Origin of the sequence: Zophobihabitans entericus (genome assembly GCF_011745665.1) — a bacterium.
GTDB classification, from domain to species: Bacteria; Pseudomonadota; Gammaproteobacteria; order Enterobacterales; family Orbaceae; genus Zophobihabitans; species Zophobihabitans entericus.
The window spans coordinates 922,745-1,153,430 of the sequence record NZ_CP050253.1; the positions used below are offsets into that span (position 1 = coordinate 922,745).

General features: G+C 39.2%; 188 protein-coding genes, 5 tRNA genes, 3 rRNA genes, 1 other RNA gene and 1 riboswitch (2 of these 198 cut by a window edge). Of the genes, 126 read left to right on the top strand and 71 right to left on the bottom strand.

What is annotated here, in order from left to right; genetic code table 11:
* The 3 genes in view from dxs to xseB are tightly spaced (at most 28 nt apart) and all read right to left on the bottom strand, a layout consistent with a single transcriptional unit that may run on beyond the window.
* Window positions 1–1,508, bottom strand: partial view of a 1-deoxy-D-xylulose-5-phosphate synthase gene (gene dxs / locus IPMB12_RS04230; RefSeq protein ID WP_166917685.1) — the 5' portion only. The gene continues 331 nt to the left of window position 1, outside the view; the window shows 1,508 of its 1,839 coding nt (coding positions 1–1,508); its start codon is at window positions 1,506–1,508; its stop codon lies off the left edge, out of view.
* Window positions 1,509–1,536: 28 nt separating this feature from the next.
* Window positions 1,537–2,421 (bottom strand): (2E,6E)-farnesyl diphosphate synthase, encoded by an 885-nt coding sequence (ispA, locus tag IPMB12_RS04235; protein WP_166917686.1) that lies wholly within the window; start codon window positions 2,419–2,421, stop codon window positions 1,537–1,539.
* A 6-nt stretch (window positions 2,422–2,427) separates the two neighbouring features.
* Window positions 2,428–2,670, bottom strand: a complete 243-nt coding sequence (gene xseB / locus IPMB12_RS04240; protein WP_166915259.1) for an exodeoxyribonuclease VII small subunit — start codon at window positions 2,668–2,670, stop codon at window positions 2,428–2,430.
* A gap of 260 nt (window positions 2,671–2,930) precedes the next feature.
* Between xseB and hpt the strand changes: the two genes are divergently transcribed.
* The 3 genes from hpt to tamB all read left to right on the top strand — a co-directional run bounded on the left by hpt (window position 2,931) and on the right by tamB (window position 9,115).
* Entirely contained in the window at window positions 2,931–3,464 is a 534-nt protein-coding gene (gene hpt, locus IPMB12_RS04245) for a hypoxanthine phosphoribosyltransferase (RefSeq protein WP_166915261.1), read from the top strand.
* A gap of 144 nt (window positions 3,465–3,608) precedes the next feature.
* Complete coding sequence (gene tamA, locus IPMB12_RS04250) at window positions 3,609–5,342, top strand: autotransporter assembly complex protein TamA (protein WP_228720399.1); 1,734 nt, start codon at window positions 3,609–3,611, stop codon at window positions 5,340–5,342.
* On the top strand, window positions 5,339–9,115 hold the full coding sequence (gene tamB / locus IPMB12_RS04255; RefSeq protein ID WP_166915263.1) for an autotransporter assembly complex protein TamB: 3,777 nt from the start codon (window positions 5,339–5,341) through the stop codon (window positions 9,113–9,115). The genes tamA and tamB overlap by 4 nt, the downstream gene beginning before the upstream one ends.
* Before the next feature lie 59 nt (window positions 9,116–9,174).
* Here the strand turns inward: tamB and IPMB12_RS04260 are convergent, their stop codons facing one another.
* Window positions 9,175–9,411 (bottom strand): YecH family metal-binding protein, encoded by a 237-nt coding sequence (locus tag IPMB12_RS04260; RefSeq protein ID WP_166915265.1) that lies wholly within the window; start codon window positions 9,409–9,411, stop codon window positions 9,175–9,177.
* A gap of 229 nt (window positions 9,412–9,640) precedes the next feature.
* Between IPMB12_RS04260 and IPMB12_RS04265 the strand changes: the two genes are divergently transcribed.
* The 20 genes from IPMB12_RS04265 to yfbR all read left to right on the top strand — a co-directional run bounded on the left by IPMB12_RS04265 (window position 9,641) and on the right by yfbR (window position 32,772).
* Entirely contained in the window at window positions 9,641–9,943 is a 303-nt protein-coding gene (locus tag IPMB12_RS04265) for a YfcZ/YiiS family protein (protein WP_166915267.1), read from the top strand.
* A 3-nt stretch (window positions 9,944–9,946) separates the two neighbouring features.
* On the top strand, window positions 9,947–10,405 hold the full coding sequence (sixA, locus tag IPMB12_RS04270; protein WP_166915269.1) for a phosphohistidine phosphatase SixA: 459 nt from the start codon (window positions 9,947–9,949) through the stop codon (window positions 10,403–10,405).
* Window positions 10,384–13,959, top strand: a complete 3,576-nt coding sequence (gene recB, locus IPMB12_RS04275; protein ID WP_208293548.1) for an exodeoxyribonuclease V subunit beta — start codon at window positions 10,384–10,386, stop codon at window positions 13,957–13,959. Before sixA ends, recB begins: the two co-directional genes overlap by 22 nt.
* A 221-nt stretch (window positions 13,960–14,180) precedes the next feature.
* Window positions 14,181–14,627 (top strand): division/cell wall cluster transcriptional repressor MraZ, encoded by a 447-nt coding sequence (gene mraZ / locus IPMB12_RS04280; RefSeq protein ID WP_166915271.1) that lies wholly within the window; start codon window positions 14,181–14,183, stop codon window positions 14,625–14,627.
* A 12-nt stretch (window positions 14,628–14,639) separates the two neighbouring features.
* Window positions 14,640–15,575 carry a 16S rRNA (cytosine(1402)-N(4))-methyltransferase RsmH gene (rsmH, locus tag IPMB12_RS04285; protein ID WP_166915273.1) on the top strand — a complete coding sequence of 312 codons (936 nt, stop codon included), beginning with the start codon at window positions 14,640–14,642 and terminating at the stop codon, window positions 15,573–15,575.
* A gap of 15 nt (window positions 15,576–15,590) precedes the next feature.
* On the top strand, window positions 15,591–15,914 hold the full coding sequence (ftsL, locus tag IPMB12_RS04290; protein ID WP_166915275.1) for a cell division protein FtsL: 324 nt from the start codon (window positions 15,591–15,593) through the stop codon (window positions 15,912–15,914).
* Between the two features lie 8 nt (window positions 15,915–15,922).
* Complete coding sequence (gene ftsI / locus IPMB12_RS04295; RefSeq protein ID WP_166915277.1) at window positions 15,923–17,644, top strand: peptidoglycan glycosyltransferase FtsI; 1,722 nt, start codon at window positions 15,923–15,925, stop codon at window positions 17,642–17,644.
* Between the two features lie 18 nt (window positions 17,645–17,662).
* Window positions 17,663–19,204 (top strand): UDP-N-acetylmuramoyl-L-alanyl-D-glutamate--2,6-diaminopimelate ligase, encoded by a 1,542-nt coding sequence (murE, locus tag IPMB12_RS04300; RefSeq protein WP_166915279.1) that lies wholly within the window; start codon window positions 17,663–17,665, stop codon window positions 19,202–19,204.
* Window positions 19,201–20,556 carry a UDP-N-acetylmuramoyl-tripeptide--D-alanyl-D-alanine ligase gene (murF, locus tag IPMB12_RS04305; RefSeq protein WP_166915281.1) on the top strand — a complete coding sequence of 452 codons (1,356 nt, stop codon included), beginning with the start codon at window positions 19,201–19,203 and terminating at the stop codon, window positions 20,554–20,556. The genes murE and murF overlap by 4 nt, the downstream gene beginning before the upstream one ends.
* Before the next feature lie 66 nt (window positions 20,557–20,622).
* Window positions 20,623–21,705, top strand: a complete 1,083-nt coding sequence (mraY, locus tag IPMB12_RS04310) for a phospho-N-acetylmuramoyl-pentapeptide-transferase (RefSeq protein ID WP_166915283.1) — start codon at window positions 20,623–20,625, stop codon at window positions 21,703–21,705.
* Between the two features lie 30 nt (window positions 21,706–21,735).
* Complete coding sequence (gene murD, locus IPMB12_RS04315; protein WP_166915285.1) at window positions 21,736–23,058, top strand: UDP-N-acetylmuramoyl-L-alanine--D-glutamate ligase; 1,323 nt, start codon at window positions 21,736–21,738, stop codon at window positions 23,056–23,058.
* Window positions 23,055–24,206: a cell division protein FtsW gene (gene ftsW, locus IPMB12_RS04320; RefSeq protein ID WP_166915287.1), complete on the top strand. Its 1,152-nt coding sequence runs from the start codon at window positions 23,055–23,057 to the stop codon at window positions 24,204–24,206. The genes murD and ftsW overlap by 4 nt, the downstream gene beginning before the upstream one ends.
* A 33-nt stretch (window positions 24,207–24,239) precedes the next feature.
* On the top strand, window positions 24,240–25,274 hold the full coding sequence (murG, locus tag IPMB12_RS04325; RefSeq protein WP_407704071.1) for an undecaprenyldiphospho-muramoylpentapeptide beta-N-acetylglucosaminyltransferase: 1,035 nt from the start codon (window positions 24,240–24,242) through the stop codon (window positions 25,272–25,274).
* 72 nt (window positions 25,275–25,346) lie between these two features.
* Window positions 25,347–26,786, top strand: coding sequence for a UDP-N-acetylmuramate--L-alanine ligase (murC, locus tag IPMB12_RS04330; RefSeq protein ID WP_166915292.1), 1,440 nt, complete (start codon window positions 25,347–25,349; stop codon window positions 26,784–26,786).
* Window positions 26,787–26,799: 13 nt separating this feature from the next.
* A complete protein-coding gene (locus IPMB12_RS04335) occupies window positions 26,800–27,705 on the top strand; it encodes a D-alanine--D-alanine ligase (protein WP_166917689.1) in 906 nt (301 codons plus the stop codon).
* A gap of 8 nt (window positions 27,706–27,713) precedes the next feature.
* Window positions 27,714–28,580: an FtsQ-type POTRA domain-containing protein gene (locus tag IPMB12_RS04340; RefSeq protein ID WP_166915294.1), complete on the top strand. Its 867-nt coding sequence runs from the start codon at window positions 27,714–27,716 to the stop codon at window positions 28,578–28,580.
* A 17-nt stretch (window positions 28,581–28,597) separates the two neighbouring features.
* Window positions 28,598–29,851, top strand: a complete 1,254-nt coding sequence (gene ftsA, locus IPMB12_RS04345; protein WP_166915296.1) for a cell division protein FtsA — start codon at window positions 28,598–28,600, stop codon at window positions 29,849–29,851.
* Between the two features lie 91 nt (window positions 29,852–29,942).
* Window positions 29,943–31,097, top strand: coding sequence for a cell division protein FtsZ (gene ftsZ, locus IPMB12_RS04350; RefSeq protein WP_166915298.1), 1,155 nt, complete (start codon window positions 29,943–29,945; stop codon window positions 31,095–31,097).
* A gap of 68 nt (window positions 31,098–31,165) precedes the next feature.
* Entirely contained in the window at window positions 31,166–32,083 is a 918-nt protein-coding gene (gene lpxC, locus IPMB12_RS04355; protein ID WP_166915300.1) for a UDP-3-O-acyl-N-acetylglucosamine deacetylase, read from the top strand.
* 98 nt (window positions 32,084–32,181) lie between these two features.
* The gene (yfbR, locus tag IPMB12_RS04360) at window positions 32,182–32,772 is read left to right on the top strand and encodes a 5'-deoxynucleotidase (protein WP_166915302.1); all 591 of its coding nucleotides are present in this window, start codon (window positions 32,182–32,184) and stop codon (window positions 32,770–32,772) included.
* A 64-nt stretch (window positions 32,773–32,836) separates the two neighbouring features.
* On the opposite strand, the gene IPMB12_RS04365 is transcribed toward yfbR, so the two are convergent.
* Together IPMB12_RS04365 and IPMB12_RS04370 are read right to left on the bottom strand one after the other, a co-directional pair.
* A complete protein-coding gene (locus IPMB12_RS04365) occupies window positions 32,837–34,141 on the bottom strand; it encodes an MFS transporter (RefSeq protein WP_166915304.1) in 1,305 nt (434 codons plus the stop codon).
* 33 nt (window positions 34,142–34,174) lie between these two features.
* Entirely contained in the window at window positions 34,175–35,302 is a 1,128-nt protein-coding gene (locus IPMB12_RS04370) for a 5-methyltetrahydropteroyltriglutamate--homocysteine S-methyltransferase (protein WP_166915306.1), read from the bottom strand.
* A gap of 202 nt (window positions 35,303–35,504) precedes the next feature.
* Here IPMB12_RS04370 and lexA point away from each other — a divergent pair, with 202 nt between their 5' ends.
* Complete coding sequence (gene lexA, locus IPMB12_RS04375) at window positions 35,505–36,125, top strand: transcriptional repressor LexA (RefSeq protein WP_166915308.1); 621 nt, start codon at window positions 35,505–35,507, stop codon at window positions 36,123–36,125.
* 81 nt (window positions 36,126–36,206) lie between these two features.
* Here the strand turns inward: lexA and aspT are convergent, their stop codons facing one another.
* Window positions 36,207–37,901 carry an aspartate-alanine antiporter gene (aspT, locus tag IPMB12_RS04380; protein WP_166915310.1) on the bottom strand — a complete coding sequence of 565 codons (1,695 nt, stop codon included), beginning with the start codon at window positions 37,899–37,901 and terminating at the stop codon, window positions 36,207–36,209.
* 359 nt (window positions 37,902–38,260) lie between these two features.
* On the opposite strand from aspT, the gene IPMB12_RS04385 reads away from it, so the two are divergent.
* Both IPMB12_RS04385 and IPMB12_RS04390 read left to right on the top strand, forming a co-directional pair.
* Window positions 38,261–39,643 (top strand): glutamate decarboxylase, encoded by a 1,383-nt coding sequence (locus tag IPMB12_RS04385; RefSeq protein ID WP_166915312.1) that lies wholly within the window; start codon window positions 38,261–38,263, stop codon window positions 39,641–39,643.
* A 76-nt stretch (window positions 39,644–39,719) separates the two neighbouring features.
* Window positions 39,720–40,085, top strand: a complete 366-nt coding sequence (locus IPMB12_RS04390) for a hypothetical protein (protein WP_166915314.1) — start codon at window positions 39,720–39,722, stop codon at window positions 40,083–40,085.
* A 64-nt stretch (window positions 40,086–40,149) separates the two neighbouring features.
* On the opposite strand, the gene arsC is transcribed toward IPMB12_RS04390, so the two are convergent.
* From arsC to IPMB12_RS04410, 4 genes are read right to left on the bottom strand one after another with little or no spacing between them, the layout of a single operon-like run.
* A complete protein-coding gene (arsC, locus tag IPMB12_RS04395) occupies window positions 40,150–40,503 on the bottom strand; it encodes an arsenate reductase (glutaredoxin) (RefSeq protein WP_166915316.1) in 354 nt (117 codons plus the stop codon).
* Between the two features lie 2 nt (window positions 40,504–40,505).
* Window positions 40,506–41,009: a zinc uptake transcriptional repressor Zur gene (gene zur / locus IPMB12_RS04400; RefSeq protein ID WP_208293549.1), complete on the bottom strand. Its 504-nt coding sequence runs from the start codon at window positions 41,007–41,009 to the stop codon at window positions 40,506–40,508.
* A 2-nt stretch (window positions 41,010–41,011) separates the two neighbouring features.
* Window positions 41,012–41,287: an RnfH family protein gene (locus IPMB12_RS04405; protein ID WP_166915318.1), complete on the bottom strand. Its 276-nt coding sequence runs from the start codon at window positions 41,285–41,287 to the stop codon at window positions 41,012–41,014.
* Window positions 41,288–41,290: 3 nt separating this feature from the next.
* The gene (locus IPMB12_RS04410; protein WP_166915320.1) at window positions 41,291–41,722 is read right to left on the bottom strand and encodes a type II toxin-antitoxin system RatA family toxin; all 432 of its coding nucleotides are present in this window, start codon (window positions 41,720–41,722) and stop codon (window positions 41,291–41,293) included.
* A gap of 130 nt (window positions 41,723–41,852) precedes the next feature.
* On the opposite strand from IPMB12_RS04410, the gene smpB reads away from it, so the two are divergent.
* The 15 genes from smpB to IPMB12_RS04485 all read left to right on the top strand — a co-directional run bounded on the left by smpB (window position 41,853) and on the right by IPMB12_RS04485 (window position 55,238).
* Window positions 41,853–42,335 carry an SsrA-binding protein SmpB gene (gene smpB, locus IPMB12_RS04415; protein ID WP_166915322.1) on the top strand — a complete coding sequence of 161 codons (483 nt, stop codon included), beginning with the start codon at window positions 41,853–41,855 and terminating at the stop codon, window positions 42,333–42,335.
* Between the two features lie 6 nt (window positions 42,336–42,341).
* Window positions 42,342–43,364 (top strand): LacI family DNA-binding transcriptional regulator, encoded by a 1,023-nt coding sequence (locus IPMB12_RS04420; RefSeq protein ID WP_166915324.1) that lies wholly within the window; start codon window positions 42,342–42,344, stop codon window positions 43,362–43,364.
* Window positions 43,365–43,538: 174 nt separating this feature from the next.
* Complete coding sequence (locus tag IPMB12_RS04425; protein WP_166915326.1) at window positions 43,539–44,261, top strand: substrate-binding domain-containing protein; 723 nt, start codon at window positions 43,539–43,541, stop codon at window positions 44,259–44,261.
* A 174-nt stretch (window positions 44,262–44,435) separates the two neighbouring features.
* Window positions 44,436–45,185, top strand: a complete 750-nt coding sequence (locus IPMB12_RS04430) for a sugar phosphate isomerase/epimerase family protein (RefSeq protein WP_166915328.1) — start codon at window positions 44,436–44,438, stop codon at window positions 45,183–45,185.
* A 25-nt stretch (window positions 45,186–45,210) separates the two neighbouring features.
* Window positions 45,211–46,152, top strand: coding sequence for a sugar kinase (locus IPMB12_RS04435; RefSeq protein ID WP_166915330.1), 942 nt, complete (start codon window positions 45,211–45,213; stop codon window positions 46,150–46,152).
* A gap of 30 nt (window positions 46,153–46,182) precedes the next feature.
* A complete protein-coding gene (locus tag IPMB12_RS04440) occupies window positions 46,183–47,433 on the top strand; it encodes an MFS transporter (RefSeq protein WP_166915332.1) in 1,251 nt (416 codons plus the stop codon).
* 19 nt (window positions 47,434–47,452) lie between these two features.
* The gene (locus IPMB12_RS04445) at window positions 47,453–48,427 is read left to right on the top strand and encodes an NAD(P)-dependent oxidoreductase (protein WP_166915334.1); all 975 of its coding nucleotides are present in this window, start codon (window positions 47,453–47,455) and stop codon (window positions 48,425–48,427) included.
* 201 nt (window positions 48,428–48,628) lie between these two features.
* Window positions 48,629–49,123 carry a DUF2165 family protein gene (locus IPMB12_RS04450; protein WP_166915336.1) on the top strand — a complete coding sequence of 165 codons (495 nt, stop codon included), beginning with the start codon at window positions 48,629–48,631 and terminating at the stop codon, window positions 49,121–49,123.
* A 126-nt stretch (window positions 49,124–49,249) separates the two neighbouring features.
* Window positions 49,250–49,612, top strand: coding sequence for a DUF488 domain-containing protein (locus tag IPMB12_RS04455; RefSeq protein ID WP_166915338.1), 363 nt, complete (start codon window positions 49,250–49,252; stop codon window positions 49,610–49,612).
* A gap of 50 nt (window positions 49,613–49,662) precedes the next feature.
* Window positions 49,663–50,026: a transfer-messenger RNA gene (gene ssrA / locus IPMB12_RS04460) on the top strand.
* A gap of 178 nt (window positions 50,027–50,204) precedes the next feature.
* Window positions 50,205–51,446 (top strand): integrase domain-containing protein, encoded by a 1,242-nt coding sequence (locus IPMB12_RS04465; RefSeq protein ID WP_166915340.1) that lies wholly within the window; start codon window positions 50,205–50,207, stop codon window positions 51,444–51,446.
* Complete coding sequence (locus IPMB12_RS04470) at window positions 51,443–52,339, top strand: hypothetical protein (protein WP_166915342.1); 897 nt, start codon at window positions 51,443–51,445, stop codon at window positions 52,337–52,339. The genes IPMB12_RS04465 and IPMB12_RS04470 overlap by 4 nt, the downstream gene beginning before the upstream one ends.
* Before the next feature lie 110 nt (window positions 52,340–52,449).
* Complete coding sequence (locus IPMB12_RS04475) at window positions 52,450–52,656, top strand: helix-turn-helix transcriptional regulator (RefSeq protein WP_166915345.1); 207 nt, start codon at window positions 52,450–52,452, stop codon at window positions 52,654–52,656.
* Complete coding sequence (locus IPMB12_RS04480; protein WP_166915347.1) at window positions 52,649–54,940, top strand: DUF5906 domain-containing protein; 2,292 nt, start codon at window positions 52,649–52,651, stop codon at window positions 54,938–54,940. Before IPMB12_RS04475 ends, IPMB12_RS04480 begins: the two co-directional genes overlap by 8 nt.
* Before the next feature lies 1 nt (window position 54,941).
* Complete coding sequence (locus IPMB12_RS04485) at window positions 54,942–55,238, top strand: hypothetical protein (RefSeq protein ID WP_166915349.1); 297 nt, start codon at window positions 54,942–54,944, stop codon at window positions 55,236–55,238.
* A gap of 177 nt (window positions 55,239–55,415) precedes the next feature.
* Here the strand turns inward: IPMB12_RS04485 and IPMB12_RS04490 are convergent, their stop codons facing one another.
* Window positions 55,416–55,775, bottom strand: coding sequence for a hypothetical protein (locus IPMB12_RS04490; protein ID WP_166915351.1), 360 nt, complete (start codon window positions 55,773–55,775; stop codon window positions 55,416–55,418).
* 405 nt (window positions 55,776–56,180) lie between these two features.
* Here IPMB12_RS04490 and IPMB12_RS04495 point away from each other — a divergent pair, with 405 nt between their 5' ends.
* Window positions 56,181–58,112: an ATP-binding protein gene (locus IPMB12_RS04495; RefSeq protein WP_166915353.1), complete on the top strand. Its 1,932-nt coding sequence runs from the start codon at window positions 56,181–56,183 to the stop codon at window positions 58,110–58,112.
* 317 nt (window positions 58,113–58,429) lie between these two features.
* On the opposite strand, the gene IPMB12_RS04500 is transcribed toward IPMB12_RS04495, so the two are convergent.
* From IPMB12_RS04500 to IPMB12_RS04510, 3 genes are all read right to left on the bottom strand, one after another.
* Window positions 58,430–58,996, bottom strand: a complete 567-nt coding sequence (locus tag IPMB12_RS04500; RefSeq protein ID WP_166915355.1) for a hypothetical protein — start codon at window positions 58,994–58,996, stop codon at window positions 58,430–58,432.
* 93 nt (window positions 58,997–59,089) lie between these two features.
* The gene (locus tag IPMB12_RS04505) at window positions 59,090–59,245 is read right to left on the bottom strand and encodes a hypothetical protein (RefSeq protein WP_166915357.1); all 156 of its coding nucleotides are present in this window, start codon (window positions 59,243–59,245) and stop codon (window positions 59,090–59,092) included.
* A gap of 72 nt (window positions 59,246–59,317) precedes the next feature.
* Complete coding sequence (locus IPMB12_RS04510) at window positions 59,318–60,154, bottom strand: XRE family transcriptional regulator (RefSeq protein ID WP_208293551.1); 837 nt, start codon at window positions 60,152–60,154, stop codon at window positions 59,318–59,320.
* A 343-nt stretch (window positions 60,155–60,497) separates the two neighbouring features.
* On the opposite strand from IPMB12_RS04510, the gene IPMB12_RS04515 reads away from it, so the two are divergent.
* The 6 genes from IPMB12_RS04515 (at window position 60,498) to IPMB12_RS04540 (ending at window position 70,759) form a co-directional block, all read left to right on the top strand.
* Entirely contained in the window at window positions 60,498–61,409 is a 912-nt protein-coding gene (locus tag IPMB12_RS04515; RefSeq protein ID WP_166915359.1) for a hypothetical protein, read from the top strand.
* Complete coding sequence (locus IPMB12_RS04520; RefSeq protein ID WP_166915361.1) at window positions 61,393–62,829, top strand: hypothetical protein; 1,437 nt, start codon at window positions 61,393–61,395, stop codon at window positions 62,827–62,829. The genes IPMB12_RS04515 and IPMB12_RS04520 overlap by 17 nt, the downstream gene beginning before the upstream one ends.
* Window positions 62,830–62,851: 22 nt before the next feature.
* A complete protein-coding gene (locus IPMB12_RS04525; protein WP_166915363.1) occupies window positions 62,852–64,591 on the top strand; it encodes a nuclease-related domain-containing DEAD/DEAH box helicase in 1,740 nt (579 codons plus the stop codon).
* 1 nt (window position 64,592) lies between these two features.
* The gene (locus tag IPMB12_RS04530; RefSeq protein WP_208293552.1) at window positions 64,593–68,324 is read left to right on the top strand and encodes a helicase-related protein; all 3,732 of its coding nucleotides are present in this window, start codon (window positions 64,593–64,595) and stop codon (window positions 68,322–68,324) included.
* Window positions 68,311–70,113 (top strand): DUF1998 domain-containing protein, encoded by a 1,803-nt coding sequence (drmB, locus tag IPMB12_RS04535; protein ID WP_166915365.1) that lies wholly within the window; start codon window positions 68,311–68,313, stop codon window positions 70,111–70,113. Before IPMB12_RS04530 ends, drmB begins: the two co-directional genes overlap by 14 nt.
* 67 nt (window positions 70,114–70,180) lie before the next feature.
* Window positions 70,181–70,759, top strand: coding sequence for a GIY-YIG nuclease family protein (locus IPMB12_RS04540; RefSeq protein ID WP_166915367.1), 579 nt, complete (start codon window positions 70,181–70,183; stop codon window positions 70,757–70,759).
* Window positions 70,760–70,765: 6 nt separating this feature from the next.
* On the opposite strand, the gene IPMB12_RS04545 is transcribed toward IPMB12_RS04540, so the two are convergent.
* The gene (locus IPMB12_RS04545; protein ID WP_166915369.1) at window positions 70,766–72,316 is read right to left on the bottom strand and encodes a DNA cytosine methyltransferase; all 1,551 of its coding nucleotides are present in this window, start codon (window positions 72,314–72,316) and stop codon (window positions 70,766–70,768) included.
* A gap of 186 nt (window positions 72,317–72,502) precedes the next feature.
* Here IPMB12_RS04545 and IPMB12_RS04550 point away from each other — a divergent pair, with 186 nt between their 5' ends.
* Complete coding sequence (locus IPMB12_RS04550; RefSeq protein ID WP_166915371.1) at window positions 72,503–72,979, top strand: very short patch repair endonuclease; 477 nt, start codon at window positions 72,503–72,505, stop codon at window positions 72,977–72,979.
* 14 nt (window positions 72,980–72,993) lie between these two features.
* Here the strand turns inward: IPMB12_RS04550 and IPMB12_RS04555 are convergent, their stop codons facing one another.
* From IPMB12_RS04555 to IPMB12_RS04565, 3 genes are all read right to left on the bottom strand, one after another.
* On the bottom strand, window positions 72,994–73,866 hold the full coding sequence (locus IPMB12_RS04555; protein WP_166915373.1) for a phosphorothioated DNA-binding restriction endonuclease: 873 nt from the start codon (window positions 73,864–73,866) through the stop codon (window positions 72,994–72,996).
* A gap of 1,029 nt (window positions 73,867–74,895) precedes the next feature.
* Window positions 74,896–75,066 carry a hypothetical protein gene (locus tag IPMB12_RS04560; RefSeq protein WP_166915375.1) on the bottom strand — a complete coding sequence of 57 codons (171 nt, stop codon included), beginning with the start codon at window positions 75,064–75,066 and terminating at the stop codon, window positions 74,896–74,898.
* A gap of 204 nt (window positions 75,067–75,270) precedes the next feature.
* Window positions 75,271–75,969, bottom strand: a complete 699-nt coding sequence (locus IPMB12_RS04565; RefSeq protein ID WP_166915377.1) for a LexA family transcriptional regulator — start codon at window positions 75,967–75,969, stop codon at window positions 75,271–75,273.
* Between the two features lie 154 nt (window positions 75,970–76,123).
* Between IPMB12_RS04565 and IPMB12_RS04570 the strand changes: the two genes are divergently transcribed.
* The 16 genes from IPMB12_RS04570 to ftnA all read left to right on the top strand — a co-directional run bounded on the left by IPMB12_RS04570 (window position 76,124) and on the right by ftnA (window position 88,929).
* The gene (locus IPMB12_RS04570; protein WP_166915379.1) at window positions 76,124–76,477 is read left to right on the top strand and encodes an antiterminator Q family protein; all 354 of its coding nucleotides are present in this window, start codon (window positions 76,124–76,126) and stop codon (window positions 76,475–76,477) included.
* Between the two features lie 291 nt (window positions 76,478–76,768).
* Entirely contained in the window at window positions 76,769–77,101 is a 333-nt protein-coding gene (locus tag IPMB12_RS04575; RefSeq protein ID WP_208293553.1) for a phage holin, lambda family, read from the top strand.
* The gene (locus IPMB12_RS04580) at window positions 77,098–77,439 is read left to right on the top strand and encodes a M15 family metallopeptidase (RefSeq protein ID WP_166915381.1); all 342 of its coding nucleotides are present in this window, start codon (window positions 77,098–77,100) and stop codon (window positions 77,437–77,439) included. The genes IPMB12_RS04575 and IPMB12_RS04580 overlap by 4 nt, the downstream gene beginning before the upstream one ends.
* The gene (locus IPMB12_RS04585; protein WP_166915383.1) at window positions 77,439–77,795 is read left to right on the top strand and encodes a hypothetical protein; all 357 of its coding nucleotides are present in this window, start codon (window positions 77,439–77,441) and stop codon (window positions 77,793–77,795) included. Before IPMB12_RS04580 ends, IPMB12_RS04585 begins: the two co-directional genes overlap by 1 nt.
* A complete protein-coding gene (lysC, locus tag IPMB12_RS12310; protein WP_456119750.1) occupies window positions 77,725–77,934 on the top strand; it encodes an Rz1-like lysis system protein LysC in 210 nt (69 codons plus the stop codon). The genes IPMB12_RS04585 and lysC overlap by 71 nt, the downstream gene beginning before the upstream one ends.
* A gap of 98 nt (window positions 77,935–78,032) precedes the next feature.
* On the top strand, window positions 78,033–78,467 hold the full coding sequence (locus IPMB12_RS04590; RefSeq protein WP_166915385.1) for a phage tail tube protein: 435 nt from the start codon (window positions 78,033–78,035) through the stop codon (window positions 78,465–78,467).
* A gap of 24 nt (window positions 78,468–78,491) precedes the next feature.
* Entirely contained in the window at window positions 78,492–78,857 is a 366-nt protein-coding gene (locus IPMB12_RS04595; protein WP_166915387.1) for a phage tail assembly chaperone, read from the top strand.
* Window positions 78,858–78,883: 26 nt separating this feature from the next.
* Entirely contained in the window at window positions 78,884–79,159 is a 276-nt protein-coding gene (locus IPMB12_RS04600; RefSeq protein WP_166915389.1) for a phage tail assembly protein T, read from the top strand.
* 27 nt (window positions 79,160–79,186) lie between these two features.
* Entirely contained in the window at window positions 79,187–81,274 is a 2,088-nt protein-coding gene (locus IPMB12_RS04605) for a hypothetical protein (RefSeq protein ID WP_166915391.1), read from the top strand.
* A complete protein-coding gene (locus IPMB12_RS04610) occupies window positions 81,274–81,603 on the top strand; it encodes a phage tail protein (protein WP_166915393.1) in 330 nt (109 codons plus the stop codon). The genes IPMB12_RS04605 and IPMB12_RS04610 overlap by 1 nt, the downstream gene beginning before the upstream one ends.
* Entirely contained in the window at window positions 81,600–82,304 is a 705-nt protein-coding gene (locus IPMB12_RS04615; protein WP_166915395.1) for a phage minor tail protein L, read from the top strand. The genes IPMB12_RS04610 and IPMB12_RS04615 overlap by 4 nt, the downstream gene beginning before the upstream one ends.
* A gap of 2 nt (window positions 82,305–82,306) precedes the next feature.
* Window positions 82,307–83,038, top strand: coding sequence for a C40 family peptidase (locus tag IPMB12_RS04620; protein ID WP_166915397.1), 732 nt, complete (start codon window positions 82,307–82,309; stop codon window positions 83,036–83,038).
* Window positions 83,039–83,145: 107 nt separating this feature from the next.
* Window positions 83,146–83,553 carry a tail assembly protein gene (locus IPMB12_RS04625; protein WP_323811317.1) on the top strand — a complete coding sequence of 136 codons (408 nt, stop codon included), beginning with the start codon at window positions 83,146–83,148 and terminating at the stop codon, window positions 83,551–83,553.
* 10 nt (window positions 83,554–83,563) lie between these two features.
* Window positions 83,564–86,812 carry a host specificity protein J gene (locus IPMB12_RS04630; RefSeq protein ID WP_166915401.1) on the top strand — a complete coding sequence of 1,083 codons (3,249 nt, stop codon included), beginning with the start codon at window positions 83,564–83,566 and terminating at the stop codon, window positions 86,810–86,812.
* Between the two features lie 65 nt (window positions 86,813–86,877).
* Window positions 86,878–88,260, top strand: coding sequence for a phage tail fiber protein (locus IPMB12_RS04635; protein ID WP_166915403.1), 1,383 nt, complete (start codon window positions 86,878–86,880; stop codon window positions 88,258–88,260).
* A gap of 150 nt (window positions 88,261–88,410) precedes the next feature.
* Window positions 88,411–88,929, top strand: a complete 519-nt coding sequence (ftnA, locus tag IPMB12_RS04640; RefSeq protein WP_166915405.1) for a non-heme ferritin — start codon at window positions 88,411–88,413, stop codon at window positions 88,927–88,929.
* Between the two features lie 93 nt (window positions 88,930–89,022).
* Here the strand turns inward: ftnA and IPMB12_RS04645 are convergent, their stop codons facing one another.
* Window positions 89,023–90,018, bottom strand: coding sequence for an MBL fold metallo-hydrolase (locus tag IPMB12_RS04645; RefSeq protein ID WP_166915407.1), 996 nt, complete (start codon window positions 90,016–90,018; stop codon window positions 89,023–89,025).
* Window positions 90,019–90,244: 226 nt separating this feature from the next.
* On the opposite strand from IPMB12_RS04645, the gene nfsA reads away from it, so the two are divergent.
* Entirely contained in the window at window positions 90,245–90,970 is a 726-nt protein-coding gene (gene nfsA / locus IPMB12_RS04650; protein ID WP_228720400.1) for an oxygen-insensitive NADPH nitroreductase, read from the top strand.
* A gap of 147 nt (window positions 90,971–91,117) precedes the next feature.
* Here nfsA and agp read toward each other — a convergent pair whose 3' ends face one another.
* Window positions 91,118–92,377, bottom strand: coding sequence for a bifunctional glucose-1-phosphatase/inositol phosphatase (gene agp, locus IPMB12_RS04655; RefSeq protein WP_166915409.1), 1,260 nt, complete (start codon window positions 92,375–92,377; stop codon window positions 91,118–91,120).
* A 55-nt stretch (window positions 92,378–92,432) separates the two neighbouring features.
* Window positions 92,433–93,692, bottom strand: coding sequence for a tagatose-bisphosphate aldolase subunit GatZ (gene gatZ / locus IPMB12_RS04660; protein ID WP_166915411.1), 1,260 nt, complete (start codon window positions 93,690–93,692; stop codon window positions 92,433–92,435).
* 432 nt (window positions 93,693–94,124) lie between these two features.
* Here gatZ and IPMB12_RS04665 point away from each other — a divergent pair, with 432 nt between their 5' ends.
* Entirely contained in the window at window positions 94,125–95,348 is a 1,224-nt protein-coding gene (locus IPMB12_RS04665; RefSeq protein ID WP_166915413.1) for a histidine-type phosphatase, read from the top strand.
* Window positions 95,349–95,402: 54 nt separating this feature from the next.
* On the opposite strand, the gene IPMB12_RS04670 is transcribed toward IPMB12_RS04665, so the two are convergent.
* From IPMB12_RS04670 to agaR, 9 genes are all read right to left on the bottom strand, one after another.
* Window positions 95,403–98,894: an autotransporter outer membrane beta-barrel domain-containing protein gene (locus tag IPMB12_RS04670; RefSeq protein ID WP_166915416.1), complete on the bottom strand. Its 3,492-nt coding sequence runs from the start codon at window positions 98,892–98,894 to the stop codon at window positions 95,403–95,405.
* A 282-nt stretch (window positions 98,895–99,176) separates the two neighbouring features.
* On the bottom strand, window positions 99,177–100,031 hold the full coding sequence (locus IPMB12_RS04675) for a tagatose bisphosphate family class II aldolase (protein ID WP_166915418.1): 855 nt from the start codon (window positions 100,029–100,031) through the stop codon (window positions 99,177–99,179).
* Entirely contained in the window at window positions 100,022–101,185 is a 1,164-nt protein-coding gene (gene nagA, locus IPMB12_RS04680; protein WP_166917694.1) for an N-acetylglucosamine-6-phosphate deacetylase, read from the bottom strand. The genes IPMB12_RS04675 and nagA overlap by 10 nt, the downstream gene beginning before the upstream one ends.
* The gene (agaF, locus tag IPMB12_RS04685) at window positions 101,175–101,612 is read right to left on the bottom strand and encodes a PTS galactosamine/N-acetylgalactosamine transporter subunit IIA (protein ID WP_166915420.1); all 438 of its coding nucleotides are present in this window, start codon (window positions 101,610–101,612) and stop codon (window positions 101,175–101,177) included. The genes nagA and agaF overlap by 11 nt, the downstream gene beginning before the upstream one ends.
* Before the next feature lie 29 nt (window positions 101,613–101,641).
* On the bottom strand, window positions 101,642–102,535 hold the full coding sequence (locus tag IPMB12_RS04690; RefSeq protein WP_166915422.1) for a PTS system mannose/fructose/sorbose family transporter subunit IID: 894 nt from the start codon (window positions 102,533–102,535) through the stop codon (window positions 101,642–101,644).
* A complete protein-coding gene (gene agaW, locus IPMB12_RS04695; RefSeq protein ID WP_166915424.1) occupies window positions 102,525–103,313 on the bottom strand; it encodes a PTS N-acetylgalactosamine transporter subunit IIC in 789 nt (262 codons plus the stop codon). Before agaW ends, IPMB12_RS04690 begins: the two co-directional genes overlap by 11 nt.
* Window positions 103,314–103,331: 18 nt before the next feature.
* Window positions 103,332–103,820: a PTS N-acetylgalactosamine transporter subunit IIB gene (gene agaV, locus IPMB12_RS04700; RefSeq protein WP_166915426.1), complete on the bottom strand. Its 489-nt coding sequence runs from the start codon at window positions 103,818–103,820 to the stop codon at window positions 103,332–103,334.
* Window positions 103,821–103,840: 20 nt separating this feature from the next.
* Window positions 103,841–104,998, bottom strand: coding sequence for an SIS domain-containing protein (locus IPMB12_RS04705; RefSeq protein ID WP_166915428.1), 1,158 nt, complete (start codon window positions 104,996–104,998; stop codon window positions 103,841–103,843).
* 2 nt (window positions 104,999–105,000) lie between these two features.
* Entirely contained in the window at window positions 105,001–105,822 is an 822-nt protein-coding gene (agaR, locus tag IPMB12_RS04710) for a transcriptional repressor AgaR (RefSeq protein WP_166915430.1), read from the bottom strand.
* A gap of 396 nt (window positions 105,823–106,218) precedes the next feature.
* On the opposite strand from agaR, the gene IPMB12_RS04715 reads away from it, so the two are divergent.
* Entirely contained in the window at window positions 106,219–108,414 is a 2,196-nt protein-coding gene (locus IPMB12_RS04715; RefSeq protein WP_166915432.1) for an extracellular solute-binding protein, read from the top strand.
* A 9-nt stretch (window positions 108,415–108,423) separates the two neighbouring features.
* Here IPMB12_RS04715 and IPMB12_RS04720 read toward each other — a convergent pair whose 3' ends face one another.
* From IPMB12_RS04720 to IPMB12_RS04730, 3 genes are all read right to left on the bottom strand, one after another.
* Window positions 108,424–109,143, bottom strand: a complete 720-nt coding sequence (locus tag IPMB12_RS04720; RefSeq protein ID WP_166915434.1) for an MgtC/SapB family protein — start codon at window positions 109,141–109,143, stop codon at window positions 108,424–108,426.
* 87 nt (window positions 109,144–109,230) lie between these two features.
* The gene (locus IPMB12_RS04725; protein ID WP_166915436.1) at window positions 109,231–110,457 is read right to left on the bottom strand and encodes an MFS transporter; all 1,227 of its coding nucleotides are present in this window, start codon (window positions 110,455–110,457) and stop codon (window positions 109,231–109,233) included.
* A 12-nt stretch (window positions 110,458–110,469) separates the two neighbouring features.
* The gene (locus IPMB12_RS04730; RefSeq protein WP_166915438.1) at window positions 110,470–111,291 is read right to left on the bottom strand and encodes an MBL fold metallo-hydrolase; all 822 of its coding nucleotides are present in this window, start codon (window positions 111,289–111,291) and stop codon (window positions 110,470–110,472) included.
* A 463-nt stretch (window positions 111,292–111,754) separates the two neighbouring features.
* Here IPMB12_RS04730 and IPMB12_RS04735 point away from each other — a divergent pair, with 463 nt between their 5' ends.
* From IPMB12_RS04735 to IPMB12_RS04760, 6 genes are all read left to right on the top strand, one after another.
* Window positions 111,755–112,531 carry a triose-phosphate isomerase gene (locus tag IPMB12_RS04735; protein ID WP_166915440.1) on the top strand — a complete coding sequence of 259 codons (777 nt, stop codon included), beginning with the start codon at window positions 111,755–111,757 and terminating at the stop codon, window positions 112,529–112,531.
* 60 nt (window positions 112,532–112,591) lie between these two features.
* Window positions 112,592–113,557 (top strand): sugar-binding transcriptional regulator, encoded by a 966-nt coding sequence (locus IPMB12_RS04740; protein WP_166915442.1) that lies wholly within the window; start codon window positions 112,592–112,594, stop codon window positions 113,555–113,557.
* A gap of 458 nt (window positions 113,558–114,015) precedes the next feature.
* Window positions 114,016–114,966, top strand: a complete 951-nt coding sequence (gene tal / locus IPMB12_RS04745; RefSeq protein ID WP_166915444.1) for a transaldolase — start codon at window positions 114,016–114,018, stop codon at window positions 114,964–114,966.
* 82 nt (window positions 114,967–115,048) lie between these two features.
* The gene (gene tkt, locus IPMB12_RS04750) at window positions 115,049–117,046 is read left to right on the top strand and encodes a transketolase (RefSeq protein ID WP_166915446.1); all 1,998 of its coding nucleotides are present in this window, start codon (window positions 115,049–115,051) and stop codon (window positions 117,044–117,046) included.
* Window positions 117,047–117,195: 149 nt separating this feature from the next.
* Window positions 117,196–117,807, top strand: coding sequence for a riboflavin synthase subunit alpha (locus IPMB12_RS04755; protein WP_166915448.1), 612 nt, complete (start codon window positions 117,196–117,198; stop codon window positions 117,805–117,807).
* Window positions 117,808–117,848: 41 nt separating this feature from the next.
* Window positions 117,849–118,271, top strand: a complete 423-nt coding sequence (locus tag IPMB12_RS04760) for a copper resistance protein NlpE (protein ID WP_166915450.1) — start codon at window positions 117,849–117,851, stop codon at window positions 118,269–118,271.
* 353 nt (window positions 118,272–118,624) lie between these two features.
* On the opposite strand, the gene IPMB12_RS04765 is transcribed toward IPMB12_RS04760, so the two are convergent.
* Window positions 118,625–133,681 (bottom strand): SdrD B-like domain-containing protein, encoded by a 15,057-nt coding sequence (locus tag IPMB12_RS04765; RefSeq protein WP_166915452.1) that lies wholly within the window; start codon window positions 133,679–133,681, stop codon window positions 118,625–118,627.
* A gap of 512 nt (window positions 133,682–134,193) precedes the next feature.
* Window positions 134,194–135,009: an SDR family NAD(P)-dependent oxidoreductase gene (locus tag IPMB12_RS04770; protein WP_166915454.1), complete on the bottom strand. Its 816-nt coding sequence runs from the start codon at window positions 135,007–135,009 to the stop codon at window positions 134,194–134,196.
* A gap of 238 nt (window positions 135,010–135,247) precedes the next feature.
* On the opposite strand from IPMB12_RS04770, the gene tpx reads away from it, so the two are divergent.
* From tpx to IPMB12_RS04790, 4 genes are all read left to right on the top strand, one after another.
* Window positions 135,248–135,760 (top strand): thiol peroxidase, encoded by a 513-nt coding sequence (gene tpx / locus IPMB12_RS04775; RefSeq protein ID WP_208293555.1) that lies wholly within the window; start codon window positions 135,248–135,250, stop codon window positions 135,758–135,760.
* 168 nt (window positions 135,761–135,928) lie between these two features.
* A complete protein-coding gene (locus IPMB12_RS04780) occupies window positions 135,929–136,999 on the top strand; it encodes an AbrB family transcriptional regulator (protein WP_166915458.1) in 1,071 nt (356 codons plus the stop codon).
* Window positions 137,000–137,014: 15 nt separating this feature from the next.
* Window positions 137,015–137,665: a glutaredoxin 2 gene (grxB, locus tag IPMB12_RS04785; RefSeq protein WP_166915460.1), complete on the top strand. Its 651-nt coding sequence runs from the start codon at window positions 137,015–137,017 to the stop codon at window positions 137,663–137,665.
* A gap of 133 nt (window positions 137,666–137,798) precedes the next feature.
* On the top strand, window positions 137,799–138,428 hold the full coding sequence (locus IPMB12_RS04790) for a Pr6Pr family membrane protein (RefSeq protein WP_166915462.1): 630 nt from the start codon (window positions 137,799–137,801) through the stop codon (window positions 138,426–138,428).
* A 48-nt stretch (window positions 138,429–138,476) separates the two neighbouring features.
* Here the strand turns inward: IPMB12_RS04790 and ppsR are convergent, their stop codons facing one another.
* Window positions 138,477–139,301 carry a posphoenolpyruvate synthetase regulatory kinase/phosphorylase PpsR gene (gene ppsR, locus IPMB12_RS04795; protein WP_166915465.1) on the bottom strand — a complete coding sequence of 275 codons (825 nt, stop codon included), beginning with the start codon at window positions 139,299–139,301 and terminating at the stop codon, window positions 138,477–138,479.
* A gap of 262 nt (window positions 139,302–139,563) precedes the next feature.
* On the opposite strand from ppsR, the gene ppsA reads away from it, so the two are divergent.
* Complete coding sequence (gene ppsA, locus IPMB12_RS04800; protein WP_166915467.1) at window positions 139,564–141,948, top strand: phosphoenolpyruvate synthase; 2,385 nt, start codon at window positions 139,564–139,566, stop codon at window positions 141,946–141,948.
* Between the two features lie 154 nt (window positions 141,949–142,102).
* Here ppsA and IPMB12_RS04805 read toward each other — a convergent pair whose 3' ends face one another.
* Window positions 142,103–143,653 carry a hypothetical protein gene (locus IPMB12_RS04805; RefSeq protein ID WP_166915469.1) on the bottom strand — a complete coding sequence of 517 codons (1,551 nt, stop codon included), beginning with the start codon at window positions 143,651–143,653 and terminating at the stop codon, window positions 142,103–142,105.
* A gap of 606 nt (window positions 143,654–144,259) precedes the next feature.
* Window positions 144,260–144,347: transfer RNA gene (locus tag IPMB12_RS04810), tRNA-Ser, on the bottom strand.
* 183 nt (window positions 144,348–144,530) lie between these two features.
* On the opposite strand from IPMB12_RS04810, the gene IPMB12_RS04815 reads away from it, so the two are divergent.
* From IPMB12_RS04815 to recD, 9 genes are all read left to right on the top strand, one after another.
* Entirely contained in the window at window positions 144,531–144,860 is a 330-nt protein-coding gene (locus IPMB12_RS04815) for a TusE/DsrC/DsvC family sulfur relay protein (RefSeq protein ID WP_166915471.1), read from the top strand.
* 10 nt (window positions 144,861–144,870) lie between these two features.
* The gene (gene ftsB / locus IPMB12_RS04820) at window positions 144,871–145,161 is read left to right on the top strand and encodes a cell division protein FtsB (protein ID WP_166915473.1); all 291 of its coding nucleotides are present in this window, start codon (window positions 144,871–144,873) and stop codon (window positions 145,159–145,161) included.
* A gap of 4 nt (window positions 145,162–145,165) precedes the next feature.
* A complete protein-coding gene (ispD, locus tag IPMB12_RS04825; protein WP_228720401.1) occupies window positions 145,166–145,876 on the top strand; it encodes a 2-C-methyl-D-erythritol 4-phosphate cytidylyltransferase in 711 nt (236 codons plus the stop codon).
* Entirely contained in the window at window positions 145,873–146,352 is a 480-nt protein-coding gene (ispF, locus tag IPMB12_RS04830) for a 2-C-methyl-D-erythritol 2,4-cyclodiphosphate synthase (protein ID WP_166915477.1), read from the top strand. Before ispD ends, ispF begins: the two co-directional genes overlap by 4 nt.
* Entirely contained in the window at window positions 146,349–147,374 is a 1,026-nt protein-coding gene (gene truD / locus IPMB12_RS04835) for a tRNA pseudouridine(13) synthase TruD (RefSeq protein WP_166917695.1), read from the top strand. Before ispF ends, truD begins: the two co-directional genes overlap by 4 nt.
* A gap of 17 nt (window positions 147,375–147,391) precedes the next feature.
* Window positions 147,392–148,018, top strand: coding sequence for a protein-L-isoaspartate(D-aspartate) O-methyltransferase (locus IPMB12_RS04840; protein ID WP_166915479.1), 627 nt, complete (start codon window positions 147,392–147,394; stop codon window positions 148,016–148,018).
* 131 nt (window positions 148,019–148,149) lie between these two features.
* Window positions 148,150–149,058, top strand: a complete 909-nt coding sequence (gene nagK / locus IPMB12_RS04845) for an N-acetylglucosamine kinase (RefSeq protein WP_166915481.1) — start codon at window positions 148,150–148,152, stop codon at window positions 149,056–149,058.
* 17 nt (window positions 149,059–149,075) lie between these two features.
* On the top strand, window positions 149,076–150,704 hold the full coding sequence (locus IPMB12_RS04850; protein ID WP_166915483.1) for a DUF4139 domain-containing protein: 1,629 nt from the start codon (window positions 149,076–149,078) through the stop codon (window positions 150,702–150,704).
* 6 nt (window positions 150,705–150,710) lie between these two features.
* Window positions 150,711–152,603, top strand: a complete 1,893-nt coding sequence (recD, locus tag IPMB12_RS04855) for an exodeoxyribonuclease V subunit alpha (protein WP_166915486.1) — start codon at window positions 150,711–150,713, stop codon at window positions 152,601–152,603.
* 23 nt (window positions 152,604–152,626) lie between these two features.
* On the opposite strand, the gene srlR is transcribed toward recD, so the two are convergent.
* The 6 genes from srlR to srlA all read right to left on the bottom strand — a co-directional run bounded on the left by srlR (window position 152,627) and on the right by srlA (window position 156,758).
* A complete protein-coding gene (gene srlR, locus IPMB12_RS04860; protein WP_166915488.1) occupies window positions 152,627–153,397 on the bottom strand; it encodes a glucitol operon DNA-binding transcriptional repressor SrlR in 771 nt (256 codons plus the stop codon).
* Window positions 153,398–153,487: 90 nt separating this feature from the next.
* A complete protein-coding gene (gene gutM, locus IPMB12_RS04865; protein ID WP_166915490.1) occupies window positions 153,488–153,856 on the bottom strand; it encodes a transcriptional regulator GutM in 369 nt (122 codons plus the stop codon).
* 101 nt (window positions 153,857–153,957) lie between these two features.
* Window positions 153,958–154,737 (bottom strand): sorbitol-6-phosphate dehydrogenase, encoded by a 780-nt coding sequence (gene srlD, locus IPMB12_RS04870; RefSeq protein ID WP_166915492.1) that lies wholly within the window; start codon window positions 154,735–154,737, stop codon window positions 153,958–153,960.
* Between the two features lie 41 nt (window positions 154,738–154,778).
* A complete protein-coding gene (srlB, locus tag IPMB12_RS04875; protein WP_166915494.1) occupies window positions 154,779–155,147 on the bottom strand; it encodes a PTS glucitol/sorbitol transporter subunit IIA in 369 nt (122 codons plus the stop codon).
* Window positions 155,148–155,201: 54 nt separating this feature from the next.
* Window positions 155,202–156,194, bottom strand: a complete 993-nt coding sequence (gene srlE / locus IPMB12_RS04880; protein ID WP_166915497.1) for a PTS glucitol/sorbitol transporter subunit IIB — start codon at window positions 156,192–156,194, stop codon at window positions 155,202–155,204.
* Between the two features lie 15 nt (window positions 156,195–156,209).
* A complete protein-coding gene (gene srlA, locus IPMB12_RS04885) occupies window positions 156,210–156,758 on the bottom strand; it encodes a PTS glucitol/sorbitol transporter subunit IIC (RefSeq protein ID WP_166915499.1) in 549 nt (182 codons plus the stop codon).
* A gap of 420 nt (window positions 156,759–157,178) precedes the next feature.
* Between srlA and IPMB12_RS04890 the strand changes: the two genes are divergently transcribed.
* On the top strand, window positions 157,179–157,931 hold the full coding sequence (locus tag IPMB12_RS04890; RefSeq protein WP_228720402.1) for a DeoR/GlpR family DNA-binding transcription regulator: 753 nt from the start codon (window positions 157,179–157,181) through the stop codon (window positions 157,929–157,931).
* Window positions 157,932–158,027: 96 nt separating this feature from the next.
* Here the strand turns inward: IPMB12_RS04890 and gorA are convergent, their stop codons facing one another.
* The 5 genes from gorA to metK all read right to left on the bottom strand — a co-directional run bounded on the left by gorA (window position 158,028) and on the right by metK (window position 162,708).
* Complete coding sequence (gorA, locus tag IPMB12_RS04895) at window positions 158,028–159,392, bottom strand: glutathione-disulfide reductase (RefSeq protein ID WP_166915501.1); 1,365 nt, start codon at window positions 159,390–159,392, stop codon at window positions 158,028–158,030.
* A 124-nt stretch (window positions 159,393–159,516) separates the two neighbouring features.
* On the bottom strand, window positions 159,517–160,359 hold the full coding sequence (locus tag IPMB12_RS04900; protein WP_166915503.1) for a 23S rRNA (adenine(2030)-N(6))-methyltransferase RlmJ: 843 nt from the start codon (window positions 160,357–160,359) through the stop codon (window positions 159,517–159,519).
* The gene (locus tag IPMB12_RS04905) at window positions 160,360–160,977 is read right to left on the bottom strand and encodes a hypothetical protein (RefSeq protein WP_166915505.1); all 618 of its coding nucleotides are present in this window, start codon (window positions 160,975–160,977) and stop codon (window positions 160,360–160,362) included.
* Window positions 160,974–161,495, bottom strand: coding sequence for a SprT family zinc-dependent metalloprotease (locus tag IPMB12_RS04910; protein ID WP_166917697.1), 522 nt, complete (start codon window positions 161,493–161,495; stop codon window positions 160,974–160,976). The genes IPMB12_RS04905 and IPMB12_RS04910 overlap by 4 nt, the downstream gene beginning before the upstream one ends.
* Window positions 161,496–161,553: 58 nt before the next feature.
* The gene (gene metK / locus IPMB12_RS04915) at window positions 161,554–162,708 is read right to left on the bottom strand and encodes a methionine adenosyltransferase (protein WP_166915507.1); all 1,155 of its coding nucleotides are present in this window, start codon (window positions 162,706–162,708) and stop codon (window positions 161,554–161,556) included.
* A gap of 207 nt (window positions 162,709–162,915) precedes the next feature.
* Window positions 162,916–163,092, top strand: a riboswitch (cobalamin riboswitch).
* A 70-nt stretch (window positions 163,093–163,162) separates the two neighbouring features.
* Here metK and btuB point away from each other — a divergent pair.
* The 10 genes from btuB to IPMB12_RS04965 all read left to right on the top strand — a co-directional run bounded on the left by btuB (window position 163,163) and on the right by IPMB12_RS04965 (window position 172,084).
* Window positions 163,163–164,983 carry a TonB-dependent vitamin B12 receptor gene (gene btuB / locus IPMB12_RS04920; RefSeq protein ID WP_208293558.1) on the top strand — a complete coding sequence of 607 codons (1,821 nt, stop codon included), beginning with the start codon at window positions 163,163–163,165 and terminating at the stop codon, window positions 164,981–164,983.
* Window positions 164,973–165,797, top strand: coding sequence for a glutamate racemase (gene murI / locus IPMB12_RS04925; protein ID WP_166915511.1), 825 nt, complete (start codon window positions 164,973–164,975; stop codon window positions 165,795–165,797). Before btuB ends, murI begins: the two co-directional genes overlap by 11 nt.
* A 356-nt stretch (window positions 165,798–166,153) precedes the next feature.
* Window positions 166,154–167,692 (top strand): 16S ribosomal RNA (locus tag IPMB12_RS04930).
* A 66-nt stretch (window positions 167,693–167,758) separates the two neighbouring features.
* Window positions 167,759–167,835 (top strand) — tRNA-Ile (locus tag IPMB12_RS04935).
* A 96-nt stretch (window positions 167,836–167,931) separates the two neighbouring features.
* Window positions 167,932–168,007 (top strand) — tRNA-Ala (locus tag IPMB12_RS04940).
* 232 nt (window positions 168,008–168,239) lie between these two features.
* Window positions 168,240–171,136: ribosomal RNA gene (locus tag IPMB12_RS04945) — 23S ribosomal RNA — on the top strand.
* 132 nt (window positions 171,137–171,268) lie between these two features.
* Window positions 171,269–171,384 (top strand): 5S ribosomal RNA (gene rrf, locus IPMB12_RS04950).
* Together the 16S, 23S and 5S rRNA genes with 4 tRNA genes alongside form the textbook arrangement of a ribosomal RNA operon.
* A 49-nt stretch (window positions 171,385–171,433) precedes the next feature.
* Window positions 171,434–171,510 (top strand) — tRNA-Asp (locus tag IPMB12_RS04955).
* A 9-nt stretch (window positions 171,511–171,519) separates the two neighbouring features.
* Window positions 171,520–171,595: transfer RNA gene (locus tag IPMB12_RS04960), tRNA-Trp, on the top strand.
* Window positions 171,596–171,745: 150 nt separating this feature from the next.
* A complete protein-coding gene (locus tag IPMB12_RS04965) occupies window positions 171,746–172,084 on the top strand; it encodes a DUF413 domain-containing protein (RefSeq protein WP_166915513.1) in 339 nt (112 codons plus the stop codon).
* Between the two features lie 26 nt (window positions 172,085–172,110).
* On the opposite strand, the gene IPMB12_RS04970 is transcribed toward IPMB12_RS04965, so the two are convergent.
* The 3 genes from IPMB12_RS04970 to znuC all read right to left on the bottom strand — a co-directional run bounded on the left by IPMB12_RS04970 (window position 172,111) and on the right by znuC (window position 175,319).
* A complete protein-coding gene (locus tag IPMB12_RS04970) occupies window positions 172,111–173,634 on the bottom strand; it encodes a YifB family Mg chelatase-like AAA ATPase (RefSeq protein ID WP_166915515.1) in 1,524 nt (507 codons plus the stop codon).
* Window positions 173,635–173,779: 145 nt separating this feature from the next.
* Entirely contained in the window at window positions 173,780–174,568 is a 789-nt protein-coding gene (znuB, locus tag IPMB12_RS04975) for a zinc ABC transporter permease subunit ZnuB (protein ID WP_166915518.1), read from the bottom strand.
* Complete coding sequence (znuC, locus tag IPMB12_RS04980; RefSeq protein ID WP_166915520.1) at window positions 174,561–175,319, bottom strand: zinc ABC transporter ATP-binding protein ZnuC; 759 nt, start codon at window positions 175,317–175,319, stop codon at window positions 174,561–174,563. The genes znuB and znuC overlap by 8 nt, the downstream gene beginning before the upstream one ends.
* 80 nt (window positions 175,320–175,399) lie before the next feature.
* Here znuC and znuA point away from each other — a divergent pair, with 80 nt between their 5' ends.
* The 3 genes from znuA to lpxM are packed head-to-tail and all read left to right on the top strand — an operon-like array spanning window position 175,400 to window position 178,721.
* Complete coding sequence (znuA, locus tag IPMB12_RS04985) at window positions 175,400–176,365, top strand: zinc ABC transporter substrate-binding protein ZnuA (protein ID WP_407704072.1); 966 nt, start codon at window positions 175,400–175,402, stop codon at window positions 176,363–176,365.
* Window positions 176,366–176,380: 15 nt separating this feature from the next.
* Window positions 176,381–177,772 carry a murein DD-endopeptidase MepM gene (gene mepM / locus IPMB12_RS04990; RefSeq protein ID WP_166915524.1) on the top strand — a complete coding sequence of 464 codons (1,392 nt, stop codon included), beginning with the start codon at window positions 176,381–176,383 and terminating at the stop codon, window positions 177,770–177,772.
* Between the two features lie 10 nt (window positions 177,773–177,782).
* Window positions 177,783–178,721: a lauroyl-Kdo(2)-lipid IV(A) myristoyltransferase gene (lpxM, locus tag IPMB12_RS04995; protein WP_166915526.1), complete on the top strand. Its 939-nt coding sequence runs from the start codon at window positions 177,783–177,785 to the stop codon at window positions 178,719–178,721.
* Between the two features lie 8 nt (window positions 178,722–178,729).
* Here lpxM and sfsA read toward each other — a convergent pair whose 3' ends face one another.
* Window positions 178,730–179,440, bottom strand: a complete 711-nt coding sequence (sfsA, locus tag IPMB12_RS05000) for a DNA/RNA nuclease SfsA (RefSeq protein ID WP_166915528.1) — start codon at window positions 179,438–179,440, stop codon at window positions 178,730–178,732.
* A gap of 93 nt (window positions 179,441–179,533) precedes the next feature.
* Between sfsA and mrcB the strand changes: the two genes are divergently transcribed.
* A complete protein-coding gene (gene mrcB / locus IPMB12_RS05005) occupies window positions 179,534–181,885 on the top strand; it encodes a bifunctional glycosyl transferase/transpeptidase (protein ID WP_166915530.1) in 2,352 nt (783 codons plus the stop codon).
* Window positions 181,886–181,904: 19 nt separating this feature from the next.
* Complete coding sequence (gene mutM / locus IPMB12_RS05010; RefSeq protein WP_166915532.1) at window positions 181,905–182,714, top strand: bifunctional DNA-formamidopyrimidine glycosylase/DNA-(apurinic or apyrimidinic site) lyase; 810 nt, start codon at window positions 181,905–181,907, stop codon at window positions 182,712–182,714.
* Window positions 182,715–182,986: 272 nt separating this feature from the next.
* On the opposite strand, the gene IPMB12_RS05015 is transcribed toward mutM, so the two are convergent.
* Complete coding sequence (locus IPMB12_RS05015) at window positions 182,987–183,961, bottom strand: ornithine cyclodeaminase family protein (protein ID WP_166915534.1); 975 nt, start codon at window positions 183,959–183,961, stop codon at window positions 182,987–182,989.
* A 33-nt stretch (window positions 183,962–183,994) separates the two neighbouring features.
* Window positions 183,995–184,879, bottom strand: a complete 885-nt coding sequence (locus IPMB12_RS05020; protein WP_166915537.1) for a sulfite exporter TauE/SafE family protein — start codon at window positions 184,877–184,879, stop codon at window positions 183,995–183,997.
* A gap of 267 nt (window positions 184,880–185,146) precedes the next feature.
* Between IPMB12_RS05020 and purL the strand changes: the two genes are divergently transcribed.
* Complete coding sequence (purL, locus tag IPMB12_RS05025) at window positions 185,147–189,037, top strand: phosphoribosylformylglycinamidine synthase (RefSeq protein WP_166915539.1); 3,891 nt, start codon at window positions 185,147–185,149, stop codon at window positions 189,035–189,037.
* A gap of 75 nt (window positions 189,038–189,112) precedes the next feature.
* Here the strand turns inward: purL and IPMB12_RS05030 are convergent, their stop codons facing one another.
* Together IPMB12_RS05030 and aroB are read right to left on the bottom strand one after the other, a co-directional pair.
* On the bottom strand, window positions 189,113–190,204 hold the full coding sequence (locus IPMB12_RS05030) for a 3-deoxy-7-phosphoheptulonate synthase (protein WP_166915541.1): 1,092 nt from the start codon (window positions 190,202–190,204) through the stop codon (window positions 189,113–189,115).
* A gap of 253 nt (window positions 190,205–190,457) precedes the next feature.
* Window positions 190,458–191,537: a 3-dehydroquinate synthase gene (aroB, locus tag IPMB12_RS05035; RefSeq protein ID WP_166915543.1), complete on the bottom strand. Its 1,080-nt coding sequence runs from the start codon at window positions 191,535–191,537 to the stop codon at window positions 190,458–190,460.
* Window positions 191,538–191,681: 144 nt separating this feature from the next.
* On the opposite strand from aroB, the gene IPMB12_RS05040 reads away from it, so the two are divergent.
* On the top strand, window positions 191,682–193,292 hold the full coding sequence (locus tag IPMB12_RS05040) for an NAD+ synthase (protein WP_166915546.1): 1,611 nt from the start codon (window positions 191,682–191,684) through the stop codon (window positions 193,290–193,292).
* 63 nt (window positions 193,293–193,355) lie between these two features.
* Window positions 193,356–193,694 carry a nitrogen regulatory protein P-II gene (glnB, locus tag IPMB12_RS05045; RefSeq protein ID WP_166915548.1) on the top strand — a complete coding sequence of 113 codons (339 nt, stop codon included), beginning with the start codon at window positions 193,356–193,358 and terminating at the stop codon, window positions 193,692–193,694.
* Here the strand turns inward: glnB and IPMB12_RS05050 are convergent.
* Window positions 193,687–194,289: a hypothetical protein gene (locus tag IPMB12_RS05050; RefSeq protein WP_166915550.1), complete on the bottom strand. Its 603-nt coding sequence runs from the start codon at window positions 194,287–194,289 to the stop codon at window positions 193,687–193,689. The two genes, glnB and IPMB12_RS05050, sit on opposite strands and share 8 nt — an antisense overlap.
* A 449-nt stretch (window positions 194,290–194,738) precedes the next feature.
* Here IPMB12_RS05050 and IPMB12_RS05055 point away from each other — a divergent pair, with 449 nt between their 5' ends.
* Complete coding sequence (locus IPMB12_RS05055; protein WP_166915552.1) at window positions 194,739–195,344, top strand: TfoX/Sxy family DNA transformation protein; 606 nt, start codon at window positions 194,739–194,741, stop codon at window positions 195,342–195,344.
* Between the two features lie 76 nt (window positions 195,345–195,420).
* Here the strand turns inward: IPMB12_RS05055 and rhlB are convergent, their stop codons facing one another.
* Window positions 195,421–196,662 carry an ATP-dependent RNA helicase RhlB gene (gene rhlB / locus IPMB12_RS05060; protein WP_166915554.1) on the bottom strand — a complete coding sequence of 414 codons (1,242 nt, stop codon included), beginning with the start codon at window positions 196,660–196,662 and terminating at the stop codon, window positions 195,421–195,423.
* Window positions 196,663–196,824: 162 nt separating this feature from the next.
* On the opposite strand from rhlB, the gene trxA reads away from it, so the two are divergent.
* From trxA to nrdG, 5 genes are all read left to right on the top strand, one after another.
* On the top strand, window positions 196,825–197,151 hold the full coding sequence (gene trxA, locus IPMB12_RS05065) for a thioredoxin TrxA (RefSeq protein WP_166915556.1): 327 nt from the start codon (window positions 196,825–196,827) through the stop codon (window positions 197,149–197,151).
* A gap of 255 nt (window positions 197,152–197,406) precedes the next feature.
* Window positions 197,407–198,669 carry a transcription termination factor Rho gene (gene rho, locus IPMB12_RS05070; RefSeq protein ID WP_166915558.1) on the top strand — a complete coding sequence of 421 codons (1,263 nt, stop codon included), beginning with the start codon at window positions 197,407–197,409 and terminating at the stop codon, window positions 198,667–198,669.
* A 198-nt stretch (window positions 198,670–198,867) separates the two neighbouring features.
* Window positions 198,868–200,271, top strand: a complete 1,404-nt coding sequence (gndA, locus tag IPMB12_RS05075; RefSeq protein ID WP_166915560.1) for an NADP-dependent phosphogluconate dehydrogenase — start codon at window positions 198,868–198,870, stop codon at window positions 200,269–200,271.
* A 304-nt stretch (window positions 200,272–200,575) separates the two neighbouring features.
* Window positions 200,576–202,711: an anaerobic ribonucleoside-triphosphate reductase gene (gene nrdD, locus IPMB12_RS05080; protein ID WP_166915562.1), complete on the top strand. Its 2,136-nt coding sequence runs from the start codon at window positions 200,576–200,578 to the stop codon at window positions 202,709–202,711.
* 66 nt (window positions 202,712–202,777) lie between these two features.
* Window positions 202,778–203,242 (top strand): anaerobic ribonucleoside-triphosphate reductase-activating protein, encoded by a 465-nt coding sequence (nrdG, locus tag IPMB12_RS05085; RefSeq protein WP_166915564.1) that lies wholly within the window; start codon window positions 202,778–202,780, stop codon window positions 203,240–203,242.
* Window positions 203,243–203,322: 80 nt separating this feature from the next.
* Here the strand turns inward: nrdG and can are convergent, their stop codons facing one another.
* Window positions 203,323–204,021: a carbonate dehydratase gene (gene can / locus IPMB12_RS05090; protein ID WP_166917698.1), complete on the bottom strand. Its 699-nt coding sequence runs from the start codon at window positions 204,019–204,021 to the stop codon at window positions 203,323–203,325.
* Window positions 204,022–204,318: 297 nt separating this feature from the next.
* Between can and IPMB12_RS05095 the strand changes: the two genes are divergently transcribed.
* Genes IPMB12_RS05095 through IPMB12_RS05105 form a run of 3 tightly spaced genes read left to right on the top strand, consistent with a single transcriptional unit; the run spans window position 204,319 to window position 206,763 of the window.
* Complete coding sequence (locus IPMB12_RS05095) at window positions 204,319–205,011, top strand: hypothetical protein (RefSeq protein WP_166915566.1); 693 nt, start codon at window positions 204,319–204,321, stop codon at window positions 205,009–205,011.
* A 56-nt stretch (window positions 205,012–205,067) separates the two neighbouring features.
* The gene (locus IPMB12_RS05100; protein ID WP_166915568.1) at window positions 205,068–206,000 is read left to right on the top strand and encodes an ABC transporter ATP-binding protein; all 933 of its coding nucleotides are present in this window, start codon (window positions 205,068–205,070) and stop codon (window positions 205,998–206,000) included.
* Entirely contained in the window at window positions 205,993–206,763 is a 771-nt protein-coding gene (locus tag IPMB12_RS05105) for an ABC transporter permease (RefSeq protein WP_166915570.1), read from the top strand. The genes IPMB12_RS05100 and IPMB12_RS05105 overlap by 8 nt, the downstream gene beginning before the upstream one ends.
* A 1,178-nt stretch (window positions 206,764–207,941) precedes the next feature.
* On the opposite strand, the gene IPMB12_RS05110 is transcribed toward IPMB12_RS05105, so the two are convergent.
* Entirely contained in the window at window positions 207,942–209,360 is a 1,419-nt protein-coding gene (locus tag IPMB12_RS05110; RefSeq protein WP_166915572.1) for an MFS transporter, read from the bottom strand.
* Window positions 209,361–209,439: 79 nt separating this feature from the next.
* On the bottom strand, window positions 209,440–210,612 hold the full coding sequence (locus tag IPMB12_RS05115) for a M20 aminoacylase family protein (protein ID WP_166915574.1): 1,173 nt from the start codon (window positions 210,610–210,612) through the stop codon (window positions 209,440–209,442).
* A gap of 191 nt (window positions 210,613–210,803) precedes the next feature.
* Between IPMB12_RS05115 and IPMB12_RS05120 the strand changes: the two genes are divergently transcribed.
* A complete protein-coding gene (locus IPMB12_RS05120; protein ID WP_166915576.1) occupies window positions 210,804–213,167 on the top strand; it encodes a helix-turn-helix domain-containing protein in 2,364 nt (787 codons plus the stop codon).
* A 91-nt stretch (window positions 213,168–213,258) separates the two neighbouring features.
* Here the strand turns inward: IPMB12_RS05120 and IPMB12_RS05125 are convergent, their stop codons facing one another.
* From IPMB12_RS05125 to mnmD, 4 genes are all read right to left on the bottom strand, one after another.
* Entirely contained in the window at window positions 213,259–213,897 is a 639-nt protein-coding gene (locus IPMB12_RS05125; RefSeq protein ID WP_166915579.1) for a bifunctional 4-hydroxy-2-oxoglutarate aldolase/2-dehydro-3-deoxy-phosphogluconate aldolase, read from the bottom strand.
* 256 nt (window positions 213,898–214,153) lie between these two features.
* Window positions 214,154–214,741 carry an aminoacyl-tRNA hydrolase gene (gene pth, locus IPMB12_RS05130; protein ID WP_166915581.1) on the bottom strand — a complete coding sequence of 196 codons (588 nt, stop codon included), beginning with the start codon at window positions 214,739–214,741 and terminating at the stop codon, window positions 214,154–214,156.
* Between the two features lie 60 nt (window positions 214,742–214,801).
* Window positions 214,802–215,749 (bottom strand): ribose-phosphate pyrophosphokinase, encoded by a 948-nt coding sequence (locus IPMB12_RS05135; protein ID WP_166915583.1) that lies wholly within the window; start codon window positions 215,747–215,749, stop codon window positions 214,802–214,804.
* A gap of 129 nt (window positions 215,750–215,878) precedes the next feature.
* Complete coding sequence (gene mnmD / locus IPMB12_RS05140) at window positions 215,879–216,604, bottom strand: tRNA (5-methylaminomethyl-2-thiouridine)(34)-methyltransferase MnmD (protein WP_166915585.1); 726 nt, start codon at window positions 216,602–216,604, stop codon at window positions 215,879–215,881.
* Between the two features lie 138 nt (window positions 216,605–216,742).
* On the opposite strand from mnmD, the gene IPMB12_RS05145 reads away from it, so the two are divergent.
* Together IPMB12_RS05145 and cmoM are read left to right on the top strand one after the other, a co-directional pair.
* Window positions 216,743–217,474, top strand: coding sequence for a 1-acylglycerol-3-phosphate O-acyltransferase (locus IPMB12_RS05145; protein WP_166915587.1), 732 nt, complete (start codon window positions 216,743–216,745; stop codon window positions 217,472–217,474).
* Window positions 217,475–217,479: 5 nt separating this feature from the next.
* Window positions 217,480–218,253 (top strand): tRNA uridine 5-oxyacetic acid(34) methyltransferase CmoM, encoded by a 774-nt coding sequence (gene cmoM / locus IPMB12_RS05150; protein ID WP_166915588.1) that lies wholly within the window; start codon window positions 217,480–217,482, stop codon window positions 218,251–218,253.
* 71 nt (window positions 218,254–218,324) lie between these two features.
* Here the strand turns inward: cmoM and sstT are convergent, their stop codons facing one another.
* Window positions 218,325–219,584 (bottom strand): serine/threonine transporter SstT, encoded by a 1,260-nt coding sequence (gene sstT / locus IPMB12_RS05155; protein WP_166915590.1) that lies wholly within the window; start codon window positions 219,582–219,584, stop codon window positions 218,325–218,327.
* 248 nt (window positions 219,585–219,832) lie between these two features.
* Between sstT and rfaD the strand changes: the two genes are divergently transcribed.
* From rfaD to rfaC, 3 genes are all read left to right on the top strand, one after another.
* Window positions 219,833–220,759, top strand: a complete 927-nt coding sequence (gene rfaD / locus IPMB12_RS05160) for an ADP-glyceromanno-heptose 6-epimerase (protein WP_166915592.1) — start codon at window positions 219,833–219,835, stop codon at window positions 220,757–220,759.
* Window positions 220,760–220,809: 50 nt separating this feature from the next.
* Window positions 220,810–221,862 (top strand): ADP-heptose--LPS heptosyltransferase RfaF, encoded by a 1,053-nt coding sequence (rfaF, locus tag IPMB12_RS05165; protein ID WP_166917699.1) that lies wholly within the window; start codon window positions 220,810–220,812, stop codon window positions 221,860–221,862.
* A 70-nt stretch (window positions 221,863–221,932) separates the two neighbouring features.
* The gene (rfaC, locus tag IPMB12_RS05170) at window positions 221,933–222,901 is read left to right on the top strand and encodes a lipopolysaccharide heptosyltransferase RfaC (RefSeq protein ID WP_166915595.1); all 969 of its coding nucleotides are present in this window, start codon (window positions 221,933–221,935) and stop codon (window positions 222,899–222,901) included.
* Between the two features lie 19 nt (window positions 222,902–222,920).
* On the opposite strand, the gene IPMB12_RS05175 is transcribed toward rfaC, so the two are convergent.
* The 3 genes from IPMB12_RS05175 to galE are packed head-to-tail and all read right to left on the bottom strand — an operon-like array spanning window position 222,921 to window position 224,941.
* Window positions 222,921–223,514, bottom strand: a complete 594-nt coding sequence (locus tag IPMB12_RS05175) for a Maf family protein (RefSeq protein WP_166915597.1) — start codon at window positions 223,512–223,514, stop codon at window positions 222,921–222,923.
* Window positions 223,515–223,521: 7 nt separating this feature from the next.
* A complete protein-coding gene (locus IPMB12_RS05180) occupies window positions 223,522–223,932 on the bottom strand; it encodes a GNAT family N-acetyltransferase (protein ID WP_208293560.1) in 411 nt (136 codons plus the stop codon).
* A complete protein-coding gene (gene galE, locus IPMB12_RS05185; protein WP_166915599.1) occupies window positions 223,922–224,941 on the bottom strand; it encodes a UDP-glucose 4-epimerase GalE in 1,020 nt (339 codons plus the stop codon). The genes IPMB12_RS05180 and galE overlap by 11 nt, the downstream gene beginning before the upstream one ends.
* 338 nt (window positions 224,942–225,279) lie before the next feature.
* Between galE and IPMB12_RS05190 the strand changes: the two genes are divergently transcribed.
* The 4 genes from IPMB12_RS05190 to fbpC all read left to right on the top strand — a co-directional run.
* Window positions 225,280–226,308 (top strand): ABC transporter substrate-binding protein, encoded by a 1,029-nt coding sequence (locus IPMB12_RS05190; protein WP_166915601.1) that lies wholly within the window; start codon window positions 225,280–225,282, stop codon window positions 226,306–226,308.
* A 169-nt stretch (window positions 226,309–226,477) separates the two neighbouring features.
* Complete coding sequence (locus IPMB12_RS05195) at window positions 226,478–227,506, top strand: ABC transporter substrate-binding protein (RefSeq protein ID WP_166915603.1); 1,029 nt, start codon at window positions 226,478–226,480, stop codon at window positions 227,504–227,506.
* Between the two features lie 91 nt (window positions 227,507–227,597).
* Window positions 227,598–229,682 carry an ABC transporter permease gene (locus tag IPMB12_RS05200; RefSeq protein ID WP_166915605.1) on the top strand — a complete coding sequence of 695 codons (2,085 nt, stop codon included), beginning with the start codon at window positions 227,598–227,600 and terminating at the stop codon, window positions 229,680–229,682.
* 18 nt (window positions 229,683–229,700) lie between these two features.
* A protein-coding gene (fbpC, locus tag IPMB12_RS05205; RefSeq protein ID WP_166915607.1) for a ferric ABC transporter ATP-binding protein crosses the window boundary here: on the top strand, window positions 229,701–230,686 show its 5' portion. It continues 64 nt past the right edge of the window; 986 of the gene's 1,050 nt are visible here — the first part of the coding sequence; the start codon lies at window positions 229,701–229,703; the stop codon falls past the right edge of the window.

Below are 230,686 nucleotides of genomic sequence, written 5' to 3' on the forward strand. Positions count from 1 at the left end.
AAAAGAGGACCAAAGTTCAGTAGTGCAATGCTGTGTCCCTGACGTTTTAGGGTAGCTTTACCCACCGGAAGTGGTGTTGCTGCGGTTAGTTCAATACCTGTACCACATCCGCGCGGGTAACGTACGACGGATGGGCCTTGATGGGTATAGCCCGTTGTCAGCATATGACGACATTCATTCTCATCACTTGGTGTCATAATCACCAGATTAGGAATAGTGCGCAGATAAGAGAGATCAAACTGCCCCTGATGAGTCGGACCATCAGCACCAACAATCCCCGCTCTGTCTACTGCAAATAATACTGGCAGATTTTGAATGGCAATATCGTGAATTAGCTGATCATAAGCCCGCTGTAAAAATGTGGAGTAAATAGCGACAACCGGTCTGAGTCCACTAATAGCAAAACCTGCAGCCAGAGTTACAGCATGTTGTTCGGCAATTGCAACATCAAAAAACTGCTGTGGATATTTTTGAGCAAATCTTGTCATGCCAGAGCCTTCACGCATTGCCGGTGTGATTGCTATCAGTTTATTATCCTGCTCTGCAACTTCACATAACCAGTCACCAAAAATATCAGAATAGGTTGGTTTACTTTGTTTTGAGGTTGCTATTGTACCTTGTTTCGGGTCAAATTTAGGTACGCCATGCCATAAAATTGGATCCTGCTCTGCCGGAGCATAGCCTTTGCCTTTTTTAGTAATGACGTGCAGTAGCTGTGGGCCTTTTAAATGACGAATACGTTTTAAGGTACTGACCAGAGTGTCAATATCATGTCCATCAACTGGTCCAATATAATTAAAGCCAAGCTCTTCAAATAAAATGGCAGGAGTGACCAGTCCTTTTAGATGTTCTTCAGTCTTTTTAAGGAACTCTTTAATTGGTGGCAAGCCAGATAAGATTTTTTTACCGCTTTCACGCAGTGAAATATATTCTTTACTAGAGAGAATCTGCGCTAAATGTTGACTCAGACCACCAACATTTTCAGAGATAGACATATCGTTATCATTTAAAATCACGAGCATATCAGGTTTAGTATGACCAGCGTGATTCATTGCTTCAAATGCCATGCCGGCGGTCATTGCGCCATCACCAATGATACAGGCCACTTTTTTACCTGATTGCTTGTAGTTTTCAGCCAGGGCAATGCCCAGACCTGCACTGATTGACGTGGAGGAGTGACCAACACTCAGCACATCAAATTCACTTTCTTCACGCCACGGGAAAGGATGCAGTCCATCTTTTTGGCGGATAGTTAACATCTGATCGCGACGACCTGTTAAAATTTTATGAGGATAAGCCTGATGACCGACATCCCAAATCAGCTGGTCAAAAGGGGTATTGTAAACATAATGCAGCGCAGTGGTCAGTTCAACGACACCAAGTCCTGAGGCTAAATGCCCGCTTGAGCGACTCACACTATTGAGTAAATAGCGGCGCAGTTCATCACACACTTGTGGTAGTGATTCACGAGGTAAGCGGCGTAGATCTTCCGGAGAATCAATACGCATAAGTAATGGATAGTCGGCAGCGTTCACGTTAGTTATCTCGTCTGACAATAAAATGAGCTAAAGAGCGCAGAGCATCACTGTTCATTGGCAGCTGATCCAGAGCACTGATAGCTTGATGATAAAGTTGTTGGGCTGTTTCCTTTGCAGCAGTTAAACCCATCAGTGATGGGTAAGTACTTTTTTCTAATTGTTCGTCTGAACCTTGTGGTTTACCCATTTTTTCTGTATTACCGATGACATTTAAAATATCATCCTGAACCTGAAATGCCAGTCCAATAGCTTGCGAATATTTATCTAAAATAGGTTGATACTGATGAGCACTTGCCCCAGCGCTGTATAAGCCAAGACGCACCGCAGCCTGAATCAGCACACCGGTTTTATAGTGATGAATCTGTTTAAGTTGCTCAAGATTAATATGCTGATGCTCTGCTGCCAGATCCATTGTTTGGCCAAGACACATACCAGAAGCACCGCTGGCCTGAGCTAATTCCTGAATCATCTTCATTCGTGATTCAATAGGAAGTGCTTGTTCTCCGGCTAAAATACTAAAGGCCAGTGTTTGCAGGCTATCACCAGCTAAAATGGCTGTGGCTTCACCAAACTGGATATGACAGGTCGGTTTACCACGACGCAGATTATCGTTATCCATAGCCGGTAAATCGTCATGGATAAGAGAATAAGTATGTATTGCTTCGATCGCACAAGCAGGTGCATCGAGCTTATCTGGTGTTACACCGAACATTTCACCTGTGGCATAAACCAGAAAAGGACGCACGCGCTTACCGCCAGCCAGCAGACTATACTGCATAGCCAGAGTTAGCTGAGAAGACGAGAGCTGACCAAGATATTGGTTTAACGCGGTTTCTACCCGATCAGAATAGGATTTCTGGTGCTCGGTAAACAAATTAATCATCATTGATTAGTCGTCTTCATCATCAAAGCTTGCTAGTTCAGCTTCGGCATTTTCATTGAGTAAAATCTGTACACGTTGTTCTGCGTGTTGCAGTTGTTGCTGTCCCTGACGGGCTAATTTGATACCTTGTTCAAATTCACTTAAAGCCTCGTCCAGTGAGAGTCCGCCAGATTCTAATCGACCGACGATGGATTCCAGTTCGCCTAGTGTTTCTTCAAATGAAGGTACTTTCGCTGCTTTTTTAGCCATATTTAACTCCGTTCAATTTGCTGCTTAGTATACATGACTAGAAGAAAAGTGAGTATAGGATATCTTCAATAAAATAATGTATTAAATCAATTAGTTAGTTAATATTATAACTATTTGATTTATTTGAAGAAATTATATTTAAGTGACCTGTCGGTAAATAATAATAATTGAGGATAAATCTGCCTACGGACTATTATTTATGATGAATAGTTGATAAAATCTCTGTCAATTTAACTACAAGTTAACTACGGGCATTCCGAATGAAAAAACATGTTGTAGATGTCATGATCTCTGAAGAAGAGATTAGAAAGCGCGTTACTGAACTGGGTCAGTCAATCAGCCAACATTATAAAGATAGCAATAATGAGTTGGTACTTGTTGGTTTGTTACGTGGTTCATTTATTTTTATGGCCGATTTATGCCGGGCAATTACTGTTGGGCACGAAGTGGATTTTATTACTGCCTCAAGTTACGGTAAAAGTATGGATAGTAATCGCGATGTCAAAATTCTAAAAGATTTAGATGAAGATATTCGCGATAAAGATGTGCTGATTGTCGAAGATATTATTGATACGGGTAATACTCTGAGTAAAGTAAAAGAGATTTTAGAGCTACGTGGTCCACGTTCTTTAGAGATCTGTACCTTATTGGATAAGCCTTCTCGACGGGAAGTGGAAGTGCCGGTGAAATATATTGGTTTCTCTATTCCTGACGAGTTTGTCGTCGGATACGGGATTGATTACGCGCAGCATTATCGTCACTTGCCATATATCGGTCAGGTAACATTGTTGTAGTACATTGTGGTAAGGTACTAAAACAATAAAACTTTTAAGGATAGAGGTGAACTTTGACAATAATTGAGTGTCAAAGTGTTATCTTAGCAAGCACATCTGGGATTGTGCTTGTGGACTGACGGTCTTTTGTTAGCAGGAGCTAGTGTGCTGCGTTTTATTATACTTTTTATCATTGCAACTTTTTTTGCGACTGCGGCAAATGCAGCGATGAAGTTGCGTGTTGAAGGTTTAAGCGGAGAGCTTGAAGATAACGTTGAGGCCCGTTTGTCGATAATCGAACCCGATTCAATTGAAGATACGCCTCAATTCAGACGTTATGTCGAAGCTGAAATCAAAAAAGCCTTACGTGCACTGGGTTATTATTCACCGACTTTTAGTTATAAGACCCGCGATTCACGTAATGGTCTGTCCAGTAAACAAGTTTTTGAAGTTCATGTTGATCCCGGTCGTCCGATTCTGATCGAGCGAGTGTCTGTCAATATTACCGGCGAAGGCCAAAATGACAGGGATTATACCCAGCTCCTCAGGAATCAAACGCCAAGTGTTGGTGATGTACTTAATCATGGTACCTATGATTCATTCAAACGTAGCCTGCTCAATTTAGCACTGCGTAAAGGCTATTTTGATGCGGACTTAACCCGTCATCAGCTGGCTGTTTCAGATAAAACGTATCAGGGCTTTTGGCGGCTGGATATGGACACTGGTGAGCGTTATCGTTTTGGTAATGTCCATTTTGAGGAAACACCAATCAGGGAAGAAATCCTGCGTAATATTATTCCTTTTACAGAAGGGGAATATTATACCTCTGATCAGTTGGCTCTGTTTAGCCGTCGCCTTTCTGCGACCAACTGGTTTAGTTCTGTGACAACATTACCTGATTTTAGTCATGTGGGTGAAGATAAGACTTTACCGGTGAATGTAGTGGCTATTCCCCGTAAAACTAACTTAATTGATGTTGGTGCGGGTTACTCAACGGGCGTGGGTGTCAGAGGTAAACTAAACTGGACTAAGCCCTGGATTAATGATTCAGGGCACAGCTTTCAAAGTAACTTAGCTTTATCCCGCGTTGAACCAACCATTACCGCCAGTTATAAAATGCCGCTGATGAAATCACCACTGGAAGATTACTATCTCCTGCAAGGTGGTTATAAGCGCGAAGATAATAACGATACTGACTCCAACTCCTACACCTTTGGTGCATTCCGCTATTGGGATACCTTTGAAGGTTGGCAAAAAGCGATCGGTTTAAATATTAACTATGACCGATTTACTCAGGCAGATGTTAGCTATAATACCTTCTTATTCTATCCTTCTGTGAGCTTTTCTCGTATTCGTTCTAATGGTGGACTTTTACCAATGTGGGGTGATTCCCAGCGTTATTCTGTTGAAGTTGGTTCTAAAGATTTACTTTCTGATGTGGATTTTTGGTCATTTAAAACGCAGCAAGTCTGGATTCGTTCTTTATATGATACTCATCGTTTTGTTGCCAGGGTGAATTTTGGTTTTATTGAAACTAATGAATTTGAGCGTTTACCACCATCAATGCGATTCTTTGCTGGTGGTGATCGCAGTATTCGTGGTTATAGCTATCAGTCAATCTCTCCAGAGGATAGTAAAGGTAAATTGACTGGTGCATCCCGCTTATTAACCGGTTCAATAGAGTATCAATATAACTTTAGTGGGGCATGGTGGGGAGCTGCGTTTGTTGATTCAGGCGAAGCAATTAATAGTTTTGATAATCATGATTTTCATACCGGTGGTGGTATTGGTATTCGCTGGGTTTCTCCAATTGGACCAATAAAAATGGATGTTGCCACACCACTTGATCACAGCAGCAGTTCTATTCATTTCTATATTGGACTGGGAGCTGAATTATGATTCGTTTAAAGAAAAAAGGCATCATATTTCTCTCTATTTTCGGCTTCTTTGTCTGTTTTATATGGGCATTTATCTATACCAGTTTAGGCCTTAAAATTATCTCCACCGTATTGGAGAAAACCGTACCTGAAATTAAAATTGCTCATTTAGATGGCGCTCTGTACGATCTGGAAATGCGCGGTTTCTCGCTCAATATGGAAGGTATTTCGGTCGAAGTTGATCAGGCAACACTGGCAATTTCTGGCATGTGCTTATTACAGGGTAAGCTCTGCATTAAAGACTTTTCTGCTGATAACATCAAAGTAGATATTGATACCAGTAAAATGGCATCAACGGATGAAAACGTTGAACCGGTTGAAGACAGTGGTGAACGCTCGACCATTGATATGCCTATTCCTATTGAACTACGGGCACTTGATTTAGAAAATGTTGATGTTCGTGTTGATGATATGCAATTTGCACTGGACAGCTTTATTGGTAAGGCTATCTGGATTAAGCATGAGCTAACGATTTTTCCGTCTTCTGCACAAGGCGTGAAGGCTATTTTTTCTGATAATCCAGCCCCTGCGCCAGTAGCAGAGACCGCTAAATCAAACGTTCCTTTAGAACAGCAAATACAGGCACTCTTTACTGAGCCTCTCTTAACTGAGTTACCAACCGTAAATATTCCGCTGGATATTAATGTTATTGAACTAACCGGTACCAACTGGTTACTTCATATGGGAGACGACTTCCGTTTTAATGATGTATTAATTCAGGCGCGGACTAAAAATAGCTATGTCGCGATTGATAAACTAAATACTAATGCTGAAACACCTTTTGAAAATGGTAATGTCGCCGTAAACGGTTACATTAACCTGGCTAAGCAGTGGCCATTAAATGTCACTTTACAGGTAGACACTAAAGCTAAAAGTCAGCTGATTAATACTGTTTTGAAAGCTAATGTGAAAGGTGCATTACTAGGGACAGTGAACGCAACGGCCAGTATGGCTGGTGATAATCAGCTGCAACTTGATGCCAGTATCAATATGATTGAGAAATACTTACCACTTAAACTCAATTTAAAAGGTTCTCATGTTCAGTGGCCATTGCAGGGCAAACCGGAATATCAGCTCAATCAGTTTAGTGTTAATTATGAAGGGAAGATTCACGATTATAAGTTAGATGGAACAGGATTGATTCAGGGTGAGGGTATTCCTGATACGAACTTTTCACTCGGTGCAAAAGGGCATAATTCTGGCTTTAATATCGATCATGTTCTGGCACAGTTCCCACAAGGTCAGTTAAATCTGACGGGGAGTCTTGACTGGACAAATCAGATTAAATGGCAAGCTGATCTTAATCTGGAAAATATCAATCTTACTAACGAGATGCCGGGTTTACCTTTAAAACTTAATGGTTCTATCCAAAACAGTGGTTTTATTAAAGGTGACCACTGGCAGATTAATATTCCAACTCTGGATTTAAATGGTTCTCTGAAAAATGCACCGCTTAAGGCCAGTGGCTCAATTTTAGCTGATTCAGATCAGTCAGCGACAGCTAAAGCGCTTAACTTATCCTGGGGTAATAATACGATTAAGTTAGATGGTACGATGAGCCCATCATCGTCACTGGTTGCTGACATTAATCTGCTGCAGCTGAATTTAATTCAACCTTCACTATTTGGTAACGTAAAAGGTAACATTAATCTTAGTGGTTCGATGTCTAAGCCACATATGAAAACCGATTTAGCTTTAAATAATCTGGATTATCAGGGGGTATCGCTGGTTCAGGCTAAGCTGGAAGGGGATATTAAGCTGCAACAACTATTATCTGCTGATATCACGCTGAAAGTTCAATCGATGAGATTTCAGGATATGACAGTTAGTGAGCTGGATCTTGCTGTCACCGGGACTGAACGTGAGCATAAAGTTAATGTTTTTATCAATGGCGATCCGATTAGTGGGGAAATCAATCTGGATGGTCAGCTGAATAAAGATCGCACTAAATGGACCGGCAGCTTAGCGAATACCTCTTTTACGACACCGCTGGATACCTGGTCACTATCTAAGCCTTTACTGCTTAGTCTTGATATGGAAAAAAATGTGACGACTATCGGTGGACATTGCTGGATTAATACCAATTCTAGTATCTGTTTGAGTAAAGATGTGGTGATCACCGATAAAGGCAGCGCGCAAATTGAGTTAAAGAATATTGATTTAGCGTTATTTGACCTGTTCTTAAGCAGTGATACACAAATTGCCGGATATATTTCTGGTGGCGCTGATATTAACTGGAACAATACTCAAACGTTCCCAACGGTATCAGCTAAAATTATTGGTGATAATGTCTATATTAAACAATCTGTTGCTGCACAAATGTTGCCGATTAAGTTTGACATTTTTACCATCAACGCTAATTTAAACGATCAGGCAGCTAAACTCGACTGGAAATTCGGTCTGGGTGAATATGGTCTATTCTCCGGTAATGTGAATGTCAGTGATCCGGCAAATCATAAAAATCTGAGTGGTCAGGTGATTATGGATAAAATCTCACTGGCTATCTTTAACTCTTTACTGCGTGATGATGAGTACGCCAGTGGTCTGCTCAATGCTAATCTAAAACTAGGTGGTTCGCTGGAAGATCCAACCATTAATGGTAATTTATCTCTAAGTCAAAGTGATATTCAGACTAATCAGTTACCAGTTGATGTTAAATCTATCGGTATGGATATTAAATTCCACGGTAAGTCATCTACGCTTGATGGCCTGATTAAAACTCAGGAAGGGGATATTACCTTAAGTGGTAATGCTGATTGGCGTGATATCCACAACTGGAATGCTAAACTAGCTGTTAAAGGCGCTGGAATGTCCATTGATTATCCACCAATGATAAAAATGACGATCATTCCGGATATTTCTATCACTGCTAATCAGGATGAGATTAATCTTGGTGGGCGAATTACGATTCCTAAAGCGCGTATTACTGTTGAAGATTTACCAGAGTCTATTGTTGATGTCTCTTCTGATGAAGTGATGCTGGATGAAAATCTGGAAGAGGTTGAAGTGCAGCAATTGCCACTACGCATTAACAGTAATTTGTCTATTGTGATTGGTGATAATGTGTTTGTCAGTGCCTTTGGCTTAGTGGCCAGACTGAAAGGTGATTTACTGGTACGTCAGGATAAGAAAGGTCTTGGTTTACACGGACAGATCAATATTCCTAATGGGCGTTTCCACGCTTATGGACAAGATCTGGTGATTCGTAAAGGTGAGCTTACTTTTGCCGGTCCGGTTGATCAGCCACAGCTCAATATTGAAGCGATCCGTAATCAGGACTCAATTGAGAATAACGTTGTGGCTGGTATTCGTGTGACAGGACCTGCTGATGAGCCTTATGTTGAAATCTTCTCTGATCCGGCAATGTCACAACAAGAAGCACTTTCTTATTTATTACGTGGTCAGGGCTTAGATGGCAGTGAGCAGAGTGATAATGACATGATGACAGCTATCTTAATTGGTCTTGGTACGGCACAAAGCGGTAAATATATCGGTAGTATTGGTGAAGCATTTGGTATCAGAAACTTAGCGGTTGATACACAAGGCGTAGGTGAAGACTCTAAAGTGGTTGTGAGTGGTTATATTCTGCCTAATCTACAGCTAAAATATGGTATTGGTATTTTCGACTCTTTAGCAACGTTTACTTTGCGTTATCGCTTAATGCCAAGACTTTATTTAGAAGCGGTATCCGGGCTTGATCAAACCGTCGATCTGCTTTATCAATTCGAGTTTTAAACAAGCTGTACTGTTTAGTACAGCTTATTAACTATTTATTATTCACTCTTTAAAGCGAATTAGTGACGACAAATTTTACGACTATCAACAGTAAATTGCTGTTCACCGGCAGGTTTAAACTTACCTTTATGTTTTAATAGCGCAATCAATTCCTGAGCGGTCATATCCTCTTTTGAACAGGTATGAAATCTGGCGTTTTCACCAAATTTTTGATTGATTGCTGTCAGTAGAGAATCTTCAGTATAATTTTGTTCGTGCATCATGTGTAAAACTTCATGGCCGTGGATTGATGACATCTTGAATTCCTTATTTTTCATACCAACATGATAGATATTATAGCTGTGTAAATTATCGATGCAAATACCTCTAAATGAGGAGAAAGATCGTCACCAGTCAGGAAATCATCTATAATAGAGCAAAATTTATAGCTATTGATGTGAGTGAATCACAAAAATCGGTTTTTATTTAATAGGATGAGCGTAGAATAGCGCTATAGAAAACAAATCCAGCAGAGAGGTGAGTATTATGTCTGATTCAAATACCTTAAATAAGTGTAGTGCTAATGAAACTGCAGCATGTTGTTGTGTTGATGTGGGAACGATTATTGATAATGAAGATTGTTCTTCTGTGACTGAGCGTGTTTTTGCATCACAAAAAGAGGCTGAAGCAGCACTGGCTAAAATGACTGAACTTGCTCGTAGTGTCGAGTCAGACCCTGCGATCATTGACAGCAAAATTGAAAATAGTAATGGTCAATTTTTACTGAAAGCCACTGTTAAATTCTCTTGCGAAGCAGAAAATCTGATTTTCCAGTTAAAGAATCGCTAATTGATGTATGTTTATATCATGAGACATGGTGAAGCAGGTTACTCTGCTTCATCTGACAGTGCCAGAACGTTAACTCTGTTTGGTAAACAGCAGAGTCAGCAAATGGGATTATGGCTTAAAGATAAATTAGTGCATTTTGATTATGCGCTGGTGAGTCCTTATATCCGTGCTCAGCAAACTTTAGCCGAAGTTTGCACTGTATTGCCTGTACCTAAAACAGAAACCAGTGCAAGTCTTACGCCAGGTGGTTCTTCATATCATGTGATGGAGCGTCTGCAGGAGCTTGCTAAAAAAGGTTATAAATCTGTTTTTATTGTGTCTCATCTGCCTTTAGTGGGTTACTTAGTTAGTGATCTCTGCCCTTCTGTGTATCCGCCGATGTTCTCTACTGCAGCTATTGCTTGCGTCTCACTTTCTTCTGACGGAGTAGGAAAGTTAGAATGGATGCATGCGGAGCAGTAACTATTTCAGATAACCAGCCTAAAGTACTATCTCCTTTGGTAGTACCATTACTTGGTCGAACATTGATAGAAGCATCGGCCGGTACAGGTAAAACATATACTTTATCTATACTCTATTTACGATTACTGCTTGGTATTGGCGAGCATAATTATTCTCGTCCATTAACCGTCGATGAAATTTTAGTCGTAACGTTTACTAAAGCGGCGACCGAAGAACTGCGTTACCGTATCCGTGAAAATATTCACCAGCTACGTATTGCCTGTATTCGTGGTAGCCATCGGGATCCTGTTTATCAAAAATTATTATCTCTGATTAAAGATAAACAATATGCTATTCAGACACTGCTATTTGCCGAACAGCAGATGGATGAGGCCGCGATTTATACGATTCATAGCTTTTGTCAGCGCATATTAACTACGCATGCTTTTGAGTCAGGAATCTTATTTGAACAAAAACTGGTTAAAGATGAAAACCCGCTAAAACAGCAGGTAGCTGAGGATTTCTGGCGTCGTTATTTTTATCCTTTATCTGAAGAACTGGCTGGCGTTGTTCAGCAAATCTGGCGTAATCCGGAGATGCTACTAAAAGAGATAACCCCTTTTCTGCACAATAAAGTGACTGCTGATTCTTTACTCACTCCTGGTGAGTTTTCTGTAAAAATTTCTGACTTCCATACTCAGGCGATTAAGAGTATTACCGGTATTAAACAGCAGTGGTTACAGCATCAGTCAGGTCTGGCCGAACTTATGGATAAATCAGATGTCAGCAAACAATCCTATGGGCGCTTTGTGACAGGCTGGGTTGAGATCATTACCGACTGGGCCAATATGCCAACCATTGATTATCTGCTGCCTGAACCTTTAATCCGTTTTAGTCAGTCAAGACTACAGGAAAAAACTAAAAAAGGTGTAGCGCCAGAACATCCACTATTTGTTGCGATTGAGCAGCTATATAGCCGGTCTTTTGCATTAAAAAACGTGATCTTTCCCGATATTTTACAAATTATTAGTCAGATGCTGATGGATGAAAAGTTGCAACGTGCTGAAATGGGCTACGATGATTTACTTGGACAGCTGCATCATGCTTTGCATTATGTGAGTGGCTCGCAACTCAAACAGATGATTGCAAGGCGTTATCCGGTGGCTATGATTGATGAGTTTCAGGATACCGCTCCTATTCAATACCAAATCTTTGATCAGATTTACCAGGACAAAACACAAACCGGATTACTGCTTATTGGCGATCCTAAGCAGGCCATTTATGGTTTCCGTGGTGCGGATATTTTTACTTATATTCAGGCTAAATCACATGTTGATCATCACTTTACAATGGAGATTAACTGGCGCTCATCACAATCGGTGGTGAGTGGCATAAATCAGTTATTTAGCCAGCATGAACAGCCATTTATTTTTAATGAGATTCCCTTTATTCAGGTGAGAAGTGCTGATAAAAACCAGCAAAAGCAATTTGAAATCAATGAGCAGAAAATACCTGCTGTACAGCTTTGTGTATTGCCGGAGACGATAACCAGTCAATCTGATTATCAGCAGGCAATGGCGGAATATACCGCCCAAGAGATTTTACAGTGGCTTACCGCTGGGCAACAGCAACAAGCCTGGCTAATTGATGGTGAAAATCAGCGTAGAGTGGTGACTTCTGCTGATATTGCTGTGCTGGTTAAAACCGGTAGTGAAGCTGATTTGATTCAAAAAGCACTGGCAAAATATCAGATTCGTTCTGTTTACCTATCTAATCGAAAAAGTGTGTTTGAATCATCAGAAGCGAAAGAGATTCTGTGGATTTTGCAAGCCGTGCTGATGCCGGAAAATGAGCGTTATTTACGTACTGCTCTGGCAACACAACTACTTGGTTCCAGCATGACGGAGCTGGATAGCTACACCAGCGATCAGAGCGAGTGGGAAGAGATTGTTGAAGAGTTCCAGCAATATCAATATTATTGGCATCACTTCGGTATTTTAGTCATGCTACGCCGATTGATGGCAAAACGACATATTGCAGAAAATCTGTTAGCTCAGGTAGCCGGTGAGCGAATTTTAACTAATCTGATGCATTTGGGGGAGTTGTTGCAGGAAGCAACCGTTAATCTGGATAGTGAGCACGCGCTATTGCGCTGGTTATCCCAGCAAATTGATGAACCTGATCCCAATTTAGAAAACCAGCAACAGCGTCTGGAAAGTGATGAAAATCTGGTAAAAATCATTACAATTCATAAATCAAAAGGGCTTGAGTATCCGCTGGTCTGGTTACCCTTTGCCAGTCATTATCGTGAATCAAGCAGCAAAACTTATCACGACAGAGCAACCTACCAATCGCACTGGCAATTAGTGCCAGACGAAGAGACTAAAAAGTTAATTGAAGAAGAACGACTGGCTGAAGATCTGCGTTTACTCTACGTTGCTTTAACCCGCTCTATTTATCACTGTAGTGTGGGTTTAGCCGGGTTAAAAACTCGTAAAGGGGAGTTAACCTCACTGCATAGCAGTGCTCTGGGTTATTTGCTCCAGCAGGGAGAAGCCTGTAGTTATGCTGACTTAAAATCGCGTTTAACACAGCTGGCTGATATCCATACAGTGGATATTGTGTTACAAGATAGTGAACTGGTCCAGTTAACACCAGAATTTGTCACAACAGAGCTCAGCGCTAATGTTTTTCAACGACATTTAACCAGTAATTGGCAGGTAACCAGTTATTCAGGTTTACAGTCCGCACATTCCCATAATCAGCCCATTTTTAGTGAGTTATTACCTAAGTTCGACGAAGATTCCCTTGAAGTTACTACAAATAGCGATCTTAATGATAAAGATACTGAGTTAGTATCAGATGAGTTGACTATCCACCGCTTTCCAAAAGGTGCTTTAGTTGGAACAGCACTGCATACTATTATGGAGCGGATTGATTTTACTTCTGAAAATCTGGACCAGCCTGTGCAGCAAATGCTGGACAATCTACACGAATCAGATGAGTGGCTGCCGGTGTTAACCAGCTGGTTGCAGCAGGTATTAAAATCACCACTTAATGGCGATGGTTTAGCGTTAAATCAGATTACAGGTTCACAAAAACTGATTGAACTGCAGTTCTATTTGCCTATCGCTCAGACAATGACGGCTAAAGCGTTGGATGATGTCTGTAAACAATATGATATCTTATCAGCGCGCTGTACGGCACTTAGTTTTGATGATGTTAAAGGGATGCTGAAAGGCTTTATTGATTTAGTGTTTGAGTGGCAGGGGCGTTTTTATATTCTGGATTATAAATCCAACTGGCTGGGACAATCTGTCAGCGATTATTCTCCACAGGCTGTAGAACAGGCAATGTGTGAGCATCGCTACGATCTGCAATATCAGCTCTATACACTGGCGCTACACCGCTATTTAAAACATCGTTTACCTGACTATGACTACCAAATACACTTTGGTGGTGTTTATTATCTGTTCTTAAGAGGAATGGATCAAAATTATCCGGGTCATGGTATTTTTTCAACTCGCCCATCAATGGAATTTGTTGTTGCACTGGATCAGCTATTTGGCTCTTAATCCTCTCGCTATCTGATTTTTTCTCACTTTGACAGCTTCTTCTGATAAATTTTTATCGGCTAAAATTTAGCTCCATCCCATCTTAATAATCTTTTTAAACTATTTTTGTGTAATTTACTATCAAAATGTTACGTTTTGTGGTAAAAAGTGGGTAATTGTGGAGTAAAAAAATACTATAATTTAACTATTTAATTTATTTAAATTTATTTTCAAGGTGAAATATGTTTCGTGGTGCAACAGCAGCGAATCTCGATAATAAGGGTCGGTTAGCTATTCCAACTCGTTATCGGGAAGCGTTAACAAATGGGTTAGTTTGTACGGTTGATTTATATCAGCCGTGCCTGTTGCTATATCCGTTAGCTGAGTGGGAAGTGATAGAACAAAAACTCGCGACATTATCATCTATGAACCCGGTTGAACGTCGTATTCAGCGTTTACTGCTTGGTCATGCAACTGAGTGCCAAATGGATAATGCTGGTCGAATTCTGATCGCCGGGACTCTGCGCCAACATGCAAATCTGGATAAATCGATCATGCTGGTTGGGCAGTTAAATAAATTTGAACTTTGGGATGAAACTCGCTGGCAGCAACAAATTGCGCAGGATATTGCTCTCGCGCCAGAAGATCTTCATCAGTTATCAGATAAACTACAAAATTTAACGATCTAGTGTTGGCTAAATATGACATCTTTTCAGCATCAAACGGTACTATTAAATGAAGCTGTTGACGCTTTAAATATTAAAGCGGATGGAACATATATTGATGCGACATTTGGACGTGGCGGGCATTCTGGTTTAATTCTGTCGAAACTAGGTGCAAATGGTCGCTTGATTGCTATTGATAGAGATCCAAAAGCGATTGAAGCGGCTCAGAAAATAACAGATCCACGTTTTAGTATTATTCATGGTGCTTTTTCCCATATTGAACAATATGTGAGGGATTTGAATTTACTGGGGCAAATCGATGGGATTTTGATGGATCTTGGTGTCTCTTCACCTCAGCTGGATGATGCTGAGCGTGGATTTTCGTTTATGCGTGATGGACCACTGGATATGCGTATGGATACAACAACAGGATTATCAGCCGCGCAGTGGCTGGCACAAACCAGTGCCGAAGATCTGGCCTGGGTACTGAAGACATTTGGTGAAGAGCGTTTTGCCAAACGTATTGCCCATGCTGTGGTTGAACAAAATAAAATTGCTCCATTAACCCGCACTCATGAACTTGCTGCACTGGTTGATAAAGCCAGTCCCAGAAAAGAGAAGCATAAACATCCGGCGACTCGTACTTTTCAGGCCATTCGAATTTATATCAATAGTGAACTGGAAGAAGTAGAACGTGCACTTAACGCCAGTATTTCAGTTTTAGCGCCTGAGGGCCGTTTATCTGTGATTAGTTTCCACTCGCTGGAAGACCGTATCGTTAAACAATTTATCGCTAAACAAAGTAAAGGGCCAGAAGTGCCAGCGGGACTGCCATTAACCGAAGAGCAAATGAAACGCTTTGGTTCAAGAACCTTTAAGTCGCTGGGTAAAGTGAAGCCTTCTGATATGGAAATCGAACAAAATCCACGTTCTCGTAGTGCGATTTTACGAATAGCTGAACGGATAGTATAAAGCGGAATAGATAAAATGAGGAAGCAAAGAACAGGACTACTTGGCGTTATTTTTGATGATTTTATTCATCATCAAAAGCTGTCCTTATTTTTGCTGGTACTTGTTATGGTGTCTGCTATGTGTGTACTGATTACTACACAACAGACCAGATTGTTACTTAATCAACGAGAACGGCTGTTACTGGAAAGAGACGTACTTGAGAGCGAATGGCGTAACCTGATTCTGGAAGAGAATGTACTGGCAGATCAAAAACGTATTGAACGTCAGGCTATTAGTCAGTTAGGTATGCAAACAGTGACACCAAAAACAGAAACGATTATCGTGATTAAGAGTAGATAATAAATAGTATGAAGCCGGAAAAGAAATTTAAACGACAGGAGAAGAAAAGTTTTTTCACCGAATGGCGATTTTACATTGTCTACGGTTTTATCTTTGTCGCGATGTTTGGTCTGGCTGTCAAACTGGCTCTTTTACAAATAGTTGATCCTGATCGCCTTATTGCAGAAGGCGATAAGCGTTCTATTCGTCATCAGGAAGTGGAAGTTCCACGTGGAATGATTACCGATCGTTCCGGGCGAGCACTGGCCGTGAGCGTACCGATGGAAGATGTCTGGGTTGATCCTAAAGTAATTCAGCAAAAAGGTGGCGTGGATGTTAATGACTCCCGCTGGCAGGCATTTGCAGAAAGTGTAGGTGTGCCCGTTCATGATCTGGCGCAGCGTTTAAATAATACGAGTTCCCGGTTTGTGCGTTTAGCCCGCCAGATTACGCCAGCCATGGCTAATTATATTCGTCAGCTAAAACTGACCGGTGTTTATTTTGATGGTTCTTCTAAGCGTTTTTATCCGGCCAGTGAAAGTGTTGCTCAGCTTATTGGTTTTACCGATATCGAGGGTAAAGGTGCAGAAGGTATTGAACGCAGCTTAAACTCATGGCTGACTGGTGAGTCCGGGCAACGTACCGTTCGTCGTGACCGTTTTGGGCGTGTAATTGAAAATTTAGGTCAGATTGACGGTGAAGCCGCACAAGATCTGGTGTTAAGTATTGATGAGCGTTTACAAACATTAGCTTACCGGGAAATCAGTCAGGCTGTAGCATTTAATAAAGCGGATTCCGGTACGGCTGTGGTGGTTGATATTCAAACTGGTGAAATTTTGGCGATGGCAACCAGCCCATCTTATAACCCAAATAACCGTATTGGTATCACTGGTGAACTATTACGTAACCGTGCTGTCACTGATGCATTTGAACCAGGATCAACAGTAAAACCGTTAGTGGTTATTGCTGCTTTAGAAAATAAAGCAGTCCAACCAACAGAGATTATTGATACCAGACCGTTTTATGTGAACCGTTATGAAGTAAAAGATGTATCACCACAAAGACAACTCAGTCTGGAAGGGATTTTACAAAAATCCAGTAACGTTGGGGTGAGTCGTTTAGCACTGCGTATGGAGCCACAAACGTTAGTGGATTATTACTCTAAAGTAGGCCTTGGACAACCAACGAATTTAGGTCTTGGTGGTGAATCAAGAGGGACTATTGCTGCTAACAGAGCACGCTGGTCGGATATTGAAAGAGCCACATTTGCTTTTGGTTATGGCTTGATGGCAACACCACTACAACTGGCACGGGCATATGCAACAATTGGCAGTTTTGGTATTTATCGCCCGTTATCAATAACACGTGTGGATGAGCCGGTACCAGGTGTACGAGTACTGAATGAAAGAATTACCCGTGATGTGGTTAAAATGATGGAATCTGTAGCAGTCAGTGGTGGTGGTGTCAGAGCAGCAGTTCCGGGTTATAGCGTAGCGGTTAAGACCGGTACAGCTAAAAAAGTAGGGGAAAGCGGTAAATATATTAATGAATATATTGCGTATACAGCAGGTATAGCACCAGCCAGTAATCCGCGTTATTCACTGGTTGTAATTATCGACAATCCAAAAGCAGGGCAGTATTACGGTGGTACAGTTTCAGCACCCGTATTTAGTCACATTATGGGGGGAGTTCTAAGAACTATGAATATCGAACCTGATCGTCAGGCCGAAAATCCCCTGATTGTACATTAAACAACAGTAGGTAAAACAATGAATCGTTATTTGAGTGAACTACTTCAATATTTAGGTCTTGAATCATCAAGCCTGAAGGAGTCTTTACGTCAATTAACTTTGGAAAATTTGCGCATGGATAGCCGCATGATTAAGCCTAATGATGTATTTGTGGCAGTGAAAGGTTACCACGTAGACGGACATAGTTATATTGATCAGGCTGTTGCGTCTGGTGCTGTTGCAGTATTAAGTAGTACAGATGACGCCGGGCAAGATAAATCTATTCAATATATTGAATATCAAACAAAATTAATTCCACAAATTCGTATCTATCAGCTGTCTGAAAAATTATCAGATATTGCTGATTATTTTTACCATTCTCCGTCAACCCATATGCAACTGGTTGGTGTAACCGGAACCAACGGTAAAACAACTGTGGCACAATTACTGGCGCAGTGGGCTTCACTTTTTGACCAAAAAAGTGCCGTGATGGGAACAATTGGTAACGGTATTTATGGTCAGGAAAAGCCATCAGAAAATACCACGATGTCAGCAGTAGATGTGCAGTCTACACTGGCTGAGTTTGTGCAACAAAATGTGCAGTTTACTGCTATGGAAGTGTCTTCTCATGGGCTGGTGCTTGGCAGAGTAAAAGCGCTCTCTTTTGTAGCAACCATTTTTACTAATTTGAGTCGTGATCACCTTGATTTTCATGGCTCAATGGAAAATTATGCAGAAGCAAAATGGTCTCTGTTTGACCATGTAAGCCCGGCGGTTAAACAACCGGGTAAAAATATTATCAATTATGATGACCCGGTGGGTTTAAAATGGCTTGATCGTTTACCTGATGCGGTGGCAGTGTCAGTTAAGCAAGAGAACTTGGTCAAACTTAATCGTTGGCATCACCGTTATGTATGTGCAACTCAGGTTGCATATCATACCCGTGGTGCCACGATTTCGTTTGCATCAAGCTGGGGTGAAGCAACAATTGAAAGTCAGTTAATTGGTGAGTTTAATGTCGCTAATTTATTGGCAGTACTGGCAACTCTTTTAACTCTGGATTACCCGTTAGCTGAGTTGGTGAAAACCACCAAACAACTTCGTCCAATTTGTGGACGTATGGAAATTTTTGCAGCTAAACATAAACCGACGGTGATTGTGGATTATGCCCATACGCCGGATGCACTTGAAAAGGCGATCCAGGCTGCGCGTAAACACTGTGATGGCAATTTATGGGTGATTTTTGGCTGTGGTGGAGATCGGGATCGTGGTAAGCGCCCACTCATGGCGGCCACAGCAGAACAATTTGCTGATAACGTGGTAGTTACTCATGACAATCCAAGAACAGAAGACAGCAACCAAATTATTACTGATGTGTTAGCGGGCTTTTTAGATGCCGGGCGTGTGCAGGTTATTTTAGATCGTAAACAAGCTATTATCAGCGTCATTAATCAGGCACAAGAAAACGATATGATTCTTGTTGCCGGTAAAGGTCATGAAGATTATCAAATTATTGGTACACAAAAATATCACTATTCAGACCGTGAAACAGCCATCCAACTATTAGGAGTGCCAGTATGATTCCATTATCATTGACACAACTTACAGATGTTTTAAGCGGTGAGTCGGTTAATATTCATGATCCTAACCTGATGGTTCGTGATATTAGTACCGATACACGTAAGATTGAAAAAGGTAGTGTGTTTTTTGCGCTAGTTGGTGAGCGTTTTGATGGCCATGATTTTGCCCAGCAAGCCATTGAAAAAGGCGCTTGCGCTGTTGTTGTCAGTAAAAAAATCACTGCTGATATTCCGCAAATTATTGTCAAAGATACTTTAAAAGCTCTTGGACAAATTGGTCACTGGGTCAGAACTAAAGTTCAGCCAAGAATTGTGGCGTTGACTGGCTCTTCAGGTAAAACATCGGTAAAAGAAATGACCGCAGCTATTTTAAAACAATGCGGCCAAACTCTTTACACACAAGGTAATTTAAATAACGATATTGGTGTGCCACTCACGTTATTGCGTTTAACATCTGAAGACCGTTATGCAGTTATTGAGCTTGGTGCAAATCATATTGGTGAGATTGCTTATACCACGCAGCTAGTGCAACCTGAAAGTGCATTAATTAACAATATTGCCGCAGCCCATCTGGAAGGATTTGGCTCACTTGAAGGTGTTGCTAAAGCGAAAGGAGAGATCTTTTCCGGTTTACCTTATTCTGGCGGGACTGCAATTATTAACTGCGAAAGTTACTCAATGAACTGGCTTGAGCATCTTTCCCGCCAACAAGTTTACTCTTTTGCATTGAACTCATCTAAAGCAGATTACTATGCGTCAAATATTGTGCAATCAGCTTATACTGAGTTTGAATTACATACACCAAATCATGGCCATTTTCCGGTTCGTTTACCACTAATTGGTTTGCATAACGTGTCTAATGCCTTAGCAGCAACGGCGCTGGCACTGTCTGTTGGCGCGACAATTACCGCAGTACAACAAGGTTTGTTGACGTTACAACCGGTTAAGGGGCGTCTTTTCCCGATCCAGTTAACACCAACCCAACATATTTTAGATGATACTTATAATGCCAACGTAGGTTCAATGACTGCGGCGGTGAATGTTCTGGCAACTCAACCCGGATATCGAGTGCTTGTTGTTGGTGATATGGGGGAACTTGGTGATGAAGCTGTTGCCTGTCACCAGCAGATTGGTGAAGTAGCTAAAAAAGCAAAATTAGAAAAAGTATTAAGTGTTGGCCAGTTAAGTCAACATATCAGCCAGACCAGTGGAGCTGGACAACATTTCACAGATAAAAATGAATTAGTGAAAACGTTAAAACAAATTCTGGCAGAACATAACATCGTATCCATTCTGGTTAAGGGCTCACGTAGCGCCAGAATGGAGCAAATTATCGAACAATTAGTGCAGTAGGCATCGACATATGAATCAAACAATGATGAGCAAACAAGTTATGAATAATCAAGAAGGATCAGCATCATGTTAGTCTGGCTATCCGAGTATTTAGTAAAATATATCACCGTTTTTAATGTCATCTCTTACTTATCAGTAAGAGCTATTTTTGCGTTATTAACTGCCCTCATTATTTCCCTTTTAATGGGACAACGTGTTATTGACTGGTTGCAAAAATTACAGTTAGGACAAGTGATTCGTAATGATGGCCCGCAATCGCATTTAAGTAAAAAAGGTACGCCAACTATGGGAGGGACGTTAATTTTATCGTCTATTACCATCTCTGTGCTACTTTGGGCTGATTTACGTAATCCTTATGTATGGACTGTGTTATTTGTGCTGATTGGCTATGGCATCGTTGGTTTTGTTGATGATTATTTAAAAGTAGTGCGTAAAAACACCGATGGCTTAATTGCCCGCTGGAAGTACTTCTGGCAATCAGTCATTGCGCTGATTGTAGCATTTACTTTATATGCTTATGGTAAAGATACTGCGGTAACTCAATTAGTTGTGCCTTTCTTTAAAAATGTGATGCCACAACTTGGGATTATGTATATTTTACTAACCTATTTTGTTGTGGTTGGTGCGGGTAATGCGGTTAATTTAACTGATGGACTTGATGGTTTAGCGATTATGCCAACTGTTTTTGTAGCGGGTGGATTTGCTCTGGTCTCCTGGGCAACCAGTAACATGAACTTTGCTGATTATTTGCATATTCCTTATATCAAATATAGTGGTGAAGTGATGATTGTCTGTACTGCTATTGTTGGTGCCGGTCTTGGTTTCCTTTGGTTTAATACTTATCCGGCTATGGTTTTCATGGGGGATGTGGGCTCGCTCGCACTTGGCGGTTCTTTAGGGATTATTGCCGTATTACTACGTCAGGAATTTTTACTCCTCATTATGGGCGGTATTTTTGTAGTGGAAACACTGTCGGTTATTCTACAGGTTGGCTCGTACAAACTACGTGGTAAACGTATTTTCCGTATGGCACCACTGCATCACCATTATGAATTAAAAGGCTGGCCGGAACCGCGGGTTATTATCAGATTCTGGATTATTTCTTTAATGTTGGTCCTGATTGGACTGGTAACACTAAAACTACGTTAAAGAAAATGTATCAAGTTGTTGGGGGATAACATGAATTATCAAGGCAAAAATATCGTTATCATTGGGCTGGGAATCACAGGACTTTCTTGTGTAAACTATTTTCTGGCACAAGGCGTTATCCCTAAAGTGATAGACACACGCACAGAACCAGCTGGGCTGGATAAATTAGATAAACGTGTTGCATATCATTTAGGTAGTTTACGTTTAGACTGGTTACTGGAAGCTGACTTAATTGTATCGAGTCCGGGTATTGCTTTAGCAACACCAGAGCTACAAAAAGCGGCAGAGCAAGGCGTAGAAATCGTTGGTGATATTGAATTGTTTTGTCGTGAAGTGAATAAACTGGGTAATAAAAAAATTGCTGCGATTACCGGCGCTAATGGTAAAACGACGGTCACTACACTAGTTGGTGAGATTGTCAAAGCTTCAGGCATTTCGGTTGGTGTTGGTGGTAATATCGGTCAGGACGCCTTATCGCTGCTTGAACACGATTATGATATTTATGTACTTGAACTCTCCAGTTTTCAACTGGAGACAACCAGCAGCTTAAAAGCTACCGTCGCGACTATTTTAAATATTACTGAAGACCATATGGATCGCTATCCGTTAGGTATTGCTCAGTATACCGCCGCCAAACAACGAATTTACCATCAGGCGATGCATTGTTTGATCAATGCTGATGACCCATTAACTGTCCCGGAAACGGGTTTTAGCGATCGTTGTATCGAATTTGGTCTGCATCAGGGTGATTACTCACTGGATACCAGATACCAGCATTTACTGGTTGATGGAGAAGCAGTGTTTGATACGGCTGATATGCAACTTATTGGTTTACATAACTACACCAATGCTTTAGCTGCTCTGGCGATTGCGGATAAATTAGGTATTGATCGTGCTGTAACTTATTCGGTATTAAAACAATTTAAAGGCTTACCGCATCGCTTTGAGCTTGTACATGAGCATCGTGGTGTGCGCTGGATTAACGACTCTAAGGCAACCAATGTAGGTAGTACTGAGGCCGCTTTGCGTAGCTTAGTTTATCAAGGTCATCTCTATTTGCTACTTGGTGGTGATGGTAAAGCAGCGGATTTTTCTCCACTGATTCCTTATTTACAAAAAGACAATATCACGATTTATAGTTTTGGCCGTGATCGTCAATTGCTGGCAAAATTAAAACCAGAAAGTACAGTCGTAGTTGAAACTATGGCTGAAGCGATGAAAGAGATCGCAACCAAAGTGAAACCGGATGACGTGGTGCTGTTATCGCCGGCTTGTGCCAGTTTAGATCAATTTAAAAATTATGTAGAGCGGGGCAATGTATTTGCTCAGTTGGCAAAGGAATTTGATGCATGAAACTGCCAGGGCTAAATAAAACAGTCGATTCAAATACGATGGCATACGACAGTAGCTTACTGTGGTGTGTGATCGGCTTAATGAGCGTTGGTTTTATTATGGTGACTTCAGCCTCTATGTCGATCATTGATTTCCGTCCATTTTTCTATGCTCAGCGGGAACTCATAAACCTTGGTTTAGCTGTTGTTTTAATGATGATTACTTTTATGATTCCGGTTGGTCGCTGGCAGCAAGGCAGCGGTGTTTTACTACTGATTACTGTGTTAATGCTTGTTGCAGTACTTTTTACCGGGGCGACGATTAAAGGGGCTTCCCGCTGGATTCCGCTGGGTGTGTTTAACTTTCAGCCGGCAGAGCTGGCTAAGCTGGCACTGTTTTGTTATTTAGCCAGTTATTTAGCACGTAAGTCAGATGAGGTTCAGCGTAGTTTATGGGCATTTTTAAAGCCGATGACGGTTATGCTGGTATTATCAGTATTGCTACTACGCCAGCCTGACCTTGGAACTGTGATCGTGATGTTTACGGTGACACTGGGGATCTTATTTATTGCCGGTGCACGCTTATGGCAATTTGCAGCAATTGTGCTGAGTGGTTTGTCTTCTGTTATTTTATTAATTATTTTTGAACCATATCGGATAAAACGTGTCTTATCTTATTTAGATCCGTGGCAGGATCAGATGGGAGCTGGTTATCAATTAACCAGTTCTTTAATGGCAATTGGTAACGGTGGCTTATTTGGACAAGGTTTAGGTAACTCAGTCAGAAAACTGGGATATCTGCCGGAAGCGCATACTGACTTTATCTTTTCTGTGATCGCAGAAGAGCTTGGATATGTTGGTGTTATTGGTTTAATTGCACTGCTATTCTTTTTGTCATTAAAAGCGATGTCAATTGGTTACCGTGCACTGAATGCCGGATTACAGTTTTCAGGTTATTTAGCCTGCCAGATTGGTTTATGGTTTGGTTTTCAGTCTTTTGTGAATGTTGGTGTAACGTCAGGAATGTTGCCAACTAAGGGTTTGACACTACCATTTATTAGTTATGGTGGCTCAAGTTTATTAATTATGAGTGTTGCAATTGCGATTTTATTACGTATCGATTTTGAGTATCGTCAGTTGCAAAATCAAGCACGAACAAGGAGTGCTTAAGTGTCAGGAACAACGCCTAAAAAACTTTTAGTCATGGCTGGTGGTACAGGTGGGCATGTGTTCCCGGGACTGGCTGTGGCTCATTATCTTATGGAACAGGGTTGGCAGGTTCGCTGGCTTGGAACGGCAGATAGAATGGAAGCTGACTTAGTACCAAAACACGGTATTGAGATTGATTTTATTCAGATTTCCGGACTCCGTGGAAAAGGAATTAAAGCACTATTACAGGCACCGCTAAGAATTTATAAAGCGCGTGCGCAAGCGAAAAAGATTATTAAGGCATATCAGCCGGACGTAGTTTTAGGCATGGGCGGATATGTTTCTGGTCCGGGAGGGCTGGCAGCAAAATCTTGCGGTATCCCAATTGTGTTACATGAACAAAATGGTATTGCCGGGTTAACTAATAAGTGGTTAGCCAAAGTAGCTACTAGAGTATTACAAGCCTTTCCAACAGCTTTTCCAAATGCTGAGGTCGTAGGTAATCCGGTACGTGCAGATGTGCTTGCGTTACCACTCCCGGAAGCGCGTTTAGTTGATCGTAAAGGTGCGACTCGGGTGCTGGTGATGGGCGGTAGTCAGGGAGCTCGTATTTTAAATACTACGATTCCTGATGTGTATAAAGCGCTGCAAGGTAAGATCGTGGTCTGGCATCAAACTGGTAAAGGGGCTTTAGAAACGGTTAATGCAGCCTATGCTGGTTGTGATATGACAGATTGTAAAGTGACTGAATTTATTGATGACGTAGCAGATGCTTATGCCTGGGCTGATGTGGTGATTTGCCGTTCTGGTGCACTGACAGTAAGTGAATTGGAAGTTGCAGGACTTCCTGCGATTTTTGTCCCCTTTCAGCATAAAGATCGTCAGCAATACTGGAATGCAAAACCCATGGAAGACGCGGGAGCTGCAACCATTGTTGAACAAGCAGATTTTACGGCTGCCAAAGTGGTGGATATTTTAAGCCACTGGGATAGAAGAACGCTGTTTTATATGGCCAATCAGGCGAGTTCTTTGGCCATTATTGATTCAACAGCAAGAGTAGCAGAAGTTATTAAGCAAGTGGCTAAATAATTTCTTCAAATAAATCAAAGGGTTATAAATTAATAATTTGATATTATTCAATAACTTAAAGAGATAAATAACGTGAATGCAACAAAATTAGCAGAACTAAGAACCATGATTCCTGAGATGAAACGTGTCAGACACATTCATTTTGTTGGTATTGGTGGTGCAGGGATGGGCGGGATTGCCGAAGTCCTGGCTAATGAAGGTTATGAAATTAGCGGTTCGGATATCGCTGAGAATGCGGTCACACAACATTTACAAACACTGGGAGCAAGTATCGCTCTTGGGCACAGGGCAGAAAATATTGCTGGTGCTAGTGTGGTGGTTATTTCATCCGCTATTTCACAGGATAACATTGAAGTTGTCGCTGCGCGTGAATCGCGTATTCCTGTGATTCAGCGCGCTGAAATGTTGGCTGAACTTATGCGCTTCCGCTACGGAATTGCTATTGCCGGTACACATGGTAAGACTACGACAACCGCCATGGTGACCTCAATTTATGCAGAAGCAAAACTTGACCCGACATTTGTTAATGGTGGTTTGGTTAAAGCAGCTGGGACGCATGCTCGTTTAGGTAGCAGTCGCTATCTTATTGCTGAAGCGGACGAAAGTGATGCATCATTCCTGCATCTACAACCGATGGTTTCAATTGTGACCAATATTGAAGCCGACCATATGGATACCTATCAAGGTAATATTGAGAATTTAAAAAGAACGTTTATTACGTTTTTAAGAAATTTACCCTTCTATGGTTTAGGTATTATGTGTATTGATGATCCCATCAATCGGGAGCTGATCTCAATTGTGGGTCGTAAAATTATCACATACGGTTTTAGTGAAGATGCTGACGTTGTGATTAAAGATTATCGTCAGGAACGTTCAACCGGATATTTCACTGTTTGTCGTCCGGGGCGTTCTGAACTTAATGTTGAGCTGAGTGCACCGGGTCATCATAATGCACTTAATGCAACTGCAGCAATTATTGCAGCGACAGAAGATGGCATTGAAGATAGTGCAATTTTAAGTGCGCTGGCTAAATTTGCCGGAACTGGTCGTCGTTTTGATTTTCTGGGAATGTTCCCGCAAGACGATGGTGGTGATGTGATGCTGGTGGATGATTATGGCCATCACCCAAGTGAAGTGGATGTAACGATTAAAGCAGCACGTAATGGCTGGCCGGATCGTCGTTTAGTCATGGTATTCCAGCCGCATCGTTATACCCGAACGCGCGATCTGTATGATGATTTTTCTCGGGTTCTGTCTCAGGTTGATGAACTGGTGATGCTGGATGTTTATCCGGCTGGTGAAAAGCCAATTACCGGCGCAGATAGTCGTTCACTGTGTCGTACTATTCGTAATCGCGGTAAACTTGATCCAATTTATGTATCAGATACCAATTCTGTACCAAAAGTGTTAGCAGAAGTACTAAAAGGTGGAGACCTTTTATTGATTCAGGGAGCTGGTAGCGTTGGGCGTGTCGCTAAACAACTGGCTGAATTAAAATTATGTTTAAAATGAGTGCGTAAGGTTCATCATGAGTAAAGTTGCAGTCTTATTTGGTGGTACATCAGCGGAGCGGGAAGTTTCGTTGAAATCAGGCAATGCGGTTCTACAAGGTTTAAAAGAGGGGGGGATCGATGCTCACGGGATTGATACTAAAAACTATCCGCTCACTCAGTTAAAAGCAGATGGTTTTGATAAGGTTTTTATTGCGCTGCATGGTCGTGGTGGTGAAGATGGTATTACTCAGGCGGTACTGGAATATTTAGGCATTGCTTATACCGGTAGTGATGTGCTCTCTTCGGCTTTGACGATGGATAAACTAAAAACGAAATTAGTCTGGCAGTCACTAGGCTTACCTGTGACGAATTATGTGTTTTTAACTAAATCACAACCTATTGATAAAAAAACAATTATTGATAAAGTGGGCTTGCCGTTAATCGTTAAACCAAGCCATGAAGGCTCAAGTGTTGGTATGAGTAAGGTTTCTCTGGAAAGTGAACTGCAATCAGCATTAGATGAAGCCTTTAAATTTGATGATACAGTGCTACTTGAAACCTGTTTAACCGGACCTGAATATACGGTCGGTATTGTCGGTGGCGAGGTGTTACCTTCAATCCGCATTAAGCCGGCAGCAACGTTTTACGATTATGAGGCTAAGTATTTATCTAACGACACACAATATTTTTGTCCAAGTGGTTTAGATGCTAAGCAGGAAGCTGAAATGGCTAAACTAGCTCTGGATGCTTATAATGCCGTGGGGTGTTCTGGCTGGGGGCGCGTGGACATTATGATGGATAGTGCCGGTAAGTCTTATTTGCTGGAAGTAAATACTGCACCGGGTATGACCGATCATAGTTTAGTACCAATGGCAGCAAAACAGCGTGGATGGTCATTTAGTCAATTAGTTTGTAAGATTTTATCGCTGGCAGATTAATTCAGATTATGAAAAAAAGTCGTCAGGCGGCACCTAAAAAGGCGCCAGTTAAGAAAAAAAGGCTAGGCATTTTTCACAGTCTGGAACAATGCATCGGTTTAGTATTTTTCTTAATCGTTCTGATGGTAGGTGGCTGGATTGTATATACTATAGTGAACTGGATGGATAATCCTGAGCGAGTGGTGTTATCTCAACTGATTGTGACAGGTGAGAAAACGTATACGAGCGATCAGGATATTCAACAAGCGATTCAGTCACTGGGTCTGATGGATACGTTTATCGGGCAGGATGTAAATACGATTCAACAAGAAGTGTTACGAATTCCCTGGATTAAGCAGGTTAGCGTGCGTAAACAGTGGCCGGATAAGTTGATTCTTAATATTGTTGAGTATAAACCGACAATGTATTGGAATGATGTATTTTTACTTGATGAGCACGCGACCGTATTTAGTTTACCAGCTGAGCGTACACAAGAGTTGATTCTACCGGCGTTACACGGACCGGAAGGTAAAGAGGTACTGGTTTTAGATGAATATCGTAAACTGAATGATATTTTGAAAAATAACCAGCTAAAAAATGGATTAGTTTTAGTAATCACAACAATTAGTGCAAACGAAAGATATTCCTGGCAACTTATGGTAAAACAGTGCATTAGTGGGAATTCTGGTGATGCCATGCTGTGTAATGATGACGAAAACATCAAATTAGTTCTTGGTCGGGAAAAAATCGAAGAGCGTTTTAAACGATTTATAGAGTTATATCCGGAAATTCAGGCTAAAACAGCTGAAAATGAACGTATTGTTGCGGTAGATTTGCGCTATAATAATGGGATATCTGTACAACGGAATGTACTTAATAAAATAACGAATAATTGAAGTAATGAAGGCTAAACATGAAATCAGCAGATAGGAAATTAGTAGTTGGTGTCGAGGTCGGAACCTCTAAAGTACTCGCTTTAGTTGGTGAAGTGCTCCCTGATGGTATTGTCAATGTCATCGGTGTCGGCCATTGTCCGTCAAAAGGTGTCGATAAAGGCGGCGTCAATGACTTAGAGTCAGTGGTAAAGTCACTTCAACGTGCTATTGATCAGGCTGAACTGATGGCAGATTGCCAGATTTCTTCCGTTTACCTTGCATTATCAGGTAAGCATATTCGCTGCCAAAATGAAATTGGCATGGTGCCGATTGCTGAAGAAGAAGTCACCGCTGATGATGTTGAAAATGTGGTACATACAGCGAAATCAGTACGAATTTTAGATGAACACCGAATTTTACATGTGATTCCACAAGAGTATTCGATCGATTTACAAGAAGGGATCAAAAATCCAATCGGTCTGTCTGGTGTTCGTATGAAAGCGAAAGTGCACTTGATTACCTGTCATAATGATATGGCAAAAAATATTGTGAAAGCGGTTGAGCGTTGTGGTTTAAAAGTTGATCAGTTAATTTTCTCTGGACTGGCATCAAGTTATGCAGTACTGACTGACGATGAGAAAGAACTGGGTGCCTGTGTGATCGATATGGGTGGCGGTACGATGGATATTTCGGTTTATACCGGTGGTGCGTTACGCCATTCTGCAGTGATTCCTTATGCAGGAAACGTAGTAACAAGTGATATCGCTTACGCGTTTGGTACACCGCCAATGGACGCAGAAAATATTAAGATCCGTTACGGTTGTGCGGTTGGTTCTTTGATCGGTAAAGATGAAGTGATCGATGTACCAAGCGTCGGCGGTCGTCCATCTCGAGCCCTGCAACGTCAGACATTGGCAGATGTGATTGAGCCTCGTTATACAGAGCTTCTAAATTTAGTGAATAAAGAACTTCAGATCTTACAAGAAAGTTTGAAGCAACAAAATGTCAAACATCAGTTAGCAGCAGGGATAGTCTTGACTGGTGGCGCGGCACAAATTAAAGGATTGGTTGAGTGTGCGGAAAAAGTTTTCCACACACAAGTGCGGGTCGGACAACCTTTGAATATTTCTGGCTTAACTGATTATGTCCAGAAGCCTTATTGTTCAACTGCTGTCGGCTTATTACATTATGGTAAACAGAGCTTGTTAAGTGGCGATCAGGAAGGGAAGAATAAATCTTCCGTGACAGGATTTATTAAACGCGCAACAAGTTGGTTTAAGAAAGAATTTTAATGCAAAACGTGACAATTAACTGATGACATTGTATCGACATAACTGTACAATATCAGCGAGCGTTATGTAGGGCGTAAATTGGAGATTAATTATGTTTGAACCTATGGTGGCAACTAACGAACCGGTAATTAAGGTCATCGGTGTCGGTGGTGGTGGTGGTAATGCTGTAGAGCATATGGTGGTAGAGCACATTGAAGGTGTGGAATTTTTTGCTGCCAATACAGATGCTCAGGCATTAAGAAAATCAAAGGTAGGTCAAACAATTCAGATCGGTAGTAATATCACTAAAGGCCTTGGTGCTGGTGCGAATCCGGAAGTCGGTCGTACATCTGCTCAGGAAGATCGTGATACTATTCGCAGCGCGCTTGAAGGTGCTGACATGGTATTTATTGCCGCTGGTATGGGTGGCGGTACTGGTACTGGTGCTGCTCCGGTTGTTGCTGAAATTGCTAAAGAACTTGGAATTTTAACCGTTGCTGTTGTCACTAAACCTTTTAGTTTCGAAGGTAAAAAGCGTATGGCTTTTGCTGAGCAAGGTATTTCTGAACTGGCAAAGCACGTTGACTCCCTGATTACGATCCCAAATGATAAGCTCTTAAAAGTACTTGGCCGCGGTGTAACTTTATTAAATGCTTTTTCAGCAGCAAATGGCGTTTTAATGGGTGCGGTGCAAGGTATTGCAGAATTAATTACACGTCCAGGTTTAATCAACGTGGACTTTGCAGACGTTCGTACAGTAATGTCTGAAATGGGTTATGCCATGATGGGTTCCGGTAAAGCATCCGGTGATAATCGTGCAGAAGAAGCTGCTGAAATGGCAATTTCCAGCCCATTACTTGAAGATATCGATCTTTCTGGTGCTCGTGGTGTGTTAGTTAACGTGAGCGCTGGTATGGATTTAAGTCTTGAAGAGTTTGAAACAGTAGGTAACACCGTCAAAGCATTTGCTTCAGACAACGCTACTGTTGTTATTGGTACTACACTTGATCCAGAAATGTCTGATGAAATTCGTGTAACAGTTGTTGCAACGGGTGTTGGTATGGATAAGCGTCCTGAAATGAAAATGGTTTCTCCAAACCATCGTCCGGTTCAGGAACAAAGATATCAGCCACAACCAACAGCGCCTGTAACACAATCTCAACCAGAGATCAGACCAGCACAAGTTGTGAACGATCAAACAGTAGCACCAGTGAGTAAAGAAGATTATTTAGATATTCCTGCTTTTTTACGTAAGCAAGCTGACTAAAATGGAACTAAATCCTATTTGTCAGGTCAAATGTAGTGACACAGTAGAAAAGCTGGGGAGAGGGTAAAATGGTAAAACAAAGAACACTTAAACAAACGATCCAAACAACGGGTGTTGGTTTGCATACGGGTAAAAAAGTCACCTTGATTTTACGCCCTGCGCCAGAAAATACCGGTGTGGTGTATCGTCGTACGGATCTAAACCCTCCGGTCGATTTCCCAGTTGATGCGAAATCAGTTAGAGACACGATGCTATGTACATGTTTAATCAATGAAGATAATGTACGTATTTCAACTGTTGAACACATCAATGCAGCATTAGCAGCACTTGGTATCGATAATATTGTGATTGAAGTTGATGCACCAGAGATTCCAATTATGGATGGTAGCGCAAGTCCTTTCATTTACTTATTACTTGATGCGGGTATTGAAGAGCTAAATGCACCGAAGAAATTTATTCGCGTGAAAGAGAAAGTTCGCGTTGAAAATGGTGATAAATGGGCTGAAATTGAGCCTTACAATGGCTTTAAGCTAGACTTTACTATTGATTTTAATCACCCAGCGATTGATAGCAGTTCACAGCGTTATCAAATGGAATTCTCTGCTGAAGCATTTATGCGTGAAATCAGCCGTGCGAGAACATTTGGCTTTATGCGTGATATTGAGTATTTACAGTCACAAGGTTTATGCCTTGGTGGTAGTCTTGATTGTGCGATCGTAGTTGATGATTATCGTGTATTAAATGAAGACGGTTTACGTTTTGAAGACGAATTTGTTCGCCACAAAATGTTAGATACCGTTGGTGATTTATATATGTGTGGTCATAACATTATCGGTTCTGTAACTGCGTATAAATCAGGTCATGCTTTAAATAACAAACTATTACAAGCGCTACTTGCTAATCAGGAAGCCTGGGAATATGTTACATTTGAAGATGAACAAAGCGTACCGGTTGCTTTAGGCACACAATCGCTAGTTCTGGCTTAAGAATATAATTGATAAAACGCTTTTGCCGAGAGGTGAAAGCGTTTTTCTTTTCTGCTAAATTAATTTGTCTAATTGATAATTATAAGTTGAGTACTACTATGAAACAGAGTCACTTTTTTGCTCATCTTTCTCGCTTAAAGCTAATTAGTCGTTGGCCGCTGATGCGTAACGTCCGGACTGAAAATGTGTCTGAGCATAGTTTGCAAGTGGCATTTGTGGCTCACGCACTGGCTGTGATTAAAAACAGAAAATTTGCAGGTACTGTTAATGCCGAACGTGTTGCTTTAATGGCGATGTATCATGATGCATCAGAAGTATTAACCGGAGATATGCCAACACCTACTAAATATTATAATCCGCAAATCACGGTAGAATATAAAAAGATTGAGAAAATTGCCCAGCATAAATTAATTGATATGTTACCAGAAGAGCTGAGAGATGATTTCCGTCCATTTATCGATGACGACTTTTATGCTGAAGATGAACGGCATTTAGTTAAACAAGCTGATGCGTTATGTGCCTATTTAAAAACAATCGAAGAGATGAGCGCCGGTAATAATGAATTTAAACTGGCAGAACAAAGACTGAAAAAGACCTTATCGGAAAGAAATAGCCCGGAAATGGAATATTTTATGTCAGTCTTTGTGCCAAGTTTTAGCTTGTCTTTGGATGAGATAACATTGGATTGATAACACTTGATTTATAACACTTAATTTATAACAACAAAAAAGAGGCAATGAGCCTCTTTTTTATTTAAGCGATTTTACGTATTAGCCAGATACATAACGCTGATATGATTAGTGGTAAACCAAGAGCTGTAAAATAGGACTCCATAGACCAGTTAGCTGCAATCAGTATTCCTGCCAGATAAGGTCCAATTGTGGCACCAAGTCGTCCGATTCCTAGTACAAAACCTGTTCCGGTCGTTCTGATTTCGGCCGGAAATACTTTTGGCGCTGTAGCATAAAGCCCAGCCATGGCACCAAAGAGTGTAAAGCCGATAAGAGTAATTAAACTGAGCAGAATAATTAAAACATTCTGGCTAAAACCAAATAATACTACAGCGACAAATCCAACAATTAGCATCACTGCGGTTACGACTTGTACTGAGTAACGTCGTGATAACCATCCGAGCGACAGACCACCAACAATTCCGCAGAGATTCATTAAAATAGAACCGGTGATACTAGTTTGTGTTGAGTAACCGAGGTTAACCAGAATTTTTGGTGTCCAGTTGGTTAAAAAGTAGAAGGAACACATCAACATAAAGTAGCTACAGCAGAGTAATAAGGTCGTTTTTAACATAGCCGGAGTAAACAGTAATTTAAAGGCATTCTGCGATTGCTTATTTGTTCTGCAGGTAACTTCCGGATAGCTTGTTTGTGTCGGTAGTCCTAATCTGACTAGTAATTGATTTAGTTTAGTTAAACGTTGTTTATTTTGGCTGTTTAATAAAAAATCTAATGATTCTGGTAACTGATAAATCACAATGGGAATTAACAGTAATGAGAATGCACCACCAAAAAAGAATACATAACGCCAGCCATAACTATTAATCAGATATATTGATAAAATCCCTCCAACCATCGCACCAACTGTATATCCGGCCGCCATTATACTAATAGCCAGTGAACGATATTGGTTAGATGAGTACTCTGCAACGACAGTATTTATGGCGGGTAAAATAGCCCCCATTCCAAGACCGGTAATAATTCTTAGCGTAATGAGCTGTTCATAACTATCGGAAAGACCGGAAGCAAACATACCTAAACTTAAAATCGCCAGACATGTTAAGACGATAAAGCGACGACCAAATTTATCAGCCAGCGGAGAGAGCAGCAAAGCACCTGCTACCATGCCGGCTAGTCCTGAACTAAATAATAATCCTAACTGCTCAGGAGAAAGCCCCCATTGTGCTGTGATTGATGGGCCTGTAAAAGCAATAGCCAGAACATCAAATCCATCAATAAAGCTGATTAAAACACAGACTGTGACAGCAACAATCTGAAACAGGTTCATAGAACCTGTATGTAAACTCTGTCTGATATCAATATTCACAATATAAACCTATAACACTTTGTTAAAACTTAATTACTTCTTGATTTCCAGATTACCCCAGACATCTTTAGCAATATCAACAACCAGTTGTAGTTTGGCGCGTTGTTCCGCTACTGTAATGTTATTGCCGTGAACTGTACTACTAAATCCACATTGTGGGGATAGAGCCAGTTGTTCAAGCGGAACATATTTTGCAGCTTCTTCTAGACGGCGCTTAATGTCATCCGGATTTTCAAGTTGTGGGAACTTGCTTGAGATCAGACCTAGTACCGCAATTTTACCTTTTGGAAGGAAACGTAATGGCTGGAAATCACCACTGCGTTCATCATCATATTCCAGGAAGTAAGCATCTAATTTCATTTCACTCAGTAGTGCTTCTGCCACAGGTTCATAATGGCCACTAGCGGCGTGAGTACTTCTGAAATTACCACGGCAAAGATGAATTGAAAGTGTAAGATCTTTTGGTTTTAAAGCCACGACTTTATTGATAAATTCAGCGTACTGATAAGGTAGTTTTTCCGGGTCATCACCACGCGAACGTGCAGCCTCTCTCATTTTGTTATCACATAAATAAGCCAGATTGGTATCATCCATTTGTACGTGACGACAGCCTGCGTTATAAAGTGAAGTAAGTTCATCGGCATAAGCCTTTGCAACGTCGTCATAAAAATCTGGCTCCAGTTTTGGATAAGCACGATAATCAATACCTGCACGTCCGCCACGGAAATGTAACATGGTTGGTGAGGGGATTGTTACTTTAGGTATTGAAGTTGGTGCAGCCTGACTTTTTAAATATAAGAAATCTGATAGCTGAATATCTCTGATATGCTTAACACGGCTGGTTACTTTAATAGTTGGTGGGGATAGCTCTTCTTTACCATCAGCATTTTTAACAATCACTGGAATATCTGTAGTTACACCACCAAGTTGTTGTAAGAAATCAAGATGGAAATAGGTTCTGCGAAATTCACCATCAGTTACACTGTGAATGCCAACTTCTTCCTGAAATTTTACGATTTCGGTAATGGCCTTATCTTCAACTGTTCTTAGTTGATCAAATGTAATGGCGTTATTAGCATATTGTTGACGCACCTGTAACACGTAGTCAGGTCTAAGAAAACTGCCTACATGGTCAGCACGAAAAATAGGTGATTGGCTCATTTTTTTATCCTTACAATTTATAAGACTTCTAGGTGTTTAGACGTCTAGATGTATTTAATCATATCGAAACAATTTTATGAATGCAAATAAAATATTCATTTATTTATGAAAAGAGTTGAGTAGAAAAATAAAATAAAAAATTGGCATCTTCGCTAAAACTGTATATAATCACAGCATCTGTATAAAAAAACAGGAATAGGACATGAAACCATTAACAGAGCGTCAACAGCAGATTTATGATCTGATTCGTGACAATATTGCCCAAACAGGGATGCCACCAACCCGAGCTGAAATTGCCAATCAATTAGGCTTTCGTTCTGCTAATGCGGCAGAGGAGCACTTAAAAGCGCTAGCACGTAAAGGTGCAATTGAAATGATTGCCGGTTCATCTCGTGGTATTCGTCTACTGCTGGAAGATGATAAGGTGGAAGAAGAAGGCTTACCTTTAATTGGACGTGTTGCAGCAGGCTCTCCAATCTTAGCTCAGGAACATATCGAAGGTCACTATCAGGTTGACGCCGGTTTATTTAAACCGCACGCAGACTTTTTATTACGTGTGAATGGGATGTCCATGAAAGATATTGGTATCTTAGATGGTGATTTACTTGCTGTACATAAAACACAAGATGTGCGTAATGGTCAGGTAGTGGTTGCACGTATTGACGAAGAAGTGACAGTTAAACGCCTTGATCGTAAAGGGAATAAAGTTCGTCTGCTGGCAGAAAATCCGGAGTTTTCACCAATTGAAGTTGATTTAACTTCAGCTGATTTTAGTATTGAAGGACTAGCTGTTGGTGTGATTCGTAATGGTAGCTGGATGTAGTTAGTATTTGTGTTATTGGTAGTAACATTATTTCAAATAAAAAGGTTAGTAGAGATACTAACCTTTTTGTTTTTTAATTCATTAACTTAGTAACATAATAAGTACCATACCCCAAATAGTTAGCAAGGTATTACCAATTGCATAAGTAATGGTATAGCCAAGTCCTGGTACGTTGCTTTTTGCTCTTTCACAAATCATACCCAGTGCTGCCGTTGTAGTTCTGGCGCCAGCACAACAACCAAGTACTAAAGCAGGGTGGAATCTAAAGATATATCTGCCAACAAGCACACCAAGAATGAGCGGAACACTGGTTGCTACAATACCCCATAGGAATAGGCTAATGCCAAGTTGTTCAAGACCAATAATAAATTTAGGGCCTGCAGATAAACCAACCACGGCAATAAACACGTTTAAACCAACAGAATTCATAAACCATACAGTTGGTTCAGGAATACGACCAAGTTTTGGTCTGATGGAACGCAACCAGCCAAAAATAAGGCCAGCGATTAAGGCACCACCAGCGGTTGACAAAGTGATGGGTACGCCACCTATTTTAATTACAACTGCGCCAATAAGTGCACCGATTGCTATGGCACCCGCTAAGAAGGCGACATCAGTCACGCTGGTCTGACGATCAACATAACCTAAATCTTTAGCGAGTTTCTCTACGTCTTTAGTTAAACCCGTTAGTGTGACAATATCACCACGATGAAGCTGTGTTTTGGCCAGTACCGGAATTTCGGTTGCTACTGCACCACGGCGAATTCGGCGGATAAATACACCTCTGGCTTCGATACTTTTTGAAATATCTTCTAATGTTTTACCGTCAAATTTCTTATTGGTAATAAAGACATCAATACCTTCAATCGGTTGTTTTAAGAGTTCCGGATTAGCAATTTCAATGGCATCTTCCTGATTATCAAAAATACTGACAATCTTTTGATGATCACCGCCGATAATTAAAATATCGTTACTTTGCAGAACTTGTGAGGAGGTTGCAGTAACGGGTTTTCCTTGTCGTTCTAATCCTTCAATAAACATCATATGATCAGGGAATTTTGCTTCCAGCTGTTTTATCGTCAGTCCTACAGCATAGTGATCCTGAGTGATTTTATAAGCTCTGAGCTCATAATCATGCCAGGCCGTTTCCTGACTCTCTGTATTTGATGTACTGCCAAATTCTTTCTCATAATCCTGACAGGCTTTGGCGATATCCACTCTTAAAAGGATAGGACCTAAGTAGGTGAGTAGTAGAGCAGAACCGACAGTACCAAAGATATAGCTAACGGCGTAAGCAACCGGGATTGAACTATTGATTTTTTCCAGTTCATCAGCAGAGAGATTCAAGCGACTAATCGCATCACTTGCCAAGCCAATGGATGCTGACATTGTTTGTGAACCAGCAAAAAGACCTGTAGACGCGCCAAGATTGTAACCAACTAATTTAGCAATGATAACCACAATCGCTAAGCTGAATATACACTGTACAATGGCAAATAGTGCCTGAGGAATCCCATTCTTGGCAACGCTTTTGACAAACTGTGGACCTATTCCATAACCAACAGCAAATAAGAAGAGAAGAAAGAAAATACTTTTTACGTTATCGGAAATGGTGATATCCCATTGCCCGATAATAATTGCACATATTAGTGTTGAGGTCACCGCCCCTAAACTAAAACCTTTATAGCTTTTGCCACCAAACCAATAACCAAAAGCGAGAGCTAAAAATACAGCAATCTCTGGGTAGGTTTGTAATGTTGACTTTAGCCATTCCATAGCAGCCTCCAAATAAGAGAGATTCAAACATTAAAACTATTGTAATTCAAGATTGGGATTGGACAGGGACATTATAAAAAATGAATGTTCGAGAGCAACCTTTGTATAATATAAAGTAATCTGATATTTTATCAATGAGCTTTTAGTGTGAAAATAAAGGAGGATAAAACAGGAAAATACACGTTTTAGCTATTTATGCGGTTCATCTATTCGACTTTATTTTTTACAATAAAAAAATAAACAAGTTTATGTAAGAGGCATATGATAGAAGAGATGTTACATCATCATAGTTTTAATGAGGTAACAAAATTCTCAAAGTTGTACCAATCAAATGAAATTTATTCAAGGAGGTGAATATCATGTCATTATATGTTGCTGATACAGATGTATATGGAGATGCCGATGCTACGAAAGTCCTACCAAAATATCGTATGCAGGAAAAAGGGATCGAAGGCGATGAAGTCTATCACTTTATTAAGGATGAACTCTTACTCGACGGTAATGCCAAACAGAATTTAGCCACATTCTGCCAAACCTGGATGGAAGATAATGTCCACAAGATCATGGATGATTGTATTGATAAGAATATGATCGATAAAGATGAGTACCCGGCTACAGCAGAACTCGAAAATCGTTGTGTTCATATGTTGGCTGATTTGTGGAACTCTCCTGCCGCTAAAAAAACGACCGGATGCTCAACAACAGGTTCAAGTGAAGCAGCCATGCTTGGTGGTTTAGCAATGAAATTCCGCTGGCGTGAAAAACGTAAAGCTGAAGGCAAACCTTTTGATAAACCCAATATTGTGACCGGACCAGTACAGGTTTGCTGGCATAAATTCGCTCGTTATTTTGATGTTGAGCTAAGAGAGATCCCGGTTGAACATGGTCGTTTAGGCTTAGATTCTAAAGTTATTTTAGATTACATTGATGAAAACACTATCGGTGTGGTACCAACATTTGGTGTGACTTTTACCTGTCACTATGAACCAGTTGCAGAAATTTGTGCTGCTCTGGATAAATATGAAAAAGAAACTGGTATTGATATTCCGGTCCACGTTGATGCTGCTTCAGGTGGCTTTATCGCACCGTTTGTTGAACCAGATATTGTCTGGGACTTCCGTTTACCGCGTGTTCTTTCAATTAATGCCTCAGGCCACAAATATGGTTTAGCGCCACTTGGTGTGGGCTGGATCGTCTGGAGAGAGTGGAAAGATTTGCCTGAAGATCTGATTTTCTGGGTAAATTATTTAGGTGGTAACATGCCAACATTCGCCTTGAACTTCTCCCGTCCTGGCGGGCAAATTGTTGCTCAGTACTATCTGTTAAGCCGTTTAGGTAAAGAAGGTTATCGTGCAATTATGAATAACCTTTACCGCTCAGCTCAACATATTGGTAAAAAAATCACTGCACTGGGTGATTTTGAGATTTTCTTTGATGCAGACCCGAAAAAAGGGATTCCGGCTGTGTCATGGACACTCAAGAATAAAAACGCTAAATATAGTTTATACGATCTTTCTGATCGTCTGAGAATGCGTGGTTGGCAGGTGGCGGCTTATTCAATGTTACCAAATATGCAAGAGACTGTGGTTATGCGTTTAGTTCTGCGCCATGGTTTTAGTATGGATACCGCAGAGTTATTCCTTGAAGATGTTAAACGTTCTTTAGCCTATTTTGAAAAACATCCAGTGAGTGTGATTCAAACTTCAGGTGAAGTGAATGCGTTTAATCATGGTGGTAAATAAGATTATTCTGTAAAGTGACAATCTTATGGTACATTAATCACAAGATTGTCACATACTTAATATTGAGAGGATATCTGTGATTTGGTTTGCATTATTTGAGTTTCTGGGACTTATCGGTGCTTTACTTTTAATTTACTTATATTGCCGTATTCGCAAACAAGCCTTTTGGTCATTTATTTGGCAGTATTTGAAGTGGGTTCTTTTAGGTATTTTAATTGTCTGGGCCATTATCGCTTTAATTTGTATGAAGCCTCTTTATAATACGGCTCAGTGTTATTTTAGAGGTGTGAGTATGCACGCTGATACTAAGTATTCATGGTATTTAGGTGAATGTCAGATTAAGACTAAGAGTGGCTCTTATGTCCCACTTGGCAGAAGCCGGGGCCTTCCGGAAGGTCCGGATGGTGAGCCAGCAGATGACTCTGATTTTTATGGTTACTAATTAAGTGCTATTAATGAAAAAAAGCGAGGGATACCTCGCTTTTTTATTGTCTGCTTTTTTAGGTTTAAAGTATTTCTAATACTTGCTCTGGTGGTCTGCCTAAACGAGCCTTTTGACCAACTACCACAATGGGGCGCTCAATAAGTTTTGGATTATCTGCCATAGCCTGAATGAGTTGAGCTTCTGTCAGGGACTGATTACCTAAACCTAATTCCTGATAAAGCTCTTCTTTAGTACGCATCAATTCTCGTGCTGAACTGAACTTTAACTGTTTTAGTAAGGTTTTTAGTTCATCAATAGTTGGTGTCGTCTCAAGATATAAAATGATTTCAGGTTCAATCCCTTTTTCATTAAGCAGAGCTAATGTCTCACGGCTTTTTGAGCATCTTGGATTATGGTAAATAGTGACTTTTTTCATTATTACTGTCCTACAATTTGATTGGCACAGTGCTGACAAGTGCCATGAATTTCCAGCACGCTATGCTGAATAATAAACATATTCTTTTGAGCTAAAGATTGGAGTTGAGCCTCAATAATAGGGGAATGCTCTTCTATAATACTCTGGCATTTATCACAAATGAATAGAATCGAAATATGACTTGGATCATCAAAATGTGGACAAATGATGTAGCAGTTAATTGATTCTACTTTATGGACAAAACCTTGCTCTATTAAGAAGTCCAGCGCGCGGTAAATTGTGGGTGGCTTAGCTTGTGGCTCAATTTCTTTTAATTGATCAAGTAAGTCATAAGCGCTCATCGCTTTATCAGCATTTAGCATCAACTGAATCACTGTTTTACGCTGTGGGGTTAAGCGAATATTACGTTTAGCACACAGCTTTTCGATAGTCTGCATGGTGTGTTCATAGCAGAGCTGATGATTATGCTTAGAATGGTGATGTGCTTCGTTAGTACATTTTTCCATAATCATTTCCTCTTCATGACACCGCGTCGGCGTCGAATTTCTTTGGGGTCATCAAGCAGTTCACGATAGATCTCGATACGATCACCATCTTTGACCAAATCTTCTAACTGCGCTCTGCGTCCCCAGATACCAACAGCGTAGGGTGGTAGCTCAAGGTGAACTTGTTGCAATATTCCTGATTGGGTAATCGCATCTTGTATTGTACAACCTTCATTAACCTGTAAGGTTTGTGCATAAGATTGCTCAGGCAGAGCGTAAATCACTTCAATATTTATCATAAGTTAACCATAAACTTGCTGAGCGCGTCGGCTAAAAGCTTTAACCATGTTAGTCATGATATCTTTAAATATCGGGCTAAATGCAGCTTCAAGTAGTCTGCTTTTAAATTCGAATTTTAGATTAAATTCAATTGTACAGCTATTATCCGTTACAGGAGTAAATGACCACTGACCTTTAAGCTCGTTAAATGGGCCTTCCACCAGTTCCATCAAAATTTGTGAATGTGGAACCTGAATATTTTTAGTAATAAAACGCTTCTTAAAGCCTAGTTTTTCAACTTCAATATAAGCGCGCATCTCATTGCCCATTTGTTGAATAATGCCTGTTTTTTTACAATCAGGTACAAACTCAGGATAAGCGTTGATGTCATTAACCAGCGCATACATTTGTTGCGCACTAAATGGTTCGGTCACGGTATAACTAACTTGCTGCATAACGATATATGATATTATTAATAAATTATCCCATAATTATAGCATAACTACAGTTATGATTTCTCTATAAAGCATGGCTGTGTTGTGGCATAATAAAATTATTACATTGAAAATGAAATAACTATTCATAATGACTAAGAAAAATACGTATAAACCCGGTTCAGCCACCATAGCTCAGAATAAACGTGCCAGACACGAATATTTTATTGAAGAAGAGTTTGAGGCCGGGCTTGAATTACAAGGCTGGGAAGTAAAATCACTACGCGCTGGCAAAGCAAATATTAGTGATAGTTATGTATTGCTTAAAAATGGTGAAGCATGGTTGTTTGGTGCAACCATTACGCCACTGAACGTGGCATCCAGCCATGTTGTTTGTGATCCAATGAGAACACGTAAACTGTTACTTAACCAACGTGAACTCGATTCTTTATTTGGCCGGGTAAATCGTGAAGGTTATACTGTGGTTGCTTTATCGATGTACTGGAAAAATGCCTGGGCTAAAATTAAAGTGGGTGTTGCCAGAGGTAAAAAACTCCATGATAAGCGCGATGATATTAAAGATCGTGAATGGCAGCTTAATAAAGCTCGAATTATGAAAAACGCAAATCGTTAATCATTTATGACCAATAATCGTCAATCAATAAAAAAAGCAACAATTAGTGATGTTGCCAAATTAGCTAAAACGGGTAAAACCAGTGTCTCTCGTTATTTAAATGGCGAGTTTGGTATACTTTCGGCTACGCTAAAAGAACGTATTGAACAGGCGATTAAAGAGCTAAATTACCGGCCTAATCAAATGGCCAGAAGCCTGAAAAAGGGTCAGACTAAGCTAATTGCCTTAATTCTTGCAGATATTACCAATCCTTATTCTGTTGAGGTGATGAAAGGGCTGGAAGCAGCCTGTCAGGACAATGGCTATACTTTACTGGTTTGTAACATTAATAAAGAGAAAGCCAAAGAAAAGTACTTTTTGCAACTGTTAATGGACTACAACGTGGATGGTGTCATCATCCACGCGCTGCGTACACAAGACAGTATCTTGCGTGACCTGCCGTTCCCAGTCGTCCTTGTTGACCGTCGTATGTCTGATTTAGGCTATGATATTGTTGGTCTGGATAATATTCAGGCAACCACTCTGGCTTCTAATTATCTTATTGATTCAGGTTTTGAGGCGATTATTTTTATCACTGAATCATTAACCGGTGTTGGTACCCGTCAGGAGCGTGTGAATACCTTTAAGAAGATAGTGAAACAGCAAAAAGGAATTGTTGGTGAAGTCGTTGAAATTGAAGATATGAATCAGCAGACAGAACTGCTTGATCAACATATTGTCTCGTTTTGTCAAAAATGTCGTGGCATGCGTAAAGCGATCGTCACGGTGAATGGTTCTGTGACGTTGCATGTCTCTTTAGCTTTAAAACGTTTAAATATCATCTGGGGCAAAGATATCGGCTTACTAAGCTTTGATGATCCGGTCTGGGCTTCTGTGGCTGGTGTTGGTATCACTACTCTCCGCCAACCTACTTATAAAATTGGCTATTCCTCTTTTGAAATGCTGCATCGCCGTATGCAAGGCGATCATTCCGAAGCGAAAGAATATCTCTATCCGGGTGAGCTAATTATTCGGGATTCAACTAACTAATTGATTTATTTAAATATTTTATTTTTTCGTTCTGATTCTCATCATCTCCATGATTTCTTTCTGAAATAACAAATTTATTGTGATCGAACTCAAAGAATTCTGCTTTTGTTGTTTTTTATGGAATCGATTCCATTTATATTCATCATCACTTATTTAGATACAGGAATATTAACTATGGCTCGGGATATTATCATTGTCTCTTCTGCTTATGGATATGAAAAAATTCAACAACTTGGCGGACAGTCTGAAGTATTGGGGATTGTAAAAAAATCAGGGGCAGAAGGTATTGAAATTCGCAGAGAACTCTTTTCTGAACAGGATTTACAAACATTACCACAATTATCTGAAAAAATTAAAAGTAGTCAGTTAAGCTGTTTTTACTCTGTTCCTTATCCACTTAATTATCTTATTGATTCAGGTTTTGAGGCGATTATTTTTATCACTGAATCATTAACCGGTGTTGGTACCCGTCAGGAGCGTGTGAATACCTTTAAGAAGATAGTGAAACAGCAAAAAGGAATTGTTGGTGAAGTCGTTGAAATTGAAGATATGAATCAGCAGACAGAACTGCTTGATCAACATATTGTCTCGTTTTGTCAAAAATGTCGTGGCATGCGTAAAGCGATCGTCACGGTGAATGGTTCTGTGACGTTGCATGTCTCTTTAGCTTTAAAACGTTTAAATATCATCTGGGGCAAAGATATCGGCTTACTAAGCTTTGATGATCCGGTCTGGGCTTCTGTGGCTGGTGTTGGTATCACTACTCTCCGCCAACCTACTTATAAAATTGGCTATTCCTCTTTTGAAATGCTGCATCGCCGTATGCAAGGCGATCATTCCGAAGCGAAAGAATATCTCTATCCGGGTGAGCTAATTATTCGGGATTCAACTAACTAATTGATTTATTTAAATATTTTATTTTTTCGTTCTGATTCTCATCATCTCCATGATTTCTTTCTGAAATAACAAATTTATTGTGATCGAACTCAAAGAATTCTGCTTTTGTTGTTTTTTATGGAATCGATTCCATTTATATTCATCATCACTTATTTAGATACAGGAATATTAACTATGGCTCGGGATATTATCATTGTCTCTTCTGCTTATGGATATGAAAAAATTCAACAACTTGGCGGACAGTCTGAAGTATTGGGGATTGTAAAAAAATCAGGGGCAGAAGGTATTGAAATTCGCAGAGAACTCTTTTCTGAACAGGATTTACAAACATTACCACAATTATCTGAAAAAATTAAAAGTAGTCAGTTAAGCTGTTTTTACTCTGTTCCTTATCCACTTTTTATGAGTGATGGAACGGTAAATTCTGAGCTGGATAAATTCTTAGCAGAGGCTAAACAGCTAAGTGCTAAATTAATTAAATTTTCTTTAGGGCACTATCAGGCAGGGACTGATTTAACTCAGCTAAAACAGACATTAAGTACTACATCAATACAACTGGTTGTTGAAAACGATCAGACAGAGTGCGGTGTGGTTGAACCTTTTAAATTGTTCTTCCGTGACGTTATGAGCCAACAGGTTCCCGTCAAAATGACCTTTGATACGGGCAACTGGCTCTGGGTCGGCGGCAATCCAACCGAATCTGCTAAACAACTGGCTAAATATGTGGGTTATATTCATGTTAAAGCTGCTGAAATGCGTGGTGGTAAAGCTTGTGCAATCCCACCAACAGGTCTTGATGATGAGTGGATGAAACTGGTTAATTACTTATTACCACTTGATGTACCAAGAGGAATTGAGTTTCCACTTGAGGGTAACGATTTAGTGTCTGTTTCAAGTCACTTTGTTAATTTATTAAAACAGTAATTTTATATTTAGACAGAGAATCATTATGCAAAAATCATTAGATGTTATTACATACGGTGAAGCAATGACGATGTTTGTTGCTAATGAAACCGGAGAACTGGCTGACGTTAATACTTTTACTAAACGTGCGGCCGGTGCTGAGCTGAATGTGGCTATTGGTCTGGCTCGATTAGGTTTGAATGTGGGCTGGATGAGTCGTGTTGGTAAAGACTCTTTTGGGCAGTTTATTTTAAATGTATTAAAGCAAGAAAATATTAATACTCAGCACGTTACGATTGATGGTAATTATCCAACAGGCTTCCAGCTTAAATCTAAAACGCTTGATGGTACCGATCCCAAAGTAGAGTATTTCCGTAAAGGCTCAGCTGCCAGCCATCTTTCTGTCACTGATTTTAATGAAAGTTACTTTGCTTCTGCACGTCATCTGCATTTGAGCGGTGTCGCGGCTGCGCTTTCAGCAACTTCTTATCAGTTATCTGAACATATTGCAGATTATATGCGTAGTGCAGGTAAAACGATTTCTTTTGATCCTAATTTACGTCCGGTGTTATGGAAAAGTGAACAAGAGATGGTGACTCAACTTAATAAGCTGGCATTTAAAGCTGACTGGGTTTTACCCGGCATTAAAGAGGGCACTATTTTAACTGGTCATAAAGAGCCTGAAGCTATTGCTGATTTTTACCTTAATAAAGGGGTGAAATTAGTGGTCATTAAAACGGGTGAAACAGGTGCTTATTTTAAAGATCATAAAGGATATAAAGGTCAAATAGCAGGATTTAAAGTGACTAACGTGGTTGATACTGTTGGGGCTGGTGATGGTTTCGCTGTTGGACTTGTTAGCGCTTTACTTGAAGGTAAAACCATTGAACAGGCAGTCACACGAGGTAATCGTATCGGCTCTCTGGCAATACAAGTTATTGGTGATAGTGAAGGATTACCAACAAAAGACATTCTTGGTAACTATTAATAAATATTATTATAAAGTTGGGAGATATATATGAGTACAGTTAAGTTAGCTTCAAAAAGATGGTGGTATATCATGCCAATCATCTTTATTACCTATAGCTTGGCGTATCTTGACCGCGCTAACTATGGTTTTGCAGCTGCAGCAGGTATTAATCATGATTTAGGTATTACTAAAGGCATGTCATCACTCTTGGGTGCCTTATTCTTTTTAGGTTATTTCTTTTTCCAAATCCCTGGCGCGATTTATGCTGAGCGTAAAAGTGTTAAAAAGCTCATCTTCTGGTGCTTAATTCTTTGGGGAGCATGTGCCACTTTAACCGGTATGGTAAGTAACGTTCCTACCTTAATTGGGATTCGTTTTGCACTTGGGGTGGTAGAAGCTGCTGTTATGCCAGCCATGCTGATTTATATCAGTAACTGGTTTACCCGAGCGGAGCGTTCCCGGGCAAATACCTTCCTGATACTTGGTAACCCGGTAACCATGCTCTGGATGGCGGTTATTTCAGGCTACTTAATTGAAGCGTACGGCTGGCGTATTATGTTCATCGCAGAAGGGATTCCTGCTATTATCTGGGCGTTTTGTTGGTGGGTTTTGGTACAAGATAAACCAGAACAATCAAAATGGTTAACTGATAAAGAGAAAACTGACCTGCAAACTGAGCTGGATAAAGAACAACAAGGAATTAAAGCGGTTAAAAACTACCGTGAAGCGTTTAAATCTCGTAATGTGATTATTCTTTGTGCACAATATTTTACCTGGAGTATTGGTGTTTATGGTTTCGTTTTATGGTTACCATCAATCCTGCGCAGCGGTTCTGATATGGGCATGGTTGAAGCCGGCTGGTTATCGTCTGTTCCATATTTAGGTGCAACTATTGCGATGGTACTTGTATCATGGGCATCAGATAAGTTCCAAAATCGTAAACTGTTTGTTTGGCCACTACTTCTTATTGGTGCGTTGGCTTTCCTTGGTTCATATTTACTAGGTTCAAGTAACTTCTGGTTATCTTATATTCTATTAGTTATTGCTGGCTCTGCAATGTATGCTCCTTATGGACCATTCTTTGCGATTATCCCTGAGATGTTACCTCGCAACGTAGCGGGTGGTGCAATGGCATTAATTAATAGTATGGGTGCTTTAGGATCATTTATGGGTTCTTATGTGGTAGGATATTTAAATGGAGCAACAGGTAGTCCGTCAGCATCATATGTATTTATGTCTGCGGCGTTGTTCTTATCGGTATTTTTAACCATAATTGTGAAGCCACCAAAGGTTTCATAAATGTAAAAAGGATTTTGATATGAAAAAGACGGTTATTTTGTATAAAGACATTCCGGAAGATCTACTGGTAAAACTAAAAAATGAGTTTAATGTAATCTTTTTTGATGGACTGACACCGGATAACCGTCAGGCGTTTGCTGAAGCAGTCAAGACTGCTGATGGCATGATTGGTTCTACTTATCCTATTAGTAATGATCTACTTGAAAACGCGACAAATATCAAAGCTATCGCAACGATTTCTGTGGGTTACGATAGTTTTGATGTCTCTTACTTAACTTCTCGTGGTATTCGTTTAATGAATACACCTGATGCGTTAACTGATACAACGGCAGATACTCTTTTTGCTTTAGTAATAGCCACCGCCAGACGTGTGGCTGAACTGGATACTTTGATCAGAAAAGGGCAGTGGACACATAGTATTGGTCCTGAACATTATGGTATTGATGTTCATCATAAAACTATTGGCATTATTGGAATGGGGCGCATTGGTAGTGCACTGGCTAAAAGAGCTCACGCCGGTTTTGATATGAAAGTACTCTATAACGCTAGAACTCAGCACTCTGATGTAGAAGAGAACTATCAGGCAACCCGTTGTGAACTGAATGAGCTATTACAACAGTCAGATTTTGTCTGTTTAACTGTTCCTCTAACTAAAGAGACAGAGCATTTAATTGCTAAAGAACAATTCAAATTAATGAAACCAACCGCTATTTTAATTAATGGTGCACGTGGTAAAGTGGTTAATGAACATGACATGATTGAAGCATTAAAAACGGGAGTGATTCGCGCTGCCGGACTTGATGTTTTCACTGCTGAGCCACTACCCGGCAGTTCTCCGCTTATTTCGTTACCTAATACAGTTTTATTACCTCATATTGGTTCAGCCACAACTGAAACTCGTTACAAGATGGTTGAGTGTGCAATAGATAATTTAATTGCAGCCCTTAAAGCTGAGAAACCAACTGAAAATTGGGTCAATCCACAAGCAGGCTAGTTGTAAAAATATGCTCTATTTTAACTAAATAGAGCATTTATTTTACTATTATTTATTGATAGCTTTTATCAATCTTATCTATACCCGCCAAAGCCTTGAATAACAGACTGCAGAGCGTAAACTGAAACAGTAGTTTTATTCTGTTTCAGCTTATTTTCAGTTACTACATTCAATGGGTATTTAAACGATAAGGTGGTTATTATGATTCTTCGTTTATCTAAAATCGCAATGGTGATGGCTATTGCATTCTTTGCCAGTTTAGTGGCCTTTGGCAACATCACCGATTATGGAACTAATTTTGCCTTTGTGCATCACGTGTTTGAAATGGACACCATATTCCCTGATGCTACCATCAAATACCGCAGTATTACCACGCCTTGGATTCAACAATTTGGTTATATTGCGATTATTGCGCTGGAGACTCTGACTGCCGTGCTTTGCTGGGTCGGGGCATTTATATTACTTAAAAACCTTAAAACAGAAGGTCAGATTTTTAATAAAAAGAAAAATGTAGCCATTGCAGGTTTAACACTTGGGTTTTTAGTCTGGCAGGTGGGTTTTATGTCAGTCGGTGGTGAGTGGTTTGGGATGTGGATGTCATCGCAATGGAATGGGGTACCTGATGCATTTCGCTTTTTTATCACAATTATTCTAGTGTTAATTTATTTAGTTCAAAAGGATCGGGATTTAGAATAAAATCGATAATCGTTTATCTGGCAGTGGAAAATAGTTGATATTATTTCCACTGTTATGATAAAAGGTAGTGGTATTTAGTTTGATTCAACACGCCATAATAAAAGAGATGATACTCATTAAGGATAAATGATTATGTCTAAGATTATTATTCAACGAGTTTATGAAGCAAACCCGCCTTATTGTTCGCCTACTTATCTTATTGATCGCTTATGGCCAAGGGGAATAAGTAAAACCCGGTTGGAAGGGGTTATCTGGAGTAAAGAGGTTGCTCCTTCAAACGAACTGCGTATCTGGTATCATGCCCACTTAGATGAATGGGTACAATTTAAAGAAAAATATCTGCAAGAGCTTGAAAAGAGCAGTAGCTGGTCCCCATTATATAGTCAGCTAACATTAGGTCATACTATTACGCTGCTGTATGGCAGTAAAAATGAGCAACAAAATCATGCAATTATCTTGCGAGACTTTTTGCTAAGTAAGTTCAGATAACGATAGTACTAGTTAATATCATCATTTTTGTTATAATAGAACCACATATTGGGGCTGATTCTGGATTCGACGGGATTTGCGAAACCCAAGGTGCATGCCGAGGTGCGGTAGGCCTCGTAAACAAACCGCAAAACATAGTCGCAAACGACGAAAACTACGCACTAGCAGCTTAATAACCTGCTCAGAGCCTTCTCTCCCTAGCCTCCGCTTGTAGGACGGGGATCAAGAGGAGTCAAACCTAAACAAGATCGTGTGGAAGTCCTGCCTGGGGCGGAAGCATTAAAACTAATCAGGCTAGTCTGTCAGTAGCGTGTTTGTTCGCAGCGGGCAGATGAAATTTAAAGACAAACTACGCATGTAGTGCCGAGGATGTAGAGATTTCGGACGCGGGTTCAACTCCCGCCAGCTCCACCAAATTAAGTTCTTGTAAGTTCCATTAAAATATATAAAGCCTACAATATTAAAGTGTTGTGGGTTTTTTTATGTCTGCGATAGTCTATTATCATCTAGTAAAATCCAAATAATAAAGGTACCTTAATGGGTACTTAGTTAAAAATTATCTTTAGTGAAGGTACCCATAAGAGAATAATATATGGCAAAGCAGACGAAACCACTCAGTGATACTGAAATTAAAACAGCTAAACCAAAATGCAATGACTACACTTTACATGATGGTGAAGGATTACAATTAATAATAAAAACGACAGGTAATAAAATTTGGCAATTTCGTTATTATCGTCCAATAACTAAAAAGCGAGCTAAATTAAGTTTTGGCTCTTATCCTGAAATTAGCTTAGCAGAGGCTCGAAGACGTAGAGCAGAAGCCCGCTCTTTAGTCGCTAAAAATATCGACCCTCAAGATTATCAAAAAGAGCAGCTAAAAAAAATATTAGAAGCTAGAGATAACACTTTTAATTTTATTGCTAAGCAATGGTTTGAAGTGAAAAAAACAAGCATAACTGCCGATTATGCAAAAGATATTTGGCGATCTTTGGAAAAAGATATTTTTCCTACTATAGGTGATATCTGTATTACCGATATAAAAGCTAGAACATTAGTTATGGCTGTCGAACCAGTTCAGTCAAGAGGCGCTTTGGAAACTGTTCGTCGACTTTGCCAACGAATTAACGAAATTATGATCTATGCGATGAATACAGGATATATTGAGATAGCGCCAAGTCTTAATATTAATAAAGCTTTTGAAAAACCTAACAAGCAACATATGCTGACAATTCGGCCAGAAGAGCTCCCCATGGTAATGCAAAGAATGAGATTGGCCAATATTGAACTATCTACTCGATGTTTATTTATGTGGCAGCTATTAACCATTTCTCGTCCATCAGAAGCAGCCGGCGCTTGTTGGAGTGAAATTGATTTTGATAATCGTATATGGCGTATTCCCGCAGATAGAATGAAAATGAATCGAGAGCATATTGTCCCTTTGTCTCGGCAAGCGCTTAATATTCTTGAGTTAATGAAACCATTAACAATAGAAAGAGAATTTGTATTTCCAAGCAGAACGAAAAGAAATCACCCAATGAATAGCCAAACTGTAAATGCAGCATTAAAAAGAGCTGGACTTGATGGTGTTTTAGTTTCGCATGGACTACGTTCTATTGCGAGTACAACCCTTAATGAAGAAGGCTTTAATATTGATGCTATTGAAGCAGCGCTATCTCATGTAGATAAAAATGAAGTGAGGCGAGCATATAATAGAAGTGATTATTTAGAACAAAGAAGAGTAATTATGCAGTGGTGGGCTGATTTTGTCTCACAGGCTGATAGTGGTAGTATTATGAATAAAAGTCAAAAGGGTTTTAGAATTGCTATATGAATTTTAATAAACCTAGAAAAGGGAGGCCATCTTGGCAAAAGTTAATTTCTTCTATTACAAAGGAAATGATTGATGTTTATAGAATACATAGTATTCCGTATCCTTCTTTTAGGGAGCTTGTTTGTGAAGTCAAACAGTGTTTGGAGTCTTTAACCTTATATTTAAAAAATATTAATGTTGAGGAGCTAGATACGGCTTTTTATATCTCGTTACGGGAGAACTCACCATCCCAAAATACATCCAATATTTTCTTATGTTGGTATAGTGACAAGAACTCTTGCCAGACTAATTTTGTGGAATATTTGCACGAAATTATACTGAAGATGTATAAAAAGCGGTTTGATAAAATATCAGAACCTTCTTTAGTTATTGAATCTTGTGATATATCCAATTTTAAGGTAATTATTGATGGAAAAGAATGTAATATCATTGAGGGTTATCTACCCGAATATACATATAAATTTATTTTGAGTGAGAATAAATTAGAGTATGCAATTGAGATTAAATTAATTAATTTTTTGTCTGATAGAATGATTCCTCTTTTATATAAGCAAGTTAGGAGTAAGAATAAATTAGAATTTATCTCACCAACTTCACCTTGCAATAAAACTATAAAAAAACATGTTAAAGAACTACATGACTTGTTATGTGTACCATCAGATACTATTGAATCTTTATTAAGTGATTGGATAAATAAGGTAAAATCACAAGATAGTAGGACTGAGGTGCAGTGTGCTTATGAGAATTTTTATCAATATTGCCTTCAACATTTGATTTATTACCCTTTCAAAAAGTGGACAATAAATAAATTTACAATTCGACTTAAATCATACGGTGTTTACCAAAAGCGAAGCCATCGCCATAAATACTATGTTGGTATCTGTCTGAGTTAAATTTTTTTCTCTTTTTTGCGTCGACTTTTTTCATTTTGGAAATAAATAATATGAACTAAAAAGCTAGTCTATTATGTTCTCACATATTTACTAATATAGGAGAACCAAATATGAAACCACATTTAAATGTTCCATTAATAAGACTTCCAGATGTACTTCATTTAATTCCAATCTCAAAAGCAACTTGGTATAGCTGGATTAAACAAGGTATTGCCCCTAAACCTATTTGTTTAAGCGCTCGCTGTGTTGCTTGGAAACTAACCGACATTCAAAACTTTATTGAAGAAAAGCAATGTAGGGAAAATGGTCATGTGTGATTTAACAATAAATTGGGCAATAGAAAATAATATTCCTTTTATACCATTAGTCGAACAAACAAAGCATCCATTGAATCGAAATTGGGTAAGTACATTACCAATAAAAAAAGATAATAGTGCTGAACTAATTAAAGATACTGTTACAACATTTATTAAAAATAAATATGGTATAGGTTTGTTATCTGGTCATCCAATTAATAATTCAAGTGTTTTAGTTATTGTTGATGTAGATATTCGTTCTGTAGATTCACAACACCAACAAGAGTGCGATGATTTTTTAATATCTATTGGACTAGATCCTCAAGAACCAAATGTTTTGACCGGGAGAGGAGGTGGTTCTCGACACTACTATCTATGTATTCCAACAGCGTTCGCAATAGATAAAGCGAGTTTTAAATTAGCGCAGTCTAGTTACTTAGTTGAGAAAGATGGTCAAAAAAAACCAGCTTGGATAGTTGAGTTATTAGGGAAAGGAAAATTTGTTGTTGCGCCTCCATCTTTACATCCAGATACAGGTCTAGCATATAAGTTTGTTCATCAAAATATAATTTCTGAAGTACATAAATTTATGTATTACTTATACCAAATAAGAGATGATAAACATTTGAAAAATAGTATATCAACTCAAGAAAAACAGAGCTCAAGTGCTTTAGAAGAAACTAAAGAAAACATTAATAGATTGAGAGAGGTTTTAAGATTTTTGTCTTCAGATTGTGATAGAGAACAATGGCGAGATATTGTGTGGTCTATTTGTGCTCATAATTGGAAAGCTGGAAAAGAGATAGCCCAAAATTGGAGTAAAAATGCTGTTACAAAATATAATCAAAGTGCTTTTGATATTGTCTGGGAATCTTTTGATTCAGAAAAAGATAATTGTATAGGTATAAATACTGTTTATTATTTAGCAACTGAAAAAAGCTGGATAGATGATAGGGTGCATGAATGGTTAAAAGACATGAATCAAAAGTATTTTAAAGTTTTTGTTGGTGGTGAATCAAAAAAAATGATGATAGGTAGAACTTTATCTGAACATGGTGTTAGTTTTATTTCTATCCCAGATTTTCATAACTCATTGAGTAATAGAACCATTAATTTAGGTGGTAAGGTTATAAAAATATCTAAAGCTTGGTTAGAGCATCCAAAATCAAGAGGTTATGAATCTATTGAGTTTCGTCCTGAGTGGGGATTAGAAAATAGAAATAATATTTATAATAGCTATATAGGATGGGGAATTACTCCGACTAATTATAACAGTAATGATGAATTTACCTCGGTTTATAATAAGCTTGTACCTGTTCTAAAATTCTTAAAATGTATCATCTGTTCAAATAATGATGAACATTTTTATTATTTACTGGGATGGCTACATTCTTGTGTGACTATTCTTGATAGACCATTAGGTATAGCTCTTGTGCTACGAGGAGGAAAGGGAATAGGAAAAAGTTTTTTAGGTAAAATATTGGTTAAAATTTTTGGAGTACATGGATTTCATGCGACTAATTCTGAATTATTAGTGGGGAGGTTCAATGGGCATCTTAAAAACTGCTTATTGTATTTTGCCGATGAAGGTTTATTTGTTGGAGATAAAAAGGCAGAGCAAGCTTTAAAAGGACTTATTACCGAAGATAAATTATTGTTTGAAAGTAAGGGTATTACCCCTGAGATGGCTGAAAATCGAATACGAGTGGTAATTGCAACAAATTCGCTACATGCTATCTCTGCCAGCTATGATGAACGACGTTTCTTTGTTTTAGATGTAAGTGATCGTAAGGCTCAGGACCATAAATATTTTAAATCATTGTCTGACTATCTTTATAATAATAATGGGATAAATGATTTACTGTCTTTTTTACAATCAGATAGATTGTTGAAAATTCTTCAACAAAAGGAATTCCATATATTGAACATTCCTAAGAGTAGAGCTCTTAGTGAACAAAAAATCCACTCTTTATCTGAAGTTCATAGATATATTTATGAATGTCTGTCATCTTCTGGCATTTTATATATGGATGGTTTAAATCAAATGAATAAAGGATGGCTTGGCGATATTGGAGTTAATATATTATTTAATGCTTACTTAAGCATGTTAAACAATGTCCGATTTAGTAGTATTGCATCACCTTCTTCTTTTGGGAGAGAGTTTTTAAAAATTGGTATTGCGAAAAAGATTCGATCATCTTCTTCAGGGCGTCCGTGGATATATAGATTATTACCATTAATTGAGGCAAGACAAATGTTTGCGGAAAACATTTTAAAAGAACCAGATTTTCAATGGGAGTCATAAAATGATAATAGCTAAAGCATATGTGCAAGGAGTGCAAAGACAAGGGAAACAGAACATAGTAAGCCCTTCGGATGAGCTTGCAAATGATATTTATCAATGGTTTCTTTCACTTGAATCCAAAAAACAATCAAGTTATTTTTATGAAATTGATTTAGTCAAAATATTTAATTGTAGTAATCAAGAATTAGCTATTGCAATGCAAAAATTAAATTTTCTATCAGATACGATTAAAATGAATAGAAATAATATTAACGTTTATTTTACTGTTGATTTATTATGTGGGAAAAGTGTGACGTAAATTAATAAATAGGACAGCTAGATATTCTTTATATGTAAGGTTTGTCTTAGATGTCTTACTTGTCTTAGAATTTATAAAACTATAATTAATAGTGATAGATATATATTATAATTTTATAGAATAGTCACCGTGTTTATATAGGACAGGATGGTTATCATTTATAATGAATATTATCAATCACAGTTTCTTATTTCTCATCTTGTAGCTATAGTAAGAACCTAATAAGGTGAAAATAGTATAAAAGGCAGCCAATTTTTGATTTAGATTTATATTAAGAACAAATAAAACAGCGCATAATACACAAGATACTATAAACAATATTTTAGCTGTCTTATCTTTATGTTCAGGCGCAATATAAATTCCAATTATAATGAATACAGTACCCACCAAGGTAGATGTTATACATTCAAGAATAATACTAGCTCCGATACCTTTATCACCATAAAAGAAATTTTGTAAATAAAAAAACACTCCTGATATAAGCACTGATGATAATAGGGCACAAGGGAAAACTGCTATCCATCTTAAATATTTCACTTTATATTCTCTTCAAAATTGTTATATAGCACCTAATTGGTATCTAGAGGATTGTGGTGCTATCAGAACTAGTTATTAATATTGGTTATCTGTGTCTATCACTGTATGAGTTAAGTGATTAAAGCATAAATATTTCTTATTTTTCCTTTAAATCAAAAGATAGATTGGTTGGTAGTACCTTATTTAAAAGAACTTTGCTTTGGGTTAATTAATCTTTAAAGTAACAAAATAAAATGTAACGTTATTTATGAATAAATGATAATTGTTTGTACCGATCGGAATTTTATCATTGATCGTTTTTGTCGATCGAAATTGAGTTGCTTTTATTGAGTCAGACTCTTCATTGGGTAATTAAATTGATGCTATACTAGATAAAATTCATTTATGTAGGATATGGAATAAATTATGCAGCAAGGATCTCTATTATATGGTGAAAGATTTTTAGAAAGTATGGCTGGTTCAATTGTCACAGATCCAGAAATTGCAATAATTGAATTAGTAGCTAACTGTTGGGATGCTTATGCAACAAATGTGCAAATAACATGGCCAGATAAAGAAAACTCAGTGCAATTTAAAATAGTTGATAACGGTCATGGTATGACATATAAAGAGTTTGAACATATTTGGAGAACTCTTTCATATGACAGAATTGCAGCCCAGGGAAATACAGTTAATCCACCTCAAGGTAATCAAGGTATTCCTCGTACTGTTTTTGGAAAAAATGGTAAAGGGCGATTTGCATCTTTTTGTTTCTCAAGTGAATATCTCATTACTTCTTATAAAGATAATCGAAAATTTACATGTAAAGTAACAAGAACCTCAACAACGCCTTTGCTAATCTCAAAAATTGAAGACTCGGAAGATGACCAAAATAGACACGGTACAGAAATTGTGGGTACTGGTGAAATACTAAGAGGATGCGGCTTTAATGAGGAGAATATTAGGGAAATAATTGGAGCTAGATTCCTTGCTAATCCTGAATTTAAGGTTTCAATCAATAATAATCCTATAACCTTTAAAGATATTAGTAATTTGTTGTCTACTAATTATTTAGATATTCCTGAGATAGGTCGAGTTGAAATATTGCATATTGATTCTAAACAATCGGATAGGACGACAAAACAACACGGTATTGCATGGTGGGTTCAAGGGAGGGCTGTAGGTAGTTGTAAATGGAGAGGGAGCGATTTTACCCGTATTTTAGATGGTAGAACATCAGAAGCTAAAAGATTTACTTTTGTTGTTAATGCTGATTTTTTAAACGATGGTGACCATATTCTTTCTGACTGGAGTGATTTTAGGGAAGATAGCAATGTATGGAAAATAACTAGAGAACTAGTTCAGGATAAAATTAAAGATATTATAATTAATTGTAACAAAAGTTCCCGGGAGGAAAAGCGTACATCTGTAATTGAGAGTGTTGGGTTTGAGGTAAATAAATTGCCTCCCCTTAGTAAGGATAGAGTGAAAAATTTTATTGATGAAATAATTGATAATTGTCCTAGTTTTGGTGTTAAAGAAATAATTCAGCTTTCAGGCATATTAACAAAGCTAGAAAAAGCTAATTCACGTTATGGTTTATTAGAATTATTGCATAATCAAGAGAGTAATGATTTAGACTCTCTTCATGATATTTTAAGTCAATGGTCTATAAGTATGGCTAAAATTGTATTAGATGAAATAAAAAATCGTCTAAAACTGATTAATGAACTGAGAGAAAAAATAAAAATTGCAGGTATTAATGAGGTACGTGAACTCCAGCCTTTATTTGAAAAAGGATTATGGATGTTTGGTGCACAATTTGAATCTATCGAATTTACTTCTAATAAAGGTATGACTAAAGTTATTAGAGAATTGTTTAAAGATCTAACTGCTATAGGTTCAAGAAATAGGCCAGATTTTGTTGTTTTACCTGATTCAAGTGTAGGTTTATATGCAAGATCATCTTATGACGATGATTATAATGAAAATGGAAGTGAGCATGTTGTTATTGTTGATCTCAAAACAACGGGTTTAGCTTTAGGTTCAAAAGAGAAAGAGCAAGTATGGAAATATGTGAAAGAGCTCAAAGCAAAAGGTTATATTAAATCTTATACAAGAGTGGATGGATTCATCCTCGGTGATAATATTGAAAGCGGGGAAGAGGAGCTTCGACGTGAGGGTGATTGTGTAAAAATAACACCGATGCTTTATGATACAATATTAACTCGAGCAGAAAAAAGACTTTTAAGTTTATATCATAAAGTTCAAGATGCTCCGTTTTTACTTGAGCAACAAGAAATTTTAAAAAATTTTGTTGAACCCCTTAGTGTGCATAGGGGTAATTTAGATATATAAAATTATTTGCTTCCGTAAGTATAGCGCCATATGACAGAAGTACCCTCTCTCATTATTTCTTTGGTCCAAAGGGGGGAGGGTCTTAGTGATTTACTTTATACTATATTAAAACGTTATCGTGATTTTCTATTATAGGTACTCTTTTAGGTACCTTGGTATTTTATAATAAATAAAAATTTATATAAAACATGTGATTGTTTATTTAAGTAAACTCCCGCCAGCCACCACATACTGATTTAAAGAAGTTCTAAGATGTCCACTAAGCCCGCACCCCAAAAAGGTTTGCGGGCTTTTTAATATAAATATCAATAGCACAATCAATCAGGTAATCTCTTCTTATACTTCTCCACCAAATCATGTTTCCACTCATCAAGGAGATAAAACTCTTTTAACTTATATTTATAAGTATTGAAAGGCTGCTTTTTAGGTAAAGGTTTCTTCCAGACAGAAAAGGTAATACTTCGTGAGATTCGCCAGTCGGCATAAACGATATATTTCTCGTGCTCCTGAACCCAAGCCTGAATATTACCTCCAGTAATCTTTGTAAATCCAATCTGAGATAATCGCTCCTCTGCAAAGGTTAATTGTTCTTTATTTCTCTTTGCGTTAAAACTCCAGCCATTATCAATTAATACTTCTTCAAAAGGGGATGTTTTGTATAGAGCTTCAGTTTGACGTCGTCGAGCTAATTGCTGTCTCTCTTCTTCACGTTCTTGTCTATCGCTTTCCGCAAATTTTTTATTCCAGTGTGACCACGCTATATCTTTAGCTACTTTTATAAATAAGCATTGATGTGCCTTACCTTCACCCAGTAGATGACGCCGTAACCCTTCAGGGAAAGCAAACCCTTCACGAAGAGTAGATGAACCATTTGAGTGGCACAAAGGGCAACTTACTCTAACTTCTCTATACCACTGTTTCTCATTGGTTGGAGGAATTGAGGTACTCTCAATAATTTTTTCAACAATATTATTAAGTCAATAATATGACCCGTCTCTGGAAGAGCAATGATAAGAACTCATCAGTAATGAGCCCATCTCATAAGGCAATAAATTTAATACTTCGTATCTAAGATTTTCCAGCTTATTCTCAAGTTGAGTAATTTTCTCATCTTTATTAATAAAGTGGTTCATTTTTCTATCCTTACTAAAATTATTCTTGTTCTCTAATCTGAATCAATAAGTCTGATTACCGATAGAAGTCACTTAAAGACGAAGAGAGGATTCGTCCAATTCAAACTCATTCTGCATACCTAATTTTTCCATAATGGCAGGAAGAACTTGATGAATGATACGTATTCCCACTAAAAGCTCATTCATATAAATATCAGGGTGCAAACGGGAATCATTAAAACCCATACTCTCATCATCAGCCTCTCGCCCAAGTTGATCGTGAGAAGGATTATTAACTAAGTCCATTATTTCAGCCCTCAGAGGAATACGAGCTCGAATTGCCGTGTTTTTAGTCTCTTTTAACCATTTTCTATAGTCTTTCTTGGTTTTATTTTTAAATACTCTGAAATTAGATGCAATGTTAGTGTCGATATCCACTTTACTTGCGGCAAGAGCCAGTAAACAAGAGTCAATATCGCTACCGACGGAACCAAATAAATCAAGCTCATCATCCATAACCAGTTCATAAACAAAAGCTGCATAAAACCCATAGACATCAGTTAACGACTTATAAATATTAAAGATAAGATCATAATAAAGATTATCATGAAGACGCTCACGCAACTCATCATCACTATCTTCATCTTCAGCTAAATATTCTTCTAATTCCTTAGGAAATTCTTTAGGAATATCAACACCAATTTCCTGTAGTAAAGACAAAGTACGCTCACATAGAAGTCCTAGTTCATCATTTAAGGGATAACAAATATATCCAGTTTCATCGCATTCCTGTGCCATCTCAGCAATAAAATGGATAAGTATTTCCCACTTATTGGCATTTTCAATAGAACCTGTTAAAAGAATCACTTCAGGAGACTGTTCACCAATCTTTATCAAATCACGCAACTTATCCTCCATCTCTGAGGACATATGTTCTCCGTTTTTCCATTTAGTAATTTGAGTTGGGGAAACTTTCAGCTTAGCAGCCAGCTATTTTTGACTACAAGAAAGGTGTTTTAAGGCTAGTTGAATTTAGTTAATAAATATTTTAATTTACTAAATAATAATAAATGTTGCTATACATAATATTTATCGTAATAAGTATAAAAGTATATTGTAACATTTATCCAAATAATGTGACTTACTTCATCTTTTTTGTTTGACCAGGTAAAGATCAATTGTTATGCTAAATCGATATAAAAATCATTATAACATTCAATTATATAAATAATTTTTTAATAGTAAGACTACTTACTGTTGCAGGGTGATTTAGATGGGGAAAAATAGCCAATATCTTGCTGATGAAATGCCTGAGTGGTGGTACTTTCTACAGTCCATTGGTAAGTGGGCTTTTACTAATAAAGGGACCTACATTTGTGCTATTTGTCCTGACGATATCTTTTCATCTTATGCTGTTGCTTCTTCGATTCTACCTTCAGAAAATACCTCGATCGATATTCATATGCAGCTAAAGTCATCTCCTTTTGTCCTGATCACTACTGATGAAATGCCAGATAAAGGTCAAAGAGCTTATTATTGTGGTGATGAAGAAATGAATGGCCAACTGCTTTGTTGTTTTCAGCGAGTCAAGAATACGATCCAAAAGAAGCCTGTTTCAGAACTAACAAAAAACATTGTTCTTTGTACTCATGATGGTAAAAAAGAAGACTGGTTGCTTAAAACTGATCGCTTATATGACGCGGTCAAAAAGCACCATGTTTCAGAACGATTAAACTTAATTGGTAATAAAACACAGTTACTCGAGTCAGCAAATAATTTTTCATTATCTGTTAATGGAAAAACGCAATTATTAAGCGAATATCTTGGCATTTTAGGCGGAGAACAAGTTTTATCCTACCAGGCGCTGATTAATGTGATCAGTTCTCAAAATATCAACTGTCAGGAACAGACACAAATCTGGAGTGGTAATATTCCCTCGCGCCATCCGCAAAAAGATCAGTCTATCGTTTGTTGCTTATCTGCCAGCGATGTTAATTTAGATGAAAAAGTTCAGCGATTTCTTACTCACTATACTCAACATTTAGGCCAGACTGGCTGGCGCCCCGAAGTGAAAAATGGCCTGTTTGAGAGTGGCGGCCTGCAGTCACTCTGCCAGAAAAAGCCAAATACTATTGGTTTATCAGTGCTTAGCTATAAAGGAAATTCTGATGCCAATGCCCTTTAAGATTTGGCAAGATCATTCTCCTGCTAAGCTCTATATCCTGAGAATCAAACATGATATCTACTATCAGCTGAATTGCATTTATCACCAGTTATGCTCTCAGCTAAAATCAGAATATTACAGACCAGAAGAACTCCCACTATTGAAGGCTCTCAACAACCTGTTAATTACCGGGTTAACGCTTCCGTTACCTTCTCTGAGCGATTCTTTGGATAAATTAAAAACATTACAACAAGACTTTCATTTTTCTTGTTTGGTCTCAAAAGAACTGGAACAAGAACTCAATGAGGTCCTGAAACAGCTTCAGAAAAATCCGGAAACACCGGTTTTCTCAGCCTTAGAGCGCTTGTTTCTGGATAATTCAGTGCCTGAGCTTGCTAATATTCAACGATTTAATTTTAGCCTTAAATATTCCTGCCACTTTGACATGGTTAGTAACGTCTTTCATGAGCATGAATTTAACTCTTTTAGTCAACTCTCTTTATTAGAGGAAACGCTTAAGAAAGGTTCAAATCACCCACTTATTCTTACCGGCCTAACTAACTGGTATCAGCGCTTTTTCAAAATACCACCGGCAAAAAATCTTATTCTGATAACGCCCTCATGGTATTCTACAAAAATTAAACACGATAATCCATTTACGACTTATGCTGATATCACCATTGGATTGAGTTCTGCTGCTTTAGTTCTCCCGGCCCAGATCTCCACTTTAACTCTGTATACCGATGAGAAAATAACTCAGGAACAATTCATTGATGATGAATTGATAACTGAACCTGCTCCAGGCGTTGATTTAATGGAAAAACCATTATCACAGCTTAAATTAGCTAATGACTGGATCACTTTTGAGCCGGGTAAAAAGACGGTTATTGTTAGTTCTGACCATCAGGTAAGGTACGAGCCTCTGCATTCAATTAGCCAGCTAACCATAGGTGAATACTGGGTTGATGTTGAAGATAAAAATGAAACAGACAGTATCATCAATCCTGACCAGGATACTATTGCTCAAATGGAAATCTGGAAAAAACCAATGAGGCGTTTTGCAACACAACCAAATTTACTGGTGAAAAAATTACGAAGCTACGGTGCTACCAGCCGTGCTAATGAGCAAAATGTCTGTCACTGGATGAAACCAAGTCATAATGGAATTTTCGCTCCTCAGGATCTGGAAAATGATTTTAGAGCTATTCTCCATTTTGCCAATATTCCCGTAGAGTATCACCAGGGCTTCATCCAGTTAATTAACAAATTACGCTCAACTAATCGATCACAAGGGCGGATAACCTTTGCCGATTTAACCAACCAGATGCTGAGTGAACTTAAAGCATTATTATCTACGGTATTACAGACAGATGTGGATAGCCTGCAATTGCAAAGCACTAATTATATTTTCCAGTTAAGAAAAATTACCGATCTTCACTGATATTATAAAAAACGGATATTTTATGGCCAGAATGATTCCTCCAAAATTTGACCACCAACAGACGAAAAGTTCGGGTGAAAAGCTGCTTTTTGAAAGATTACAAAGAGATCCGGACACTAAAAACTGGATTGTTTTACATCAATATGATGTCGCTAATCATAAAGGTGCTATTTCTGGTGAGATTGATTTCTTAATTCTGGTACCGGGTAAAGGTGTGTTAGCTTTAGAAGTCAAAGCGCACCAGCAGGTAAGTCGTGATGAACAGGGCAGATGGTTTTTAGGCCGGCAAAGTACCGGTAATGACAAAAGTCCATTTGTTCAGGTGTCAGTGTCTATGCACTGTTTGCGCGAGTATATCTGTAATAAAGACACCCGATTAAGAAGTATTCCTTTTATTTCTGCGGTTATTTTTACCCACTGCAACTTCGATGCAACGTCACCCGAGTGGCGTCCCAGCCAGCTAATGAACGCTGAACAGTTAAAAAAGAGAGGGATTGGGCAGCTTATTTTAAATACATTTGATAAAGAACGGGAACGTATTACTAATTTACCCACTGGCAAATGGTTCACCGATCCAAAAGCGCCTTCAAATAAAAGTATTGAGCAGCTTTTATTCTTATTGCGGCCTCCACTTTCTTTTTCTTTATCACCGCAGAACAGGTTGGATAATAGTCAACAAGAAGTGCTGGAATATACTCAGGAACAGTTTTTAGCACTGGAGGCGATAAATTATAACGACCGTATTTTATATACCGGGCCAGCGGGAACAGGGAAAACCGTGCTTGCTATTGAAGCCGCTAAAAGAGCGGTATTAGAGCATAAAAAGATATTATTTATCTGTTTTAATCGTTATCTGGTTAATTATATTAAAGATAATCTCAGCCAGGCAGACACTAATGAGATTGATATTATTAATATTCATGCGTTGATGACCAGAATTACCAATCGTGCTCCCGTTGAAGATACTCCTGAATTTTGGAACTCGGTTTTACCTGAATCTACGTTAGATTGTTTACTTGATGAAAAAAGCGAGCTGACCGGGCAATATGATTTATTGATTGTAGATGAGACCCAGGATATTGTCGCTCATCCTAAATGGCTGGATATTCTGGATTTATTATTAAAAGGTGGGCTACATGCCGGAAAATGGCTAATGTTTGGTGATTTTAAAGGGCAGGCTATTTTTTCTAATATTAAAGAGAAGATATTATTCAGTAATCTGAATGAACGAGCCAGCCATTTTCCGGTGTATCCATTATCTGTTAATTGTCGTAATACGCTCCCCGTGGTTGAGCAAAATAAACTCATCGGTCGTTTAGGGGATTTATATAGCCTGGTAAGGCGAGGGGAAGATGAAGAACACAAGCCGGTACTTCATTACTTTAAAAATCAAGAGGAGCAGTCTGAAAAAGTCTTGAGCAGTATTGATAAACTTTTGGCGGACGGATATCCCCATGGCTCAATTACACTGCTTTCGCCATTAAATCGCTCTCCTGTTATTGAACTGATAAGTCAAAAAAGAACCGAATTATTGACGCCTTATTACCAACCCGAAGCAAGCAAAATAGCGTATACCACAATCCATAGTTTTAAAGGGCTTGAGAATGCTTTTATTATCATTACTGATATTGATGAAATTGAAAGCATTCAGATGCGCAAATTGCTTTATACCGCAATGAGTCGAACAACCTTAACTTTCTATCTTTTCCTGTCCAATAAGACAGTGAGCCAATTACAAAAGCTTGTCACTGAGGCAAAATAATATGAGTGAAAATATCTATAAACAATTTGGTCATCGCGTTGCTGGTTCTGTGGTCAGAGATAATGTGATGCTGGCGAATCTACAAAAAGAAATGATTGGTCCCGCGCCACGCGGCCATGAAATTGAGCTATCTGAATTAATTAAACTGGATGCGGCAGATTTGTTTAAAAACTGGATAGTTAAAAATACTGGGGAAGAAATTATTAAAGAGTCACCGTTGAAGCGTTATGGCATGGGGGTTCTCTATCCTGCAGGCTGTGATGCTAAAACAATAGACGAGCAACCGGATACACCGGCGCCCACTGATGAAAAGAGCTTTGCCAGTGATCCTGAAAATATCTTCCAGGATGATAATAACAAGGAAAACATTAAAGAAAGTCCGTTTGGTACAGCAGATGATGGCTATGACTTAGACCTGGCACTGACCAACGTACGCTTACCACAAAGCTTTGCAATAAGCTTTTCCTGTAATGCGGAACAACTCCCAGCACTGAAAATAATGATCAGTGGGGGATTATACGCACCAGTTAAGGTAAAAAACTATCAATGGTGGTACCGAACAGCCCTGAATTTCACAACCGAAATTCAACGGCAACTCTGGGTAAATGAAAAATTCACCCTCGACATTAGCGCCCAGATCCCTTCCCTGCCCGCCGGTTTTAAACTTAGTTTAAAAGGCTATATGAGAAGAAATGAAGGACAAAAATCATTGATTACGCTGGCGCTGATTAATGAAAGCAAAAGTTCAGATCCGCAGACATTTGCCAAAGACTTGGTTTCCCTTTTCCAGACAGAGCTTAAGATTGAGGCGACCTTACCTGATGGTAGTGGCGGTATTCTGCCTTATCCTGAAGCCAGTACCATTGATAACGATCCGGAAGAACTCTGTAATCAGTTATTGTATCGTAGTGAACCTATATTTGCCGTCGGTCATGGCTGTTCTGCGAACTGGGCTGCAAATCCCTGGGATAAAAAGACAACCGTCCATACTATCTGGACAGATGCCATGCCAACATATGAAGTTCCCAGTATTACACCGGATATTGAAATCATACCGGGCAAGCCTTTTCCTATCTCAATGAATGACTGTGCTAATCTGACCAATGATTTATCCGGTCCTGGTTATCAACGACTAACTCAACTCGTTGAGGGTTACCAAAACTGGATTAATCAACAAACGGCGAAACTGGAGCAGTTACAAGTTTCGCAGCCTCTCAAAGAACAAGGCCGAAAAAATCTACAAGAATGTCATACAGCCTGCCAAAGAATGCGGGAAGGTCTGACGCTGTTAAGCCAGGATATCATGGTCAGAAAGGCTTTCACATTAATGAACCAGGCTATGCAATTGCAACAACAACATCACCCTAAACATGTCAGAGCCGCCAGTTTTGATGAAGGCTATATTCGCTATCAGCAGTCCGCTACATTTAGTCAGCAGACATCAGACTGGCGCGCTTTTCAGATTGGTTTTATTTTGATGAGCCTAGCCTCTGTTGTGAACGGTGACTCTCCTGAACATGAAACCGTCGAGTTAATCTGGTTCCCAACCGGCGGTGGCAAAACGGAAGCTTATTTAGGTTTAGCAGCTTTTGATATTCTCTACAAAAGATTACGTGATAAAGATCAGGCATCTGGCGTACAAATACTGATGCGATATACTCTGAGATTATTGACTGCCCAACAGTTACAAAGGGCTTCCACATTAATTTGTGCGCTTGAAGTGTTACGTCGGCGGTACAATATTCCGGGTAAACCATTTTCTATTGGGCTATGGGTAGGGGGGAGTACGACACCAAACAAGGGTAGTGAAGCCATTAAGGCTTTAAATAAATTAAAGAAAGAGGATGATGCCCCTAACCCATTCTTATTTGATCGCTGTCCCTGGTGTTCCGCTCAAATGGGGCCAATGAAGATACCAGGAAAGCCTGGAAAAGATAAATATCAGATATTAGGTATTCACGCCCAGAATCAAACGGTGGAACTGTATTGCCCTGATCAAGGCTGTGATTTTTTTGAACACCTCCCGGTCTATCTGATTGATGAAGATATTTATAAAAATCAGCCCACGATTGTGATTGGTACGGTGGATAAATTTGCCATGTTGGCCTGGAATCAAAACATTCGAGCCTTATTTGGGTTAAATGAGCAGGGTGAACGAGAAATCAATCCACCGAGCCTGATTATTCAGGACGAATTGCATCTGATTACTGGTCCTCTGGGCTCAATGGTGGGGCTATATGAACCCTTAATTGAAGAGCTGTGTACGGATAAAAGAGGTAGCAAACCTTGCCTACCTAAGATTATCTGTGCCACGGCCACTACTCGTCGCTATAAAGAACAAATTAGGCATTTATATGGTCGGGAACAAGCCAATCTCTTCCCTCCTCCGGCAATCGATGCGGATGACTCCTTTTTTGCGGTGTACAAAAGAGATAAGAATACGGGTGAGCTGGTTCCGGGGCGCAAATATATTGGGATCAATGCTCCTGGTCTGGGTTCACAAATGAGCGTTCAGGTCAGGGCTTTCTCGGCACTGCTTGATGCCTCAAATCATTTGCGATTAGCTGACCGAGATGCCTGGCGAACGCTACTGGTTTTTTATAACTCAATCCGTGAGTTGGGCGGTGGGAAAACATTATTCCAGAGTGATATTCCAGAAAGACTACGTGGGCTAGGACACAACAGGCCTGAAAATTGCCTGAAACGTTTTATTCATAATGATACTGAGCTCACCAGTCGCCTGAAATCGGATGAAGTCCCTCAGGCAATTGCTAAGCTACAAAAAGGATTGCCACTGCCTGAGCTTAAAGAAATACAGCAGATCCTGTCTGATATTATTCCATCATTACAGGATGTTGATTTAAAAACCAGAATGCTTGGCTGGCAGGCAATACTAGCAACCAGTAATGAGGTGAATGCATTGCCTCTTGAAAGTTACTATGATTTCTATTTATGCCGCAAACATCTGGTTGAACTTAACATTGAGCCTTCACAGGAATTAACATCTTTTATCCAGAAAATTTATGGTTTGGGCGTAGTTGATGTGTGTATCGCCTCAAACATTATCGAAGTCGGCATAGATATTGAGCGCTTGGGATTAATGGCAATTGTTGGTCAACCAAAAACAACAGCACAATATATTCAAATTTCTGGCCGGGTTGGCAGAAGCTGGCGGAAGCGGCCAGGCATGATCGTCACTATTTACTCCGCAAGCAAACCAAGGGATCGCTCCCATTATGAACATTTTCGTGGTTATCACCAGCGACTTTATGCTCAAGTTGAACCGTCAAGCGTAACACCTTGGTCGTTACCGGCGATAGAACGCGCCCTGGCTGCTGTTTGCGTGGCTTATATTCGGCAAACAACACCTAAGAATACACAACCCGGAGATACGCTTACTTTGAGCCGGTTTAATGAGTTTATTAGAATTTTATTTGATAAACGAGCCTTATCTATGGGAGCAGATATGCCAGTAGTTAAACATTTTTTGGACATAAAAGTGAAGCAATGGCAAGACCGGATGTGTTCACTTCGTGATTGGGGGAGAATTGGTCATCCTTATCAAGATGGAGATGTTTTTTATGTATTAGGCACTCAAGTTGATAAGGCTGTTAAATTGGCAGAAGTATGGGCTGCACCAACATCAATGCGTAGTGTTGACGGAGAAAGCTTATTTGGTATTTCTCGGGGTGATCTCTACACAAAGGAAGAACACTATCATGGCAAAAATTAGAAAAAGTCAATTAATCACAACATTTGGTCCAGGGGCAATTTATATTGAGGATTCTGGTGTATCTATATTGATCTCAGGTATAGATCTTTGGTTTAAAGAGCATTCAGATGAAAGTATAGAGAGATATAAAATATTTGATGACCGTTTAGCTAACCGTCTAGGTGTTAACCATTTTAGATTACCACCAGATGATTATTTGGGCGAGAATACAAAGGGTTATAGTTCATCCTTAGAACCTTTGCCTGCTTATCGTTTTCCTGCTTGGCATGTATGTAATAAATGTCAGCGACTAGAGAGATATCCTGAAATATCTAAAAATATCCCCAGATGTAACTCGCAGAACTGTAATGGGAAAATGTACCAAGTGCGTTTTATTGCTGCATGTAGTGCCGGCCATTTACAAGAGTTTCCCTGGCGTGAATGGGTGCATACAAAAGAGGGCTTGGCGTGCAACAAAACGCTTAAACTGGAAACCAGAGGCAGCTCCAGTTCGCTGAGCGATATTAAGGTATCCTGTGAATGCGGCGCTATGCGTAGCCTTGCTGGAATGTCAGCAAATATAGGCAGTAATTCATGTAAAGGCCACATGCCTTGGCTAGGGCTTGCTTATAAAGAAGTTGATGAATGTGATCAACCACTGATAGGTATGTTGAGGCAAGCAACTAACCTCTATTTTCCAAAACTGGTCAGCTCTATTAAGATACCTAGAGTTAGTAATCAAAGTTTAGATATTGCTATAAATGCTATCGAAGCGATTGAATCGACTCATAAAGTTATTATAAAAGGTTTTCTGGAGAATGACGTAAATTCTGCTTTGAGTATTATTAAATTAGCTAAAGGAACTCAATTAGTAAATATTGAGCAAGAGGTTATTTTAAAGGCTGCTAAATTAGTTTTTAGTAATAATTTAGCCACTTTTAATCTTGTAGAAGATGAGGAGACAGCTTATCGCCGTGAGGAAAGAGATATACTATTACAAAGTTGTAAAGACCCTTTAATAAAAACTTCATCATTAGATATGAGTCTTTTTCAACAAACTAAGTTTAATCAATTTTTCTCTTCTGTAACCCGGGTCGAAAAACTGACTGAGACACGAGTTTTAGAAGGGTTAGATCGCATAAAAGCAGGAACTCGTAAAGGAGACTATTACGGTACAATTAACCGCTTTAATGTCAATCCTGATGAACGCTGGCTACCGGCGATCAGAGTTTATGGTGAAGGGATTTATATCGAATTTGATCATCAAAAATTAGTAGACTGGGAAAATAATAATAAAGACTGGTTGAATACCAGACTGGCAACCCTGCAAAAAACAGGTGATTTTGTTGATATCTCACAAACCGCACGCTATATTTTAATACACTCATTCGCCCATATTCTGATCAATGAATTAATTTTTGAATGTGGTTATAGTAGTGCATCATTAAGAGAACGTTTATATGTTTCTGCTCATCCTGAACAACCCATGTCAGGCGTGTTAATTTATACGGCTGCTGGCGATACCGAAGGTTCTCTGGGCGGGCTAGTCTCCATGGCTGACAGCCACAAACTGATTCCGGTCGTATTAAAAGCGATAGCTAAAGCACGCTGGTGTTCCTCCGATCCTATTTGCTCTGAATCAGGAAGCCATGGCGGGCAAGGTCCAGACTCAATGAATCTGGCAGCCTGTCATAGTTGTAGTTTATTACCCGAAACCTCCTGTGAAAATATGAATAAACTCTTGGATCGCCGTTTACTGGTTTCAGAAAATGGGGATAACACCGGGTATTTTGATGAAATGTTATTGTAGTTTTTCAGAAACAGGATTGCTGACTTATATCAACACAATGAAATATAAAAAATAACAACGAGCCTGAATGACAAGAAATTTTTATGTTTATGCGTTAAAAGATCCTCTCCAAAAACCGGCTAAAATTTTCTATATTGGTAAGGGGACGGGGAGTAGATCCATTGAACATACTCAAAAACCAGACAATACGCGAAAAGGGAAACACATCAAAGAGATTCTGGCAGCAGGATGTCAGGTGATTGTGACAACTCTTGTTGATCACCTGACCGAAGAAGATGCCCTGCGTATTGAGCTGGAGCTGATTGCCTGTTTGGGTACCATTGATAATGGTGGTGTCTTATATAATTCAATCACCCCTCACGCGATTGCACCAAAGCTCAAATCAAATGTTGTGTTACCTGACGATGCCGTTATGAAAGCTCAGTTAGGTTTAAAACTATTAAAAGATGCCATTATTTCTTTTGCTGAAGAAAATCCTCAGGGCATTACTAACTCAGATTGTGTTCACTATCTTGGCCTACAATCCGATAACGAAGGACGTCAACAAGATTACTTAAGCTACAGTATATTAGGGTTGCTGATTAAAGAAGGAGCATTAATAAGTGAAAAAGTCAGCAACCGCCGACGATATAAAAAGAACAGCTAATATCAATTACTTTTTATTGAGTAGATTCAACACAACCTCACTAATCTGTTTCGCTAAAAAAGGCGGAACAGCATTACCCACCTGAACGTATTGCTGAGTTCGATTACCTTCAAAATAATAATTATCGGGAAAAGTTTGTAGGCGAGCAGCTTCACGTACTGTTAAGCTACGGCATTGTGTTGGGTCGTAGTGAATAAAATAATGTCCATCTTTAGAGATATGACTGGTAATCGTCGTGGCAAATTTATCTGCTGACTGAACACGAAAACGATCAGCATGTGCCCCAGTTTCCCAATTAGCATGTTCTGGCGCCAGCTCTTTTGGAAAATCTTGTGATTTTGGTGAAGTTCCTTCATTAAGTAAGGCATAAACTGCACAAAAGACATAACGCAGTAAATCCGACTCAATATGTCCTCTGGTTTCATGATTGAGAACACATTGCAGATCTTTGTCCATCAGCCAGCTTTTTAACGGTTCTGGTATCAGCATTTCTTGACTATTATCATATTCACTACTTTTGCGGGGTAGTCCTCTTTTAGGAGCTAGTTCTAATGCGTTAAATCCATCTCGCTTATCTTGCTCTTGTTTATCCATTAGCTTTTTTAACTGGACAATATAATCAGAAACTATTTTAGCCCAGAGCTCTTCAGTATCTTCTTGTTTGGATAAGCCACTTCTGAGTGGTGGTAAATCATCGATAACACTTTTTACTGAAATAGAATCCGTTTCAGAAAGTTGTAAGGTATCCGGGATACCTTCAATATCACTTCTTACTCCTAATAAAATCACTCTGTGCCTTGCCTGGGGTATACCATAACGTTCAGAACGAATTAAAAAATCAGATACATTTTTATAATCAGGATGAGCCGGGTCATCAGCGCTCGTCACCAGAGAATAAATTTTATACTCTGACATATCAGGTGTATCAGTTGCCACGCTTGGATTACGTAAGTCTTTCAGAATATCAGGGAATATCAGTTTATCATTCACTTTGGCAGACAAAATACCTCTGACATTTTCCATGACAAACACTTCAGGTTTAGCGATCGACAATACTTTTAAATATTCTTTATATAAAAAATGTCGGTGATCGTCTTCCGCTTTATATTCCTTATTACCGGCGTTACGTGAGCGGCCCGCCAGTGAGTAAGCCTGACAAGGCGGCCCCCCAATCACAACCTTAGTACCATCATGATTTTCAACGAGAGCTTGAATTTTTGCATGAATCAGTTCATTATCCTCTCCCAGTGTTTGAGGGGCTTCTAATGTTTCTTCAAGTGCTTGAGCTGCTTCATCGGGGTATTTTTCAAAAAGTTGTTCTCGGGTGATTTTACCCTGTACATAATGATAATAGTCTTTTTTAGCCTCAGGATTACTTGCCAGTTTTCTAAATAAAGCTCTGGTAGTTAATGTTCTATGAGCGGAAGGATCTTTTTCTATCGAAACACCAATCTGAAAAGCGGTCTCCCCTGTAGATGTTTTACACGAACTAAAGCCTTCGCCTAAACCACCAGGTCCAGCAAATAAATCAATCACCAGAATTTTACTATCTTTCATTCTATTAATATTATTTTAACCTCAATTTTCATGGCTAGTATGATACCAGGCTATGTTTTTTGAGCAATCAATTATTCTTATTTTCTGAATTTAATCCGCAAACAGACAGGTAATAGATAACATTTAATAACTCGGTTTATCAATGTTAGAATTGAAAAATTATTCACCAACAACTTAATAAACAATATGGCTGATGTTCACGATAAAGCAACGCGTAGTAAAAATATGCAGGCAATTAAAACAGAAGATACGTTTATAGAACAACGTATGACACAGCTTTTATCCAGTTTAGGCGTTGAGTTTCAGGTTCAGGTCAAAGAGCTGCCAGGTAAGCCTGATTTTGTTATCGACTATTATAAAGCGATTATTTTTACTCATGGTTGCTTCTGGCACAGGCATGATTGCCATCTATTTAAAATACCGCAAACCAGAACTGAATTTTGGTTAAATAAAATTGAAGACAACCGACAACGAGATAGAAAAGTTATTCATGAGCTAACTCAGTCGGACTGGAAAGTACTGATTATCTGGGAATGTGCGATCAGAGGAAAGCACAAGTTATCTGACCTAATGTTATCTGAGCGTATTGAAGAGTGGCTGTGTTCTTATGATTCCAGTGCTGAAATAGGTACATTGGGAATGAAGAAATATCTAGTAGGTTAAATTAACCCTTAGGATTACTTTTTAAACACCTGTTCATGATGCCACTCAACAAACTTATTCTGTAACCAGTCTTTCTTCTCTTTAGGTATAAAAATTGATTTACCTTCAAAGTTCCAAAACAGTTTATCTACAATTTCATTACCATTCACACCACTGGAAACAAGTAGCTTTAAGCCACTATTCAGACCAATCGCACCCATATCAAACGCGGAGTGATGAATAGAACAAAGTGCTAGCCCATTATCTACCTCACAAGGGCCACCAAATTGTTTCCATTTAACATGAGCAGCTTCAAGACCAACAGGTGTACAATCTTGTTTTAGGTTATAACCACAAACAGCACACTGGTAGTTATAAGCACGAAGTACCGTTTGACGAAATTTAGGATTACGCTCACGATTGATTTCTGCCAGATCAAAACCCAGTTGGTTGGCTAGTCTATCTTGCTCACCCTCAGGCAACAGCTCACTCAAAATACGTTGTGCAAGCTTATCGATCTGTTTTGGCTTGTTTATAACGAGTTTATAAGCCTGTTCATCAAAACCACCTTGCACACCACATTCTATTAGTCTGTTACTAGTAGGTTCTTTGCTTTCTTGTTTTGGGTCTGTACAATTCTCAGCATTATTTAATTGCCAGAATCCATCACCTTTCAGGCGCCAGAATGGCATATTGGGGTAGTGTGTTTTGCGATCCGGGCCAAAGCTATTTAATAGCTCTAATAAAGGCTGCTGGATTTCGGTTCCATAATCAAACAGGCGTTCGTGGCCTTGCTTGTATTGTGATAAGACATAAAGTAGTAATAAGGGTTTATGCGGCGCCCGTTGGTCACCTTTTTTCCAGATAGTGATATTAGCGATGGCTTGTTGTAATTGTTTGATATCCATATTATTTACAAACGTTTATATGAAACAATGTAACTAATATACAGCATTTTTGAGATAGAGCTTATAAAATTTTATTTACTGTAGATTGTTGATTTAAAAAAGATATCAGTTAAAACAAAAAAAGCCGATAGAAGATAAAATCAACTACCGGCTAAAGAGGAGTGAATGAGTCTCCTCGGATCTGAAGTTTTGTAACATGGGGTAGTGCTACAAAACTTAAAATAGGGTAGAAAGCGTTCCCTCGCAGCTTAACAATACGACACAAGTTTCCTTGCTAGTTTGTTAAGTATCGATAGTTAGCAATTTAACTATCTGTCCACTAAACTTTCTCTATTTGCATCAGTAGTAAAAAGCGTCCTTGCTTTAAAGTACTCCATGTGTATTTTCTTTCTACTAACGTTTCGATATCAAAATATCAAAGCAAACGAAGTTAGGTAATCACGAGAATAGAAGCATTAATTAGTAATTTACTAGCTAACAACTTTCCTTTCTTGATATGCATAATACACTAAGATATTTTTTATCGCAAATTAATTAAGGTAAAAATGTGATTAATAACACAATTATCTGCTAAAAATACGTAATAATAAGTCCAAAATAAGTCCAGTTATTTTTTATTTTGAAATAAGTAATGAGAGAACTGTATAAATATTAATAGTAAATTTTTGAAAACATAATAACTAACAATAAGTTAGATTTCTTACTGGATATTTAATCAATTAAAATGAACTAAAATATTATTTATTATTATAAATAATAAATTGAGCGAGGGATGAAAGTACATATTGAAAGAGTAAATTATTTATCTGAGTTACATATAAAGGTTAGAAAAATAATTTATTGTTAGTTGTAATTTATTATCCGAACGTTTCAAATGAAAGATGGGGGAGTTGGTTGGAGTGAGAGGAAAGTTTTTTTTGTAATTGACTATAGTTCAAGATGCTTAATGAGAGTTATCTCTATGATCTTTATAGAGAAAATGCAATAAATTCAATTTTATAACCTTTTGATTTTATTGCATTTTTTATTTTAACTAAACAGTACCGCTATCTCTTGAACTGATTGTTTAACATAGAAGCGTTGATTATTATCATCAATGATGATTGATTTAAAACCGTTCTCATCATCTTCACAAGCTTGAACCTGATAGATGTAATCTACATTGATCATATGATTATCATCGAGCTTTAGAAATCTCATTATCGTTTCCTCTTTTTATTCATTGCACAACCAGATGTCACACGCTGGTCTACAATATGTTGAAAAATATTATTATGATTAATCCAATGGTATAAACAAATTGTGACATATTTATTTTAAACTTATTGTTTATTTAAATCAAACTTTTTGTTTAAAAATAAAAAGGAAGGAAAAAGCTAAATATAATTATTTAGCTTTTATAGATTAAACGATAGAGGAGATCCACCAGACGCGACCAATGACAGTGAAGTCACCAGATTCAATTTGTTCTTTATAGACAATCTCATCTTTATAATCAGGATTATATGAACGAACTGTGATACTGCCATCAGAATTTTGAATCAGAATTTTTATTTTTTGAACATCACCAATACGAATCGCATACATTTTACCATCACGAACAATCTTATCAGCAGTATTAATTGATACTGTATCATTATCTGATAGTTTAGGTTCCATACTATCACCGGTGACCCGTACAACTTTCAGGTTTTCAACATTAATACCTTCACGTTTTAGTGTATAGGCTCTAAAAGGTAGTGTGTACATCTCTTCACCTTCAGTGTTACAGTAGCCATCTCCTGCTGATAGATGTACATCAAGTACCGGAACTTCTACAAATTCTGTATTTGTTGGTGCCATGTCTTCCCATTCAACTGGTTTTAAACGTGACTGTTTAAAATTAGGTTCTGAATTATCTGCTTCACCCATCCCAAAAAGTAACCAGTTCAGTGAATATCCGGTTTTTTCACAGATAAGTCTGGCTACATTTTTACTCATAGAATTACGCTTAAGCCAGTTAGTGACTGATTGTGGAGAGGCATCTGCAAGCTTTGCCAGCTCTGTTTGATTCAGGTTTTGCTCAAGCATAATATGCTTAAGTCGATCCGATAATGTGCTCATGTTCTTGTCCTCCGGTACTTTTTCAATCTAAGTAGATTATTAAACAAACAGTTGAAAATGTAAATAAACATTTTGTTAATTTTATGTTGACATGGTTGCGCATTTGCGTTAACATTTTGTGTATAAATTCGGAATTCTATAAGGATGAAAAATAATGAGAGACATTAAAACAGTATTAAAAGCTTGGGCAAATGTGCGTGTCAGTAAACGTGTTGGAACGGAATTTCCTTCTCATGCCGCAGGTTTCCAGTCATGTTATAGCGGGCCTGATTTTCGGGTGTTTTTGACAGAGGATGAAGCCGAGTTAGTTGACCGCTCTGTATTGAGATTACGACGTTCAGACCCATATTCTCATGCTGTTTTAACTTCTTATTATCTCAAAAATATTTCTTGTAACAGACAAGCAAAAGTGTTGGGTAAACGCCCACATGCAATTTCAGAAACACTCACAAATGCTGAGAAGTATATTCTGGCTAAGCTGGATGATGTGATGGAAATTGCTGCATAAAAATATTTTAAACAAAATGTTGATTTTGCGAATTGGTTCATATATAATAACTACAAATTGGACGTTTATGTCCATTACTTAAACCCGGCTCTGTCGGGTTTTTTATTGCCTGCAATAAAACATCATCTTTAAACATGAAATTGAAACCCTGACTCAAAATCAGGTTTTTTGTTTATATGTTATTAACCAAATTAAGGAGTACGCAGACACATACTCTCAACAAATCCTATACAGAAGAGCTGCGTTAACTCCTTTCCTTTTATTAATTTAAAAGCCCAAGAGGGCATGAGAATGAACAAAATGCCTTATAAAAATAATGATTTTTTTGCCTCTGTCATTGACTGGCTATATCAGAATTATCCACTGATTTATGGTGCTATTTTAGCTGTCTTAATTGCTTATGTACGACTGGTTTACGATGGTGTTGATGGGCGTAAAAAGTGGATTGAAGCCATTTTGTGCGGAGCATTAGCACTGGCTGCCAGTAGTGCTCTTGATTATTTTGGCTTACCACAAAGTTTGAGTCCTTTCATCGGGGGGATGATTGGATTTTTAGGTGTTGAAAAATTAAGAGCATTTTCAATGGCATTTTTTGAACGCAGATCAAAAGGAAACAAAGAATGAGTTTATCAGTTAAACAGAGCAAATTTACCTTAATGGTCGCTCAGTTGATCTTGTGGGCCAACGAACAAGGTTACCAGTTAACTTTTGGTGAAGCATACCGAACTCCGGAACAAGCCAAGATCTATGCTGAAAAAGGATTGGGAATAAAAAATAGTTTGCATTGTTATCGTTTAGCGGTTGATTTCAATTTATTTGTTAATGGCGTTTATCAAACCAAAACAGAGGCTTACCGGCCTTTGGGAAAATACTGGAAATCACTGGGTGGCGCCTGGGGTGGGGACTTTGAATCTTTCCCTGATGGCAATCATTTTAGCCTTGAACATAATGGAACCAGATAATGACTCAATTTAAATATATTGCGGTAATAATTTTGGTTGTTTTATGTATTTGGCTATATAGCAGTAATCAAAGTCTGAAAGAACAGAGAGAGCAGCTTTCTCTTCAGTTAAAGAGCACACAGGAAACATTAATTTTTATGCAAACCGAGAATATAAGAATTAATGAAATTAATCAGATAAATAGTCGTCATATTCAGCAGTTAGTTTATGAATCAAATACGATTAGAGAATCGATTAAAGAGGCATTAAAAAATGAAACGTGTACTACTGTCACTATTCCTGTTGATGTGGTTGACCAGCTGCGCTCGCACGCAGAGCGTATTCGTACAGCAGACAGTGCCAGCCAATCTGACTAAATTATGTATACCACCAAATCCTCCGACCAATATGACCTGGGGAGATTCTGTTGAATATAACGAAACTTTATTACATCTGCTTGAAGTTTGTAATGCTGATAAGCGAGCAATCAGAAAAATTTTATCAACACCGAATTAATTGATCTCAAGTGAGCTCAATTTTTACCGTTCTTGCATAAGAACAAAACAACAACCAGCCACAATAATGTGGCTTTTTTTATATTTGGAGAAAACTTAATGGCTAGTAAATATGAACTAACACAAGGTACTAAAATTCTTGTTTCAAAAGCAGCGGCAACTGAAGCAAACCCAACATCGGCAACATGGCTTGACCTTGGTGGGTCAACCACTGAGTTTAGTTATTCAGGTGGTCAAAAAGCTGATATCGATGTGACTACATTGGGCTCAACTGAACAAGAGATGACCAATGGTCTGCCAGCTCCGGGTGAAATCACATTCTCTGGTAACTGGGTGATTGAAGATGAAGCACAAAAATCACTACGTTCAGCCTATGACGATGATGCTATTCATGCATTTAAAATCACTTTCCCGTCAGGTAAAGGTTATGCCTTTTTAGCTGAAGTGCGTCAAAACAGTTTCTCTGTGGCGACAAGTGGTGTTGTGACTGCATCTTATACACTGCGCATGAAAGGCAAATTAGTCGAAATCTAATCAAGAAAATAAGGAAGCTAAAGCATGAATTTAAAAAAACTTATTACAGCAAAAAATGCCGGCTTTCGTACCAAAACTGTCACCGTCCCTGAATGGGGCGGTATTTCAGTGGTACTGAGAGAGCCATCTGTTGGTGCATGGTCAGCGTGGGCAGAGACATTACGTAGTTTAGATGTATTTGAGGCCGAAGATAAATCTCTGCAACGTGTTGCAGCAGAGGCAAAGTTGTTTGCTTCAACGCTGTGTGATGATAAAGGTAATTTAATTTTTGAAGATGAAGTTGATGATCTTATTACTAATTATGGTCCTGTTCATTCCCGTCTACTTAATCAGGCTTTAGAGCTATCAGGCATTGGTCAGACTCCAATTGAAGACGCTAAAAAAAAGTAGCTGATGAGGCAGGGCTATTTTTTAAATTGAAACTGGCTCTGCGCCTAGGAATGACTCTTGAGCAGCTAGAAAACACGATGTCAGCCCGGGAATTCTATCTCTGGGTTGGGTTTGATAGTTTAAGCCCAATTGGTGATGAGCGGGGGGATATTCATTCTGCTCAAATTGCATCCTCAGTTTATCAATCTCAAGGGGGGAAGGTTTCTATGAAAGAGCTAATTTTAGATTGGAGCTCAGACAAGCAGCTCCAAAATAATGGCGCTAGTTTAGAAGGGCTATTTGAAAAATTGGCGAATAAATAACAAGTTTGTCTTTATTGGAAGGTAAATATGACATCAAAGAATCCATATAGTACAAATGGCATTATAACAGAGGCTTCATTTGACTATAAACAGCTTGATAAACTTAAAGAAATTGAAAAGGCAATAAGTAAAAGGAATGTGAAAAACTCTAAAGCGCTATCTCATTCCAAAACATTAAGTGATGCCTTGGCTGAAAATCTTTTTTTATTAAGAGCTATTGCAGATACCCAATTAGATATGGTGAAAGTTTCTGAGCAGATTCAGAAACTTTCTGTTGATATTTTGGGAGCCGGGCACAATACAACAAAAACATTTACAGATATTACTAAAGGTATCGAATCTTTAAACAAGTTAACTAATACACCTATTTTAGAATCAACTTTGATTGATTATGACAAAATTAAAGAAGATAGAAATAATTTAGAACAATTTGTAGAAAAAGAAATGCAAGCTATTAATCAGGTTGTTCAGAATACAAATGATCCGAAGGTTCTTGAGAGTAGCTTACAAAAAATTTTACAATTAAAATTAGCCTATTCAGCTCGAATGAATGAGATTGATAAAAAAGAGTTATCAACGACTTATAATTTAACAACTGAATGGCTATCTTTGTGCTCTGAAGAGATTAAAAAATTTGTTTCAGAAAATCATGATTTGGCAAAATCTTTTTCTGCCGCTAAAGATCTGTCTTCGCTTCTGGGGAATGTTGCACCTGACGCCATATATAATCTTAATAACTATGATCTAGGTAAAGAGCAATTAGATAAAGAGCTGGAGATTAGCCTAAGTAATATTGAGAATCGTCGGCGTAGTGGTATCGAATATAACAGTAAGCTTGATGCTGAAGAACTGGCTGCGATTAGAAAACATAATGATGCAGTATTTAAGTTAGAACAGGAAAAATTAAAATATCAACTAACACTCGGTGAAAAGTCCGTTTCTAGTCTTGCAAATATTTCATCAAAATACTTATCTGAACAACACCAAATCACTAAGTCTTTATCATCATTATCACAATCTTTTGGTGTTACTCAATCCATTCTTCCAAGTATGTACCAAAATATAAAAAACTATGAAGATAAGATTGTCGAAGCTGGTGATAAATTTAAAGCACTCGAGGCTGATTATAGGAGAAAGGCTGAAGAAAATCCTGACATGGATGCTTTTTATCTATCCACAATACAATTCCGTAAGAATAATTATGAAAAAGATGTCCGGAACCTTACGGCGGAGAAAGATGCTTATCAATATGGTGAAATCAGTAATTTGTTTGGCGGATATCAAAATATTATGGCTGTTCAATTTGGTAATGACAGCTCCATTTCTAATATTTTGGGTGGACTTTCTAGTAGTTTTGGAACAATTGGTGATTTAACTTTGGGCTTTAACAAGCTTGATAATAATTCAGAAGAACAAGAAAAAATTGAGTTACGTTACCAATTTGAATTAGAACAACAGATGAAAGCTCTGGAAGCCAAAGAAATTAATGAACAGCAGTATGCTGAAAGAGTTGCCGCAATTAATGAACAAATGTATAGCGAATTAGATACCTTACAAACAGATTACACCATGACTTCTATCAGTATGTTTAGCTCTGTTGCAGGCAGCCTGGCTGATATTCTAAAGGCAACTGCAGGTGAAGGTTCTAAAGCCTATAAAATTATGTTTCTTGCAAGTAAGGCAAGTGCTATTGCTGAAGCTATTATGAATACAGAGGTTGCAGCAACCAAAGCTTTGGAATTGGGGGGAGTGTTAGGAACTGTATTATCAGGGACTATTCGTGGTTTAGGTTATGCTTCTGTGGGAGTTATCGCAGGACAAACATTGTCAGGCCAGGCTCATGATGGTATCGATTATATCCCACGCGAAGGAACTTGGTTACTTGATAAAGGTGAACGAGTTGTTGATGCCAGAACCAATGCTGATCTTAAAAGTTTCTTAGATTCAGCTTCTCAGGCGGGAGGACAGTTATCTATTAATGTTCCTGTTAGTATTAACGGTAACACTGGTACTGAAGAGGATGGTAAACAACTGGGGATAATGATCAAAGTTGCAGTTAAAGATGTCATTAATAAAGAAATGCGTCCAGGTGGATTACTAAATAGGAGAACATAATGGAAGAATTTCAGTGGGAGGTTGCTCCTGATATGGTTGTGAATGTTTCACCTAAGGTAAAGGTAGTAAAATTTGGTGATGGTTATGAGCAACGCCAAAAAAGTGGTATCAATCATGATTTAAGAACTTATAACGTAACCATAAAAGTAAAGCGTGAAGATGAGTTTTTTATCGATGAGTTTTTAAGTCGCCATGGAGCTGTAAATAAATTTCTCTGGAGGCAGCCACATACCCATAAATTAATAGCTGTTGTTTGCCGTAATTGGAATATTAGTGTTTCTAATATCATTACAACAATAACTGCTACCTTTGAGGAGGTTGTTGCATGATACCTGAAAAAACATATCTCAATTTATCTGATATTGAACAAGATAGTCTGCTTGATTTATTTGAAGTAGATCTTTCAGAGATAGCTGGTGAAAAAACAATTTTTCGATTTCACTCCGGTGTAAACCAAAAATATTTGCCTGTTTTGTGGCAGGGTAATGTTTATGAACCTTATCCTATTGTGGCTCAAGGTTTTGAAAAAAATGGTCAAGGAACTAGTAATCGTCCTACTTTGTCTGTAGCTAATATAGCTGGATTAATCACTGGGTTGAGTGAGGATTATGAGGATTTACTTGGTGCATTAGTGACTCGTCGGCAAGTATTAGCTAAGTTTTTAGATTCAGAAAATTTTCAAGATGGAAATGTGAATTCAGATCCTACACAAGAGATTATTTCAAGATATGTGATTGAGAGAATGAGTTCTTTGAATGCAGAAGCAGCAACTTTTGAACTAGCTCTACCTTGTGAATCTGATGGTGCATTAATTCCAGCCAGAGTTATTATTGCTCATACATGTTGTTGGCGTTATCGTTCTTCTGAATGTGGTTATACAGGGCAAGCCGTCGCTGATGAATACGATAATCCTACATCCGATTATTTGAAAGATAAATGTAGTCGTTCTCTTACTGGGTGTAAATGCCGTTTTGGTGAGCATAATCCTTTACCTTTTGGTGGCTTTCCTTCTTCAGCAAAACTTAGTTAATCATGTTAAATCAACAAATAATTAATCATGCAAAATCTTGCGGAAATAAAGAGTCCTGTGGTTTTGTATTGAAAAAAAATAACAATTTTGAATATTTTCCCTGTCGTAATATCGCGCTAAATCCTTACGATTCATTTGAAATTTCGACTGAAGACTGGTTAAGGGCTGAAGAAATAGGAGAGGTTGTCGCATTAGTTCATTCTCATCCAGATGATTTTCCTATTCTCAGTAAAACAGATCAGCTTATTCAGCAGAAAACAGCACTAGATTGGTGGTTAGTTCATTCGAATAGTGTATACCAATTTAGGCTCATGCTTCCTTTATTAGGACGTGATTTTAAGCATGGGACTACTGATTGTTATACCTTATTCCGTGATGCTTATCATTTGTCCGGTATTAATCTCCCTGATTTTTATCGAAAATATAATTGGTGGTCTGAAGGTAAAAATTATTATTTAGAAAACATGCCTGAAAATGGTTTCTATAAGGTTTCTGCAAATGAAATAACAGAAGGGGATGTCATTATAATTTGCTTAGGGTCAAGTGTTCCGAACCATGCAGCAATTTATGTTGGGGAACAAATGATATTACACCACTGCCCTAATCGAAAAAGTAAACGCGATATTTATAACGGCTTTTGGCTTAAATATACACATTCAATTTGGAGGCATAAAGAATGGCAATCATACGGTTTTATGGGGATCTCAAACAATTTGGCGATAAATTTAAAATAACAGCTCAAACGGGTTCAGAAGCGTTACGTTGTCTATTTCTACAAATACCTAATTTACGTAAATATATTATGAAAGGTGAGTACCGCGTCAGAATTAATGGGCATGATATGAACGAAAAAACATTCAAAGCAGGGGCACATACTTTATTACCTCATAATGCAGTTATACATATTATTCCAAGGCTATTAGGTACAAAAAATGGTGGTTTTTTTAACTTTATAGCAGGAGCTGCTTTAGTGGTTATTGGCTGTGTAATGACAGTGATATCTGGAGGGAGTGCAAGCCCTCTAGCCGTGGGTCTAATCAGTGCTGGAGTTGGGATGATGGTCGGTGGAGTGGTGATGATGCTAACAAAAATACCGGGAACACCAACCTCTGATGATTCAAGTAATAATAAAAATACTGCATTTTCAAACCTTGATAACACAATCGCTCAAGGAACGGCAGTTCCTCTTTGTTATGGAAAAATGATGATTGGTTCTAAGGTGTTATCTCAAGGTATAGAAACATTATAAGGAGAATAAAATGGGAAAGGGTGGAGGAAAAACAAAAGTTCCATATGAACAACCTGATAACCTCAAGTCACGTCAACAGCTTTCTATTATTGATTTGTTATGTGAAGGACAAATCGAAGGTCCTGTAGACGGTTTAAAAGGAGTTTATTTAAATAAAACACCTATTCAAGCGGCAGATAATTCTTATAATTTTAAAGGGATTGAGGCTGAATGGCTATCCGGGACACAAGAGCAAGATCCTTTAGAGGGCTTTCCCGCAACTGAGAATGAAATACCTGTTTCATTAGAAGTTAAGAAAGCTTCTCCAATTGTCAGAAGTATTACCGATAGTAATATTGATCGTCTTCGTGTCACTGTAGGTGTTTCTGGATTATATCAGCAGAAAGATAATGGCGATATGGTTGGGACTACAGCCCGTTTATTAGTACAAGTAGGTTCAGGAAGTAGTTGGAGAACAATTGAAACAGTAAATTTTAGCGGGAAGGTTCGTAGTCAGTATTTGAAATCAGTGACCATTGAAAATTTACCTGAGGTTCCGTTTAATTTACGTGTTGTAAGGGAGACCGAGGATAGTACAAGTGCAAGACTAGAAAATAAAACTCTTTGGTCATCATATACTGAAATTTATGATGTTAAATTGACTTATCCTAATACGGCAATAGTTGGCTTACGATTTGATTCTGAGCAGTTTAGCGGAGTTCCGCGTAGACAATATCTGGTAAAAGGAATGGTAGTAAAAGTCCCTGACAATTATGATCCTAATACTCGTTCTTATCAGGGATTATGGATGGGAAACTTTAAATTAGCTTGGACAGATAATCCAGCGTGGATTTTTTATGATCTTGTAACAAATACGCGATATGGATTAGGAGAGCGTCTGGGACAATTTAGCTGCGATAAATTTACTCTATATACTATTGCTCAATATTGTGATCAGCTTGTTGATGATGGGTTTGGTAATCAGGAACCTAGGTTTACATGTAACTGTTATATTACTAATCAAAGACAAGCATATGATGTGATTAATGATCTCTGTTCAGTATTTCGTTCTTTGCCAGTTTGGGATGGAATACAACTATCTGCAGTAATGGATAGACCTGCTGATACAACGTATATTTACACGAATGCTAATGTTGTTGAAGGTAAATTTAATTACTCTTCCTCTCCTCAGAAAAGTCGTCACACAGCGGCTCATGTCCGCTATGTTGATCCAGATAATGGATGGGAAACTGCGACAGAGTACGTTGCTGATGATGACTTAATTCGTCGTTTTGGTTTAAATGTCAGTAAGATTGATGCTTTTGGTTGTACTTCAAGAGGACAGGCTCACCGTATTGGTAAATGGCTTATTCAGACTGAAAAACTAGAGAAACAAACAGTAAGTTTTGCTATTGGTCGAGAAGGGTTGCGTCATTTACCAGGTGATATTATTGGTATTGCTGATAATGATTATGCTGGGGCAAAAATTGGCGGACGAATTAAATCGATTGAGGGTAATACTGTTGTATTGGATAAAGAGATTGAACTTGAAGAACCCAGTAAAGCCTGGATTAGTTATATCGATAATCAGGGCGTATTACAAAAAGTTGCAGTTTTATCTCAACCTAAAACTGATACGTTAGTATTAACAGATGAAATTAGTGTATCTGAATGGTCGGTTTGGATGCTTTCAACTTCAGCGATTAAACCTCGTCTGTTTAAGGCTCTAACAATCACGGAGAATGATGATGGTACTTATACTATTTCAGCATTACAACATATACCAGAAAAAGAGACTATTGTTGATAAAGGTGCAAATTTTGAGTCAGATAACCATACGTTATATGGTTTGAATATTCCTCCTGTCGAGAATCTTCAAGTTGAGGCTACCCCTGAATCAGATTTATGGCAGGCTAAGGTAATCTGGAATACACCTCGCTCTTTAAATCAATTAAAGTTTGAAATAAAAGTTCTAAGTGATGCAAAAGTTAAGTTCAGAGAGGTTATTGCTGGAACTGAATATCTCCTAACTGATTTGCAACAGGGGCTATATAACGTCATCGTCAGAGGTATTGGCAAAGACGGTCAATTAGGGGATGAGACGACAGCATCTTTTTCTATTTTACCTCCATCTAAACCAGATACTTTACTCTTAACTCCGAGTAATTTTAGTGTTGCCATTCGACCTGTTAGCGGCGGGCTCACTAGTCTTGGGACTCAATATGAATTTTATAAAGGTTTATCCAGACAAGAGGTGGAAGAGAAGAAAAACTATTTAGGCCGCTCAATTGTTATGATTGACCAAGATTGCCAACCGTTAACAGAATATTGGTATGGTGTTAATGCGATTAATCTTGTTGGTCGTTCTGAAATGGTCATCATGAATACTGAAACTTTAGCCGCAACAAATGGCTCCGGTGGTTTCTTCCGTATTCAAACAGATGATGGAATTTTTCCTGATAATGATAAAGCAACAGCTTTATTTTTCTCAGAATTTGGATTTTACCCCGCTAGAGATACGACTTTAACAATTTATTCGCTAGATGAGAATGGTCAAATATTGGTTTCTAATTCTTGCTTATATGATGGTAGTCAGTGGATTATCCCTAAAATGTTTCTTGATGGTAATTTAGTTGCTACAGGGACCATTAAAGGTGACCGCTTAATTGCAGGAACAGAGATAAATGCCCCTCAGATCAATGGTGGGGTTATTCAAGCTGGGACTGTTGTTAGTAGTGGAACTCCTCCTTTATTTCAACTGCTTCCAGATGGAACATTAGTTGCCAAAAAAGCAGAGATATCAGGAATAATTAATGCTGAAAGTGGAGTTTTGAATGATGTAACTGTAAACGGTACTATCTATGCCCAAGATGGTTATTTTAATGGTACTGTATATGCAAATAAAATACAGGGTGATGTTGTAACACCTATACTGTTAGAGGCAGGAAAAACGGTGATATTAGAGCCGGTAGATTACAAAAGGGTTATTGTTTCCCATCCTATTGTTGTAAAGGCTTACCACAGATACTCATTAGTTGGAGATAACCGTGAGCAGCATTATTATGGTGCAGCAACAGTGACTGTGAATATCAATAATAGCTCTTTTGTCACTTCAACGACATCTGTTCAATACTCAAAAACTTGTAATGTAGATAGTAAAATTATTAGGTATAACTTAGATGTGAATACATCTGCAAAAATCACATGTGCTAAATCAACAGCTCATTCTGGTTTTGCTCCTGATTTTGTTTTTCTATTAGTGATGAGAGATAATTCTTAGTTCATTGTTTTAATATTAATTTAACCGCCTGCTAGGGCGGTTTTTTATTTTATAAGGTATACAAAATGGCAAAAATATCAGGATATTTAAAAGATGGTTCAGGGTTACCAGTTAAAAATTGCAGTATTGTATTAACTGCAACTAAAACAACTGACTCTGTAATCAAAAAAGTAGAATCGTATACTACAACTCAAGATGGTTATTACGAAATTGATGCTCAAGTGGGTGATTACGATGTTACTTTGTTAGTGAATGGTAGATTACCTAAAAAGGTGGGTATAATTCAAGTTTTAAAGGATTCTACTGATAGTACATTAAATGATTACTTACTCAATTCAGTAGAGAACGAAGACGCTGTAGAGTTAGTACCTATCCTTGAGAACTTAAAAAATGAAGCACAACAATTAGCTATTCGTGCTGAAAATGCAGTCTCTGAAATTAAAGAGGTGAGTTTAATTTTAGATGCTCCTCTTGATGGAGAGCAATATGCTCGTCAGGACGGTCAGTGGAGTAAAATTGAAAAAGATAATATTGAGAGAAGTACTATCGAATCTGTAAATGGCAAGTCTGATAAAGATATTACTTTGACTGCAGCAGATGTTAAGGCCTTACCCTATGAAGATGGAAAAGTAATTGAGCCTGTTAAATTTATCAAATCTGTAGAAGCATGGTCTATCCTTTTACAGGATAAGGGATATGCAATATATCAAGGATATTCTGGTATAGGTGTTTCAAGAATATCTGAAAAGGTGTCGACATTTGAGACGTCAAGAGTTAATGGTTGGTTTTCGGCAACAACAAGTGCCATAGGTTTTCCTGAAGGATTCGGAAATGACCAATATGTTTCTACAATTGCCAGTTCTGCCGATGGAATTAATACCCATTATTTGTGTTTTCCGAATTATGGTGAAACTCCTAATTTAGTATTAATAAAAGGTAGAAGAACTCCTACTACTAGCGCTGTATCAGCTGTAGTCTTGACCTCAGCCAATACAATTGTAGATAGTAATGGTTTTATTAAACAAGCGTCACCAGTTGTAAGATTAATTAATCCACTTGATCAAGCAACTGCAAATGATAATCCACAACTAGGTTGGACTAAAGTAGAAAATGGCTATGTAAATTTAGAGTCTAAAGGTGTCACTATTAAGTATATCAATATCGGTCACTATGAAATTCATGACTCATTAGGGTTTGCTAAATCAGGTTGGTATATTCAAACTCCTGAAGATGCAAATGGTAATAAGAAAATCTTCGTAGAATACTCAGTTGATGATAAAAATGTGATTACCGTTAAATCTTTCAAAAAACTATTTAAAGACGGAGAGTTTATCGCAGGAGAGCCTGTGGATATTCCTGGTGGGCGTTGGATTGATATTCGGTTAGAAATGCCTAAAACAGAAGATGCAGTCGAAGATAATTTAGATGAAGAGAATACTATTCAGTAATAAAAACTTTAAAGCTCAATTGATTTTAATTGAGCTAACTCATTATCTCTATTCTTATAAAACTTTTACCAAAAACTATGTTAGTATTGTAAGCAAATAAAATCCTGAAAGATTTAGGAAGTAGCATAAATATATTAAAGGAGCACAGCAATGTTAACTAAAGAGATGACTAAAAAGTTAAATGATCAGCTCAATCTTGAGTTCTTTTCTTCTAACTTATATTTACAAATGAGCGCCTGGTGTGATGATAAAAACTTCTCATCGTTTGCGCGTTTTTTGCGTGATCACGCTAAAGAAGAAATGGATCATATGACCCGTTTATTTGATTATGTTCTTGATGCGGGAGGTTTACCGATTATTGGTAAAATTGACGCACCAGAAAGTAAATATAAGTCATTAGCAGAAGTGTTTAAAAAAGCCTATGAACACGAGCAATTAATTACTAAAAAAATTAATGAACTGGTTCATTTTGCGTTTAGTAATCAAGATTATTCGACTTTCCAGTTTCTACAATGGTATGTTGCTGAGCAACACGAAGAAGAAAAACTCTTTAAAACAATTGTTGATAAAATTGAACTGGTTGGTAATAACAGTCGCGATTTATTCTTTATGGATAAAGATTTTGACCAAATGCTGGCACAATCCGGGCTAACAAATACACAAGCCTAGAACTGATTGTTTACTATAAAAAGACCGCTTAAACGCGGTCTTTTTTTATTTGTATGCTTAATACTTTTAACAGAAAAAATTCAATTTGCACTATCAATTTTTATCATCAATACTGTACTTTCCCCCAATTTTTAACAACAGAAACAGCTCATTAGTTAGTTTCTGTTTTTCTAACGCCTGAGTTAACAGTTCGGGTGGTTCATCAATAGGTTCGTCTGCAAGTTCAAATGCTCCCCAGTGGATGGCAATCGCTTTCTTACATTGTAATTCTTGAAAAAGCTGAACGGCTTCATAAGGATCGATATGTTGGTTTTTCATAAACCAGCGCGGAGCATACGCACCAATAGGAATAAGGGCAATATCAATTGGACCCAGTCGCTGGCTGATTGTCTGCAGAGTTGGAGAATATCCGGTATCTCCCATAAAATAGACGGTCTGTTGTGGACTCCTGATGAACCACCCACCCCAAAGTACCCGGTTTTTTGAGAATAAACTGCGCTGTGTCCAGTGCCGGGCCGGCACAAAGGTAAATTCTATTTGTTTAAATTCTGTGTTTTGCCACCAGTCAAGCTCAATCACATTTTTAACACCTTGTTTAAGGCACCAAGCTTTCATTCCCAGTGGTACAAAAAACTGAACATCAGGAAAGCGTGCTAACAGTTTTTTGATAGAAGGGTAGTCTAAATGGTCATAGTGATCGTGCGAAATCACAATTGCGTCAATATGAGGTAGTTGTTCTACTTTTGCTGCAGCTGGTGTTCGGCGTTTAGGACCTAAAAATCGCACTGGCGATGCCCGATAAGAAAAAACCGGATCAGTTAAAATCGTGATGTTATTTACACGAATTAATGACGTCGAGTGACCCAGCCACCAAACCCCATCAGTTAAGTCTGAGAAATCAGCTTCCTGCCACCACGTAGCAAAGAAATCATCATACCCAGCCTTTGGTGCATGAGGATATTTGTTTTTGAAGCGATCGAGACTCCATTTTCTGACATCCTGACGTTTTATTGTCAACGGCTCTGTATTACAAAAACCATCTGGCGTATGATGAGTCAGTGAAGAATTGTAGTAACGGTTCTTAGCCATATCTTAAATCTTTATTAAATTTTATTTTGATATCATACAGATATATGGGTAAAACTAAATTTATTCAATGAGAAACCACAAGAATTTACCATTAATCGATCAGGTGATTATCAATGATTGTGATAATAGTATAGTAATTTAGTAGGAATTAGGTACAATATTTGTTTCTTTATTTCTGGCTCATTGCCATTAACATAAAATATTAATGAGCTCTCAGGTGATTTATATGCCATCAGACATGATTAATTTATTAATGCAGCACCGTTCTATTCGTTCGTTTACAGATAAACCTGTAACACAGGAGCAGCGTTTAGCTATTCTAAAATCAGCACAAGCTGCATCAAGTTCAAGTTTTCTACAATGTAGTACGATTATTCGTATTTCTGACCATGCGCTACGTAAAGATTTTGTGACTTATTCTGGCGGTCAGCCATATGTTGCCCAGGCACCTGAGTTTTGGGTTTTCTGTGCTGACTTTAATCGTCATTTACAAATTGAACCTGAAGCGCGTGTTGGCGGGGCTGAGCAGCTACTGCTTGGTTGTGTCGATACTGCAATTATGGCGCAAAATGCAGTCGTTGCTGCTGAATCCTTAGGACTGGGTTGTGTATATATTGGTGGTATCCGTAATAGCGTGGAACAGGTTACTGAACGTTTGAATTTACCAAAATACGTTTTACCACTGTTTGGTTTGTGTATTGGTACACCAGCTTCTAATCCGGAGCTAAAACCTCGTTTACCCACTGATTTAGTCTTTTTTGAGAATCAGTACCAGCCGGTTGATAAAACGCTGTTAAATGAATATGACAAGCACTTAGAGCACTATTATGGCTCCCGCTCAACCAATCAAAAGAAAGTAGGCTGGAGTTCACAAATCAGTAAAACGTTAACCAAAGAACTGCGTCCATTTATGCTGGAATACCTGCATAAACAGGGTTGGGTAACCCATTGATTTTATTGAAAAAACTATTTTAAATGTTTGATTGTTATTAATTATTTGTCAGAAGTACTTTGACGTTTTTAATAGTGTGATATCAATCTGAAAATGAGGATAAAAATAAACCCGATTTAATCGGGTTTATTTATTATAAGATAAGGACTATTTTGTTGCGTCGCTCATCGCTTTTTGGAATTGATCCATCGGGCAATAACCAGCTTCATTAGTCGGACAACCAGCCATTTCTAACGTTACGCGTTGTGGTGGGTTGTTACGATTTAACTCTTCAAGATTACGAATTTGATCGGTTGATTGGTAAACATATTCAATTTTCATAAACTCTTTACCAGTATTGTTATCTTTCCAGCGTTCAAATACTACTTTACCGCCAATTGGCGTTGTTTCAAATTGGTTTGGCAGAACGTAAGGTTTGATTCCGATTGAAGAGAATAGAGACGCTACGTTTGAGTCATGACCTGATAAGAACGTGAACTTAGCCTGATTTTTTGAATCAGTGAAAGTGTTGTTAATATATTTAACCAGGTTTGCTGCAACTTGTTTTGCCACAACCGGAGAACCAAATAGAATCGTGTTGTAGTGTTCTTTAATTGCCACTAAATCTTCAAATTGTTGGTTAGTTTTGATTTGACCCCAGGCAACATCTTGCAACGGTGCACCTTCATAGTATTGTAAAATAAAGGCATCAGCAATTGATGTACCAGTACGTAGTGGACCATTGATACCCGGCTCTTTACCCGCTTCAATAATTAAGGTCGTTGCTGGTGCAACAAAGTCACATTGCTTATCTGTTACACAGTTAGCTGACTCTTTATATTTAATGATATTAGAAAGGTATTGATACGTTGGTTTTAACTCTTCATTAAGACCATCTAAACCTTTTGGACCTGCAGTTGCATTCATAGAGGCAATCGCTGCTTCTTTAAACTCAGGGCTGCTGTCACGAATCACCGGGAAGAATGTTGGATCCATGGTGTTAATTTTTTGTTTATGTACAACTGGCACGATACAGCCCGGGAATGCACCTACAGCAAAGTATTGACCAGTTGCGATCGTTCTTTGCATACTGTTGGTGTAGATATAAACGTCTTTATCTGTTGGACAAGTGTTGTCTGCCAGTAATTTATTATCCACTAACCACTCACTGAAATAGTGACCAAAATAGGCCTCAAGCACACCACCGCGATTGGTTAAATAGCTTGGGGTTGTATCCCATTGTGGCCATTGATTTGGTGTAACTTTCCCAAGAGTGCTGTTTGGGCTGGCAAGAGGGGCTCTTAAACCATGACGACTGAAAACGACGACTTGTTCTAGTGAATAGTTATTAGCGTTTTCTACCGCTTCAGCAGCAAAAGACATGGTTAAAGGTAAGCTAAGTAATAAACCCAGTTTTTTTAACTTCATAAAACCTCCAGTTAGGATGAATAGGTACAAATATTGTTATATTTTTTAGTACTAATTAACGACAAGCATAATCGTATTGTCGCAAAATATCTTGAATCTTATCGAGTAACAATGCCTTAGCTTCCAGTGGACAATGTTGCTCCAGCACTCGGTTAAACTGAATTGGCATATATTGACTCAGTACACCAAGTGGAATTTTAACCATCGAAAGATTGAGTAATAATTTATCCAGCGCCTGACAAATTCTTGGCTCAGGCCAGTAATAACGACAACGATCAGATAAACTAAAATCTAAATCAATACGATACTGTGAATATTGTGTTGAATAATATTTTTGCCAATATTTTGGATCATTAAGCATAACATCATTCATCACGTCAATTATATGGCTTTGGTTTTCTGGTGTAATTAACACTTTTTCGATATGTGCTAAGGCAAAAACAGCTTCTCTTAAGGCAAAAGTAAGTGCCGGACCGACTTTTAAAATAGCAAAGTGATCTCTGACTAGTTCACGCAGGTGATTTGGTGTTTGATAATCTGTTGAGTGCGCTTCATAGACAAGGTTTGTTGCTTCAATAAACTGAGATAAGGTTTTAGCTTTATCAGCTTCATAGTGCACGATATTACTATGATCAAACTCTACGCCCGGTTGTACAACAATGGCGATAACACGAGTAAAGGCTTCAGTTAGTCCCAGCTTTTCAAACGCCACTTTATGTGTGGTAATCGTTTGTTCAGCACTTGTCGTTGTTGTTACCTGAACGGTATCAATTGCATGTGATTCACCGCCCGGTACAGGAACTTCTGTACCAATCACATAAGACAGCTGTGCTTTTTGTTCTGTTGTTGCAGCTTGTTCAGCGGAAAGGCATAAACGAGCAGAACGTTTGGCGACAATTTCCGGATCTAATGGAATTGTATCATCTGCACAAGACATTGAAGTATCTAAGTGAATTTTGGTGAAGCCAGCTTTGACATATTCTGCAATTAAAACTTCTGATTTAAGCATGGCTTGTTCGGAAGGTTCATTTTGCCAACAGTTTGGACCTAAGTGATCGCCCCCTAAAATGATGCGTTGTTTTGGAAAGCCAACTTTATCAGCAATAGCATACACAAAATCTCTAAAATCAGCTGGTGTCATACCGGTATAACCGCCAAATTGGTTAACCTGATTAGAGGTTGATTCGATGAGTACTTTACAATCAAGATTAAGATTGAAATGTAAGGTTGCTTCGATTACTAAAGGGTGAGCAGAGCACACAGAATAAATGCCAATATGTTGGTGATTTTTATGTGCTGCGATGATTGCTTTCATTTTCTGATACCTAAATAGTCAAATAATTAAGGATGTACATATCTTGGCATATAGTTCAACACATTGTGCTGCTTGATAATGAGAGTGTAATCACAGTTTTTAGGATGCTAGTTTTGACTCTTAAACCCTTTCTTTTACTATTGAATCGAAAGGGTTATTCTGTTTTGTGTAAGAAAACGAAATGAGCGGATCGCTTTTCTTTACTGGGCTCAATCTGAGCTGCCTCTCTCAGTTCGAAAGCGAACTAAATTGATTCTTTCCACGCAGGTTTGGTTTATCAATGTGATGTAAATCACACTTTTGCAAAAAGACGACAACCATAGAGTGGATAAGCCTGCAATGTACTTTCAAAATAAGAAAATAATCCGGATGATTCAAATTTTTATCAGGCTATGTTATGTTGGTTTTCATGTTAAATAATGAGTTTTGCTAATGAAAATCCAAGTACCTGATATTCTTGAACAAGTTGTTGTATTAAGTCGTCATGGAATTCGTTCTCCGCTCCCACAAACAAAGGCGTTACTGGAAACGATTACCACGCACCAGTGGATGCCATGGCAGGTAAAATCAGGTTATCTAACTCAGAAGGGTGGGTTACTTGAAGCGTATTTTGGCGCTTATTTCCGTCAGTGGCTGGATCAGCGTCAGCTAATTACTCTGGGTCAGGCAATTTCCGGGCAGGATGTTTTTGTTTATTCCAATAGTTTGCAAAGAACTGTAGCAACCGCGCAATATTTTTCAACAGGCGCATTTGCCGGTGAAGATGTAACAGTTAAACATCGTTATCCGATTGAAAGAATGGACCCGATCTTTAATCCTCAGATCAGGGATAGTCGTCAAGAGATTCTTATGCAAATTCAGCAGGACATCGCCAGTCAGGCTGGGATTTCTGAGTCCATTGAGCGGTTAAACGACGAATTGCATTCTGCTTATCAAATTATTGAGAAGATTTTGAATTACTCAGCATCAGACTATCGTCAGAAACATGGCTATGAGCAGTTTATTCATATTCCAACGTCGTTATCTGTCATCTCTAAAGAACAGCCTGATATCTATGGGCCTATCAATATTGCTACAGCTGTGGCTGACGCCTTTATTTTACAATATTATGAAGGTGTACCGGAAAGTCAGATCGCTTGGGGGAATATTCAAAGTCAGGAGGAGTGGAAGCAACTGGCTGATATTAAAAATCGTTATATGGATATTTTATTCCAGTCACCTTTTACAGCGACTCATCTGGCGATGCCTTTAATGCATGCCATTGACGGACTATTTAATTCTGGTAATGTGCCGTCCAAATTTACGTTCTTAGTTGGACACGATTCTAATATTGCCTCGCTGCTTACTGCACTTAAATTTAGCTCTTATCAGTTACCGGGACAACTGGAAAGTACACCAATTGGCGGTAAAGTCGTTTTACAACGCTGGCGGGATTCTAAAACTCAGCAAGTTTATTTTAAAGCTGAGTATATTTATCAAACTATGCAACAAATAAGACAGGCGGAAGTCCTTGATCTGCAAAATCCACCACACTCAGTGAATTTATTGTTAAGCGGTGTCAGTGAGAGTATCCCAGGTTTTTATCACTGGCAGGATTTTACCCATCGATTAAAACAGACATTACAACCGCTGGATGAGAAGGTCGCTTTTGCTTAGTGTAGAATAAATAAAAAAGGCATCAATTTGATGCCTTTTGGTGTTTAGTACTGATTAGAATTTATATTCAAAATTAATCCCAAAGTCATTACTTCTTGAACGCTCACCAAATACCCCGGTGTAAGCCAAAGTAAATTGTGATGTTGGTGTTAATTGCATATTCCAGGCAAGTTGTGTACCTAAATAGTGACGAGCAATATCCTCCGTTGGTACAGCTACAGAGTAGTTATCATCAATATTTAAAGAGCTGTGTACATTTGCCGAACGATCACCATATAGACCTTGATAGTACAGACTCCATTTTAAATTAGAATCAGCGTTAAATTCATAAATCCATTGTGAGCCGGCTTTTAAACGTGACACGTTTTCATGGTGACTGGCTGAGGTAATCCCTGTGTCATTGGCATTATTGCTTTCAGTGTAACCGTCTGTTTTGACAATGATATATTCATAAGTCATAAAGGGTTTAATGATGTTATCTTTCCATGGATGATAGGCTTTAGCCAGGCTGAAACCAACTGAATAATGCTCCGTATCATATTTAGCGCTATGGCTGCTACCTGCAATGGAACGCGTATGTCTTAAATCACCAAAACCAGCGGTAGCCAAATAACCAAGATACCAGTCATTATGTAGCAGGGTACCACCGTAAAGGTTTAATCTTACGTCTTTACCATCACTTTGTAATGACTCTTGTTTATATTGTGGCCAGGTATAAGAGATAGCTACACCACCAAAGCTATTTCTGCTAAATAACCAGTCATGACCAATCACAAGCCCCGGTACTTTGGCAGATGAGCCAGCAAAAATACCATGTGAATCAGTACGTGTTGTATTATTGAAGAAAGTGCCCCAAAGTTCTCTGTTTAAATTGTTATCCGTGGTGGTAATATCACCAAGTAAGGAGTCAATATGTTCAAAAATTTTGTTGGGTGTTTCGTTAGCCATTGCTAAACGGTAAGAACTATCTGCTGCATAGCTACCACTACGACCAGGGTTAACCGTTTCTGATGTTGTTACAAAACTTAAATCGTGGTTGTCATTAATCCAGCCTAAGTTCTCATATTCATAATCATAGAAACCTAAGGAGAATTTACCCGAAGTCGAAAGAATTTCACCAGCACCGGAATACGCCTGATTTAAATGTAGCATAATACTGTTGTTATTTAAGTGAATTGGTCTGGCGATAGAACTTAGATCACTGGCTAGTGTGACTTTACCATCTAATTGAATGACGCCATTTGCGTCAATTTCTGCCGGTGCTTCTGTTGGGACTACTGCTAAAATAGCATCCGAAGAGAGATTGAAGTTATCAATATTATTAATTTTGCTTGTGCCGTTATCATCATCAAATGTGAGCTGTAAGGTACCACTTTGAATATTCCAGTCACCACCGTTCATCATATTTTTACCACCAAGAACAAGCAAACCGCTTCCTGTCTTATTGATATCAATGACACTGTCAGCACTGATTGGGTCATAAAGATAAAGTGTACCATCTACATTGAAATCAGCCTGAGTGGCGGTAGAGGCAAAGTGAATACTGTTTAGACCTGTGCTATCTCTGTTGTTACTAAATTCAGATGTTTTACCAGAAGTAACACTAATATTAAGCACATCATCAATATATAAAGCGCCACCAAGTCCACCTGCACGATTACTTAAAAAATTACTGCCACTGATATCTCCAGAAATAGAGCTGGCAGCAATCGCACCACCATTAGCGCCGGCAGTATTTAAACTAAATTTGGAGTTAAGAATATCTGACAGACTGCCAGTGGTATTAATGGCACCGCCGCTACCACTGGTTGCTTCATTTAATAAGAACGTAGTATTAGAAAGAGCCCCTGTAATCCCGTCGGTTGTATTGATAGCACCGCCATTACCTGTATCACTGGTATTAAGGAAGAAAACACCTTTATCAATATTGCCAATAATTCCGCTGGTATTGATTGCGCCACCATCACCAGATGCTGAGTTTATTGAAAACTCACTGGTGTTTAAAATGTTATTAATTGTTCCGGTTGTACTGATAGCACCTCCTGAACCGTTATTTGCTTTATTGCCATAGAATGTCGTTTTATTAATATCACCATCAATATTACCTACTGTATTAATGGCGCCCCCATCGGTACCAGCAATATTTTGCAGGAAGTTTGAATTAGTGATATTAGATAAGTTACCTCCTGCGTTGATAGCTCCACCATTACCACTATCACTACTGTTAGCGGTAAAATCACTGGTGATGGTACCATTTATACTCCCGGCAACATCAATGGCTCCGCCATCTAATTTAGACTGGTTATTGTGGAAGACGCCCTGATTAATATTACCGGTAATATCACCACCAATATTTAGAGCGCCACCTTGTCCGTTGGTAGTTTTATTCTGTATAAATTGAATATTGTTTAAATCACCATTAACAGAACCTTCAATATCAACGGCACCGCCGTTAGTACCAGCAGTATTTTGTTTAAATACTGAATTTAAAATACCCCCACCAAGATTGCTGGAAACCCAGATGGCACCACCACTACCATTAGTTGCTGTATTGGTATTAAATGTACCCTGAATATTACCGCTGATTATGGCACCAATCCAGACAGCACCACCATCAGCACTGGCAGTATTGCCGGTATAATCACCACCTAAATTACCTTGTAGGTTATTGTTGATATAGAAACCACCGCCATTATTTTGTGAGGTGTTGTTATTCACAATGGCACCCTTAATATCACCAATAAAATCATTGGCGACATATAAGCCACCGCCATCACCACTAGCAATGTTATTGATAAAAAAGGAGTAACTATCTAAAGTGCCGGTAAAGTTGTGACCGACATACATCCCACCACCATTGATTGCCTGATTGCCAGCAAAATAGTTAGCGTAGATACGTCCGTTAAAATCATTACCCACGTAAAGCCCACCACCATTACCGGCTAAGGCTTTATTGCCATCAAAGTGAGAGTCGCTGGTAAGACCTTGAATCCCGCCATTAAAATCATGACCAACATAAATACCTCCGCCATTACCAGAAGTTGTTTGGTTAGTATCAATATGTATATTATCGGTCAGTCCACCATTCAGGTCGTCAGCGATATAAACGGCACCGCCGTCAGACGTGGAAGTGTTATTTCTAAAGGCGACATCATCAATACCATTAATAACATCATCAACAGTTAGAGCACCACCAGTAGTGGCAGAATTGCCATTATTGAGCTCTATATGTTGTAAGCTATTAAGCTCTTCACCTGTCATATCTAAAATAGCAAAGGTATTGTTACCTAAAAGTTGTTTGTCATTACCTGTTAAAATAAATCCGGAGCCCGCTGGAATTTTGACTCCACTTAGTACAAAACCGTTTGATACTTGAATGGTATCACCAGCAGTAGCCTGACTTAAAGCATTGTTAAGTGAAGTTTCATCGGTAACTGTATAGGTTGCTGCTTGTGCGGGTAATATCATGCTGGTCATAGCATGGCTACCTAAAGCAAGAGAGATCATTACTGATAGGATTTTTTTTGTGATTTTATGGCGTTTCATTAAACACCTCCTTGTGTAATGTGAAGATAAAATCCTTTTATATCACGGGGTCAATTATACAACTTATCTGGCTTTATCCAAGGCTATGTAAAATTTATTATTTGATTTTTCACTGGATAATTTTATTTTCTAAGGCTAGAACGTAAAAGAATTTACAGGATGGAGGTGAGAAAAAAGCATTCATAACCTAGCGCTATGAATGCCTGTAAAAGAAACAAGAAAAGATAAAATGAGATATTTCTACAAATGTTGATAACTCTTAGTTATCAGAAAAATCAGTAATTACAATTGACCAGCACTGCCACAGATTCTGATTTTCTCCTCAACTACTTTTTTCATTGCCGCTTTACCCGGTGTCATATAATAACGAGGATCGTTGGCATCAGGGTTTTCATTAAAATAGGCTTTAACCGCATCAGAGAAAGCGATTTTCAGCTCTGTTGCAACGTTTACTTTACAAATACCCAGTTCAATTGAACGACGCACCATATTTTCAGGAATACCCGAAGCTCCATGTAATACCAGTGGAATATCCAGTTTGCTCTGAATTTGTGCCAGACGTTCAAAATCAAGTTTTGGCTCACCATGGTAAAGACCATGAGCAGAACCAATAGCCACAGCTAAAGAGTCAATATTGGTTTTTTTGACAAACTCAACTGCTGAGTGTGGATCAGTAAAGAAGCTATCTTTAGCATCGACCACTAAATCATCTTCACGACCACCAAGACGGCCAAGTTCCGCTTCAACACTGGTATCATAACGATGACAGAATTTTACTACCTGACTGACCAGAGCAATATTTTCTTCAAAAGGGTGGTGTGAGCCATCGACCATTGCAGAACGAATTCCTGCAGAGACTTTGGTTTGAATATCAGAGAGTTTTTCATGGTGATCAAGATGCAGGGCAAAAGGCAGGTTATGCAGTGCTGCTGCGTCCTGACAGATAGAAATTAAATAGCTTAAACCCGCATAAGTAAATGTGCCTGGTGTACCAGCCATAATAACGGGTGATTGCATTTCTGCTGCAGTTTCTGCAATCACTTGTACGGTTTCAAGATTATGAATATTAAAAGCCGGGACTGCGTAGCCCTCTTTTTGTGCTTTTAATAACATGTTTTTACTGGAGATTAAATACATACTCCCTCCGGAAGATGGGTTGAATTAAATACGATCTTACCTTTCACAATAGTTGCTGTAAGTTGGTGATCTGGTGTTAGCAGAACTAAATTAGCTTGTTTATTTGGCGCAATACTACCAAGCTTGTGGTCAAGACCCAATGATCTGGCTGGATAATGACTGCCATGTAACCAGGCCTCTGCAAATGAAATCTCACCGGCTTCAGCCAGATTATTCACTGCAGTATTGAGTGTTAAAGTACTGCCGGCAAGACTGCCGCTATCAGTTTTAACGATACCGCCTTGCATATGGACTAATAGTTCACCCAGATAATAGTCACCATCAGGCATACCTGTTGCCCGCATAGCGTCACTAATTAAGATGAGGTTCTTACCACAGCAGCGTAGGGCAACATTGACAGCCGCAAAATGTACGTGGTGTCCATCAACAATAATTTCAGTACAACAATTTGGTACCGTAAAAGCTGCGCCAACTACGCCCGGCATACGATGATGTAAGCCCGACATGCCGTTGTAACAATGCACAACGCCATCGGCGCCAGCCTGTAGTGCTGCTTTTGTTGTTTCATAACTGGCATCAGTATGAGCGAGCATGACTCGCAGCCCCTTGTTTTTTAACCACGCTATCATATCCAGAGCATTAGGATATTCCGGGGCTAAGGCAATACATTTTAGTGAATCCTGTGCAATTGCCATCCATTTTTCAATTAAAGCTTGATCTGGCGCTTTGAGCAAGGCTTCCGGATGGGCACCTTTATTTTTAGCGGTAAAGAAAGGGCCTTCTAAATAGCTACCCAGTAGCTCTGCACCATCTAAACCCTGACGATAGCTTTTTTTGACTTGTTCAAGGGCCGCTTCAGTATGTGCATCAGATTCTGTGACAGTTGTTGCTAAAAAAGCACCCACTCCACGAGACGCCAAAAACTGACTCATGGTATTTAATGCTTCATGGGTGGCATCCATCACATCAGATCCCATGGCACCATGGATATGTGTATCAATTAAAGCAGGCATAACGATTAAGTTATTTGGACAAGGGATCTTTGCTGCAACAATAGATTCAATTTTCCCTTGTTCATTTAAGGTAATCAGACCATTTTCAAGCCAACCGGATTCAGTAAGAATCCGACTGGCATGAATAGTTTTAGATCCCATCATCACAAACCTCTGTTTGACTGGATTTTTTTTGATTTTCGTGCCAAAAGCTGGTGATACCAATTCTGGCACTTTCGATCATCACATCACGAGCTTCCTGTGGTGTAAGATCTTCACGCTCAAGCAGTAACTCAAGTAATAACTGCATATTAGTACCGGTAATAACTTCTGCTTGAGTCAGTTCAAAACTGATTAAAGAAGCGGTTCTAAATGGGGAGCCTCCTAACAAATCAGTTAAGAAAATAACACCATCACCTTTATCACAAACTTTTACCGCATCGCGTAGTTGTTGCTCTAACGCTTCTGTGCTGGCACCATCAGGAAAGTTAACTGCATGAAATTGTTCCTGCTTACCAACGATCTGAATAGCTGCTTCATGAAGGCCAGTGGCAAAACTGCCATGGCCTGTTAATATAACTCCGATCATAAACGTTTTCCTCTGTTTTAAGAAACCGATTACAAGAACCCGATTAACTTACCAACCACACCAAATACTACGGTTAAACCAATAAGTTTGACAGGAGAGAAGTTGCGTTTCATCAGACTATAAACAAGTAATGTGAAACCTAAAGGAAGCAGGTTTGGCATTAACTTATCAAACACGTCAGTTTGCAGTGCAACGTGTGCCTGACCGGCATCAATGGTGAGTGTCGTAGACAGCCGGACATAAGAGGCGACGAGCGCTCCGATAACCGTCATACCGACAATTGATGCTGCGTGAGAAATACGTTTAGTATTGGCTTTCAGCAGTGGCAATGCACTGGTACCTGCATTATAGCCGTAATGTGCTAAACCAAAACGCAGACCAAAGTGAGCGATATTAAACATCAGCAGGAATAGAATTGGACCAAACAGGCTGCCTTCTAAAGCCAGCGATGCACCAATACCCGCACAAATTGGTAGTAACGTTAACCAGAATAGCGCATCACCGATACCACCTAAAGGTCCCATTAAGGCAACTTTAACAGCACGAATAGTCGAGATATTCTCTTTACCGCGCTCCATTGCCAGAACTAGTCCTGATAGGAAAGTCACGTCAAATGGATGGACGTTGATAAACTCCATATGCATGTGCATTGAGTTTTTTAAGTCTTCCGGGTTTTTATGGATTTTACGCAGCATTGGTAAAATGGTATATAACCAACCACCAGCTTGCATACGCTCGTAGTTAAATGAAGCCTGTAGTGCTAACGAACGAAACGCCATGCGATTAATTTCGCCTTTAGTTAAAGGTGCAGCTTCGGTCTGGTCGATATAAGTATCAGCAGCAACTTTACTGGTGGCTAAAGCTTGTTCCATTCTTTGAGCCGATTTGTCTGCCATTTTTTTATCATCATCATTAAATGCCATCTTCAACCTCCACAGCGGCTTGATTATTTTTCGGGGTATCGCTATCACTATTGTTATTACGGCCAGCATTGAAGAAATCAATTAAGGCAATTGCTAAAGCACCTAGTGCGATGGCAATGATTGGTAAATTTAAGAAAGTTACACCTAAGAAACCTAAAATGAAGTAAGCAACATAAGTTTTCTTCATCATAATTTTCATAAGAAGAGCAAAACCGATCGCAGGCATCATTCCACCAGCTACACTTAAACCATCAAGTAGCCATTGTGGTGATTTTTGAACCAGAGCTGTTGCCGCTTCTGCACCAAAGTAGATTGGTAAAAATGCAACGATAAAGTAGAAACAGAACAGGATAATCATACCCAGGTAGTTAACCCACTCAATACCTCTAAAGTTTAGCTCATCAACCATTTTGTCGCATTTATGCATCATTGGAGAGTAAACAGTAAATAGAATGGTAATACAGCCCTGAACGGCAATGGCAAATGGTACTGCAATACCGATTGCTACTTGTGGGTCAGCTTTGGTTAAAATTGCAAATGCAGTACCAATAACCCCGCCAATAACGACGTTAGGTGGTTGTGCGCCAGCTAAAGGTACCATTCCCATCCAGACAAGTTCAAGTGACCCACCAACCAGTAAACCGGTTTTAACATCACCTAAAATAAGACCAACAATTGGCCCGATAACAACTGGTCTGTGCAAATGCGTCAGACCATCAAATAAGTCTACGCCGGCAATGCCTGCTATAAGACCAATCAATAAAGCATCAACTAACATATTCGGTGCTCCTTTTAATTAACTACGTTTAAGTAAATCGCCAATCATTTCTCCTGACTCATCAGGCACACGACGAACTTCGCAAGGAATACCCAAGGCGATTAGTTCGTTAAATGCTGCGATATCTGAATCATCAACTGAAACGGTTTTATGAATTTGTTTTTTACCTTCTGAAAAATGCATATTGCCAACATTGACAAATTTAATTGGCACACCACCTTTAACAAGTGTTAAGACATCTTGGGGTGTCTTGCAAACGATAAAGATTTTTTGGTGACTCGCTGCTTTTGCAATAATGTCGATTGTTTTTTGTAGTGTGAAATAACGAGTTTGCACACCATCTGCTACCACCATGTCCATCAGGTTTTGTTGAACAGGGTCTTGAGCAGCACTATCGTTTGCAACAAGTAGTAAATTTGCACCAAGGGTATTGGTCCATGTTACGCCGACTTGTCCGTGTACCAGTCGGTTATCAATACGGGTCATTAAGATATTTGGATTGCCCATGTATATGCTCCTTGGTTTTATTATTGTTTAGAAAATGGATAGATATTGACACCTTTTACCACCCGGTTAACTTCTCCGGTTGGACATGGGTTATCAGGTGTCAGTCCCACACTCAGTGATTTCTCAAATGCCACCATTTGTGCAAATAGCAGGTAAGGGAAAATCAACCAGATATCATCTAAAGATGTATCCAGTGATAGGATGTTTTCGTTGCTATCTGTTTTACCACTAAGAGCAATAACACATTTAGCAATATGGTCATGAGAAATTTCATTAAATAGGTCGTAGTCATATTGGCGCGTATAAGCTTCACCAGACAGGAAGCAGACTACAAGTGTCTTATTATCGATCATAAATTTAGGACCATGACGCAGACCTAAAATTGAATCAAAACGCGTGGCAATTTTACCCGCAGTCAGTTCCAGGACTTTTAGTGCTGCTTCCTGAGCGATACCAGTAAAGCAGCTACTGCCTACATAGACAATACGTTCAAAAGGTTGTTTAGCCAGTGACTTGGTGATTTCCTGCCAGTCATTTAATTTGCTGCGACAGATATCGGCAAATGTTTTAACATTTTGCTGTGACTCTTCAAAATTGTTTACACCCATCACCAGAATGGTTGCCAGCATCATACTACTGATACTTGACGTCATAGCAAAACTTAAATCATGGGTACCTTCCGGCATTACCAGTTCGCAAATTTTATTTGAACCAGTGGCATATTTAGTTAGTGCACTGTTTGGATTACAGGTAATAAACAGGTGGTAGCAATTCTCGATAAGCTGATCGGCAAGTTTCACCGCGGCAACACTTTCCGGGCTATTACCAGAACGAGCATAAGAAACAACTAATGTCTTCTTCTTAGGTGAGAAGTATTGTAAAGGATTAGCCACGATCTCTGTTGAACCATAAGCACGTGCATTAAGGCCCGTGTGTTCTCTTAACCACGGAGCTAAAGTAACACCAGCAAAAGCAGAAGAACCTGCACCAGTCAGAATAATTTCCAGCTCCGGATCAGCAAGTAACGGTTTTAAGAAATCCTGCCAGACGTCTTTTTTAGCATTAAGCTGTGTCCACACGTTTTCCCAGATTTGTGGTTGGTGACTGATCTCTCGAGCTGTATGATGAGCGTTGTGCTCATTAAGCCAGTCGTCTGAGTAAGAGAAATATGTATTCATGATTATTTCCTGTTATGTCTAAGAGTAGAACGATGAGTTGTTGGTTTTTGATCGGCCAAAATAACATTGATGCCTTTATCTTCCAGCGAAGTTAAATAGTTAGCAGGGATTTGGGTATCGGTGATAACCGTATCAATGTTGTCGATTTTTTCGATCATACAAAAGCTTTTACGCCCGAATTTACTAGAATCAGTGATAGCAATGATTTGATGTGAAACTTCACACATCGCTTTATTTACGTAGGCCTCAGCAAAATTTGGTGTGGTGATACCTGCTTCTAAATCAAAGCCATCTACACCTAAGAAAAGTTTATTGAAGTTATACATCCTAAGAATTTGTTCTGCTGACGGGCCTGAAATTGAATAGGCATTTTTTCTGACGCTGCCACCGGCAATTAACACTTCCACATCAGTATTAGTAGCTAAGTCATAGGCAATGTTTAAAGCATTGGTCATTACAATGAGGTTACGCTTAGATTGTAAGTAAGGTACCATTAAAGCAGTCGTTGAGCCTGAGTCCAGAATGATACGGTCGCCGTCTTGAACTAATTCAGCAGCTTTTTGCGCAATAATATTTTTGATGCCAAAATTAATTCGGCTTTTATCTTGCAGTGGTTTATCAAAGGCGAATTGTTTGTTCAAAATGGCGCCACCATAAGAGCGTAGCAGGCAACCTTTTTTCTCCAGATTACGCAGATCATTACGAATAGTAACAGTTGAGACATTAAATAGTTGGCTTAGCGTATTTACCGAGACAGAACCTTCATCGCAGAGCAGATCAACAATTTTTTCGCGACGCTGAACTGTATTTATTTCTTCACTCATCTCAGTCTCCTAATTACATCCTTTCGTTGTCTTTGCTAATTTAAACAAATTACAGACAATGAAATTGATATCTGGATCACATTCTGTTTATAGTGCAAAAAACATAAAAATATCTTTCGAAGTGAAAGATAATGAAAGGGTGTGTAAACTAAAAATTAGTGATAAAAAGAAAATTATTGAAATATAACAATAACAAATAGAGATGACTTAGAGGAAAAGTGAAATTAGATTTTAAAAAAAGAGGATTTTTTTAGTTTCACTTACGAGTGTGATCAAATTCACAAAAACTACAATTACTGCTTATTAACTGCCAGTTGACTTACTTTACCTTGTCGTTAACAATAAAAAGATATTGTGATATAAAATTGCAACGTTTGAATTGATCGTGGAGCTAATGTGCCAACAATAAAAGATATTGCTCGTCTTGCCGGAGTTGCCCATGGCACTGTTTCAAATGTTTTGAATGGTCGGGGAAATGTCAGTGTTGATAAAATTAAGCGTGTTGAAGAAGCAGCACGTACGCTTGGTTATCAACCTAACGCTCAGGCTAAATTTTTAAGAGAAGGGCAGAGTAATACTATTTCTATCATTTTGCCGGATATCTCATCTGAACAGTACTCTATTTTATATGAAGGTTTGCAAAAGTATTTCTATCCAAAAGGCTATGAGCTTTCTTTATATTTAACTGGCAACCGCCCGGAGATTGAACAGCAGATTATTCAACGTATTGCCACTAAACGTGATTTTGCAATTGTTACTGTGTCCTGCCTGCAAGATGCAGATGATTATTATCAGGCACTCAAAGGATTGCAGGACAAAACTATTTTTGTCTATCGTCGGCTTAAGAACAGTAAACAGTTTGTGTCACTGGACTTTTTTCAGGCAGGTCGCGATATCGCCGCTAAGTTAATCACGCAGAACTATCACAAAATAGGTTTGTTTACTAATCAACTGAAAAATACGCATTCCCAGCAGTTCCGGCAGGGGATTATTGAGCAATTTAAACAGCAAGATTATCCTTATCAGTTAACTCATTTAGAGTCTTCATCACATGAAAGTACATATAGCTTAGCATTTGACTTTTTCTCTGCAGAAAAAACACCGGAAACATTAGATGCGATTGTGTGTAGTGATATAAAACGTGCTGAATACTTACGTAATGCCAGCTATTTAGGAAGCACAAAAGCTTGCCCACCTGTCTACACATTAAGTAGCGGTACCATTTTAAAAGAGAGCAATATCCATCAATATCATATGAATTATGGTATGCTCAGTCAGCAAATTGCCCGTGTGATAGAAGGTGCATCGCCAATAAAGGTTGTCAATAAAGGCTTTATTTTTGATGAGAATGCAGCTGATGAGAAAGAGAGCTCCCTGGCTAAGCAGACTCTGGATTTTTTAATTCTGCCAAGTCCATCGACTGAGGCGGTACGTAAGCTATTACCGCATTTTAAACGTCAAACTGGTATTGATGTTAATCTGATCGTCAGACCATTTAATGAAGTGGGTACTATACTGAGTGACCTATCTAAGCATCAACATATTGATATTATTCGTATCGATATGGCAGGACTCCCTTGGTTTGCTGAGACGACTTTAAAACCGCTGACAGAGTTTAATTTTGATCCACAGCAACTGAATAAACATTACTCTAAACAACTTATTAAGCGCTATAGTGAAGTCAATGATACGCTTTACGGTATTCCTTTTGACCCAAGTATGCAGATGCTGTTTTATCGTAAAGATCTGTTTAATGACGCAACATTAAAACGCTTTTTCTATGAAAAGTATAAATCCGTCTTAACTGTTCCGACCAATTTTGAACAATTTACTCAAATTACACAGTTCTTTTCTCAGCAGGATAATCCTTATGTGTCCACTGAATATGGCAGCTGTATTACTCTGGGCAATGCTGAGATTGTCGCCTCTGAATTTTTACTGCGCTACTATGCACAAGGTGGCAAATTAGGAACTGAAAAGAACTTATTACAGCTGGACAAAGCGAAAACCTTATCAACACTACAAGAGTTAAGAGAGTATCTGAACGTGGCTATGCACCTGGATGCATCCTGGTGGGATAAGTCAGTTTCATTATTTGAAACCGGTCAAATTGCGATGGTCATTGTGTATATGAACTTATTCTCCCATATGACCAGACGTAATATTGCGCCGTCTATTGGCTATGTAGACGTTCCAGGGCAACAACCGCTGCTTGGTGGTGGTTCACTGGGGATGTCTAAATACAGCCATAAAAATGAAGAAGTAAAACAGTTTTTTGAGTGGCTATTTTCTGATGAAATTATTGAGCAAATTGTTTTACTGGGTGGCTCATCAGCCAGAAATAATGTCTTTAATGAGCAGCATCTGATGGAACAATATCCTTGGCTGACTTTAGCCAAAGAAAATAACTATCAGGGAATGCGGGAGAACCATTTTGACAATGGTTCCCTCATTAATTTGCGTTTAGCAGAAAATCTGATTGGTGAGGCAATTCATCTTTGGATTAATCATCAGTTAAATGATGAAGAAACCATCGAATATATCAATAAAAAATTAACAGAACACAGTAAAGAATTGATTAAAAGTAGTTAGTCTGTGTCTTTAGCTGATAAGCTCTATTCCGACAATTTCATCAAACTGCTTTAGGGCTAAATAGAGTTCTGAAGCGGTTTCTTTGCGTTTTAATGTGAGTTTTAAGTCCAATTCGACTAAACCATCAGGAATATCTTTAATCGCAATTGAATCAATACGATGATGTTTACGTACTAAGCGTTGTGTCACTCTTTCAATCGCACAGGAATTAGTGAGTCTCATGGTTAATTTAGCCCGCTCAATATAGCTTTTCTTTGGGTGTAGAAACAGCATGAGTAATGGACTGATTTTGACTGCACAGAAAATCATAAACGCTGCGACAAAAGCATCAAAATAGAAGCCTGCACCAACTGCAATACCGACCCCGGCAGCAGCCCAGATAATTGCTGCAGTAGTTAAACCTGAAATCGCATCATCGCTTTTACGTAAAATAACGCCAGCACCTAAAAAGCCGATGCCACTAATAACCTGAGCAGCCAGACGCATCGGGTCAGTCCGAATATTTTGTGATACCTCAGCATAATATTCAGCTGCGTGGATAGACACGACAGTTAAAATACAGGTAGTGGTTGCGATGATAATACAGGTTTTAATTCCAATAGGCTTTTTCTTTAGCTCGCGTTCAAGGCCAATAAAAGCACCAAGCAGAGAGGCAAATAAGATTTTACAAACAACAATGCCATGACTTGTCATAAAAAATTGATCAAGCAAAGTGAGTAATTGACTCATGATATAGCCTATTTAATAAAAGTAATGTATTTGGTGATAAAGTGGCTCAGGACTGAGCCACTGGTTATAGTTTTAATTATCTATAGATTATGCGGCTGCATTGTCAGTTTTTCTTGGAATGATGACATCTTTATCTTTAAAGAAGATCCAGAAACCGACGGAAACAACGGCGGCGACAACGGCCGGATAGATCCAGAACTCTTGCCATTGCGGGGCGGCTGCCGGTAGAGCTTTTTCAGTCACTACATTGTTATTTATAATGCCGCAAACAGTTGATGCCATGAACACACCAAAGCCGTTAGAAACAATGAAGCGAAGTCCTTGTGCCTGAGCTTTAATCTCAATACCTGCTTTTCTATCCACATAGATATCACCCGCAGTAAAGAAGAAGTCCCAGCACGCACCTTGTAGTAACAGAGCAATAATTACGTAAGTCAGATAGTTATCGCTGACTGCTGCTTGTGACAGGAATAAACTACGAATAATCCAACAGATTGCCCCGAAAAGAATAATCTTTTTAAAGCCAAAGCGACCCAGTAAGAAGGCTAAAAAGACCATGAACAGAACTTCGACGGCAGTAGCAATTTGCATCATTGATGCAGGCTCAAGACCAAGTACTGGTAAGTAAACAGGTAAATACGCACTGTAAGCTGTTTTAGAAATCATTAACACAAAAGTCGATAACATGAAGATAGTAAAATATTTATCTTTAAAGAGTGATAGTGCATCTAAGCAAAGCACGTCACGCATAGAGAATTTTTTACCTTTTGATGCAGGTGGTGTATTTGGCAGAGTAAAGCAATATAAGCCATAAATGACAGAAGCAATCGCGGCTAATTTAAATGAGCTTACTGTACCAGAGAAACCGGTAAATCCGAGTGTGAAACCCACAGTCATAAAACCAATGGTGCCAAATACGCGTACGATTGGGAACCATTTTACGCCATCGATATGGCGGAAACTGACACTGTTTGCCAGCGCCGTTGTTGGGTAGAACAGTAAGCCAACAACAAAGATCATGATTAGGAAGCCCGAAACATTACCATCTACCACAAAGAACGGTAGCGTAAATAACACTGCACCATTAAGAATATGTAAAGTACCCATCACTTTTTGTGAAGCGATAAAACGGTCGGCAATCATACCGATAAAGAGTGGTGAAATGATGGTTGCAATACCAAGGACTGAGTAAGTAGAACCAACGATCTCTTTTAAACCATAAGCGGCAAGTACTGCCCCAATAACCATATTCCATGCACCCTGCACAAAATATTGTAAGAACATCATAATGAGAAGTCTTGGGAGTTTAAACATGACAGATTATCCTTATATTGTTTTTGTTAAGCCGTCATAAGCGACTTCAATGTTATGAGGTTTGAAAATTTCAACCAGTTCATCATGCATAAACCCACAGCTGTGCGAGTGATGAGAGGTCAGAACCTGAGTTTTATGGTCAAAGATTTTTTCATCCAGCATACGTTTATGAGTTGAAAGAACAGTTTCAATGCTCATATGGTTATTAGTACGATCATTTTGACGATAGCCATAAGTACATTCAAAAATAGCCAGATCTAAATATTTACCTTTCAGCCAGTCCCAAGTCAGTTCCGGAAAATAGCCAGAGTCATGACCATATAGCATACGCTTACCATCTTTTTCGATCACGTACACAAAACAGAATTCCCATTTCGCGTGATTAGCCAGTAGTGGTGTAATGGTGTAACCCGCAGACGTAGTGATAGTAACGTAAGGAACACTCAGATGGAACTGAAAGCGCTCCGGACTATATCCCGGTAATACATCAAGACAACCATTAATCGCCCGGTCATTACCATAAATATGTAACGGATGAGTAATGTTAAAACCGAAATCCACCATACGGCTAAATAGGTCGCCGACATTAAAGTGGTCAGGATGGGTATGAGTGAAAAGCAGATCTTTAATTTTAGTGACATCAACATTTTCACGCATTACCTGATAACTAAACTCAGGCGCTATATCAATTTGTAAGACATCATCAATTAAAAATGATGAACGAGTACGAACATCTTTTCCTTTTACCACACGGGTTTTTTCACAAATTTCACATTTGCAAAAAGGATTTGGTATACCTTCAGATGCAGCTGTGCCTAGAAATTGTAATTTCATAAGGAATCCTCAGACGAAATTAAGCTGGTTTTTTATTTATTTTGATAATTATTGGAACGTTTCAATTTCGATCATAAAAGCAGCGTATAGTGGATGGCAATGACTTCTTTTTTATTTCGTGAGATGTATCACTAAAAATTATTCTTCTTCGTGAAGAATGAAGCATACTTTTTTTATAAATTTAAATATATTCAATTAAATCAATTGGTTATATTTATAATGAAAAGTGACTATATAATCTGAAATAGCGATAATCAAAAGTTTTAATTTTGAACTTTAGTTACCTGTAATTTAATTTTTCTGATGAACATGAATAGATATAAATTTACATTATTTATATATTAATTATATTGTTATTTAAAATTTAATACGGCTTAATTAAATGAATAGTAGAAAGTAGGGTAAATAATCGCTAAACTATAGTTCAATTCAAAAACAATTGAACACTTCCGGAGTACTTAGAATGAAAAAAATCTTTGTTGGTACCAGTTGGAAAATGAACAAAACGCTTGCTGAAGCGATGACATTTTGTCAGACCTTAAAAGAGCATATGCCTCAAGTCAAATCTCATATTCAGCCTTTTGTTATCCCGCCTTTTACTGCTGTGCGTGAAGTGTCTAAATTTATGTTAGAGCATCAAGTCAATTGCTTAACCGGTGTGCAGAATATGCATTATGCCGATCAGGGCGCTTTTACCGGTGAGATTTCCCCCTTAATGGTGAAAGATACCGGAGCAGTTTTGGTTGAAATGGGGCATTCTGAACGCCGTGAATTTTTCGGTGAAACCGATCTCACCGTACATAAAAAAGTGTATGCATCGCTCAAACATGATCTTTGTCCGCTGGTTTGTATCGGTGACAGTGCTCAGGATAAAGAGTGGGGTGTGTCCGGAGAAACAGTCATTAAACAGATGAAAGCAGCGATTGCCGGATTATCGGCAAATGAAGTGACTCGTGTTATTATTGCTTATGAGCCAATTTGGGCGATCGGGGAGCACGGTGTACCAGCTACTCCGGAGGAGGCTGAACAGATTCATGCCGCTTTAAGAGCCGCTTTAGTCGAATTATACGGAACAGACATAGCAAACCAGATCGTGATTTTATATGGTGGGAGTGTGAATCAGGAGAATGCTTCTGCACTCATCACTCAGCCAAATATTGATGGATTATTTATTGGTCGCAGCGCATGGCAGGCAGAAGGTTTTTGTAAAATAATTGCTACGGTGTCTGAATTATCTTAACAAGATTGTTTATAATAGACATAATTTGATTATAAACGACTAACACAGGGTTACTAAATTATGGAACAATTCGATCTACAAGATAGTGATTTACTGACTGAAATTGCTGTGGCTTATTATGAGCACGAGCAAACACAGGAAGAGATCGCAAAAAAATTCGGTATATCCAGAATCAAGGTTGGTCGTTTACTGAAAAAAGCCAGAGCGGAAGGGATTGTTGAGATCAACGTTAAATATCATCCGGTGTTCAGCTCTCGTATTGAACAACAGCTCATCCAAAATTTTAATATTAAGCGTGCACTCATCGCTATTGATCATCAGGATGAAGAAGAGCAACGACGTCAGGTTGCCGCGCTTGTCACTAACTACCTCTCCAGCGTCCTGAAAAATAATATGACGATTGCCGTCGGTCAGGGACGTAATGTTGCTGCGGTGGCTAATCATATTGGTATTTTTCCGGAACGTAACTGTAAATTTATTTGTGGGATTGGTGGTACTCATCGTGTTGGTGAACTGATCGATGCGGATCATATAAGCCGGCATTTAGCTCGTAAATTTAGTGCCACGAGTGAAACACTTTATGCCCCGGCTTATGTTGAAAACAAAGAACTAAAAGATGCTTTCATGCAAAATCGTGTGATTAAAGAGACTTTAGATCGTGCTCGTAAAGCAGATATTGCACTGGTTGGGCTGGGTGATATGAATGAAAACAGCTATATGGTTCAACTTGGCTGGTTTACCCCGCAAGAGATTATCAGTGCCAGTATTCATCAGGGTGTTATTGGTGAAATTGCCGGTTATGGATTCTTTAATATTCAGGGTAAACCGGTTGATACTGTGATGAATGATCGCGTAATTGGTTTAAGTATTGAAGAGTTAAGAAGCATCCCATGTGTGATTGCGATCGCTTCTGAAAATACTAAAGCAACAGCAATTTTAGGTGCGCTACGTACTGGTGTGGTTGATATTATTGCAACCAGCGCATCCAATGTACGTACCGTATTAAATTTGTTACAAAGTAAATAGTTAATTTCAGACAAGATAATATCTGAATGTCTATTTTAGAGATAAGAGCAGTTTAAATTCTATTAAAGAAATAGGAAATTTGGATTGAACTCTTTTTGACAAATGTTATGATAATGCACATTTGAATTATTTTGATCTTAAAGTGAAAATTATCAATAAATATCAATATTTTAACTATTTGATTTTATTGAATTTTTATTTTATTTAACGAAGCTTTAAGAGTGTTGTCGTTTTTAGATTAATGTTACTAAATATGACCAATATAAAGCTGACAAAATAAGGTAATGAAAGTACATTTTAGGAAGTGCTTTTGGTACTCACCAGTACCAGTATCTTACATGAGCAATGAATGCCAGAGAAGGTTGTGACTCATTTATATTAGTTTAACGGTATCAAATCAGTACAGGCAGCTGTGGAATTCAGATTTATTTTAAAAAGTAATTATTGAGGGTAATTCAATGAGTCAATTAGATGAACTAAAGAAATATACCGTTGTTGTCGCGGATACAGGCGATATCGACTCAATCAAACAGTTTGCTCCGGAAGATGCAACGACCAATCCTTCGCTGATTCTAAAAGCGGCTCAGCTACCACAATATAAGCATTTAATCGACTCAGCTATTGAAAGTGCTAAAAAACAAGGTGGCTCGAAAGAAACTCAATTAATTAATGCTAGTGATCAGGTGGCCGTTAATATCGGTGCTGAAATTCTAAAACATGTACCAGGTCGTATTTCAACAGAAGTGGATGCACGTTTATCTTTTGACCGTGGTATGTGTGTGGCGAAAGCACGTAAACTTATCTCTCTTTATCAACAAGCGGGTATTGATAAATCACGCATTTTAATCAAACTGGCTTCAACGTGGGAAGGGATCAAAGCAGCTGAAGAGCTAGAAAAAGAAGGTATCAACTGTAACTTAACTTTATTATTCTCTTTTGCACAAGCAAGAGCGTGCGCGGAAGCGGGCGTATTCTTAATCTCTCCATTTGTTGGTCGTATTTATGACTGGTATAACACCAGACAACCAATCACCGATTATGATGCAGAGAAAGATCCAGGTGTGATATCAGTAAAATCCATTTACAACTACTACAAAGAGCACGGTTATAAAACTGTCGTTATGGGTGCAAGTTTCCGTAAGAAAGAACAAATTCTTGCTTTAGCGGGTTGTGACCGTTTGACTATTTCCCCTAATTTATTAAATGAGTTAAAAGACTCAAACGATAGTGTAGTACGTAAACTTGAGCCGGCAAAAACGGTAGTGAATCGCCCGGCACCAATTACTGAAGCAGAATATCGCTGGGAACATAACTCCGACGCGATGGCGGTTGAGAAATTAGCAGAAGGTATCCGTTTGTTTGCTGTTGATCAGAACAAACTGGAAGAGATGTTAGTGAAATTATTATAAGTGTGATTATTAGCCCTCTAAGAGGGCTAATGATTTTATGTCAGGATTTAAAATTGCAAATAATGACTTTTCGGAGAGTAAAATGACAACTGTTTCACATCGTGAGTTAGCAAATGCAATTCGTGCTCTAAGCATGGATGGTGTGCAAAAAGCAAAATCAGGTCACCCGGGTGCACCTATGGGGATGGCAGATATTGCTGAAGTTTTATGGCGTGGCTTTTTAAAACATAACCCAACTAACCCAAGTTGGCCAAATCGTGACCGCTTTATTTTGTCTAATGGTCATGGTTCAATGTTAATTTATAGCCTGTTACATTTAACCGGTTATGATCTACCAATCGAAGAATTAAAACAATTCCGTCAGTTACACTCAAAAACGCCGGGTCACCCTGAATATGGTTATACTCCTGGCGTTGAAACGACTACAGGTCCACTGGGTCAGGGTATTGCAAATGCTGTTGGTATGGCAATTGCTGAGAAAACATTAGCTGCACAATTCAATAAACCAGGTCACGATATCGTTGATCACTATACCTATACTTTCTTAGGTGATGGTTGTCTGATGGAAGGTATTTCTCATGAAGTGTGTTCTTTAGCAGGTACCTTAAAATTAGGTAAGTTAATCGCACTTTATGATGATAACGGTATCTCTATCGATGGTCATGTTGAAGGTTGGTTTACAGACGATACAGCTAAACGTTTTGAAGCCTATAACTGGCATGTGCTACGTGTTGATGGTCATGATGCAGATGCAATCAAAAAAGCGATTGAACAGGCTCAGGCAGTGACAGATAAACCATCACTTATTATGTGTAAAACTGTCATTGGTTTTGGTTCTCCAAATAAAGCGGGCACTCATGATGTTCATGGTGCACCACTTGGAGATGCTGAAATCGAAGCAACACGTAAAGCGCTTGGCTGGAACTATCCTCCATTTGAAGTTCCTGCTGATATCTATTCTGCGTGGGATGCTAAAGCAAAAGGTAAACAACTTGAGTCTGAGTGGAATACCCGTTTTGCGGCTTATGAAAAAGCATTCCCGGAACTGGCAAAAGAGTTCAAACGCCGTACCGCTGGTGAATTACCGGCTAACTGGTCAGCAACAGCTAAAGAATTTGTTGAAAAATTACAGGCAAATCCGGCCAATATTGCCAGCCGTAAAGCATCACAAAATGCGATTGAAGCATTTGGTAAAGTATTACCTGAATTCCTTGGTGGTTCAGCAGACTTAGCGCCAAGTAACTTAACGATGTGGTCAGGTTCTAAAGATATTAATAAAGATCCAGCAGGTAACTACATTCATTATGGTGTACGTGAATTTGGTATGTCAGCGATTATGAATGGTGCTGCTTTATACGGTGGTTTCATCCCTTACGGTGCAACATTCCTGATGTTTATGGAATATGCGCGTAACGCAGTACGTATGGCTGCGCTGATGAAAATCCGTGCAATCTTTGTTTATACTCATGATTCTATTGGTCTGGGTGAAGATGGTCCAACGCACCAACCGGTTGAGCAATTAGCAAGTCTGCGTGTGACTCCAAATATGAGTACATGGCGTCCGTGTGATCAGGTCGAGTCAGCAATTGCATGGCAATATGCGATCGAACGTAAAGACGGTCCATCTGCGCTGATCTTCTCTCGTCAAAACTTAGCACAACAACCGCGTACTGCTGAGCAACTCGCCAATGTTTACCGTGGTGGTTATATCCTTAAAGATTGTCAGGGACAGCCAGAGCTAATCTTTATCGCGACTGGTTCAGAAGTTGAACTTGCTGTTGCTGCTTATGAGCAACTGACTAAAGAAGGTCGTAAAGTTCGTGTTGTTTCAATGCCATCAACGGATGCCTTTGATAAACAAGATGCAGCATACCGTGAAGCAGTATTACCAGCAGCTGTCACAGCACGTGTTGTGATTGAGGCAGGTATTGCTGATTACTGGTTCAAATATGCTGGTCTTAACGGCCGTATCGTTGGTATGCGTTCATTTGGTGAGTCTGCGCCAGCAGAGTTACTATTTAAAGAATTTGGTTTTACTGTTGAGAATGTTTTAGCTAATGCGAAAGCGTTACTAAAATAAAATAGTAAAGACCATTATATTCATAAAAATCCGAAGGTTCTCCTTCGGATTTTTTATACCTAAAATAAACCTGATTTTTTTGATCAGTGTGGTGATTTCTTTGTTAGTTTTTAATGTACAATAAAGTAAATATCGAATAGGAAATCATTATGTTTACTGGAATTGTACAAGGTATCGCACAAATTATTGATATCAAGGATAAAACTGAGTTGCGTACTTATACTGTACGTTTACCAGAGTCGATGACGAAAGAGCTCGAGCTTGGTGCATCTATTGCTAATGACGGGTGCTGCCTGACTATTACAAAAGTAGAAAAGGACTTAGTGAGTTTTGATCTGATGAGTGAAACACTGAATCTCACGACGTTAGGTTGTAAAAAAGTGAATGATTATGTCAATGTAGAGCGTGCGGCAAGATTTAATGATGAAATTGGCGGGCATTTAATGTCTGGCCATATCGCCTGTACTGCTAAGATTGTGGATATTTTAGAAACTGACAATAACTGGCGTATCACTTTTGAATTACCGGAACAATTTGCTAAATATGTTTTATATAAAGGCTTTATCGGAATTGATGGTATTAGTTTAACGGTGGGTAATGTGACAAATAACTGTTTTAACGTACACTTAATTCCGGAAACACTGGAACGTACAACCATAGGCAGGAAGCAAATGGGTGAGTACGTGAATATTGAAATAGATCCACAAACACAGGCTGTTGTTGATACCGTTGAACGGGTGATGCAACAAAAAGGTTTATAGTTAATTTACTCGATTCAATCAAGGATATTTGGGGAGAGCACATGAAAAAATATTTAGTCCTACTATTTGCGTCATTTATGCTTATGGCGTGTGATAACCAGTCAAATTCTACCTCGGCAGGGCAACCACTGCCAGAAACTCCGGTCGAGACGACTGATATGCACAACTCCATGAATTCACTGGACTATGTTGGTGTGTATACAGGTGTTTTACCTCTGGATAATGAATTGACTGAAATTACTGTTCAGTTATATGACACTAATTACGTATTTGCGGCTAAAGGTAATGAGCGTAAAGGTAGTTTTAGCTGGAATAGCGACGGTAATCAAATTACGTTATATGACAATTTTGGTAATGAATTTGTGAATTTTGCTGTGGGTGAGAATCGCTTAATTCTGTTGGATTATGAACATGAACCAGTACTAAATTCTGATGAAGAAGAGTACACTTTATTGAAACAGTAAAATAGTCTAATGACAAGGCAGAGCATTCTCTTATCAGCCTTGTCATTTCTTTATCTCTATTCTCAAATTATTCTCATCACCAAGTATTGATAGGCTCTATAGTAATTATTTTAATTTTTAATCTATTGATTTAATTTAATTTGTTTTTATTGAGTAGTAAGTTAGAGGGTATTTTATTAAGCATCGTGATTCAAAACGATTATCTTCTGTCTATCTACTTTAAAACAGTCTTCAGGTGGTTAGGCTAAAAAATAAGGAAGGCCCCTTGGTGCTGATAAATAAAGAGCAATACTCGTATTGAGATATTCCTCACTGGTAAGAAAAAGGCTGGTTAATTCCAGCCTTTTGTTTTGCTATTTTGTGCTTGAAACAGCAAAGTCGATTTTACTTGGTAAGCCTGGTGACAGTCTGACCACCACAGGGTTACGTCCTTTGAAACGATAACCATCAGGTAAGCTACGAGGATCAAGTTTCAACACAAAGTTTGTGCCTCGCTCCCAGCGTCCGCCAGACACCCCCGGTAAGTGGTAACGACCATGTTGGTCTGTGGTAATAATTTGTCCTGATGCAGTGACAAGTTTGACTCCACCAAGACCTGGTTCTCCTGGATCCTGAACACCATTACCATTTAAATCAACATAGACTTTACCAAAGATAAGCGCGTCGTCAAATAATGGGTCACCTGTTACAGTTACTGTTGCTTGTGCCGTATTAGAGAGTTCTTTATTTGTACGGCCAACTGCCACTGCAATATTGGTGTATTCGCCTTGAGTGACACCTGCACCCACAACCAGCATATAAGTGAGCGTGCGTTTTGAAGGTTCAACACCGCCGGCGGTTCCTCCTACATTAATATTATTAAAGTAGATTGGACGGCTACCGGTAGGATCACTAATTTTCGCACCATCCAGTCTTGCAGAGCCTGCAACGTACTTAAAGCCAGCCGGAATAGTATCTTTAATCGTAATTCCGGTGACAGCTCCGGCATTATTATTAGTGATAATAATGGTATAAGGCACTAAATCACCGACAACAACGTTATCTTTTAATACTAGTTTTTGGATGATGAGATCACCAGCCTGTGCACGATAACCAAAGTACAGTTGTGCTGAGGTAATTTCGTTTTGTGCTGCGCTACTAATATCTGCAACTAACGTATGTACCCCATTAATGACGGTACTCACACTTCCAGTAATCGCTCCTACTTGTGAGTCATAGCTGGCATCCATTTCATAGAGTGGATTACTGCTATTTGACGTTGCCCCAAATTTGGATTGCACTTTATAGCTTTGGGTAATATCAAGGTTACGGAAGTTAAAATCACCTTGTGTATTTGTTAACACAACTTTAGGTTGCCCATTCGTATCAAGAATAGCCGTGCCCGAAGAATCAAGCAGGGCGATTTCGACATTTTCAATACCAGGATGGTTAGCATTATAGATACCTGCTTCGCTGATATCTTCTTTTACAGCACCGCCAATAATACCACCTTGAATATAACCAAAGTGTTGGTTTGTTGCCTGACCAGTAATGTTGATTTGAGCCGTATTTGATGTTGCAGCCATAGCAGTTGGACTGTAAGCATCATCAGGGTCAAAGCTAGCTTTGTAATCTGCAGGCACACCACTTACAACGAGTCGCCATACACCCGGAACTAAACCTGTAACCTGATAATCAGTATCACCCATAGCAATGGTTCTGGTGATTGTTGCTGAACTCAACGCAGGATTTGTGGTTGTTAGCGTTAACGTTAATGGTACTCCCAGATCAGGATCTGTTGCTGATTCAAAAATACCATTATCGTTTTTATCCCAGAAAATATTACCGGAAATACTACCTGCACCTTTCCAGCCAAAATTGCTATTTACAATTTGACCACTATTTGTGGCAAATCGGTAGATACGCGCCATCGTAGTATTGGTATCATTCACTGTTCCTGCTGAGGCGCTGCTCATAGTACCTTCAACATTAAAGCTACTTTGGTAACCCGTTGTTGGTGTAATGACAGAAATCTCATAATCCGCATCAGGAGATAGATTGTTAAAGCTATAATCACCATTTGATGTGACTTGCACAACAGCTACTTCTGTACCTTGCACTGTCAATTTTACTTGGTAAGTATTGTTCACTGTTGCTACAGAGATATCATTAGTATCAATATTAGCCGGTGTTGGAACGGTATCATCAATATCAATGACCACTCGACCAGATAAGACTGAGCTTGCTTTAACACCAAAGTTGACTTGTCCTTCTCTGACAGCAGCTCGAGCAGCTAGTCTTGGATTGATTTCAATTTCAGCACCTCCAGCTACAACTGTAGTAGTCGCACCGATTAAATCTCTGGTATAGCTAAATGATAAATCAGTATCTGGTAGCGTATCTAACGTCACTTGCCATAAACCAGATGGAAGGTTCTCTATACGATATTTACCATCTGCAATGGTCGCTGTTGAGTAACGAACAATACCATTTTGCTCAGCTTTTACGATGACACCAGCAAGGGTAGCAGTGTTATCAACCGTTGGATGGGCAACACCTAAACCACCAAGGTCGCGATAGACTATTCCAGAGATCACACCATTACCACGGTAACCAAAGTCTTTATCTTGCAGAACTTCTGACGTTGATGTAATAGTGAGTGAGATAGTATCAGTCGCAGTAGGTGCTAACTGAGCCAAACCATCAAAGTTAATCGTATGACCTGCAAGTTCTGTTGCACTGCTATCAACTTTGACTTGATAAGTGTAATTTACTAAGCCAGTAAACTCGTAATATCCATTGCTATCTGTTCTCACTGTCTTGCTGGTAAAGCCAGCGCCAGTCGAACCTAATGTCACAGAAACATTTTCAACAGCAATATCATTGGTTGTTTTTTGCAGTACTCCATCATCCGGATCCATATCAATAACGACATAGCCGCTAATTTTAGCTGAGCCAATATAGCTGATCTCAATACCGGTTAACTGGCTGAGTGAACCACTATTTACTGCAATGATTTCTGATAGTGGCAGGGCAGCACTGCCTGTCACTTTAGTGGTACCATCACTTTTCAGGCTGTAGCTTGGCTGGTAATCAGTCCAGTTAGCCACTGTTTGAGCCGCTGCAGTACTGAGCGACCAGTTGCCTGCTGCTAAACCATCAAAACTGAATGCGCCGTTGCTGTCTGTGGTGGCTGTCTTGGTGATCGTCACACCATTAATGGTAGCAGTCAGCTCCAGATTGACTCCTGCAAAGTTAGTGTCGACACCGGTACGACTTTGGCTACCATCCACATCGATCAGTACTGTACCCGCCAGTGAGCCATTACCGGAGAAACCGAAATGGTTATCAGTGGTTGGCTGCGCCCAGTTGATAGTGATGCTGTTGGCATTTACTGTATTGTACGGTGCAAAGCTCACGTCCCAGCCTGCCGGGAAGTTCGTTTGAGTGTTATCAACCGTCACGATATATCCGGTATAAGCGGCATCTAAATCGGTTAATGTGTACTCACCGGTTGCCGCGTTAATGGCTACATTACGCGCGGTAAAGCCAGTGCCGCCACTTAAATTAACGTTGATGGCAGCCAGAATAGGCGTATCAACACCGCTGTCATACGCATTATTAGCGTTGTTATCATAAACAATCAGACCGCTAAATGTGCCAGTACCTTTAAAGCCCAGATCCATATCGGTCACATTAGTGCCTGCCACTAAGGTTTGAGAAGCTGGTGCATAACTTGCCGCATAACCTGTTGGCGCTGTTACACTCACTTCCCAGGTACCCGGCATTAAGTCCGTAAAGGTGTATTCACCGCGATCAGCTGCCACAATGGATGTGGTGGTAGTTTTGACGATATTTGGAGTTACGTCAGTACGCGTTAAGGTCACCGTTTGGGCAGTGGCAAATGGTTCATCGATATCGGTTAAAGTTCCGCTAGCATCAATATCACGCGTAACATGGCCGGTCCAGGTGATTTGACCTTTATAACCAAAGTCTTTGTCGGTTAAATTAGCATTAATGGTAGTGACGGGAATTGTTACACGATCTACTGCAACAGGAGCAGATAACGTAGTGTTACCTAAACCGTCAAAGCTGAGTAAATAATTACTTAAGCTACTGTGGCTGCTATTAACACTGATATCGTAACTATAAACAGCAAGGGCAGTGAACTCATAGTAGCCATTACTGTCTGTATTGATCACACGATCAGTAAAGTTGCTGTCAGTAGAAGTTAAGGTTACAGGCACACCAGCAACCGGGATATCTCCCGCTTGTTTACTGGTATGAGAAACTGACGGTGCCGCATCAAGTACGACATACCCGCTGATTTTAGCCGAACCGGTATAGGCAACTTCAATGCCAGTTAACTGGCTCAGTGACCCTCCACTGATAGCAATTGATTCTGATAATGGTAGGGCAGCACTGCCTGTCACTTTAGTGGAACCATCACTCTTCAGGCTGTAACTTGGCTGGTAATCAGTCCAGTTAGCCACGGTTTGAGCCACTGCAGTACTGAGTGACCAGTTGCCTACTGCTAAACCATCAAAACTAAATGCGCCGCTGCTGTCTGTGGTGGCTGTCTTGGTAATGGTCACACCATTAATGGTGGCAGTCAGCTCCAGATTAACACCGGCAAAGTTGGTATCAACCCCGGTACGACTTTGGCTGCCATCCACATCAATCAGAACAGTACCCGCCAGTGAGCCATTACCTGCAAAGCCGAAATGGTTATCAGTGGTCGGCTGTGCCCAGTCGATAGTGATGCTGTTGGCATTTGCTGTGTTGTATGGTGCAAAGCTTACGCCCCAGCCAGCTGGGAAGTTCGTTTGGGTGTTATCAACGGTCACGAGGTAACCAGTATAAGCCGCGTCTAAATCGGTTAAGGTATACTCACCGGTTGCTGCATTAATGGCAATATTGCGCGCAGTAAAGCCGGTGCCGCCACTTAAATTAACGTTGATGGCAGCCAGAATAGGCGTATCAACACCGCTGTCATACGCATTATTAGCATTGTTATCATAAACAATCAGACCGCTAAATGTGCCAGTACCTTTAAAGCCCAGATCCATATCGGTCACATTAGTGCCTGCCACTAAGGTTTGAGCAGCTGGTGCATAACTTGCCGCATAACCAGTTGGCGCTGTTACACTCACTTCCCAGGTACCCGGCATTAAGTCCGTGAAAGTGTATTCACCGCGATCAGCTGCCACAATGGATGTAGTGGTGGTTTTAACGATATTTGGAGTTACGTCAGTACGCGTTAAGGTCACCGTTTGCGCAGTGGCAAATGGTTCATCGATATCGGTTAGGGTGCCACTGGCATCAATATCACGAGTCACATGGCCGGTCCAGGTTAACTGACCTTTATAACCAAAGTCTTTATCCGCTAAAACTGAATTTGTCGCTGTCACTGGGATAGTGACACGATTAGCGGCAACCGGAGTAGAAAGAGTCGTATTTCCGAGTCCATCAAAACTGATCACATAACTAGCCAGACTGCTATGACTTGCGTCTACGCTGATATCGTAGCTATAAACAGCAAGAGCAGTGAACTCATAGTAGCCATTACTGTCTGTATTGATCACTCGATCAGTAAAGTTGCTGTCAGTAGAAGTCAATGTGACTGGTACACCAGCAACCGGAGTATCACCCGCTTGTTTACTGGTATGAGAGGCAGATGGTGCCGCATCAAGTACGACATACCCACTGATTTTAGCAGAACCCATGTAGCTTATCTCAATACCGGTTAACTGGCTGAGTGAGCCACTGTTGATGGCAATCGTTTCTGATAACGGAAGGGCAGAACTACCGTTGATTTTGGTCGTACCGTCACTCTTAAGGCTATAGCTTAGCTGATAATCAGACCAGTTAGTGACAGTTTGAGTCGCAGCTGTGCTGAGTGACCAGTTGCCAACAGCTAAGCCATCAAAACTGAATGCCCCGTTGCTGTCTGTAGTGGCTGTCTTGGTGATCGTCACACCATTAATAGTAGCAGTCAGCTCCAGATTCACACCGGCAAAGTTGGTATCAACCCCGGTACGACTTTGGCTGCCATCCACATCAATTAGCACTGTACCAGACAGTGAGCCGTTACCAGAGAAACCAAAATGATTATCAGTGGTCGGCTGTGCCCAGTCGATAGTGACGCTTTTGGCATTTGCTGTGTTGTATGGTGCAAAGCTTACGCCCCAACCAGCTGGGAAGTTAGTTTGCGTATTATCAACAGTAACTTCATACTCTGTGTAAATGATATCTAAATCCGTTAGAGTATATTCACCAGTTGCTGCGTTAATGGCCACATTACGTGCGGTAAAGCCGGTGCCACCACTTAAATTGACATTGATACCAGCCAGAATAGGTGTATCAACTCCGTTGTCATAAGCATTATTGGCATTGTTATCATAAACAATCAGACCACTAAATGTGCTTGTGCCTTTAAAGCCTAGATTTTTTTCAATAGCATTAGTGCCAGCCACTAAAGTTTGAGCAGCTGGTGCATAACTTTCCGCGTAACCAGTTGGTGGAGTAACACTCACTTCCCATGTACCTGGTGTTAAATCTGCAAAACTATAAGATCCACGATCAGCAGGAAGAATAGACGTGGTTGTTGTTTTTACCAGATTTGGCGTTATATCTAGGCGGGTTAAAGTGACTGTTTGAGCAACAGGGAATGGCGCATCGATATCGGTTAGTGTACCGCTGGCATCAATATCACGTGTTACGTAGCCGGACCATGTTAACTGACCTTTATAACCAAAGTCTTTATCGGCTAAATCGGCATTCAGCGTTGTAACCGGAAGCGTAATTCTGCTTGTCGCAACTGGTGATGAAAATGCGGTGTTACCTAGTCCGTCAAAACTAATGACGTAACTAGCCAGACTGCTATGACTTGCGTCCACGCTGATATCATAATTATAAACAGAAAGGGCAGTGAACTCATAGTAACCGTTACTGTCTGTATTGATCACCCGATCAGTAAAGTTGCTGTCAGTAGAAGTCAGTGTGACAGGTACACCAGCAACCGGGATATCTCCCGCTTGTTTACTGGTATGAGAAGCTGATGGTGCCGCATCAAGCACGACATACCCGCTGATTTTAGCCGAGCCGGTATAGGCTACTTCAATACCCGTTAACTGGCTCAGTGAGCCGCTATTTACCGCAACGGTTTCTGATAGTGGCAGCGCAGAACTACCTGTCACTTTAGTCGTACCGTCACTTTTCAGACTATAGCTTGTCTGGTAATCAGTCCAGTTAGCCACTGTTTGAGCCGCTGCAGTACTGAGTGACCAGTTGCCTGCTGCTAAACCATCAAAACTGAATGCACCGTTGCTGTCTGTGGTGGCTGTCTTAGTGATCGTCACACCATTAATGGTAGCAGTCAGCTCCAGATTGACACCGGCAAAATTGGTGTCGACACCGGTACGACTTTGGCTGCCGTCCACATCAATCAGAACCGTACCCGCCAGTGAACCATTACCGGAGAAACCGAAATGGTTGTTAGTAGTTGGCTGCGTCCAGTTGATAGTGATGCTGTTGGCATTTACTGTATTGTACGGTGCAAAGCTCACGTCCCAGCCTGCCGGGAAGTTCGTTTGGGTGTTATCAACCGTCACGATATACCCGGTATAAGCGGCATCTAAATCGGTTAAGGTATACTCACCGGTTGCCGCGTTAATGGCTACATTACGCGCAGTAAAGCCGGTGCCGCCACTTAAATTAACATTGATAGTGGCCAGAATAGGCGTATCAACACCGCTGTCATACGCATTATTAGCATTGTTATCATAAACAATCAGACCGCTAAATGTGCCAGTACCTTTAAAGCCCAGATCCATATCGGTCACATTAGTGCCTGCCACTAAGGTTTGAGCAGCTGGTGCATAACTTGCCGCATAACCTGTTGGCGCTGTTACACTCACTTCCCAGGTACCCGGCATTAAGTCCGTAAAGGTGTATTCACCGCGATCAGCTGCCACAATGGATGTAGTGGTGGTTTTAACGATATTTGGAGTTACGTCAGTACGCGTTAAGGTTACTGTTTGTGCGGTGGTAAATGGCTCATCGATATCGGTTAGGGTGCCACTGGCATCAATATCACGAGTCACATGGCCGGTCCAGGTTAACTGACCTTTATAACCAAAGTCTTTATCAGTTAAATCGGCATTTAGCGTTGTAACCGGAAGCGTAACTTTGCTTGTCGCTACTGGTGATGAAAATGCAGTATTACCTAGTCCGTCAAAACTAATGACGTAACTAGCCAGACTGCTATGACTTGCGTCCACGCTGATATCGTAACTATAAACAGCAAGGGCAGTGAACTCATAGTAACCGTTACTGTCTGTATTGATCACCCGATCAGTAAAGTTGCTGTCAGTAGAAGTTAAGGTTACAGGCACACCAGCAACCGGGATATCACCCGCTTGTTTACTGGTATGAGAAGCTGACGGTGCCGCATCAAGTACGACATAGCCACTAACTTTAGCCGAGCCGGTATAGGCAACTTCAATGCCCGTTAACTGGCTCAGTGACCCTCCACTGATAGCAATTGATTCTGATAATGGTAGGGCAGCACTGCCTGTCACTTTAGTGGTACCATCACTTTTCAGGCTGTAGCTTGGCTGATAATCAGTCCAGTTAGCCACTGTTTGAGCCGCTGCAGTACTGAGTGACCAGTTGCCTGCTGCTAAACCATCAAAACTAAATGCGCCGTTGCTGTCTGTGGTGGCTGTCTTAGTAATCGTTACGCCATTAATGGTGGCAGTCAGCTCCAGATTGACACCGGCAAAATTGGTGTCGACACCGGTATGACTTTGGCTACCATCCACATCAATCAGAACAGTACCCGCCAGTGAGCCATTACCTGCAAAGCCGAAATGGTTATCAGTGGTCGGCTGTGCCCAGTCGATAGTGATGCTGTTGGCATTTGCTGTGTTGTATGGTGCAAAGCTTACGCCCCAGCCTGCCGGGAAGTTCGTTTGGGTGTTATCAACGGTCACGAGGTAACCAGTATAAGCCGCGTCTAAATCGGTTAAGGTATACTCACCGGTTGCCGCGTTAATGGCAATATTGCGCGCAGTAAAGCCGGTGCCGCCACTTAAATTAACGTTGATGGTAGCCAGAATAGGTGTATCAACACCGCTGTCATACGCATTATTAGCGTTGTTATCATAAACAATCAGACCGCTAAATGTACCGGTGCCTTTAAAGCCCAGATCCATATCGGTCACATTAGTGCCTGCCACTAAGGTTTGAGCAGCTGGTGCATAACTTGCCGCATAACCTGTTGGTGCTGTTACACTCACTTCCCAGGTACCCGGCATTAAGTCCGTAAAGGTGTATTCACCGCGATCAGCTGCCACAATGGATGTAGTGGTGGTTTTAACGATATTTGGAGTTACGTCAGTACGCGTTAAGGTTACTGTTTGTGCGGTGGTAAATGGCTCATCGATATCGGTTAGGGTGCCACTGGCATCAATATCACGAGTCACATGACCTGTCCAGGTTAACTGACCTTTATAACCAAAGTCTTTATCTGTCAGAACAGCATTACTTGTTGTCACCGGAAGTGTGACACGACTTGCTGCTACAGGAGAAGAGAAGCTGGTATTTCCGAGTCCATCAAAACTAATTTGGTAATCTGTTAAGCCACTAGAACTACTATCAACACTAATATCATAATTATAGATGGTTAAATCAGTAAACTCATAGTAACCAGTACTGTCTGTATTAATCGTTTTGCTTGCAAACCCACTAGCACTAGAGGTTAGAGTAACAGGTACTCCAGCAACAGCAATATCACTCGCTTGTTTATTCGTATGAGAGGCTGATGGCTCTGTATCAATCACCACATAGCCACTGATTTTTGCAATACCTTTATAACCAACTTCAAGGTTTGTGATTTGGTTAATCGCTCCACTTGTTACTGCAATTGTTTCAGTCAGAGGTAAAGCACTACTGCCTGAAGTTTTACTGCCGGCACTATTCAGTGCATAATTGAGCAAGTAATTGCTCCAGTCAGTAATAGATTGCGTTGTTGAGCTGGTTAATTGCCAATTAGCCGGAGATAAATTTTCAAAGCTAAATGTACCGTCTGCCAGAGTAGTTGTTGTTCTGGTGACCGTATTGCCGTTGATTGTTGCGGTTAGTTCCAAATTAACATCAGCAAAAAGCTTATCAACACCAAATACATAACTTTGGTTGTTATCAACATCAATAATCACTTTTCCGCTGATTTTACCGTTGTATTGGTAGGCAGAACTCTTATTATCATCAGCATTTAATGGGACAAAATCATAGGTATCACTATTGTTAGCAATACTATGGCTACCTGTCGCCGGGATAAGTGACGTTCCGTTTAAAGCAGTGCTTAAACTATCTACTTTAATTTGATAGTTAGTTCCTTTTGGCAGAAGCGTAAAGGAGTATGCACCCAGTGTATCACTAGGTATTGATTTTAATAATGACAGACTTGTTGAACCCGGTGCCTGATAATATAACTCAACATTCACACCAGAGACTAATTCACTACTGCTTTGGGTTAAGTCATAATCACTATCAAGCCATACATCACCGGCTATAGTTAACTTACCTGTAACGAAATAGTGATTTTCTAAACTGCCGTCATATTGTAGATTTGCAATATCCAGCACATAACCAGCAGCTGCCAGACCTGACTTACTTAATTCAAATTGATAATCAGCCGGTAAAGTCGAAGTATCAATTCGTACTGAGTAGTTACTACCTGCACCATAAAGCAGGTTAGGGAACTGATAAACACCATTTGCATCTGTTGTTGTTTCTGTCAGTTTAATGCCCGTTGCACCAGTACCTTCAAATAACTCAACTTTGATGCCACTTTGTTGTAATGGAAAATCATTGCTATCAATAGTGACATTACCACTGACTATTTGATTATCTGAACCAAAGTCAACGTATATGGTACCTTTAATACCATCCGGACTAGCGTTTTTGAATTTGAAGAATTGACCACTCACACCACCGCCAGATAAGGTGATATTGCTAATCGTGTCCAGAGGAGCAGTGCTTGTTACATTATCAGTTAATGCATAACCACTTGGTGCATCAACGACGTGAATACTGTAAGTACCATTATCAAGGTTAAAGAATTGGTATTCACCAGCACTATTTGTGATTTGGCGAGCGAGTTCTTTACCTGTGTTATCTCTTAAACTTAATAAAACACCAGCCAATGGGTCATCTGACCCATTATCAATAACTGTTTTACCTGCAATACCACTGTTTCTGGCTGCATTATCAGTAATACCACCACCAGGATTGGTATTAGTATTACCTGCCAGTAAGAAATATTTATTAATTTCTGACGACGGAGTTGCACCAATAACAATATTGCTGAGTAACTCTGTGTTGTTACTGTCTGCATTACTGATTACGCCGTAGCCACTTGGGGAAACTAATTTGACAACATAAGTAGTGCTAAGATCAATACCAGAGAAACTATAATAGCCTTTAGTATTGGTCACTGTAGTCATATAAGGTGAACCTGTTGCACTATTTTTATAAAGTTCAACAGTTACGCCGTTTAATGGAATATCGCCTAATTTGTCATAACTTAAATCAAAAATAGCATTGTTGTTAACATCAAGCATGACGTAGCCATTGATTGATGCATCACCAATTTTTTTATAGATAAAGTCTTGACCATCAAGTGTCGGTGAATTGGTATAATCAATTGTTAAACCTGAATAGCCATTAATAGGGTCTTCAAGTTCATAAAGTGTTTCATCTAGCCCATCAGTTGTTGCTTTAACGGAATAATTACCACTTAATAGTCCGACAAACGCATAGTTACCGTTAGAATCAGAACTCACAAATGAATAGAATTGATTATCTTTCCAAAGTTCAACCCTTACACCGCTTAACGCAGTATCAACACCAGCATCATAAGTACCATTTTTATTTGAATCATAGTAAAGCTGGCCTGTAATTTGGGTATTATTTTTTAGTTTGACTAACCAATATTGATCGACAGCACCACTAATTGCCGGAGTCACTTGCATATAAGCAAGATCGTTTTGAATACTGGTATTTAAGTAACTTTGTTTTGGACCACTATTTGCCACTAACTCATATTGTGGTGGTAAATTATCTAATCTTAATAAGAAGTTAGTTACATGGACAGCACCATTTGTTGAAGTGGAGCTGTTTAAATAGAATTTACCATTATTAGCCGCAATGTTAGGATCAATGTAGTTAGGAGAACTTAAGACGGCACCTTCACCAACAGTATAGTTTTCATATAAGCGTGGCGTGAAATAGCCTACAACTCTTGAACTACCTACATCAGAAGCAGACAGGAGTACAGAGGCACTATTTTTTACGCCTGCACCAGTAACATCAAGATAGATGCCACCTTCCACAGCATTTGTGGCTCCAGAATCGGCAGCATAATAAACATAACGCTGAGTTGAGCCTTTGCCATCAGCGATTGTACCATTACTTAGTACTTCAAATTCAATAATACCCGGAGCACTTGCCGGATCAGTATCAGCAACCGCTAAAGCTTTAGTACCTTGAGTGCCTTGTGTCAGAACATGACGATATTTACCAGCAGGTAAATTGTAGATATTAAACTCACTGTAATAAGACCCAATTTCTCCCATTGAGTCCCAACTATTCGTTGAGCTATTCCACATATAAAGCGTTTGGGTAAAGCGCGTTAAGTTTGAATGCTCAGGCACTTCCGGATTAGCATTACTCGCCGCACCATTACGGACTTTATCACCATTAATATCGTTTAAAACCAGACCACTATATTGACCCACACCTTTCATCAAGAAGTTATTAACAAAAGGGGAGGTCACTGTAACAGGCATGGTAATAGTATAAGTATCTGATAAATTGCCATTATTTACAGGTGTTGCATTATTATGTTGAACTTTAACGACATAGCTTTTACCGCCAGAGATTGCATAACCATCGGTATTATTTGAGCGGAATTCATAAGCACCATCACTACCTACAACTTGATGGTAAATGTAGTCAGAACCACCAATATAACAGTCAGAAAGATTATTATCTTCACATAAAAGAACTGTTGCACCAGCAAGATAAAGGTCAAAATAGTTATTTGACTGCGGTGGTTGAGTGATTTGTGAGTCATTTAAATATGTATCTAAATAAACCTGACCACGTAGAACATAATCAGGCGGAATAAATTTAAACCAAATATCCTGCTCGACTTTAGATTCACCACCATTAACAGAAACAATCAAAAGTTCGTTGCCAGACCCTGTTACGTTATTTTCAAATGTAGCAGTGCTTTGATCCAGATTAAAACCAGCACCATATACTTTCTCTAATTTGACACGGTATTTACCATCCGGAAGATTGGTAAAACTATAGGTTCCGTCATCATTAGTGGCATAGTAAGAAATAATTTGCCAGGTTGGAGCACCTACGCCGTTATTTTTATCGCGATGTAGCGTGACACGTACTTGTGGTGTAGCAAGGTCGCCAGCTCCTGGAGTATAACTACCTAAAGCACCTGGATGGGACACATTTAAATAAGCACGTCCTGAAATTGAGTTAGCTGGATTACCTTTAAACTCAATTTCTGATGTGACGTTATTGGCAGAAGCCTGAATAAATTGAGTAAGCGGTGTCACTGATAGACGAGTATCATCATAGTCTTCTATCTTTAAAACAATAATTCCACCACGGTCAATCGTTGTGATTGTTCGTCCAATGCCGCCATAATCTTGTTTAGTTGGAATGCTGGCACCCGTACTCAAGATTGCTGTTGTGACTTGAGCTACTGCAGTCCCATTGGTTAAGGTAAGGGGAGTTACACCATCTTCTTCAAATAAATGACCGGTAAAATAATCAGCCATACTAGTAGCACTGAGTCCATTGATAATTGAACCCCAGGCATAGTTATTTTCGATATTTTTATGATAAATATTGACATAGAAATTAGAGTTTTTAATCGACGAATACCAGAAGTTTTGATTCTGTTGTTTATTCGTCAAATTCGTTCTAATAATCTCTTTACCTTGAATCGGGGCTGATGAACCATCACTTAACGTCACAAATCCTTTATGAGAACTGAAGGAATTTGGATCGGTACTGGTTGATTTACCGTCAGCATCACCAATAAAGTAGTAGGATGAAGTATTGATTCCTGATTCACTAAGAATAACTTTATAGTCATAACCACTCGGTAGTCCTCTGAACCAGAATGATCCATCGGATTTTGTATCAATGCTAGAAAATAACGTCCAGTTACCATTATTACGTTGGTATAGTGCAACTGGTGTGGCAAATCGAATACTTGCTGACGTAGGGGTGGTTACACCTGTTGCTCCACTGTCAGGGCCTCTCACTGGGGTTTGAGTTGAACCTAAGGCAAAAACAGAACCAGATAAGCCCGGTAAAGAGGTATCTGTTGACGTTACATTAAGTAAAAAATCTGTCGCAGATGGCTGGTTATTAGTGATAACAATTGAAAAATTAGCACGTGTTGATGCCGGAGAGCTCAGTGTCCATGGGGAAGACACATTCATTATCTCAACAGTATAGTCGCCAAGAGGAAGATCTTTAAAGTGATATTTACCGTCAGGACCTGTTGTAATTGTTGTTTGGCCAAGGACTGGTTGTGTTGTGCCTTGATAGTAAAGATTTACCGGAAAGCCTGCCAGGGGAGTATCACGACCGGTTGAATAAAGCCCGTCATCATTTTGATCGACAGCAACGATACCATCTGCTCCCCACTCATTACGTTCACGAACATTATAAATCACAGACTCATTAGAGCCTGACATGGTGGTAATATAGGTATCACCATAACCATTCATGCCATTGATGGTCATGTCCCAAAGTGCATAATTTGAGCCATTTTGGGTATCTGCAATGATATCTTCTGCGGTGACTGTGACTGTATAGCTGTTACCTTTTAAGGTATACAGGAGATCAAGTTTACCATTAGCATCTGTCTGTAATACTTGCTCTGGCATATTGGTTGATGAAAGTGTGACCGGGATAGTTTTTAAGCCTTTCGGGGTGCTGTCTATAACAGAGACTTGTAATTGTCCACCATCACCTTGTAAGAAAATGTTACCAGAAGCACCAATACTGCCGCTGAGAAGAAGATTGATTGAAGCACTTTCACTATTAGCGGTTTCTGCTTTAATTGTATAGTTACCAATCGTACTGACGTCAAAACTATAGCTACCATCAGCACTGGTTGTTGTGGTAAAAGGTGTTCCATCCGGAGCGATTGCCTCAACAGGAATGTTCATAAGAGGTAATGTGGTCTTATTTCCATTACCATCATAGTCAAGGTAAACTCTACCAGTAATTGGTATAGCACTGACAATATGGCTTATGAGTAATAAACAAAAACCAAACAGTACTTTTATAAAGTCTCGTGTAAAACTAACTTTTTTATTCATCCCTATGTTCCCCAACAAACTAATTTTTCTTTAATAATTATATTTTTATTAATAACTTTGATAAAATGCTATGACGCAAAAAAGGCCTATTACCCTTATTATATCATTAAGTGGCTTATTTGTAGTGATTATAAATGAAGTAATTCCTATCAGTATTATTGAGTTTTATTATAATTAGATGGAGTAAATCTCTATCTAATACGCTAAATAGTGGGTATAAATTCAAAGTAATAAATTGAGAGAGCTGGCATAAATTAAAAATAATTAATTTAATCAATATATTATTTTTCTACCTGTTTGATATTTCATTTTTCTCTGAGCAAAAATATTCATGACGAGATTAATATTTTGAATTGATGTTACTTGAGCTGCGTATACCTTGATGAGTATAAAAAGTGTGCCTTGAAAAATTCAATCTTAAGTCTATTGCTGTTGATGGTTCTAAAATTTCATGCAAAAGGTGAGTCTTGTGAATAAACAGGAAGAAATTCTCCCTGTTTATTGAGTTGTCTTTATCCCTTCATAGTAAGTTTTTTGAGTAATAGTTCTGTGCCCAGAGAAGGATTGGCTTGAGAGAGAGTGAATAACATAAAGAACTCATCTTTATTGCCGACATAGCTTTCATATTCTTTATTCGCAATAGCCTGTAATGATTGTTCAGCAACAACATCAACCGGGCATCCTTGCTCGTTAAGGACATTACCACTCATCGAGGAGCCATCACTGTTTAAGGCTTTACTGGCAAAATAGGTTTGCATTGCCCCAGGAACCAAAATAGTGATATCAATATTATATTTTGCTAAAAATAATTCAATCCGCAGGCAATGAAAATAGGCTTCAAGTGCAGCTTTAGCTGCAGCATAAGTGGTTCGCTTTGGCATGCCAAGATTTGCCATAATGCCAGAAATGACCACGATGTGCCCGGTATTACGCTCAATAAAATGTGGTAAGAGGTGCTGAGTGAGTTCTGTATAGCTGAAATAATCCACTTCCATAATCTGGCGTGCAACGTGAGGTGGAGTTTCAAAGATTGTAGTACCCTGAGCAATCGCACCATTATGAATAACTAAATCGATATGACCAAATAGGGTAATGGCTTGCTGAGTCTTATCATAAAAGGTATCTGGCTGGCTTAAATCTAAAGTCAATACCCGACAGTTGTTAAGTTGAGTCGCTAATTGTGTGGCAAGCTGAGTGAGCTTTTCGGTATTTCTTGCCGAGAGAATTAATTTTGCTCCCTGCTTAGCAAATGCGTGTGCTAGTGCTTCTCCATATCCTGATGATGCGCCGGTAATCCAGATGACTTTATCTTTAAAATAATTATGCATGATAAGACCCTTATTAATGATTGGATAAGTTAGTGTAACTGAAATTGGATATTGTCGAAATAATCAACAATTGATATCGCACGAAATGTCAGCATTATTTATCCTGCCTATCTCACCAATCAGGGACATAAAATGGGTTGCCATGCTATATGAGCAGGGCTATATTAGGAAGGATAGATAAATTTATTTATCATTTATTGCTTGTTGTATATTGTTACGCTAACTAAGGATGGATGTTATGCAAAAGAGAACAAATGAAGTCACCATGAAAGGTCAACCAGTAACACTACTTGGACCACGTTTAAAAGTTGGCGATAAAGCGCCTGATTTTTTAGTTACAGGTTCTGACAGAGCGCCGATTAAATTATCTGATTTTAAAGGTAAAGTGAAAATTATCAACGCGGTACCTTCTGTTGACACACCGGTTTGTAATGCGCAGGTTCACCATTTTAATGTTGAAGCGGGCAAGCTGAAAGATACTGTGATTTTATCTGTCAGCGTGGATCTGCCTTTTGCCTTAGCGCGTTATTGTGCAGCTGATGGGATTGATGCAGTAAAAGTGACTTCTGACCATAAAGATTTAGATTTTGGTCTAAAATATGGTGTAGTGATTGAAGAGTTGCGTCTACTAAGCCGCGCTGTTTTTGTGGTCGATAAAAATGATGTGATCACGTATGTTGAATATGTCACGGAAGTTTCTCACGAACCAAATTATGATGCGGCACTGGTTGCTGCTAAAGCGATCAAATAATTTGTCACTGTTTTAGCAGATAAGATTTTTATCATAACTAAGTGTTACTTTATCCTTTAAGTAACACTTTCCTTATTTATAAATATTTTGAATAACCTTAACAAAAGCAGGCTTAATTGCATTAAGATATCTCTATCACAATAATTATTTATTGAGCGGATGTTTTTCATGTCTATTTTTTCTCAAAAGTTATGGCGCTGGGGCTTGTTAGCTATTTTAAGTGTGGTAATTACAGCCGCTCTTTTATGGTTACATGTATCGGCTGCTTTACTTTTAGGTCCTATGCTCGCTGGCATTATTTTAGGTGTGTCTGGTGCTTCGCTCTCTGTTCCAAGACCATGTTTTTCTCTCGCTCAATCAGTACTGGGTTGTTTTATTGCCAGCTCTTTATCGTTGCAGGTGTTGCAGGATCTTGCTTCGTTTTGGTATCTGGCTTTGGCGCTGACATTATCTACACTCGTTATTAGTGTGTTATGTGGTAAGTTTTTAGCGCGTTTTTCGGCTCTACCGGGCAATACGGCAATATGGGGCATATTACCGGGCGGAGCTTCGGCTATGGTGGTGGTCTGTTCTGACTATGGGGCAGATATGCGTTTAGTGGCTTTTATTCAATATTTGCGTGTGGTAATTGTGGTGCTATCAATGGCCGCTATTTCTCACTTTTATATGGTTGACCGGGTGAGTAGTGTTGCGGTTGAAATTGTCTGGTTTCCGCCATTAACCAGTGATTTTTTTATTACCTTAGCCATTGCTATTGTTGGCTGTATTTTGAGTCGGTATATTAAAATTCCTTCCGGGCGTTTATTAATTCCGATGGTGATATGTGTCGTCGTGCAGTTACAAGGCTGGGTTCAAATTGAAGTATCGGAGTGGTTACTGGCACTGAGTTTTGCAATGGTGGGGCTTTCAGCCGGACTGAGATTTAATATCTCTGTACTCAAACTGGCGCTTAAAGCTTTGCCTATCACACTTGTTTCGATATTTGCGATCATGATATTTTGCTATTTTCAGGCACTATTTATGAGCAGTGTTATGGATGTGGATTTTTTAACTGCTTTTTTAGCGACCAGTCCGGGCGGGCTTGAGAGTTCTGTTATTATTGCGGTCGAGACAAATTCCAGCCTCTCAATTGTTGTTCCTCTACAGATTTTAAGACTATTTAGCGTATTATTATTTGGACCGTTTATTGCACGTTATATGTCCCGTAATATTTTGAGCAATAATCAGGCTTCAGTGTGAAAGGAGTAATAGATAATGAAATTATATGTTTATGATCACTGCCCATATTGCGTTCGTGCCCGTATGATCTTTGGGCTAAAGAAGGTCTCTTATGAACTGAAAATCATTCTTAATGATGATGAAAAAACACCTATTAGCATGGTGGGTAAAAAAGTAGTTCCTATTCTGGAAAAAGACGATGGTTCCTATATGCCGGAAAGTATGGATATTGTTCATTACGTTGATGATTTTTACCCACCAAAATTATTAACCGGAAAAAGCTCTGCTGAAATTATGGAGTTGGTTGAGCTGCTGGATGATAATGCTTTCCGTCAGTTAGTCACCCCGCGTTTTATCAGTCTTGGTTTACCAGAGTTTGCTACAGCAGGGGCTATCTCATACTTTACAGAGAAGAAACAACAAAGTTTAGGTAAATTTGCTGACTGCTTAGCCAAAACAGCAACACTCTGTGACGAAATCCAGACTATTTTAGTGAAACTGGACGCTAAATTAGTGGGAATGGTTTCAGACCAGCGAGAATTGTCAACTGATGATATTCAGTTGTTTCCATTGCTTAGGAACCTCTCTATCGTGAAAGAACTTAAGTTTCCTGAAAATGTGAAGCGCTATATGCAGTGGATGTCTCAAAAAAGTGGTGTTGATCTCTATTTTGACCGGTCAATTTAAACCTGAATTTATCATCTCTGATTAGCCGGTTGTGCCTTAGATGTAACACAATTGGCTAAATCAATTCTATTCATTACACTAAAATACCCTACGATTTATTTTATTTACTCAGGATAATAATTAGCATCCAATCATGATTAATCGCTCTCTTAATATTCTTATTATCTTATTAGTACTGATTACTGTTGGTACAGAAACCTATACGTACTGGTTGATGAAAATCAGACCATGGCAGCCAGATTCACCCGTCGGCCGAATTATTTTTTACTATAGCTTTTTTACTGTCCTGTCGAATATTTGCCTGGCAATCAGTAGTGCTTTTCTAGTGATTAATCCAAAAGCCAATAGCCAGTTATTTCGTATTATTCGCTTAGATGGCTTGGTGGGAGTATTAATTACAGCTATTGTTTATAACGCTGTGCTGAGAGGAATTCATAAACCGCCAACACCTATCCTGCAAATGGCTAATGAGTCTTTACACCTTATTGTGCCGGCTCTTGGCTTACTAAGCTGGCTGATATATGGCCCTTATCCCCGAATTGATCGCAAAACGGTAGTACTGGCCTGTATTCCACTGATGATTTATGGCGGATATATTTTTATTCGTGGTCATATTACCGGACAATATCCTTATCCTTTTATTAATGTGATTCGTATCGGGTATGAAAAGGCGATCATCAATGCAGGGATGTTACTTGGACTGTTTATTGTCTTAGCTTTTATATTATGGTTGATTGAGAGAGTGCGGATTAAGTATATTTAACATTAAATAAAACCACCATTTAAGGTGGTTTTATTTTTATGATGAAACTTAACAGCGTCTTTGGATATTGGTAATTTGTAAAATACTGGCTGCCAGTTCTTCCACTGATTTATGTGTTGAGTTTAAAAACGGAATACCATGTTGGCGGAACATCGATTCTGCTTCATTAATTTCTAACTGACAATTATGTAAACTGGCATAAGTTGAGTTTGGACGGCGCTCGGTACGAATCCGGTTTAATCTGAGTGGCTCAATCGTCAAACCAAATAATTTGTTCCGGTACGGTTTTAACATATTAGGCAGTTCTGTTCTATGTAAATCATCAGGTGTTAACGGATAGTTTGCCATTAATATGCCATATTGTAGTGCCAGATAGAGACAGGTTGGTGTCTTACCTGAACGAGATACGCCCACTAAAATCACATCCGCTTTAGAGAAGTTCTTATCGGTAATACCATCATCATTCTCTAGCGCAAAGTTTACTGCATGGATTCTGGCATCATATTTAGTTTCATCCACAATACTGTGGGTAAGTCCCATTACCATGTGGGCTTTTGTATCAAATTCTTGTTCCAGCATTGGGATAAAACTATCAAAAACATCAATATGAAAAATATAAGCGTGGTTATCAAACATGCGCCGGATATGTTCAGAAATAATACTGGAAAAGACAATCACGCGCTGATTCTTGGTCTTAGCGATGGTATTGATGTTTTCAATCAGTTGCTGTGCTTTGAATGGTGTATCGACAAACGGAACAGTCGTTGACTTGAACTTAATTTGGCCAAACTGATTAAGTAAAGATATACCGAAGTTTTCTGCCGTAACCCCGGTCCTGTCTGAAATAAAGAATACTGAGCGGCTTGATTGCATTACATTTTCCTATATTTTCGGTCTGATTATAAAAAAAATTATTATATTTATTATGAGCATTTGTGTGCCAGAAGTTCAATGTTTTTTATCATTATTTTCAATATACTAACCAACATATTTCCAATATATTGATTAATTATGGTGAAGTCTTGGTGTTATAATCTATTTAACTACGTGACAAATGTTCATTTGATTATTAGAATCAAATTGTCTTAAATATTAACAGGTACTTCCCCTGTAATGCAAAACACTGGAGATAAAGATGGTTCAAAGTAATGTTATTTGGTTTGAAAATTTGCGCATGAATGACGTTGAGGTAGTAGGTGGTAAAAATGCGTCGTTGGGTGAAATGATTAGTCAGTTAACCTCTAAAGGTGTTCGTGTTCCTGATGGTTTTGCAACTACAGCTTCTGCTTATCGTACTTTTTTAGCGCAAGATGGCCTTGATGAAAAAATTAATCAACTATTAGATCATCTGGATGTTGATGATGTTGTTGAACTGGCCAGAGTAGGTAAAACGATTCGTGAATGGATTTTAGCGACACCATTTCCACCAGCACTTGATCAAGAGATTAACGATGCATGGAAAACAATGGTAGCAAAAGCTGGAAGTGAGAATATCTCTGTTGCTGTGCGTTCTTCTGCAACGGCTGAAGATCTACCAGATGCGTCTTTTGCCGGGCAGCAAGAAACGTTCCTGAATATTCAGGGGCTCGATAAAGTGAAAGAAGCGGCTAAACACGTATTTGCTTCACTTTATAATGACCGGGCAATTTCATATCGTGTTCATAAAGATTTTAAACATTCTGATGTTGCCTTATCGGTTGGTGTACAAAGAATGGTGCGCTCAGACAGCGGTGCTTCTGGCGTAATGTTTACCATGGATACAGAGTCTGGATTTGATCAGGTGGTATTTATTACTGCCGCTTATGGTTTAGGTGAAACTGTGGTACAAGGCGCCGTAAACCCGGATGAGTTTTATGTGCATAAACCGACTCTGCGTGCAGGCAGACCAGCGATTTTGCGTAAAAATATGGGCTCAAAATTGATCAAAATGGAGTATACCGATTCAACTCAGGTAGGTAATTCCGTGCAAATTGTGGATGTGCCGGTAGAGCAGCGTAAACAGTTCTCTATCTCTGATCGTGAGATTATGGAGCTGGCACAATATGCGCTTACTATTGAAGAACATTATGGTCGCCCAATGGATATCGAATGGGGGCGTGACGGGCTAGACGGTAAGCTATATATTCTGCAAGCCAGACCGGAAACCGTGAAATCGCAGGAAGAGGGCAATAATCTGACTCGCCACTCACTACAGGGCAAATCAAATGTACTTTGTCAGGGACGTGCAATTGGTCAAAAAATTGGTAAAGGTCAGGTCAGACTGATTTCAAATATTGCTGAAATGGATAGTGTTAAACCAGGTGATGTACTGGTGACTGATATGACCGACCCGGACTGGGAACCGATCATGAAAAGAGCATCAGCCATTGTTACTAACCGAGGTGGACGCACCTGTCATGCGGCAATTATTGCTCGTGAACTGGGTATTCCGGCAATTGTTGGTTGTGGTGATGCAACGAAAGTGTTACAAAACGGAATTGAAGTGACGGTCTCTTGTGCTGAAGGCGATACCGGCAATGTTTATGCTGGTCTGCTTGAAGTGGAAACTGTTAATCTGGTGCTGGATAACATGCCAGAGTCACCAACTAAAATTATGATGAACGTAGGTAATCCTGAACTTGCCTTTAACTTTGCTATGTTGCCAAATGAAGGTGTAGGTCTGGCCCGCATGGAGTTTATTATCAATCGTCAGATTGGTATTCATCCAAAAGCCATTTTAGATTTAGAGTTACTTGAGCCGGAGCTTAAAGCAGAAATTCAATCTAAAACAGCAGGTTACTCTTCACCGGTTGATTTCTATATCGCTAAAATTGCTGAAGGTGTGGCAACCATTGCTGCTTCTTTCTATCCGAAGAAAGTGATTCTTAGAACATCTGACTTTAAATCTAATGAGTATGCAAATCTTATCGGTGGTCATTTGTATGAACCACACGAAGAGAACCCGATGCTTGGTTTCAGGGGCGCAGCCCGCTACGTTTCTGAAAGTTTCAGACCATGTTTTGAACTGGAGTGTAAGGCGATTCGTTATGTTCGTGACACGATGGGACTGACTAACGTTGAAGTGATGATTCCTTTCGTCAGAACTTTAAAAGAAGCGGCTATGGTGGTTGAACTGCTGAAAGAGAATGGTCTGGAACGAGGTAAAAATGGCCTGCGTCTGATTATGATGTGTGAATTACCTACTAATGCGGTACTGGCTGATCAATATCTGGAATATTTTGACGGATTCTCGATCGGTTCTAACGATATGACTCAGTTAACGCTGGGGACTGACCGTGATAGTGGTGGGCCAATTGCTTCCACATTTGATGAGCGTGATCCAGCAGTAAAAGCGATGCTGAGCATGGCCATTGCTGCGTGTCGTCGTCATAACAAATATGTTGGTATTTGTGGACAAGGCCCGTCAGACCATCCGGATTTAGCGCAGTGGCTGGTTGAACAAGGTATTGAGAGTATTTCTCTTAACCCGGATACCGTGGTAGAAACCTGGTTATTTCTGGCTAAACAGAAAGCCGAGTAAAGTTTTATATGTTAAATTTAAACAAAGTGTTATATCATTATTGCGGAAGCTATATAACCTTTTGATTTTATTTTTCTGAGTTAAAAAAGAAGCCCCGCTAGGGGCTTTTTTGTCATAAAAACAAAAAAAGGGATGGACAAAAAACTCGGTAAATCTAGCCTTTACAGATCACACCGTAGCCAGTACGGGCGTAGTTAGGATCAAGCAAACCGTCAAAAATAACAGCGCCTTGTTTTGCATCAACGATGAAATGTACGCCACCAAAACTATCATTATAGAAAGAAGGTTCAGCTGTCCACATATGAGTTGGTCCAAGTGAGTTATATCCAGTTATTGCTCCCCATTGTCCCATAATTGAATCATCTATTGTTCTGGTGAAAGCGCTAGAGTCGTAATAGTCTGGAATATCTACTGTGCCATTATCATAGCCAATCCCATCAAGTGCAGGCAGGGTATTGGTTGGGGCATTAGTAATTTCTGCTCTTGTAGCAATATTATTTTCAGTACCACAGGCCGCAACTGCTTGCTCGTACGTCATCCGAGCGGTATTACTACCATGAATGGTATACCACTTATTAATGGTAAATTTATATTCTTCTTGTATTGATGGTGTGGTAATAACACCTTTTAATCTGATTGTGACTTCCCCTGTTGGTTTTGATTTTAGGGTGACTTTGAGCATTCCACCTTCTTCGCTTAAAGTCACATTGGAACTTGGAGAACCACCTTCTAATGCTTCGTAAGTGTATACATTTGCTGTGGGAGTATTTATTGAAGGTTTCATGGTAGAAATATAAAATGAAGCCCCCGGAAAGCCAATTGTAGGGAAAGCTTTAGAGGTATCGATACCATTAGTCGGATGAAAATCTGCCAGATATCCACCACCATAGACGGGATCTGGAGCTATAGATGCTGGATAGGCCTGATTACGGTTAATCACCGTATAGTATCTACCACTTTTCTGAAAAGCAAAAGGAGTAGTGACGTCTTGGCTTGTCCTAAAATTAGTATTAATACTACAAATTCCGCGTGTATCAAGGTAATATTCGGTAGTTAGCGAGACAGAGTCCCCTTTACGTGGATCACCATAGGTTGTTATAGGATAGATGAGGTTACCCCATCTAATTGTTGTAACGACGGGTAAAACAGTATAATTACTTGATGTGGAATCCATACCAAAATTAGAGCATTTACCTAAGCTACCAGAATTCCCTCTGATAGAATGACCATCGGCAGTATCAATAAGATTATAGGTATACGTTTGGTTGGCTTCAAAAGGGAGATTTGTGCCATTTAAAATAGGAAGATCTCCATCTGAATCAAGATAACTTGCTGTAACATCAAAATCAGCAAAGTTAGCAGGTAAAAAAAATCTCGCCGCTATGACTGCATTTTCAAGTACACTAAGATCTAATGCTCTCTCTTCTGCAGTCAGAAGTCTGATAGCACCATTATATGTGCCATCATATTCCATATAAGTCTTACCATTTAGCGTGAGCGCTCTACGGGAGCTAATGTCTCTCACGACAACCTCGTTATCAGAAAATTGGGGCTTATTTCCTTGAATAGTTTTCGCTGAAACTGCAGAGATTGCAGCATAAGCATTAGTGTAAGTTGAGTTTGTATATAATAAACAGATACCCAATAAGATTGGGTGTGCTAAAAAGCCTTTTTTAGCTTTTAAGCTAGATTGGATCACTCGCATTTTAGACTACCATTCCACTTTAATTGTTTATTTTTATTATTTTTATTTGTTGAATACTTTAAGGATAATATTTTAACAGATAAAAACGATCGATTTAATGTTATTGATCGTTTAGTCCGTTGAATAATATATCTGTTTTAGGCATTTGTCTAGTTTTTCCACGAAAAAATAATTTATATGTATTTTTTATTTAATGTTTATCATATTGATAATATTAATTAATATTTTATTTTGGTGAGCTTCCATAAGGTTTTTTTATTTTATTTGTTCGTGTATTTATACGAATTAAAAAAAAGAGATATTTTTATTTATTAATTAAAACTATAAATTAATAAGAAAAAAATGAAGGGCAGAAACCAGAAAATTGTGATTTTTCTGACAAATTAAGTAGGAAATTTTGTATATTCAATTGGTCATGGACGGGCTAAAAATAATAGGAGATTATTGGGTCATTGTAACAATACAATTAAATAATAAAATATTTATAACTATTTGATTTATTGGAGTGAATATATCTTGCAAGTATTTGGGTTAGAGAATTTTTGGTGGAATGACTATAAAATTGTTTTTTAGATGATAAGAATTTCTTAGGCGCTAGAAAGAAGATGGCGGAAGCGCAGAGATTCGAACTCTGGGAGGGTTGCCCCTCGCCGGTTTTCAAGACCGGTGCCTTCAACCGCTCGGCCACACTTCCGCAATGGAGCGCCATATTAAATGACTACAGGTTTTTTGTAAATAGGAAAATAGCAAATTTTATTTGTTTGGTTTAAAAATCGTCAATATTTTATGATTTCTGAACGATAATGCCTTTATGGAGTGTCGGTTACGTCAGAAATTAGTTATAATACCCACCAAATAGAAAACAGGTTATTAAAGAATGCTTTCATTCAACAAGCAACAAATTGAAACAGATGAGCAGGGTTATCTGAAGAACTGGCAAGACTGGTCACCGGAACTGGTCGCTGTGATTGCAGAAAAAGAAGGTCTGGAATTATCAGAAGCGCATCTGGAAGTTGTCAATTTTGTCAGAGAGTTTTATCTTGAATTTAATACATCGCCAGCGATTCGAATGCTGGTTAAAGCGATGGAAAAGAAGTTTGGACCAGAAAAAGGGAATAGCCGCTATCTTTATCGCTTATTTCCTGAAGGACCAGCCAAGCAGGCAACTAAATTAGCCGGGTTACCAAAACCCGTGAAGTGTATTTAAGGGCTGATGAATGTTTAAGTGGAAGCTCCCCGTTTTACTCTTTGCGATTTTTTGTTATTTACAATATTCGCTTTGGTTTGGTAAAAATAACGTCTCAGATTATCAACAGGCTGAACAAAATGTTGAGCAGGTTCAGGCTGAAAATAATCAATTAAAATTACGTAATGAGCAGATGTTTGCTGAAACTGCTGATTTACATGATGGGCTTGAAGCTGTTGAGGAGCGAGCCAGAAGTAGCCTTGGCATGATCAAGCCGGGTGAACATTTCTATCGTATTATCGCTGATTCTGATAATGAGTAAAAGTATGTCAAATAATCGTATTGTTGCGGTTGTACCCGCTGCCGGCAATGGTTCACGAATGAAGTGTGAACAACCAAAACAATATATGAAAATTGGTGAGTTAACGATTTTGGAACATACTTTAAATACGTTAATTTCTCATTCTAAAATTTCTCAGGTCATTGTTGCAATCAGTCCGACTGATTCCATTTTCTATACTCTACCTGTTGCTAGCCATCCTAAAGTTATTGCTGTCCAGGGCGGAGACTCCCGCGCTGCGTCGGTGTTAGCCGGATTACAGAAATTACAAGCAACTGACTGGGCGATGGTGCATGATGCGGCAAGGCCTTGTCTGAGCCATCAGGATATGGATAAGTTGATCGATACTGTTTTTGATAAACAACAAGGTGGTATTTTAGCGGTACCGATTAGTGACACGGTGAAACTTGCTTATGCAGATAAAACCAAAACTATTGAACATTCTTTAGACCGAACATATTTGTGGGGCGCCGCAACGCCGCAACTCTTCAAGGCTGAAGAACTACGTTCTTGCCTGCAAAAAGCGTTAAGTGAACATGCGATTATTACTGATGAAGCGTCAGCTATTGAATACTGTGGCGGGCATCCGCTACTTGTTCATGGACGTCGTGATAATATTAAAATTACTCAGCCAGAAGATTTAGCCATTGCTACATTCTATCTGACTCAACAGGCAAAAAATAAGGAAAATGTATGAGAATTGGACACGGTTTTGACGTCCACAAATTTGGCGGAGAAGGGCCATTAACACTCGCTGGAGTTAAAGTTCCTTATCAATCTGGTCTGATTGCTCATTCAGATGGCGATGTGGTACTACACGCCATTACTGATGCTATTTTAGGTGCGCTGGCGCTGGGTGACATTGGTAAACTCTTTCCTGACACGGATAATAAATATAAAGATGCTGATAGTCGTGTATTGCTGCGTGAAGCTTATCGTTTAGTAAAACAAAAAGGTTATGAACTAGGTAATGTTGATGTCACCATCATCGCTCAGGAACCTAAAATGCAACCGCATATCCCGCAAATGCGGGTTAATATTGCAGAGGACTTACAGTCGCATTTTGAGCAAGTGAGTGTCAAAGCAACGACAACTGAACAACTTGGTTTTACCGGACGCAAAGAAGGGATTGCCTGTGAAGCAGTAGCTTTACTGGTTAAGACTGGTGCATAGTCATGAATGAACTCGCTTATTTATATGGTACACCACAGGTAACTGGTGATTATAAACAGAATTTTGAAGACTTCATCGTTAGAGAAGATTTAGGTTTTGAACCTGATGGTGCAGGTGAACACGTGATGGTTTACCTGCGTAAGCGTGATTGTAATACTACATTTGTTGCTGAACATCTGGCTAAATTTGCCGGTATTCATCCTAAAAATGTGAGTTATGCCGGCTTAAAAGATCGTCACGGAGTCACTGAGCAGTGGTTTGGACTGCATATGCCAGGTAAGGAAACACCTGACTTTAGTCAGTTTACTCTGGAAGGTTGTGAAGTTTTAACGGTAACCCGACAATCAAAAAAATTACGTACTGGCGTTTTAAAGGGTAACTATTTTATTCTGGTACTACGTAACGTGAGTAACAAAGAGGAGTTAGAAGCCCGTTTGCAACAAATACAGCAATCTGGAGTTCCTAACTATTTTGGCGAACAGCGTTTTGGGCGTGATAACAGCAATATTAATAATGCGCTTTTATGGGCGAAAGGTGAAATAAAAGTTAAAGATCGTAATAAACGGAGCTTTTATTTATCCGCTGCGCGTAGTGCTATTTTTAATGATATGGTGAGTGAGCGAATCATCAGACAGCTGGATAAGAAAGTACTCACTGGTGATGCAATACAACTTGCTGGTCGCGGTAGTTGGTTTGTGGTAAAAGCTGATGAAGTAGAACAAGTACAAACACGACTGGAAGCTAACGAATTGCGTATTACTGCGCCAATGGTTGGTGATAATGCGCTGGGGAGTCAGTTGGATGCATTATCTTTTGAAGAGAGCTGTCTGATTGAAAAGTGGCAGCCGCTGCTTAGCTTGTTTAAACAAGAAAGAGTGGAAACGGCCAGACGAGCGATATTATTACAACCAGAACAGCTTGCCTGGAAATGGCTGGATGCTCAAACAATAGAACTGAATTTTTGGCTTAATGCCGGTAGTTATGCAACAAGTGTTTTGCGTGAACTTATGCAACAAAAATAAACAAGATTGAGGCTTTGATGTTTAAACTAAAAATACAATCTCTGATTTCATTGTTACGCCAGCAAGGAATAAAAGATGAGCGTGTATTGCAAGCTATTGCCTCAGTTCCAAGACAACGATTTATTGATGAAGCTCTGTCTCATCAGGCTTATGATAATCGTTCTTTACCTATTGGCGCAGGTCAGACAATCTCTCAGCCTTATATTGTGGCTAAAATGACGGAGCTATTACAGCTTAAACCTGATTCTAAAGTACTGGAAATTGGTACCGGGTCTGGTTATCAGACTGCGGTTCTGTCACAGATGGTTAACCATGTATGCTCTATTGAGAGAATTAAAAGTTTACAGTGGAATACCAAAAGACGCTTTAAGCAACTGGATTTACATAATATCTCTACTCGTCATGGTGATGGCTGGCTTGGCTGGCCGGAAAGAGCGCCATTTGACGGAATTATTGTGACAGCCGCAGCAGCAGAGATACCACAAGATTTAGTGTTACAACTGGCTGATAAAGGACGTCTGGTAATTCCTGTGGGTGAGTCTCAGCAAACTTTAAAAGTTATTGAACGTGATAAAGATCGCTTTAAAGTTACTGTGGTTGAAAATGTTAATTTTGTTCCTCTGGTCAAAGGGGATTTAGCTTAAGATCGATTGTTTTACAAATTTTTACAACTTCATACAACAAAGTAACAACTATTTTATACCTGAGCAGTAAATTAATTTGTGTCAGATAGAGCGAAATGATATTTACTGTTAAGTCTACTTTGAGGTAAATCATGTTATATGGTTTTGATGTCGGCGGGACAAAGATTGAACTCGCTGTATTTGACAAAGAGTTAAAAGAAGTCTGGCGTAAACGGGTGCCAACACCTCATCAAAGTTACGAGGCGTTTCTGGATATTTTTGTTACTCTGGTAAATGAAGCTGATGAACGATTTCAGTGTCAGGGAACTATCGGGATTGGTGTACCGGGTATTGTTGATATACAAAATAAAACAGTATTCACCACGAATATCGACATTGCCAAAAATAAACCCTTTATCTGGGATTTAGAAACACGTTTAAAGCGCAATATTGAAGTCAATAATGATGCCAATTGCTTTGCTTTATCAGAAGCGTTTACACCAGAGTTGCAACAATATCAACAGGTTTTAGGTGTGATTTTAGGAACCGGGCTTGGCGGTGGGATTGTAACACAGCATAAGATTGTATCAGGGCTTAATGGTTGTGCCGGTGAAATCGGGCACTTTAAACTGCCGCTCGATTGTTTACAAATACTTGGTTATGATATTCCTGTTATCGCTTGTGGATGTGGTCAGAAAGGGTGTTGTGAGCGCTATTTATCAGGCACCGGCTTTACCTGGTTATATGAACATTTTTATCAGGTTTCGGAAGCTGCACCAGACATTATTAAGTTGTATTATCAGGGGCAACCTGAAGCAGTTGAACACGTTGAACGATATTTAGAATTACTTGCTGCATATTTAGCGAATGTTTTAATGATTATCGATGCAGACCTGGTAGTAATTGGTGGTGGATTATCTAATTTTGATGAAATTTATCACCAGCTTCCAAATCGTTTAACAAAGTATTTATTAAAGGTCATGAAGCCGCCACGTATAGAAAAAGCCCGTTATGGGGATTCTGGTGGTGCACGGGGTGCGGCTCTGTTGTGCTTAAAATAGGAAATTAAGGAAAGATTATGAAACCATTAAATAGTACGCTCGGTGTTATCGCATCATCGGTATTACTGGCAACAGCATCAGTATCTGCTGCTGAAATCACCAGTAATGTCTCTCTTGAACGAGTAAAACTTTTTTTAAATGGCGCTGAATTACAGGGAACGACCAGTGTACAGGTACCACAAGGTGAGAGCGAAATCTTATTAACTCATGTTGCTAATTATATCAACCCAACATCAATTAATGTTGGTGTGGGTAATGAAGCGATGATCTTATCTACCGCGCTGAGAACTGACTATCTGAGTACTCCTGCAGAATCAGAAAAAGTAAAAACTCTGCGTGCTTCTGTCACTCAGCTAAAAGCGGAACAAGATGTATTAAAAGTTAAACTATCTGTAAATAAAGAAGAGATTGCACTGTTAAAAGGTAATCGTTTTGAAACATTAAAAGGTCAAAACAATACCATTTCAGATGCCAGAACGATGCTAAACTTTGTCAAAGATAATCTGACAACAGCGTTAATTGAACAACAAACATTACAGTCTCAGTTAGATGAGCTGGCTAAGCGTATTCAAAAAGTTGAAGCTCAAATTACTGATGAGCAAGGTCAGGAACGTACTTCTGGTAGTGCGATTGCAGTTAAAATTATTGCTCCAAAAGCGATGACTATTCCGGTGAACGTGACTTATATCACTTCTCAGGCGGGCTGGGTACCAACTTATGATGTTCGCGTAAAAGATATTGATTCTCCGGTGATCATTACTTATAAAGCGAATGTTTATCAAAACAGTGGTCTTGACTGGAATGATATTGATTTTACTCTATCTTCTGCTAACCCGGTTGAAGGTATTACTGCACCGGTGCCAAGGCCGTGGAATGTTTATCTTTATGATAATATGAAAGGCTCAGGGAATTTTAGTGGAGCGTTCAGATCAGTAACTACAGATATGCCGATAATGGCCATGGAAAAGTCATCTGTTTCTATGAAACCGAGTTCTGATTTTAAAGATTTTGTGGTCACTGATACTAACGGTATTAATACACAATATAACGTAAAACTACCTTATACGATTAAAGGTAATAGTAGTAATAATATTATTACTTTAAAAGCGGCTGAAGTGGCAGCAACTTACCGTTATACCGCAGTACCAAAACTTGATAATAATGCCTTCTTACAAGCGCAAATTGCTGACTGGGATCGTTTAGCGTTATTACCGGGCAAATCAACCGTGTTCTTTGGTGGTAGTTATATTGGGGAAGGCTATTTAACTACTCAGGGCCTGAAAGAGACATTAGATATTTCACTGGGTCGTGATAAAAACATTATTATCTCTCGTGATCAAAACCAAAATGAGACTTCTAAGCCTTCATTCTTTGGTAACAACATTTCACGCACATTTGCTTACACGATCAATGTCAGAAATGCTAAAACATCACCAATTGATTTGACCATACTTGACCAGCTTCCTGTCATTCAAAACAAAACCATTACTTTAGAAGACGCTAAATATGGCGATGCAGCGTACAATAAAGAAACTGGTCTGCTTGAGTGGAATCTAAAAGTGGCGGCGGGTGAGTCAAAACAATTACCATTTAGTTTTAAAGTGATTTATCCAAAAGATAAACATGAAAGCGTCATTGGACTTTAATTGTTAATGCATGACTTATATTGTCAGGCTATCGAGCGGGGTTATTTAACCTCGCTCGATGTTCATTTAGGTCAATTTTTAGCAAGCAGAATGGGCTTTTCTGAGTCTGATCAAAATGATGATCAGGCACTCAGAAAAGCCCGTTTTAGTTTTCTGGTTGCATGGCTAAGTGCAGAAAATCGTGCTGGCCATGTCTGTTTAAATCTAAATTACTTAAATCCATCCCGAATCTTTTCTGGTCGTGATTATGAGCTGGTCAATCATATCTGGACTCAACTTGAAAACCCGACCGGGCAAGACTGGCTGGATATTTTAACTGATAATATTACGGTGAGTGGCGGCAGTGAAAATACACCGCTTATCTTATGGCAGTCCCGCCTTTATTTTCAGCGTATGTGGCTGGATGAAAGTCTTGTGGCGGATTATTTTTTACAAGCCAGCCAAACAATGTCAGAAGTATCCGGTCAATTACCGGTAATTTTAGATCAGCTATTCCCTGAGCAAAACAGAGAGATTGACTGGCAAAAAGTGGCTGTAGCTGTTGCCTTAACCAGAAAGGTTGCTATTATTTCTGGTGGCCCGGGGACAGGTAAAACAACCACTGTAGCCAAATTATTAGCGGCGTTATATTTGTCACAAATTGATACGTATTCATCTTTGCGAATTGTCGCTGCAGCACCAACGGGTAAAGCGGCGGCTCGTTTAACTGAGTCTCTTAGTCAGGCTTTTACTGCGTTGCCGGTGAGTGATGAATTACGCCAGTCTTTACCACAAGAGGCACTGACACTCCACCGTTTACTGGGTGCTAAGCAAAATCAACGTAGCGTTATACATAATGCTGATAATCCACTGCATCTAGATGTGCTAATCATTGATGAAGCCTCTATGGTGGATCTATCCATGATGGCTAAAGTGATTGAAGCGTTGCCAGTTCATGCAAGGCTAATTTTAATTGGTGACAGAGAACAGCTTTCATCCGTTGAAGCTGGTGCGGTACTGGGTGATTTATGCTATTTTGCTCAGTCCGGATATAGTCCGGAAAGGGGAGCAGAACTCGACAGGTTAACTCATTATCAGTTACCGACCGAGAAGATGTATTCTCCGGTTTCAGATAGTATTGGTTTATTGCAAAAGAGTTATCGATTTACACAAAGTTCCGGAATAGGGCAACTGGCAAATAGTATTAAGCTGGGAGAAGTGGCCGCAGTCAAAAATATCCTGCTACAATCACAATACTCAGATATTGAATACTTTACTTTACATGGTGAACAAAACTATCAGCAAGCTATTTCTCATTGTGTGCAAGGTTATCAAACTTACCTTAATTATTTAACCCAAGATATAATTGATCATAGTACAGCTCTGAGTTATTTCTCTGAATTTAGAGTACTTTGTGCTTTGCGGGAAGGGCGCTTTGGTGTACAGGGAATCAATCGCCAGATAGAAAACTATCTGACATCTAAACATTATCTAAAATCAGTGCAGGATGATCCATGGTATATCGGGCGCCCGGTAATGATTTTAAAGAATAGCCCGGCACTGGGTATTTATAACGGTGATATTGGGATTACGCTGTATACAGATGCCAGTAAAACTAAAAAACGTGTTTACTTCCAGCTGGCCGATGGTTCCGTTCAGGGCTTCTCACCTTACCGTTTACCTGAACACGAAACTGCCTTTGCAATGACGGTACATAAATCACAAGGTTCTGAATTTAATCAGGTTTGTTTTATTATGCCAACAGAGTTTTCACCACTTTTAACCAGATCACTATTTTATACCGCAGTCACCCGGGCCAAGCAGAAGTTATTGTTATTTGCTGATCTGCCAGTTTTAGAGAAATCGGTACAAACTCAAATAGAAAGACAAAGTGGTTTAGTTCAAAAGTTGATTTTTTAACTATTTGATTTTATTGGAGAAATTTAAATTTTCACCTGAATCACATTAATCCCTAACTTATTGAAAGTACTCACATATTTTGGATCAACCTGATCATCTGTAATAATGGTATGGACAGTTTTTAGTGAGCAAACCACATTTGGCCCACGACGACCAAATTTTGAAGAGTCAACCAGCAGGATAACTTTTGCGGCAGCTTTACACATTGCCACACTACCATTACAGCTCTCATTAAATGTGGTCACACCTGCTGTTAAATCCACACCATCAGCCCCCATAAATAGTTTATCAAATGCGTATTGACTAAACTCTGCTTCAGCTATGGTATTACTATTATGGAAAGAAGCAGATTTACGACGGAAAGTACCACCAGAAAGAATAAAGGTCTGATTGTTATCAACCGTCACCAGCTCATTAATCATATGCAGGCTGTTGGTCATAATAGTCAGATTATCAAATTTAGCCAGCATTGGAATCATTTGTGCCACAGTGCTGCCGGCATCAAAAATCAGAGAATCACCTTCATGAATTAATTTGGCCGCTTCTTCTGCAATTTTCTTTTTAGCTGAAGTATTGATGTAAGTTTTATGGTCAATAGGTTGATCGCCAACTTCTTTATTCAAGATAGCACCGCCATAAGTTCTAATCACCAGCCCGTTATCAGATAGTTGTGTCAGGTCTTTACGGATCGTGGTACCGGTCGTATTAAAATATTCCGCTAACTGATCAACCATCGCATTACCGTTGGACTGCAGGTAATTTAAAATTGCTGCTTGTCTCTCTTTTACTTTCATTATTTACCCATAGCTTTAAATCATTATTGCTGCATAAGATATAATATTTCACAATAAAATAAAACTACTTTCGAAATGAAAGATTTTATTTTACGATTTATTAATGGTTAAGGCGATTTCAAGTGCACTTTGACAGGCACTTTGGTCAGGGAAGACGGTTTTAGGATCGATATCTTTCAGGTTCATACCATGGAGTTGTTCAATGGGTTTTGGTAAGGCAAAAACCGTTAAACCTTTCATAAGAACAGAATCAATCACATTGTAATTTTCATCAAAGGAGAGGGCAACTAAAACACGTGGCTGGAAACGTCTGCCTTTACTTCTACCAACACCTAAATATTTTCCTTTCTGCATGGCTAGAAAAGCATTATTAAAGCGCCGAATCTGAAACCAGCTTAAAAAGATCTGTAATATCCAGGCGATAATTGCTAACGTGATGAGTGCTGTTGTGGTATTCATTGGCAATTATTCCTCTAAGTCTGATGAAATTACAGGGCCATAAGACCCTGCATAGTTGGATGATAATAGCACAAATTACCATTTATCGCATTACTGCAAGGCTAGAACATCACTTGCCCACCAGTAATATTGATCGACTGGCCGGTACAATATGATGCTTTATCACTTGCATAAAATAGCAGAACATTAAGCACATCCTGATAATCACAGCCACGTTTTAGCGGCACTTTATCAATATAAGTTTGCTCTACTTCTGATTCAGCAATACCAAGTTTTTTAGCGTATTGAGGAATCAGTGACTGGAACATTGGTGATTTTAGTAAATTACCCAGCATAAGAGAATTCACTGTAATGCCATATTCAGCTAGATCCAGAGCTAAGGATTGAGTCAGCCCCACACCACCAAATTTTGCGGCACTATAACCAGAGTTATGTTTACTGCCCACTTTTCCTGACTTAGAGTTAATCTGGATGATACGCCCGGCAGTTTTATGCTTCAGCATAATACGTGCAGTCTCTCTCGCACACAGGAAGTAGCCGGTTAAGTTAACAGCAATAGATAAATTAAAGTCCGTCAGTTTAAATGTGTTAATTGGAGATGCTGTTGCAACACCTGCGCTATAAACCATTAAATCTACATGATGAAATGTTTCTTCAATTGACTTGTAGAGATTGATAACATCATCTTCATTTGTCGCATCAACTTTAAAACCTTTTGCTGTACCTGCACCATGTTTTTGGTTAATTTCTTCCGCCACTTTATTGGCATTATCCTGATTCAGGTCTGCAACTGCGACTTGATAGCCTGCATCTGCCACCCCTTTACATAAAAATGCACCCAGGGTTTGCCCACCGCCGATAATAACAGCAACTTGTTTCATATATACACCTTAAAAATTAAATAATTGTTTAAATCGATTCGTTAATTAGCCAGAATTTTTATGCTGTTACCAGCTACGATATCTGTCGGAATTTCCCCTTTTACGTGCACAGTTCCTGGTAGTTCAGCCTCAGAACTGCCATCAAAACGAATGGTGACATGACCTAGTTCACGTAAGTTCTGTTCGGCAACGTCACCCACTGCGGTAATGGTGTATTGATTATCACCCAACTGAATTGTCTGATTATTTGACAGGTTGCCATCGAGCTGGCTATGAGTATGAATAAAGCAGTAATCTGCTAAATCAGCCGGCGCTCCTTCCCGAAAAGTAATCATCATGCCATCGGCCAGCGCATCAGCTGCAAACTCGCCAATAGTGGTTATGGTTGATTGATAAATCGTTTTAGACATAGAGGTACCTTTTAATCTATAACCGGGCACAGTTTTTTAACTGTGCCCTAATATTTACTGATAAATAAAGAACGAGACAGCCCAGGCAACGAGCACTGTTGGCGCACCTGTTAAGAAACGTCCAACAAGGACTGATGGAACACCAACACGCACGGTATCTTGTTTCGCTTCAGCAAGGGATAAGCCGACCGGAATAAAGTCACAAGCTGCTTGCGCATTAATTGCAAATAGTGCCGGAAGTGCTAAATGCGGTGGAATATTACCCAGTCCAATTTGTACCCCAACTAATGTCCCGATAACTTGCGCAATAACAGCACCTGGGCCTAAGAATGGTGAAAGTAATGGGAAAGAACAAATCAGCGCTAGAATTACTAGTCCAATTGGGTTATTGGCTAAGGGAACAAGACCATGAGCGATCAGGTCACCAAGTCCCGAGGCAATAATAATTCCGATTAATGCAGATACGAATGCCATAAATGGCAGGATAGTTTTGATAACTGTATCAATAGTGTCACGTCCAGCCTGGAAGAAGATCGCTACGCCAGATCCCATCCCAATACCAATTTTTGCCAGTAAACCATCACTTTGTTCAGTGATTTTCTTAGTGGTATCGTAATCTTTATGTTTTGCTGGCTCAGCTGCTGGAGCTGGGGATGCCGCTTTACTTTGAGCATCTTTTTCGTCGATCAATTTGATGTTATTTGGCTTAACACCAGAAACATAAATATCTTCTAAAATATATTGTGCTAAAGGACCTGATTTCCCTGTCGCGTGGATATTTAGTGTTGGAACACGATTTTTAGGGTAGATTCCACAGCGCAAGGTACCGCCACAGTCAATAACTGCAATCCCAATCTCTTCTCTTGGTGGTTCACCCTCTTTAAATCCGTCAATCGCTTCCCAGCCGGTCACCTCAATCAGGCGATCTACTACTGCTGGACGTGTTCCGGCAGCAATATAAACAATTTTTTTACCTTCAATGATAGGAAGTTCTAATGGACCACCCCAACCAGCTTCACCTTTTTCTATGCGTACAAACTTAGTCATGATTATCTCTCCTAATTAAAGATGAACTTTTCTATCTAAAGTAATACCCATTTTTTTCTCAAAAATGGTGGTTGTAAGATCAGTCACCCAACCGCGGAAGAAGTTAGTAACGATACCGACTAAGAAGTAACTTACAGCAAGAGGACCAAGTGGTAGACCAAGTTGTGTCAAGCCACTGGCAATACCTAAATACACAAATAATTCACCTGGATTTACGTGAGGGAATAAACCATTCATTGAGTGACACGCATAAGATGACGCAGCGTAGTAACTTGGTTTATAAAACTCAGGCATGAAACGACCTAAACTTAGGGTCATTGGATTACAAAAGACAAAAGTACCAACGAGAGGTAAAACTAAATAGCGTGCGATAACATTTCCTGCACAGGCTTGAGCTAAACGTTCAATTCGATCTTGTCCTACCAGTTTAATCACGGCATTCATTACAACGAGTAAAGAAATAAGTAAAGGTAAAATACCCATCACCATTCCAACAAATACTTTACCGCCTTCCTGGAATAAACCTATGAACCATTCAGCGCCAAAAGAGATAGCATCAATCATTATGCCTCCTATTATTGAGTAAAATTGTTTGCATTAATTAGCGTGAAAAATATTATCATTATGAAATTTTTATTTCTTTTAAGTGGATCACATTTAAAGAAAAATCTTTCATAATGAAAGAAATATCTTTTAAATAAATTATTAAAAGTTTTATTTGTGAATTATAAAATGAATATATATGAAAGAATATGGACCAGATATCGTTGTTTTTAATTTTGAGAATAGAGAAAGAATTTTCTTTCTTATGAAAGCTAATTTGGCTGAATATAAAAATGAAACGTAATCAATATAGAAGAAATAGGTCTTATATTGTGATATATATCACAATTTTTAGGAGATAACAGGATAAGAATTTTTCTCCGGGAAAATTTAGTTATAATGTAAATAGTGTCCATAAAAATGTATATAAATTGCTTAATTATGATGAAACTAAACCAACGGCAACAAAATATCTTACAACTATTAAATCGTCAGGGGAAAGTCAGTGTTGCAGAGCTGGCAGAAAAAACAGCTGTTTCTGTGGTCACTATTCGCCATGATCTGACCTTACTGGAGCAGGAGAACTACCTGAAGCGGGAACACGGCTTTGCAGTGTTACTTGATATTGATAATGTTGATGATCGTTTGCGAGTTAATTTTACTCAAAAGCAAGCTTTGGCTCAGTTAGCCGCAACCTTAATTGAACCAGGTGATACCATTTTTATTGAAGGTGGTAGTTCAAATGCACTGCTGGCCAGAGTACTTGCCAGACAATCTGATCTGACGATTATTACCGCGAATCTTTATATTGCTTCGTTACTTAAAAACTCACCAGTGGAGGTGATTTTACTGGGTGGACTACTGCAATCAAAAAGTGAGAATGTGGTTGGTCCATTGACTAAACAATTGATTAAGCAGATTCATTTTAATAAAGCGTTTATCGGTATTGATGGTTTTCATGCTGAATATGGATTTACTGGTCGGGATATGATGAGAGCTGAAGTGATTGATACCGTGCTTGAAAAGAATGCAGAAAATATCATCATTTCTGAGTCATCAAAATTTGGTAAGATTTATCCTTATAGTTTGCAGGCAGCAGGGTTTATCAAAAAAATTGTCACTGATAATAAAATAACTCCGGAACAGGAAGCACAGTTTAAGCGATTACATATTGAGATGTTGAAATTAGATTGATTGCTTAAGTAAATTAAAGAGTTTTATAACTATTTGATTAATAAAGAAAAATAATAAAGTTGAGTATATTTTGCAATATACCCAACTTAAGACTGATTAATAGATTGGGTTTCTCATAGTAACGAACTCTTCTGCCGCAGTTGGGTGAATTGCGATCGTATTATCAAAGTCTTGTTTAGTCGCGCCCATTTTAAGTGCCACGGCAAAACCTTGCAGAATTTCATCCATACCGTAACCAATCCCGTGAATCCCGACAATTTTTTGTTCCGGTCCAACACAAACTAGTTTCATACGACATGGCTGACGATGTTTTGTCACTGCAGTATACATAGCGGTAAATGTTGATTGGTAAACTTTTAAGTTTTCTTTTCCATAAGCTTTAATTGCTTCTGGTTCAGTTAATCCAACAGTACCAATTGGTGGATGGGTAAATACCACAGTTGGGATATTACTATAGTCTAAATGTTCATCTGGTTTATTGTTAAATAAACGCTCAGCTAAACGACGACCAGCGGCAACAGCAACCGGAGTCAGAGCAGCTGCTTCTGTATCATCACCTACGGAGTAGATACCCGGAACGTCAGTATTTTGGTATTTATCTACTGCGATGAATCCATATTTATTAGGAATGATCCCCGCAGATGCCAGATTTAATCCTGCTGTAGCTGGCTCACGACCAATTGCCCAAATTAGACAATCAACAGTGTAATGTTCACCATTTTCAAGATGCAGAGTTAAAGAACCATCACTGTTTTTCTCAACTGATTTTGGTGTTGAGTGATTATGCAGATGTTGTCCTTCAGCTTTGATGATTTCAACTAAAGTATCAATAAGCAGCGGATCAAAAGTACGGATTGGCGTTTCTTTACGCACAAACTGATGAGTTTCAGCACCCAGTGAATGCAGGACGCCAGCAATTTCACAAGCGATATAACCAGCACCAACAACCGCTACGCGTTTTGGTAATGCTTGTAATTCAAAGAATCCATCAGAAGTAATACCGTATTCAGCACCCGGCACATCAGGAATCACCGGTTTACCCCCAACAGCAATTAAAATATGATCTGCTGTGTAGTGTTCGCCATTAACTTCAATGGTATTTTTGTTAACAAATTTAGCGTAACCCTGAATAACATCAACGTTATTATTAGTCAGAACACGATCATAAGATTGATGTACGCGATCGATATAAGCACTACGGCTTTCAAGCAATTTTTGCCAGTTAAAGTTATTGATTGTGGTATCAAAACCATAGTCCGGGCCGTAATTTTTAATCGCTTCTGAGACTTGTGCAGCGTACCACATAATTTTTTTCGGTACGCAGCCGACGTTGACACATGTTCCACCTAACAGTTTTGCTTCAACGATAGCACATTTTTTACCATAAGAAGCTGCACGGTTAATAGAAGCAATACCACCACTGCCACCACCAATTGAGATGTAATCATAATGTTTAGTCATTTTATTTCCTCAGAAGAGCTGAAAATTGAAAGGCTGTAGCTTGTCATAAACAGCCTGATAATAAAAGAGGTAAATAGAAAATTCTGTAATAAGTAATATCTATTAAAAACTAACTATTAATTAGTTATTCGCCGACCAATTGCTCTATGGTGTATCCACCAATTCCTTCCGGCACGAGTTTATTATGTAGCCATGGCATAATTTCTTTCATTTGTGACTCCAGTTTCCATGGCGGATTAATCACAATCATACCTGAAGCAGTCATGCCTTTTTGAGTATTATCTGGTTTTACTGCCAGCTCAATTTGTAAAATTCGTTTGATTCCTGTTTCAATTAACGCTTTGATCATTCTTTGAGTTTGAGCTCTTGAAACCACCGGGTACCAAAGCAGGTAAGTTCCGGTTGCAAAACGCTTATAGCCTTCATGAATGGCTTTTACAACAATTTGGTAATCATCTTTTAATTCATAAGAAGGGTCTAATAGGATAATCCCGCGGCGTGAGAGTGGGGGAAGCTGAGATTTGAGTTGATGATAGCCATCTTCCCGGAGCACTTTAGCACGTTTATCTTTTAAGAACTCATGACGCAGTAGCGAATAATCAGCAGTATGTAACTCGGTTAAATGAATTTTATCGTGTTCGCGTAGTAGTTGTTTAGCAATTAAAGGAGAGCCGGGATAATATTTAAGGTTGCCACTATAGTTATAGTGTTTTAAGACTGAGAAGTAAGATGAGAGCTCTGCAGGAAGAGATTCCTGTAGCCAGATTCGCTCAATACCAGAGTGATACTCACCGGTTTTTTCTGCATGTTCACTTTGTAGTAAATAACGCCCTGCACCTGAATGTGTATCAAGATACAGGAATGGTTTATCCTTCTCTTTATAGGCGTCGACACAGAGTGATAAAACGATGTGTTTTAAAACATCAGCATGATTTCCAGCGTGAAAACTATGGCGGTAACTTAACATTTAATCTTTTGCCTTTTCTTCTTTTTCATTTCGTTGTAAATAAAATACTACAAAGGCGATAGAAAGTAGACAAGGAATTTCTAAAAGTTCTTCAATTAGGTCCTGACGAGCAGGGTCTGATAGTAGTAAATCGTAGCCTATGCGATGATGTTCAATCTGATCTGACAAGCCTAAGAATATGAATGCAAATAAAATATACCAAAATGGTATTTTCTCATATTTATAGCGACGAACAATTTCTCTTCTAATTGCCGGAAAAAGAAATCCCAGTACAACAGGCGTAAAGAACACAATAGAAATTATTCTAAAATAAATTTTTGGTACTTCAGGAAAGAAATCTCTGCCCCAGCTAATGCCTCTGCCAAAAAGTAAGAACCACCAAAACATTGTCCAAAGCCAAAACTGATATTTATCTGATTTGTAAGGATATCTTTTTAAATAGAAATAGGTATAAATTGTCATGAAGAGAAGCATAAGAGACTGAGTATGCTCAACGACTTTAACTGCGGATTCAGAATAAAATGGAATTAAATAGTTTCCTGAAAAAAATAAGATAGCGGCGATAATGAGTGTATAGCTAGCTTCTTTATAGAAATGAAAATCAATTCTAGGCATCATAAAGGCGTCTCTGAATTAGTTATTATTGGTTGTAATAAATTACCGCAATTTTTGCAAACATATTTTATATGTGTTTGTAAAATTTTGTTGTGCCTTTTGGTGCTAAGTAGGTGAATTTGACATGGACAACGATATTCATAGGTGTTTTTTTGTACACTTCGAACTGAAAAATTATGCGTCCGTTGTGGGTTGATTTGCAGGATGTCATTCATCATCCATTTCCACTCTTTTCCATGAGGGGGAACCTTACCAAAATGCTTGAAGGTCAGTAAATGAGCTAATTCATGTGGGATCACTTCGTCAATGAAAGTCTGTTCATTTTCAATCAATAAAATAGAATTAATCTGTATCAGCCAGTCCGTTAAATGTGCACTACCGGCAATAGTTCCCTTTTTCCGGTAGACAACTTTTGGCTCCGGATAGTCTGTATTTAATTTTTCATTGGCAACAGCCAGATGAGTTCTTAATGAAAGAAGTGTCTGCTGTTGTAAACGAATAGGAACGTGAATTCTGGATATAGACATAAATGATATAACGTATTGTAAAAAGAGGTGTAAATTACACCTCTTTTAGTATTTATTTCAGACCTGCTGATTCCCTGAGCATTTCTGCTTTATCAGTTTTTTCCCATGGGAAAATATCTCGTCCAAAGTGACCATAAGTAGCCGTTTTTAAATAGATAGGGCGGATTAAATCTAACATTTTAATTAATCCGTAAGGACGTAAATCAAAGTGTTCTCTGATAATTGCCTGTATTTTTTCCAGTGCTACTTTTTCTGTACCAAACGTTTCTACCATAATCGATGTTGGTTCTGCCACACCAATAGCATAAGAAAGTTGTAATTCACAGCGATCAGCAAGTCCTGCGGCAACAATATTTTTGGCTACATAACGTGCTGCGTAGGCTGCTGAGCGATCGACTTTAGATGGATCTTTACCTGAGAAAGCACCACCACCATGACGCGCAGCACCACCATAGGTATCAACAATGATTTTACGACCGGTTAAGCCACAGTCACCCATAGGACCACCAATGACAAAGCGTCCAGTTGGGTTGATAAAGTATTTAGTTTTTGAACTCAGCCATTCTTTTGGCAGAATCGGTTTAATGATTTCTTCCATCACACCTTCGTGGAGAGCATTTTGTTCAATATATTCAGCATGTTGGGTGGAAAGAACAACTGCGTCAATACCTTTAATTTGGCCATTTTCGTATTGGAATGTAACTTGACTCTTTGCATCCGGGCGTAACCAAGGTAAAGTGCCATTTTTACGGACTTCAGCCTGACGTTCCATTAATCGGTGTGCGTAGGTAATTGCCGCCGGCATTAGAATCGGAGTTTCATTGGTTGCATAGCCAAACATGATTCCCTGATCGCCTGCACCTTGTTCTAAAGGATTTTTACGATCAACACCCTGATTAATATCCGGTGATTGTTTACCAATGGCATTTAATACAGCACAAGAACGGGCATCAAATCCCATATCTGAATGAGTATAGCCAATATCGCAAATTGTTTTACGAGTAATTTCTTCTACATCAACCCATGCCGAAGTGGTAATCTCACCACCCACTAACGCCATGCCTGTTTTAACATAAGTTTCACAAGCAACACGCGCTTTAGGATCTTGTGTCAGAATAGCATCCAGTACCGCATCAGAGATTTGGTCAGCGATTTTATCTGGATGTCCCTCAGAGACAGATTCAGAAGTGAAAAGATATGATGTCATTGTGTTACCTTTGATAAATATATGTTTTATGTAGCAGTATTAACTTCTAGACGGCTATTTTAAAGGACTCTTAGTCATAATTCCAGTACTTCATGGAGAATAAATATTTTCTTTTATTAATTAGATTGTTAGTCGATTTTCTTTTTCTCTTGTTTGAGTAGATAACGATATTCTATTTTAGACGTCTAGACTTCTTGTTTGATTAACGTTAATATGCAGCCGTTTGGTAAATCTTTTTGATTATTAAAAGGGAATCTGGTGTAAATCCAGAACTGACGCGCAGCGGTAAAGAGTTTAAACGCAGCATTATGACACTGCTTTTGTGGGAAGTCGCTGTTTAATATAGCTCTGAGTCCGAAGACCTGCCAACATCACGTCGCATATTGATATTTGTCGCGCAATTCAAATATCCTTAGTTGCGGCATCCATTTTAGTTATTAGGATGCTAATTATAATGAAAATTAGAAAGATAGTGACGCTAGCAGTGTTATCTGCCAGTGGCTTTGCTGTGCAAGCAGAAGTAACAGCCGATGAAACCTTAGTAATTACAGCTAACCGATATGAACAACCCATCTCTACAGTACTGGCACCAATTAGTGTCGTAACTCGTGCTCAAATTGATCAGTGGCAGGTGCAGTCTGTTCCTGAAATTCTAAAGCGTTTACCGGGAGTTAGTATAGGTAGTAATGGTGGAAGAGGCCAGTTAACGTCTGTTTTTATCAGAGGAACAGATAGCCGACATGTTCTTGTTTTAATTGATGGGATCCGTATGGCATCTGCTGGCGTAACCGGCTCTATTGATTTTAGCCAGATTCCAGTCGCATTAATTCAGAAGATAGAATATATCCGTGGGCCATTTGCAGCGACTTATGGTTCTGATGCTATTGGCGGTGTTATTAATATCATTACAGAATCAGATGAAGAAAAAGGTGAGATTAATGTAAGCTATGGATCTCATGCTTATCAGAACTATAACCTGGCAGTGCGCCATGCTATTTCTAATAGTACAAAAATAGCTGTTGCGGGTGGTTATGAATCTATTTCGGGTTATGATGTACATCCAATTGTTGGCGAACCTGATAAAGATGGTTTTCGTAGTAAGTCATTTTGGGTTGGTATAAATAGCCAGTTTTCTGACGAAGCTTCAGGTTTTTTTAGAGGTTATGGATATGCAAATAGTACTGAATATGATGGTAGTGCATATAGCCCAGAGAATGAACGACAATTGTATACACATAATTTTGATACAGGAATTCGCTTACAAAAGGGTGAAAACACAACTCAACTAATTGTCAGTTATCAGCGATACAAAGATTACAATTATGATAAAGATCTTGGCAAAAGCTCGGTTACACCAGTTGATATTACTCAAAAAGGTATTCAGTTAGGTAATGTCTATCGTTTAGAACAAGGTGCAATTAGTGGTGGAGTTGATTTTTATCAGGAAGTTTCCGAACAAAATACGACACAACAAGAGTATCACTCACGAACAAATACCGGACTTTATTTGACTGGTCAAAAGCAAATTAGTGATTTTATTCTAGAAGGTGCTGTAAGAGGGGATTATAACCAACAATATGGCTGGCATGCCACATGGCAAGCAGCAGTTGACTGGCAATTTGTAGAGAATCATTCTGCTACCTTATCTTATGGTACAGCTTTTAGAGCTCCGTCATTTTACCAGTTATATAATATGGCATGGACAAGTGAAAACCTTGATCTGGATCCAGAGAAAAGCAGTCAATTTGAATTGGCTTTCTCCGGAAATTATGACCTGTTTAACTGGAGATTATCTGGTTACCTGAATAAAATCGATCGTATGATTGATATCGACCCAGTTACATGGGGACGCTACATCAATCTGGATAAAGCAACCATAAAAGGTGTTGAGTTAAATGTTAATTTCGATACAGGTTTCTTGAGTCACAATATTACAGCCGAATATTTGGATGCCAGATATGATGGTGGTCAATATGACGGACGAATTTTAGCGAGAAGGCCACACAAAAGCCTGCAATATGCTTTAGATGCAAATTTAGATGCTTTACAGCTATCATTAATTTATACCTATAAAGGTAATCGTTTGGATAGTAATTATAGCAATGATGTTTTAGGTGGATATAGCCTGGTTGATATTGCTACGTCATATAAATTTGATTCTGGATTGATTATTAGGGGAAAAATCTCTAATCTATTTGATAAGGATTACGAAACGGCTCTGACATATCCTAATGCAGGTCGTGAATACACAATGACTCTTTCTTATGAATTCTAAAAAAGCGATACCAACAGTTCTTGTTTTTGATTCAGGAATTGGTGGACTGAGTGTTTATAATGAGATCCGGCAGTTAATGCCGGATCTTCACTATATTTATGCTTTTGATAATGAAGGCTTTCCTTATGGGGATAAACCTGAGGAGGTTATCATTGAGAGAGTTTGTCGTTTTGTTGAAAAAATTGACCAGCAATATCAATTAGATATAGCTGTTATCGCCTGTAATACGGCAAGTACTATATGTCTGCCTGCACTAAGAGAAAAATTTAAATTCCCAATTGTTGGTGTGGTACCGGCAATAAAACCAGCTACTCAACTGACAAAAAATAAATATATTGGACTTTTGGCTACCAAGGCAACAATTAATCGTGCTTATACTGCTGATTTAATTAAACAATTTGCTGTCGATTGTCAGATAGAGTTATTAGGGTTGTCCGAGCTTGCCTGGATAGCAGAAGATAAGTTACAAGGCCAGACTGTTGATATTGAGCAGTTGAGAGAGCTTATGCAGCCATGGTTAACATTACCCGTTATTCCCGATACAATTATTTTGGGTTGTACTCATTATCCATTTATTAAAGATGAGCTACAGCAGGTTTTTCCTGACTCTTTATTAATTGATTCTGGTGTGGCAATTGGTAGTCGGGTTGCTTTTTTATTAAAAGAACAACTGGATAATCTGACTGCAGAGTCACAGGTGGCAGATAATATTGCGATATCTTCACAAGATAACGCACGTCTTGAAAAATTAAAATTAATCTTCAAAGAATATAACTTACTGAATTTTAAAGTAATTAATATATTCTCTGATTAAACCTTCTCCAGTTAAAACATTTTTAGCTAAATTATTCTTGCTAATAAAAATTAAATTCTTATAATGCCCGTCCACTGTCACCACATAAGGTGAGTGACAAGAAGGTGAAAAAGAAGGGTAAAATCCCCTTGACTAACCCCACAGAGTTGCGTAATATACGCAGCCCTTGGACAGCGAAAGTTGAGAAGACTTTGAATGCGCTGTCAGCTCTTTAAAAACTTGAACAGACAATCTGTGTGGGCACTTACAGGACGAAAAAATATAGTCTACGGACTTAAAAATTAAGTCTTGATGAGTGACACAAAAGATTCATTTGAAATGAAATTTATGTCAACATTCATTGAGCATCAAACTTTAAATTGAAGAGTTTGATCATGGCTCAGATTGAACGCTGGCGGCAGGCTTAACACATGCAAGTCGAACGGTAACAGAGGAGCTTGCTCTTGCTGACGAGTGGCGGACGGGTGAGTAATGTATGGGGATCTGCCGGATGGAAGGGGACAACAGTTGGAAACGACTGCTAATACCGTATAATGTCGCAAGACCAAAGCATGGGACCTTCGGGCCATGTGCCATCTGATGAACCCATATGGGATTAGCTAGTAGGTGAGGTAATGGCTCACCTAGGCGACGATCTCTAGCTGGTCTGAGAGGATGACCAGCCACACTGGAACTGAGACACGGTCCAGACTCCTACGGGAGGCAGCAGTGGGGAATATTGCACAATGGGGGAAACCCTGATGCAGCCATGCCGCGTGTATGAAGAAGGCCTTCGGGTTGTAAAGTACTTTCGGTGAGGAGGAAGGGTGTATATCTAATAGGTGTACACATTGACGTTACTCACAGAAGAAGCACCGGCTAACTCCGTGCCAGCAGCCGCGGTAATACGGAGGGTGCGAGCGTTAATCGGAATGACTGGGCGTAAAGGGCATGTAGGTGGGTCATTAAGTTAGGTGTGAAAGCCCCGGGCTCAACCTGGGAATTGCACTTAAAACTGGTGGTCTAGAGTACTGAAGAGGAAGGTAGAATTCCATGTGTAGCGGTGAAATGCGTAGAGATGTGGAGGAATACCGGTGGCGAAGGCGGCCTTCTGGTCAGATACTGACGCTGAGATGCGAAAGCGTGGGGAGCAAACAGGATTAGATACCCTGGTAGTCCACGCTGTAAACGATGTCAATTTGGAGTTTGTTGCCTAGAGTGATGGGCTCCGAAGCTAACGCGATAAATTGACCGCCTGGGGAGTACGGCCGCAAGGTTAAAACTCAAATGAATTGACGGGGGCCCGCACAAGCGGTGGAGCATGTGGTTTAATTCGATGCAACGCGAAGAACCTTACCTGGTCTTGACATCCATAGAACTTAGCAGAGATGCTTTGGTGCCTTCGGGAGCTATGAGACAGGTGCTGCATGGCTGTCGTCAGCTCGTGTTGTGAAATGTTGGGTTAAGTCCCGCAACGAGCGCAACCCCTATCCTTTGTTGCCAGCACGTAATGGTGGGAACTCAAAGGAGACTGCCGTTGATAAAGCGGAGGAAGGTGGGGATGACGTCAAGTCATCATGGCCCTTACGACCAGGGCTACACACGTGCTACAATGGCGCATACAAAGAGAAGCGAACTTGCGAGAGTAAGCGGACCTCATAAAGTGCGTCTAAGTCCGGATTGGAGTCTGCAACTCGACTCCATGAAGTCGGAATCGCTAGTAATCGTAGATCAGAATGCTACGGTGAATACGTTCCCGGGCCTTGTACACACCGCCCGTCACACCATGGGAGTGGGTTGCAAAAGAAGTAGGTAGCTTAACCGTAAGGAGGGCGCTTACCACTTTGTGATTCATGACTGGGGTGAAGTCGTAACAAGGTAACCGTAGGGGAACCTGCGGTTGGATCACCTCCTTACTACGAGTTTCTGTAAGTGTTCACACAGATTGTTTGTTTAACAGAAGAAAGAGAAATCACTTTATTGGGTCTGTAGCTCAGGTGGTTAGAGCGCACCCCTGATAAGGGTGAGGTCGGTGGTTCAAGTCCACTCAGACCCACCAATTCCATTTATCCCTGGTGGTTAAGTGAATTGGAGATGCAACGCGACAACATAAAAGCGAACGCAATAACAGTAAAGTGACAAACTGACGTGAAAAGGGGCTATAGCTCAGCTGGGAGAGCGCCTGCCTTGCACGCAGGAGGCCAGCGGTTCGATCCCGCTTAGCTCCACCATCCATTTCCGTTTTTATCTCTCTTTCAAACTTATCTCAAAGCACATTATGCATGAATAAAGATGTATGAGTGTGTTATGAGATAATTGCTCTTTAACAATATGGAACAAGCTGAAAAAATAACGAGTTCTCGAGCTGGTTGTGCGGTGTGTATTGGTATTTTTATTGATACGTGCGGTATGACAGAGTAAGAGAGAAGACTTATAGCTGTTAGAGACATCTAAGAGTTGTAAGGTTAAGAAATTAAGCGTACACGGTGGATGCCTAGGCAATCAGAGGCGAAGAAGGACGTGTTAATCTGCGAAAAGCGACGGTGAGCCGATAAAAGGCGCTATAGCCGTTGATGTCCGAATGGGGAAACCCAGTGTATTTTATACACTATCCTTAACTGAATACATAGGTTAAGGAGGCAAACCGGGAGAACTGAAACATCTAAGTACCCCGAGGAAAAGAAATCAACCGAGATTCCCCCAGTAGCGGCGAGCGAACGGGGAGGAGCCCAAAGCGGGTAGTATGTTATGTTAGTGGAAGCGTCTGGAAAGTCGCACGACAGAGGGTGATAGTCCCGTACACAAAAATGTAGCATATGGAAGCTTGAAGAGTAGGGCGGGACACGTGATATCCTGTCTGAAGATGGGGGGACCATCCTCCAAGGCTAAATACTCCTGATTGACCGATAGTGAACCAGTACCGTGAGGGAAAGGCGAAAAGAACCCCGGCGAGGGGAGTGAAAGAGAACCTGAAACCGTGTACGTACAAGCAGTGGGAGCTGCTACCGTTGGGTAGTGGTGACTGCGTACCTTTTGTATAATGGGTCAGCGACTTATATTCTGTAGCAAGGTTAACCGAATAGGGGAGCCGAAGGGAAACCGAGTCTTAACTGGGCGTTAAGTTGCAGGGTATAGACCCGAAACCCGGTGATCTAGCCATGGGCAGGTTGAAGGTTGGTTAACACTAACTGGAGGACCGAACCGACTAATGTTGAAAAATTAGCGGATGACTTGTGGCTGGGGGTGAAAGGCCAATCAAACCGGGAGATAGCTGGTTCTCCCCGAAAGCTATTTAGGTAGCGCCTCATGTATAACCATTGGGGGTAGAGCACTGTTTCGACTAGGGGTCCATCCCGGATTACCAACTCGATGCAAACTCCGAATACCGATGAGTTTTAGCATGGGAGACACACGGCGGGTGCTAACGTTCGTCGTGAAGAGGGAAACAACCCAGACCGCCAGCTAAGGTCCCAAAGTCATAGTTAAGTGGGAAACGAAGTGGGAAGGCTTAGACAGCTAGGATGTTGGCTTAGAAGCAGCCATCATTTAAAGAAAGCGTAATAGCTCACTAGTCGAGTCGGCCTGCGCGGAAGATGTAACGGGGCTAAACTATGCACCGAAGCTGCGGCAGTATACGTAAGTATATTGGGTAGGGGAGCGTTCTGTAAGCCTGCGAAGGTGAATCGAGAGGTTTGCTGGAGGTATCAGAAGTGCGAATGCTGACATAAGTAACGATAATGCGGGTGAAAAGCCCGCACGCCGGAAGACCAAGGGTTCCTGTCCAACGTTAATCGGGGCAGGGTGAGTCGACCCCTAAGGCGAGGCCGAAAGGCGTAGTCGATGGGAAACGGGTTAATATTCCCGTACTGGTGTATATTGCGATGGGGGGACGGAGAAGGCTAGGTTTACCAACTATCGGATGTTGGGTTAAGCGTGTAGGTGTGTGGTTAGGCAAATCCGGCCACTGTAACACTGAGGCGTGATGACGAGGCACTACGGTGCTGAAGTAACTGATGCCCTGCTTCCAGGAAAAGCCTCTAAGCTTCAGGTATACACTAATCGTACCCCAAACCGACACAGGTGGTCAGGTAGAGAATACTCAGGCGCTTGAGAGAACTCGGGTGAAGGAACTAGGCAAAATGGTGCCGTAACTTCGGGAGAAGGCACGCTGATGGTAATTGAAGTCCCTTGCGGATGGAGGTGAAGTCAGTCGAAGATACCAGCTGGCTGCAACTGTTTAATAAAAACACAGCACTGTGCAAACACGAAAGTGGACGTATACGGTGTGACGCCTGCCCGGTGCTGGAAGGTTAATTGATGGGGTTAGCGTAAGCGAAGCTCTTGATCGAAGCCCCAGTAAACGGCGGCCGTAACTATAACGGTCCTAAGGTAGCGAAATTCCTTGTCGGGTAAGTTCCGACCTGCACGAATGGCGTAATGATGGCCAGGCTGTCTCCACCCGAGACTCAGTGAAATTGAAATCGCCGTGAAGATGCGGTGTACCCGTGGCAAGACGGAAAGACCCCGTGAACCTTTACTATAGCTTGACAGTGAACATTGAGCCTTAATGTGTAGGATAGGTGGGAGACTTAGAAGTGTGAACGCCAGTTTGCATGGAGTCGACCTTGAAATACCACCCTTTAATGTTTGATGTTCTAACCTAGCATGCTGAATCGCGTGTAGGGACACTGTCTGGTGGGTAGTTTGACTGGGGCGGTCTCCTCCCAAAGAGTAACGGAGGAGCACGAAGGTTAGCTAATCCTGGTCGGACATCAGGAGGTTAGTGCAATGGCATAAGCTAGCTTGACTGCGAGAGCGACGGTTCGAGCAGGTACGAAAGTAGGTCATAGTGATCCGGTGGTTCTGAATGGAAGGGCCATCGCTCAACGGATAAAAGGTACTCCGGGGATAACAGGCTGATACCGCCCAAGAGTTCATATCGACGGCGGTGTTTGGCACCTCGATGTCGGCTCATCACATCCTGGGGCTGAAGTAGGTCCCAAGGGTACGGCTGTTCGCCGTTTAAAGTGGTACGCGAGCTGGGTTTAGAACGTCGTGAGACAGTTCGGTCCCTATCTGCCATGGGCGCAGGAGAATTGAGGGGGTTTGCTTCTAGTACGAGAGGACCGAAGTGAACGCACCACTGGTGTTCGGGTTGTGATGCCAATTGCATTGCCCGGTAGCTACGTGCGGAATAGATAAGCGCTGAAAGCATCTAAGCGCGAAACTAGCCCCGAGATGAGTTCTCCCAGTGGAGACACTGTAAGGTTCGTTCGAGACCAGGACGTAGATAGGTTGGGTGTGTAAGCACAGCGATGTGTTGAGCTAACCAATACTAATGAACCGAGAGTCTTAACCTTACAACTCTGAGGTGTTTTTGACGATAAGTGAAGACGCTGAGGGTTGACTTGTTATGTTGATATGGGGTAGCGCAGGCTATCGAGAGTATCATGACTCAGCTTGTTTTATGTTGAAGAGACAGACGGAATATGTCTGGCTGCGATAACGCAATGGTCCCACCTGATCCCATGCCGAACTCAGAAGTGAAACGTTGTGGTGCCGATGGTAGTGTGGGGAGTCCCCATGTGAGAGTAGGGAACAGCCAGGCTTTTAAATATTTATAGTACCATTAGTAATTAGTACATACCTTATACGGTGGAGCGGTAGTTCAGTTGGTTAGAATACCTGCCTGTCACGCAGGGGGTCGCGGGTTCGAGCCCCGTCCGTTCCGCCAATCTTTCCTAGGGGCGTAGTTCAATTGGTAGAGCACCGGTCTCCAAAACCGGGTGTTGGGAGTTCGAGCCTCTCCGCCCCTGCCATCATTTATCCGATTTGTTTCATTTTTAGTCAATCAGTAATTTAATTATCAATAATAGTCAAAATCCTATTTACAGATTACTTTCCTTAATTATAATTCCGCCCAAGTAATATTTTCTTGTTAGACCCTAACTTAATCGAAAGGCAAAAATATGGCAGAAAGTTTTTCAACAACCCATCGTTTCTTTGATAACAAAAACTACCCAAGAGGCTTTTCTCGTCATGGTGATTTTACAATAAAAGAATCTCAGATTTTAGAAAAATTCGGTTACGCCTTCAATGAGCTGGAGTCTGAAAAACGTAAGCCTGTAACAGATGAAGAGAAGTCATTTGTACAAGTCTGTAAAGGTAAAAAGGAACCATCTACAGATAATGAAAAAGTATGGTTAAAGTATCTGAAATGTATTAATAAACCTAAACGTTTTCATACATTATCTGGGGGTAAACCTCAGGTTGATCCGGGTGAAGATTTTTCTGATGTTGATGATTAATTGTAGTTATTAATTAATCATAATTATTAACCAATATTCTTGTGTAGTTGTTGTAATAATCTGTCCATAGAACGATAACTTAAGGCTTCAGCCAGATGTTCTCGTTCTATGATGTCACAATCAGACAGATCGGCTAATGTTCTGGATACCTTCAAAATTCGATGCCATGCTCTGGCAGATAACCCTAATTTGATTAAAGCATTTTCAAGAAAGGTTGCATTGCTATTTGACAACTTACAATAAAGTTCGATCTCTTTACTGGTTAAATTGGCATTGATTTTATTGTTTCTGTTCAATTGTTTTTGTCGGGCGCGCATTACCCTTTTTTTCACATCAACAGTACTTTCTCCAATCACTCTTTCTTGACTGAGCACACCTTTAGGTAATAATGGTACTTCAATAGATAGATCAAATCTGTCTAAAAATGGTCCTGATAATCGATTTAAATATCTCATTACCTGCTGTGGTGAGGTTCTGTTATGAACTCCCTGATAATGTCCGGTTGGACTTGGATTCATCGCTGCAATGAGTTGTACTTTAGCCGGAAATTTAATCTTAGCATTAGCTCTGGAAATAATAATTTCTCCTGATTCTAATGGCTCTCGTAGCGCATCCAGTACTTTACGATCAAATTCAGGTAATTCATCTAAAAACAACACTCCATTATGCGCCAGAGATACTTCGCCAGGTTTTGGAATTGCACCACCTCCGACTAGTGCAGCCATTGATGCGCTGTGATGAGGTGAGCGAAACGGTCGTTTACGCCATTGTTGCTTGGTATGAGGTAAGTTAACCAGGCTGGCTATGGCTGCACTATCCAGAGCTTCATTATCATTTAATGGTGGTAATAAAGAAGTGAGTCTGGTTGCCAGCATGGTCTTACCTGTTCCGGGAGGGCCAATCAACAATAAGTTATGCCCACCACTAGCTGCAATTTCTAAAGCCCGTTTAGCTTGTTCCTGACCGATAATATCCTGTAGATTATCCTTCTCATCATTATCTGTAGGAATAGCAAAATATTCAGCTACTGGGAGTTTTATTTGATCTGTCAAAAATTCACAAATTTCTGTTAATGTCTCAGCTATAAAATTATTCGCATCATGAACTAGTGAAACCTCTGACGAATTTTCTAATGAGAGTATTAATGCTCTTTTTGAATTTCTGGCCGCGATAGCAGCAGGTATTGCACCTTTTATACCACGAATTTGTCCGGATAAGGCAAGCTCACCTAAGAACTCATATTGATGTAATTTATCAACCGGAATTTGCTCTGTTGCAGCAAGTATGGCAATTGCAATAGGGAGGTCAAATCGGCTTCCTTCTTTTGGCAAATCAGCTGGAGCGAGATTAACTGTTATTCGTTTTGCGGGAAAGGTGAAACCAGTATTTATAAGTGCACTTCTGACCCGATCTTTCGCCTCTTTAACTGTGGCTTCTGGTAAACCTACCAAAGTGAATCCTGGCAAACCATTACTAATATGAACTTCAACGTGCACTTCAGGTGCCTGAACACCGATAGATGCTCGGGTATGGATGATGGCAAGGGACATAACTTTATCTCAAAAATAACATCACATAAGATTAACTTACGGTATAGAGTTATTTTGGAGGTAACTGTAAATAGTTCGAGGCTGTTCACAAAAGATTAGTAATCTGATTCAGTATTACATTAAATATTAATAAGCCTGAATGATATCAGGCTTTTTTATAACAAATTATCAAGGTAATAAAGAAGAATAGGGCACTGGTAATAACTACAGATGGTCCGGTTGGGGTATTATAAAAGACAGATAGTGCGAGCCCGCCACAAACAGAAATCATTCCAATAATAGCCGCAAAATAGGCCATTTTTTCTGGTGTTTTAGCATAATACTTTGCTGTTGCAGCAGGGATAATTAATAATGAAGTAATGATTAAAGCCCCAACAAACTTCATCGCCATCCCGATAGTGAGTGCCAGTAATAAAATCAGAATAAGCTTTGTTCTTCTTATATTAATTCCACTGACATGGGCCAGTTCTTCACTAACTGTAATGAAGAGAAAATGACGCCATTGCCAGATAAGTAATGCTAAAACCAGTACGACACCCAGTAAAATCTGATACACATCATTCATTGTTACAGAGAGTAAATCACCAAATAGATATCCCATCAAATCAACACGAATATTGTTCATTAAACTAATGACCACTAAGCCCAGTGAAAGTGCACTGTGCGCAAGAATACCCAGTAAAGTATCAACTGGTAATTGCTGACGTGATTCAAGCCAGGTGAGGCCCAACGCCAGAATTAATGTCACTGCAATAACTGCATAAAAAGGAGCAATGTTAAACAGAAACCCAAAGGCAACACCAAGAAGCGCTGCATGAGAGAGAGTATCCCCAAAATAGGACATTCTTCGCCAGACAACAAATGTGCCAAGTGGTCCGGTAATTGTTGATAAAATGAGTCCTGCTAGCAGGCTAGGGAGTAATAACTCAATCATGGGATTTACCAAAATTATTTAAAGTGATACGGCCTTTAAAGTCGTGACTATGATTATGATGATGATGGTATAAAGCCAGCTGTTGTAGATCTTTAGAACCAAAAAGTGAAATAAATTCAGGATGGTTTGAAACGCGATCAGGAGTACCAGAACAGCAGATATGCTGATTAAGGCAAATCACCTCATCAGTTTTAGCCATCACTAAATGTAAATCATGAGAAACCATTAAAACGGCACAATTGAGTTTATTGCGAGTCTGTTCAATTAAATCATATAAAATAACTTGCCCATTGACGTCGACTCCTTGAGTGGGTTCATCAAGAACTAATAACTGAGGCTTTTTTTGCAGAGCTTGAGCTAACAGTACTCTTTGCATCTCCCCACCAGATAGTTTTTGCATTGAATGATGCAGTAAATGTTTAGCATTAACCAGTTCCAGTGTTGACTGAATATCTTCATCACTACACCATTTGTCCAGTTTCATAAATCGATTTACCGTCATAGGTAAAGAGGGATTAAATGCAATACGTTGAGGGACATAGCCAATAGTAATATTTGGTTCTCTGATGATTTTCCCCTGAGAGGCAGGCTGCAATCCTAAAATCACTTTGACCAGAGTAGATTTACCAGCACCATTTGGACCAAGTAAAGTGATAATTTTACCGGGGATTAAGGATAAGGAAATATTAGAAAGTATCTTTCTGTGATTAAATTCAACAGAGACTTGCTGTAAAGAAATAAGTGTTTTCATAGTAAAAAGATATTTTCATCTTTAAAGTAATTGTTATATTATAACATAACAATTTTATTTGTCATTGTGTTTAAGGTTTTATTATGGAAAAGAATAATTTTTCTAAGTATCTATTTTTATTGGGTAAAATCCTATTTATTCATTTAACATTTAGTGCTTTTTCAATAAATGCACAAGCTAAAATTATTTCTTCCATTAAACCTGTCGGATTTATCACAGAGGCTATCGCTTATGATGTAGTAGAAACCGATATACTCTTACCTGACGGGGCTTCACCACACTCTTATGCATTACGTCCTTTGGATGTGCAAAAGATAAAATCAGCAGATTTGGTTATTTGGATTGGCAAAGATCTGGAGACTTTTTTACCAAATATTCTAAAAAATGTGGATGATAGGGAACAACTTCAATTATTCGGTGTCAAAGGTGTAGAAGCATTATTGTATTCTGATGAAGATGAGCATGATCACGAGCACGAAAATGAAGAGAGTGAACATGAACATGAACATGATCATGAACACGGTGAGTTTGATACTCATATCTGGCTTTCACCAGAAATAGCAAAAGCAGTAGCCGTAGCAATTCACGAGCGATTGTTGATACTGTTTCCTGATAAGAAAGTTCAGCTTGACGCAAATTTAAGCAGTTTCTTGTCACAAGTAACGGAAACCGAACAAGTGATTGCAAAAAAACTCATTAGCGTACAAAATAGCGGGTATTTCGTTTTTCATGATGCATATGGATACTTTGAGCGTCAGTTTGGATTAAAACACCTGGGACATTTCACACTAAATCCAGAGATTCAACCTGGCGTACAAAAGGTGTATCAAATTAAACAACAACTGCTGAAGGAACAAGCTGTTTGTGTGTTTAGAGAACCTCAATTTAACCCAGCTATTATTGATAAAGTGATTAGTGGGACACATGTGCGTTCAGGTATACTCGATCCATTAGGTATGGATATTCCTGTATCAAAAGATGCATATACTCACTTTTTAAATACTTTAACCCAGCAATGGTTAAATTGTCTGAATGATAAAGAATGATATAAGGTATTGTGAGTGCAACAGGTTGAAGCATCCGAGTCGTCGTTAGCTGATAAAAATAAAGTTCCTTATTACGCGATATCGGGTGTTATTGCTTTAACAATTTTATTTGCTGTTCTTTGGAAACCACTTAATCCTGCGCGAGTGGTTCATATACCCTTGAACGGAACTTCTGTGGTTAATGAAGGAACCGTACCTGTCGTTGTCGGTAATGCATCAATTGAAATTATTGAAGACCCTAAAACAGTAACGCCAACTGAGTCTTTGGATCAGCCAACACCAGAAGATGAAATCATTTCGGATGAAATTGATGCCGCTATTGATATCGAAATTGAAGATAATGTTGTTCATTATGTGGTTGAAAAAGGTGACACATTATCTGGAATTTTGACTCAATTTGGAATTAGTCGATCAGATATTTATCTGTTAACCAAGCAACACAAACAGCTGGCTAATTTACGTATCGGACAACAAATTAGCTGGACTACAGATGACGATAAGAGCCTGCAGACATTTAGCTGGATTATTTCACCAAAAAATATTCGTGTTTATGAACGTAAAGGTGAAAGTTTTGTGGAACGTACAGAGACACGAGAAGGTGAATGGTCACAAACGGTTTTAACCGGGACGATTGGTTCTAACTTTGTTGCTGATGCGCGTAGTGCAGGTTTAACGTCAGGTGAAATCTCAACTATCACTAAAGCTTTGCAGTGGCAGCTGGATTTTCGACGGTTACAAAAAGGTGATCAATTTTCTGTAGTCCTGTCTCGTGAAATGTTTGAAAACAAACACGAAAATAGCCAATTACTGGCGGTCAGAATTCAAAATGCCAGTCGTGAATATTATGCAATCTTAGCGGATGATGGCCAATATTATGATGTGAAGGGCCTGAGCCTCTCACGTAGTTTCTTACGTCACCCGCTGGAAAAACCAGCCCGTATTTCTTCACAATTTAATCCTCGCCGTGTTAATCCGGTAACTAAACAGGTTACTTCTCATAATGGAGTGGACTATGCTGTTTCCAGAGGGACCCCTGTTCTTGCTGCCGGTGATGGTGAAGTGGTTATTGCAAAGTATAGCGGTTCAGCCGGTAACTATATTGCTATTCGTCATGGTCGCCAATATTTAACTAAATATATGCATTTAGACCGAATTCAGGTCAGAGCAGGGCAACAAGTTCGAAAAGGCGATCAAATTGGACTATCCGGTAATACTGGACGTTCAACAGGTCCTCATCTGCACTATGAACTACATATCAATGGTAAACCTGTTAACCCGGTTACTGCGACTCTACCTCAATCTGATGGCTTAACTGGTAAGGCTAAAACAACTTATCTGGAATTGGTGAAAACTATTCAGCCTCAGTTAGCATTTACTTCTGAATCTGCTTCATCAACTGGTAATTAGGATTGATGTGATGAAAAAGCAGCAACAAGCTTCGGCAGGATTTATTCCTAAATTTGAATGGGGATTTTTAGCACCTAAATATTGGGGCGTATGGCTTGCTGTTTTATTATTAATTCTACTGGCTTGTATTCCTATTCGCTGGCGAGATCCCTGTTTAGCTAAACTTGGACGATTTGTCGGTCGAAAAGCAAAAAGTGCCAGAAACCGTGCTAAAGCTAATATTGCAGCTTGCTTTCCTGATAAAACACCAGAGGAACAAGAGCAGCTAATTGATGATATGTTTGCAGTGATTATTCCCGTTACTGTATTGCTGGTTGATTTAGTTATCAAACGCAGTAAAGTGAAAATTAACTGGCATGGTTTTGAGTATATTTCTGATGCACATAAGGAAAACCGTAATGTGATCTTCATGGTTCCTCATGGCTGGGCAATTGATATTCCTGCTGTTTTACTGGCAAAAAAAGGTTATGCAATGTCAGGCATGTTCCATCATCAAAGTAATAAACTAGTGGATTGGCTATGGAATAAAGCGCGTATTCGTTATGGTGGGCAAATTCATGCTCGTGATGATGGTATTAAGCCATTTATTCAAAGTATTCGTCAGGGTAACTGGGGATTTTATTTGCCAGATGAAGATCATGGGATTGAACAAAGCGTATTTGTTGATTTCTTTGGCACTTATAAAGCGACGCTGCCTTTACTTGGTCGCTTAATGAAGCTTTGTAAAGCAGAAGTGTTGCCACTATTTCCGTCATATAATCCAAAGACATCTACGCTGGATATCTATATACGTCCACCAATGAATGATCTGCAAGATCAGAGCGATGAGTATATGGCAAAACGCATGAATGAAGAAATAGAGGCCATGGTTCTGCCAAATCCTGAACAATATGCCTGGGTTTTAAGGTTTTTAAAAACTCGTAAACCGGGTGATAATAATCTATATTAATCAATGGGTTATAATTCGACCGGAATTGATTTTTCAATATAAATCTCTTTAGTATCAATATGTGTTTTATAACACAAAATTTCTACACCTTGCTCATGTGCCAGTTTAAGTAATGCTGCGTATTTGGGATCAATATGTTTGGCAGGCGTAAAATACTCCACTCCGGAATGTTGAATTAAAAAGAAGATTATGGCTCTTTCACCTTGCTCAACAATTCTGATTAACTCTCTTAAATGTTTTTGACCACGAGTCGTTACCGCATCAGGAAACATTCCTGCTTTTGTCTGTTCATCAAACAGTGTGACCGATTTGACTTCAATATAACAGGCAGGTTTATTATGATCTTGTAATAATAAATCAATACGGCTATTTTCATCACCATAACGAACTTCGCTACTTAATGAATCATAATCAGTTAATTCTGGTATTTTATCGTTTTCAATCGCTTCCTGAACAATATGATTAGCTCTGGCGGTATTAATACAGATTAAATGATTGAGCTTAGTTTGAGTCAGCTCCCAACTGGATGGATACTTTCGGGTTAAGCTACCAGAATCCCAGTACCAAACGGTATCACCCGGCTCAGCGCAACCAGACATTGAACCTGTATTGGCACAATGAATAGTTATTATTTGGTTGGATTGAGTAGTAACATCGGCTAAAAAACGTTTATAACGTTTGATTAAATGTGCTGATTGTAGGGGATAAGAAAATAACAAGGGACGCCTCAATATCTATTTTATGTGTTATCATAATACTATTATTTTATTAGAAAATAGCAATCAGTTAGTTAAAACCAATATAATTTACCAATGAAGAAACAAACCGTAAAGAGCTCATCGCGTACAAAGCCTGCAAAGAAACCAGCAAAACGAAGTTTTAAGCGTCGGGTTGGCTATTTTCTATTAAAAGTTTTTTTAATTATTGCGGCAATCACCATTATTTATGGTATTTATCTTGACCAAAAAATCAAAGAACGAATTGATGGTAAAGTCTGGGAGCTCCCTGCGGCTGTTTATGGTCAAATTGTTAACTTAGAACCAGGTTCAGCTTACACTCAGGATGATTTAATCTCTATTTTAAATGGTGCACAATATCGTCAGGTATTGACCGCAACTCGCCCGGGTGAATTTGTGGTAGTGAAAAACGCGATAGAGATCTACCGTCGACCATTTATTTTCCCTGATGGGGAAGAAAAAGCCTTTAGAGCCAGAATTACTTTTACTAATAATCAAATTTCTCAGATTCATAATATTGAAACCGGGCGTAATTTTGGTTTGTTCAGAATTGATCCTAAGCTGATTACTATGATGCGTTCAGCTAATGGTGAACAACGTTTATTTGTCCCTTTAAAAAATTATCCAGAGTTTTTAATTAAAACCTTGATTGCGACAGAAGATAGACGTTTTTATGAACATGATGGTATTAGTTTATATTCTATTGGACGAGCTATCGTTACTAACTTTAGTTCCGGCAGAACGGTTCAGGGCGGTAGTACGCTGACTCAGCAATTGGTAAAAAACTTATTCTTAACTAATGAACGCTCTTATATTCGTAAAATTCGTGAAGCGTATATGTCCATCATTTTAGATGCCAGATATAGTAAAGAGCGGATTTTAGAGCTATATCTTAATGAAGTCTATTTAGGTCAAAGTGGTGATGAAGAAATTCATGGATTCCCGCTGGCTAGTCTCTATTACTTTGGCCGACCGGTTGATGAGTTAACACTAGATCAACAGGCACTGCTCGTTGGGATGGTAAAAGGGGCATCTTATTATAATCCGTGGAGCAAGCCTGAGCGGGCAATTGAACGCCGTAATGTGGTATTAAAACTACTTGAGCAGCAAGAATTAATTGATCCAGAGCTGTATGAATTATTAAGTAAACGTCCACTGGCTGTTTTACCTAAAGGTGGGGTTATCTCTCCACAACCAGGGTTTATGCAACTGGTTCGTCGTGAACTACGCCAAAAGCTGGGTGATCAGGCTGATAATTTATCAGGGATGAAAATCTTCACAACTTTTGACCCTGTAGCGCAAGACGCAGCAGAACGTTCTGTGGTTGATCATTTAGAAGCACTAAGACAATCCAGAAATCAGGCTGATCTTGAGGCTGCAATGGTTATTATTGACAGACAAACAGGTGAGATTCGGGCTGTGATTGGTGGTTCACAGCCACAATATGCTGGTTTTAACCGTGCATTGCTTGCCCGTCGGCCAATTGGCTCGTTAATCAAACCTGCGACATATTTAACCGCACTAAGCAATCCGGATCGCTACCGTTTAAATACTTGGCTGGATGATAAGCCTTTATCTATTCGTCTTGATAGCAAAACGGTGTGGGAACCTAAAAACTTTGATAAGCAATATAGAAATCAAGTGATGATTGTGGATGCTTTAGCATATTCACTAAATATTCCGGCGGTGAATCTTGGAATGGAGCTTGGTATGGCGTCAACAGAGAACACTTTAAAATCAATGGGTGTTCCGGGTAATGTCATTAAATCTGTGCCGGCACGCTTTTTAGGTTCTATTGAATTAACTCCACTTGAAGTCGCTCAGATGTATCAGGTTATTGCCAATAATGGTCAGCAGTCTCCTTTATCCGTACTGCGTTTTGTCATGGGGGAAAAAGGTGAGACTGTTTATCAAAGCTATCCGCAGGCACATCAGGCAGTATCTGCTCAGGCCGCTTATCTGACTTTATTTGCGATGCAACAAGTGGTTGAGTATGGAACAGCTAAATCACTAAATCAGAAGTTTTCTCAGTATCAACTGGCCGCCAAAACAGGTTCAACCAATGATTTAAGAGATAGCTGGTTTACCGGTGTGGATGGTAAAGAAATTGCAGTTGTCTGGGTTGGTCTCGATAATCACCAGCCTATGCAATTAACCGGTTCAACGGGGGCTTTAACCATTTATCGGGAGTATTTAAATAACCATCCACCACAACGCTTAACACCAGTAGTACCGCCTAATATTCAACGTGTTGGTGTTACCCGTCAGGGGGATTGGGCTTGTTCTGGTCCTGTTGCCCGCACATTACCGGTATGGAGTAGTAATATCCAGGCATTGTGTGCAGGTAGGCCACAAGCCGAACCTCAGCCAGAGTCTCGGCAAAGTGAAGAAGCACCGGATTGGTTAAAAGAGTTATTTAGTCAGTAATCTATTTTGAGAGAGAGCTATGCCAGAATTACCAGAGGTTGAGACGAGTCGACGAGGGATTTTACCTTACATTAAAGGACAAAAAATTGCGGATATTGTTATTCGTCAGCCTCAATTACGTTGGCTGGTACCAGAAGAGATTTCTGAAGCCAAAGGCCAGCTCATTGTTGATGTTCATCGCAGAGCAAAATATCTACAGCTGGAATTGACTCATGGCTGGATTGTTATCCATCTAGGGATGTCAGGCAGTTTGCGTATTTTAACTACGATGCAGCCACCACAAAAGCATGACCATATCGATCTTATTTTAGAAAATGGTACTGTTTTGCGTTATACCGATACCAGACGTTTTGGTGCATGGCTTTGGGCCGAAAAGCTATCTGATATTTCTCAACTTAAACATTTAGGGCCAGAGCCTCTCAGTAATGATTTCACTGCTGAATACTTACAGGCACAAGTTGCCAGTAAAAAGATTCCGGTAAAAAATTGGATCATGGATAATCATGTTGTAGTAGGTGTTGGTAATATTTATGCCAGTGAATCACTATTTATGGCTAAAGTGAATCCTAACCGACCAGTTAATACTTTGAAAAAACAAGAGATAACTCGTTTAGTCAAAGCGATTAAAGAGGTCTTAGCTAAATCGATTGAGCAGGGTGGAACAACGCTAAAAGACTTTTTACAGTCAGATGGTAAGCCCGGATATTTTGCTCAACAGTTACAAGTATATGGTCGACATAATGAGCCCTGTTTGCTCTGTAAAACAGTGATTAAATCTCAGAAAATAGGACAGCGTAATACTTTTTTTTGTGAGAACTGTCAAAAATAAACTTTCCTTGTTGTTAATAACAAGGAAAGCTTTGTTTTAGCTATAAAGTTGTAGTGCTGTTGCCCAGTAAATGAAAGGTAATTTAGGGTGAAATTGTTCCAATATGGTCTGAGATTCTGTTAATGGTTTCATCATTATTCCTATTTGTCGTGATTGATAAACACAGAATAAAGAATCTTAAGAAGAGATAACAACCGATTTTCTGACAACTAATTTTTAAGATAAATAATAGCCAGATAATTTAGATCTCTGGCTATTATTTTTATATCAAATTAGATTTCAGTGCCAATCCCCATTTTTTTAGCTTTAAGATAAATATCATAGCCTACAACCACATCTAAAACCGCGGAACCTACCGTTTTAAATAAAGTTACTTGTTCATCACTTTGACGACATTTTTTCGGATCAATCACTAAATCACCTAGCTCAAAAAAATCAGCCTTACTGACCAGACCATGATTAATTGGATCGATAATGTCACCCGCTTCAGCAAATACGCCGTCTTTAGTGTCAAGTACACGAATGGCAGCGCGTTTTACGACGCTTTCAGGGATTTCATGCATCTCTGGTGTATAAGAACCAACACCATTCACATGAGCTCCTTTTTTAACCAGTTCACCTTTAAATGTTGCAGCTTTAGACGTTGTAACAGAGGTAATGATATCAGCCTGAGCAATATCTTCATCCAGATTAGTTGATGCATAGATATTTACACCAAATTTAGCAAACTTAGTCGACATGTTACTGGCAAAGGTTTTTGCTCTCTCAAGATCGATATCAAAAATAGCTACTTTTTTCAGTGGGCGAACAGTTAACATCGCCTCTAGTTGTGAAGCAGCCTGACCACCAGAACCAATCAACACAGCGTTGGCAGCATCTTTTCTGGCCAGTAAGTCTGTGCCTGCGCCTTGTACTGCGCCTGTTCTGAGTTGAGTTAAATATGTACCATCAATTAAAGCGCATACTTCACCGGTTTCTGGATCCAGTAACAAAACTTGTGCCGGGACTGAGTTTTTACCAATTTTTGGATTATCTGGGAAAACAGACACAATTTTTATACCCGATACATCGAGTTCTTTAATATAAGCTGGCATAAATAGATTTTGACCTTTTTTAGCATCAAAATTAATTCTGAGTGGTACTTCTGTTAAACCTTGTGTGTACATTCTCAGAGCTTGTTTGTCCGCTTCAATTGCATCTTTCATTGTATAAACTTTTTGAATATCTACCGCATTCAGGACTAACATAGTTTCCTCCTTACTCAATAATAAATATATTCTTTAACTTTGTGAGGCTTGTTTACTCTTATAGCTATCATACAACATGCTAATACCACTATAAGCAAGCACAAGGGCTACTACCCATTGCAGCATTGAAACATTAAGAGACTTAACGATAAAGACAGCACAAAGTACACCGATAACCCCAACAGTCGAAGTCAGTAAAGTAATTTTACGGGCGTATTCACCAAATTTAATAAACTGCATACTGCCAACAGGAACTGAGAAAGTACAAGCACCCATCATAATTGGGAACGCTGCCGCCGGATTAAGGCCTAAACCATAAACGGTGACCATGGTGAGTGCATATGAACCAATACCAATATTATTTAGTGCACCAAAGATAAACATACAAACAACAGCAAAGACAAGTTTACCACCAGTTAAACCTATTGCTTCACCACCGGAAGGAATGATATTTAGTTTACCGGCAAGAATAATTAAGGTGGCGATAACTAAGCCCACACCGATAAAGACCCGGATTGTTTGTACCGGCAGTCTGACTACAAATCTTGGACCAATATAAGCACCAAGAACTTGAGCCACAATACATAAAATAAGTGTCAGCATATCGACGTTAATCGCACTAATGTAAGCTAGTGCCATAACTGCAACAGGGAGCACACATTGAGTATTTAATGTACCGGGTAGTTTTTTATCATCAACCCATTTCAATTTTCGGTACAGGACGGTTGAAATAGCAAAGTCAGAAATACCAAAAGTTGACAAGAAGAAGATAATTAAGGAGCTAAACCCCATAGTTACCGGATTTCCGGGTTCCTGAGCTAATTCTGATTTATGCCGGTAGGCATCAAGGATAAAACGAAAAGCAAAAATACCATTTATTATGATAATACAGACAAGGATAACGATGAGCGCAGTCATATAATTCTCCTTTTATTAGGCAATGTAAAACAAATTAACGCTTATTTATTACCAACTTCAATATTACGCCTTTCATTTTCGAATTCCACAGATTTCTACCAGTTATGTGACAAATATTTATCATTATCTGACTATTGATAGAGGATATTATATTAGGTAGAGAAAAGGTCTCAGCAAATAGAAAGAATGTTATTCAAAAAAGCAGCATCTTCCGCTATACTTAGCTACCTAAAATTCCTATCTAATAATCCCAGAAGAGATATTTCTATGGAAATTTTGCGTGGTTCACCGGCTTTATCTGTTTTTCGTACTAACAAGTTACTCTCTCAATGTCACGACCTGAATCTTCCAATTGCTAAACTGTATGCTGAATACGTACATCTGATTGATGTCTCTCATACATTAAATTCAGAAGAACAAGCAAAACTTATTCAATTATTGCAATACGGGCCAAGAATCACTCATCAGGATATAAAAGGGCACTTGCTGCTGGTGATTCCTCGTTTTGGGACTATTTCTCCGTGGTCATCTAAGGCAACTGATATCGCTCATAATTGTGGTTTGAACAAAATTAATCGTATTGAGCGCGGTATTGCTTATCATATTGAAGCAACTAGTGTACTTACACCAGAACAGGTACACACTTTCCAGTCTCTGATTCACGATCGTATGATGGAAATTGTCGTTGATGATTTCCAAAAAGCGGCGACACTGTTTACTAAACAGCAACCAAAACCAGTAAAAACAGTCGATGTTCTGGGGCGTGGTAAAGTTGCTCTGGAAGAAGCCAATATTCAATTAGGTCTAGCCTTAGCGCAGGATGAAATTGATTATCTGCTCAATGCTTTCACTGAACTTAAACGTAATCCAAATGACGTCGAGCTATATATGTTTGCTCAGGCGAACTCTGAACATTGCCGACATAAAATCTTTAATGCAGACTGGATTATTGATGGACAAGCTCAGCCGAAATCTCTGTTTAAAATGATTAAAAATACCTTTGAAAAAACACCAGACTATGTTTTCTCTGCTTATAAAGATAACGCAGCGGTGATGGCCGGTTCTAAGGTTGGTCGTTTCTATCCGGATCAGCAAAGTCACACTTATGACTTCCATCAGGAACAAAATCATATTCTGATGAAAGTTGAAACTCATAATCACCCAACAGCGATTTCACCATGGCCAGGGGCAGCAACAGGCTCAGGTGGTGAAATTCGTGATGAAGGAGCGACAGGGCGCGGTGCTAAACCAAAAGCCGGTTTAGTTGGCTTCTCTGTTTCTAATTTACGTATTCCAGGATTTGAACAGCCATGGGAACATGATTTTGGTAAACCTGATCGTATTGTCAGCGCTTTTGATATTATGATGGATGGCCCTTTAGGTGGTGCAGCGTTTAACAATGAGTTTGGTCGCCCGGCATTATTGGGTTATTTCCGTACTTATGAAGAACAAGTAACAACACATAATGGTACTGAATTACGTGGTTACCATAAACCGATTATGCTGGCTGGTGGGATCGGTAATATTCGTGAAGATCATATTCAAAAAGGTGAGTTTCCGGCAGGGTCTAAACTGATTGTACTGGGTGGACCTGCTATGAATATTGGACTGGGTGGTGGTGCAGCCTCTTCTATGGATTCAGGCCAGTCTGATGCTGATTTAGATTTTGCGTCTGTACAACGTGATAATCCGGAGATGGAACGTCGTTGTCAGGAAGTGATCGACCGCTGTTGGCAGCTTGGTGAGAATAACCCGATTCTGTTTATTCATGACGTTGGTGCTGGTGGTTTATCTAACGCGATGCCTGAACTGGTTAATGATGGCGGGCGCGGTGGCCAGTTTGAGCTACGTAAAATTTTAAATGATGAACCGGGGATGTCTCCGCTGGAAATCTGGTGTAATGAGTCACAGGAACGTTACGTTTTGGCAATTGCTCCGGAAAGCCTTGAACTCTTTGATGAACTTTGTCGTCGTGAAAGAGCACCTTATGCAGTGATTGGTGAAGCGACAGAGAAGAAAGCGTTAGTTTTACATGATGAACATTTTAATGATAATCCTATCGATTTACCTTTAGATGTTCTGCTTGGTAAAACACCAAAAATGTTACGTGATGTTAAGTCATTAACCGCAAAAGGTAAGACGTTTGATACAGCAAAAATCAACCTTACTGATGCAGTAAAACGTATTTTACATCTGCCTGCAGTAGCTGAAAAAACCTTCTTAATCACTATCGGTGACAGAACAGTAACGGGTATGGTTGCTCGTGACCAAATGGTTGGACCGTGGCAAATTCCCGTTGCAGACTGTGCAGTAACAACCGCAAGTCTTGATAGCTACTATGGTGAAGCGATGTCTATGGGTGAGAGAACACCAGTTGCCTTACTTGACTTTGCGGCTTCAGCACGTCTGGCCGTTGGTGAAGCCTTAACTAATATTGCCGCTACCTCAATTGGTGAATTAAAACGCATCAAACTCTCTGCTAACTGGATGGCCGCAGCAGGGCATCCGGGTGAAGATGCTGGTTTATATGCCGCCGTTAAAGCAGTTGGTGAGGAGCTCTGTCCTGCTCTTGGTATTGCAATTCCTGTTGGTAAAGACTCTATGTCGATGAAAACCAAATGGCAGGAAGGTGAACAATCCCGTGAAATGGCATCACCATTATCGCTGGTGATCTCGGCATTTGCCCGTGTGGAAGATGTCAGAAAAACGGTGACACCTGAACTAAAAACGAGTCAGACAAATCGTTTATTACTGGTTGATTTAGGTAAAGGACATAATGCACTAGGTGCAACGGCCCTGGTTCAGGTTTATCGTGAACTGGGTGACAAAACTGCCGATATTCGCAGTGTTGAACAATTAGCTGGCTTCTTTAATGTAATACAAAAGTTGGTTTCAGCAGATCTCTTATTAGCCTATCACGATCGTTCAGATGGCGGACTGTTTGTTACATTAGCAGAGATGGCATTTGCCGGTCACTGTGGTTTAGATATTGATCTTACTTCACTGCATAATGATGATATTGCCGTGCTATTTAATGAAGAGCTGGGTGCTGTATTACAGGTAGCAGAAGAGCAGTTACCTGTTGTGATGGAACTCTTTACACAATATGGTTTAGCGGATTGTGTACATAACATTGGTCTGGCACAAGCAGGACAACAAGTCACTATCCATCGTAATACGCAGGTTGTGTATCAAGAGTCTCGTCTGACACTGCGCCAGTGGTGGGCAGAAACAACATGGCAAATGCAGCGTCTGCGTGATAATCCTGAGTGTGCGGATCAAGAACATCAGGCTAAATTAAATGAACATGACGCAGGCTTAAATACTAAATTAACGTTTGATATTAATGAAGATATTGCCGCACCTTATATCACCAAGGGAGCACGACCTAAGATTGCGATTTTACGTGAACAAGGTGTTAACTCTCATGTAGAGATGGCAGCAGCGTTCCACCGTGCCGGATTTGAATCGATTGACGTGCATATGAGCGATTTACTGGCTGGGCATAAAACCTTGACACCATTTAAAGCGCTTGTCGCTTGTGGTGGTTTCTCATATGGGGACGTGCTTGGTGCCGGAGAGGGATGGGCAAAATCGATTTTATTTAATGAACGCGTACGTCAGGAGTTTGAACAGTTCTTCCATCGTAATGATACGCTATCACTAGGTGTCTGTAATGGCTGTCAGATGATGTCTAATTTACGCGATTTAATTCCGGGAGCCGAGCTATGGCCTCGTTTTGTACGTAATATTTCTGAACGATTTGAAGCACGTTTTAGTTTAGTACAGGTACAAGATAGCCCGTCACTGTTCCTGCAAGGTATGGCTGGTTCTCATATGCCAATTGCGGTATCGCATGGTGAAGGTTTTGTGGAAGTGAAAGATGTTACTCATTTACAGTCACTTGAACAGCAACAACTCGTAGCACTTCGTTATATTGATAATACAGGTCAGCCAACACAAAACTATCCGGCAAATCCAAATGGTTCGCCAAACGGTATTACTGCGGTTACGACTAAAGATGGGCGTGCAACGATTATGATGCCACATCCTGAGCGTGTATTTAGAACTGTGAGTAATTCATGGCATCCGGATAACTGGGGTGAAGATAGCCCATGGATGCGTGTTTTCCGCAATGCACGTAAACAATTAGGTTAATTTTTACTAATACAAATAAAAAAACCATTCTGATAAAAGTCAGAATGGTTTTTTTATGGGCAACGTTTGCGATTTTTAAGAGGCTAGTGCCGTCATCGTTGCCTGACGTTTTTGCAACGGCTTGGCCAGTTGCTGCGACATTTTACGTAGCAGAGTCTCTGTATCATCCCAATTAATACAGGCGTCTGTGACTGAAACACCATATTGTAATTGCTCTCTTGGTAGGTCTGAGGACTGGTTACCTTCATTGATGTTACTCTCAATCATCACGCCAATAATCGATTGGTTACCCGCCTGAATCTGTTCGATGATTGAATCAGCAACCAGTGGCTGACGGCGAAAATCTTTATTTGAGTTTCCGTGACTACAATCAACCATAAGATTGGCTAACAGCCCTGCTTTTTTCATTTGTGCTTCACATAATGCAACATCTGCTGCTTCGTAGTTAGGTGTTTTGCCGCCACGTAAAATTACGTGGCCATGAGGATTACCCATTGTTTGTAAAACACTAACCTGGCCGGCTTGGCTTAGGCCTACAAAACGGTGCGGCATTGATGCTGATTTCATTGCGTTAATCGCCACATCAAGTCCTCCGTCTGTACCATTTTTAAAGCCAATTGGCATAGATAAACCTGATGCCATCTCACGATGTGTCTGGGACTCAGTGGTTCTGGCACCAATGGCTGACCAGCTAATTAAGTCGCCAATATATTGTGGGGTATTTGGATCAAGTGCTTCAGTGGCGAGTGGTAAACCCATTTCAGCTAAATCCATTAATAAACCGCGTGCTAAGAATAGACCACATTCGATATCGAATTGGTTATTCATATAAGGGTCATTGATGAGTCCCTTCCAGCCCACGGTAGTACGTGGTTTTTCAAAGTAGACTCGCATAACAATGAAGAGTTCTTTATCAAGTTCACTGGAAAGAGCTTTTAATTTTTTAGCATAATCAATGGCAGCATCAGGATCGTGAATAGAGCAGGGACCGCAGACAACCAGTAAACGAGGGTCTCTGCGTTCAAGGATATCAATAATTGTTTGTCTGGACTGAGCGATTTGATGTTCTAATTCACGAGATAACGGAAAGCTTTCTTTCAGTTTTTCAGGCGTAATTAGAATTTGTTCGTGTTGTATACGAACGTTGTTTAATAAATCTTTTTGCATTTCTTTTTCCTCAAGGAATAGCATATTCTGTTGTAACACTTGGTGTAAATTTAATGTTACATTTTACATTGATATGTAAACATAAAAATACATTCATGTAAACAGTTATTGCTAAATAAATCCTGATTGGTTGTAAAATAATTTATGATGTAAAAATTATTTTACAAAAAAGAAAAAAAGAAAACAGATAACTTTTTATTTGTTAAATAAAATCAATAAGTTAAATATTAACCAATTGATTTTATTGAAGAAATTATATTGACTGAATCGCCTGTAAGACAATATCCTGTGTGACGTTATCTACTGTTTCTGCTGCTCCAATAGAGGTTGGTAGTACGAGACGTAATTTACCTGACAGAACTTTTTTATCTCTGAGCATATGTGGAATATAACTATCCACTCTCATCTGAACTGGTTTAGTGACCGGCAATTTAGCCCGAATTAACAGATTTTTAATTCGTTGCACATCTTGTTTACTTAGATTACCAAGTAGTCTGGCTGTTTCTGCGGCCATTAGCATTCCAACTGATACCGCTTCACCATGTAACCAGACACCATAGCCGAGTTCTGCTTCAATCGCATGTCCAAAAGTGTGGCCTAAGTTAAGAATGGCACGGATATTTTGCTCATCCTCATCAGCAGCTACGATTTGTGCTTTAAGCTCACAGCAGCGATAAATACAGTAACTCATTGTATCGTTATCAAGCGCCAGTAGTTTTTCCATATTATCTTCCAGCCAATTAAAAAATGGCGTATCGAGAATGATGCCATACTTAATCACTTCAGCTAGTCCGGCAGAAAGCTCTCTGGCGGGTAGAGTTTTTAAACAATCAACATCGATCACAACTGATTTTGGCTGATAAAAGGCCCCGATCATATTTTTACCAAGGGGATGGTTTACTGCTGTTTTGCCACCGACAGAAGAGTCAACCTGTGACAGCAGTGTGGTTGGGACCTGTATAAATGGGATTCCGCGCTGATAACAGGCAGCAGCAAAACCAGCCATATCACCAATGACTCCGCCACCTAAAGCGATGATGGTAGATTGACGCGTATGATTTTTTTCCAGTAAAGCAGTAAAAATTTGATTCCAGGTATCCAGTGTTTTGTACTTTTCACCATCGGGTAAAATTACGTGATCAGCCATAATATTTTGTGCACTTAACATGTTAGTTAAATTAGCCAGATAGAGCTGGGCAATAGTGCTATTAGTGACGATTAATACTCGCTTTCCTACGGTAAGTTTAAATGGTGTAATATCTGTAAGTAAGCCGTTACCAATAGTGATCGGGTAGCTGCGATCAGCCAGAGTAACGATAAGTTGTTTTGACATGAGATATCCAATAAATAATTTTTCCATCTATGTTATAACCAAGTTACGCTAAACTCTCAAGCAGAAACACAAAAAAAGTAGCAGCTCTAAGTAGAATCATTTAAACTTAAGTCATATTTTCACTCTATCTACGGTAATAAAAACATGTCTGTTTCAATGGTACTCGCTCAGCTGAATTGGCGAATTGGTGATATTGAAGGAAATACTGAGCGTATCATCCAGTTAACTAAAGATTATTCTCATTGTGATTTAGTGGTATGTTCTGAACTGGCTTTATGTGGCTACTCTCCTGAAGATCTATTATATCGTTCTGATTTCCGTTTCCGTTGTGAGCAGCAACTGGAGAATATTGCAGCTGCCTCAAAAAACTGTGCTGTGATAGTAGGTCACCCTCATTGGGAAGATGGGCATATTTATAACTGTTTATCTTTTTTTGCAGAGGGTAAGCAGGTCGCTTTATATCGTAAACAGCAATTACCTAATTATGATGTGTTTGATGAACAACGTTATTTCACTGCGGGCAGTGATGATTGTATCGTCGATTTTAAAGGACACCGTTTAGGGCTACTGGTTTGTGAAGATTTATGGACTAATGAGCTGGTTGATCGCCTGAAACAAAAGGGGGCTGAGATCATTATTACGATTAATGCTTCACCTTATGACACAGAAAAGACAGCCCATCGTGAAGAGTTAGTTAGAGCACATTGTTTACGTACAGAGTTACCGATTATCTATGTGAATCAAATTGGTGGTCAGGATGAACTGGTTTTTGATGGACAGTCTTTTGTGACCAATAAACAAGGCCTGGTGACCCATCAATTAGCCGCTTTTAAAGAACATATTCAGGAAGTGGTATTTTCTGAGCAGATAGAAAGTATTGGTAAGATTGTAAAATCTGAAACCAATACGTTGGCTCAGGTTTATGATGCTTTGGTACTGGCAACCCGTGATTACGTTACTAAAAATGGTTTTCAGGGCATTGTGCTTGGTTTATCTGGTGGGATCGATTCTGCGTTAACTTTAGCTATTGCAGTTGATGCCTTAGGGAAAGAGAAAGCTCAGGCTGTGATGATGCCATTTAGATATACGGCAGATATTAGTATCGCCGATGCTAAAGAGGAAGCAGAACTGCTAGGAGTTGAGTTTGACATTATTTCTATTGAACCGATGTTTGATGCTTTTATGTCACAATTAACTCCGATGTTTAAAGATACCGCACGTGATACAACAGAAGAGAACCTGCAGGCGCGTTGCCGTGGTGTGATTTTAATGGCACTTTCTAATAAGCGTCGTCGCTTAGTGTTAACTACAGGTAATAAGAGTGAAATGTCTGTTGGTTATGCCACACTTTATGGTGATATGGCCGGCGGTTTTGATGTTTTAAAAGATGTACCTAAAACCATGGTATTTGAGTTATCAAAATATCGCAATACACTCTCTTACGTCATTCCGGAACGAGTGATTATTCGCCCGCCATCAGCAGAGCTGGCTCCGGATCAAAAAGATGAAGATAGTTTACCGCCGTATCCGATTTTAGATGCAATTTTAGCTGGCTATGTTGAACAAGACTTATCAGTGGAGCAGCTCGTTAAACAAGGGTTTGATGAGCAGGTTGTACGTAAAGTGATTAAGATGGTAGACATTAACGAGTATAAGCGGAGACAGTCTGCAGTTGGACCAAAAATTACACAGCGTAATTACGGTAAAGGTCGCAGATACCCAATTACCTCTGCATTTGGTTATAAGAATTGGTAGATGCTGATAAAAGTCGTGGAAATGATTTTTATCGAACGCAATAAGTAACTTAAGGGTTTTGAAATGAAAAAAATTGAAGCAATTATTAAACCATTCAAATTAGATGATATTCGTGAAGCGCTTGCCGATCAGGGTATCACTGGTATGACTGTGACTGAAGTAAAAGGCTTTGGTCGTCAAAAAGGGCATACTGAACTTTATCGTGGTGCGGAATATATGGTGGATTTTTTACCTAAAGTAAAAATCGAAATTGTGGTACCTGATGAAATTTTAGATATGTGTGTTGAAACCATTATCAAGACTGCTCAAACAGGTAAAATAGGTGATGGTAAAATCTTTGTTTATGATGTTGAACAAGTGATTCGAATTCGTACTGGTGAGATGGATGAAGCTGCTATTTAGTAGATTCTGCTGGTATTTCGCTATTTAGTGTCAGGCTTGATTGCGGGCGTTGCTTAATATCAGGGCGCTCTAGATTTAGCAGTTCTGTAGGGACGAATCCCTGTATTGAACAAAGCATAGAAACCATAGGCCCTTTTTCCAGAAGTAACAGTTTTTCAGTTGAGCCTTTAGCCGGAATAGTTTTAATACCAACGACGGTATCGTTGTTCACTTTCCAGTTTAGCAAATCATCATCAGCATGACGGATCATTGGATTGGCGATATAGAGTTCGCCTTCCATGTCCTTCCAGATAAGGTCAGAAAAAACTTCTCTGATTTCTGCCAGACTGTTATTAAAGATAAAGCCCCAGAAATAGTAATCACCATATTTACCTAAATTCACGGCACTATCATAGTAGCCGGTAATGGTTAGTCCATGATATTGCACAGGTAAACCAAATGGGGCTGTGTTGCTATTTTGGTCGGTACGATCAGGAACTTTGATATAGGACTGGGATTCATTAAAAGTCTCAACTGGCATCATTAAAGCCAGATGTTCTTTTTGACTATTAATTTCAGAAAAAAATGTAGGTTCACATTTAACAAAACTTCTCATGAGCTTATCCCAATCAATAGCACTATTGCTATCTTCAGCAAAAGTTTGCTGAGAGATGAGTAAATAAATGCAAATTAATATAGATAAAATTTTGGTCATGCTAGTCAGTGTTTTGTTATCAGATAATTGGAATTAAGCCCACCACATTGTATAACCAATAGTTGTTAATAACAAATACAATTATCATTTCACTCAATGATTATTGATTGACGCTTGAAAATGTAAGATAGACTTTTTGATAAAAGTTGTTGTGAAGCAGGTTTTAAGCTGTTTATATATATTTTTATACTAATTAGATTATCTGTTTTTGGAATATATATCGCAAATTTGATTAAACCTGATAAAAATCATATTTTCGGTAATCCATTTGGTATACATTTAAATTGGACTTACTTTTTTTAGTAAGTTACAAAATTTACAGAACACTGTTATTTAATGTGGAATTTTTCATGGAAACTAATAATTCAAAAGAATTAGTGCAAATAATCTTAAATAAATATTCAGAACTTGGGTATTTATCATCAAGGTCGATGTTTGGAGGCTTTGGAATTAGTCTGAATGGTATTATGTTTGGTTGGGTATATGAGAATCAGTTTTACCTTAGAGCAAATAATGATTCTGTACAGGTATTTAAAAAGCTACAGATGCCACCGTTAAATATTTATACTGGGGTGATATCAAAGTTATTACAGTATTATTGTGTGACAGATGAGATATGGCATGATAGTCATTTGTTAAATGAGTTAATATGCATGTCTATTGAGGGTGCAAATAAAGATAAAACAGAGAAGAAACGCTTAAGAGAACAACGTTTGAAAGATCTGCCAAATATTACGTTGTCTGTTGAGCGTTTGCTTGTCAGCGTGGGGATTACAGATATTGCAAAGCTGCGGGGATTGGGGGCAGTTAAAACCTTTTCTTTACTAAGACAGCAGAATCATAATATTTCAATCAATATGCTATATATACTATCAGCAGCTATTAGAGGATATCATGTAGCAATGTTATCAGAAGATGACAAGCGGGCACTTGAGTCAGAGTATAATCAGGAATAATTGGGTAGGTTTTCTATCTCTAAATGAATATGGTACTTTTGACCATATTCATTTAGGTTAATACTGATAAGAACCACTAAGCAGGGCGTTTCTTTTTGTTATTACGATTATATTGACGACGGAATGGTTTTGGTGTCGGCAGATCACTGATTAAAGCTTCTGGATCATATTGACTGACTGGAATAGCATGTTGAATATACTCTTCAATAGCTGGTAAATTCATAGAGTATTGTTCGCAAGCCAGTGAAATAGAGTGACCCGTTGCACCGGCACGACCAGTACGACCGATACGGTGGACATAATCTTCTCTGTCATCAGGCAGATCATAGTTAAAGACATGTGTTACAGCAGGGATATGTAAACCACGTGCAGCCACATCTGTAGCGACAAGAATATCTAAATGGCCATTAGTGAAGTTTTCCAGAATTTGTAAACGCTTTTTCTGTGGAATATCACCGGTTAACAGGCCAACCCGATGTTGATCTGCGACTAAATTGCGCCAAATCATCTCACAAGCAACTTTAGTGTTAGCAAAAATGATACAACGCTCAGGCCACTCTTCTTCAATCAGAGTTTGCAATAAACGGAGTTTATCTTCATTAGAGACAAAAAATAGCTCTTCTTTAATACGATGTCCGGTTTTTTGTTCAGGTTCGATTTCGATATAAACCGGGCTATTCATGTGCTCGAAAGCAAGCTCCCTGACGTTAAGAGATAGCGTAGCAGAAAAGAGCATGGTTAAACGCTGTTCTGGAGGCGTCATATGACGGAATAACCAGCGAATATCGCGAATAAAACCAAGATCAAACATACGATCGGCTTCATCTAAAACGGCAACCTGAATCGCTTCTAAATTGATATAGTTCTGTTTAGCATAATCAATAAGACGACCTGTTGTAGCGATTAAAATATCAACGCCAGCAGAAAGAATCTTTAATTGTTTATCGTAACCATCGCCACCATAAGCCAGACCTAATTTCAGACCCGTTTCTTCGGCCAGAATTTTAGCATCATTATAGATCTGTACGACCAGTTCTCGAGTTGGGGCAATAATAATTGCTCTTGGCTGATTAACCTGATGGTTAGGATGTGCTGGATGACTAAGTAAATAGTTGAATGTTGCAGCCAAAAAAGCTACAGTTTTACCTGTCCCGGTTTGACCCTGACCAGCAATATCTTGTCCCTTAGTTGTATAAGGAAGCGATTTTGCCTGAATGGGAGTACAATAGGTAAATCCATTTTTTTCTAAAGCACTAATCACTAATGGATTGAGGGCAAAATCAGAAAATTTTTGCTCAGTTAAATATGTTTGAGTCATAAAAAATATTAATAATCCTTATCATTGTTTTAACAGTAGTAGACCTCATTATACAGGTATACTAATTATCATTTCCTATCAGATTAATTGATAGAGATATGTACAAATTTATTCTATGATTGCCACATATTATCACGAAAGTATCGTTTATTGGGAGTTTTTATGAGTAGCAAAGTTATTTCGTTATCAGACGCAGGTTTTGATGAGAAAGTAGCAAGCTTTAGCGTTCCTGTATTAGTAGATTTCTGGGCTGAATGGTGTGGACCATGTAAAATGGTAGCACCAATTTTAGAAGAAGTTGCGCAGGAGTATGGAGATAAAATCGTTATCGCTAAACTGAATATCGATCAGAACCCGGCAACAGCGCCAAAATTTGGTATCCGCGGCATTCCAACTTTACTATTATTTAAAAATGGTAAAGTTGTAGCAACTCAGGTTGGTGCGTTATCTAAATTACAATTAAAAGCGTTTATTGATAAACAACTCTAATTGTTAATTGCGTTATCTATGCAGAAAGAGCTATCAAGGCTCTTTTTGTGTTTAAATAAGATAAAAAATGAACAAAAATTAGCGATATTTTTTCGTAATTGCTAGACAGTAGAAAAATTTTTGTGTAGAATTTTTATTAACCTTATACGAGGTATCCTCATCTATCATCACAAATACCGCCTACGTATAGGAAGTGTTATTCACATTAATTATCTAATCAACATATCGAACATTACCCTCAAGAATCTTTAAATTATGAATCTTACCGAATTAAAAAATAAACCGGTGTCAGAGCTTGTCACACTGGGCGAAAAAACGATGGGACTGGAGAATCTAGCCCGTTTAAGAAAACAAGATATTATTTTCTCTATTCTGAAACAGCACGCAAAAAGCGGCGAAGACATTTTTGGTGACGGTGTTTTAGAAATTCTACAAGATGGTTTTGGTTTCCTTCGTTCTGCCGATAGTTCTTATTTAGCTGGTCCTGATGATATCTATGTTTCTCCAAGTCAAATTCGTCGTTTTAACTTAAGAACTGGTGATACTATTTCAGGCAAAATTCGCCCGCCAAAAGAAGGTGAACGTTATTTTGCACTACTGAAAGTCAATGAAGTTAACCACGATAAACCTGAAGATGCTCGCAATAAAATCCTGTTTGAAAACTTAACCCCTCTCCATGCGAACTCACGTCTGCGTATGGAGCGTGGTAATGGTTCGACAGAAGATTTAACTGCGCGTGTACTGGATTTAGCTTCACCAATTGGTAAAGGACAACGTGGTCTTATTGTAGCACCGCCAAAAGCGGGTAAAACCATGCTGTTACAAAATATCGCTCAAAGTATTGCGTTTAACTATCCAGAATGTGAGTTGATGGTACTTCTGATTGACGAACGTCCGGAAGAAGTCACAGAGATGCAACGTTTGGTTAAAGGTGAAGTTATCGCATCAACATTTGATGAGCCAGCACTACGTCACGTACAAGTTGCTGAAATGGTAATTGAAAAGGCTAAACGTTTAGTTGAGCATAAAAAAGACGTTATCATTCTACTGGATTCTATCACTCGTCTTGCGCGTGCTTATAACACCGTTGTACCTGCATCAGGTAAAGTGTTAACTGGTGGTGTGGATGCTAACGCCTTACATCGTCCTAAACGCTTCTTTGGTGCTGCGCGTAATGTAGAAGAAGGGGGTAGCTTAACAATTATCGCAACCGCACTTGTTGATACAGGCTCAAAAATGGATGAAGTTATCTACGAAGAGTTCAAAGGAACCGGTAATATGGAACTTCACCTGTCTCGAAAAATCGCTGAAAAACGCGTATTCCCGGCTATTGACTTTAACCGTTCTGGTACTCGTAAAGAAGAGCTAATGACTTCAGCTGATGAGTTACAAAAAATGTGGATTCTGCGTAAGATTCTTCATCCTATGGGTGAGACTGATGCGATGGAATTCCTGATTGATAAATTATCAATGACCAAAACTAATGAAGAATTCTTTGATATGATGAAGCGTTCTTAATTAATAGACAGATAATATAAAGCCTATCATTTTAATAGATTTTATTTTATCTAATTAATTCAAAGATTTACCGGTAACATAAAAAAGCTGCTAATTTATTTGCAGCTTTTTTTATTGTTTTCAATATAATATCATCAATAACCGTGTAGACTCGTCAAGTATTGAGTCTTTCCCAGATCATTCAAGGAGCGTATTTTCATGTCTAAACAACAGATTGGTGTTATTGGTATGGCTGTAATGGGTCGTAATCTTGCTTTAAATATTGAAAGCAGAGGTTATACCGTATCAATTTACAACCGTTCAAAAGATAAAACAGAAGAAGTAATGGCTGAACATCCAGGTAAAAAACTGGTTCCTTACTTTACGATGAAAGATTTTGTTGAGTCACTTGAAAAGCCACGTCGTGTTTTAATCATGGTTCAGGCAGGTAAAGGAACTGATGCTGTAATTGATGAATTACGTCCTTTACTTGATAAAGGCGATATTATCATTGATGGTGGTAATGCGTATTATAAAGACACTATTCGTCGTAACACTGCATTATCTGCTGAAGGTTTTAACTTCATTGGTACTGGTGTTTCAGGTGGTGAAGAAGGTGCATTAAAAGGTCCTTCAATCATGCCAGGTGGACAAAAAGAAGCTTATAAACTGGTAGCTCCAATTCTGGAAAAAATCGCAGCTGTTGCCAATGGTGAACCTTGTGTCACTTACATCGGTCCGGATGGTGCTGGCCACTACGTGAAAATGGCACATAACGGTATCGAATATGGTGATATGCAACTTATCGCTGAAAGCTACTCTCTGTTAAAACACGTTGGTGGTTTAACTAATGAAGAACTGGCTGCAGTATTTAGTGAGTGGAATAAAGGTGAGTTAGATAGTTACCTGATTGAAATCACTGCTGATATCTTCCGTAAAAAAGACGAGTCTGGTAAATACTTAGTTGACGTTATCCTTGATGCTGCGGGTAATAAAGGTACCGGTAAATGGACCAGCCAAAGTGCACTTGATCTTGGTGAACCACTATCTCTTATTACTGAATCTGTATTTGCTCGTTATATTTCTGCAATTAAAGATCAACGTGTCGCTGCATCAAAAGTACTTTCTGGCCCGTCTGTGAAATTTACAGGTAACAAAGCAGAGTTAATTGAGAAAGTTCGTAAAGCATTATATATGGGTAAAATCATTTCTTATGCTCAAGGCTTTGCACAATTAAAAGCGGCATCAGATGAATATAAATGGGATTTAAATTACGCAGAAATCGCGAAGATCTTCCGTGCCGGTTGTATCATCCGTGCTCAGTTCTTACAAAAAATCACTGATGCTTACCAGTCAAACAGTAATGTTGTTAATCTACTATTAACACCTTACTTCAAAGAAACTGTTGAGAAGTATCAACAATCTTTACGTGATGTGATTGTACTTGCTGTACAACATGGTATTGCTGTACCAACATTATCAGCAGCGATTGCTTATTATGATAGCTATCGTTCAGCGGTACTGCCAGCTAACTTAATTCAGGCCCAACGTGACTACTTTGGTGCGCATACTTATCAACGTACGGATAAAGAAGGAGTATTCCATACTGAATGGATGGAGTAATCACTTTTAATCACATTTAATTGATGTGTTGAGGAGGATATATCTTTTGGATATGTCCTCTTTTTTTTATTATAAGATCCTAGTACTGATTAATTCTTCTACAAACTGTTGCTTATTTAAACATCACAAATTTACAATTTCTTAACATTTTGAAAATTATTTGTAATAGAAATAATAAGTTATCAAATAGATTCATCTCACCTCTAGAAAGTCACTATATATTGTGTATAATCACCTGAAAACTTCTATATCTTGTATTTTCAATTTTAAATTCAATATCGAATTTAGTTCAGAGGACGAAAAAATGCCTGTTGTAATTAAGCGCGATGGATGCCAAACAGCTTTTAATGAAAGTCGTATTCGCGATGCTATTTTAAAAGCCGCGGTTGCAGCCAATGTTAACGACCCAGAATATTGTGCTGGAGTTGCCCGTGTTGTCACCAACCAAATGGTTGAACGTGATAGTGTTGATATTAATGAGATTCAAAATGCGGTTGAAAACCAGCTAATGGCTGGGCCTTATAAGAAACTGGCCAGAACCTACATTGAATATCGTCATGACCGTGACAGATCACGTGAAGAACGTAGTCGCTTAAACCAGGATATTCGTGGACTGATTGAACAAAGTAATGTAGCGATTTTAAATGAAAATGCGAATAAAGACAGTAAAGTAATTCCTACCCAGCGTGATTTACTGGCTGGTATTGTGGCTAAGCATTATGCAAAACAATACATTCTGTCTAAAGATATCTCTTCTGCTCATGAACGTGGTGAAATTCACTATCATGATCTTGATTATGCACCGTTCTTCCCAATGTTTAACTGTATGCTTATCGACTTAGATGGCATGTTAACTAAAGGGTTTAAAATGGGTAATGCTGAAATAGAACCACCTAAATCTATTTCAACTGCAACAGCTGTAACAGCACAAATTATTGCTCAGGTAGCCAGCCACATTTATGGTGGTACAACCATCAACCGTATTGATGAGATTTTGGCTAAATTTGTCACTAAAAGTTATGAAAAACATAAGAAAACTGCTGAAGAGTGGCAAATTCCTGATGTGGAAGGTTATGCTAAATCCCGTACTGAGAAAGAGTGCTATGACGCATTCCAGTCTTTAGAGTATGAAGTTAATACACTGCATACAGCTAATGGACAAACACCATTTGTCACATTTGGTTTTGGACTTGGTACCAGCTGGGAATCTCGCTTAATTCAGCAATCTATTTTAAAAGTTCGAATCACTGGTCTTGGTAAAAATCATAAAACAGCGGTATTCCCTAAATTGGTATTTGCTATTAAAGATGGTATTAACCATAAAGATGGCGATGTGAACTATGATATTAAGAAACTGGCACTGGAATGCGCATCTAAACGTATGTACCCGGATATTCTGAACTATGAACAAGTTGTCAGAGTAACAGGCTCATTTAAAACTCCAATGGGATGCCGTAGCTTCTTAGGTGTTTATGAAGAAGATGGTAAAGAGATCCATGACGGACGTAACAATTTAGGGGTAATTAGTTTAAATATTCCTCGTATTGCTATCGAAGCTAAAGGCGATGAAGAACGTTTCTGGAAACTCCTTGATGAACGCTTAGAGTTATCTAAAAAGGCATTGATGACTCGTATTGCTCGTTTAGAAGGTGTGAAAGCACGAGTAGCTCCGATTCTTTATATGGAAGGCGCTTGTGGTGTGCGTTTGAAAGAAGATGACAGTGTGGCTGATATCTTTAAAAACGGCCGTGCTTCAATATCACTAGGTTATATTGGTATTCATGAAGCGTTACAGGCGCTATATGGTAACGGTACTCATCCGTTTGATAGTCAAATGATGAGAGAAAAGGGTGTGGCAATTGTTCAGCGTCTGCGTGACGCAGTTGAACAATGGAAGAAAGAAACTGGTTATGGTTTCAGTCTTTATAGTACACCAAGTGAAAACTTATGTGATCGTTTCTGTCGTCTTGATACTGCTGAATTTGGTGTAATTCCGGGTGTAACAGATAAAGGTTACTACACAAATAGTTTCCATTTAGATGTAGAGAAAAAGGTCAATCCATATGAGAAAATTGATTTTGAGAAAGTATATCCGGAAGTAACCAGTGGTGGTTTTATTTGTTATGGTGAGTATCCAAATATTCAAAATAACTTAAAAGCACTGGAAGATGTTTGGGATTATAGCTATACCAGAGTTCCTTATTATGGAACAAATACACCAATTGATGAGTGTTATGAGTGTGGTTATGCTGGTGAGTTCTCATGTACCAGCAAGGGCTTTACCTGTCCAAAATGTGGTAATCATGACTCAGCAAAAGTCTCTGTAACACGTCGTGTGTGTGGTTATTTAGGCAGCCCTGATGCTCGTCCATTCAATGCGGGTAAGCAGGAAGAAGTTAAGCGTCGCGTTAAGCATTTAGCTTCAGGTCAGATCGGTTAGTTCTTCTTTTCTATCTCTTATAATGCCGGGCATTTGTCCGGCACTTATTTCTAATAGGGGTGATAAATGAATTATCACAAATATTATCCCGTTGATGTCGTCAATGGTCCGGGTACACGTTGCTCACTTTTTGTCTCTGGTTGTGTACATCAGTGTCGTGGTTGTTATAATCAAAGTACCTGGTCTCTTGATTCTGGTTTTCCGTTTACTCAGGAGCTGGAAGATCACATTATTGCGGATTTACAAGATACAGAAATTAAACGTCAGGGGTTAACGCTGTCTGGTGGCGACCCTCTGCACCCACAAAATATACCGGCTATTTTACAGTTGGTTAAACGAGTTAAAAATGAGTGCCCGGGCAAAGATATCTGGGTCTGGACAGGATATTTAATGAGTGAATTAACACCAGAACAACAAGAAGTGCTTGAATATATCAACGTCTTGGTTGATGGTAAGTTTGTACAGGATCTTGCAGACCCTGCACTTATCTGGCGTGGTAGTAGTAATCAGGTGGTGCATAAACTGAGATAATATTAAGCATGATTAATGCGAAATAAATATTATCTGGTTTATTTACCACTTTGATTTTAACCGTTTTTAGGTAGCAAGAATTACTCTTCTACCGGAACGGGTTCGTTATTCTCGTTCTCTTCAACCAGACCATGAGCTTTAAGTAAGAAAGAGACTGCTTCACGGTAGTGGATTTCAAGACTTTCACGGCTTGATGAACTGATTTGTAAATCGGTAATACGGCCATTTTCCATCCCGTATACCCAGCCATGAATACGAACTTCCTGACCACGTTTCCAGGCTGATTGTAAAATGGTGGAGTGACCAAGGTTATAAACTTGTTCAAGAACATTCAGCTCACACAGAATATTCATACGTTTTTCTGGCGGGAACTTACCGATAAGAGAGCTGTGACGATACCAGATATCACGGATATGTAATAACCAGTTATTGATTAAACCTAAATCCGGATTTTCAACTGCTGCACGAATACCGCCGCAATCAAGGTGTCCGCAGATGATAATATCTTCAACTTCAAGTACTTCAACAGCATATTGTACTACTGATAAACAGTTCAAATCCGTGTGAATTACTAAGTTGGCAACATTACGGTGAACAAACAGTTCGCCAGGTTCAAGATTGGTCAGTTTTTCTGCCGGAACACGGCTGTCAGAACATCCGATCCAAAGAAACTTTGGTTTCTGAGTTTTGGATAAACGAGTGAAAAAGTGAGGATCTTCTTGTGCAACTTTTTGTGACCATTCATGGTTACTTTGAATCAGGTCGTAAATTTTTTTCATCATATTAGATAGTCAGATAAATGAGTGAATGATACTTAGCAGAATAATACTAGATCGTATAAACGTGACTTTACTCTACCAGAAAGCGAAGTGGATTAACAAGTAAAATAATAGATAATATATTCTGTTTTACCAGCATTAATAAAATGTAGTTAATAAAGGGAGTTAGCGCTGAAAATGGATAGTTATTTAGATTATTCTTTGACATACTATATAAGTATAAATAAAGCGCCTGATACTAATTTTGGAGCGTCTGTATTTATCATAATAATTATAAAATAAAAGGGATTTATCTAGATGAAAGAAATACTCTCGTATGAAGAATTAAAAACTAAACTTGTTTATACCAGCAAAATTAAGATGGCAGCCCAAGGCTTTCTGGTCGCATTTGCGATAGCATTTGTCTATAACTCTGTCTCTGCCATCTGGGCTATTATTGAATATAGTATTCCGGCTAAATATTGGCTTGAGTTGTTCTTTTCAACCACTGGTGCTGACAGTAAATCAACAGTTTATTTATCTATCACCATTTTTGTTATTGTTGTGGCATTGCCAATAGGTATTATCCTGCTCGTTACCGATTTCATAAGAAAAGAGAACAACCTGAAATCAATTTATGCTAAATATCAGGCGAGTGGACTTGATATTTGTTTAGCCAGCGCAAATATAAACTTTAAAATGAATTCGGTTAATTTTGTCGTTGTTGTTGGTTATGAAGCGGCTCAAAATATTGAGTCTTTGCTTAATACCATTGAACAAGATTATGAGAATTTAGATAAGAAAGCACAAAAGAAATTGAACGCTCAGTTGTTTAAATCTAAGAGTTCATTAGTTGTGGGTGATCTGCATAAGTATTTTGTAGATTTACCTGCAGCATCAACAGTTCAGGTAATATTTGTTCTTCCATTAGTAAAGAGTGGACTGCGCTATAAAAAAGCAATATTGATTCCAAATAAAGATAACTATCAGTACTATTATCTGAAAAGTTAAAGAGTAATAGAGTGATAAACGGGGGGTATCTGATATCCCCAATTAAGGTATAAATTATGTCTGTTCCTGCATTAGAGTTAAGTCAGTTAAAAAAGCGATATAAGAACGGTGTTGAAGCACTAAAAGGGTTAGATCTAAAGGTTGAAGCCGGGGATTTCTATGCATTACTTGGCCCCAATGGTGCAGGGAAATCAACCACGATTGGTATTGTCAGCTCATTGGTAACTAAAACCTCAGGTAAAGTGAGTATTTTTGGTTATGACCTTGAGACTGATACCGTTAATGCCAAGCGTCAACTGGGGCTGGTTCCGCAGGAATTTAACTTTAACCCGTTTGAAACGGTGCTACAGATCGTGGCTAATCAGGCTGGTTATTATGGTATTCCTCATAAACAAGCGCTTAAAAAAGCGGAGGAGTATCTGAGACTCCTTGATTTGTGGGATAAGAGGGATAGCCGTGCCAGAATGTTATCGGGCGGGATGAAAAGACGTCTGATGATCGCCCGTGCACTCATTCATGAGCCAAAACTCCTGATTTTAGATGAGCCAACCGCAGGTGTTGATATCGAGTTACGTCGCTCTATGTGGGAATTTCTACGCAAGCTCAACCAACAAGGTGTGACAATTATCTTAACCACCCACTATCTGGAAGAGGCAGAAATGCTGTGCCGCAATATCGGTATTATCCAAAAAGGTGAGTTAATCGAAAACACCTCTATGCGCCGATTACTGGCCAAGATGCAGGCAGAAACTTTTATCCTTGACTTCCAAAGTGCAGATCGTGTTCCACATCTTACAGGTTACAAGTCGAATCTTGTGGAGCCGGGTGTGATAGAAGTTGAAGTACACCGTGAACAAGGCTTAAATGATTTATTTAAACAATTTGACGAACAAAAGATTCAGATACTTAGTATGCGCAATAAAGCCAATCGTTTAGAGGAGCTCTTTGTGAATTTAGTCCATGAGTCACAAGGAGGACAACATGAATAGTTTATACTGGATAGCTTTAAACAGCATCTGGCGTAAAGAGATCACTCGTTTCTTACGTATCTGGATACAAACACTTGTGCCACCTGTTATTACCATGACATTATATTTTGTTATTTTTGGTAATTTAATCGGTGGTCGCATTGGTGAAATGAATGGCTTTAGTTATATGCAATTTATTGTGCCAGGGCTAATCATGATGTCGGTGATTACTAATGCGTATACTAACGTTTGTTCATCTTTCTTTAGTGCTAAATTCCAAAAGAATATTGAAGAGCTGCTTGTAGCACCAGTTCCAACTCATATTATTATTGCGGGTTATGTCGGTGGTGGTGTAGCTCGTGGTGTATTAACTGGGGCCTTGGTAACGCTAATTTCACTGGTTTTTGTGCCGTTTGAAGTTTATTCATGGCCAATTATTGTCTGTACATTACTGATGACTGCTATTTTGTTTTCATTGGCTGGTCTGGTTAATGCAGTATTTGCTAAAACTTTTGATGATATCAGTATCGTACCAACATTTGTTTTAACACCATTAACATATCTAGGTGGAGTATTCTATTCACTTTCTCTGTTACCAACATTCTGGCAATGGGTCTCTAAGCTCAATCCAATTGTCTATATGATCAATGGTTTCCGCTATGGCTTTTTGGGTATCACAGATGTCTCACTGGCAATGACATTCTCAACTCTGGGGCTGTTTATTCTGGTGCTTTATATTGTAGTCTGGCGTCTGATTGAAAGTGGGCGGGGGCTTAGAAGTTAAGGGTTAAAGTTGCGCGACGGAGTCGCGCTTTTTTTAAGGTCATAGATCGGGTTTGATATTAAGTGAATGTGCTAATAAATATCAACCATATATCACAGAAAAAATAAGCATGGTGTGAGCTTACCGGTACTATTCCGATGCGCTGAACATGCAAGCCATGTAAAGCTTACCCCATAGAATCGCTAAGCTCAGCATATATTTAATCCAAAACACACGCAAATGAGCGTGCTTCCCCGACAAACACCATACTAATACCAATACAAGGTTTGAATTAAGTTGCGCGACGCAGTCGCGCTTATAGATCTTAGGATGGTGAAAGAATTAGCCTGGGTGTGAACTTAGCGGTACTATTCCGATGCGCTGAACATGCAAGCCATGTAACGCTTACTCCATAGCGCCGCTAAGCTCAGTAGTCATTTAATAAGATTTACTAATAAAAGATTAAGGGAGTATCTGTTAGATTTCTAAAAAGAAACGGGAGAATTTAAATAAAGAATACAATAAGATCAAATATTTATTAAATTATAACCATTTGATTTTATTATAGTTTTATATTGTGAATATATTTGGGTTATTGTTGAGTTGCGCGACATAGTCGCGCTTTTAAAATAGATCATTCAGAAAGAGTATCAAAGAATAAATAACCGTTTAAAACTGTTTTTCTTTTGTATCTCAGCAATGAAGTGTTGATTGATGAAGAGCGTACCTCATGGGTCTTAGCGAGTCCTCGAACGTGTGCCTATGGGGTGCGGTAGGCCATCAAACCCACGGAATCTGCAACATCAGCAAAAATATTGCGCCAGGGCAGCGCAGTCCGCCCTAAACTCAATGCTAATACAAACACAATACAAAAACACATGCCTGCGGGGTGTACTCCTATTAGACCAGCAAGCTCACTGAACGTGCAACATCACCAAAATATTGCGTTAGGGCGGCGCAGTCCGGCCCAAACCCAATGCTAATACAAATCACAACATAAAAAATACACGCTAGCGGAGCGTGCTCCCGGTCGAATACCCAACTAAAACATCACAAAGTCTTTAGTCGCGCTTGAGAAGAATTGGATTAAATTTGGTGGATAGAGCTGATCAGTCGTCGTACCATTAAATAATAAAAAAGCCCTCCAACTGGAGGGCCGAATTTACCACTGTTTATACATCATCGTTAGGATGTTTTTCTTATTTTACTACTTTAGACATACCTGCATCTTTAGGAACAAGAATAATAATAGACAGAGCAGATAATACACAGAAACCAACGTTTACAAGTAAACCAATTGTTGCTGCAGTTTCTGTGGATGCACCAACTGCTAAGAAGGCCGCATAAACTGATGCTGAAATTGCCACACCAAATGCACCACCTAGTGAGCTTGCCATTTTATAGATACCTGATGCCACACCGACTTTATCTGCTGGAGCATTTGAAATAGCAGTGTCAGTTGATGGAGTTGCATAGAAGCCAAGACCAAGACCGAACAGTACGAAACCAACAAATACAGCTACGATATAAAGTGTATCTGGTAAGGAAGTTAATGCCATTAAAGCAACACCAATACCTGTGATTGTGGTACCAAATAACATTGGTTTTTTCGCGCCCACTTTTTGTAATACTTTCTCACCAACACGAATCATTCCAAGTACTGCAATTAAGTAACCAATTGACAGCATACCAGTTTGAAACGGAGTAAAACCACGACCAGTCTGGATATAAGTATTTGCTACAAGTAAAGTACCAGCAACTGCATTTAGCATGAAGTTAGAGAAAGTTGCACCACTGTATGGCATATTTTTAAATAGTGAGAAGTCAATAAATGCACCTGCGCGTTTACCAAATTCTACGATGAAGAAAATAATCATAGTCACTAAACAAACAGCAGCTAGTGATAATGTGGTTACGCTTGTCCAGCCAAATGAAGAGCCTTTAGTAATCACAAGATTTAAAGAAACTAGTGATACCACAAAGAAGAATAAACCAGTATAGTCAAATTTAGATTCTTTCTCTGAACTTTCCATTTTGCTTTCCGGAGTACCTTTAATCAGTAACATACCAAGAATAGCAATGATGATTGAGATAATGAAAATCCAGCGCCAGCCCATGTATGTTGCAATTGCACCACCAGCCAGTGAACAAACACCAGAACCACCCCATGAACCAATTGACCAGAAACTTAACGCTCTTTGACGCTGGGCCCCTTCATAGAAGGTTTTCATTAAAGCAAGAGTTGCTGGCATAATACAAGCTGCTGACAGGCCCTGAATGATACGTCCAACAGAAAACAAGATTGCTTCACTTGCAAAAATTAAGCAAAGAGAACCAATAATACTTAAGATAAAACCAATATAAGTAAATTTAACGCGACCAAATTTATCTGCAAGTCCACCGGCTACTACAATAAAACAACCAGAAAACAGTGCCGTCAAACTAATCGCAAGGTTTAATGATTCCAGCGGGATGCCCACACTACGCTGAATATCTGGTGCAACGTTTACCAGTGATTGAGCAAATAGCCAGAATGTAATAACGCCTAACACAATACCTAGTATGAGTTTGTCACTACCTTGGTATTCCACTTTTTGCGCAACGGTAGTTGTCGTCATGTAAGATTCCTCTTTTATTTCTTTCATTAGGCCATTTAGAGTTGGTCAGAGACGCCATCTAAATGGCAAATTTTATAAGTTATTTTTTTAAATAAGTTTCTGTCAATGCTACCCAGTAAGAGGCAGCAGGGACGATACATTGGTCGTTAAAGTCATAGCCCGGGTTATGTACATTACAAAAACCTGGTTCATCACCATTACCAATCATCATGTAGCAACCATTCGGATTCTTTTCGAGCATAAAGGCAAAGTCTTCACTACCCATAAGTGGTGCAGTGTTTTCATGTACTTTGTCGGCACCGACTAAATCTTTAGCAACTTGTGTAGCAAAGGCTGTTGCTTCTTTACCATTCATCAGAACAGGGCTGCCATTGACGTGTTTGATTTCAGCTTTAGCACCAAAACTTGCTGCCTGACTGGTGGCAATTTCAGTAATGCGTTTTAACATTAACTGACGAACATCATTATTTAATGCACGTACACTTAATTTCATTAAAGCACTACCATTAACTACGTTTGGTGCATCACCAGACTGGATACAACCAATAGTGACAACAGCAGGTTCAAATGGGGTTACATTACGGGAAACGATAGTCTGTAAGGCGGTACCGATGTAACAAGCTACTGCTGTAGCGTCAATACCACGTTCCGGCATTGCACCGTGTGCACCAACACCTGTCACTTCAATGTGAATAGTGTCAGAAGAGGCCATCATTGCACCTTCACGGAAATAGAACTCGCCGGCTTTTAGGGCTGGCATATTGTGAATACCGAAAATGATGTCACATGGGAATTTGTCAAAAAGACCATCGTCGATCATCACTTTACCGCCGTAAAGCAGCTCTTCTGCGGGTTGGAAAATGACGTGTAAAATACCGTCAAAATTACGAGTTTCTGCTAAGTATTTTGCAGCACATAATAGGATTGTGGTGTGACCATCATGGCCACAACCATGGAATTTACCTTCTACTTTACTGGTCCATGGTTTGCCGCTTGCTTCCACAATCGGCAGTGCATCCATATCCGCACGAATACCAATTTTCTTTGTACCATTACCAACTTTTAAAGTACCAACAACACCTGTTTTTGCGAGGCCTCGATGAACTTCATATCCCCATTCAGCTAGCTTTTGAGCAACTAAATCACTGGTTGCGTGTTCTTCAAATCCGATTTCAGGATTTTGATGGATATGATGTCTGATCTTAATAAACTCATCTTCAGTTTTTTTTATTTCTTCAATAATACGTTTCATTAATTCACCTCATTAGTAAGAGTTGTGAAGATTATATGAAATCAAATAAGTCATAAAAAAGAGGTTTTTTTGGGCAGAAAGTGTATTTTTTTGATAAAAATAATTAAGAAGGAAACTAAATATCAAAAAATAACATTTAATTTTTTGATATAATGCTTTCAAATTTAGTAAATCTTGTTTATGGAGTGATCATGTCGGCAAAAAGCTTGTCTGAATATAACCTGACGGCCAATCAAAAAACGCTATTTCACCATAATGGCTATAATGGAGTGACTCTGCTCTATGTGATTAAAGGGCAGGTGGATGTTACCAGTGAAGAACTCTGTGTCACACTCTATACCGGTGATTTGCTGCTGATTAACAATAATACTGAATATGAGATTCAAAGTGAGCAGGAAAATATTGTGATTACTCTGGAAGTCTCAAATTTCTACTTTTCCCGTTATTACAAAAATTACTTCTATCATAAATATATTTTACTGCCACAAAACTATGCTGATTTTAAACGCAAGTACGTTGAAAATATTCAGTTATTACTAGCCAAAATGATGGTGGCCTATATTAAAAGTAGTGAAGAAGCGGCACTTGAAATCAATCGCCAATTATCAGAAATTCTGTTAATTCTGGTCTCCTTTTTTAAAGAAAAGAATATTTCGACCTATAAAAATAACAGTGCTTATAGTTCCAGAATAGAAAAGACCATTCAGTTTTTAGATAGTCACTATAATCAGGATGTGTCTCTGCAGAAAATGGCTGAACGGGAACATGTTTCTTTTGCTTATCTTTCCCGTCTGTTTAAAAAAGAAGTGGGTATTGGTTTTATGCAGTACCTGACTAAACTTAAATTTCAGCACGCGGTACATGATTTAATTAATACCTCTAAACCGGTTTATCGCATTATTGAAGATCACGGTTTTTCTAATACTAAGCAATTTATTAACCTGTTTAAAAAAGTGTATAACAACACGCCTAATCAGTTTCGTAATGAATATAAGAAGAAACCCGATCGCGCTATCTTTATTAAAAAGCACGTTGAAATAGAAGAAATGAAAGTCAAAGAGGCAAATATTAATGAAGTGGTGTCTATTCTCAGTGATATTATCAATAATTCAGGAAGCCGTGAATACACATTAGAACAATATTCACATACAGAAGAACAGGTGATTAGCTTATCAGGCAAGGTCAAGTCAGAAGGATTTACCACACTGGAGCATATAGTCACTATTGGTGAGCTTAATGAGTTATTAAAGGAAGATGTCAGACAGCAGATTGTGATGCTCAAACAAGCATCACATATTAATTATGTGGATACTTATCATTTGATTTCGGGCAATACCATTTTGCCGGAATTTGCGACCGATGAACCCATTCCGACTTATTCTCCTTATAATAACAGCGATATCGCCTTGTCGTTTTTGAAACAACACAATATTCATCTGTTTGTGCGGCTTTATCATGCCAATATTCGTGAAGATCCTTATGCGTATATCGAAAAATCCACCAAGTTCTTTAAACACTGTATTAGTTTGTATGGATTTGATTATGTCAAAAAATGGCAGTTTGTTTATTATATTGAAGATAAACAAGCGGTGTCACATCGTGACCTGGAAACATGTTATTTCTTAGTCCGTGATTCCATTAAAGCCTATTTACCAGATGCTAAAGTGGGTTTTTATTATCCTGCTTCAGAAGAGATTCAATTTAAAACTGATCCATTTTTTACCTCTGATATAGCAAAATCCATGGATTTTTTTGGTTACACGGCAAGTTTTAGTGAACATATTGACTTAGATAAGATTTCTAATAAACCTTTTGGCAATGAGATCACCTATATTCAGGAAAAGACCAAACATATCAAACAGGGGCTGAAGTTTCATGGGATTAATATTCCTTTAGTCTTGATGAAATGGAACTCCCTGACCGGTAATACCCGTCATACTAATGGTAGTTTCTTCCGGGCGGCATTAATTTTTCATACTCTATTAGATTTAGCACATCATATTAATAGTGTCGGAATCTCACTTAATACTGAAATTCAGCAGGAAACTCAGGTAGGGCATATCGATGTAAGTGGTATTGCTGCATTCTATCTGTTTAATACTAAGCGCCCATTGTTCTATGTACTGCAATTTATGGATAAATTAAAAGGTAAAATTATTGCCCAGGGTGATGGCTATCTGGTCACAAAAACCTATTTTGGCTATCAGGTAGTGCTGACCAATCTTTCTGTTTTTAATCCCTATTTATCCGTACAGGAACATCTTACTCAAAGCTTTAAAAAACGTAAAATTATGACATTCCATGGTATTGAATCAGGTCAATATCAGATTCGAAAATATATCTTTGATCAGCAACATGGTGCGCTCTATAAACAGTATGAACGCTTTCAGACCAAATACGGCCGGGATTATGAAGTATTTGATTATCTGAATCGTAATACCATGCCGGATTTCACTGTTTATGATGAGTCTATCAATAATGAACAGTGGACAGTTCTGAGTGAGCTGGACATTAACGCCATTCATTTCTATGAACTGAAAAAAGCGATGGAGTAATAATCAGCAATATGATTTCAGAAAGGGTTAATTAAGATAAAATGCCGCATAAGCGGCATTTTTAATAAATTGATTTAGCGAGAAAGGCTAATTATTTAGCACCTTCAACGGCTTCTTTAGCCAGTTTAGTAATACCAGCAAAATCACCTTTAGCGATAAGATCAGTTGGCACAAACCATGAACCACCCACACACAGCACATTTTTAAGTGCTAAGTAATCACGGTAGTTTTTTGGACTGATGCCGCCAGTTGGGCAGAATTTTGCATCAGGGATTGGGCCAGCAAATGCTTTAAGTGCCGCAATACCGCCGTTGATTTCAGCCGGGAAGAATTTAAATGCGGTTAAGCCAGCTTCTTTCGCTGTCATTAACTCACCAATTGTTGCCACACCAGGAATCACCGGTACAGTGCCTTCAACTGCTGCTTTTAAAATTGACGGCGTTAAGCCCGGAGTGATGATGAACTCAACACCTGCCGCAGTAACTTCTTTTAATTGTTCAACAGAGGTTACTGTACCGGCACCAACTACTGCACCCGGGACTTCTTTGATGATTTTTTTAATTGCATCTAAACCACAAGCAGTACGTAAAGTCACTTCAAGTACTTTTACGCCACCAGCCATTAACGCTTTTGCCAGCGGAACAGCATCTTCGATTTTTTCGATAACGATAACAGGTACAACAGGTCCTAAAGACAGAACTTCTTCTGCTGATCTTTTCCAGTTTTTCATGGTAATTGCCTCATGTAATTTTAAGAATAAATTTGAAAGATAATATTTGTCATACTATAGCTCAATATATGTCGGACAACAACGTGAATAAATAAATTAACTATCTGAATTTAAAAAATTAAATTAGAAATTATAACGTTATATTGGTGATGTTATTTAAGACCAATTTAAATCCATTGGTAAGTCAGAATTAGTTTAAAAATACAGTAGAAATCTGATTTATTTTATTCAGTTTGAATTATGAGCTATTTTTAAATTATTTAGCTTTAAAAGCGTGTAAGCGATTCATTGCAGTATTGATATCTTGTTTAATTAAAATATCGGTGCAGCGCACGGCTTCATCGATCGCCTGATCGATTAGTTCTTGTTCACTTTTGGGTGGTTTACCCAGAACAAAACCCGTGACTTTATTTTTATCACCCGGATGGCCAATACCAATTCGGAGTCGATAAAAATTAGGGTTATTACCAAATTTATTTGCGATGTCTTTCAAACCATTATGCCCGCCGTTGCTGCCACCAAGTTTTAATTTGGCTACACCCGGTGGTAAATCGAGTTCATCATGAGCGACTAAAATCTCTTCCGGTTTGATTTGGTAAAAGCCCGCAAGTGCAGTAACCGCTTTACCACTCAGATTCATAAAAGTGGTTGGAACCAGTAAACGGACATCCTGACCGGCAATTTGAATTCTTGCTGTGTAACCAAAAAATTTAGGTTCGTTTTTTAGCGATTGATTGTAATGCTGTGACAGGAGATCGACATACCATGCGCCAGCATTATGCCTTGTCGCTGCGTATTCTGCTCCTGGATTTGCCAGGCCAACGATGAGTTTAATATCAGACATGACGTTATAAAATATGCAATAAAATCAATGGGTTATGTCATTGATTTTATTGCAAAATAATTAGTGTTCAAACATTGCTGAGATAGATTCTTCGTTACTGATACGACGAATCGCTTCAGAAAGCATACCAGACAGGGTTAACTCTCTGACATTTTTCAATGCTTTCACTTCTTTTGACAGAGGAATGGTATCACACACAATCACTTCATCAATTTGCGAATTGCGAATGTTCTCAACCGCTTTACCAGAGAAGATTGGATGAGTTGCGTAAGCAAAGACTCGTTTTGCGCCACGCGCTTTTAGTGCATCAGCCGCTTTACAAAGAGTTCCCGCAGTATCGATCATGTCATCAACAAGGATACAATCACGGTCTGCAACATCACCGATGATATTCATCACTTCTGTTTCATTGGCACGAGGACGACGCTTATCAATGATTGCCATATCGGTATCATTAAGTAATTTTGCAATAGCACGTGCTCTCACCACACCACCGATATCCGGAGATACTACGATAGGGCGTTCGAAATTTTTACGTACCATATCTTCTAGCAGAATTGGGCTACCAAATACGTTATCTACCGGTACATCGAAGAAACCTTGAATTTGTTCAGCATGTAAATCAACCGTTAATATACGGTCAACACCAACAGTTGATAAGAAATCCGCAACAACTTTAGCTGTAATTGGTACACGAGCAGAACGCACACGGCGATCTTGTCTGGCATAACCAAAGTAAGGAATAACAGCGGTAATTCGCCCGGCTGATGCACGACGCATGGCATCGATCATCACGAGTAATTCCATTAAGTTATCATTAGTTGGAGCACAAGTTGACTGGATTATGAAAACATCTTCACCGCGAACATTTTCATTGATTTGGACACTGACTTCTCCATCACTAAAACGACCAACGGAGGCGTCACCCAGAGAAATATAAAGACGGTTTGCAATTTTTCTTGCCAGTTCAGGTGTAGCATTACCAGCAAAAATCTTCATGTCAGGCACGAGATAAACCTCAAGCTTTAAAAAGTGATTACAAAAAGGTAATCGGTTCAAACAGGGATTTCAATTATATAATTATTTACCTATAATCCTCAATAACATTGTGGGGAAAATGCCAATTTCTTTTGTAGGTTATTGTTTTATACCAACTAACATTTCCCGCTTGCGACCAAATCCTTTACGTTTCTCGACGATAAAACCAGCAGATTGTAAATTACGACGCACAAAACCGGCTGCGGTAAATGTGGCAAATGTCCCTTTTGGACGAGTAAGTGCATAAAGTTGTTTAAAGACGGATTCTGACCACATATCCTGATTTTTGGCTGGTGCAAAACCATCAAAAAACCATGCTTCAATCAGTACTTTCTCCTGCTTTAAATACGTCGGATACTCTGCGATATCACAAAACCATAAATCCAGCTGGCAGCTATCCAAATGTATGGTTTGTTTACCTGTTTTTGGCCTATTCCAGCAGGCTTGTAGTTGCACTGCTAAAGAGTGAATTTCAGGGTAATGGACATGAATTTTTTGCATATCTTCATGCAATAGTGGATATTTCTCAACACTGATAAAATGCAGTTTTTTAAGCGGATGGTCAGGATTTTGCTGCCGGAAAGCTAAAAAATATTGCCAGACGGCTAAAAAATTTAAACCTGAACCAAAGCCGGTTTCACCAATCGTAAAAACAGTCTCTGTAGAGTTAAGAAAGCGCTCAGCTAAATGATTGCTATCCAAAAATACATAACGGGTCTCTTCAATACCACTATCATCAGAGAAGTAAACATCCTCAAAAATCTCAGAGACAGGATCGCCTTGCTCATTCCAGCGAATTTTAGCGTTAGTTAGTGGTGTGTTCATGGTTTTTAGCTGAGTGAATTGATGGCAGTATTTTAGCAAATTTCTGCTCAGAAACAGATAGGTCAGATAAAAATGATTTTCTCATTTCTCAAATAATATTCCTTGCTATAATAGTGAATTGTTTTTATGAGGTGAATCATGATATTTATTTTACGAACTATTCTGACCTGTATCTTTGGAATCATTATTTGCCTCTTTGGTTCCATTTTCTGCTTGTTTAATCCACGTAATCCTAAAAATGTTGCCCGTTTTGCTCACATGTTTGGTCGGTTTTTAGCCCCAGTTTTTGGTATCAAAGTGATCACCCGAGTATATCCTGACATCGAGAAGAGAGGCAGTTGTATTTATATTGCTAATCACCAAAATAATTATGATTTGATCGTAGCCGCTAGTATTGTTCAGCCGAAAACTGTAACTGTTGGAAAAAAAAGTTTAGTGTGGATTCCATTTTTTGGTCAGTTATATTATCTGACGGGTAATATTCTTATCGATCGCGATAATAAATCTAAAGCGCGTGACACCATTGGTCAGGTGGTGAAAGAAATCAAACATAAACAGATTTCGATCTGGATGTTTCCAGAAGGAACTCGTAGCCGTGGTCGGGGTTTGCTGCCTTTTAAAGCTGGCGCTTTTAAAGCGGCTATTGCAGCAGGAGTACCCGTTGTACCAATTTGTGTTTCTGAGACCAATAGCATCAAAATAGGTCGCTGGAATAATGGACACAGGCTGGTTGAAATGCTTGAACCGATCGAGACCACAGGTATGCATAAAGAAGATGCCCGTGAATTGATGGATCGTTGCTATCAAATGATGTCTGAAAAAATTGCTCAGTTAAATGCAGAGGCGCAGCAAATGGATCAGAAAAAATAACGACTATGTCAACGTCAGCCAAAGATCGCAATTTCGATGATATTGCCGGCAAGTTCTCACAAAATATTTATGGCACCACCAAAGGCAGAATCCGTGAAACTATTATCTGGCAAGATCTTGAACATATTCTGTCAACTTATCCTAAAGGTAAGTCTTTAACTATTCTTGATGCTGGTGGTGGGCAGGGTCAGATCGCTTGTCGACTTGCCGCACTTGGACATGATGTTACATTGTGTGATATCTCGGCTAATATGCTGGATATTGCTAAACAAAATGCTGTTCAGTCAGGTGTGCAGCTGCATTATATTCATAGTTCGATTCAGGATATTGCCCAGCATTTACCTGAGAAAGTTGATTTAGTTATCTTCCATGCAGTACTTGAATGGGTCAGTGATCCTCAACTGGTACTTAGTACGCTCTATCAATGCTTACATGATAGCGGGACATTATCTTTGATGTTCTACAATTATCATGGACTATTTTTTAAAACAGTAACACTGGGGAATTTTGGTTATGCTGATGCCGGAATGACTAAGCGTAAAAAGAAAACGCTGTCGCCAGATTATCCACGTAAATTAGAAGATGTACAGCAGTGGCTGGCTGAGCTTCCAATGACGATTGTAGGCAAAACCGGAATTCGGGTCTTTCACGATTATATGACCAATAAAACTAAGCAGCAGGAAGCCTTTGAAGAGTTGTTAAAATTGGAACAGCAATACTGTCGACAGGAGCCTTATCTGAGCTTAGCGCGCTATATTCATGTTATTGCGAAGAAATGATTTAATAAATTCAAAGAGATATGCAATAAAATCAATTTTTATAAGTCATTGATTTTATTGCATTTTTTATTTTATATTTCTGAATTGTTGGCATTCGCCTGTAAAATAGAGTGTCCTTGCTTTAAGGCTTCTGCTTCACAGACTGCTGCTGTGAAGACAACGTCAGTTGATGAGTTAACTGCAGTTTCTGCTGAGTCCTGAATCACACCAATAATAAAGCCAATGCCAACTACACTGATAGCAACATCGTTAGAAATACCAAACATACTACAGGCAATTGGAATTAACAGTAATGAGCCACCAGCAACACCTGATGCACCGCAGGCACAAACAGAAGCAATCACACAAAGTAATAGTGCAGAACCAAAATCAACCTGAATGCCGGCACCTGATGCGATCATAGTATTAACCGCAGCAAGAGTCAGTACTGTAATCGTAATAGCTGCTCCTGCCATATTGATTGTGCCGCCCAGTGGAATTGAGACTGAATAAGTATCTTCAGGTAGCCCCAGTTTTTTACACAGAGCTAAATTGACCGGGATATTCGCGGCAGAACTACGGGTAAAGAAAGCAGTAATTGCACTCTCTTTTAGAGTAATAAAAATTAATGGATATGGATTACGTCTGGTTAGCCAGAAAGTGAGTAGTGGATTAACAATTAATAATACGACTAACATACAGCCAAGCAATACGATGATTAAACGACCATATTTTAATAGCTCTTCAAAACCAGTCACAGCAATGGTTGATGCCAGTAAACCTAAAATTCCAAGTGGAGCAAGACGAATCACAGCACGAACAATTAGCGTGATACCATAAGAGAGGTCACTCATTACGGTTTTTGTGGTTGGAGAGGAGTGGCGTAGAACTAAGCCAAGTGCAATTCCCCACACAATTAAACCGATATAATTGGCATTAATTAAGGCTGAAAATGGATTATCGACCATTTTAAATAAAATGCCTTTAAAGACTTCAATCACACTTTGTGGCGGCTGAATATCTAAATCTTTTACCGGTAAAGTGAGTGTGGATGGGAATAAAAAGCTGGCAACGACAGCAATCACTGCGGCAGAAAATGTACCAATTAAATACAGAATAATAATGGGTTTCATATTACTTTGTTGACCGGGTTTATGGTTGGCAATTGAGGCTGCCACTAAGACAAAAACCAGTAAAGGGGCAACTGATTTTAATGCGGTCACAAAAAGTTCACCCAGTACACCGACAGAAATTGCAGCTTGTGGTGCAAATTTAGCGAGTAAGAGTCCGATAACCAAAGCAATACAAATTTGTAGCACCAGACTACGTTGAATAAATTTTAAAACAGACATAAATAACACCGGTAAATACCAGTTCCTGATAATGTAGACGCGAAAGAGCGTTGATATTATGGTTTAATGATTGTTTTTACAAACTATTTATCTCAATCTGCTTTAAATTCTTTTAATAATTTCCTGTTCTTTATTAAATTTCTGAATATTATTTACGTAGATACTTGCTCATGCACAATCAATGCTCGAATATTTTTAAATAAATCGTTATTATATGACGCAGTTATTTTAATTACAGGATGATGAATATGATCGTGGTGACGGGTGGTGCAGGTTTTATTGGCAGTAACATTGTTAAGGGTCTAAATCAGAAAGGCTATACTGATATTTTAGTCGTTGATGATTTAACTGATGGGACAAAGTTCACCAATCTTGTCGATCTGGATATTGCAGATTATATGGATAAAGATGAATTTATCAGTTATATCGTCTCTGGTGAAAACTTAGATATTGAAGCGATTTTCCATGAAGGAGCATGTTCTGCGACAACCGAGTGGAACGGTAAATTTATGATGGAGAATAATTATGATTTCTCTAAAGATATCCTTCATTATTGCTTAGATTTTGGTATTCCATTCTTATATGCCTCCTCCGCTGCAACTTATGGTGGTCGTAGTGATAACTTTATTGAAGATCGTCAATATGAAAAGCCATTAAACGTTTATGGCTACTCAAAATTCTTGTTTGATGAATATGTCCGTAAGTTACTTCCGGAAGCTGAATCACAAGTCTGTGGTTTCCGTTATTTCAATGTGTATGGGCCGCGTGAGCAGCATAAAGGTAGCATGGCCAGCGTGGCATTCCATTTAGATACGCAAATTAAGCAGGGTGAAAAACCAAAACTGTTTGAAGGCAGTGAAAACTTCAAACGTGACTTCATCTATATTGATGACGTGGTTGCTATGAACTTATGGTTCTGGGAAAACAGCGTATCAGGAATCTTTAACTGTGGTACTGGCCGTGCAGAGTCATTCCAGGAAGTGGCAAATGCCGTGCTGGCTTATCATACTAAAGGTGAAATTGACTACATTCCATTCCCGGAGCATCTAAAAGGTCGCTATCAGACTTTTACTCAAGCAGATTTAACTAAAGTAAGAGCGGTTGGTTGCCCGATCGAATTTAAAACGGTCGCGGAAGGTACCACTGAATACATGAAATGGTTAAATAAAGCCTGATTATTCGCTTTAACCTTACAGATTAAGTTGCAATGTATCAGGAGTAAATGATGAAAATATTGATTATTGGACCATCGTGGGTGGGTGATATGATGATGTCACAGAGCCTGTATCGTACATTAAAGCATAACTATCCTGATGCAGAAATTGATGTGATGGCCCCGGCCTGGTGCAGACCGCTGCTAAATAAAATGCCGGAAGTATCAAAAGCTATCGCTATGCCAGTCGGTCACGGTCAGCTGGCACTGGGGCAGCGTTATAAGCTGGGTAAAAGTTTACGCGCCAGCGGTTATGATCAGGCAATTGTGCTCCCTAACTCTTTAAAATCAGCGCTGGTACCGTTTTTTGCTAAGATTCCAAAGCGTACCGGCTGGAAAGGGGAGATGCGCTACGGTTTACTCAATGATATCCGCAATTTAGACAAGCAGGCATTTCCACTTATGGTGCAGCGTTATGTGGCACTGGCGTACCAAAAACAAGATATCCAGTCAGAGCAGGACTTACCACAGCCGCTCTTATGGCCAAAGCTGCAAGTAGAATCTTCTGATATTACTGCAACAATTGAACATTTTAAACTATCAACGGAACTCCCAATTATTGGTTTTTGCCCTGGGGCTGAATTTGGTCCAGCTAAGCGCTGGCCTGATTATCATTATGCTGCACTGGCAGATTTGCTGGTTGAACAGGGTTCACAAATCGTAATTTTTGGCTCTGCCAAAGATCGCGATGTGGGCGAAAGTATTATTGCTAAATCAGGCCATCCGGATAGTTGTATCAATCTTGCAGGTTCAACCTCGCTTGATCAGGCGGTGAATTTATTGGCTGGTTGTAAAGCGGTAGTTTCAAATGATTCAGGTTTGATGCATATTGCAGCTGCTCTTGATCGACCACTTGTTGCGTTATATGGTCCAAGTAGCCCGGATTTTACTCCGCCACTGTCAAATAAAGCAGAAGTGATTCGTCTGATTAGCGGTTATCATAAAGTTCGCCGAGGGGATTCAGACGAAGGATATCATCAAAGCCTGATCGATATTCAGCCTGAGTTAGCTTTTGAAACACTGATGAAATTACTATCGCGTTGTGAATCATCAGCCAGTGAATAAATTGTTATTTATTCATTCGGGCTCATACAGTAAAGTGATTATTATCTACGTTTATAAAATAGGATCGGATATGCGTGTTCTGATAGTCAAAACATCTTCTATGGGAGATGTCTTACATACACTACCAGCGATTACTGACGCCAGTAAAGCTATTCCGGATATTACTTTTGACTGGGTAGTTGAAGAGAACTTTACTCAGATTCCCAGCTGGCACGCAGCAGTCCATAGGGTCCTGCCTGTGGCTATCAGACGCTGGCGTAAAAGCTGGTTTAGTCGGTCAACTCGCTTTGAACGTCGTCGTTTTATTAAACTATTGCAAGAGCAAGAATATGATTGTGTGATTGATGCTCAGGGGCTCATTAAGAGTGCATTTCTTATTACTCGTAAAGCTAAAGGTGTTAAGCATGGTCTGGATAAAAACAGTGCCAGAGAGCCTATGGCCAGTTGGTTTTATGATGTGAAACATTATGTGCCTAAGCAACAACATGCTGTTGAGCGTATCAGACAACTGTTTGCAGAGAGTTTAGGATATACGTTGCCAGAGAATGAAACTGGTGATTATGCTATTGCTCCTTATTTTTTAGAGAATCCTCCTGATGATAGCGGTTCTTATTGTGTTTTTCTGCATTCTACAACACGTAATACCAAGCACTGGACAGAGCAGCAATGGCGCGGGCTTATTGAACTGATGTCTGAGTCGCGTCTGTCTATAAAACTCCCTTGGGGTACACAGCATGAGTATGAGCGTGCACTGCGACTGGCTGAAGGGTTTGATTATGCCGAAGTGTTACCAAAATCTACTTTGGCTGAAATTGCCACCATTCTTGCCGGAGCTAAAGCGGTAGTTTCAGTTGATACAGGGCTTAGTCACTTAGCTGCTGCACTGGATAAGCCAAATATTACGTTATACGGACCAACCGACCCGGGGTTGATTGGTGGTTATGGTAAAAATCAAATCGTGATGAAAGCGGCTGATAATCATATGGCATCGATCACCGCTGAAGCTGTTTTTGATAAACTACAATCTTATCTTGATTAAGAAGGCTTAGTACGACGTTTTAAGGTAACTGATTTAACAGTGGATTATAGCCCATTTCAATCATAATTTTATTGAGTCTGAGTAGTGGTAAGCCAACCAGTGTATTGATATCATCACCTTTTAACTCTTCAAACAACGTAATACCTAGCTCATCACATTTAAAACTACCAGCACATTGTAGCGGTTGCTCTTTAGCTATGTAGGCATCAATTTCTTCTGGTGATAACTTTCTGAACACTACATCAAAGGGTTCATATAAAGTAATCTGTTGTTCTGTTTGAGTATTAATCACTGTTAGCCCGGTATAGAAGTGTACAGTTTTACCGCTACTTTTTATCAGTTGCTGACGAGCTCTTTCAACCGTTAAGGGTTTACCAATAATTTTTCCGTCCAAAACACCCACTTGATCAGAACCGATAATAATACTATCCGGATAGTGTGCAACTAAAGAAGAGGCTTTTATTTTAGATAAACGTAAAACCAGTTCAACGGCTGATTCGTTAGGCAGTGGTGTTTCATCACAAACAGGTGCCACGCACTCAAAAGGGATACCAAATTTAGTCAGGATCTTTTTACGTGATGCTGAGGTTGAAGCTAAGATAATTCTTGTCATTTACCATCTACTCATCTTTTAACAATGTCCAGGCAGAAGAGTGAGCAGTAAAGCCGATATGCGGATAATAATCAACAGCAGCTGGCGCAGCCAGAAGCACAATACGGCAATGCTTTTCAGTATTATTCTGTACTTCTTTAATCAGTTGTTGGCCGATGCCCTGTTTTTGAAAGTCATCATGTACCGCTAAATCAGCCAGATAGGTGGTATAAGTAAAATCTGTCAGACAACGGGCGATACCCACCAGTTTATCCTGAGACCAGGCCGTAATCACCAGATTGGCATTATCAAGCATCTTTTGCATACGCTCAGGTTCTTCTGTTGGTCTGCGAGCTCCCAGTGAGCAGTGGCGATAAAGCTCAATCATTTCAGAAACATGCAAAGGAAGGTTAACACGATAAGTAATATCATTCATCATTTGGATACCCGTTTGGATTTTGAGATTGCCAGCGATAGTTATCTTCAACCATTTCTTTTAGTGAGTGTTGAGTCTGCCAGTTCAGCTCTTTAGCCGCTTTAGTGGCATCAGCCCAGTACTGTGCTAAATCACCGGCACGTCTGCCAACAATTTTATAAGGTATAGGTTTAGGGCAAACCTGACTATATGCGTCAATAACCTCAAGTACACTATATCCTTTGCCTGATCCCAGATTATAGATATGTAAACCTGACTGGTTAATTTTTTTCAGTGCGGCCACATGACCAGTCGCCAGATCTTCAACATGAATATAATCTCTGACACCAGTGCCATCTGGGGTTGGATAATCATTACCATAGATTGAAACAAACGGATGCTTGCCTACAGCTACCTGAGAAATGTAAGGCATTAAATTATTAGGAATACCCTGAGGATCTTCTCCCATCAGACCTGATTTGTGGGCACCAACAGGATTAAAATAACGTAGAGATGTAATACTCCAGTCAGTCTCTGCTTGTTGTAGATCTTTTAGGACTTGCTCAACCATTAATTTACTCCAGCCATAGGGGCTTGTAGCCTGACCAATATTCATCTCTTCGTGATAAGCAGGACTATCTTGTACGCCATAAACGGTAGCTGATGAGCTAAAAATAAAATTCTTAACCTGATGTGTTTTCATCACTTCAAGTAAACAGACTGAGCCGGAAACATTGGTATTATAGTAGTCGAGCGGCTTTCTCACCGATTCACCCACTGCTTTTAATCCGGCAAAATGGATAACAGCGGAGATATTGTGAGTAGTAAAAATTTGAGTGAGTAACTTCTTATCCCGGATATCACCTAAATAGAACTGTGGTCTGATATGAGTAATTTGTTCAATACGGGATAAAACCGCTTGTTTACTGTTATAAAGATTATCGATAATAATTGGGGTGAAGCCTGCTTCGATAAGTTTTATACAAGTGTGACTACCAATATAGCCAAGCCCACCAGTGACTAAAATATTCATACCATCTTCTCTGATAAATTTTTGTTTAGTATAGGAGTGAATAGGCTCTGTCTCAAGTAGAAAATCCTGACTGGATATTTATGGTAATAAATCATGTCATTTAACTGTTTAGATAATCCACTAATATCATCAGGATTCGTACGGAAATACAGGATAAAAATACCTATTTGATGCCAATTTCACATTTTTATTGTTACCTGAATCACATTACTAACATTTATGTTTTGAACATTTGAACAATTTTTTACATATTGGTGAAGCATATATTTATGTCTCATTATGTATATCAGTTGTAAAAATAATGTGGATCGGAATAAAAATAACAAAGGAACAGGGTTATGAAGAAAAATGTAATTACTTTAATGGCTGTCGCTGGTGTGATGATGGTTGCTTCAGCAAGTGCACAGGCTGCAGGTCGACTGGTCATTTATTGTAGCGGAACTAATGCGTTGTGTGAGGAAGAAGCTAAAGCATTTGGTGATAAATATAATGTGAAAACTTCACTGATCCGTAATGGTTCGGGAAGTACGCTGGCAAAAATTGAAGCGGAGCGTCGCAATCCTCAGGCTGATATTTGGTACGGTGGTACACTTGACCCGCATTCTCAGGCAGGGGAGATGGGACTACTTGACGCATATGTTTCTCCTAACCTTGACCAAATCATGCCACAATTTAGAGATCCGGCTAAAGTTAAAGGTAACTACTCATCAGCAGTATATATCGGCATTTTAGGCTTTGGTGTGAATACTGATCGTATTAAACAACTTGGTCTTGAAGTACCACAATGCTGGTCTGATCTGATTAAACCAGAATATAAAGGCGAAATTCAAATCGCTGACCCGCAAAGCTCGGGTACCGCTTATACCGCACTGGCAACATTCACTCAACTTTGGGGTGAAGATGCTGCTTATGATTATCTGAAAAAATTAAATGTGAATATTTCTCAATATACTAAATCTGGTATTGCCCCTGCACGTAATGCTGCACGTGGCGAAACAGCTATTGGTATTGGCTTTTTACACGATTATTCTTTAGAGAAAGAGAACGGTGCGCCACTTGATTTAATCTCTCCATGTGAAGGTACTGGTTATGAAATTGGTGGAGTAAGTATTATCAAAGGTGCGCGTAACTTAGATAACGCAAAACTATTTGTTGATTGGGCTCTGTCAAAAGAAGCGCAAGAAATTTCATGGCAAAAAGCGAAATCCTATCAAATTCTTACCAATATCACTGCGGACACATCACCGCTGTCATTGAAATTATCAGATCTTAACCTGATCGATTATGACATGGATACTTACGGTGATTCAGAAGTACGTAAGCGTTTAATTAGTAAATGGGTTGATGAAGTGAAGATGGGTAACTAATCCTTCTTTAATAATGTGGCTAGGATTGTTTGTACAGTCTTAGCCAACCTTATACTAAAAACGCGCTGATTCCTGATTAATGAAATGACCTGCAATTAATACAATTAACGTATTAAGCAGGTGGTTATATCTACTTTTTGGGTCGTTAATATCAATGAAGGGTCAAAATATGAAAAAACACATTTTATCTGCAGTGACTGTCGTGAGTTTAATGGTAGGTGCGGTAACAACTGCTCAGGCAGCTGGCCGACTGGTTATTTATTGTAGCGGTCAAAATGCGCTTTGTGAGGACGAAGCAAAAGCATTTGGTGAAAAGTATGATGTTCGTACATCGTTAATTCGTAATAGTACAGGTAGTACTCTGGCAAAAATCGATGCAGAAAAACGTAACCCGCAGGCCGATGTCTGGTATGCAGGAACATTTGACCCACACTCTCAGGCTGCAGAAATGGGGCTACTTGAGCCTTATGTGTCACCAAATCTTGAGCAGATTATGCCGCAGTTTAGAGATCCCGGAAAGTTAAAAGGTAACTACTCATCAGCGGTGTATGTTGGTATTCTTGGATTTGGGGTAAATACTGATCGCATTAAACAATTAGGGATTGAGATGCCTAAGTGTTGGTCTGATCTGATTAAACCTGAATATAAAAACGAAATCCAGATAGCTGATGCGCAAAGCTCTGGCACTGCTTATACTGCACTGGCAACTTATATTCAACTATGGGGTGAAGAACCGGCATTTGAATATTTACGTGCCCTGCATAAAAACATTTCTCAATATACTAAATCAGGAATTACGCCATCACGTAATGCTGCGCGTGGTGAAACAGCAATTGGTATTGGCTTCTTACATGATTACTCTTTAGAAAAAGAGAATGGTGCGCCACTTGAGCTGATTGCACCTTGTGAAGGTACCGGTTATGAAATTGGCGGTGTGAGTATCATTAAAGGTGCTCGTAACATGGATAATGCGAAGCTATTTGTAGACTGGGCATTATCAAAAGAAGCACAAGAACTTTCATGGCAAAAAGCAAAATCTTATCAAATCCTGACCAATACTACAGCGGAAACTTCACCGTTATCGCTTAAGTTATCTGAGGTGAATTTGATTGATTATGATATGGATACTTATGGTGATGCAGATACCCGTAAACGTTTAATTAATCGTTGGGTAAATGATATCAAAATGGCAAATTAGTTTGCCTGCATGGTAAAACATATGTAATAAGTAGCATAATAAATAAAACAAAGAGTAAGGAAACTTACTCTTTGATAAATATGGTGGAAGTATGTCATATAGTATTACAGCACAACTTAAGTTGCAGGAACAAAAAAAGGATCCGATATTTTTCTGGGTAATTTTTATTGTTGCTGCTTTTATTTTATTGCCTTCCTATAGTCTTGATTACGGACTGATGGAGTCAACAGCAGACGAGATTGTAGAAGCCTATGGCTGGTCATCTTTTGGGATTAGCTGGTTATGGTTTGCACTGCCACTGGGACTGCTTATTCGTCCTTTTAAACCGTTAAATAAAGACCATCGTACCCGTCACTATTTTGATGCGTTATATGCCTTAGGCTGCATGGTGATTACTGTTCTGACTGCCTGGTTATGCATTAAAGGCATGGGATATGGAACAATTTTACTGTTTATTGCCCTTGGAATGATTGCAACACATGCGTTGTCTCGTGTTGAATGGATGGGGGGTGACCGTTTTGTTATCGGTGCACTTATCACCGTCATTTTATTGATTCTTACTTTTATTCTTTATCCAACCATTGCGATTTTTATCCCGATGTTTATGGATGGTGATCAGTTTGCACCGTTCCAGTTTATCGATATTTTAAGTAAGTCTTATATTGTTCGTGTTATCTCTAACTCAGTGCTGCTTGGTGCTGCAGTGGGTATTAGTGCCACATTCTTTGGTCTGATTTGTGCTATCTACACAACTCGTATCGCTAAACGCTCAGTGATTATCGGACGTATTTTCTCTCTTTTACCGATCGTTACTCCGCCGTTTGTGGTTGGTTTAGGGGTAACTTTAATGATGGGGCGCTCAGGTTATGTGACTGAGTTTGCTGCAACTTATTTAGGCTTAACCAATACTAACTGGTTATACGGTTTCACTGGTATCTGGCTGGCTCAGGTACTGGCGTTTGCGCCGATGTCATTTATGATTTTAGATGGAGCAATTAAAACTGTGCATCCATCTTTAGAAGAAGCATCTTATACCCTTAGAGCAACGCGTTATAAAACCTTCTTTGGGGTATTTTTACCGCTACTCAAACCGGCTTTAGCCAACTCATTCTTGATTGTGTTTGTCCAGTCCTTAGCTGACTTTAGTAACCCATTAGTTCTTGGTGGTAACTTTGACGTACTGGCAACACAAATTTATTTCTATATCACAGGTGCTCAGCTGGATTATCCTTCTGCCAGTACTTTAGGTAGTGTGTTACTTATTTTCTCATTAAGTATTTTCTGTATTCAGTATCTCTGGATAGGTAAACGTTCTTATGTGACGATTTCTGGTAAGTTCTCACGTGGTGATGTACAGCCGCTGCCAGTCACTCTGCAAGGCATGATTATTGCGGTATTTGCCTTCTGGACGCTGTTTAATGGCATATTGTATGGCAGTATCTTCTACGGAAGCTTTACAGTGAACTGGGGTGTTGATTATACCTTAACGTTCGCCAACTTCATTAATCTGTTTGGTCAAGGATTTAGTGACGGCGCATGGCCATCATTGCTGGATACGTTATTGTATGCAGGTATTGCTGCACCAATTACCGCCTTCTTTGGACTCCTGATCGCTTATGTGGTGGTGCGTCAGCAATTTACCGGTAAAAAAGTGATTGAATTTACTACTATGCTTTGTTTTGCTGTACCAGGAACAGTTGCTGGTGTGTCCTATATCTTAGCGTTTAATACAGCGCCAATTTACTTAACCGGAACGGCAGCTATCGTAATTATCTCTATGATCATGCGTAACGTACCAGTAGGTATTCGTGCCGGTATTGCAGGTCTTGGCCAGCTGGATAAATCGCTGGATGAAGCATCACTGAGCTTAAAAGCCGGCTCATTCAGAACTATTATGTTTATTTTGATTCCATTACTGCGCCCGGCAATTCTTTCCGCTCTGGTATATAGCTTTGTACGAGCCATTACCACGGTAAGTGCGATCGTATTCCTTGTTACTCCAGATACGCGCGTTGCAACAGCCTATATCTTAAACCGTGTAGAAGACGGAGAATACGGGATTGCCATTGCTTATGGTTCAATTTTGATTGTGGTGATGTTATCCATCATCTTCTTATTTGATTTCTTAGTTGGTGAGTCAAGAACGTCTCGCTCTGCAGCTAAAAATACGCAGTAACAGGTACAGGAATAGATTATGTCTAACGAAAAATTTGTAGAGTTAAATAATATTACCAAACGTTTTGGCAAGAATACGGTAATTGATAATTTGAGCCTGTCGGTATCTAAAGGTGAAATGGTAACCTTACTTGGACCTTCAGGATGTGGTAAAACAACGATTTTGCGTTTAATCGCAGGGCTTGAAAAGCCAACAGAAGGACAGATCATCATCGATGGCGAGGATGTGACTAATTTGTCTATCCAGCAACGTGATATTTGTATGGTGTTCCAGTCTTATGCACTTTTCCCGCATATGTCACTGGGTGAAAATATTGGTTATGGTCTGAAAATGATCGGCGTACCAAAAGGTGAGCGCAAAGACCGTATTGAAGAAGCACTTGAACTGGTTGATTTAGCCGGCTTTGCTGATCGCTTTGTTGATCAGATTTCTGGTGGTCAGCAGCAACGTGTGGCACTGGCGCGTGCCATGGTTCTAAAACCAAAAGTGCTGTTATTTGATGAGCCACTGAGTAACCTTGATGCTAATTTACGTCGTAGTATGCGTGAAAAAATTCGTGAGCTGCAAAAACGCTTTGATATCACTTCATTCTACGTAACCCATGATCAGAGTGAAGCCTTTGCAGTATCTGATACTGTTTTAGTTATGAACAAAGGCCATATCATGCAGATGGATACACCACAGCGTTTATATCGCCGTCCGGCGTCTCGCTTTATGGCTAACTTCATGGGGGATGCAAATATCTTCCCAGCACATTATCAGGATGGTCATGTGTCTATTTTTGGTTATAACATTGATTGTCAGGGCGAGATCGAACCAAAAACAGCTGATTGTACTGTGGGTGTGCGTCCGGAAGCAGTTGAACTGAAAACGACAGGTGAAGAGTGTCAGCGTTGTACGGTAGAAAGTGTTGCCTATATGGGACCACAATATGAAGTGTCAGTTAACTGGAATGGTCAAATATTATTATTACAAGTTAACTCGATCATGTTGAAACCAAAAAT

Bases quoted from the DNA above. Each gene is read 5' to 3' on its own strand.
- nagK (WP_166915481.1), top strand. From the start codon at position 148,150: ATGTTATATGGTTTTGATGTCGGCGGGACAAAGATTGAACTCGCTGTA.
- ftsB (WP_166915473.1), top strand. From the start codon at position 144,871: ATGTTTAAGTGGAAGCTCCCCGTTTTACTCTTTGCGATTTTTTGTTAT.
- murG (WP_407704071.1), top strand. From the start codon at position 24,240: ATGGCTGGTGGTACAGGTGGGCATGTGTTCCCGGGACTGGCTGTGGCT.
- agaV (WP_166915426.1), bottom strand. From the start codon at position 103,820: ATGGGCAATCCAAATATCTTAATGACCCGTATTGATAACCGACTGGTA.
- srlD (WP_166915492.1), bottom strand. From the start codon at position 154,737: ATGAAACAAGTTGCTGTTATTATCGGCGGTGGGCAAACCCTGGGTGCA.
- IPMB12_RS04635 (WP_166915403.1), top strand. From the start codon at position 86,878: ATGGCAAAAATATCAGGATATTTAAAAGATGGTTCAGGGTTACCAGTT.
- IPMB12_RS04840 (WP_166915479.1), top strand. From the start codon at position 147,392: ATGTTTAAACTAAAAATACAATCTCTGATTTCATTGTTACGCCAGCAA.
- IPMB12_RS04450 (WP_166915336.1), top strand. From the start codon at position 48,629: ATGATTCTTCGTTTATCTAAAATCGCAATGGTGATGGCTATTGCATTC.
- IPMB12_RS04815 (WP_166915471.1), top strand. From the start codon at position 144,531: ATGCTTTCATTCAACAAGCAACAAATTGAAACAGATGAGCAGGGTTAT.
- nrdG (WP_166915564.1), top strand. From the start codon at position 202,778: ATGAATTATCACAAATATTATCCCGTTGATGTCGTCAATGGTCCGGGT.
- ftsL (WP_166915275.1), top strand. From the start codon at position 15,591: ATGAGGAAGCAAAGAACAGGACTACTTGGCGTTATTTTTGATGATTTT.
- IPMB12_RS05200 (WP_166915605.1), top strand. From the start codon at position 227,598: ATGTCATATAGTATTACAGCACAACTTAAGTTGCAGGAACAAAAAAAG.
- can (WP_166917698.1), bottom strand. From the start codon at position 204,021: ATGAAAAAAATTTACGACCTGATTCAAAGTAACCATGAATGGTCACAA.
- IPMB12_RS05095 (WP_166915566.1), top strand. From the start codon at position 204,319: ATGAAAGAAATACTCTCGTATGAAGAATTAAAAACTAAACTTGTTTAT.
- trxA (WP_166915556.1), top strand. From the start codon at position 196,825: ATGAGTAGCAAAGTTATTTCGTTATCAGACGCAGGTTTTGATGAGAAA.
- ppsA (WP_166915467.1), top strand. From the start codon at position 139,564: ATGGTTCAAAGTAATGTTATTTGGTTTGAAAATTTGCGCATGAATGAC.
- IPMB12_RS04550 (WP_166915371.1), top strand. From the start codon at position 72,503: ATGGCTGATGTTCACGATAAAGCAACGCGTAGTAAAAATATGCAGGCA.
- IPMB12_RS04265 (WP_166915267.1), top strand. From the start codon at position 9,641: ATGTCTGATTCAAATACCTTAAATAAGTGTAGTGCTAATGAAACTGCA.
- IPMB12_RS04965 (WP_166915513.1), top strand. From the start codon at position 171,746: ATGGCAGAAAGTTTTTCAACAACCCATCGTTTCTTTGATAACAAAAAC.
- metK (WP_166915507.1), bottom strand. From the start codon at position 162,708: ATGACATCATATCTTTTCACTTCTGAATCTGTCTCTGAGGGACATCCA.
- mnmD (WP_166915585.1), bottom strand. From the start codon at position 216,604: ATGAACACACCACTAACTAACGCTAAAATTCGCTGGAATGAGCAAGGC.
- IPMB12_RS04735 (WP_166915440.1), top strand. From the start codon at position 111,755: ATGAAAAAAATCTTTGTTGGTACCAGTTGGAAAATGAACAAAACGCTT.
- murI (WP_166915511.1), top strand. From the start codon at position 164,973: ATGAATTCTAAAAAAGCGATACCAACAGTTCTTGTTTTTGATTCAGGA.
- lpxC (WP_166915300.1), top strand. From the start codon at position 31,166: ATGGTAAAACAAAGAACACTTAAACAAACGATCCAAACAACGGGTGTT.
- tal (WP_166915444.1), top strand. From the start codon at position 114,016: ATGAGTCAATTAGATGAACTAAAGAAATATACCGTTGTTGTCGCGGAT.
- gndA (WP_166915560.1), top strand. From the start codon at position 198,868: ATGTCTAAACAACAGATTGGTGTTATTGGTATGGCTGTAATGGGTCGT.
- ppsR (WP_166915465.1), bottom strand. From the start codon at position 139,301: ATGCAATCAAGCCGCTCAGTATTCTTTATTTCAGACAGGACCGGGGTT.
- IPMB12_RS04525 (WP_166915363.1), top strand. From the start codon at position 62,852: ATGGCCAGAATGATTCCTCCAAAATTTGACCACCAACAGACGAAAAGT.
- rfaD (WP_166915592.1), top strand. From the start codon at position 219,833: ATGATCGTGGTGACGGGTGGTGCAGGTTTTATTGGCAGTAACATTGTT.
- tamB (WP_166915263.1), top strand. From the start codon at position 5,339: ATGATTCGTTTAAAGAAAAAAGGCATCATATTTCTCTCTATTTTCGGC.
- nrdD (WP_166915562.1), top strand. From the start codon at position 200,576: ATGCCTGTTGTAATTAAGCGCGATGGATGCCAAACAGCTTTTAATGAA.
- rhlB (WP_166915554.1), bottom strand. From the start codon at position 196,662: ATGACTCAAACATATTTAACTGAGCAAAAATTTTCTGATTTTGCCCTC.
- IPMB12_RS05180 (WP_208293560.1), bottom strand. From the start codon at position 223,932: ATGATGAATGATATTACTTATCGTGTTAACCTTCCTTTGCATGTTTCT.
- IPMB12_RS05050 (WP_166915550.1), bottom strand. From the start codon at position 194,289: ATGAGAAGTTTTGTTAAATGTGAACCTACATTTTTTTCTGAAATTAAT.
- IPMB12_RS04705 (WP_166915428.1), bottom strand. From the start codon at position 104,998: ATGAATACATATTTCTCTTACTCAGACGACTGGCTTAATGAGCACAAC.
- IPMB12_RS04505 (WP_166915357.1), bottom strand. From the start codon at position 59,245: ATGAACCACTTTATTAATAAAGATGAGAAAATTACTCAACTTGAGAAT.
- rho (WP_166915558.1), top strand. From the start codon at position 197,407: ATGAATCTTACCGAATTAAAAAATAAACCGGTGTCAGAGCTTGTCACA.
- rfaF (WP_166917699.1), top strand. From the start codon at position 220,810: ATGAAAATATTGATTATTGGACCATCGTGGGTGGGTGATATGATGATG.
- btuB (WP_208293558.1), top strand. From the start codon at position 163,163: ATGAAAATTAGAAAGATAGTGACGCTAGCAGTGTTATCTGCCAGTGGC.
- lexA (WP_166915308.1), top strand. From the start codon at position 35,505: ATGAAACCATTAACAGAGCGTCAACAGCAGATTTATGATCTGATTCGT.
- IPMB12_RS04580 (WP_166915381.1), top strand. From the start codon at position 77,098: ATGAGTTTATCAGTTAAACAGAGCAAATTTACCTTAATGGTCGCTCAG.
- IPMB12_RS04720 (WP_166915434.1), bottom strand. From the start codon at position 109,143: ATGAGTCAATTACTCACTTTGCTTGATCAATTTTTTATGACAAGTCAT.
- rfaC (WP_166915595.1), top strand. From the start codon at position 221,933: ATGCGTGTTCTGATAGTCAAAACATCTTCTATGGGAGATGTCTTACAT.
- IPMB12_RS05040 (WP_166915546.1), top strand. From the start codon at position 191,682: ATGTCTGTTTCAATGGTACTCGCTCAGCTGAATTGGCGAATTGGTGAT.
- IPMB12_RS04530 (WP_208293552.1), top strand. From the start codon at position 64,593: ATGAGTGAAAATATCTATAAACAATTTGGTCATCGCGTTGCTGGTTCT.
- IPMB12_RS04435 (WP_166915330.1), top strand. From the start codon at position 45,211: ATGCAAAAATCATTAGATGTTATTACATACGGTGAAGCAATGACGATG.
- IPMB12_RS04385 (WP_166915312.1), top strand. From the start codon at position 38,261: ATGTCATTATATGTTGCTGATACAGATGTATATGGAGATGCCGATGCT.
- IPMB12_RS05125 (WP_166915579.1), bottom strand. From the start codon at position 213,897: ATGAAAAACTGGAAAAGATCAGCAGAAGAAGTTCTGTCTTTAGGACCT.
- IPMB12_RS05115 (WP_166915574.1), bottom strand. From the start codon at position 210,612: ATGAAACGTATTATTGAAGAAATAAAAAAAACTGAAGATGAGTTTATT.
- IPMB12_RS04645 (WP_166915407.1), bottom strand. From the start codon at position 90,018: ATGGCTAAGAACCGTTACTACAATTCTTCACTGACTCATCATACGCCA.
- arsC (WP_166915316.1), bottom strand. From the start codon at position 40,503: ATGAAAAAAGTCACTATTTACCATAATCCAAGATGCTCAAAAAGCCGT.
- IPMB12_RS04595 (WP_166915387.1), top strand. From the start codon at position 78,492: ATGAATTTAAAAAAACTTATTACAGCAAAAAATGCCGGCTTTCGTACC.
- IPMB12_RS04555 (WP_166915373.1), bottom strand. From the start codon at position 73,866: ATGGATATCAAACAATTACAACAAGCCATCGCTAATATCACTATCTGG.
- agp (WP_166915409.1), bottom strand. From the start codon at position 92,377: ATGAAGTTAAAAAAACTGGGTTTATTACTTAGCTTACCTTTAACCATG.
- IPMB12_RS04340 (WP_166915294.1), top strand. From the start codon at position 27,714: ATGAAAAAAAGTCGTCAGGCGGCACCTAAAAAGGCGCCAGTTAAGAAA.
- srlR (WP_166915488.1), bottom strand. From the start codon at position 153,397: ATGAAAGTAAAAGAGAGACAAGCAGCAATTTTAAATTACCTGCAGTCC.
- ftsI (WP_166915277.1), top strand. From the start codon at position 15,923: ATGAAGCCGGAAAAGAAATTTAAACGACAGGAGAAGAAAAGTTTTTTC.
- IPMB12_RS04420 (WP_166915324.1), top strand. From the start codon at position 42,342: ATGACCAATAATCGTCAATCAATAAAAAAAGCAACAATTAGTGATGTT.
- lysC (WP_456119750.1), top strand. From the start codon at position 77,725: ATGTGGTTGACCAGCTGCGCTCGCACGCAGAGCGTATTCGTACAGCAG.
- mraZ (WP_166915271.1), top strand. From the start codon at position 14,181: ATGTTTCGTGGTGCAACAGCAGCGAATCTCGATAATAAGGGTCGGTTA.
- rsmH (WP_166915273.1), top strand. From the start codon at position 14,640: ATGACATCTTTTCAGCATCAAACGGTACTATTAAATGAAGCTGTTGAC.
- agaW (WP_166915424.1), bottom strand. From the start codon at position 103,313: ATGTTAGTTGATGCTTTATTGATTGGTCTTATAGCAGGCATTGCCGGC.
- srlA (WP_166915499.1), bottom strand. From the start codon at position 156,758: ATGATTGATGCTATCTCTTTTGGCGCTGAATGGTTCATAGGTTTATTC.
- IPMB12_RS04545 (WP_166915369.1), bottom strand. From the start codon at position 72,316: ATGAAAGATAGTAAAATTCTGGTGATTGATTTATTTGCTGGACCTGGT.
- IPMB12_RS05105 (WP_166915570.1), top strand. From the start codon at position 205,993: ATGAATAGTTTATACTGGATAGCTTTAAACAGCATCTGGCGTAAAGAG.
- ftsW (WP_166915287.1), top strand. From the start codon at position 23,055: ATGAAACTGCCAGGGCTAAATAAAACAGTCGATTCAAATACGATGGCA.
- nfsA (WP_228720400.1), top strand. From the start codon at position 90,245: ATGCCATCAGACATGATTAATTTATTAATGCAGCACCGTTCTATTCGT.
- glnB (WP_166915548.1), top strand. From the start codon at position 193,356: ATGAAAAAAATTGAAGCAATTATTAAACCATTCAAATTAGATGATATT.
- murD (WP_166915285.1), top strand. From the start codon at position 21,736: ATGAATTATCAAGGCAAAAATATCGTTATCATTGGGCTGGGAATCACA.
- IPMB12_RS04560 (WP_166915375.1), bottom strand. From the start codon at position 75,066: ATGAGATTTCTAAAGCTCGATGATAATCATATGATCAATGTAGATTAC.
- xseB (WP_166915259.1), bottom strand. From the start codon at position 2,670: ATGGCTAAAAAAGCAGCGAAAGTACCTTCATTTGAAGAAACACTAGGC.
- ftnA (WP_166915405.1), top strand. From the start codon at position 88,411: ATGTTAACTAAAGAGATGACTAAAAAGTTAAATGATCAGCTCAATCTT.
- IPMB12_RS05100 (WP_166915568.1), top strand. From the start codon at position 205,068: ATGTCTGTTCCTGCATTAGAGTTAAGTCAGTTAAAAAAGCGATATAAG.
- ispF (WP_166915477.1), top strand. From the start codon at position 145,873: ATGAGAATTGGACACGGTTTTGACGTCCACAAATTTGGCGGAGAAGGG.
- IPMB12_RS04455 (WP_166915338.1), top strand. From the start codon at position 49,250: ATGATTATGTCTAAGATTATTATTCAACGAGTTTATGAAGCAAACCCG.
- tpx (WP_208293555.1), top strand. From the start codon at position 135,248: ATGCAAAAGAGAACAAATGAAGTCACCATGAAAGGTCAACCAGTAACA.
- IPMB12_RS04670 (WP_166915416.1), bottom strand. From the start codon at position 98,894: ATGAAACGCCATAAAATCACAAAAAAAATCCTATCAGTAATGATCTCT.
- sstT (WP_166915590.1), bottom strand. From the start codon at position 219,584: ATGTCTGTTTTAAAATTTATTCAACGTAGTCTGGTGCTACAAATTTGT.
- IPMB12_RS04615 (WP_166915395.1), top strand. From the start codon at position 81,600: ATGATACCTGAAAAAACATATCTCAATTTATCTGATATTGAACAAGAT.
- IPMB12_RS04445 (WP_166915334.1), top strand. From the start codon at position 47,453: ATGAAAAAGACGGTTATTTTGTATAAAGACATTCCGGAAGATCTACTG.
- IPMB12_RS04970 (WP_166915515.1), bottom strand. From the start codon at position 173,634: ATGTCCCTTGCCATCATCCATACCCGAGCATCTATCGGTGTTCAGGCA.
- gatZ (WP_166915411.1), bottom strand. From the start codon at position 93,692: ATGAAAGCAATCATCGCAGCACATAAAAATCACCAACATATTGGCATT.
- IPMB12_RS04570 (WP_166915379.1), top strand. From the start codon at position 76,124: ATGAGAGACATTAAAACAGTATTAAAAGCTTGGGCAAATGTGCGTGTC.
- znuC (WP_166915520.1), bottom strand. From the start codon at position 175,319: ATGAAAACACTTATTTCTTTACAGCAAGTCTCTGTTGAATTTAATCAC.
- IPMB12_RS04470 (WP_166915342.1), top strand. From the start codon at position 51,443: ATGAATTTTAATAAACCTAGAAAAGGGAGGCCATCTTGGCAAAAGTTA.
- pth (WP_166915581.1), bottom strand. From the start codon at position 214,741: ATGTCTGATATTAAACTCATCGTTGGCCTGGCAAATCCAGGAGCAGAA.
- IPMB12_RS04485 (WP_166915349.1), top strand. From the start codon at position 54,942: ATGATAATAGCTAAAGCATATGTGCAAGGAGTGCAAAGACAAGGGAAA.
- gutM (WP_166915490.1), bottom strand. From the start codon at position 153,856: ATGAATACCACAACAGCACTCATCACGTTAGCAATTATCGCCTGGATA.
- IPMB12_RS04665 (WP_166915413.1), top strand. From the start codon at position 94,125: ATGAAAATCCAAGTACCTGATATTCTTGAACAAGTTGTTGTATTAAGT.
- aroB (WP_166915543.1), bottom strand. From the start codon at position 191,537: ATGTCAAAACAACTTATCGTTACTCTGGCTGATCGCAGCTACCCGATC.
- ispA (WP_166917686.1), bottom strand. From the start codon at position 2,421: ATGATTAATTTGTTTACCGAGCACCAGAAATCCTATTCTGATCGGGTA.
- IPMB12_RS04620 (WP_166915397.1), top strand. From the start codon at position 82,307: ATGTTAAATCAACAAATAATTAATCATGCAAAATCTTGCGGAAATAAA.
- IPMB12_RS04755 (WP_166915448.1), top strand. From the start codon at position 117,196: ATGTTTACTGGAATTGTACAAGGTATCGCACAAATTATTGATATCAAG.
- ftsA (WP_166915296.1), top strand. From the start codon at position 28,598: ATGAAATCAGCAGATAGGAAATTAGTAGTTGGTGTCGAGGTCGGAACC.
- IPMB12_RS04765 (WP_166915452.1), bottom strand. From the start codon at position 133,681: ATGAATAAAAAAGTTAGTTTTACACGAGACTTTATAAAAGTACTGTTT.
- aspT (WP_166915310.1), bottom strand. From the start codon at position 37,901: ATGGAATGGCTAAAGTCAACATTACAAACCTACCCAGAGATTGCTGTA.
- IPMB12_RS04730 (WP_166915438.1), bottom strand. From the start codon at position 111,291: ATGAAATTACAATTTCTAGGCACAGCTGCATCTGAAGGTATACCAAAT.
- IPMB12_RS04480 (WP_166915347.1), top strand. From the start codon at position 52,649: ATGTGTGATTTAACAATAAATTGGGCAATAGAAAATAATATTCCTTTT.
- IPMB12_RS04605 (WP_166915391.1), top strand. From the start codon at position 79,187: ATGACATCAAAGAATCCATATAGTACAAATGGCATTATAACAGAGGCT.
- IPMB12_RS04740 (WP_166915442.1), top strand. From the start codon at position 112,592: ATGGAACAATTCGATCTACAAGATAGTGATTTACTGACTGAAATTGCT.
- murE (WP_166915279.1), top strand. From the start codon at position 17,663: ATGAATCGTTATTTGAGTGAACTACTTCAATATTTAGGTCTTGAATCA.
- IPMB12_RS04805 (WP_166915469.1), bottom strand. From the start codon at position 143,653: ATGCGAGTGATCCAATCTAGCTTAAAAGCTAAAAAAGGCTTTTTAGCA.
- IPMB12_RS04760 (WP_166915450.1), top strand. From the start codon at position 117,849: ATGAAAAAATATTTAGTCCTACTATTTGCGTCATTTATGCTTATGGCG.
- IPMB12_RS04515 (WP_166915359.1), top strand. From the start codon at position 60,498: ATGGGGAAAAATAGCCAATATCTTGCTGATGAAATGCCTGAGTGGTGG.
- IPMB12_RS04510 (WP_208293551.1), bottom strand. From the start codon at position 60,154: ATGTCCTCAGAGATGGAGGATAAGTTGCGTGATTTGATAAAGATTGGT.
- IPMB12_RS05015 (WP_166915534.1), bottom strand. From the start codon at position 183,961: ATGTTAGTCCTGAATGCGGTAGATATTCAAAAAGTTTATACAATGAAA.
- hpt (WP_166915261.1), top strand. From the start codon at position 2,931: ATGAAAAAACATGTTGTAGATGTCATGATCTCTGAAGAAGAGATTAGA.
- IPMB12_RS04440 (WP_166915332.1), top strand. From the start codon at position 46,183: ATGAGTACAGTTAAGTTAGCTTCAAAAAGATGGTGGTATATCATGCCA.
- IPMB12_RS04475 (WP_166915345.1), top strand. From the start codon at position 52,450: ATGAAACCACATTTAAATGTTCCATTAATAAGACTTCCAGATGTACTT.
- IPMB12_RS05020 (WP_166915537.1), bottom strand. From the start codon at position 184,879: ATGACTGCGCTCATCGTTATCCTTGTCTGTATTATCATAATAAATGGT.
- IPMB12_RS04770 (WP_166915454.1), bottom strand. From the start codon at position 135,009: ATGCATAATTATTTTAAAGATAAAGTCATCTGGATTACCGGCGCATCA.
- murF (WP_166915281.1), top strand. From the start codon at position 19,201: ATGATTCCATTATCATTGACACAACTTACAGATGTTTTAAGCGGTGAG.
- IPMB12_RS04430 (WP_166915328.1), top strand. From the start codon at position 44,436: ATGGCTCGGGATATTATCATTGTCTCTTCTGCTTATGGATATGAAAAA.
- gorA (WP_166915501.1), bottom strand. From the start codon at position 159,392: ATGACTAAACATTATGATTACATCTCAATTGGTGGTGGCAGTGGTGGT.
- IPMB12_RS04425 (WP_166915326.1), top strand. From the start codon at position 43,539: ATGGCTCGGGATATTATCATTGTCTCTTCTGCTTATGGATATGAAAAA.
- IPMB12_RS04675 (WP_166915418.1), bottom strand. From the start codon at position 100,031: ATGTATTTAATCTCCAGTAAAAACATGTTATTAAAAGCACAAAAAGAG.
- IPMB12_RS04690 (WP_166915422.1), bottom strand. From the start codon at position 102,535: ATGGCATTTAATGATGATGATAAAAAAATGGCAGACAAATCGGCTCAA.
- IPMB12_RS04260 (WP_166915265.1), bottom strand. From the start codon at position 9,411: ATGTCATCAATCCACGGCCATGAAGTTTTACACATGATGCACGAACAA.
- IPMB12_RS04520 (WP_166915361.1), top strand. From the start codon at position 61,393: ATGCCAATGCCCTTTAAGATTTGGCAAGATCATTCTCCTGCTAAGCTC.
- IPMB12_RS04410 (WP_166915320.1), bottom strand. From the start codon at position 41,722: ATGCAGCAAGTTAGTTATACCGTGACCGAACCATTTAGTGCGCAACAA.
- IPMB12_RS04465 (WP_166915340.1), top strand. From the start codon at position 50,205: ATGGCAAAGCAGACGAAACCACTCAGTGATACTGAAATTAAAACAGCT.
- IPMB12_RS05110 (WP_166915572.1), bottom strand. From the start codon at position 209,360: ATGACGACAACTACCGTTGCGCAAAAAGTGGAATACCAAGGTAGTGAC.
- recD (WP_166915486.1), top strand. From the start codon at position 150,711: ATGCATGACTTATATTGTCAGGCTATCGAGCGGGGTTATTTAACCTCG.
- nagA (WP_166917694.1), bottom strand. From the start codon at position 101,185: ATGGGATCTAAAACTATTCATGCCAGTCGGATTCTTACTGAATCCGGT.
- IPMB12_RS05145 (WP_166915587.1), top strand. From the start codon at position 216,743: ATGATATTTATTTTACGAACTATTCTGACCTGTATCTTTGGAATCATT.
- IPMB12_RS04370 (WP_166915306.1), bottom strand. From the start codon at position 35,302: ATGAGCCAATCACCTATTTTTCGTGCTGACCATGTAGGCAGTTTTCTT.
- tkt (WP_166915446.1), top strand. From the start codon at position 115,049: ATGACAACTGTTTCACATCGTGAGTTAGCAAATGCAATTCGTGCTCTA.
- IPMB12_RS05190 (WP_166915601.1), top strand. From the start codon at position 225,280: ATGAAGAAAAATGTAATTACTTTAATGGCTGTCGCTGGTGTGATGATG.
- sixA (WP_166915269.1), top strand. From the start codon at position 9,947: ATGTATGTTTATATCATGAGACATGGTGAAGCAGGTTACTCTGCTTCA.
- IPMB12_RS05030 (WP_166915541.1), bottom strand. From the start codon at position 190,204: ATGCAAAAAGATTTATTAAACAACGTTCGTATACAACACGAACAAATT.
- IPMB12_RS04850 (WP_166915483.1), top strand. From the start codon at position 149,076: ATGAAACCATTAAATAGTACGCTCGGTGTTATCGCATCATCGGTATTA.
- IPMB12_RS04625 (WP_323811317.1), top strand. From the start codon at position 83,146: ATGAACGAAAAAACATTCAAAGCAGGGGCACATACTTTATTACCTCAT.
- mraY (WP_166915283.1), top strand. From the start codon at position 20,623: ATGTTAGTCTGGCTATCCGAGTATTTAGTAAAATATATCACCGTTTTT.
- purL (WP_166915539.1), top strand. From the start codon at position 185,147: ATGGAAATTTTGCGTGGTTCACCGGCTTTATCTGTTTTTCGTACTAAC.
- IPMB12_RS04780 (WP_166915458.1), top strand. From the start codon at position 135,929: ATGTCTATTTTTTCTCAAAAGTTATGGCGCTGGGGCTTGTTAGCTATT.
- smpB (WP_166915322.1), top strand. From the start codon at position 41,853: ATGACTAAGAAAAATACGTATAAACCCGGTTCAGCCACCATAGCTCAG.
- mutM (WP_166915532.1), top strand. From the start codon at position 181,905: ATGCCAGAATTACCAGAGGTTGAGACGAGTCGACGAGGGATTTTACCT.
- agaF (WP_166915420.1), bottom strand. From the start codon at position 101,612: ATGATCGGAGTTATATTAACAGGCCATGGCAGTTTTGCCACTGGCCTT.
- cmoM (WP_166915588.1), top strand. From the start codon at position 217,480: ATGTCAACGTCAGCCAAAGATCGCAATTTCGATGATATTGCCGGCAAG.
- galE (WP_166915599.1), bottom strand. From the start codon at position 224,941: ATGAATATTTTAGTCACTGGTGGGCTTGGCTATATTGGTAGTCACACT.
- agaR (WP_166915430.1), bottom strand. From the start codon at position 105,822: ATGAGTGAAGAAATAAATACAGTTCAGCGTCGCGAAAAAATTGTTGAT.
- yfbR (WP_166915302.1), top strand. From the start codon at position 32,182: ATGAAACAGAGTCACTTTTTTGCTCATCTTTCTCGCTTAAAGCTAATT.
- ispD (WP_228720401.1), top strand. From the start codon at position 145,166: ATGTCAAATAATCGTATTGTTGCGGTTGTACCCGCTGCCGGCAATGGT.
- IPMB12_RS04565 (WP_166915377.1), bottom strand. From the start codon at position 75,969: ATGAGCACATTATCGGATCGACTTAAGCATATTATGCTTGAGCAAAAC.
- srlE (WP_166915497.1), bottom strand. From the start codon at position 156,194: ATGACTAAGTTTGTACGCATAGAAAAAGGTGAAGCTGGTTGGGGTGGT.
- IPMB12_RS04585 (WP_166915383.1), top strand. From the start codon at position 77,439: ATGACTCAATTTAAATATATTGCGGTAATAATTTTGGTTGTTTTATGT.
- IPMB12_RS04900 (WP_166915503.1), bottom strand. From the start codon at position 160,359: ATGTTAAGTTACCGCCATAGTTTTCACGCTGGAAATCATGCTGATGTT.
- grxB (WP_166915460.1), top strand. From the start codon at position 137,015: ATGAAATTATATGTTTATGATCACTGCCCATATTGCGTTCGTGCCCGT.
- IPMB12_RS04575 (WP_208293553.1), top strand. From the start codon at position 76,769: ATGAACAAAATGCCTTATAAAAATAATGATTTTTTTGCCTCTGTCATT.
- IPMB12_RS05120 (WP_166915576.1), top strand. From the start codon at position 210,804: ATGTCGGCAAAAAGCTTGTCTGAATATAACCTGACGGCCAATCAAAAA.
- IPMB12_RS04405 (WP_166915318.1), bottom strand. From the start codon at position 41,287: ATGATAAATATTGAAGTGATTTACGCTCTGCCTGAGCAATCTTATGCA.
- ftsZ (WP_166915298.1), top strand. From the start codon at position 29,943: ATGTTTGAACCTATGGTGGCAACTAACGAACCGGTAATTAAGGTCATC.
- IPMB12_RS04725 (WP_166915436.1), bottom strand. From the start codon at position 110,457: ATGTTTAAACTCCCAAGACTTCTCATTATGATGTTCTTACAATATTTT.
- IPMB12_RS05195 (WP_166915603.1), top strand. From the start codon at position 226,478: ATGAAAAAACACATTTTATCTGCAGTGACTGTCGTGAGTTTAATGGTA.
- zur (WP_208293549.1), bottom strand. From the start codon at position 41,009: ATGGAAAAATGTACTAACGAAGCACATCACCATTCTAAGCATAATCAT.
- recB (WP_208293548.1), top strand. From the start codon at position 10,384: ATGGATGCATGCGGAGCAGTAACTATTTCAGATAACCAGCCTAAAGTA.
- IPMB12_RS04630 (WP_166915401.1), top strand. From the start codon at position 83,564: ATGGGAAAGGGTGGAGGAAAAACAAAAGTTCCATATGAACAACCTGAT.
- IPMB12_RS04610 (WP_166915393.1), top strand. From the start codon at position 81,274: ATGGAAGAATTTCAGTGGGAGGTTGCTCCTGATATGGTTGTGAATGTT.
- IPMB12_RS04540 (WP_166915367.1), top strand. From the start codon at position 70,181: ATGACAAGAAATTTTTATGTTTATGCGTTAAAAGATCCTCTCCAAAAA.
- IPMB12_RS05055 (WP_166915552.1), top strand. From the start codon at position 194,739: ATGGAAACTAATAATTCAAAAGAATTAGTGCAAATAATCTTAAATAAA.
- lpxM (WP_166915526.1), top strand. From the start codon at position 177,783: ATGAAAAAGCAGCAACAAGCTTCGGCAGGATTTATTCCTAAATTTGAA.
- IPMB12_RS05175 (WP_166915597.1), bottom strand. From the start codon at position 223,514: ATGACAAGAATTATCTTAGCTTCAACCTCAGCATCACGTAAAAAGATC.
- znuB (WP_166915518.1), bottom strand. From the start codon at position 174,568: ATGATTGAGTTATTACTCCCTAGCCTGCTAGCAGGACTCATTTTATCA.
- IPMB12_RS04495 (WP_166915353.1), top strand. From the start codon at position 56,181: ATGCAGCAAGGATCTCTATTATATGGTGAAAGATTTTTAGAAAGTATG.
- IPMB12_RS04590 (WP_166915385.1), top strand. From the start codon at position 78,033: ATGGCTAGTAAATATGAACTAACACAAGGTACTAAAATTCTTGTTTCA.
- mrcB (WP_166915530.1), top strand. From the start codon at position 179,534: ATGAAGAAACAAACCGTAAAGAGCTCATCGCGTACAAAGCCTGCAAAG.
- drmB (WP_166915365.1), top strand. From the start codon at position 68,311: ATGGCAAAAATTAGAAAAAGTCAATTAATCACAACATTTGGTCCAGGG.
- IPMB12_RS04905 (WP_166915505.1), bottom strand. From the start codon at position 160,977: ATGATGCCTAGAATTGATTTTCATTTCTATAAAGAAGCTAGCTATACA.
- IPMB12_RS04790 (WP_166915462.1), top strand. From the start codon at position 137,799: ATGATTAATCGCTCTCTTAATATTCTTATTATCTTATTAGTACTGATT.
- IPMB12_RS04890 (WP_228720402.1), top strand. From the start codon at position 157,179: ATGATGAAACTAAACCAACGGCAACAAAATATCTTACAACTATTAAAT.
- srlB (WP_166915494.1), bottom strand. From the start codon at position 155,147: ATGTCTAAAACGATTTATCAATCAACCATAACCACTATTGGCGAGTTT.